Origin of the sequence: Winogradskyella pelagia, assembly GCF_017581965.1 — a bacterium.
Lineage (GTDB): Bacteria > Bacteroidota > Bacteroidia > Flavobacteriales > Flavobacteriaceae > Winogradskyella > Winogradskyella pelagia.
Genome location: NZ_JAGEVF010000006.1, coordinates 1 through 219845 on the forward strand (window position 1 = coordinate 1; position 219845 = coordinate 219845).

Genomic DNA, 219845 nt, shown 5'->3' on the forward strand with positions numbered 1-219845 from the left:
TCAAAGCAAATATTCCGATTAAAGCTAAAACTCCGAAGATTATGTAGGTATTCATTCTTATCACGTGATTTTGGTTTAATGTGCTACAACGGTCTCGTATAACCGTCAGTTACGGGTTTATATGCGTTAATTTTCGGTTTGGTACAGACGTTAGCAATTCCGAGTGGATTCGGACGTAGTCGAATCCGCCGTAATTGCGGTTATACATTGTTGGGCATAGTTATTTTTCATTCAGTTCGTTTCCGTTCCATTTATATTTTTTCAATACTTTTTTTGATTTCAATTTGAAAGTTGGATTATCATTCTCATTTTTCTTTATCATTTCATCTTGAAATTCTGTCAACTCAATTGTTTCAGATTCAGCATTGAAAACGTAATCTTTAGTTTTCATTCCAAACTCGTAATCTTCTTGTTCAATTGTTGGTAGTTCAATTAGTTTTTTGTCGTTAGTTACAAAAAAGTAATACTTTGAAGTATCACAATAACAAGCACATTGACTAATAACCACACGAATTATTTTATTAATATTTTTAAATTCCGTTGTTATTAGTTCCTCAACTTTTGAGTCATTTTCGTAAGTTTCAATAAAAACTTCAATTTCTTTCAGTTTATTTCCTCTATTGTCAGTTATATAAATTAGAGTGTTTCCATTAAATTCTTCATTTGATGAAAACATCTTTTCAAATAAAGAGGTGTCATATTTAGTCAATATGAATTCTTCTGATTCAGTATATTCTTGTCCATTAACCAAGAATTGGAATAAGAGTAAAATTGATAATATGATTGTTCGTTTTTTCATAATTATGCCCAACGGTAAAGTGTATGATTTCGTTGCGTGTTTAAGCATTAAATTTAGCAAATAAATCACAGATAGAAAGTCCGCATGGGTTTTCGCAAGTAGGCGAGAACTAGCAATGAATTATACACATTGTTCTCTACTGGCTTTTTGTATTCAGATTGGTTTCGAGCGTTGGCAGAGACATACTCTTTTACAGTTTTGGTGATGTTTGGATGATGCGACTGTACATGTGTATGGCTCGTAAGGTTGACTTTCTGTTGAATTTAGTTTTTTAATTGATTAATTAAATTCTTTATGTTCAAAAAATGAGTGTCTTCCTTATTAAGCCAATTTGAAACAAATTGAAGAACTGTAGATTCGTACTGTTTGCTTTCACCATAGCATTGAATACAAAAATTAAAAAGTAATTCTTTAGAATTTGATGATGCACTTTTGATTATTGAAATATCTTTATCAGGTTTCAATAGTTTTAGCAACTTTTTGGCAAAATCTTCATCCCAAATAATATCTTCAGGAATTAAAAGCGGTAAATAGAACACATTTTTTTTATAGAATTCTAAGTATTTTTTTGCTAGTCTTAGAGTTTCCTCTTCTTTCAATTCTTTGGATTGATTTCCGCCGTTTAAATAAAACTTCACATCACAACCAGTTTGGGATTTTATCAATGCTTTTAGTTTTACACTGGTATCTTGTTGATTGGGTGGTATTGAGTTCAAATCAATTGGCGATTGAAGTTTCTTCTGGTCTCCGTCAAATACTACGTATGTGTCATCAGTGATTTCCATAATTGTAGTAAGTCTTTGATTAATATCATCAGCACCTCCAGGAAGATATTTTGTTACAAAAATATCTTCTGTAGCTTTTCCTAATTTTTCAATGGTTTTATCAATAATGATTTGAGCAGTTCTGTCTTCTACAAGAATAATTTTTTTGGTGGTGTTTTCTATTTCTAATTCGTGGAATGCTTCTTTATAATTTCTATCATTATCAATTACGAATTTACCAGTAGTATTAAGAGTAGAAAATACTTTAATTGATTCATTTGGCATATTCTCGATTAGAAAAGGTGAATGAGTAGAAATAACTACTTGATGTTTTTTCTTTATACATTGCTCTATTAAAAACGACATTAATCTTTTTTGAGCACCACTATGCAGTGATGTTTCCGGTTCATCTAATAATATCAAACTTTCGTTCGATGCATTATATATTTTATGGACAAGAATGACGACTGCTGTTTCACCACTTCCTGCGAACGCTTCTGAATAATTAATATTTTTTTGCTTTAATCTAATCGAGGTTCCCCAATCTTTAAAAAGGTTGTGTTCAATGATTTCAATAGTTTCAAATTCTTTTCTCAATATTTCAGAAACTATTTTTGTTTCAATTTTAGATAAAATTACTTTTGGTTTGTTTCTATTTGGCTTATAGTAAGATATTATTTTATTCGTATCAAAAGCCTCTTTAAGTTTATTGGAATAGAAACGAAGAAAATCTTGTTTGGTTTTATGAGTATTAGAATGAAATTTTAAAAAATGAAAAAATTTGTCAAAAGCACTTAATTCTGTTCTGAAATCAAGATAAACTACATCTTTTTCAATTGGGGAAAACCTTTGCGAATTCTGCATCCCATAACGTTTAATTGGTTTAGCAGTTTCCCAGTAATCAGGGTCATTATCTCGGTGGATTCTTTGTTTAATTACTTCTTTTATTAAGCCATTATCTTTAAATCCATAAATGAAACAATTTCTGTTTTTATCAAACTCTTTAATTGGGTCTAACTCAGTTGTAAACCAGTAATCTCCTAGACTATAACCTTTTGGACAACCATAGAGAGATTGTAATGTTGAACTTTTACCACCTCCATTTTTCCCTACTAAAAATGTAATCGGAAAATCAAATGTGATTTTAGAATCAGGTGCTAAGTTTCTAAAGAATGGATATCTTATATATTCGATATACTTTCTATGAATATCATTGTTTTTTAATTGCTGAAGTGTATTTATATTTTTAACGATTTTGTCAATCATACAAACCTGATTTGTAGATTGAGCTTAAAGTATAGGCTTCCATTTTCTATATAAATTTTACCAAAATCATGTCGTGAACTACTAGCTGTATCTAACTTTGTATTAGTAAAAAGGTAATCTTCAAATTCGTTCCTATTGTAGACATGATAACAAAGAACATCTCCATTTTCTTTAACAATTAAATATCCGCCTGTCGCATCATATTTACCACTCCACACTTTTGAAGGCATCATGCCAAGTGCAACATCTGTTAAGAAGCGTTTTATTTTGTATTCGTAAAATTCGTGCTCATTTTCAATATCAAAGTCTAATGGATTTTTTTCAGATATTTTTTTAACTAAATCCGTTAATTGAGAAAATTTATTTGAATAAAAGTCAAACACTATTTGAGATAGAATTTGTGGCAATAAGCTGTCTATTAAAACAAGATTGTTTGAGAAAATTTGTCTCTCTGTTTTTAAGAATTCAAAAGAACCGCCTTTAGATTGAATTTGAGCAATTCTATCAATAATTTTACTCCTAGTCGAAATAGAATTTATGTCTTCAATTTGCTTGGCAGTTAAATCAACACCATTTATTTTGAAAATGAAATTGGTTGTTTTGCCAGCGTTTAGTAGAGTGGAAGGACTGCCAAGTTGAGATTTAATACTGAATCCTAAAGTTGGTTGCTGATTTGTTCTTTGGTCATGAACTACAATCGTAATGTCAGTTTTAGCAGACGAGCTTGCTTTTAAAGACATACAGTTTATTGATTGCATAAATTCTTCGATTTCTGGAATAGAGAAAGTCCGTTCACGGTTTTCTTTAATTGCATCTAAAAGGAAAATAGCTTTGGTTTTAAACTCTTCAATTGGGATTTTTAAAATTTCTTGTTCTCCAGAAATTAATATTAACTCGTCTTTAATCGAGTATTCAAAATCACCATTATTCTCTGAGCGAAGTATTTTGATTATAGGATAAACCAATCCCTCAAGTTTCTCAATATCTTTATTCCCGAGAAAAAGCTGTTTATCACCTAATAGTTTGAAAAGAGCATAAATTTCACTCCATTCACCTTTGTTACCTGTAATCATTTGCAGTTTAGTTTTTCTATAATTTTTTCTGCTGTTGCTTGGATAGCAGGAACTGCAATTGAATTACCGAACTGTTTGTAGGCTTGTGCGTCTGATACTATTATTTTGAAGTTATCAGGAAATCCTTGAAGTCTGGCCCATTCTCGTGGTGTCATTTTTCTAATTCCCTCACGATTGACTTCACCAGAAATATTTGTTACAGGAATAAAATTTGTAAGTCTATCGTCTAAAACCAAATTTCTTTCTCTTCCCATTCCACCACAAACTACTGCATTTGCTATTCCATCATTTGGTATAATTTCGTAGCCAAATCCATTTCCTTTACTTTCATGTCTCGCTCTATGATTTCTTAAAGTCTGAACATAAGTTGTAGATAAGTAGTATTTAACAGAAACTTCTTGCTCCTCTAAAATGTCGTCTAATACAGCAGTTTTATCTTTTGGTTCTGGGTATTTAAAATCTGTAATACCCAAATCTTTGCGGAAACCAACTATGAAAATCCGCTCACGATTTTGAGGAACACCGAATTCCTTTGCGTTTATTATTTGAGGTTCGGGAACGTAGTAGTTCAAATCTTGTCTTAGAACATTTAAAATCGTTGCTAATGTTTTTCCTTTATCGTGATTGCGCAGACCTTTGACATTTTCGAGAAAAATTGCTTTTGGTTGTTTTTCTTTTATGATTTCTGCAACGTCAAAAAACAATGTTCCACGAGTATCTTCAAATCCACCACGTCTGCCAGCAATTGAAAATGCTTGACAGGGAAATCCAGCGCAAAGCACATCAAAATTATCTGGTATGTAGCTTTTTGTTTTTGGTTTAGTAATATCGCCAAATGGAATTTCGCCAAAGTTTGCTTTGTAAGTTTGCTTTGAGTATTTATCCCATTCGCTTGTAAAAACACATTTCCCATTAAGGTTTTGCAATGCTATTCTAAATCCACCAATTCCAGCAAAAAGGTCAATGAATTTAAATTTTGGTTTTTCAGGTGCTGGGAAAGGAACAGATTTTTTTAAATCGAAAATCAAATATTGAAGAGCCTCTTCTGCAACTTTGTTTGTGATTTGTTCGTTAGGATATTTTTTAACCAACCTTTCTTTTACAAAAGCAAGTGCATCCTTTTTGTAGAACTGCGAGACTCCGTTTTTATGATTATGCAAATAGTGAGTAAAAGAAGCTGGTTTAGAACTCTCTGGCTCAACTACTTTGATTTCAAATAGCTGTCCGTCAATGTTTTCTATATCAATTCTTTCTTTTATCATAAAATAGTAAATTCAACCTTACAAGTTAAAAAAGATTTAGATTGTATGTATTTTTTATTCGATTTTTTGTTCACATTTTTTTGTCGATAAAGTTGCTCAAGCGCAAAGGCAGAAACAGCTCTTTTATTTTTCAGCTTTTGGCGACGCGTTTGGAAAAATAAATGTGCTGTTTAAGCGGTGGCTTTTAGCTTGTAGAGAACGGTCTCGTATAACCGTCAGTTACGGATTAAAGTACTCAAATTTTTCGGTTTAGCACAGACGTTAGCAATTCCGAGTGGATTCGGACGTAGTCGAATCCGCCGTAATTGCGGTTATACATTGTTGTGTGTAGGCTTTTTATTTCCATTTAGTTTTATTGTCAGTCCAAATAAAATTCCAACAACGATGGATGGAATAATTCCAAACATTAAAATCCAGTACATTGGTTTAAAAATATAATCATAAAATGGGTCATCGTGTGTTCCAATATTTTCAATTCCTTCTTGGAAAAATCCGATAAGGCTTGTTAAAAAGGTAGCTGTTATCAAAGTCAGAATTCCGTATTTAATTCCAGTCAGAATATAGTTCCGTTTTTTTACAAGAATTTCAATTCCAGCTTTTTTTCCGAAAAAGTATCCCATTCCGTAAAAGAATGCAATTCCCATTATCACATTAAACCAAAATCCAATGTCAAGAATCCACGTAAAAGATTTTGAAGTTCCGTCCCAAAATATCCAAGTTGGAATTAAATATGCTAAAACAATTCCGATTGACACAGAAATTGTTGCAACTCTAATTCCAATTTTTTCAGCACTTTCTTTGGTCATTTACGATGCTTTTTTCAGCTTACACACAACGGTTTTGGCTATGGTTTCGTTACGGAATGGTACGCGAGTATCATTCCGCCGTAACCATAAATTTAGCAAAAAGGCTTGAAATTCCGATTAGGAATTTCAGCCGTAATGAACTATAGCCGTTGTTAGGTGCTGTGTTTTATTTTTCGAATCACATTTTTTTCAAAGTCAGACAGAATAAATTCTTTTGTTTCTGAATTATAAGTCATAATCTGCATATTTCTTTGGTCAACCATATCAATCAAAAAGTTTTCTGTTTTATGAGTTTGATTATGTGAAAAAATGGCTTTTATGTTTTTTAATTCACTTTCTGATAGTTCATTCAGTGTGTTTTGGATATATCTGTCTATTAGTTCGTCAACATTTGGAACGTCATATTTGGATAGAAAGATTGGAAGGTTTAAGTATTCACTACAATCAGATTTAATTTTTAACCAAATATTGTTTTGTTTCCTGTTCGGCTTTAAGTTTACTTTTTCTATTGCAAAAACTAATATTCCAGGACTTGGGTTTTTGAAGTCAAATTCTACACTTGAATTATCTTGTTTTCTTTGGATGATTTCCTTGGTAGCAGGCAATAATCTGTTGACAGAATCGGAAAGAATTAAATCATTTGAATTTTTAAAGTCAAATATTGCAGAAAGTGATTTATTCTGGCATTCTATGTTTCCACCAAAATTAAAATGCAGTTCAGTTATATAATTTTCAGCTGTTTTTTCTGAAACACCAAATACAAAGTGAATTTCAGATTCATTATCATACCATGTCGGTCCAATTTTTAACCTTAAACCTTGTTTTCTTAAATCAATTGTTCCAATGTCATTAGTTTCATTAACCTCAACTGCACTTACTGTTTTTTGATTTGAACCACATGAGTTCAAAATGATTAATAAAGTAATAAGTAAGTTTAATTTTTTCATTGGGTTTTTGACATTGCACCTAACGTGTTTGTGTAAGGTTTGTGCGGATTGAGCCGAAGCTATTTTTAGCTTTGGTGAGCCAAGTTGCTTGCAACTGGCGAAAAATCCGCTGGAGAAAAATAGCAAGGCTTTGACTTGCCAATTTTCCGATGAAACCATTTGTTTGTTTAAAGATAGAAATTAAAATTGAAGTAGGAAGTAAGCATTAACTTTACACATTGTTAGCTACTGTGACAACTTATAATGTTTAGTTCCGAATGACCTTTCTTTCTCTTAAATTATATTTATCTCCACTTTTTAAAAAATAGAATAATTGGTTTTTATTCGGTATTTTTTTATAAGTTTCCTCATCAAATGGATTAGATTCAATTGACCAGAATGATTTGTCATAGATAATAACATAACTTTCTCCAATAACTTCGAGAATATCTCCTTTGACAACAATAGCTGTACTCTCATCAATTCCGACACCTAAAAGTTCAGGTTTATTCTCAAGAATTATAAACATATCAAACTGTCGATTTCTGCTTAAGACGTGTTGGTCAATAGCGATATTTGAAATAAATCCGAATCCGATTTCGTGGTCTCCCATCATTATTTGATTGTTTTTTGTATCTCCTCTTGCTAAATAAGAACCTTGGATAGTTGCACCTGCAGACGAACCAGCAATTACACCACCTCTGTCCAATAATTTTAATAACTCTTTATGTACTTTGGTATTTAAATAACTGTCTGCGATTCTCCAATGTCTACCACCAGTAAAATAAATACCTGTAGCTTCTTTAATCGGCTTAACAAATTCGTCAGTATTAGCTTCAATAGAATCGCTTGTATGTAAAATAGTAAAATTAGGTATACCATATTCTTTGAAATTTCTTTTTAGTAACATAGTATCTATTTCATTATTCCTAACAAACGCAGTTGGTATAACCACTATCTTTGCGGAATCTCCACCAGCCAGTTTCCGAAATTCTTTCATAATGTTTGTATGTCCAATTTCTCCACCACCAATTGCTATAAGTGTTCCGTTTTTATTCCCAGTGGTTATTTCATTTTCCTGTGCTATATTTTCAACGGGTAACAGTAAAACGATAAAAAGTAGAAATGGCATTTTAATTCTTAACATTGGAAGTTTTTAATTATTAGTAAGGATTTTGAGGTCATTGTAGCTAACGTAATTGTGTATGATTAGTTGCGTGGTTTAAGCACTAAAGTTAGCAAATAAATCACAGATAGAAAGTACGCGAGGACTTTCGTAAATAGATTATAACTAGCAATGAATTATACACGGTGTTAGGCACTGGTTTTTAATCCCAGCCATTATTTTCATTAGTCCAGTCAAAAAGAAAACAGACGTGTTCAAGTTCATTTATTGCTTTCCAAAGTATTCTCTTGTTTTTCGAAAACGCTCCTTGTACATTTAATTTATTCATCATTCCATTCATAAGCGCTTCATTCGCTAGAATTTCGTGTGCTATATGATTTCTTGAATCCGTAACTCCTTTGAGCAGAGCAATGAAGTCTTCTCTCAATCCTTTTCTTTCAAGTTCAACTCTAGTTTTTCCAAGAGTCCATCTTTCCATATCATCAAGACTTCCTCCAAATTTCTCTTCATATAACTTTTTCAATCCAAATTCGAGTAATTGTGCCATTCCCATATACATAGCATACTGCTCAATAAAACTCAAGTTTTCATATTTCTTTAGTCCTTTTTGAGTTCCTTCTCTGATTTGTTCAGCGTTTAGGTGTGGTGGGTTTTCTTCGCTCATTTTTTATTTGTAATCTGGTAAATCATTCCACTTATCAAGCATTTTAGCAAAAAAGTTAGCGGAATAAGTCGATTCGTAATTCATTCCGAGATTTCCAACTTCCAAATCTCCAAACATAGAAACTATCATTTCAATTTGGTCAGAGTTTAAGTCAATCTGATAAAAGTCAGTTTCCGTACTATTCGGTTTTTCGTGCAATTCAGGTTTTTGAATTTTGTTTTCCGATAATATTCGGTCAATTTCAGATTCAAGTTCTGTCAACTTATTAATTCCGAGTTGCTTTTTAGTTTCTTTTAGCGTTCCAAAATCAAGTACGTTTCCTTCTTTCGTAATTCTATTATATTCTTCTGTTCGCATTTTTGGTCAACTTGTGCCTAACGTGTTTGTGTATGGTTAGTTGCGTGTTTCAGCAACTAATTTAGTAAACAAAAACGAACGCGAGAAAATTCCGAAGGAATTTTCCAAGTAAGCAACGACCTAAGCAATTAATTATACACGTTGTTAGGGCACGTATTTTTTTATCAGTCTCCATTCAGTTTCTCGTTTGTCCAATCCAAGAAACCCTTGACTTAAACTCCAATAAAACCTTTCCGCATAATTGTCTCTTTGTACATAAGAGCCATCAGATTCAAAAATTTTAACATCGTCGTAAGTCTTATTATCAATAGTTATTTTGGAAAAAGGAACACTGTCAAATTCCTTTTTCGAATAAATTCGTTTGCCATAAAACCAAGATTCTTTCATGAAAATATCAAACCAAATAATTGTCTCGTCTTCACCAGCAGTTAATTCTATTATACTTTTCCCGTCGAGATATCTGTCATAATTCGGGTCAGAAACTCTGCAATTCAAACGATAAATTTCATACTTGTCAGGAAAAATAGCTAAAGGGTCAGATCCAGCGGAATATTGCTCAAATCCTTTTAAAAATATAGTGTCGAATTTATTTTCAGTAGATTTAAGTACAAGAACTTCTTTTCCGTTGTAAGGAATTAATGAAAAATCCGCTTTGTCAATTTTATAACTCCGACTACAGGAAGTAATTCCTGAAATCATTAGTACAGTTATTAATGTCAGCAGTTTGTTTTTCATATGTGCCCTAACGTGTTATATCAAAACAAAATTAAGTATTTAATGTATTATATTTCGGGATAACAACACTTTTCCTGTTTCTTTTTGGGTTTTTGTTAAAGCCTCTATTGCCATACCCAAAGGACTGCTAATAGTCATCAAATTACGTTGTGCAACATGGGTATATATCATTGTTATTATAGCCAATATGTCTTTTACCTCTAATTTAATTAATTTTCCTACAAGTGGAGAGGATTTTTTATGTAACCATTATTATTTAATGACACCATGCGCATAAATTTCAGTGGCCTATGTGGAGCCGTTTTCCAAAATAAGCTAAAATACTTTAGGGTCCGATTTACTTTTAGTGCGATCCTATCTTTCTAGTATTTGAATGGAGATAGTAACGTTTCACCCTTTCTTTATTTAGATTCGATAGAAGTTGTAAAATATTGAAAATAAAGGATTTGTGGTTAGTGTTCAGTTCCTGTCCCAATTACAGTTTAATATAACAAAAAGAAAAAACGCCAAGTGTACTTGGCGTTTTTTTTTAGGATGGAATACCGTCAGAATATGTGATTCGTATATCGACCTAAGTTTCGATTTATGGAAATTCATTAAAAATTTCATCTACCATCATTACAGATAGATTCTGCCCCGCAATATCCGTTTTAAAGTTTTTGGCTGTACCTACCCATACTAAGGCTTTGGTTTTCGCATTAAAAATTTCTATAACCATATTACCATTCTTAAATGGTCTTGTTGTAGGCGTGCTGCTAGTTGTAGTTGTATAACGTTTTGTTGTAGTAGAACTAGAAGAGCCACTATATGGCATCATACCAGAAGAAGCGCTTTGAGAGGCGGCGCTGTTGGTACCATCTTTTTGAAGGTTGCTTCCAATAGAATTAGCATTAGAAATAAAAACGACTAAATCTGGATTCTTTGAATCCATTGCAAACCCTAATTTATTCATTCGAATTTTCATTTGTTGTATTGCAGATTCATCAAGATTTGAGTCCAACTCCCTATTGTAAGTCGACGCGTTAAAGTCCGTATCTGTTAAATAGGCAAAAGTTCTATAATCAAAAGGATTTTGGTCATTGAGTGTTTTTGTTTTAATACGGGAGGCGCAATTCAGCATTAAGATGCAGAGTAGAAGAGGTAAGTTTCGTTTAATAGTTTTCATAATATTATACTTTTAATTTTTCTTTGATTCCATAGGTCTTGGTTCTTCGGCTAATTTATTACCAAGCTTTTTTTATAGCCTATGTTTATTTTAATAGTAAGTCTTATACCTTTTCTTAATCTGTGATTAGATTAGAAAAAGGATTCCAACGTTCTCTTTAAAAATAAAGGATAAACAGCACTTATTAAAGGACTTATAATTATTTTAATAATTATTTAAGGATTTTGAGGAGTTGGTTAAAGTTTTTATGGCATCTCTATTCTATGATATATTTATAACCTTAGCAAGGTAGGTCGGTAAGATGATAGTAGTTTTCTTCGAATCTTTCTAGAAGCAAGTTAGATTAAAGCTTCAAATCAATATGCCTTAACTACTCAAAAAGTTTAGAAGACAAATAGCGGTCTCCACGATCACAGATAATACTTACTATAATACCATCTTTAAGTTGTTCGGCTAGTTTAAGCGCTATAGTTGTAGCACCTCCGCTGCTCATGCCAGCAAATATGCCTTCTTCTCGAGCTAATCTTCGAGCCATTTGTATGGCTTCTTCTTGACTGACGTCGTAAACCTTGTCTACTTTGGACGGGTTAAAGATTTTGGGTAAATATTCTTTTGGCCATTTGCGTATTCCAGGAATTTTTGAGCCCTCAGTAGGTTGTACGCCAATAATTTGAACGTCTGTGTTCTTTTCTTTTAAAAAAGTAGATGTTCCCATAATAGTGCCTGTGGTACCCATAGAGGACACAAAATGGGTGACTTTGCCGTTGGTGTCTCTCCAGATTTCTGGACCAGTGGTTTTGTAGTGAGCTATCCAATTATTTTCATTAGAAAACTGATTAAATGAATAATAGCCATCATTTGCTACTTTATGTTCTGCATAATCCCGTGCACCCTCAATGCCATCTGGGTGCAAGGTGACTTTAGCGCCATAAGCCCGCATGGTCTGTACGCGCTCCTTTGTAGCTGTTTTTGGCATCACGAGCTCGATGCTGAGTTTAAAAACCCCAGCAATCATTGCTAGAGCAATTCCTGTATTTCCGCTTGTAGCTTCAATTAATTTGGTACTGGAGTCGATTTGTTTTGTATCTAAAGCTGTCTTTATCATATTGTAAGCAGCTCTGTCTTTAACACTGCCGCCAGGGTTATTGCCTTCTAACTTAAAATATAAATCTACATTGGGATTGCTGTTAAGAGCAATTGATTTAACTAAGGGTGTATTTCCAATACGGTCTATGATCGTTTTGTTCATGCTTTTTTTGCAATAATTTCTACTTGAGATGTATTGGAGACTATTGAGTTTTCTGGTATTGAATCTGTTATCCAACTGTTTCCTCCAATAATACTTTTAGCTCCAATAATAGTTTTTCCACCCAAAATTGTGGCATTGGCGTAGATGGTAACGTCATTCTCAATCGTAGGATGTCTTTTGGTGTTTTTATATTCTTTTTTAACACTTAATGCCCCAAGGGTTACACCTTGATAAATTTTAACGCGGTCCTCGATTACAGTAGTTTCTCCAATGACAACACCTGTTCCGTGGTCGATAAAAAATGCTTCGCCTATAGTGGCTCCAGGATGTATATCTATTCCTGTTCTTTGGTGTGCATACTCGGTCATGAGCCTTGGAATTAAAGGCAGACCTAATTTGAAAAATTCCTTCGCCATACGGTAGATAGCAATAGCAAAAAATCCAGGATAAGCCAAATAAACCTCACTTAATGATTGGGCTGCTGGGTCGTTGTGCAAAATAGAAGAGGCGTCTTTTTTTAGGCTACAAAATAAATCGGGAATAGCTTCTGTAAAATCATCCCAAGTTTTACAAGGTTTTCCTTTAATATCCGGACATGCCAAGTCCCTAATCTTTAAGAAAAGAGATTCTAACTCAATCAAGGCATTTTCGGTGTCAGTTTCGCTATCAAAAAGGGCATTAAAAAGCAATTCGGTGAAACGTTGCGATTCTAATTTTAGCGATGCCGAAATAAAAACATCTTGTTTTTGTCTATTTATAATGTCAACTAAGTGCGCTTTTTCCATAAAATCAAGGAGTAGTTAACAAAGTTGATAGTTAATTCTATGACTAGCACAAAAATAACGTGAAAATATTCCTAAAGTTTTGGCCTCATCTGACCTTAGTTCAAAATCTTTTAAATCCAAAGTTTTATGCCAGATGAATAGAATTCAGCATGGAAGGCTACGAAATTTATAAGAAGATTAAAAACAACTTCGAATTTTTAAACAGAGAACATCTGAAATCTCTTCACTACTGTATCCTATAGAATTTAAAAAGTCAATAAAAATATCAATTTCAGTTTTTTGTGTTTGATATTCACTGTCATTTAAGATCTTAATCGTACTAAAATTTACTTTGTCTAAATTCTCATATTTACTCTCAACCACAGTCCATTCATAGGATTTGCCGTTTTTCAACCTAATATCATCTGTAAAAAGATGAATTTTGGTATCATAAGTGCCAATCATAGTAGTTTCGGTCGTGCCTAATTCTCTTAAGACAAAATAATAAGGCTTTGTTTTATTTTCTTTAGCCTTCCACTCAAAAACAATCTCATTGGCATATAAAGAAGTACTGTCTAAGGGTTGTAACAACTCTACATAATCACCACGGTATACAACGCCACTTTTATTGTAACCTTTTTTAACGGAATTGGTAAACTCCTTCCAGAGATAGGTAGTCAACTTCTTTTCAAAGGATGTTCTGGCTTTTCTGGGCTCGAGTTTAGACAATTCCTTATGTTTAAACGTACCTGTTTCATGAAGCTCAAAGACCTCACCAGAATTATTAATAATGTAGGCCACATCATCTCTACCCATAATAAGTTTAGACTTTTTTGTGATTGCGGCGCCATTGGTAACAGGTGAAATAGAGTCATTAAGTTTTATAGCAGGCTTACCCTCATATCTCCAAATATATAGGTTACTTTTTTGTCCAAATACTGTTGACACAAACCATAGAGCTAATAGTATTAGCCCTTTACGCTGTATTACTTTAAATACGTTTTCCATTTGCGTTTTGTTTTTATATATCGTGTAAGATGTTTGTAATACTTAAAATAGCTTCCAGATAGGATTACACCAACAAGGATTAAGATAGGATTAAGGACTATATTTTTTGTCAATAGCCAGTATACAATAATGAGAAGGGTTACAGAGAAAATAAACTGAAAAGTCTGTTTTCTTGTACGGTAGCTTATTTTATAATATTTATTGAGTTTCATATAAACCATTGTTGAAAAATACATACAGATAAAGGTGATTATAACTAACCAGAAATGGGATACGCGCTGTATCACTTTATTCTTTATCAGCATATTTACAATATTGGCATGAACAACAGGACCATACATATCCCTGTCACTCTTGCCAAATAGTCTTTCATTGAGTGGCGTCCAGAACTTATCTGTAATATCAGCTCTACTGTCTATACCTTTGCGGCCAACGTATCCTAGAATGACTACTTTATTTTTAAGAAAGGCGGAAGGATTTTCAAAGCTTAAGTCCTCTAATGTAAGAACAGGAAACTTTTCGGTATTACCAGAGAAGTTGATGACTTGTGGAGTTTCGAGCTTTTCATCATAACTGTATTTGGTCCATTTTTTATCGCTGAGATATGTTTTTGCAATTTGAGTGGCAAAGGATGTTCTTATTTCTGATTGTATTTCAGCAAATCCAATAAAATCCCTTACGACGGCCACATCTTCGTCAAAATTAAAATTGGTAAAATTTGGTCGTTTACGGCTTGAAAAAAATGCTTCGTTTTGAATGATGCGTTCATTTTTCACCTCAAACGCTGTCACTACTTTTTTATGTTCTAGAAGTTGAGCCAAAAGCGAATCAGCCGCAAAATGCTCGTCGTGAGGTTCTAATATAACATCAAAACCAACAGCTTTCGGTTTGGCGCTTAAAACGGTTTCTAGGAGGGACGCAATGATTTCCCTATCATGATTTTCAATGTTTATTAAAATAATTTCTTCATTGACCTTGGTGCTTTCCTCAAACTGCTGCGCAAAATAAACATCTAAAAAACTAAAATCCTCAAAAACTTTATGGATTGGGTTAAAGAATCTAACATTGAAAATGGCTAAGTATAGAATACCAATAATGACGCTGGTTAAGATGCTAGAGAAGAAAGCATCTCTAATAAGTAACTTGGTTTTTCTCTTCATTATAGATTAATAGCCCTACTAATATACGTAATTCTTCATATTATTGACAAAAGAGATTGTCATGGCAGTTCTTATTTTGAAGTTTACTTAAAAGAGGCTACCTTTATTTTTCTCCAAATATCTCGCCTACTTTTTTTAAACTGTTGCTATTAATCATTTATATGCTAAACAAACAATTAGTTTTATTATCTGCTGTTTTCTTATTTAAAATTAGCCTCATTACATCTCAAGACTTAAAGCGAGGGCAATGGGAAGGCTACTATCAGTCAGGTCTTAACTATTTAGAAATGGATTCCATACAACAGGCCTATAAGCCTATTAGGAAGTCATTTGAAATAGCTTCAAAATATTTTAGAAAAAAAGAAAAGCACGGTAAGTCATTATTAGCTTATTATGAGGTCAACTTGAAAAGTAGGTCAATTAAAACCATTGATTCTTTGAAGCTTGATGCCCAGATAGTAGACTTTTCAAAATCCTTAAAACCCTCCCAGCGTCTCAAGTATTCCGAAGAAATAATAGAATTGGCAAAATTGTCATTGAACTTTCAACAATCAAAAAAGGCAAGACATCTTTATCAAGAAAGACTTGATGTTCTAAGGAAAGAAAGGGACACTTTAGACTTGAATTACGCCACAACTCTATATGGGCTTAGCTCGAGCTTTATTAAAAATTCCAAGAATAAAAAGAGAATTGAAAGGTACTTGTTACAGTCTTTGGATATTATAAAGTCTAAAGATCCATTTAGTGCATTAAATGAAATTCAAATCTATAAGAGTTTAGTAGAGCTTTATATTGCTACTGGAGATGATGAAAAGGCAAAAGCCAATATACGAGACTTACTAAATCATGTTGAAAAGGTCAACGGTAAAAAAAGTATGGAGTACGCAGTGGCCTTAAAGGATATTGGAGGGTTATATTATTCAATTAAAAACCTATCAAAAGTTTATGACTACGAAAAACAGGCCTCAGAAGCTTTTGAAGCAATTGATTCAACTACAAATATGGGATATTTAGCAGCTAATTATTATTTGGCTATAGTTGAAGAAGAAAGCAATAATTATGCAGAGGCTATAAATATGTATAAGAGTGTACAGAATGTATTTGTGGCCAATGAAAATACTGAAAATCCGATTTATGCAAGAGTACTTGGTAGAATTGCTATTAATTATGATAAGAGTGGAGATTATGCCAATGCTATAAAATATTTTGATGCGTCTTTAGAATTACCAAACATAACCCAGGAGACCTTAAGTAAACGCTTAATGGACAAAGCCTTTTTTTATCAGAATATGGGCAGATATGACAAGTCAAAAGAGACTTACGAAAAGGCTAAAAAAGTAATGGTAAAGGCCTTGGGGGAAGATCATCCGGAATATGCTAAGCTCTTAGCTAACATGGGCAAATTATTCTTTGCACAAGGTAAATTTGACGAGGCTCTTAAATACACAAAATCAGGATTAGACATCATAGTAAGATTTGAAGAGAAGCGTGATGGTCAATGGCATAACTTTCATAGCTGGATATTAGATGATTATTCTGCCACGTTATTTGAGTTAGGTGAAACAGATACTGCTATTGCCCTAATGAAAGAAAACTTGGCTTATTGTGAAACCCATAATAAATCCAAGGATGAAGCTTATTATAATATGCAACAGAGTCTTGCAAAGGCCTATAATTTAACCCATCAATTTGCTGAAGCAAAGCCTTTCATTGATTCGGCTACTGATAGTATTCGTTTGATATTGGGAGAGGACCATGAAGATTATGGGCAGTTCCTTAAAATTAAAAGTGCAACTTATTTTGGGTTACAAGAGCTTGACAAAGGCGTGAATTATTTAAGTGCATCAAATGATGTTTTTATTAATCAAATCGATAAAATATTCCGTTTCAGTAGTGAGGATGAGCAGAAGATTTTTCTGAAGACGATTTCAAAAAACTTCAATACAATGCAATCTCTAGTATTTTTGGATAATATTGAAAACAAAGAACTTAATGCTCTTAATTTAAACAATCAGTTAATTTTAAAAGGCTTGTTGCTTAATAACTCAAAAGGTGTATTTGTTGATTTGAAACGGCTTAAAAATCATTCGATTAATAAGAAAATTCGAAACTATAAAAACAGTAAAAAACAACTTGCAGCGGTTCTTACTGAATCTATTTCTCAACGCAGGTTTAATGTTGATAGTTTAAGACAAATCATAAATGCATCTGAATCGGAACTTGTGCAGATTCATTCAGAACTATTCAGTGAAAGCCAGACATTAGTGCGTAATTGGAAAGATATACAAGCCAAGTTAAGAAATGACGAAGTGGTTATAGAATTTTCTCATTATAATCCTGTGATTAATGGAAAACCCACCAATGCTATTAAATATGTAGCCTATGTATTTAATTCAAAATCTATCTATCCTAAGGCTATTGCACTGTGTAATCAATCTGAAATAAATGCTGCTATTACTAGAAAAACTGAAGACCAAATTTATAATTCAGAAGAGCTTTATAACATGATATGGAAACCACTCGAATCTGAATTGAAAAATATGAAAACAGTATATTATTCACCTAGCGGCTTGTTAAACCAAATCTCACTTGCGGCATTAAAAAATAAGAATGAACCAATTATCCGCGATAAACAATTAGTTCAAATGAGTAGTACCCATAAACTCATTGAATCTAGAGATGATTTTAATATCGAGTCCTCACTGCTTATTGGAGGGGTTACCTATGATTACACGGAAAATGGTATTAGGGAAAATGGAGAGGATTTGAAAAATATTGATAGTGATGTTTATAGCTATGCATTAAGTAAATCGAGAGGGACTAAAAGTCGAGGAGAATCCTGGACATTTCTAGAAGGGACGGTTGAAGAAATTGAAAACCTTAATACCTTATTAACGTCCTCTGGAGTTTCAGTGTCCTTACTCAGTAAGGATAATGCAACTGAAGATGCATTTAAAGGCTTAGACGGAAAAAGTCCAAACCTTATTCATATAGCAACACATGGTTATTTTTATGAAAATAATAACTCTGACATTTCAAAACAGACCAATTTAAGTTTAGAAGATCAGTATCGCTTGGCAGAAGATCCATTGCTAAGATCAGGACTCATATTTGCAGGAGCAAATTACGCATGGCGAAATAATAAAAAGCCTAAAAATCAAATTGAAGACGGCATCTTAACAGCATTGGAAATTTCTAATTTAGACTTATCCAGTACAGAATTGGTCATTCTTAGTGCGTGTAAAACAGGTTTAGGGGATATCGATGGTAGTGAAGGTGTATATGGTTTGCAACGCGGATTTAAAAAGGCAGGTGTAAATCGGTTAATAATGAGTTTGTGGGAAGTTCCAGACAATGAAACTTCAGAGTTTATGACCAAATTTTATAGAAACTGGTTAGATAGCCGCTCTGTTAGAAAGGCCTTTGTAGAAACACAAAGACAAATGGCCAGCATTTACAATGATGCACCCTCAAAATGGGCGGCATTTGTACTTTTTGAGTAATTCTCAGGTCTTTTATCTGTTTGTACTCTCAAATTAACAGATGCAGACTTAGAATAATAATTTTTTTCCTACATTAGGGTCGCTATTAATCAAATACTTAGATTTTATCTGTCTATAATTTCTTTCCCAAATCAGTAATAGACTGGCAATCGAGTATCTATTTTATCCATAAATGAAGAATATTTATACTTTAGGATTATTTCTGTGTATTACCTTTTTTTCTTTCTCACAGAACGAACTTATTAATTATAAGGCTTTAATTAAAGATGGTACTGGGACAATAATATCAAGCCAAGCACTAACGATTAGGTTTACAATATTCAGCGATGCTGTACAGCAATATCAAGAAACACATACTACAAATACTGACATTAATGGGATAGCTATTGTAGATATTGGAGGAGGAAGTACTTCTGATAATTTTGGCAGTATAGATTGGGTTTCGGGTTTACTTTCGTTGAGGACAGAAATTGATACAGGGTCTGGATTTGTAGATATTGGAACAACACCATTTAAAGCTGTTCCCTATGCCCTTAATGTATTTAATAACCCTGGTCTCAGTCGTATTTCGCAGTCTGGCTTTTTTGGTTGGCGCTTGGAGACCAATCCTATCCTAGATGGTAATATCTTAGCTGATATTGGGGATAAATCCGTAGACCTGACTATACATGATGATGGCTTTTGGGGAATTTCAGGCGCACCAGGACGATATGCCTTTGCCGCCAATAAAGATAATTACGCCGGAGGAGAGGCGTCTGCGGCATTTGGAATTGACACCTTTATAACTGGAGTTGCCTCATTTGGAGCTGGCAATCAATTATCTGTTCAGGGAAATTCTTCCGCAGCATTTGGTTTTGGTTTAAACGTCTCTTCTAATTATGCTACTGCTTTAGGTGTATATAATAATGACGTTCCTAATGCCTTATTTATGATAGGAAATGGTGATATAGGTCAACCTTCAAACGCATTGACAGTAGAAGCAGATGGCGCCTCTACTATAAATGGAAAACTTTCTGTAAATCAAAATTCAAATGATTTTATTTTTGACGATGCAATTCAGGGCATCATAAATCAACCAATTAATTCATTTTCTGACGCCAGAGGGTTATATGGGCAAAATACTATTGATGATTATTATGGTATAGGAGTCGAGGGTCTAGGTAAATGGAAAGGAATTGAAGGAAACGTATTCGGCTCTGGTGGTAACTTGTATTATGGAATCAGAGGAAATTCTACAGGAGCTAACACAGGTACAAACTATGGTGTTTATGGTAGTGCTTTTGGAGGAGGCACTAATTATGCTGTTTACGCTGCTGGAGATTTAGCTCATACCGGTGTCATCGTCGAAGCCTCAGACCGTAAATTAAAAACTAATATTCAATCAGTTAGCAACGCCATAGAATCTATTACTCAGCTTAATCCAAAAAGTTACACCATTAAACAAGAATATATAGAAAAAATGAATATGTCTGCTCTACCACAGATGGGATTTATTGCGCAAGAACTCCAGCAAGTTTTTCCAAATTTGGTAACGAATAATGTGCATCCCGGTAGAACTAAAAAAGATCAAAAAATCGAATATTTAGGTGTTAACTACATAGGTTTAATACCAATTCTCACAGCAGGAATTAAAGAACAGCAAGAAATCATTCAGCAACAGCAGCAAACCATACAAGCTCAGGAAACTGTACTCCAAGACTTATTACGTAGGGTAGAGGCTTTAGAAAATCGCGATTAATCAGAGTATTATGAAATCGATTCTATTCAATTGTATTTGTCTTTTCATTGGACTTCTTGCCGTAGGACAAAGTACTGAAAAAAGTAGTATTGATAGTGGTGGTGCCTCCAGCACCATTGGAAATTTAGCTGTGGTGTATTCTATTGGAGAAGTTGCAGTTAATGAGATATCTGCTGGGTCTTTAATAGTTTCAGAAGGATTTATTGGTCCTTTGCAAGAATCAGAACCAGACGACAATATTACTTTTATTCCAGACCCTGAATTTGAGCGATGGTTAAGAGTAAATGGATATGATACCGATGAAACCGAGAATGGTCAAGTATTTACAAGCGATATATCTTCTATTACATCACTTTTTATTGAAGGCTTAGTATTTGTGGTAGATCCTGATACTTTTCTTGAAGAATTAGTGGATTCTTTTGCGATAAATAGTTTTGAAGGGTTACAAGATTTTGCAGGCCTCACTTCGTTTTTTCTGAAAGATAATATTGTTGGCAGTAATTTTCAAATCGATTTTTCTGGTAATCCACAATTGGAGGAAGTTACAATAATTGCTTCACCACGCATTGAATCCGTTAACATTCTAAATAATGAGTTGCTGACCAAAGTGCAAATTGGGACACAGTTTGGAGACACTACAGTACTAAATGCATTAGATATTCAAAATTGTCCAAACCTTGAAATATTAAGAATTGGGTCTTCTATGCTCAATGAGATAAATTTAGAATTGAATCCCGCCTTAACAAGCTTAACTCTAAATTGCCCTATTAATTCTCTTGATGTCACTAATCAATTAAACCTTAACACACTCTGGCTCAATAATACACAAATTGAAAGTTTAGATGTGTCTTTAAATTCGCAACTACAAACGTTTAATGTCCAATCAAATAATAACTTAAGCACAATAAACCTTCAAAATGGAACTAATATACAGATTCAACCAGTTAATATTTTTGACAATATTAATCTAGACTGCGTTTTTGTTGACGATGCAGATTATTCTATAAATAATTGGACTGTTGGTGATTTTAATTATGTAGATGGAGGAGTGTCCATAGAAGATTATACATTAATTTATGATCCAAATGACTTTTCAGATTTTAATGCTGAGGCTAATCAAATATTAGACAACTGGTTAAATACCGCTGGCTTTATAGCCTGTCCAAATGGAGATTGGACTTTTGATTATACAATACAAATAGATGAATCGGTGGATAATGATTTTAACCCTGTAACTAATGTGTCTTTTTTAACCACCTTTAGTAATACAGATTTAAATTTAAATATACCGGCAGTTTTTAATATAGAAGGTTTAACTATAGATGCAGGTGAGAGTATTGGCTCAAGCGGAGAGTTATGTGGCATAGAATCGTACAGTCTATTCAATATTTATACTGGGACCACTAATTTTGATACACGAACCGTGACCCAAGAAGATTTTTTTGTAGTTGAGCCTGCTGGATTAGAATTTGCTGAAACACCTCAATCAAGTGCAACGGGCTTTAATGTAGATTTTCCAGATACGGGCTCAGGTGCTTTTACTTATACTTATAGAGTTGAAGTGAGTAAAGAATTTCAATTTAGGGATGCACCACTTGTTGAACTCACTGATAATACGTTTTTAACAGTAAATGAACAAACGGTACTTTTTGATACAGGAGAAAGTTCAACTTACGTGGTAAGCCCTGGGCAAACGGTAACACTACAAGATTTATTCGATCAAATAGAAGGTACACCAGATGCACCTAGAGGTAATGCAACACTTAGTGATTTTTTTACACCCAATACATATCAAGGTCCACGTCAATATGTATATGACCCTACGAGTGTCTTAACCATTTGCGCAGCTCAAGTTGAGCCCTCAATTCTTAATGTAATTGAGTTGGATTGTGACTATGGGATTTTTGAGTTTGAAGATCCCGGTTTTGAACAATATTTGTTAGACCAAGGAATTGATAAGGATGGATTACTCAATAACGAGGTTGTCATATGCGATGTAGGGAATATTGAAACCATTGAAATTTCTTCATTGTATGCCATTAATAGTCTTAATAATTTGGGCATTTTCACTGGTCTCAAACGATTTCAATTAGAAGGTAATGACACAATTTCGAGTATAGATTTTCAAGAAAATATTGATTTACAAGAGATTTCACTTATTGATTGTGTTATACTAAGTAGTTTAAATGTCTCTAATAATTTAGGTTTAAGAAGCTTAGAGCTTCAAAACACCAGTTCCTCATTTGAGGTTTTAGATATTACTCAAAATTTTAATTTAGAAGTTTTAACAGTTACAAACAGTGGTATTCCATTGGTTGATTTAAGTGGAAACCCTGAACTTTCTGCACTGACTTTAACGAGTAACCCTCTTGTACATATTGATATTTCGGGTAATCCCAATATAGTGGATTTAAATGCTAGAAATAACTTTTCGCTTAGTTTAGTTAATTTACGGAATGGTGCAAATTCTTCAATTGATACCGTTGATTTAACAAATGCACCTTCTTTAAACTGTGTCCTAGTCGACGATGTTAATTTTGTGCAGAATAATGTAAATTGGGCTATAGATGCGGGAGTGTTCTTCACCGATGATAACGTCTGCACTACAGAGGCTATAGATGAAACCGTAACCTTCGATGGACTTGGAAATCAAGAAGAAGTAGAATATTGGTTAAATAATCATGGTGGAGCAGCAGCATTTAGTGATGAGGGATTTAACTGGTCTTATGACATTACAATTGTTCAAACCGATTTTTCAATCCTGTACGATACAACCTTTACTGCCGAGGATGGTGTCAATCAATTTACAACTACTGCAGTCTTTACAATTAATACGTCAAATTTCAATGCTGGTGCTGATTTTGAGCCAGTGTCTGGTGATGTTGCTAATGGCGTGCAAGAAGAAGGAGGTTTATGTGATCTTCAAACTTTTGATATAAGCACTTTCAAGGATACTACGCCATTTACAACTGGAGTTTTTCAAAATTCCGAAATTGCTTTAGAACGAAATCTTGATGAAGGTACAGGTCCTGAAGGCACTACCATAAATGGTACTGTTGTTGATTTTCCAGATACTGGGTCAGGACAATTTTCTTATTATTATAGATTTTCGGTTTCAAAAGAGCTTCAGTTATTCGGTGTACCTGAGCCTATAACCATAACAGATGAGGCGAGTATATGGCATTGGTTAGTAATACCATTTGATCCTGGAGAACAAAAAACCTTGAACGTTTGTACATCAGATATAATTACTTTAACAGACCTTTATAATGCTCTAGATATTGTTGATGGTACGGATGATCCAAACTTTAATCCGGATAATTATTGGTCTGACACTAATGGACCTGTAAATTCTTACTTAGGTCCTGGGCAATATACTTTTAACGCAGGAGCGTTTTTACCGCAATGTGGGGCGAAACCAACTATTGTAACCGTAGTGGAAGTTCCTTGTGAGTTTTCTTTCTCAACAAAAGTACAGCTACAAGGTGCAACCATAAATCCAATTAATGGCGAAGAGAATTTGATGCGTGATAATCTGCGGACAGGTGGATTCATACCGACCACTAGTCCATACCCAGACGGGAAAACCTGTGATTCTAATGTGTTTAACATCTCTGGTAATAATGCCATCGTCGATTGGATATGGGTAGAGCTGAGAGACCCAAATACAGATACAACAATTATTAGCTCAACTTCAGGATTACTTCAAAGGGATGGCGACGTTGTAGATGTTGACGGCATTTCTCCATTAAGTTTCGATGTGCCAATTGGATCTTATTATGTCGTTGTAAACCATCGTAACCATTTAGGTGTTATGACAGCTAACCCATTTAATTTTGATGCTGCTTTTTCAACTGTTGATTTTACAGATTCTAGTACAGTCGCTTTTGGAAATAATGCAAGATCTATTTTAGGAGATGGTAGTCTTGCCCTTTGGGCGGGAGATGTCAATGGTGACGGCTTGGTAAATTTTGCAGGCGATGTCAATACCGTATTGGTGGATATTATATTGTTTCCCGGCAATACCACTTTCAGTTCCAGTTACAGTGCCGCCGCCGGCTATCTGCCATCGGATGTTAAACTGGACGGCAACGTCAACTTTTCTGATGAGATCAATCAATTGATACTTTCCATTATCCTTTACCCGCTGAACACGAGCTTTAGCACATCGTTCAATCTTTTTGAGGAACAGCTGCCATCGCCATCAGCGCTTAGGACAAATGAGCAGATACAAATGGATATGGCCAGAATGGAACAGGCGCAACAAATCATTAATGCTAAAAACAACTAAACATGAAGAGAACAATTACATTTTTCGTACTGCTTTTAATGGGTTCGGTCCTTTACGCCCAATGTCCGGGTAACGCAGCAGGGGTGTATTACCGTTTGGACTGGAACGCCAGTTCGTTGCAATATGAGTTCTATGTGGTTCGCTGTCCCTCAGCGGCTCCTCCGGTAACAGTTGCCGGCACGTCAACGGTGACCATTGTTTTTCCCAACGACCCATCGGATACAAGGACGGTAACACATACCAGCGAGAGCGTTTCCAACTATAACGCAGCAGGAGAGGTGAGAGGTCCTTCGGCAGCACCGGGACTCGATTATTACGTTTTCAATTCCACGGGAGGTAGCAGTTTGATAGGTGTGCTAAACGATGGTGTAGAGGTATTATGGATGACGTTTGCTCCATCGGACGGCAACGACCAGGCAAGGTTGTTCATCAATGGAGGAGACCCTGGCCCGGGAGAACCAGGAATGAACGGGATAGACGGTACCCAAGCGTTCAATATCATAACCACTGCCGGTGTAGCTAACGAGTATAACGGAATTCTTAATTTAGAAGAAGAACAGGCACTTACGGATATTACCATATACCCGAACCCGGCATCGGATACCATTTATTTGGAAGGTTTACAGGGTGCTATAAGCTCTATAGAGATCTTTTCTATCACGGGACAGCTTGTAAAACAAATTGAAAAAGATTTCGTTACCATCAACGTAAAGCCGCTTGAAACAGGTGTGTACTTCCTAAAGATAAACTCAAAGGATAAACAACGGATTCTAAAGTTTATTAAGGAATAAAACCTAGAATTTAGAGTTTTAATTAATTTCTATACATTCTTTAAAATGCTGAAAAATAGGAGCTGTATTTATAAGTAAGAATATTAGGTTGATTTTCAATTTTGGGTATAGCTGTATATTTTGGATAATTAGGTATTAAGCTTTCGGCTTTATTATAATATTCTTCAGCTAGAATATTATTTCCTTGTCGCCCTTCAATCATTCCAAGCCATCCGTAGGACCAAGCCTGTATTAATTTAGGTTTCGAAACATTGCTTTCTAAATATACATTGATATATTTTTTAAATCCTTGTATAGCTCGATTTTGTTCATCGCCTCCTCGCATGGCGCTGTAGAGATAAGCTCTGGCGACGTCAAGCTTTAAAATAATTTGTGATGAATCTATTTTAATAATTTTGTTGAAAACCTCATCGGCCATGCCAATTTCATTTTTCAAAAGGTAAGCTTTCCCTAACTTAATAAGAGCATTTTCTGTTTCAGCGTTATTTTCAATATAGTTTTTCCAATGCTTAACAATATCTGCATCAATATTCTTTGATTTTAAAATCCACTCTCCTTGAGCTGCATAAAATGAATCTATTGGCTTTAATTTGTCTAAATATAACCTCGCCGTTCTGGGATTACCACCCATGTCTTTTGGTAACGTGCCGTATAGGTCTACGAGGAATAATATAGACTCGCGGCAATCATTATTAATTTCTAATATGCGCTTTAAGGTTGCTATACACTTGTTTATGTTTTTAGTTATAATTGTCTTGTTATTACTTTTCATTCCTCTATATGCATCTAGCATATACAAATTGGCTTGATAAAAAAGAAACATAGTATTAGTAGAATCTAATGCTATACTTTTAGTGATAAACTGAAGTTTCATACTGTCTTCAACCGTTCTTGCCATTTCAAAATAAGCTAGGGCATTTGTAGAATCAATTTTAATGATATCATTTAAAATTGCCTTTGCGCCTTCAATATCGCCATTCATTCTTTGCTCATAAGCTTTGACTATATTTTCAATATTCTGGGCAATTAAAAATGTTGAACTAAATAATTGTAGTGCCAGAATCAGAGCTAAATATGTGATAATGGTTTTCATGATATGGATGTAAAAAAGTATTGTTTTAAGATTTAACTTAGTTAGAAAATTAAGTTTTTAACCCACGATTTAAAATGATATTGGTCAGTACTATCTTATAAACACAATGGACTCATATTAAAACTGGAAATGAAATTATCGAAATTGACTTGATACAATAAGTTTACAGTATGCTATATATGAATTATATAAATATTATTATTTTTGGCATTCATTTAACGGGATGTGGCGCAGTCCGGTTAGCGTACACGGCTGGGGGCCGTGTGGTCGCAGGTTCAAATCCTGTCATCCCGACACTTTAAAGCAAGAAGTCCGTGTAGAAAGTTTACTTTCTTAAACGGACTTTGGAGCTTTAAATACAATTAAAGCTTGCTTTAATTTGCAACAAATGCGATGAAAAAGGATTCTTTAAATCCTTATAATCTCAAAGCTTAATTTGCAACAAATGCGATGAAAAAGGATTCTTTAAATCCTTACAGCATGCCAAGCAAAAGGTTCCTTTAGATTCTCAAAACGCTATAGTAATTTAGCTTTACTTTGATACAACTGGGTTATCAAATTTTTCTACCGCTCTAGGATTTCAAATTTTAACAATCCCTTACCAAGCTAAAACAAGCTTTTTCAATAGCTTCGTAAAGCTATGTCATTAGAAAACCAACTTATAAAATTCACCAAAAAAGGTATTTATTGTCCTCAAGGTAAATTCTATTTAGATCCCTGGTATCCTGTTGATTACGCTATAATTTCTCATGGCCATGCTGACCATGCACGTCGGGGAATGAAACGGTATTTGTGTACTGATGATTCTAAAGCTATTTTACAACATCGCTTAGGTGCCGATATTTCAGTAGAAAGCATTCCTTATGATTCAACTTTGACTATAAATGGTGTCAAGGTCTCTTTTTATCCTGCAGGTCATGTTATTGGTTCAGCTCAAATACGACTAGAGTATAAAGGTTATATAGTGGTATTTTCAGGTGATTATAAAACACAATCTGATTTTATAAGTTCACCTTTTGAACCTATTAAATGCCATACGTTTATAACAGAAAGTACCTTTGGTTTACCAATTTATAATTGGAAATCAGAAAAAGCACTTCAAGACCAATTGCAGTCATGGGTAAAAACCAATCAATCTAATAATAGAACATCTGTATTTCTTGGGTATTCTTTGGGTAAAGCACAACGCTTAATATCTTTACTAGATGGTTGTGATGATATTTATGTGCATCGTGCCATTCATAATTTAAATGAGGCTATTTCTGGTTCTGGAATAAAGTTACCAGAAACCAAATTGTGGTCTGCAGATTTAGATAGGAAAATACTTCAAAATAAAATTATTATAGCACCACCTGCTTTGTTAGGTTCACGGATGCTAAAGCGTGTACCAAATTCGGCAACAGCTATATGTTCAGGTTGGATGCAAATTCGAGGTAATAGAAGATGGCAAGCTGTTGATGCAGGTTTTGTGGTGAGCGATCATGCGGATTGGAATGGATTAATTTCTGCAGTAAAAGCCACAGAAGCAGAAAAAGTGTACGTGACTCATGGCTCACAAGCGGTTTTTTCGAAATATCTAAATGAAATAGGCATCAAAGCGGACGAACTTAAAACTGAATATGGCGATGAGGCTTTGGCTAAAGCTGAAAAAGAAACTGAAAATATCGGACGTGAATGAAGCAGTTTTCAGATTTAATTAGCGCCATCGAAATTACCAATAAAACCAATGCTAAGATTGATGCATTGGTGCGTTATTTTAGTACAGCACCAGATAAAGACAAACTATGGCTTATTGCGTTGTTCACGGGTAAACGTCCGTCACGGCCAGTTAAAACTACGCTTATGAAAGAGTGGTGTATGGAATTGACCAATCTTCCAGAATGGTTATTTTTAGAAAGTTATGGTACTGTTGGCGATTTAGGGGAAACCTTAGCCTTATTATTACCAGAACCCACACACCATTTAGATTTAAGTTTAAATGAATGGATGACCGAATTAAAAGCTTTAAAACCTAAATCTGACGATGAAAAGAAAGCATTTGTATTAGAGGCTTGGACAGGGTTAGAACAACAAGAGCGTTTGATTTTTAATAAACTCATTGGTGGTAGTTTTAGAATTGGTGTTTCTAAAAAAACATTAGTGAATGCCTTGGCAAAACTTACTAATATTGATGCCAACCAGCTTATGCATAGCATCATTGGAAACTGGGAAGTGAATTCCATTGCTTTTGAAGAACTCATTCATGGCAAACACATCAACTACGATAATTCGAAACCTTATCCCTTTTGTTTGGCCTATGCGTTAGAAAAGGATTTACCAGAATTGGGTGAACCTGATGATTGGATTGTTGAGCAAAAGTGGGATGGTATTCGTGGTCAAATCGTAAAGCGTAATAATGAAATATATATTTGGTCTAGAGGTGAAGAATTGGTAACCAAACAATTTCCTGAACTTGTAGAAGCCATGTCTAATTTCAAAGATGACTTTGTCATTGATGGTGAAATATTGGCTATGAAAGACAATGATGTCTTGTTATTCAATGATTTACAAAAACGTTTGAACAGAAAAAATGTCACAAAAAAACTCTTGGAAGAGGTTCCTGTTGGTTTTAAAGCCTATGATATTCTAGAATTTAATGGTGATGATATTAGAGAGGATGCTTTTGAAGCAAGACGTCAACGTTTAGAATCTCTATTCAATTCGGTAGCTTTACCAGAGTATATCAAATTATCGTTTTTGGTTGATTTTAAAGACTGGAAAGAACTTCATGCTATAAGGGATAATTCAAGAGCCATCAATAGTGAAGGTTTAATGCTGAAACAGAAAAAATCACCATATCATACCGGTCGTAAAAAAGGCGATTGGTGGAAGTGGAAGGTTGACCCTTTAACTATTGATGCTGTGATGATTTATGCCCAAAAGGGTAGTGGACGACGAAGTTCTAAATATACCGACTATACCTTTGCCGTGAAAAAGGATGATGCTTTGGTGACTGTAGCAAAAGCTTATTCAGGCTTAACAGATAGAGAAATCACAGAAATATCCCAATGGGTAAATAAGAATGCCATTGAAAAATTTGGACCCGTTAGAACCGTAAAACCAGAATTAGTTTTTGAAATTGCCTTTGAAGGCATTGCACTAAGCAATAGGCATAAATCCGGCGTTGCTTTGCGTTTCCCAAGAATTGCCAGATGGCGAAAAGATAAACCTGCAGAAGAAATTGATACGATTGAAACCGTAAAATCACTCATTTTGTCATGCTGAACTTGTTTCAGCATCTGTTAATTTTAATGAATGAAGCGTGCATATCATAATTATTGGGTATACATTTTGACAAATAAGCCAAAAGGAACACTTTACATTGGTGTCACAGGTGGTATAGATGACAGAATGGAACGTCATTTGAATGGTGAAGGAAGTGGTTTTACGAATAAATATAAGTTGAAGATTCTTGTGTATTATGAAGAGTTTCAATTTATAGATGAAGCAATCAGAAGGGAAAAACAATTAAAGAATTGGCATCGCCAATGGAAAATTAATTTAATTGAACAGGAAAATCCTAATTGGGCCAATTTATGGAAACCGTTAGAAGGTATTTAAAAATGAGATTCTGAAACAAGTTCAGAATGACAAGTCAGACTGGAAATGACATAGTATCATCATGCTGATTTTTTTTGAGCATCTACAAGGCAAAGTAAAAATAGTTTTAAAAATAGATTCCGAAATAAGTTCGGAATGACAGATAAATGAATTTTAGAGACAGCGACGGTTTACGAATTATCAACAATTGGATGGCAGAAAAAGGACATGCACCGTTTCCATTTCAGATGCAGACCTGGCAACGCTATACTAACGGCTACTCAGGTATGGTCATTGCACCTACTGGCTTTGGAAAGACCTTTTCAGTTTTCTTGGCGGTAGTTATCGATTATCTTAATCACCCAGAACGTTATCCAAAGGGCTTAAAGTTGTTATGGATAAGTCCATTACGCTCATTAGCGAAAGACTTAGCAAAAGCCATGACAGAAGCGATTGATGATATAGGTTTAGATTGGTCGGTACAGGTTAGAAATGGTGATACACCAACGGCAACACGGCGCAAACAAGAACGTTTAATGCCAGATGTATTATTAACCACACCTGAAACCATGCACTTGCTGTTTTCTCAGAAAAAGAATTCAAGATGGTTTAAAAATGTGAAATGTGTGGCTATTGATGAGTGGCACGAGTTATTAGGCAATAAACGTGGTGTACTGACTGAATTGGCTATTTCACAACTGAGACATTATGCGCCCAAACTCAGAATTTGGGGAATTACCGCAACCATCGGCAATTTAGAAGAAGCCAAATCCGTGCTATTACCTTATGCTGATTTAAAAGTCACTTCGGTAACGGCCAAGCAGAAAAAGAAGTTAGACATTATTTCGGTACTTCCAGATGAAATTGAAGTGTTGCCATGGGCAGGTCACTTAGGAACTAAAATGGTTGACAAAATTTTACCAATCATAGCATCCAATACCACAACTTTAATTTTCACGAATACCAGAGGGCAAGCCGAATTGTGGTATCAAGTCCTATTGAATGCGCAACCTGATTTAGCAGGTCTTTTAGCCATCCATCATGGGTCTATCGATAAGAAACTTCGCAACTGGATTGAAGATAATATCGCCTCAGGCTATTTAAAGGCCGTGGTTTGTACCTCTTCACTTGATTTGGGCGTAGATTTTAAACCTGTGGATTGTGTCATTCAGATTGGTTCGGTTAAAGGTATCGCACGTTTTATGCAACGTGCTGGTCGTAGTGGTCATTCGCCATTTGAACGCTCTAAAATTTACTTCGTACCAACACATTCTTTAGAATTGGTGGAAGTGTCAGCTTTAAAAGAGGCCATTAAAGAGAAGCAAATGGAATCTAGAGACCCAATGGTGCTAACCTATGATGTACTAGTACAGTTTATGGTGACTCTAGCCGTTGGCGAAGGATTTAATGATGATGATTTGTTTCAACGTATTCATCAAGTACATGCCTTTCAGTATTTGACAAAAGAGGATTGGCAATGGTGTTTACATTTCATTACTAAAGGCGGCAAGACCTTAAGTTCCTATGAAGAGTTTCATAAAGTCATTTTAGATGAAGATGAAAAGTATAAAGTGAAAAGTCGTCGTATTAGTATGTTGCATCGCATGAATATTGGTGCTATAGTTAGTGAAGTTAACTTAAAGGTAAAATATTTTTCTGGCGGTTATATCGGCATGATTGAAGAGTTTTTTGTGTCAAAGTTGAAGCCTGGTGAAAGTTTTATTTTAGCTGGTCGTGTATTAGAACTGGTTCAGATTAAAGACATGACAGTTTTGGTAAGACGAAGCAAAGCCAAAAAAGCGGTGTCACCAAGCTGGTTAGGTGGCCGATTACCTTTGACATCACATTTAAGTCATTACCTACGATTAAAGCTCTCTGATGCTTTAGAGCCAGGACGATTAGAAAAGGAACTTCGGTTTTTAAATCCTTTGGTAAGCCGGCAAGATGCACATTCTCATATTCCTAAAGCGAATGAGTTTTTAGTCGAATTGATAGAAACCAGAGATGGGCATCATTTGTTTATGTATCCATTTGAAGGTCGTTTGGTCCACGAGGTATTTTCAGCATTAATGGCATATCGTATTAGTAAAATTAAGCCGATAACATTCACTATTGCCATGAATGATTATGGGTTTGAATTACTGAGTGACCAACCAATTCCTGTTGATGATACTAATATTGAGCAATTACTCACTAAAGATAATCTCATGGATGATGTTATTGCCAGTATTAACGCTTCAGAAATGGCGTCGCGAAAGTTTAGGGATGTTGCTGTGATAGCTGGTCTAGTCGTGCAATCACAACCAGGAACACGAAAGAATAACAAGAGTTTACAGTCGTCATCTGGATTAATTTTCAGAGTACTTGAAGACTACGAACCCGATAATTTATTATTGCGACAAGCTTATACCGAAGTATTTAATCAGCAGTTAGAAGAAGCACGATTACAACAAGCTTTTGAGCGGATTTCAAAAAGTAAAATTATAGTAAAGCGTTCAAAATCATTTACGCCATTGAGTTTTCCCTTAAAAGTAGATAGTTTACGTGGTACCATGAGTAATGAAAATTTAGACAAACGTATTCAGCGTATTAAAGAACAGGCATTTAAAGTAGATTAGTCATTTCGAGTAAAAGCGAGAAATCTCATAATTTTTTAAATAGACGAGTGTGATGTCTCACTTCGTATCGACATGACTCTTATAACTATTTTATCTTTTAAGCTATAATTTGAGCTTTATGTCATTTCGACAGAGCGAAGTATGACCAACGAAAAAACCCATCATCTAAGATTTAAAAACATATGAAATGTGATGTCTCACATATGTCATGACTATATAACCTGATTATTTAATGTTTCCCATTTAGGATTAAATTCAGAAATAAGTTTGTTTTTCTTTTCTCTACGCCATTTCTTAAGTTCCTTTTCCCTTGTAATGGCATCCTTGGGATTTTCAAACCCTTCGTAATAAATTAAATAAACGCAACTATATTTTCCAGCAAATGATTTTTTGGTATTTTGACTATCAAAATAATGTTGTTCTATTCGTCTTTGTATATTGTTTGTAATACCAATATACAAGGTTGTTCTGTATTGATTTGTAACGATGTAAACAAAATGATTCTGAAGCATAAACAAATTTAAAAATAAATGATAAGTCATTTCGAGCAAAGCATGAAATCACATAATTTCGTTTTTTCAATTAGCAACGAGTGTGATGTCTCACTTTCGTTCGACATGACAGAATTTTGAATATTATCACTGAAAATATCACCATTAAAAATGAGGTGTTAACCTTAACCAATCAGCGCGCCATTTATTGGGAAGCTCAAGAAGCCTTAATTTTATCAGATGTCCATATTGGTAAAACTGCTCACTTCAGACGTCATGGGATACCAATGCCAGATGGTATTCTTCAAAAGGATTTAGAACGATTAAAGCAACTAATAAGTCACTTTAAACCTAAGCAATTATTGATTGTTGGTGATTTATTTCATGCAGAAACTAATAGTGATATGATCACTTTTAAATCTTGGTTAGCGCAATTTGAACACCTGCGTTTGATTTTAATAAAAGGAAATCACGATAGACAATCTCAACGATTAATGGATGACTTTAATATAGAAGTTCTTACCACAATAGAGTTAGGGCCTTTTATTTTGATTCATGAACACGATGAAAATGATTTATATTCATTTACGATTTCTGGACATACACATCCTGGTGTATTGATCAAAGGAAAAGGGAAACAGAAGCTAAAATTACCATGTTACCAAGTTAATTCAAAACAGCTGATTCTACCAGCATTTAGTCTATTTACAGGGCTTAATACACGTTCTGAACCGGAAGCCTCCACTTCTTATGCTTTTACAGAGACTTCGATTTTTAAATTTTAGAGCAAATCAAAATTATTTTTTCGTCACTCATATTTGTTGTAAAAAACAAATAGATATTACCACCATCTTTAATTTTTAGTTTTTTACGAATATCACCAACGCTTAAAGGAAAATTACGAGTCGTCACATTAGCTTTACCAATCCTTTCTTTAGCAAATACTTTTTTATTGAAGTGAATTACTTTTTCAATTTTAAAGCGTCTGCCAGGAAATTCAATTAATATGTCTGATGTATATATATGCGAGTGTTTATGCAGCTTTGAAACATCTAGTAAAGAACTAACAGAATTAAATGCACCGGCTTTTAAAATAGCAGCATTTGGTTCGTAGAGATAGGAGAGTGGTTTAGTATATTCAACTAATGCATAAGACTCATCTTTAAACTTAAAGTCAAATTCTTGCTTGTTTTGTTTCGTTAGGTTTACCGTTTTAATTATGAAATCAGATTTACAATCACGTTCTAAAACCCAAAGTAACTCTTTAACTTCATTATTGACAGCTACAATATGCAGTTCTTTGATTTGTTTTAAATCGTTTTGCGTAGCCTTGATATCTAACAAAGGTGATGTTTTAATCATTACGTGTTTGGCATATTTTAAAAATAAACCTTGAAACGTTTTTACGTTCGGCGTGCAATCTGACAATAAGAATACTTTTTTCTTTGTGTCATCTCGACGCGAAGGGTCTATGTATATCCAATCGAAAGGTTGGTCGATTCGTTTTAAAGCTTCAATGCCATTATCATTAAGGCACTCTATATTAGAAATATTTAAGGTTTTATAGTTGTGATTTACGATTTTAGACAGTTCATCATTAATCTCGCAATGTGTTACTTTTTCAATGTGTTTCGCAAAATAAAAAGTATCGACCCCAAATCCACCTGTAAGGTCAATCAACGAACACCCAGACACCAAACTTGCTTTATAATCTGCAGCAACTTCAGAAGACGTTTGCTCAATATTTAGCTTGTTAGGATAGTAAATGTTTTCAGTTTGAAACCAGGTTGGTAGCTTCTTTTGGCAACGCTTTTTAGCTTTAATTTGTTGTACTAAAGTTTTAGAGTCGACATTTGAAAATGGAATGCCTTTTAATAGAATAGAAGCTGCATCCGAATTTAAATTTAAATCTATATAATTCTGAATGTCAGGATTTAAAATAGCTTTGTCCAAACTAAATTATAGATTTTTAGTGAGTTTTTGAACTACGTCATAATCTGATAAAAATTCTTTTAAAACCACCTTAATAGCCGTGTAAGTTGGGATTGCAACAATCATTCCTACTACCCCAAAAAGTAAGCCTGCAATGACTATAACTAAGAAAATTTCTAAAGGATGTGATTTTACACTTTTAGAAAATATGATGGGTTGGCTGAAAAAATTATCTACCAATTGTGCTATTACAAAACCAATCATGACATAAGTGGTTTTGGGTAGAATGACTTCGCTGAAACTCTCGCCTAAATTACTAGACATGCTTAGCAGAAGCATCAGAAATCCACTAACTAATGGTCCTACATAAGGCACTAAATTAAGTAGTGCACACAGAAAGGCTATAACAATAGCATTATCTATACCAAAAATGAGTAGAACAATGGTGTAAATTATAAATAGTATGACGATCTGAAAGATAAGACCAACAAAATATCGCGATAATAAATCTTTAATGCTTAAAATAGAGTGTCTGGTGCGCGTTTCTTTGCCCTTTGGAATAAAAGTCATTATTCCTTCTTCAAACAACTTGCTGTCCTTCAAAAAGAAGAATGAAATAAACAAGACTGAAAACAAACCAATACTGAAGCTTCCCAATCCGCTAACTAAGCTGTTGAAAAAGTTGGGAATTAGCGCAAAATCTAGTTTTGAAAGCAAATTAGAATCCTTTATGGATTGCTCTACATCGATGTGGCTAAACTCAAAGTAAGTGATTATTTGATCGTATAAATTTTCAATATTGGTTTCTAATTGCTGAACGTTAAGCAGTGATAATTTTTGTCCTTGGTCTGCAATTAAAGGGATAAACATGCCCACTAGGCCAACTAGCAAAGCTACAAGAAGTATCATGGTTACAATAACTGCCAATGTATTGTTGAATTTCAATTTGTTTCTTAGAAATAAAACAATTGGTCGCCCTATTAAGGATACAACTGCAGCAACTGCGATATAGACAATTACAGATTGAATTTGATACAAAAAAAATAAAACCAGAATTACGGCTAGGAGAATAGCAATAGCTCTTAAAATTCCATTGGAAATGATTTTTGAATCCATATCTCAAAGATGCTGAAATTAATTTAGCAAGGCAAATTTTAAAAATTAAGTTGCTTTGTGATTTCGTAAAGTGCAATACTGGTTGCTTGTACCACATTCATACTGCTATTGTAACCAAACATTTCTACATGAAGAATATCGTGACTTTGATTCACAGCACTTTCAGATAGGCCAAAGTTTTCATTGCCTATAATAATAGCAATAGGTTTGGATGTATGAATTTTATAATGAGACAAGGGTTTACTTTGCGTTGTAATTTCTAGCGCGATAATATGATGACTAGCTTGAAGCTCTTTAAGAACGTTATCAATATTTCTCTCAATTTTATGGTTAACATACTTCTCTGTAGCGCGAGATGTTTTCTTCATCCGTTTGCCAAATTGTAAATCTTCACCACAAAAAATAAGGGTCTCTACACCAAATGCATCTGCCGTTCTAAACAAGCTGCCAATGTTTGGAGCATTTGTTATATTATCACAAATCAAGGTAATCGGAAAATTTATTTTCTCAAACTGTGATGTATAATGGGTAAGTTGCAATTGAAAAGTTATTAGTTAGAAGTATTTTTTTCTTTGTCATTTCTCGCTACTCTTCCATCTAAAATGTGTCTAATTAATAAATACATACTTCATAATATTGGCACCCATTTTAAGGGCCTTTTCCCTAACGTCTTCCGGGTCGTTATGTACTTCTGGGTCCTCCCAGCCGTCACCAAGGTCACTCTCAAAGGTAAACAATAGCAACAACCGATTGTCTTCAAATATTCCCAGTGCTCGAGGCGCTTTTCCATCGTGCTCATGGATTTTTGGCAAACCGTTAGGGAAGTCAAATGCAGTGTTAAAAACTGGATGTGTTTTTGGAATTGGAATTAAATCTTTATTAGGGAATACCTTCTTCAATTCTTTCCTTATATAAGGTTCCATTCCATAATTATCATCTATATGCAGAAAACCTCCCGAAAAAAGATAATTTCTTAGGTTTTCGGTCTCTTCCTCATTAAAAAAAACATTGCCGTGACCAGTCATGTGTAAAAATGGATACTGAAAAATATCTACACTGCCTACTTCAACAGTGGCAATAGATTCATTGATATTAGTATCTATATTGTCATTACAAAATTTTACAAGATTAGGCAGGGCAGTTGGGTTAGAATACCAATCACCACCGCCTTTGTATTTTAATACTGCAACCTCTTGAGATGATAGGTTAAGGGCTAAAACGCTTACTATGAAAACTAAAACATACTTCATGCTATTCATTGATTAAGGCTACTGTGTGGCAAGCTACGATGCCAGCTGTTTCTGTGCGCAACCTTGTGTTACCCAAAGTTACTGGAATAAATTGATGCTCCTTCGCAGTTTCAATTTCTTTAACAGAAAAGTCACCTTCTGGACCAATAAGAATTAAACAATCAGACTTCTTTTTTAAGGCTGTCTTTAAAGCTATTTTGTGACTCTCCTCACAGTGCGCTATAAACCTGTGGCCTTTAAAATTTGAAGTTATAAAATCATCGAATGATACAGAGGGATTAAGTTTTGGGAGATAACAATGTAAGGATTGCTTCATCGCTGATTGCAAAATTTTCTCCATACGTTCTGGCTTAATGACTTTGCGTTCGCTATGGTCACAAAAAATAGGTGTAATTTCTTCAATCCCTATTTCTGTCGCTTTCTCTAAAAACCACTCGTAACGGTCATTCATTTTTGTTGGAGCAATTGCGATATGCAGTCTGAAAGGCCTTCTCTCTTTGAATTCATGGGATAAGACTTTTACTTCGCAGCGTTTTATATCGGATACTGTGACCTCTGTATAGAACAGATAACCCTTGCCATTGGTTATTACTAATTTGTCGCCTATTTGCTTTCGTAATACTTTGACGATGTGCCTACTTTCATCTTTATCGAAAACAAACGCGGTATCTATTTTGGTAATATTTGGATTATAAAATAACTGCACTAATTTCTGGTTTCAGAAAATTTAAGAACCGTTATCTCCTCAATGGTTTTTGGCTCATGCGACTTTAGTATAACATAATAGGCATTGTCTTCAGCAATATCCACCATAAATATATCGTTTATATTGTGATTTTTAACCTCTTGCTCGAACTTGGCAGGCATTACTTTACTTTCAAACCAACCAGAATCACCGCCTTTCTTGCCATTAATATCCATAGAATAATATTTAGCTAAGGTCTTAAAGTCAAAGCCATCCTTATGTTTTACTATAATTTTGTCTCTCAATGTATTAATTTCAGATAAAGACTTTTTAGAACTATCAAATAAAATGTAATTCACTCGTTCATGAACAACTTTATCCTTATCTAGAACCTTATAATAGGTGGTTTTATAATTAGATTTTATAATTTTTTTACCTCCTTTAGATAGTTTGAATAACTCATCGGCCAATCGCGTCTTATGCTTCTCTTTATTAAAAGTTAAGATTTTACCTTTGGTATTTTTGTTAGATTCTATAAATATTTCAGCTTCCCTTTTGGAATTAACAGAATCGAGTTCCTTCTCAAAATTCATTTGTGAAACTCCAAAAAACGGCATTAAAATAATAAGAAATAATAATTGTTTCATATTAAGGCTGGTGATTGTTTTAGTCTACAAAGCAAATAAAATTCATGAGTCAAACAACAACTCTAGAAATGGCTTATCAACATTAATTTTAACAAATTAAATCTTTAGGCGTGCGGTTGCCATCACATCAAAATCTGTAAAATCATTTTCTAAATACTTTAAGTAACCAACAATACCAATCATTGCTGCGTTATCAGTGGTGTATTCAAATTTTGGGATATATGTAGTCCAGCCAAATTTTTGCTCTCCTGTTTTTAGTGCTTTTCTTATGCCTGAATTTGCAGAAACGCCACCACCTATTGCAATATGCTCAATGCCAGTTTGTGCAACTGCTAATTTCAATTTATCCATTAGTATACCAATAATTGTGTATTGTATTGAGGCACAGATATCATTGAGATTAGTTTTTACAAAGTCTGGACTGACTTTAGTTTCTCGTTGTACAAAGTAGAGAATAGCTGTTTTTAGTCCAGAAAAGCTAAAGTTAAGTCCATCTACTTTTGGTTTGGTAAACTTATATGCTTTAGGATTACCTAACTGTGCACGTCTATCAATTTCTGGACCTGCTGGATAACCCAATCCTAATAATTTACCGCTTTTATCATATGCTTCACCTACAGCATCATCAATAGTTTCACCAATTACTTCCATACTAAAGTGATTATTGACCTTTACAATTTGCGTATGGCCGCCAGAAATTGTCAGGGCTAAAAATGGAAAAGGAGGCGTATTTTGATTTTCTTCGGCTATATAATGAGCTAGAATATGCGCCTGCATATGGTTGACATCGATTAAAGGAATATTTAATCCAAAAGCCAAGGACTTTGCAAAAGAAGTACCTACTAATAAAGAACCCATTAGACCTGGACCACGAGTAAAGGCAATGGCATTTAGCTGGTCTTTAGTAACATTAGCCTTTTTAAGAGCTAAATCAACAACAGGAACAATATTTTGCTGGTGAGCTCGAGAGGCTAGCTCTGGTACAACACCTCCGTATTCCGCATGGATTTTCTGGCTTGAAACAACATTACTTAGTACCCTATTATCACAAAGAATAGCAGCTGAAGTATCATCGCATGAAGACTCAATTCCTAGGATATAAATATTTTCTTTTTTCATAGTATAGATTAGGCACAATAATTGTTAATTTTGATAGCTATAGTCTTATGTTATGCCTTTGAACGTATAATAAACAAAGGTAACTAGATTTTATTCATAAATAAGAGAGGATACATATCAAAAAAGCAGTAAAAATAATAACTAAGGTTGCAGGCATAATCTTACTATTGTTTATTATCTGTTTTCTCATTTTGGGTATTCCTGCTGTTCAAACCAAGTTAGGTCAATATGCTACAAAACGTTTAAATGAAGATTTCAAAACCAATATAAATATTGGAAAAGTTGGTCTTCAACTTAATGGTGATGTTGAATTAAAGGAAATATTAATTAAAGATTATAAGAAAGACACCTTAATTGCCATTGGTGAATTAAATACCTCAATTGTAAGTTTTAAAAATTTATATAACAGCAAACTTAACTTTGGAGATATCGATATACAAGAGTTAACCTTTAATCTCAAGACATACAAAGGCGCAACCGATACTAATTTAGATGTTTTTGTCGCCAAGTTCGATGATGATAACCCAAGAGTAGGACCAAGCGAATTTCTCTTTTCTTCTAGTGATGTTTCTATTGAAGGTGGTACATTTTGTTTAATCGACGAAAATAGAGAGACTCCAGAGCTATTTCGTTTTAATAATTTATTTGCTAATACTACCAATTTTTTAATTGATGGTCCAAATGTGTCTTCAAGAATAAATAGATTCAGTTTTAGTGATACTCGTGGTATTGAGGTTAAAAATCTTATGGCTGATTTTGAATATGCCCTGGATCATATGACTTTTGGCAATCTAAATATTTCTACTAATGAATCAGAGTTAAAAGGAGACCTAAGTTTTAAATACAAAAGAGAGGATTTAAAAGATTTTACAGATAAGGTAAATATAGAGGCGTCATTTAGAGATTCTAAAGTCTCCTTAACCGAACTAAATGTGTTTTTTGATGAATTTGGTATTAATCAAACGGCTCAATTTAACGCAGACCTATCTGGCACATTAAATGATTTAAAAGCTACAAATTTAAATATAAGTACCACAAGGAATACAAAGATACTAGGGGCAATTGACTTTAAAAATATCTTCAGCCCAAGTAAAGACAGCTTTGCTTTAAATGGAAGATTTCAAAATCTATCTTCAAATTACAATGATCTTGTTGCACTATTGCCTAGAATTCTTGGGCGCTCAATACCATCTGTTTTAGATAAGGTGGGTAATTTTAGAGTAAATGGGACCACGAGAATTACGTCAAAGGATATAGATGCTGATATTAAAATAACTACCGATATTGGTTTTGTTGATTCAAATCTCAAAATAACAGATGTTGATAATATTGATAGTGCTAATTACGTTGGAAATATCATTTTCAATGAATTCAACATCGGAGAAATAATTAATGATCCCTTAGCGAAAAATGTTTCACTTAACTTGGACGTCAACGGAAAGGGTTTTACAATAGATGAGTTAAAAACAGAAATTAAGGGAGAAGTATTTAGCTTAGAATATAATGACTACGTCTATCAAAATATAACGGTCTCAGGTATACTTGGAAACCGAGTGTATAACGGATTTTTAAATGCTGACGACCCTAATTTTCAATTATCATTTAATGGATTAGCGGATTTGTCCCAAGAAATAAGGACTTTTGATTTCAAGGCTGACGTTAAATACGCCAACTTAAAGATTTTGAATTTTGTTTCAAGAGATACTATATCCGAGTTTAGAGGCCTTGTAAATATTTCAGCAACCGGTTCTAGTTATGAAAATGCTAGCGGTAAAATAAACATTAAGAACACAACCTATCGCAATCAAGATGACCGCTATAGATTTGAAGATTTTGATATAGTTTCTGAGTTTAAAGGGAAACAACGCACCATTTTAGTAAACTCCCCAGATATTATTAACGGAGAGGTAACCGGAGAGTTTAGAATAAGGGATATACCGAAACTTGTTGAAAATTCTATTGGAAGCATATACACTAACTATGTACCTCATGAGGTTACCGATGGGCAGTATTTAGACTTTAGGTTTAATATTTATTCAAAGATTGCGGCAGTATTTTTTAAAGACTTGTTTCTGTCCAAAAACACCTTTATTGAGGGCAGAATGGAATCTAATGAAAAAGGATTTAACTTAATTTTTAATTCGCCCGAAATAAAATTTAAAGAAAATTTTGTCCAGGACGTAAATTTCACAATAGACAATAACAACCCTGTCTATAACACCTACATAGAAATCGATAGTCTAAATGCTGCAGGTTATAAAGCTTCACAATTTAGATTAGTTAATGTTACAAAGCGAGACACGCTTTTAATAAAATCACAGTTTAAGGGTGGCATAAACAATAGAGATGATTTTGACCTTAACCTTTTTTACACCATTGACGAGGAAAATAAGTCCGTTATTGGGTTTAAAAAATCTGATTTTAAGTTTAAGGAATTTGATTGGTTTATTAATTCTGAAAAAGACACCTTAAATAAAATTAGATTCGATAGGCAATTTAAGACCTTCGACATATTCCCAATTGTTATCAATCAAGGAAATGAAGAAATTTCAATCTCGGGAAAAATTACGGACAACATTAATAAAAACATCAAAGTTAATTTTAGAGATGTTGAATTGGAAAAAATCACACCGCGAATTGACAGTTTAGATCTGCAAGGAGTTGTAAATGGCTACGTTGATTTAGAACAAACTCAAGGTATTTATCTTCCTAAGTCCGATATTAACATAGGTACATTTTTTGTTAATGATTTTGATATGGGAGATTTAACTGCAAAAGTAGTTGGAAATAATTCTCTTACTGAATACAATGTAGACGTGAGCTTAATAAATGATAACCTAACCTCATTATCTGCAAAGGGAATTGTAGATGTTGATAGCAAAAGTCCAAATATAAATTTAGATGTAGCTTTTGAAGAATTTTTACTTAATCCGTTAAATCCTCTAGGAGAAGGTGTAATAAGTAATATCCGTGGTCTGGTTTCAGGACGGGCCATTGTCTCTGGCAGTCTAAAAAAGCCAAGTATAGACGGAGAGCTGTATTTAGATAGGGCAGGTCTGTCTATTCCGTATTTAAATGTGGATTACGGTTTTGATTTTGATTCTAAAGTGACATTGTCTGGACAACAGTTTATTTTTAACAACGTAGCTATGACTGATTCTAAGTTCTTTTCTCAAGGCTACTTAAATGGCTTTATAGAGCACAATAACTTTTCTGACTGGACTCTAGGATTAGACCTTCAAACGGATAGGCTACTTGTATTAAATACTGAAGAAACGGAGGAATCACTTTATTATGGTGATGGTTTTGTTTCTGGAACCGCTATAATTTCAGGCCCAACGGATCAGCTAGTAATAGATGTAAATGGAAGTACTGCTCAAGGGACTGTATTTAATATACCTTTAAATGATTCTGAAAGTTTTGGAGATAATTCGTTTATAAAATTTTTAAGTCCGGAGGAAAAAAAGGCTAGAATTAACGGTTTAGTTGAAGAAGATATTGAGGTTAAAGGTCTTGAATTAAATTTTGATTTAGATGTCAACAAAAATGCTCTTATCGAAATAGTTATTGATAAAGAAGCCGGTAGCACTATTAAAGGTCGTGGTGAAGGTAATTTAGTGTTTCTTATTAATACTAATGGAACCTTTAATATGGTTGGAGATTTTTCTGTATTTGAAGGGGTTTACAATTTTAAATACGGAGGAATTGTTCAAAAACGGTTTGAAGTAGAGCAAGGTGGTAATATAGTTTGGGATGGTAATCCAATGCAGGCTGAGATTAATATAAAAGCTGTTTACAAAACAACTGCCAATCCATCACTTTTGTTAGATAGCCCAATTAGTCAAAGAATTCCTGTAGAAGTAGTTATTCAATTAACAGGGCAATTAGAACAACCAGACCCTAATTTCGATTTAAGATTTCCCAATGTTAATTCTACTTTAAAATCAGAGTTAGATTATAGGTTGTCGTCTGAAGCTGAAAGGGAGACGCAGGCATTAGCACTATTAGGTACTGGAGGGTTTAGAGGAGGAACAACAGGTATGGATTTTACAGGTACCATCTCAGAACGACTTAGTGGTATTGTTAATAATATTCTAGGTGGAGATAATGAAAACTTGAGTATTGGTGTAGATTTAGAATTGGGCCAAGACACACCAGAACTTCAGACCAACAATCGAGTAGGCCTAACGCTCCAAACACAAATAAGCGAGAAGATTCTTGTAAATGGTAGATTTGGTGTTCCGTTCGGTAGTGCAGAGCAAACTACAATTACTGGTGATGTCCAAATAGATTGGTTGTTAAACGAAGATGGTACTTTTAGAGCCAAGGTTTTTAATAGAGAAAATGTAATTAGAAACTTTGGGGAAGAAATTGGTTATACACAGGGCATAGGATTGTCTTACAGTGTAGAGTTTGACACATTCAAAGAATTGATTCAAACTATTTTTTCGGGTAAAAATAAAAACCTAACAGAGCAACCTAAAGCTAAGGAAGAGAAGAAAGAAGATGTGGATGAAAACTTACCCGAGTACATGAGCATGAAAAAAAAATCTTCTAAAACAAAGTCCTGAATCTTATATTATTTTTAAAATTTTAAAATAGTTATTAACGAAAACGTTTGAATTGTTTTCGCTTTTCCTATTTTATGATAATCATCACATTTTTGATATTATTGTTTAGTAATTTTACTGTAAAATCAATATAATGCTCAAAACAATTAAAAAAGTTGCAGTTTTCACTTCTGGAGGAGACTCGCCTGGGATGAACGCTGGTATTCGTTCTGTTGTTAGAACTTGTGCTTTTCACGATATAGAATGCTATGGGATTTACAGAGGGTATCAAGGGATGATTGAAGGTGATTTTGAAAAAATGGATGCGCGCAGCGTAAAAGGGATAATAAACAAAGGAGGGACCATTCTCAAGTCAGCTCGTTCTAAAGAATTTAGAACAAAAGAGGGGAGAAAAAAGGCTTACGACGCATTGTGCAAAGCAGGAATCGATGCTTTTGTGGTGATTGGTGGTGATGGAAGTTTTACGGGTGCCATGATTTTCAATCAAGAGTTTGACTTTCCAGTTATGGGAATTCCAGGCACCATAGACAATGATATCTTTGGTACAACACATACACTCGGATATGACACTGCATTAAACACTGCTGTTGAAGCAATAGATAAAATTAGGGATACAGCCAGTTCTCACAATCGATTATTTTTTATAGAAGTTATGGGACGCGATGTTGGCCATATAGCTTTAAATGTTGGTGTCGGTGCAGGAGCGGAGGAAATTCTAATCCCTGAAGAAGATTTAGGCTTAGATCGATTGCTAGATTCCCTAAGACGCAGTAAGGCATCAGGTAAATCATCTAGTGTAGTAGTTGTAGCCGAAGGAGATAAAATAGGTAAAAACGTTTTTGAGCTAGCAGACTATGTAGAAGAAAATATGGCTGAGTATGAGGTAAGAGTATCTGTACTAGGTCACATGCAACGTGGAGGTAGCCCTTCTTGTTTCGATCGCGTTCTTGCCAGTAGAATGGGTGTTAAAGCTGTTGAAAGTTTAATAGTAGGCAAGAGCAATTATATGGTTGGTTTAAAAAATGATATCATGGATTTAACGCCATTTGACCAAGCAGTAAAAGGAAAATCTAAAATAAACATGGAGCTCATAAGAGTATCCGATATAATGACAATTTAAAGAACACTAAAACTAAATAAACAATGTCAAATTTAAAATTAGGAATCAACGGATTCGGAAGAATAGGAAGAATAGTTTTTAGAGCAACGGTAAAACGACCAGATTTAGATGTGGTTGCAATTAATGACCTTTTAGATGTAGAGCATCTAGCATATTTATTGAAGTATGATTCAGTACATGGTCGTTTTGATGGCACGGTTGAAGTTAAAGATGGTCATCTTGTTGTTAATGGCAAAACTGTTAGAGTTACTGCTGAGCGTGATCCAAAAAACTTAAAATGGGACGAAGTTGGTACAGATGTAGTTGCTGAATGTACAGGGATTTTTACCACCTTAGAAACCGCACAATACCATATAGATGCTGGTGCTAAAAAAGTTGCAATTTCTGCTCCGAGTAAGGATGCGCCAATGTTTGTTATGGGTGTTAATGACAATGAATTAACTTCAAAGCACAAAATCGTATCAAACGCTTCGTGTACAACAAACTGTTTGGCTCCGGTGGCTAAAGTTTTAGATGATAACTTCGGCATTGAAGAAGCCTTAATGACTACAATACATGCCTCAACGGCAACCCAGTTAACAGTAGATGGGCCTTCTAGGAAAAATTACAGATTAGGCCGTTCAGCGCTAACAAATATTATTCCTTCAACAACTGGAGCAGCTAAAGCTGTTGGTAAGGTTATTCCAAAACTCAATGGAAAATTAACAGGTATGGCTTTTAGAGTACCAACTGCGAATGTATCTGTTGTTGATTTAACGGTAAGATTACAAAATGAAACGTCTTATGATGCTGTTAAAAAAGCATTTAAAGCGGCATCAGAGGGTGCAATGCAGGGCGTTTTGGGCTATACTGAGGATGGTGTTGTTTCCCAAGACTTTGTTAGTGATACGAGAACAAGCATTTTTGATGCAGGCGCCGGAATAGAGTTGAATTCTAAATTCTTTAAGGTAGTATCTTGGTATGATAACGAGTTTGCTTATTCAAATAAGTTGGTGGACTTAGCACAAAAAATTAATTCTTTATAACAGAATTTCTAATATCGAAAATTCCGTTAGATATCGTCTTACGGAATTTTCATTTTTAATATTTAGATATGATTTTAATAACTGATGGAGGGTCTACAAAATGTGATTGGATAGCTATAGACGATACCGGAGAAAAACTTGCAGAAAAAATAAGAACCAAAGGATTAAACCCTGCGATTTTAACAGAGAAAAAGCTAAAAAAAATTATTAGTGGTAGTGAAGAGCTAATGCGGTACAAATCTGAAGTAACCCATATCTTTTTCTATGGTGCAGGTTGCGGTACCGAAAAACCCAGGACAATGTTAACCCATGTGCTACAGTTTTTGTTTTTAAATGCACAAATTGAAGTACAAGAAGACACTATGGCTGCGGTAAGAGCCTCATTAGATAATAATAATGACAAGGCCGTAGTCTGTATTATGGGTACAGGTTCAAATTGTAGTTATTACAATGGTAGTAATTTAGAGCAGCGTGTAGTGAGCTTAGGTTATACTTTAATGGATGATGCAAGTGGTAATTACTATGGAAAACAACTTATTAGGGATTACTATTTTAAAAAAATGCCTCAGACCATTCGTTTGGCTTTTGAGCACAAATACAATTTAGAAGCAGATTTTATTAAGTACAACCTCTATAAACAAGCAAATCCAAATGCTTATTTAGCTAGTTTTGCTGAATTTATGTTCTTGAATAAAGATTCTGAATACGTGAACAATCTTATTAAAAAAGGCTTCCGACTTTTTGCCGAAAACATGATAATGCAGTTTAAAGAAGAATTAAAAAATTGTCCGGTTCATTTTGCGGGATCAATCGCTTATTTCTCCAAAGAAGAAATTAAGGAAGTCGCAGATGAGTATGGTTTTAAGGTTGGCAACTTCATTAGGCGTCCTATTGATGGATTAGTAGAATATCATGTAAAAAACTTATAATTGGAAATTGCACTAATTGCTCACGACGGGAAAAAAGCAGAAATGGTTCAGTTCTTAAATGCCCATAGAGAAATTTTAGAACAAAAAAAGATTCATTTAATTTCTACAGGAACCACAGGTAATAATGTTAGAAAAGCGGGCTTTGAGGTTAATGCTTTACTTTCTGGTCCGCTTGGAGGCGATGCGCAAATCGCCGCTAGAGTAGCAGAGGGACAATGCCATATGGTGTTATTTTTTAGAGACCCATTAGACCGTCATCCGCATGAACCAGATATTTTAATGCTAATGCGCTTATGCGATGTGCATAATGTTCCGCTAGCTACAAATCCAGCAACTGCCGAATTATTAATTAAAGCTGTTTAGCTGTTAATTTAGATGTTAATAAATGTGGTTTTCCGTGTTGTATAACTTATAATTTGGTTATATCTTTGTAACGTAAAAATTTATGATACATGTTTGACTTCGATCAATATTTAGGATTTTTAGCTTTTTTAACAATTCTTACAATAGGATTTTGGCTAATGATTTTTTTGTTAACGTTTGTAATTCCTTATTGGGTTTTTGGAGCATCTATCGAGCGTTTTAAAGAAATTCAAGCTGAGAAAAAGGCCAAACGTAATGGCAACATATAAATAAAAAGATATATTAAGTATTCAGAGCACCATTGGTGCTCTTTTTTTATTCTTATTTTTAACTTCTAATCCCTTGTTAATCCTTAATGGACTTCAAACAAAAATTAAAGTTGTTATGAAATTTATGTTGGCTGTTTTATTAATGTTGTCTTACTTTATTCAAGCGCAACAAATCCTTCCGCAACGCGACAGAGCAGAGGTAATAGATAATATCTTAAAAGACCGGTTTGATAATCTTTTACCGCAATTAATGGATGAGACAGGCTTTGATATGTGGATATTGATATCTAGAGAATACAATGAAGACCCTGTATTAAAGACTATGCTCCCTGCAACCTGGTTAAATGCTAGACGACGCACCATTCTTGTGTTTTATAGAAACAAAGAAAAAAATACCATTGAAAAATTAGCAGTGGCAAGATATAACTTTGGCGAAAATATTAGTTCTGCCTGGGAAAAAGAAAAACAACCAGACCAATGGACGCGTCTTATAGAAATTATTGAAGATCGAAAACCACAATCCATAGGCTTAAATTACTCAGACTATTTTAATATCTGCGATGGCATCGTAAAAACAGACTATGAGGCCTTCATGGATAATTTACCAAAAACGTATATATCTAAAGTAAAATCTGCTGAAAGGTTAGCCATTTCTTGGATAGAGACACGAACAGATATGGAAATGGTAATTTACAATCAATTGGTAGATATTACACATGACATTATTGCCGAAGCCTTTTCTGAAAAAGTAATTACACCTGGTGTTACTACAACCACAGATGTAGAGTGGTGGATGCGTGATAAGGTTACTAATTTAGGATTAAAAACATGGTTTCATCCAACAGTTGATGTCCAACGGACAGCTGAAGAATTGGGCAATCATCTATACGCTTTTTCTAACCGACCAGAAAATATGGTCATTTTGCCAGGGGATTTAGTGCATTGCGATTTTGGGATTACCTATCTTAGATTAAATACGGATTGCCAAGAACTTGCGTATGTTTTAAAGCCTAATGAGACTGAGCCACCAAAATATTTACAAGAGGCCCTAAAGCAAGGTAATCGAGTGCAGGACATATTTACTGATAATTTTAAAACAGGAAAAACAGGGAATACAGTTCTCAAAGAATCTCTGGCACAGGGAAAAGCAGAAGGTTTGCGACCAGCTATTTATACCCACGCATTAGGAACTTATGGGCATTCTTCTGGTACAACATTGGGTATGTGGGATTCTCAAGGAGGTGTTCCGGTTACAGGAGATTATCCGCTACATGAAAATACCGTGTATGCCATAGAGCTCAATACAACGGTTAACATTCCAGAATGGAAGCGAGACATAAGGATAATGCTCGAAGAAGCTGGATTTTGGGGAAAAGACGGATTTAGATATGTTAATGGACGACAAACAAAATTATTGACTATTCCCAGAGTTAAAGGTCATCAAGGGAATTAGATTTTGTTTTAGTTATCATATAAAACCATAATGATGCTAATAAACCAATTACACTGAACACTGCTAACACTAAAAAAGCATTTTTAAGTCCGGCAATTTTATCAGTATTATCTACTAAAATACCATACATTGGCCCAGAGAAAATATCTGGTGTATAACCTACAATAGAAACAAGACCAACAGCTGTTCCTGTTAGTGCTAATGGTATTCGGGCTTCTTCAAGGGTAGCAAAATATAAAACTCTGCAAGAGTATACACCAATTGCCATGAGTAAAATATTAATAACAAATAATATGGTGGTGCTATCATCTATTAAACCTGTTGTGAAAACAATACTTGTAAGTGTAGTAAGTAAGAATCCAATAATGAGCCAGAGAGAAGCCTTGGTTTTATCTGCTAAAAAGCCTATGACAACACCAATTATAGGCCTTATATATAACAATGAGGTCCCGACTCCAGCAGACTCAATAGCATTATAGTTCATTACATCTTTAGCATATAGGGTAAATAAGTCACTTGCTTTGTACCCAGTATAGGCACAAAGAATTATGAGCATTAGCAAACGTATTGAGGGAATCTTTAATAAGACTTTGAATTTCCTTAGGTCGAAATAATGTTGATTCGTATTTAGACTTTCATTTTGAAGCGGATTTAGAAAAAAATAGACCAATATCGCAATAAAACCAACAATTGCAGAACATGTCAGTATAACTTGTTTAAAAGCGTATTGTCGGTCTTCTAATGTTGTTTCTGTTATATCCACATCAATAAACCATGAAAAAATTAACACGCCTACAGAACCGAAGGCGGCTGCGACTAAACCACGACCTCCATCTAAAAATCCAAAAGCGATACCTTGTTTAGTTTTTCCTCCCCATACTCTTGTTGCTTTGATCATCGCAGCCCAAAATAAAAATATGGTTGTAAATCCCCAATACCCATAGAGCCACTTAAGGTATTTATATTCAGGAAAAGTTGCAAAATATAGGCCACCAAGCGCGGTAAGAACTAAAGCGATAGACATTAAATTCTTTGGATGAAATCTATCGGCTAAAGGGCCGCCAAATAAATAAGAAAGCAAGGCAATAATACCATATACTGAAAAGCAATAACCTAAATTTTCGTTGTTTATGGCAAACGTTTCAAGAAAAGTAGGTCTAAAAATACGTTGGAGAACAAAAGGTAAAATGAAAACAGCCTCTGCGGCTAATATCAACAATAGTATAACATATATGGGTTGTTTTTTGGTTCTTTCCATGCCATCTCAATAAGGAAAGAAAAAAAAGACTTTAGAATACAAATTAGATTTTAGTTTTCCTTTTAGTTCACGATGCAGAGATTGAAAGTTTTCGTAACTAATTCCTTTACAAATACCATAGCCATAGTGATACTTAAGAAATTCAACATCTAATTTGGTGAGTCTTTTTTCTTGAGATTGACAACTAGAAAAATAACTTTCACAAGGCAATTCGTTCAACATTTTAAAATAGCCTAAAGACTGAACAAATAAACGTTGCATCTCCATGAGTTGTAGCTTTTTGCTAAAATAAACATCTGAATTTATACGTACAGCACATTTGTCTATTGCGCTACCCTTCCAATATATATAAAAGCCAGAATTATTGTTTTTGTTTATTTGAGATTCGTAATCGTAATCCTTATTGGTATAGATGATATAATTAGAGGCTTCAACCTTACTTACATAATTTACAGAAAGCGAATCTATATCGTTAGAAATGGTATTAACAAATCTTTTAAATTCTCTTTTAACATTTTTTTCTAAATGTCTTGCAAAAAAAATATTTATTGGTTTTTTCCAGTAACGGGTAATGCGCATGTTGTCTGTACTATCATTTCTAATGCCAAAGGCAGTCCGCGCATAAAGATTTAAAAATGTCGAATCTTTATAGGTGTAAGGCACCAATCTGCCATGAGGTCTTGGCCTGTTTGTGAGAAGCACAAGCGTATCGTTCTCCGTATATTTTAAATTTAGAGAGTCTATTTTTTGCAACGGGCCAAAGTTCATTGTTCTGTACTGTTTAATTGAAACATAAGTGCTAACTATAGTATCTCCCTCTCGACTCTGAGCATAAATTGAACTAAGATTTAATACGAAAAAAAATATAAGAATTCTGAAATGTTTCATATGTCTGAAAAAAATGTGCGCAGAATGTTTTTGTATTCAGATGAGTTGATCGACTCATGAAATATATAATTATAGTGAATTTTTAAAATGAGTAAGTCGAGTTTTGATACGCTGTCAGAGTTTACATATATTGGACTTATTAAACTCTGATTGTCCCTAAAATAAGCAACCGAAAAAAATCTACCAAGGCTTAAAAAGAAAAGTTGTTTGAGGGTCTTTTCTTGAATGTTTATCTTGTTAGAGTTAGTATTTATTTTTAGAATACAGCTTTTAATTCTAGAAAAGCCACCTCTGGTAATGTTATAGCTACCGTTATTGAAAGCAAAATTCTCTTTTTCCCTTTCAGTCTTTAGATTATAGTTCTCAGCGCTAAATTTTTCATTACTTGACTTTATTAAATAATTAGCATTATCAATGTTTCTTGTAACAGAAATATTTAGATTTTTGATGTTTTTAAAATTATCAAAGAAAGCTAGCAGTTTTACTTTTAAGGATTTAGATATTGATTTATCAAAGTATACCACTATCGGTGCGGTCCACTGATGCAGATTGTACGTTATTTCTGAATTTTCGTTTGTGTAATAAAAAACTGAAGCATTATGAATTCGCAGTGCTTTTTGGGCTAAGCTATCTTTAAAGATTTCTTTATCGAAACTGATCTTTTCTTTAATAATTACTAGACTGTCTTTCTCGAAAACAGGATTTTTAACCGTTTTGAATTTAAAAGGCTGTTGCACAACATGTAGGTATTCCGATTGACTAAAAGCCAAATGAAAATTTAAAACTAAAAAAATTAGAATAAATTCTTTCATAATTAAACTTGCAACACCCCTAAATTAAAAGGTTTTTCAATAGGAGCGTGATTGGCCGCTTCAATACCCATACTTATCCACGTTCTGGTATCAAGCGGATCAATAACACCATCAGTCCAAATTCTTGAAGCTGCGTAATAAGGCGATACCTGATTGTCATAACGGGATTTTATTTTATTGAATAACTCTTCCTCTTTTTCCTTTGTAATTTTTTCACCTTTCTTTTTAAGGGAAGCGGTTTCTATTTGAAGCAATACTTTAGCTGCCGAATTACCGCTCATTACAGCTAGCTCAGCACTTGGCCATGCCACGATTAATCGCGGGTCATAAGCTTTACCGCACATGGCATAATTTCCTGCCCCATAACTATTACCGATAACAATAGTAAATTTTGGTACTACGGAATTGCTAACTGCATTTACCATTTTTGCACCATCCTTAATAATGCCACCATGTTCTGATTTACTGCCTACCATAAACCCAGTGACGTCTTGTAAAAACACCAATGGAATTTTCTTTTGATTACAATTCGCGATAAAACGTGTGGCCTTATCCGCAGAATCGTTATAAATCACGCCACCAAACTGCATTTCGCTCGGTTTGGTTTTAGCACCTTTGGTTTTAACGATTTGGCGTTGGTTAGCAACAATACCAACTGCCCAGCCATCAATGCGCGCATAACCTGTAATAATGGTTTGGCCATAACCTGCTTTATATTCTTCAAATTCAGAGTTATCGACTAACCGCTTTATGATGTCGTTCATATCATACTGGTCCGCTCTGCTCTTAGGCAGAATACCGTAAATATGCTCAGGGTTCTCTTTAGGTTTACTGGCTTTAATCCTATTATAACCCGCTTTATCAAAGTCGCCAATCTTATCCACAATATTCTTAATGGTATCTAAGGCATCTTTATCATCCTTGGCCTTGTAATCGGTCACTCCAGAAATCTCACAATGTGTTGTTGCTCCACCAAGTGTTTCATTGTCTATAGTTTCACCAATAGCCGCTTTTACCAAATAACTTCCTGCTAAAAATATGCTTCCTGTTTTATCTACAATGAGTGCTTCATCACTCATAATAGGTAGGTAGGCACCACCTGCTACGCAGCTGCCCATTACGGCCGCAATTTGAGTAATACCCACACTACTCATTACGGCGTTATTTCTAAAAATACGACCAAAGTGTTCTTTGTCTGGAAATATTTCGTCTTGCATTGGTAGAAAAACACCAGCACTATCAACGAGATAAATAATGGGTAATCTATTTTCAATAGCTATTTCTTGAGCACGTAAGTTCTTTTTTCCTGTAATGGGGAACCAGGCGCCAGCTTTAACTGTGGCATCGTTTGCAACAACAATACATTGCTTACCTTTTATATACCCGATTTTAATAACAACGCCACCAGAAGGGCATCCGCCATATTCCTCATACATACCATCACCTGCAAAAGCTCCAATTTCAATAGATTTTGCCTTAGCGTCTAAAAGATAATCAATACGCTCCCGTGCTGTCATCTTACCTTTACTGTGATGTTTTTCAATGCTTTTAGTACCGCCTCCAAGCTTGATTTTAGCAAGACGATGTTTTAAATCTGAGACAAGAAGCTTATTGTGATCTTCGTTTTTATTGAATTTGATATCCATTAATAGAAAATTGTTTTGCACGAATTTACGAAACATTAAGGTTAGGAGATTATCGTTTTTTCTAAATGAAACGTTAAATATATGTAACATGGTAATATATTCCATGGAATATATTATATTTGAAGTGTAAACTAAAATACATAAAACATGAAGATTTTGAATATTAATTCAAGTAGTAACAGAGAAACGTCCGTCTCAACGAGGTATGGCAAAGAACTTATTGCTCAGCTACAATCTAAATTTCCAAGCGCAGAAGTTATAGAGCGCCATACGACATATTCGGACTTACCTTTTGTTACGGATTCCATGTTAGGCGCCTTTTTTTCTAAAGAAGACCTTACCGATGCTCAAAAACAAATCGTAAGTGTTTCAGAACAATTAGTATCTGAATTAACACAAGCTGACGTCATTGTTTTAACAGCTCCTATCTACAATTTTTCAGTACCAGCGTCTTTAAAGGCCTATTTTGATTTAGTGGCTAGGGCAGGACTTACATTTAAATACACTGAGAATGGTCCTGAGGGACTATTAAAAGATAAAAAAGCATTTATTATTGTAAGCAGTGGAGGTACAGAGATAGGCAGTGATATAGATTTTGCAGGGAAATATATTAAACATTTCTTATCTTTTCTTGGAATAACTGATACCGAAATAATTAAATTGGATCAATTGATGTTTAAAGCAGATGAAAAACAACAGGAGGCATCAAAAAGAATAAGTGAAATTTCAACAAACACCGTTAGTATATAGCATGAAAACAATTATAGCATTGGCAGGGAGTAATAGTAGCACCTCAATTAATAGGCAATTAGCAAATTACGCGGCCTCGTTGGTTGATAATGTCCATGTAAAACAGTTAGACCTTAATGATTTTGAAATGCCAATTTACAGTTCTGACAGGGAAAACGAGTCTGGTCATCCAAAAGAGGCCATTGCGTTTGTAGATGAAATTAGACATGCCGATGGTATTATTATATCGTTAGCCGAGTACAATGGAGCTTATTCTGGGGCCTTTAAGAATATTTTTGATTGGGCAAGCCGTGTTGAACCTAAGACTTTTTTGGGAAAACCAATGTTGCTTATGGCGTCTTCACCAGGAGGCAGAGGTGGAGCTTCGGTTTTAGAAATGGCATCTGACCGTTTTCCAAGACATGATGCTAATATTGTTGGAAAGTTTTCATTGCCTGGATTTCACAATAACTTTTCGGATGGCAGGATTACTAATGAAGAGTTGAATATGAATTTATTGGAAGAAGTAAAACAATTTGAAGACAGTCTTTAGTTATGGTTATTCAAAATGAAAAAATAAATCAAAAAGGACGTTTTTATTTAGAAGTGGACGGTGTTGTAAAGGCAGAAATGACATACAGTTTTGCAGGAGACGATAAATTTATAATAGACCATACAGAGGTTGATGACTCTTTAAAAGGCCAAGGTGTGGGCTATAAATTAGTTGAAGCCTCGGTAGATTATGCAAGAACCAATGATTTAAAAATTATGCCTTTGTGTCCTTTTGCAAATGCGGTTTTTAAAAAGAAACCAGAATATCAAGATGTTCTTTTCTAAGGACTAGTGCAAACTATAATAAAACAGAAAAGACTTCAATCCATGGGTGACTTAGCAAAAGATATCAATTCAACATTTCCAAACAATAGAGTAAAAGCATTACTTAACATTATTTACACGGCGAACTGGATAACTAGTTGCCAAAACGAATTTTTTAAGGATTTTGGTATATCGCCGCAACAATATAATATTCTTAGAATTTTACGCGGTGCCAATGAGCCTTTAAAAGTGCAGACGATTAAAGACAGAATGTTAGAACGATCTCCAAATGCCACACGGTTAATGGATAAGCTTTGTGCTAAAAATTATATTGAGCGATTGCCTTCAGAACATGATCGGCGTGTCGTTAAAATTGCAATTACTAACCAAGGCAGGGAATTGTTAGACTCTATTCCCAAGAACTTAAATAAAGAATTATTGAAAAACTTAAATGAAGAAGAAGCTAAGCAGCTCAGCGATTTATTAGATAAAATGCGATAGTGCATTTTTTTAACCCAATATTTTCCATGGAAAATATAAATAGTAGAAAGGAATTTAAAAATGAAACTAAATAGTATAAAACGAGTAGGGCAAAGTGGTTTTGTAAATATGGGACCTATAAGGTTGAGACAACCAATACCTACTAGAGATATAGACCAAATTGACCCTTTTGTATTACTCCATCATTATGGACCCTATGAGATTTCAGAAGGAAACAACCCTTTTGATTTAGGACCACACCCACATCGTGGATTTGAACCAGTTACCTTTTTATTTCAAGGGGAGCAACTACACAGAGATTCGTTAGGGCATGAAAGTATTGTAAAAGCAGGGGATGTACAATGGACCACTGCAGGAAGAGGTATTATTCATGCCGAACGGCCAACCGACGACTTTGTAAAAAAAGGCGGCACAATAGAAGGTATTCAACTCTGGTTGAATCTACCATCAGATAAAAAAATGATTACAGCTAATTACCAACATGGAAAGTCAGATGATTTTCCTTTGGTACAATCTCCAGATGGCTTGATTGATATAAAAGTCGTTGCAGGTGAATTGAATGGAAATAATGGATTAATTAGTACGCAAACTCCAGTTAATGCCTTTATGATTAAGGCAAAAGCGGGCGGAAGTCAGCTCATTCCTTTTCATAAATCTCATCAAGGAATTTTATACTTGCTAAAAGGGAAAGTAAAAGTAAATGAGGCCGTCACTTTAGAGCTAGATAAGAATCAACTTGTTCAGTTCAATCAAGATGGTGACCATTTTACCATACAAGCAGAATCAGATAGTTTGCTGCTATTTCTTTCAGGCAAACCGCTTAACGAACCTGTGGCAACCTATGGCCCATATGTAATGAATACACAAACCGAATTGCTAGAGGCTATGAGAGATTATCAAATGGGCAAGATGGGTTTCTTACCAAATAATTAGTACAATTTAAAACTATATATAATGAAGACTATATTTCATAAAGCAGATACTAGAGGTTATGCCAATCATGGTTGGCTCAAATCTCACCACACGTTTAGTTTTGCAGGATATCAAAATCCAGAGCGAATGAATTTTGGAATGCTACGTGTATTAAATGATGACATTGTACAACCAAAAATGGGATTTGGAACCCATCCGCATCAAAATATGGAGATTATTTCCATTCCTTTAAAAGGGGCTTTATCACATAAGGATAGCATGGGTAATAAGCGTGCTATTGAGGTTGGTGAAGTGCAGGTAATGAGTGCAGGCACAGGATTAACACATTCTGAATTTAATGATAGTAAAACTGAAGAGGTTAACTTCTTGCAACTATGGATTATTCCCGAAGAAATGAGTGTTAAACCAAACTATGAGCAGCGACAATTCCCGGTAGAAGAGAGAAAAAATCAATTACAAACGGTTGTTGCACCAAAAAATAAGTTGGAAGGTGATGCTTTACCCATAAGCCAACAAGCTTATATTTTTAGAACTGATTTAGATGCTGGTAAAAGCGTTAAACAAGACTTGAAATCTCTAGGAAATGGAGTTTATATTTTTGTGGTTGATGGTAAAATTGAAATTAATGGAAATATACTTGAAAGCAGGGATGCTGTAGGCGTTTCTGAAGCAGAATTCATAGAAATTAATGCCAAAGAGGCTTCCGAAATTATATGTATTGAGGTTCCAATGGCTTAATTACAATCACTTACTTGATTATCAAAGCATTCCATTTAGGAATGCTTTTTTTATCTAAAATCACGATATTTGCAAGTAACTAACTAAAACTAATTTTGAGATTATGGCAATGAATAAAAACACAGTCCTTGCATGGGCTACTTGGATAATGATTTTTGTGGGCTTAGGCTTAATTGCGCTTGGTGCCTTTAGATATGATGAAGTTGCAGGATGGGGATTTGCCGCAGTGGGATTTGGATTCTTTTGTATTTCTTGGGTGTTTAATGCTTTAAAAGGTAGAGTATAATGAGTGACGATAAAAAAGTAATTTTCTCAATGTCTGGTGTAACCAAGACATTTAAAGGTGCAAACACACCAGTACTAAAAAATATTTACTTGAGTTTTTTCTATGGTGCCAAGATTGGAATATTGGGGCTTAATGGTTCTGGTAAATCAACACTTTTAAAAATAATTGCAGGTTTAGACAAGAATTATCAAGGCAATGTGGTGTTCTCTCAAGACTATACCGTTGGATATTTAGAGCAAGAACCACAGCTAGATGATGAAAAAACGGTTTTAGATGTTGTTAAGGAAGGTGCAGCAGAAACCGTTGCAATCTTAGATGAATACAACCATATAAATGAACAATTTGGATTAGAAGAGGTATACAGTAATGCTGATAAAATGGAGAAGCTCATGAATCGTCAAGCAGAACTTCAAGACCAAATCGATGCAAGAAATGCTTGGGAGTTGGATACCAAATTAGAGATTGCTATGGATGCCTTAAGGACTCCAGAAGGTGATAAGAAAATTGGAGTGCTTTCTGGAGGAGAACGCCGACGTGTAGCATTATGTCGTTTATTATTGCAAGAGCCAGATGTTCTTTTGTTGGACGAGCCAACAAACCATTTGGACGCCGAATCCGTTCATTGGTTAGAACATCATTTGGCACAATACAAAGGAACAGTAATTGCTGTAACACACGACAGATACTTTTTAGATAATGTTGCAGGTTGGATTTTAGAACTCGATAGAGGAGAAGGTATTCCATGGAAAGGGAATTACTCGTCTTGGTTAGACCAGAAATCTAAGAGGTTAGCACAAGAGAGTAAAGCAGCATCTAAACGCCAAAAGACTTTGGAGAGAGAGCTAGACTGGGTGAGACAAGGTGCAAAAGGACGTCAAACCAAACAAAAAGCGCGTTTAAAGAATTACGATAAACTTTTAAACCAGGATCAAAAACAGCTAGATGATAAATTAGAAATATATATCCCTAATGGTCCAAGATTAGGAACTAATGTCATAGAGGCAAAGGGTGTTAGCAAAGCTTTTGGAGATAAATTGTTATACGAAGATTTGAACTTTAAGCTGCCACAAGCTGGTATTGTTGGTGTCATTGGTCCTAATGGTGCAGGGAAAACGACCATATTTAAGATGATTATGGGTGAAGAAACACCTGATAAAGGTACTTTTGAAGTTGGTGAAACTGCTAAAATTGCTTATGTAGATCAAAGCCACACTAATATAGATTCCGAAAAAACCATTTGGCAGAACTTTAGCGATGAGCAAGAGCTCATTATGATGGGTAATAGACAAGTAAATTCTAGGGCTTATCTAAGTCGTTTTAATTTTTCAGGCAGTGAACAAAACAAAAAAGTCAAATTACTTTCAGGTGGAGAGCGAAACCGCTTGCATTTAGCAATGACTCTCAAGGAAGAAGGTAATGTATTACTTTTAGATGAGCCAACTAATGATTTAGATGTCAATACATTAAGAGCATTAGAAGAAGGCTTGGAAAACTTTGCAGGTTGTGCAGTGGTCATTAGCCATGATAGGTGGTTTTTAGATAGAATATGTACACATATCTTAGCATTTGAAGGTGATTCTCAGGTCTATTTCTTTGAAGGTGGTTTCTCAGATTATGAAGAAAACAAAAAGAAACGTTTAGGTGCAGATATAATGCCTAAGCGTATTAAGTATAAAAAGTTAGTGCGCTGACCACTAGTTAAAAGAGCCAGTTACATTCTGTCTTTAATTTTGGTTTTACTCACCATATAGGTGACCACCAGTAAAATCTTTATAAGATTCATCGATGTCTTTAAACGCATTGGTTTCCATTAGTTTTTTATTCTCAGCTTTTAACCTATACATTTTTACAATGGCTATTATAATAAAGACTAAAAATATGGAAGCAACTGCTATTAATATCATTGTCAACTGAGTAGTAGTGACCAAGAGCGCTATGAAGTGCAGATTATCAAGCATGTTTGTGTTTTGTTAGATTTGGGTTCTACAGGGCTAATATAGAAAAAAAACAACTACGCAACACTCTTATTTTAAAATAATTACAAATTATTGGCTTTAATTTCCTCGATAAAAGGGGATGTTATATCGTTTAAAAGCAGTGTTTATCGGACAAACAGTGTTAGTTTATAAACTTATTAACAGTCTTTAACTAATACCATTTCATCAATCTAACTTCTATTGATTTATCTGCTGTTTCTACTAGATTTTTAAATTTATTAACGTCACTTAGACCTTCTGTTCCTCTGTAATGATACGGTATAACTTGCTTTGGTTTAAAATCTAATACAGCACTTGCTGCACTTTCAATGGGCATTGTATATGGTAAATTCATGCAGACCATTGCCTTATCAATATTCTTAAGTCCCCGCATCTCTGGAATGTCTTCAGTATCACCAGAAATATATATACGCTCTCCACCGAGAGTTAATACGTAGCCGTTACCTCTTCCTTTTTCATGAAATTTCAATGCCTCTTCACGAAGATTGTACATTGGTATGGCCTCGATGTCAATATTGGATATAGTTTTCTTTTGCCCATTTGCAAGCATTACAGCGTCACTTAATGCTGTACTCGGAATTTGGTCAATGACTGCCTGTGGTGCCACAACAGGAATGCCTTTAAGATTTAGTGCTTCTAAAGTTTTAGTACTTAAATGATCGCCGTGGATATCAGTAATTAAAACCAAGGTCGGTTGCTTTTGATTATTGAAGGCTTCTACTCCGCCGACCGGATCAACATAAACGACATTATCGCCAGACTCCAAAACTAGAGTTCCATGATTAATGGGAATAATTTTTACGGATTTGGTGTCTTTTTCCTCAATAACGATAGCCTCAGAAGTATCGCTTTTTGCCTTATTCTTACACGTAAAAAATAATGCAATAGCAATTAAAAAAAGTGGTGATTTTAAAAATTTCATAGGTTTTAGTTTATTCCAAAAGTAAATAATGCTATTTCATTGCTAAAGGATGTAACATTTTTATAACATTTACTACCTATATTTTATAGGATAAAATTTTTATTCTCATTTAAAATTGCCGAAATTGTCTATCCATTTTTTAACTAAATACCAAACCAAATGTCCGAAGATTTTGACTTATTAGAGACCAATTCCAACGAAAAACCCGAGAAAGTTGATGTCAACTGGGGAAAGGCCATTGACCAAATGAAATCTAAATTAGCTCAAGAGGACGACCCAGAAAGCCGTCAAAAAATTCTTAATGCCACCTTAGATAATGTTGTGGAAATGGCTGAGAAAGATCGCTCAACATTATTAGATGCCATTAAAGACCTTACGGACTATCAAGATGAAGTAGGTATTATGTTTGAAGGTTTTTCAGCTTTAAATGCTGAAGAACAGAAAGTTATCGATGACGCCGTAAAACGTTTGGAGCGTGCTAAAGTTGAATTAGAAGATGCACAAACTAAACCAGATACGTGGTGGAATAACCTTTGGGGTAGAAAATCTAAAATCAAAAGTGCTGAAGACGAGTTGAAGGCTGCTCAAAAGGATCGTGATTCTGCAGATAATAAAGCTAAGGCGATGTTTCAACAACGAATTGAAAACGCGGATGTGCAAACATTGTTAAACGAGCTATCTTTTAAAAGTCAAGCAGCCATAAAGCGATTAAAAGATAGAGAGCTTGAAATTAAAGAAGTTGAAGAAAGTTTAAAAACAGCTATTGTTGAAGCCAGCAACAATCATACAAAAGCTCTTGAAAAGAAAGCAGAAGTAGAAACTAGATTAGACGAGCAATATGCCTTATTAAAACAGGCACGTCAGGCTCTAGATGAGGTGGCAGATAAACAATCTACTGAATACTCTGAAGCTCTGGAGCGAGTAACTCAATTAGAGCAGAAAGTTGAAGAGTTAGAAGGATTGAAGAATGCATATACCACTTTAGCTGCTTCCAAGGATAGTTTTGTGCATAAACATAATCTCACGATTAAGGTATTGACCTCGTTGAGAAGTAATTTGCAAACACATAGGGCAAAACTTAAAAGTGATACCGACGAAAGGTTAAAGTATTACGATGGTTATGTTGTTGCACTTAAGGCCAGAACAGACCAAGAGTTTGCAGCTATTTTAGAGCATTTAGGCGTAAAAACAGACGAACATATAGGAGAGACCCTTGCAGCAATGCATACGGCTAGCGCCAAAGCACGTCAAGAAATGATGGATAACATTCCCGTTCATGAAAAAGTAATGCAAGGTGTGTACAGTAGTTATGCCGAAGCGCTACAAGAAATCCGTAATAAAGATGGTGAAATTCAAAAGAATTTTGCAGATCGCTACGGTATTGATATGAAAGAAATATTTGATGCTTACTATAATGCAGATGATACTGCAGTAGAAAGTAGTGGCGAGGAACCTAAAAAGTCAGAAACCAAGGAGGACGATCTACTTTCGTAATTTTTAAGGATTATTTCAATAAATTAATATTGGCCGTTGGCAATGCTAACAGCTTAAGCGCAAAGTATCAATGATTGTAACGCCACTAGATTCAGCAGTATTAGACTCTAAAGAACAGTATGTGTTTTATCACAAAATGATAGATTTCACACTGAAAGAGTTAATTGTAGCTGTTCAGGCCAATAAAATTTGCAATGATCAAGAAATCCAGCTGTTTAAACAATATTGTGACCTTTTATTGTACTCCATTGAGGCCATGAGAGTTAAATACATGTATGACGATGAGGAAAATATGAAGGTGGATTTAACAGATTCTGGTTTTCCTAATTATTTGGAGTTTAGATATCTGTTTAATGATTTAGGGCTACGAGAGGAATTTTTGGGAAAGTTGACACCAGTGGAAGATTTAAAAACTGAATTTTTAGATACCTTAATGCGTAAAAAGCAGCTCGTTTCCAAACGAAAGTTATTCCAGGCGGCTTCAATCGTATATTATTCATCAGCAAAAAAGGAGTATATCTTTAATCGGTTTGTTCAAGGAAAAATCATTAAATCTTTAGAGCATTCTGATGGAGATTATATGGTAAGCTGGAGTTTCTATGATGTTACGCAAAATAGGCCTTTCATATGCTTTATGTACTTCAACTATGATGGTAGAAACGTTATGGATTACAAAGATGAAATTTATAAAGTATTAAAAAGTGTTGCTGATAGGGAGATGAATTTAGATACAATGGCCTATGGTATAGACAAAAGATTGCCAAAAGTATTACCAAAACAGATTAAAAGGATTGATTTAGGACCAATACACAATGTTTTTGCTAAGGATGAGAATGAAGTAACCCATGCAATTTTAGATGGAATTTCAAAAAAAACCATACCGCTAGAAGCCTATGCCATTTCTTTTAAAATAAGCGAATTAAAATCTAAGAGCGAATTTAAAGAAGGCGGATTTTTTAATAAACAGATTTTTCAGAAATGGGATAGTGCTTTCAATAAATCTTACGTTTTAGCACCTCATAGAATCATACAATTACTTTATAATAAAACGCCCGAAGTCATCAATAAGTTGGCCTTACCACCAATAGAGGTCTCTAAACTAGAAATTAAAATCTAATTACATATATGTTAAAGCTGTAAGTAAAATATATAAACAATAAAGCACCATTTTTCGTGAATTTTAAACATAAATATTTAGTTATTCTCTTTGTTTCAGCAATTTTTTTATCATGCTCAGATGATGACGTGGACAATACAACAAATTTAGAAACAGCAATTGATTTGGTAACTGGCATAAATGCAAAGCAGGATACAAATTCTATATTCCAACTAGGAAACCCAAATGTTAGAATGCCTATAGGTTTTACTTCATTATCTATTATTGCCTTTCCAAATCCTGTAAACTCTGCACTAAATATTAGTCTCTCTCAAACTAATGAGGTTATAACTAATGTTTGGTTAGTGAGGGCAAATGCAGAGAAGATTTTTCAGGACACAGATTTTGATGCCATTTACACTGAGAATACGTATACCATTGACGAGGTTTCCCAAGCTTCAATCCAGGAATTTAATGGTTTTTCAAACAATGAAATTATTTTGAATTTAGAGGGGTTAGACACAGGATATTATCGGGTTTTCATAAAAACAGATGATAGCCTTTATTGGGATAATATTTACGTAGATAATGATGGCGTAGACATAACTGAATTTTTTGACTTTTGGGAATAGGGAATCCTAGACCAAAAACTTAGTACCTAAACTGATAGTTTAAACATGGAACATAACTCTACATTCCCAATAAAACAAAAAGAACTGGATATGCTTCGAGATGAAGCGGCATCTTATCTTAAGTCTATTCAATGGGAACAATCCCAACGTGCAAAATCTAGAAATAATGATAATAAAGACGATTCCATTTTATTGTTCTTATCTAGAGCCAATAATGGCAGCAATGTCACAATCACTTCTGTTTCAAAAACAATTTTAGCGCTTAAAAAAAGACTTTTGCCAGAGTCGGTAGCAATTCCTATACATTTAAACCAGGCGTTGTTTGTGTTGCAAGAAGGCATTGTTCTAGGACACTGGATTAAGGATAATTATTATGATGCGTCTGGACTATCAACACTTGCTGAAAACAAAGCTGCCTTGGGCAACAAAGAACGACGTGAGTACGAAAGTAAAATGCAAACAGCTACAGCATATATGCTTTTTGCAACAGCGTATAAAATTGTACATGACTTAATGCCAATTGCTTCAGATGATTTAACGGTAATGAAACACAAATTTGCTGGAATCCCAGAAGTTGCGCTAATGACACCTTTAAAAGGAATTTCTTGTCAGCTTTTTTATTACGATAAATACCTTAGTCATCCAGATATCATCCATTCAGACAAGGATGTTATTGATTTTACAATGGTTTATTTTCAGGCTTTAATTGATGAAATTCAATTACGCAAGAGTTCTTTGGAATTTACAGAAACCATATTAGACAGAACTTATAAATTAGAAAACTCGGATTTTGCAGTTTCTGGCTGGGAGAACGTTTTTCAAGGCTCCGCTAAGAGTGTAGAATTTAATAAAGTTCAATTCGAAGAGATTGTAGGAAATAAGGATGCCAAACACTTTGCTAGGCGACTAACTGAGCGCATGTTAAGTTACGATTTTGAAGTACAAAAAAACCCTTTTCAAGAATTAGGAGGTTTTATGCCGGTTTTTATGGGGTATGGTATTCCAGGAACAGGTAAAAGTATGCTTATTGCAGCAATTGCAACGCGTTTAAAGGAATACACAGAACAATTGGAGATTCCGTTTTTATTTCATCCAATGCCAGATACCTTAATCTCTACATTTCAAGGGGGTTCTGCGGAAAAAATGGTAGAATGGATGAAACCTTTACAAGACCCAACACGACTCATTTTTGCACCCATTGATGATGCAGAAAATAACTTACAAGAACGAACTACACAAGGTGTATCTGCAGGTGTAAAAGAAGTTATAGGTGTATTTTTAAGATATACGGAAGGTGCCTATGCCATTAATTATGGTAATAGTTCGATAGGGCTTTTTACAAACCTTCCCGAGATGTTAGACAAAGCAGTTATTTCGAGGGTTCAAGGACGTTTTAAAATTGATGGAGCCCGAACAGAAAATGATTTTTTAGATCAGGATTATTTATGGTGGAGCAGATTTGAAGAAACCTTACCACAATTTGTGAATATGAATGGTCCTAACGATTATAATTATTTAGATGACCAAGGTTTGGCAAAGTCATTAGGCGATATTTTGAAAGCTGTTGAAAAGCCTAGTGAAGAACGGGTAAATGAGGTTTTTGAAAAAGTAGAAAACAAGCACAACGAAGGAGACCATTTATTTTATGCAGCCCTCTATAAAGAAGTGCAAAAGATATTTCCATTCTTTTCATCTCGAGATGTTAGAAATATTCAGTCGGCAATTTCTTTACGGTTAACGGATTTTGATTTGGAAAACGACTGGTTTGAAAATCCCGAAGTTTACTTTAAAAAGGACTATGAGACAAAATTCAATATGTTAAAAGAGTTGATGAAATCTAATATGAAAGGATTAAACTTCTCTGATATTAGGCGTCAAGAAGTTATTCGCTATTTAGATAATGTAGCTACAATAGCCGATACCGATTTTAAACGTAGGGTAGATAAGCGCATCACTCAAATGAATATTGAGCTTGAGGCACGAGAGCAGTTTGATAAGAATTCTCACATTTAATGAAGGTAAAGAATATAGAGCATATTACTTTATCTAATGCTTGGGCAAATTTAAAGCGCATAGATTTTGATTACAAGTTCAAAAATGGGCAATGGAAACGTTTGTCTAGAGAGACTTATAATAGAGGTAACGGTGCGGCAATCTTACTTTTTAATAGACAAAAGCAAACAGTGATTTTAACCAAGCAATTTCGAATGCCCATATATGAAAATTCTCAAGAAGAATCCTTTTCAATAGAGGTGTGTGCAGGAGCTATTGACAATAACGATAGTGCTTTAGAAACGATTTTACGAGAAGTTAGGGAAGAAACAGGCTACATTATAAATACAGCTAACCTGGTATTATCAACCTATACCTCACCAGGAGCACTTACCGAAAAAATGTATTTATTTGTCGCATCCTATGACCATACAAATAAAGTAAACGAAGGTGGCGGCTTGTTAGAAGAAAACGAAGAATTAGAAGTGCTAGAACTTTCATTTGAGCGCGCCATTGAGATGGTGGGCTCTGGAGAGATAAGAGATGCCAAGACTATTTTATTATTACAATATGCTCAGATTAAAAGGTTAATGCACTTATCTTAAAAAAGACCAGTAAAAAATCTATGGAAAAACTAAAGCAAGCCAATCTGTATCGAAGCGAACTCATTCCGGTAAGTGGAAAGCTTGTTGAGCGTTATAATAAGTGTCTTAGAACTTTAGGCTTTTCCCAAACTAAATTACCATCCTTTTCTATTGATGGTGTTGGTTGGAGTCCTGAAATAGCTGAAGAAAGGGGAGACGTACATTATTTAAATCATGGCGATGCAAATCCGCATGGTATAATAATTTCGCCACTACAAAAGGGCAAACCGGTTTATTTACCATTTCATTCTTTTGATAGAGAAATGATGCAGCATGTGTTTAGAACTCATGGACGAAAAATTAATGATATTACGAGAGATTCTGCCATATGTATTGATTTTGACCAAGACATTGATGTGTTCTATGAACCCTTGGATATATTAAAATACGATGATGTTAGTATTACCTTTCGGCTTATAGATAGCTTGGAAGAAAAGCAAAAAAGACAGCATGAGCTCGTAGAGAAATTTAAACATGGGAATAACTTTATTGATGAAGACATCCATAAAGAATTGCTAGACTCGGCTAAAACCTATGGCGATCTGCGCAATCGGGACTTATCCTTGCATCCTTTGCACTTTTCAACAGGTTCATTTTTTACAAGAGCTTTTGATGGTGTATACCTTTTAAGGGATTTTATTAAACCTATTTTGGTTTTTGAAAGTATAGAAGTATATAAGGAAGCCATAAAAGATACCGTACATGATGTTCTCATTTATCATATTGGTCAACCAGAATTAATTGACAAATTAAAGAACCATTTGATTATAGAATGTGATTTAGAACAGATGGTGAAAACACCAAATTACGACAGAATTAAAAAACACGAGCTATATTCTGTCTTAGAACAAACTGAGCACCCAATCAAAGACATCTTAAATGATAAAGTGTTGCTCAAAAGCTATCTCAATAAAATTGATATAAAAAAGCGGAAACAAGTAATGGGTGTTGAGTTATACCTTGAACGGCTTGCAAGGAGTAATGCCTATAAGATAGAGGATATGGTAAATCAGTCGCTTTATTTTGCTTTGCACCAACCACATTCATCCTTAATGCCTAATCAGCGAGATTTAATCCACAAACTCTTAATTAACATAGCCCCTAAGGATGTTTTATTTCTCTATTGGTACGATAAAGAACAGTTTTATAAAAGCTATGCCACATGGGATGACTCCTTTAAGGATTGGGTGATAGAGTGTATTAGTAACAATATTTAACTTAATTAGACTAACTTTATAAGAAACTAAATCAACAATCATGGGAATAGAATTAGTCATTTTCATTACCGCCATTTTGTTTGGTATATTTTTGTATTGGCGAGAGTCTAACGGAAATGGTGCATATCGTTTTTTAAATAAGATAGTTAATAGCAAGGAGCTCCAAATGGATGCAGACAATCCAAAAGGATTTGTTTACAAGCAGGCTTTTATACCAAGATTGGTCTTTGTAGTAACCTTGGTGTTAGTGGCAGCTTTAATTTTAGAATTTCTAACGCCAATTTCGGTATTCGCTAGTTATAATGGAATATCTGCCTTTGCATCTTTCGCGGTAGGAACCTTATTAGGGACTTACTTAGCAAGTTTTGTTATTAAAACCTCTCAAGTTGTTGAAGATAAAAGCGGAAGTATTGGAGATTTAGTTGAAGAAGCTGTAGATAGAGGTAAAGATTTAATAGAGGATTTGAAAACATCAGACGCTAAGGTTGTCGAAAAAGCTAAAGAAGAGATTGATAATGAGCCTAAAGCAGAAGCAGAACAGAAAAGTGCACGAGACCGTCTAAAAGATAAAGGCTTGATGTAATGATTTCAACAAAAGTATTATGATTAAAAGGTATTGGAACAAAGGAAAAAGACAAAAACGGATAACGCTTATTGTAGCTGTCTTTCTGTTATTGGCTTTATTCTTTTTTAGAGATGATTATCAACCGGCTTTACTGTTTTTCAGAAAGTTCATTTTCATTATAATAATCAGTCTACTAGTTCTAGTTTTTGGCTTAAGACGTTTTAGAAGAACGGCAAGCACAGGAGGCAGGTTAGGTATTTTGGGAGTTTTAATTGGTTTTTTTGGGTTACTTTACCTATTAGGCTGGCATCTTCAGCTTTACGATTATATGAAGACCTACAACGTATTCAATGATTTAAATAAAATTGAAATCAACGAATTACCATTAACACAGAATGAACGTATTCAACCTTTAAGAAATATTTTTTCAATGGCTAATGAAAGTGTAGGTGAAACTAAAGACGTGTCTTTACCGCATTTGGTTAGAGTAGACAAGGAGAATAAATGGACCATGGCTATTCAACCTAGTGAGAAATACATTATGCAGCGCATTAGTGATAATACTGAAGAGGTGTTTTCCGTGAGCAGTACTACGCCATTTCCGAGATTTTCCAACGAAAATCGTATTCCAGTGGTATTTTCAATAGGCGAGTCTTTAAAGTTTAGTAGAAATACTTATAACGCTGTTGTACAAAGGTTCAACCCTTGGATGTTATTCAATTATGAACCAAGTGACACCTTTTACATGAAAAATGATGACAATGAGTGGGTTCAGGTGGTAAGCCTCATTAAATGGAAAGGATTCTTTTTCCCTTATCCTACCTTTGGAGGTGTAATGGTAATAGAAAATGGAGAGCACGACTTCAACGATTACCTCGAACGCATATTAATTGGTAAGGGTACTTTTGTAAGTCCAGATGATATTAAAGACTATCCGTTTTTAAATAAACAGAACACCCTATCAGAAAAAGTCTCACAGCTGCAAGCAGAATCTCTTAAGTTCTTAGGAGGTTTTAGTGATCCATTACCATGGAATATGGAGACAGCTGTTAAAATTCCTGTAATGCCAAAAGATCAAAATCAACAACCTTATGTTACAGATTTTAATTTTGCAGGATCTAATACCAATGCTTATAGCGGACTTTATCATTGGTTTGGATTAGAGCCTGTAGGTAAGGAACGCACTAGTTTAAGTTATAGTGTGTTTGTCCCTGCAGACGGTAGTGATGTTCTCTATTATTACGATCATGCCTCAAAAAAACAAGGTTATGCAGGTGTTTCCGCTATGCCCTTAAAAGTAAAAGAATCACGTAAAGAATACGATTGGGAGGCCAATTCACCTGTGGAATTTAGACCATATGTAAAGAATATAGCAGGTCGTAAGCGTATGTTCTTTCTTGGAACGGTGTCTACAATCAGTAGAACAGATGCTCAACAATTTGATGGTTCGGCCACACCAGATTTGGTTCTTATAGACAGTGAATATCGCGATGTCATTTGGATAGATGTAAAACATCCTAGCCAATGGGATAAATCTGTTTATGATCAACTTAACGAGGCTTGGCGAGCCAGTGAGGGGATTGGATACTATTTTCAGGAGTCTCTAGAAGATAAAGATATTCCTAAGAAAGAAAATGATTCATTAAAAGAAATTCCAAAAGAAGTAGATGATAAATCAAAAATGATTGATGAACTTCAAAGAAAATTAGATTCGCTAAAAGCTTAGGAAGAGAGTTCTACCCAGAACTAGGACGATTAAAACTGAACGTTCTAAATTAATTATTAGCCTTTAAAAAATCAGTAATAAGATAACTAATTAATTTGCCTACATAAACCTCGGACTTTTTCTTTGGCACTGCCTCACTGATATGTAAATAGGTTACGTTTTTTTGGCTTGCAAAATAATTAACAAATTGTCGGGCCTGAAGTATAGTAAAGCCAGAAGGAGTGAGAGCAGAGCTAGGAACATTTTCAATTGCATCGCAATCCACTTCAATGCCAAAAGCTTTATTGGACATATGGTTATTGGCGTCTTCTAGTGCCGATTCAAAATCAGACTTTTTATTTATAAATATGTCATCGTAAGTGATGTATTGAATATCCTTAAGCTTATTAATGGTCTTAAATAGTTTTTCCGACGTGTAATTTTCATGCAGTCCAAAGATGAAATAGTTTTTTAAAAAACCTTCTGCATAGGCGTAACTGAAACCATTACCGCTATGCCGTCCTTCTTCTTGCCTAAAATCTGAATGTGCATCAAAATTGACAACATTGATTTTTTTGTTCAGTGCCAAGGAAGCTCCTTTAATATTACCATAACTGTTGTTGTGGCCTCCTCCAATAACAATTGGTATTTTTTTGGCTTTAATAATACAACTGATTAAATAACTAACATCCTTGTCAATTTCATCAACAAACGTTCTGGCTTTTTGGATTTGTTTTTTAGAGGATTTACTCGTTTCTAGAAGCTTTTGAAAATTAGATGTATAGTCTAGATGGCCCAGCAACAAGACTTTATTTGGTTTTGTAAATTGATTTGATTGAATGTTTAACAAAAATTTTACTGCAACATCCCAAGCCTTGGAAGTTCCTGGTATTCCGTGGTTTGCGAATACTCCCACATCATCCTTAATGCCAAAAATCACATACTTAACATCTAAATTCACTAATGATTCGTATATGTTACTGAGATTAGGTAATAACTGAATGTGTTCTCCAAATTTTGATTCTCCCTTACGAGCTTTTATAATGCTATCGCGATCATTAGAAGTGAATAAATTGAGATTTTCCATTTGGTGTATAGATTTAAAGTAAAATTAGTTTTATTTCCTAACCACTAAACAAGAAATTAAAAAAATAATTTAAAACGAAAATTATGGAAGGTTCACAAAACTCAAATATTGGATTAAAGGTTGGACTCGGAATTTTATTGGTCTTATTTTTAGGAACAGCTTTTTATGCATCAAAGCTTTACAGCGATAAGCAAGAGACAGAACGCACGCTTGTTACTGAAAAGCAGCAAGTAATGAATGATCTTAATAATATGGCTAAACAGTATGACGCTGCCATTGCAGAAAATGAAATCGCCAATGACGATTTGATAGAGGCTAGAGAACGCATACAAGGGTTAATGGACTCTTTAAAGATATCGCAGAACAGTGTTAATAGCTTGTGGAGATATAAAAAGAAGTTTTTAGCGCTACAAGAGGAGATGGATGAGTTATTAGTTGAAAACGATAGGTTAAAAGTAGAGAATGAACTATTGGCAACATCGCTAGATAGTACTCAAGTACAATTAGAAGAACGCACTATGTTTACAGATTCGTTATTGGTGCAAAATACAGAATTAGCTAATGTTGTTGAAGATGCAGCTGCCTTGCAAGCTGTTGGATTGAAAGGAATGGGGGTAATTGAGAGAAGTAGCGGAAAGCAAATTCCAACTGAGCGCGCTAGACGAAGTGATAAGATTAAACTCTGTTTTACGGTGGCTAAAAACACTTTGACTGAGGCAGGAGATAAAGAGCTTTATGTGCAAGTAATTGACCCAAAAAATAACGTATTAGGTTCTAATGATCAGATTCAATTTGATGATCAAGTATTAAACTACAGTTTAATAAGTCGTTTTAATTACGAGAATAAAAATCTTAATATCTGCGAGTATATTTCTGTAGGTGAGGAGAAATTTGAAAAAGGTCGTTATACCGTAAATGTGTTTAACGAAAAAGAATTGATTTCAGCATCAGAATTTGAATTGAAATAAAAGCAATGATGTTTTAATATTTGAATCCGAGGGTTAATTCGCTCGGATTTTTTATTCCCATAATTGACCATTGATTATTACTTGGTCTATAGGGCTGTGTCCAAAATAGTAAGGAATATCTTTATAATCATTTAAAGGTTTTGTAATAATGATATTAGCCTTTTTCCCTCGTGTTATACTGCCATACATACTGCTAATTCCCATTGCATAAGCTCCATTAATAGTTGCTGCATTTATGGCTTCCTCTGGAGTTAATTTTAATTTTATACAAGCGGTACTCACAACAAATGACATATTACCACTTGGAGCAGAGCCAGGATTAAAATCAGAGGCTATTGCTAATGGTAAGCCTTCATCGATGATTTTTCTTGCAGGTGTATAAGGAATTCCTAAAAAGAATGAACACCCAGGAAGTGCTACAGGCATTGTATTACTTGATTTAAGAGCCTTTATATCATTGTCATCTAATTCCTCGAGATGGTCAACAGATAAAGCGTTATACTTCACGCCAAGAGCAACACCACCTAAAATATTAAATTGATTGACGTGAATTTTAGGAATTAGCCCATAAACTTTTGCTGCCTTAAGAATAGATTCGGTTTCATCTAAATTAAAATATCCCATTTCACAAAAAACGTCAATGTACTTTACGATGTGAAGTTTTGATGCCTTAGGAATAAGCTCGTTAGTAATAAGCTTTAAATAAGCCTTTTTGTTAGATTTAAATTCATCTGGTACAGCATGAGCTGCTAAAAGCGTTGGTGTAATTTTAGCAAGACTCTCACGTTTAATGCGGTTGATGACCTTAAGCATTTTCAGTTCAGACGCTACAGTTAGCCCATATCCGGTTTTTATTTCAATAGCCCCTGTGCCCATAGAAATAACTTCATTTAAGCGTTTTATGGACTGTGTAAATAAATCGTCTTCAGATGCATCCTGTAAAGATTTAGCAGAGTTTAAAATGCCGCCTCCTTTATTGGCAATTTCCTCATAACTCAATCCATTTATTTTGTCAACAAACTCACCGACACGATTTCCAGAGTAAACCAAGTGAGTGTGAGAATCGCACCAAGACGGTAAAACAATTTTTCCTGTGGCATCAATGGTAGTTTCGGCATCAAATTCTTCGCATTCTTCCATTGGTCCAAATTCAATTATCGTATCATTTTCAATGTACAAATAGGCATTTTCAATTATAGGCAGGTCTTTCATTGCCTCACCTTTTACTATGGTTACATTAGTCTCGTGTACCTGAAGCAATTGTTTAATATTTTTTATGAGTAAGGACATCTAGTACGTTTTATGTAAAGATTATATTTTTTTTGAATATAAAAAAACGCCATCTCCTTAGAAAATGGCGTCTTAAATATAAAACTGGTTTATTTTATTTAAGGCTTCCGACCATGTCTTCTGGTTTTACCCAAGCATCGTATTCCTCTGCAGAGACATAGCCTAGATTAATGGCTTCTTCTTTTAATGTGGTTCCGTTTTTATGAGCCGTGTTAGCTATCTCAGCCGCTTTGTAATATCCGATTTTTGTATTTAAAGCGGTAACTAGCATTAAAGAATTATTAAGTAATTGCTTGATGACTTCATGATTTGGTTCTATTCCTGAGGCGCAATTCAAATCGAAACTTACACAAGCATCACCAATCAATTGGGCTGATTGTAGAATATTTGCAGCCATAACTGGTTTAAACACATTAAGTTCATAATGGCCTTGAGTACCTCCTAAAGAGATAGCTACATCATTTCCTATGACCTGAGCACAAACCATTGTTAAGGCCTCACATTGTGTAGGATTAACTTTTCCGGGCATTATGGAACTTCCGGGTTCATTGGCAGGAATAATTATTTCTCCTATACCAGATCGAGGTCCAGAGGCCATCATTCTAATATCGTTTGCAATTTTATTTAAAGAAACAGCAAGTTGTTTAATAGCGCCGTGGGCTTCTACAATGGCATCATGAGCAGCTAAAGCTTCAAATTTATTATCTGCAGTGACAAAAGGTAAGTCCGTAAATTCAGCGATATATTTTGCTACTAAAACATCGTAACCCTCGGGTGTATTAAGACCCGTTCCTACAGCGGTTCCTCCAAGAGCAAGTTCACTGAGGTGTGCCAGAGTGGATTCTAGAGCTTTAAGCCCGTGATCTAATTGGGAAACATATCCAGAAAACTCTTGACCTAAGGTTAAAGGTGTTGCATCCATAAGGTGTGTGCGCCCTATTTTTACAACGTCTTTAAATTCTATTGCCTTTTTATGAAGCGTATTGCGCAATTGAATAACACCAGGCATCGTAGTTTCTACAACTTTTTTATATGCTGCAATATGCATGCCCGTAGGAAAAGTGTCGTTTGAGGACTGTGATTTGTTAACATCGTCATTTGGCTGTATCGTTTTTTCTCCCTCACCGATAACCTTGCCTGCGAGTTGATGCGCTCTATTAGCAATGACCTCATTAACATTCATGTTACTTTGAGTTCCAGATCCTGTCTGCCAAATTACCAGCGGAAACTGATCATCGTGCTTGCCATCTAAAATTTCATCGCATACTTCTGCAATTTTATCGCGCTTATCCTTATCTAACACACCCAGATCACAATTTGCATAGGCCGCAGCTTTTTTGAGATAAGCAAAGCCATATACAATTTCTAAGGGCATTGAAGATGGTGGTCCAATCTTAAAATTATTGCGAGATCTTTCGGTTTGAGCTCCCCATAATTTATCAGAGGGGACTTTGACCTCTCCCATAGTATCTTTCTCTATTCTATACGACATAATATTTGATTTATATTGATGTACAAATTTAATGAAATCCAACAGCCTAATATCCTTTAACTGCCTGAAATTTGAAGTGCACCAAAGAAATATTAAAAGCCTAAATGATCTTCAAACCATCCAAAAAACTTACGCATAGGTTTGTTATCGTTAAATCTATAACCTAAATGCAGACTAAAGAAACCGAAATCTCTATTAAATTGATTGGATTCATTGTTGTTGTTATTGTAGTTTCTCCAATTACCAGATAAGCCAAAAAACCAGCGATACGAATTATATCCTATTGCAGCTTCACTTTCGTATGTAAAAAATATAGAATCGAAATTTTCCTCAGTATTATTGACAAAAAAATATTTAGAGAAATTAGAACCAGCTCCAGAGTGAAGCCCTAAAGTAGCATACCACTTTTTATTGATTACAAACGTATGGATATAGCCAACTTGGGCGACAATATCAAAACTCCTTATTTCATCTAAGTTATTTACTTCTGGAACTTCAAACACGAGATTTGGCTTAGTAAAGGCAAAAGAATAAATCATCCTTGGAATAAAGCTTCCAGCACTTTTAAGTTGCCTTTCGGTTTGAGCATAATAAGAACGAAAAGAGAAATTTGGATTAGCTATAAAAAAGGTACTCCCTTGAATTAAATTAAAAACTGTATTTGAAAAATCAATATTACTAGTAGACTCTGTTACTCTATTGTTTCTAAACCCCTTTATATAGGTGTATTTTAGTTCTTGGCGCCATTGGTCTGAATAGAAAAAATTTAAACTCGTACTAATATTAGTTGCACTTTTTGCCAATTCTTTTTCTACAGATGAAAATAGAAAATTAGGAGTCCAAGATACTTCTAGAGCCACCCATTTATAATCGAAGGAAGCACCAATTAAATATTCACCTAGTGGTTCTAATTCAAACAGATTTTCACCATCTAAGGATTGGGCTTGAAACCTATTGGTGTTTGTTGTAGAAAACACTTTTATAATAATATTTTCAAAGTAATTTACTCGGTATGTAGAATCGTATTCTTTTAACGTGGCATGCTCGGCTTGTTTTTCTAAATCATAAGGTCTAATCTCTTGAGAACTCATAATTAATGGAATTAACAAAAGTAATATTGTCGCTAAAAATTTGTAGCAGAGATATAGTGGAAACGGTTTAATACTAATTAGAAATCTTACCATCTATCATAGTCATTTTGCGGTCGGCCATGTTCGCAAGCTCCTGATTATGTGTTACTATAACAAAAGTTTGATTAAACTCTTTTCTTAATTTAAAGAATAATTGGTGAAGTTGTTCTGCAGATTCACTATCAAGATTTCCAGACGGTTCATCAGCGAAAATAATTTTAGGATTATTAATTAAGGCTCTTGCTACTGCCACGCGCTGTTGTTCGCCACCTGACAGGCTATTTGGTTTGTGATTATATCGTTTTGACAAACCTAAATAATCTAATAACTCTTTAGCGCGTTTTTCTGCAGTAGGCAAAGGTGTTTTATTTATAAAAGCTGGGATGCAGACGTTTTCTAAAGACGTGAATTCTGGTAGTAATTGATGAAATTGAAAAATAAAACCAATTTTTTCATTCCTAAACTTTGCCAATGCCTTATCCTTCATTGTTTTTACCGATACACCATCTATTATTAATTGGGTATTTTCTTGATAAGAAGGTTTATCAAGTGTTCCTAAAATTTGTAAAAGAGTTGTTTTACCAGCACCAGAGGGACCTACTATAGAAATGATTTCACCTTCAGAAATTGAAATATCTACCCCTTTTAAAACCTTTAATTCGGCATAGGACTTATAAATACTTTTGGCTTCAATAATTGGTTTCATCAGATTGTGAAAATAGTATTAAAACTATTAATCCGCAATTAGGAAGACTTTTTATTTCCCTTAAAAATAGATTTCAACCCCTGGAAATCGATGAAGTATTGTAATCGCACAGATACGGTATGTTGTACAGGTTGATCAAAAAGTAGATTTAGACTATCTCTAAAATTATCATCTACGTTTTCATCATTACTGAATAACTGATTTCTGTAAAGTACAGTTAAAAAACTACCTTGCACAAATTGCCACGAATAACTGAGGTCAATATTCCAGGTACTAAAGTTAATGTTAGGGTTATTACTTACATTATCTAGGTTATATCCTGAAGCCGTAGTGAGTCTACCATTATCTAATAGGGTAAATAAGTCGTAATCATAAATAACAGTATCCCAATAGTGTCTAAAGACTAGACCAAGGGAATGAAAAGGATCAAAATTGTAGTTGCCTCGCAGCGAATTGGTAACACGCTGGCGGTTTCTTTCACCAAAAATAGGTTCGTCGTTTTGCCTAGTAGCATAGCCACGATCTCCATTTCTGTAGTCAAAATTTAAGCGATACACCAATAGAAGTTTATCACTAGCTCTAACTCGAGGCTCGAAAGTGAAGTCATAGGTAAATAAATCTCTTCCGTCTTCAAAAAGAGTACCCATATTGGCCCTTATATCTATGGCAAATACTCTATTGTAATTTGTAGAAATATTTCCACCGAGACTTACAAAATTCTCAAAGATGAAAGGTCTACCGTCTCTAGATTCAAAAAAATCGTACTGCTTTCCCGGTTCAACATTTAAACGGAAACCATACGAGTCCAATCCTTCACGAGTAGTAGCTCTGTAACGACCACCAAAATTGAATCTTGAGAATGTATTTGGATCAACCAAGCGCCTGTAATTTATAAAACCGCTAATCCTATAACTGTTTAATCGGCCTTGAGGTTCAAAAATCTGATAGGACACATCAGCACCAAAATCATTACGGTTATTCCTGAGATTCAGACCCATATCATTAATATCAAATTTTGTATCTGCAAATCTGTGATCAAAACTGTAACGCAAATTACCAGCGACTTTCCCAAATCTAAAGAAACTGCTAAAGCCAGTTTCCCAATCTTCATTCTGGTCATTAACATTACTCATTCTGATTTCTGTATCAATACGATACGTGTTGCTTTTGTTTACTAGATTAGCTACTAATGCTGTGGCATTTGCATCCCTGAACTCACCAGAGCGTGTTACATTGGTATTTATAAGACTTACAGCCGAGTTCCCTCCAAATTGCTGGTCCACAACAAGGATGTTGTAATTTGTAAAGGGCTCAACAACTTCTTCACGTTGTTCTCCCGTTATAGTATCGGTTACACTTGCAAAAGTTTTCTCGGTAATAGCATTTAAAAAACCAATTCCTAATCCTCTTTTTGTTCTACCAGATAATTTTACAGCATTGAGCACATTAACTTCGTCTGGTTCGTTTAAAACTTCGTTGTCGTTTAGATCAACATCTCCTGTTGGACCATTTCCAATTCTTCTAGAGAAGAATAAACTTCCTTTTGAAAATAAATCAACCCCTTCAGTAAAGAATTGTCTTTGTTCTGAAAAAGTTTGCTCAAAAGGTCCAAGGTTAAGAACAATATTGTCAAAACCAGCTTGACTAAAGTCAGGCACTAAAGTAGCGTCTAGTGTAAAATTATCCGTTATCCCATACTTCACATCCATACCAAAGCGTAACTCAGATGTAGTTTCGCCATCAAAATCGTCAAGTATTGCAGTTGAGAAAGGGTATAAATTAAGACGGACAGGAGGCTGAATATTGTCTAGTCCAAGTAGCTCACCATGGTAGAGACCAAAATTACCTTTAGTTGGATCTACCGGGTTCCAGGTGTAATTTGAACGTTCCCTTCTAAAGTTACGCATTAGTTGTAAACCCCAAACTGGGTTTTCTTGTTCTGGAAAGCGCAACGTGCGGTAAGGAATTTCTATTTCAACAGTCCAGCCGTCATCTACGATTTCTACAGCGCTGCGCCAAACAGCATTCCAGCTTCTATCTGTACCAATGCTTGGATTTGCTATGGCATCTGCCTGTTGGCCGGAGCTAAATACAGTGAATTGGGTATCGTTCTGGGAGTCATTATTAGGATTTAAGATAACCATCAAAAAATCGGCCTGGCCAAAATTATCTCTTCCTGTTAACTGACTCATCATTTTTTCAGGATCGTCATAGAGATAGGCACCTACATAAATAGCTCTATCGTCGTAGGATATTTTTACTTCAGTACGCTCGTTTTGGGGACGTGTCTTACCTATACCAGGTTCAAACTCAATAAACCCAGTAGCAATATCAGCTTTTTGCCAAACCGCATCATTAAGTTTACCATCAATTTTTGGTGCAATTTCTGCACGTTGAGTACGTAATTGTTTTTTGCCTTGGGCTGAAGAGGCAAAAACAAACGCAACGGTTAAAATACAGTACAGAATGATTTTCCTTTTTAAAAAAGTACCGCAGTATTTTAATATTTTAAAATAAAATAGAATGACTTGAGTTGTATAGTTTAAACGCCTGCAAAACTAAAGCCTCCCATTGGTTAAGGGTCTTAACTAAACGTTAAAAAGTGTTGTATTGTTAGAAGTATGGGCAAGTGTCTCAATTTTAGTTGTTTGGAATACTTATTGCTATGTTAAAAATGAATATATTATTAAAATGAATAAATACAAAAAAATTATTATAAGTCTATTATGTGATGCAGCGGGTTATGTTTCAATCTTTTTTCCGCCTTTTGACTTTGTCTGGGCACCTTTGTCAGCCTACATTATGACCAAGCTTTACAAGGGTAAACCCGGGAAGATAGCGGCTGTAATATCATTTGTTGAGGAAGCCTTACCTATGTTAGATGTTGTACCAACGTTCACCTTAATGTGGATTTATACTTATATCCTTAAAAATGACAAAGAAAAAAGGCCACTAGATTAGTGGCCCTCTTTTTATTAAATTATATTCTGGCTATTGTATTTCAATATTCCAAGTATTATTGATATCTAGCTCTCCACCGGTGTAAAGGCCAAACTCAAAAGGCTCTCCAAATTGGTCATCAACAGACGAGGCTTCATGAACCAATTGAAGTGTAAAAGTACCTGTACTTGCTGCACCAAAAGTCCAGGCTGTTTCTAGACCAAGATAATTACCATCCGTTCTTTGTGGGTCGATTGAATCGTCTCTGATCATATCTACCACATCAATTGCAGAGTTAACAGCGTAAGCAAAGAAATGTTCATCTTTTTCTTCCACAACTTCCTCAAGAATGTCTTCATTGTTAACATTGTCAAGAATAGTTATTGTAGCTGTATAATCTGCATTAGCTGTAAACGGACCGCTTGCAGTAACTGTAGGGTCTACAATACCATCGGCACTCACAGCACTTAAGGTAACTATATCATTAGGATCATTTTCGTTTGTAAAAACGACTTCAACGTCAGTAATCAACTCACCTGGATTAACTGCTGCTGGAGGAGCATCATCATCAGAACAAGACGAAAATAAGGCCAAAGCAAATAATGGTAAAAAAAGTAATTTAATAGTTTTCATGTTTGTAAAATTTAAAAAATTGGACTTCATATTTAATTGTTTATATTAATAATTGAATTTTAATTGTATTTGAAAATTTCTCCCAACTTCGTCAGCAAAGAATCGCAATCGATTTAAATAATTTCTATAGTTGATATTAAAAACATTTTGAATATTGAACCCGATTTCTAATGTGCTTTTTTTGAATAATTTAGTTTCTATTGAACTATTAAAATGCAACAAATGGTAGGACGATGGAGGCGTACTTACATCAACTAAAACGTCTTCACCTGTTGATGGAACAGTATATTGAAAATTATAGTTTGGGAAATTGTTTTGCATCGCAAAAAAATCTGACGTAAGCCCTAAAGAAAGATTATTCCACTTTTTATTTTGGTATTGAATAGTGTTTCTAGTATTAATCGGAGGCATATCGATTAAAGGTTCATTGTTGTCTAAATCTTCACCAATAATAAAGGCTGTTGAATTTTTAAACGACAAACGCTCGGATAGCGAATAATCCAAATTAAAATCTACGCCATATAGTAAGGCATCTGTTGCTAAAAATTCATATTCTAAAAATGCACCAGCCTGTCCAATTATTCGTATACCAAGTTCTGTTGGTGCAATAAAAATATAGTTGTCTATTCTGTTTATGTAAGGTTCTACCGATAGATTAATCCTAGAGTTTTGGTAAGTATAAGTAGCCGATAATTGGTTGGCTGTTTCTTTACCTAATCTCAAGTTTCCAACCTCTATACGAGCAACAGATTGGTGTAAACCATCAGAAAATAGTTCAGAGGGATTAGGCGCACGGTTGCTTAAGGAATAGTTCAGTGCTATCTCATGATTTCCGATAGTCCTTTTAGCTCCTATAGCAATGGATATATTATGAAAATCATAAACTGGATTGGTTAAAAGTTGTCCAGGAGCAATATTCTCATCAACTATGATATCAGCAAAATCCTGGTCATACCCACGTTCTTCCCAACGAAAATCACGATATATCTTTTGTGCATCAATGTGGTTATAGTCATAACGAATAGCACCTTCTAATAAGTAGTCATTGTCAAGTTTCCATTCTGAAAGGATAAAAGCACCCATATCTAGTCGTTCAAAATCAGGAATTAAACGAAAAACACCTGTGGCTGGATCTGCAAAATTGTCTTGATATTGTGATTGCAGACCAGCTTGAATTTTTACGCGCTCATTACTGTCAAACAAAAACCTAGACTGTAAACCATGGGTTTGTAGCAATAAATCAATGGATGGAACACCCTTAAAATCCCCTCGTCTTCTATCAAACTCTTGCCTTTGATTTCTTTGATAGTCGTATTGGAGTGTTAATTTGCCCAATTTAGAGAATCGTCGTTCATATTCTACTTTTGCTAAATGATGCCTAATTCTTTGTCTTGGATCCCTGATGTCATAGGTGAAATCTCTAATAGTGGCTGGTTGGCCGCTTTCAATTGATTCTATAAATTGATCAATACCACCAATGTGTGCGCTAGAAAGTATCCCTATTTCGTTATCTAAATAACTATAGTACACATTAAATGACTCCTCAAAACTTCTATACCCCGTTTGAAAGGAAAAGGCCTTAAAGTCTAGACCAGTATTGGATAATACGTAATCTGGAGCTTTAGAATCTCCGAAGCGACGATAACTTCCTTGTCCACCAATATACCAGCCTTTTTCGTAAGATTTAAACAATGACGAACTGATGCTGTAACCTCTGTTGTTTGAATCATAAACTGCAATTGTCCTTCCAAATAGACTATCTTTATTATACGTTTTAACCGGCTTCAAAACAATTGCTCCTCCAATAGCATCGCCAGAGTACATGAGTGCAGATGCGCCTTTTACCAAAGTAATTTCTTGTAAGGCATTTACATCTACAGAAGGTGCATGCTCCAATCCCCATTCTTGATCTTGCATGCGCACACCATTCTGCATGGTGATGACCCTACTACTATGTAAACCATGAATAATTGGTTTTACAATATTATTACCAGTATTTAATGCAGAAACTCCTGCAATTGTTTCTGTGATATTGGCTAAACTTCCGCTGCTAAAGCCCTCAATTTCCTTTGCTTTAATTACAGCTTGTTGAGCGGTTTTACTTTCTCTATTTGTCTTTGAACCAGTTACAGAAACTTCATTTAATTGTTCAATATGATGCTCTAAGGCAATTGCCTTGAAGGTATCACCACTAATATTAAATGATACGGTCTTTGTTTCACATCCTATATGTGAAATTGTTAGCGTCAGTTTGCCTTTACAAAGATTTTCAATTTTAAATTTACCATCCAAATCAGAGGTAATATATCTATTGGTTTCCTTAATGTATATAGTTGCAGAAACAATAGGTGTTCCATCATGAAAATCTGAAAGCTCGCCTAATAAGGTATAATTACAATCTTGGCCAAAACTTAGACAGGTAAAGGCCAAAGACAAGAGTCCTATATATCGGAACATGTTTAAGGGTTTAATTAGCGAAATGAATGGTTTTCATTAGGCTAGTTGAGGTGGACCCCTCAAATAAGAAACTAATTGCTGATGTGGAAGAAAATACAAATAATAAGAATCCTCTAAATTGGCTTTGTAAATATTAACCTGAGAATCCTTTTGTTCTGGTATAAAAAAATAAGAATTAGAAAGTTTGAACTTATAAAATTCGCAATCAAAATCTAATTCATGGAAATGTGTTTTAGAAACATCATTGGTTTCACAGACTTCGTGTTCATGGTGATTGAATACATGGGATAGCTTAAATGCTGCTGGAGCAAGTACAGCCATCATCAATGTAATGGCCAGCCCTTGCGATATCTTATGATGTAACTGCTTAAGCATTATTTTAAAAAGCGTTTTAAACCGAATCGTCTCAACATTTTTTTCTCAAATTCCCAGAAGAAATGAAATTGGCCAAATAACCAACCGAACGTAACTAGAAGAATCTGATAAAAAATTAAACCAATGATAATAAATAAAATCCAGTAGAGTAGTGGGTTTAAGTTTTCTTTAGTAATTCCAATAAACTTAATTATTGGTCTTCCTATGTAAAGCGATGAACTTCCGGTAATTGCAAAAACAATAAATACGCGGATCATTTCCCATCTATGAGTTAAAACCCATTTATGTTCGAGCTTTTTAAAAATAAATAATGTGACATTAAGTAGGCTAACGAAAATAATAACACTAATAATAAGTGTAAAAGCCAGATTAAGATTGCCAAAAAGAACTCTTGCTAATTTAAAAGACGAATAGCCTAGGCCCAAAATCCCTATGAAGGGGAAAAAGAGTTGCCAGTTTTTTTTAATCTCCCAATTATCCTTAAATTTTTTCATAGCAGCATATTGAGGCTGCAAAATTACACTAAATTTTAGGAATAAAGGTTGATAGTCTTTGGTTATAGGTTAGTTGAAAATAAACGAAATAATTATAGAGTAAATAATTAACCTCGTAGCCATAATCTGTTCTTATATCATAATCTATGGGCTGCAAATAAAGGTCGGGATTGTATTGGGAAGGCTGGCTATGTCTGAGGTTCCAATTCTGCACTAATATAGCATTTCTATCTTCTAAAAACTGTTGCGAATAATAACCTCTAGGACGAGCTGTACTTTGCAGCCATTGATTAAAACCTGGTTCAAAGATTATTATTTCATAGTCTGTCTCATCACTGCTAATAGCTACACTATCTGATTTAACTAAAGCGTTAGGATCATCGTGATCAATAATTTGCTTTGGTTGATACGACTTACAAGATGTGATAACAATGGAGCCAATAATTAATAATAACGTAAGATTTCTCATAGTATAAAGGTATTAAATTAATAGTATTTTAGTTTGTTTCATATTTAATTCTTCTTCAAAACAATAGCTATTCATATTGTTGTGAAACCTCTAATTAGGGAATATACCTTTGTAATGAGTAAACTAGTTTGTAATGGGATATTATAAAAAAAAGCAGCTCTTATTAAGAGCTGCTTTATAAATTTACACGGTCGTTTTTATTTTCCGAAAAGCCCACCAAGAAGTCCACCTAGACCACCTTTTTTCTTACTTCCGCCTAAGAGCATACCTGCAACATCATCAACAACACTGCCATCTCCATCCGCATCTAATATTTGCTCTAAAAAACTCTGCTCTTGTTTTGCAGAGTTACCTCCCAACATACTACCAAGAAGATTTCCAATATCATTTTGAGAACTTACATTATTTTGGCGAGCTTGCTTACCTAAGACACCCATTAAAATTGGAGCCGCAACTTCTAATATACTACCAACAGAACTTGCATCTACACCAGCTTTTTGTCCTATAACTTGCTGCACGCCTTGTTGTCTTCCTCCTAAAACATGACTTAATATCTTGGAGCCGTCAGATTTAACAGCATCGTCAACGCCACCTCCAAATAAACCTCCTAAATTGTCTAGGATACTACCATCGTGTTTGCTATTCAATGCTCCCATGAGCCCTTGTGCCCCTTCTGGTGTTGCTGCATTACGCTCCATAGCCTTCATTAAAACAGGTAATGCCATGGTTAATACACTACTTGTTTTTCCTTGGTCAGTTCCTGTAGAACCAGAAACACCACTAATAATAGATTTACCTAGGTCACTATTTAATAAGTCTAAAATTCCTTCCATTTTTATAATAATTAAGATTAATTGATTTAAAGTTTTAAGGTACAAAAAAAGTCCTCACTAAATAGTGGGACTCTTTTTTATTGTGTTGGTCACTAATTTTAAGACTATTTATCCTAAAATAGCTATAATCTGATCTGCTAGTTCAGCACCAATTCTGTCTTGTGCTTCGTTGGTGGCTGCTCCTGTATGCGGTGTAAGCGATAAAGCAGGGTTCATTAATAATTGAACCTCAGGTTGTGGCTCTTTTTCAAAAACATCGAGTGCAGCTCTAGCTACCTTTCCACTTTCTATTGCCTTTATTAAAGCTATTTCATTAATTACACCTCCTCTTGCAGCATTTGCAATGATAACGCCATCTTTCATTTGAGAAAACTCTTTATCACCTATTATGTAATCTTTTTGAGCTGGAACATGAAGGGTTAAAAAATCAGCTTGCCCTAAAACCTCCTCTTTGGAAACCGTCTTGATTTTAAATGAAGCAGACTGTCCATCAAAAAAATCTAAGGTTAAGTCTGCACTTTCAAGAAAGGGGTCATAAGCAACAACCTTCATACCTGCACCTATTCCTATTTTAGCAGTAGCCTGCCCAATACGTCCAAATCCTATAACACCAAGGGTCTTGCCCTTTAATTCTGTTCCTTTAGCGTATGCTTTTTTAAGAACTTTAAAGTTCTTGTCGCCTTCTAGAGGCATATCTCGGTTGGCGTTATGCAAGAAACGGGCTAAACCATAAAAATGGCCAAATACTAATTCTGCAACAGAATGTGAGGATGCTGCAGGAGTGTTAATTACTTTAATTCCTTTGTTTCGTGCGTACTCCACATCGATGTTATCCATTCCAACACCGCCTCGGCCAATTATCTTTAAACCAGGGCAATTGTCAATAATATCTTTACGAACCTTTGTAGCGCTGCGTACCAATAAAACCGCAATATCCTTCTCATTGATGTAGTTTTGAAGCTGTTCTTGTGCTACGGTAGTTGTAATTACTTCGTAACCTGCAGCTTCTAAAGCAGAAATACCGCTTTGTGAAACACCATCGTTTGCTAATACTTTCATTAAATGTATTTTTTAATTTTTATTTTTTTTCTTAGGCCTTGCTTTCTAATTCACTCATTACCTCAACTAAGGCTTTAACGCTATCTAGTGTTAGGGCATTATACATTGATGCTCTGTAGCCCCCGACACTTCTATGGCCATTAAGCCCATTGATACCAGCTTCTTTCCACATGGCATCAAAGGTTTCTTTCAGGTTTTCGTTTTCTAGCGTAAAGGTGGCATTCATAATTGAACGATCTTCTTTAACCGCATAGCCCTTAAATAAGGGATTAAGGTCAATTTCAGAATAAATCATTCTAGCTTTTTTCTCATTCTCTTCTTCAATAGCAGCAATACCGCCTAAATCTTTGAGCCATTCCATTGTCAGCATTGAAACATATACTGCAAAAACAGGAGGTGTATTAAACATGCTGCTTTTACTGATATGAATCTTGTAATCCATCATTGAAGGAATCTTACGAGAGACCTTGCCAAGAATGTCCTCTTTTACTACTACTAAAGTAGCTCCAGCAGGACCCATATTTTTTTGAGCTCCAGCATAGATTAAATCAAACTGTGAAAAATCTAATTGACGAGAAAAGATATCACTACTCATGTCACAAACCATTGGAACAGGAGAGTTTGGAAATTGTTTTATTTGTGTACCAAAAATAGTATTGTTAGAAGTACAGTGGAAATAATCATATTCCTCCGGGATATCATAGCCTTTTGGGATATAATTGAAATTTGCACTTTTAGAAGATGCTACCTCATAGATATCATCATATATCTTGGCTTCTTTTATAGCTTTATCTGACCATGTTCCAGTATTTAAATAGCCCGCTCGCTTTTCTAATAAATTTAGTGCTACCATCAAGAACTGTGTGCTTGCGCCGCCTTGAAGAAACAATGCCTTATAGCCTTTTCCTTCTAACCCTAAAAGCTCTAGCGCCAAAGCTCTAGCTTTTTCCATAACATCTACAAAGGGTTTGCTGCGATGTGATATCTCTAAAAGTGACAGGCCATCATCAAAATTGATTACTGCCTCTGAGGCTTTTTGCATTACAGATTTTGGTAAGATGCAAGGGCCAGCACTAAAGTTGTGTTTTTTCATTGTGTGTAATGTTTGTTGTAGAGTTTGTCATCACTCTGTATTGATTTAAACGATTACAAAGGTGGTAAATTCCTTTGATTTTAAAGTTACTGAATTGATAATTTTTAAGCTATATTTTCAACAGGAAGTCAACAGTATCTACATTGTCTGCATAATCCCAAAGACCTGGTTTTTGAGTATGCCCAAATTTGACCTCATATTCTGAGAATCCATTGGCCACAACACATTGAATTAGTTCTTTATTTTGTTCTAACTTTTGTTTTAAATCTGATGGTGAATCGTAGGTTTCATAAAAAATAGTTGCAATAGGTGAGGCATAGCTAGAATCCTCTTTTAGCATTAAGAATCCATTCTCTAGCATATCAAATTCGCTCATTAAATACACTGCTTTATTATAGTCGTAATTATTGGCGTATTTAGAGTCGTGAATTACGGGATGCCAAGCATATATTGCTTGAAAAAAAGCATCAAAATTGTAACCTTTTGGTACAAAAAGTTTCGATACATTCCTGCAGCCCAAACCGTAATATCTAAAAATATCATGTGACAAGGCTTCTAAGTCAGTTTTACCCTCATTGCCTGTTAAAACAGCAACTGAGTTCCTGTTTTTTCTAATAATCGAAGGCTTGTCTTTAAAATAATATTCAAAATAACGTGCAGTATTATTGCTACCTGTTGCAATAACGGCATCAAAACCTTGAAGTTTATCTTCAGAAAATTGAATAAATCCTTTAAACCTAGGTTCAATCACTTCAAGATATTTAGCCAAATACGGCAACAGGTGCTTATCGTTAGAACTTTGTTTTACCAAAACCTTATGTCCAGAAATTAATACCGCAATGAAATCATGAAAACCAACTAACGGAATATTCCCAGCCATGATAATGCCAACAGTCTTTGGCTTTACAGAATTAAAGTTATACTTATCTAACCAAGTTGTAATAGTGCTTTTGGTCAAGGTATTGGCCCATGATTTAAACGCATAAGATAAATTATCCTTACTAAACCATCCGTTATGTTCTTGGGCGAGTTTAACCTGATGCTTAAACCCATCGAAAAAGAAGTCGTTTACTTCAGTGCTATTATTTTTAGTGTATGGTAATTCAGAAAATTGGTCTAAAAAAGCACCTAATTTTGAGAATGCGTTAATTCTTTCTTGTAATTCCATTACATATTTGGTAAAAAGTCATTGAGACCTTAACTTTGCGATTGCAAAAATAGGTAATAAAAAGAAAAAAAATTGTTTGTGTTTGGCCAGGTTTAGACCTCCTAAGTTGAAATAACTTACGCCTTACCTAAAAGAAAAAGAAACAATATGGCAATTATAATAACTGATGAGTGTATAAATTGCGGTGCCTGTGAACCTGAGTGTCCTAATACTGCGATATATGAAGGTGCAGACGATTGGCGCTATAAAGACGGAACAAGTCTTATGGGGAAAGTGGTTTTACCTAACGGAAAAGAAGTTGATGCCGAAGAGCCACAACTACCCATTAGCGATGAAGTCTATTATATTGCACCAGATAAATGCACAGAGTGTATGGGCTTTCATGAAGAACCGCAGTGTGCGGCAGTTTGCCCGGTAGATTGTTGCGTGCCAGACGATAATCATGTAGAGACCGAAGAAGAATTATTGGGCAAACAAAAATTTATGCACCCAGAAGATTAAACAAATGAGATAAATTATTTTATAAAATCCTGAGTGTTTGACTTGGGATTTTTTATTACAACTCATTGTGGAATAAGACCTTCGGAGAATAAAATTTAAATGTCTTGGAAAAGAGAACACCTATATCTAATTGGGGAAAGGGTATTGCAATAGGCTTTGATCTAGGAACCGCTATCGGTGTTGCAACTGATAAACTAGTATTGTGGATGCCTATGGGTGTTGCCTTCGGTATTTGCTTCGCTATGGTATTTAACAGTTTAGCCGATAAATCAAAATAAGATTTCAACCGCTCTTATCCGCTTAATTGTGCGGCTATCGCTTTCCCTGCTTGTTTTTTAAAGTTCTTTTTATTTGAAAATAGATTAAACAGCCAAAGCTGCTGGGTAATGTCCAATTCTAAATTACGTGTAATGGTATCCTTTGATTTAATGATATCGTAGGTGTAAACATATTTATTTGGAAATCTTGTAGGCAGAAGACCAAGCGTAATTATACTACCTATCATGGCGTTACCGCAAACTGTAGTCTTAGTTGTAAGTGGATAAAGTTTCAATCTTGTGGTTAGGGTAGAATCTGAACTTAATTTATATAAACCTGTAAACTCTATAATTTCGGCTTCGTCTTTAAGGCTATCATTACTATTAATTACATAGGCCAAGTTTGGTTCTCTGACTGCTGATAGGTTAAATTGTCGGTCACTTTTAGGATTGATTTTATAAGAAGGGAAACAACTTACCATAACTGTCAACACTATTTCTATTAGAACTAATTTTTTCATTATTACACTAACGTTACCTTTTAAACCTTGGTATAGTATTAATAATAGATTAAAGAAAAATCTTGGTCAACCCAGTTTTTACATTACGAAATATATAGTTGATGCCAGACTTAGTCTTATCACGTACTACATCCGCTTTAGCTTCTCTAAAATCAGATTTTTTATTTTTAGAGTCCTTACGCACTATGACATTCGCTACTGAAGAAAAGAACTTATTTCGGCTCTTATGGCTTTTGTCAAGTATAGTTATCTTAGTATCAGCATATTTAGTTTTTACATCTATATGTGAAATGTTTTTATTACCAGAAATATTGAAATATAATTTGTCAATATGGCCTTCCATTTCAGTATTAAAATTAGGCCGACTAAAGGTGTTTATAGCCTCTAAATTAATATGGCTTACATCTGCCGTGAAAGCAAAATCATCATTGTCATTTAAAACATCAAATTGCCAGTTGGCTTTAATTATTCCTGTATCACTAAGACTTGCGTTAATGTCTATGGACAGAGGTTGATGCTCGGCTATATTAGACAAATTAGGAATACCGATAAAACCATTTTCAATAGATAAACTCCCGCCGTCATTATAGTCATGTACGCGCTCTTTATAGGTAAGTGAAGCATTATTAATCTCAAAACCCGAAATAGTAAAATCTACTGGTATATTTCTAATCATTTCGCTAAACATAGGCTTCACCCTTAAATCGTCCGCCACGAGTTTATCTCTATAAATAAATGCATCAGGATTTTGTATGATTACCTTTCCAATATTTAACGGTGACGCGACTGTAGCAAATGATTTTGGGATACCTTGTATACTAATACCGCCTACTTTTAAATCATAATAATCCATTTCATGTGTAATATGACTTAACAATTCAATGGGGTTGTATTTGGTTTTTAGTTCTGCTGAAGCTATGACTGTTGAATCTTGAGTGCCATTAATGGATGCAATTTTGAGATTATTAAATGGACCAAGAGCTATTTTTAAAGAGTCGGTAGCAATGGCATAGTCTTCATAAGACAACGTTATCCTATCATCTATAAGATTGGCTTTAACTCCATTAACATTAAGGTTTAAGTCTGTAATTGATGCCACAACAGAATCTGTTTTTTGGTCCATAAGTTGCAATGCGATGTGTTCTAGCTCAACTTTACCGAAAGAAACTTTGTCAAAAAGAGGCTTTTCACTAACACTAGTGCTATCTTTAGCTATATGGTCTGGTAGTTTGAGGTATCCTTTTACATTAGACACTTTTATGCGATTTAAAGCAATAGTCTTGTTGTTGAGATAATCAAAAACACCAAAGTTTTTAAAATCTAAGCGTTCAATAGAAATGTCGCCTAATATTTGTTGACTAACGGAATCTTTTAAGGAAAAAGAAACATTATCCATGGATAAGGATCGGCCGAGCGCACTAACACCCAAATCTTCATAATTTAAGGTGATGGCATTTGGGAAAGAGGTTTTAAGCACGGAATTTATCTTATATTCCAGAAACCAATTACCAACAATTCCAAGGACAAGAACTATAACTAGTGCAATAACACCTCTTTTTATAATTTTTGAATTGATTGACAGCATTTTTAAAAATAGATAAATAATTTGAAACTTCCGCAGGCCAAAATCGGAATTTATATACTTTTTAATAACACCAAACAAAATTTAATGGTGCACTAAATGGCTCAGAAAGTTCTGGAACTATTTATGCTTCGGTTTTAAGAATTGACCTACAAATTAAAGTCTTTTCATTTAACAATAAGTGGCCATTGAAACTACTTATTTTTATGTATAAATTTTGTTTCCCAATGGATAAGAGTGAATAGAAATAAAATTATTTTGACATAACATTTAATATGTATCGACAGAATTGTAAATTTAGACACCATATTTTTTACAGAAATGAGTACAAACCTTTTATAACCCCTAAAGCAAAAGCCATGGCAAAAATCTTAAAAGTATTCGCATTAATTGGTGTTTTCACAGTATCGTTTTGTTGCTCTAATGATGATGATAACAACTGCCCAGAAACATTGATTGTAGATATAAATGACCCTGAAAGTTTAGAGCAAGCAGAAGCTTGTGGTTTAGAGCCGGCAGGTCCATTAGGTGAGTCGTTATGGCGCTATGAACTTCAATAATCTTTTTAGCTCTACTGTACTCATAATTACCTACATTTGCACTCGCAAAAATTAAGCAACTATGAAAGCTGGTATTGTAGGTTTACCCAACGTAGGAAAGAGTACCTTATTTAATTGTTTGTCTAATGCCAAAGCGCAGAGTGCTAACTTTCCGTTTTGTACCATAGAACCCAATATTGGTGTGGTTAATGTACCGGACCCACGATTGGCAAAACTCGAGGAATTGGTTAATCCAGAAAAGGTGATTCCGGCTACTGTTGAAATTGTGGATATTGCTGGTCTTGTTAAAGGTGCGAGTAAGGGTGAAGGTCTTGGTAACCAATTCTTGGCCAATATACGAGAAACCGATGCTATTTTACATGTATTGCGGTGTTTTGACAATGATAATATTGTCCACGTTGATGGTTCTGTGAATCCAATCCGAGATAAGGAAACCATAGACATGGAGCTACAGCTAAAAGACCTTGAGACTGTTGAGAAAAAATTGGATAAGGTTAAGCGCGCGGCAAAAACAGGGAACAAAGAAGCCCAAGCTGAAGAAGCTGTACTCAATAAAATTAAAGTTGGTCTAGAAGCAGGCACCTCCGCAAGAGCTTTAGAATTCTCCGAAGAAGATTTCGAAGAGTATGTAAAACCATTACAGCTTATAACAGAAAAGCCTGTGATGTATGTCTGCAATGTCGATGAAGATGCAGCGATTACTGGTAATGCCTATGTAGAACAGGTTAGGGAAGCAGTAATAAATGAGCAAGCTGAAGTTTTAGTTTTAGCTGTTGGTACAGAAGCAGATATAAATGAATTAGACGATTACGAGGAGCGCCAACTCTTCTTAGAGGATATTGGCTTAGATGAGCCCGGTTCCGCAAAGCTTATAAGAGCAGCCTATAAACTTTTAAATCAACAGACTTATTTTACCGCAGGTGTAAAAGAAGTTCGCGCTTGGACGGTAACCGTAGGCTCTACGGCTCCGCAAGCTGCTGGTGTTATCCATACCGACTTTGAAAAAGGCTTTATTAGAGCCGAAGTGATTTCATTTGCAGACTATGTAAGTTATGGTAGCGAAGCCAAGGTGAAGGAAGCTGGCAAAATGCGCGTAGAAGGCAAGAACTACATCGTTAAGGATGGTGATGTAATGCATTTCTTGTTTAATGTGTAGGATTGAGCAAGTAGCAATTAGTATTGAGCGCTGATAATTTGATCTTTAGAACTTAACTGTTTTCATCTTGTAAATCTCAATTTTTAATGAAAATAGTTCAAGGAAGTCTTCTGACATACATTTGATTTCATCTTCATGCAAAAAGTCCAATCTTGTCAACAATAGTGAGGATTTATTGTTAATTACTTTAGTGAAACCATATTTCATTTTTTGAGGTATAGCCTTATATTAGCGGTTCATCCTAATACTTTATTGTCTCAAATTATATGGCACAGTCTAACTACACTGAAGATAACATACGCTCACTCGATTGGAAAGAACATATCCGAATGCGTCCTGGGATGTATATCGGAAAATTAGGCGATGGATCTTCACCAGATGATGGTATTTATATTCTTTTAAAAGAGGTGTTAGACAACTCCATTGACGAATATGTGATGGGCGCTGGTAAAACCATTGAGATTTCAATACAAGGTGATCGTGTTACTGTTAGAGATTATGGACGTGGTATTCCATTGGGCAAAGTAGTAGATGTTGTGTCTAAGATGAACACCGGTGGCAAGTACGATACCAAGGCTTTTAAGAAATCTGTGGGATTGAATGGTGTGGGTACAAAAGCCGTAAATGCCTTGTCAACCTATTTTAGAGTAGAATCTACGAGAGACAACAAGTCTGCCTCGGCCGAATTTGAGCTCGGTGAGCTCACCAAGGAGGAGATGCTAGAGGAAACCTCTAGACGTAAAGGGACCAAAGTTTCCTTCGTTCCAGATTCTAGTATATTCAAAAATTACAAATACCGCAGCGAGTATGTGGTGCGCATGTTAAAAAACTATGTTTATCTCAATCCAGGCTTAACTATTGTCTTTAATGGTGAAAAATACTATTCTGAAAACGGTTTAAAGGATTTGCTTTCTGAAAACATTTCCGATTCGGATTTGTTATACCCTATTATACATTTACGTGGCGATGACATTGAAGTTGCTATAACGCACAGTAAAACACAGTATAGTGAGGAGTATCATTCTTTTGTTAATGGACAGAATACTACCCAAGGCGGCACCCATTTGCTGGCTTTTAGGGAAGCTGTTGTAAAAACTATTCGCGAATTCTACGGTAAAAGCTACGATGCTTCTGATATAAGAAAATCTATTGTCTCTGCTATTGCCATCAAGGTGATGGAGCCCGTGTTTGAAAGTCAGACCAAAACCAAATTGGGTTCTACCGATATGGGAGGAGAGTTACCAACTGTACGAACTTACATCAATGATTTTATAAAGCGTTATTTAGATAACTATTTACATAAAAATCCAAATACGGCAGAAAAGATTCAGCGTAAGATTATGCAAGCCGAGCGCGAGCGTAAAGAGCTGTCTGGTATTAGAAAACTGGCTAAGGAACGTGCGAAGAAAGCGAGCCTTCATAATAAAAAACTACGAGATTGCCGCGTGCATTTTGGCGATACTAAAAATGAGCGTAACCTAGAGACTACCTTGTTTATTACTGAGGGAGATTCGGCCTCAGGGAGCATTACTAAATCTCGGGATGTCAATACCCAAGCGGTATTCAGTCTAAAGGGGAAACCGCTCAATTCATATGGGCTATCTAAGAAGATTGTTTATGAGAATGAAGAATTTAACTTATTGCAAGCGGCATTAAACATAGAAGAGTCTATAGAAGATTTGCGCTATAATAATATAGTTATCGCTACAGATGCAGATGTTGACGGTATGCACATAAGATTATTGCTAATTACCTTCTTTTTACAGTTTTTCCCAGAAGTTATTAAAGAAGGCCATCTATATATTTTACAAACGCCACTATTTAGGGTGCGCAATAAAAAGGAAACTATTTACTGTTATTCTGAAGAAGAACGCAGAGCAGCCGTTGAAAAATTAAAGCCAAAACCAGAAATTACACGTTTTAAAGGTTTGGGTGAAATTTCACCAAATGAATTTAAACACTTTATAGGTGAGGATATACGTTTGGATCCTGTTATGCTAGATAAGGACATGTCTATTGAGGAGCTATTGTCTTTCTATATGGGTAAAAACACACCGTCTCGTCAAGAATTCATCATTGAAAACTTAAAGGTTGAACTAGATTTGGTCGAAGACAAGGCATGAGAACAGACAACAGGAATGTAAAAAATACGGTTATATCTATATATTTTATCCTTATTGTTTTGGCTATTCTTTTGTTTACAGTGTTTCGGTCATTAAATGTATTTACAGAGAATACTTTTTATGTTTTTTTAGGTGCTTTTTTAATGATGGTGCTATTTCATGCAGTCGCTAGCTATTTTGAATATGATAGTGATGGTGATAAGATTTCGGTAATAAATAAAGGATTGATTTTAACGGAATACATTAACTACCGTGAGAAACACGTTGAATTTATACGAAATGAGTTGGTAGGTTTTAAATTTCGGAGTTTTATTATCTATAAATCCTTAACCTTAATATTGAAATCTAAAGATGGGACAACGCGTAATGAACGTTTTAATGTTACACTTGTAAAGCGAAGAAAACGCCGATATGTAAGACAATCATTAGGTAAAACTATTAAATTGAATAAAAAGAAAAATCAAGATAATTAGAGGATGTCAGAAGAACATGAAGAGTTATTAAATGAAGAAAACGGTAACCAAGAGACTATTACCAAGGTTACTGGCATGTACAAGGACTGGTTTTTAGATTATGCGTCCTATGTAATCCTAGAAAGGGCAGTTCCGGCAATTGAGGATGGTTTTAAGCCAGTGCAGCGCAGAATAATGCATTCCATGAAAGATTTAGACGATGGTCGCTATAATAAAGTAGCTAATATCGTTGGTCATACCATGCAGTACCATCCACACGGAGATGCTAGTATAGCAGATGCTATGGTGCAAATCGGACAGAAAGATTTACTCATAGACACTCAAGGAAACTGGGGAAATATCCTAACAGGAGATAGAGCTGCAGCCTCACGTTATATTGAAGCACGCCTCTCCAAGTTTGCTCTGGAAGTGGTTTACAATCCAAAAATAACAGAGTGGCAAGCCTCCTATGACGGTAGACGAAAGGAGCCAGTAAATCTCCCGGTTATGTTTCCGTTATTGTTGGCACAAGGTGGCGAGGGTATTGCGGTTGGTTTATCTACTAAAATTTTACCGCACAATTTTATAGAACTTATCGATGCCTCCATAAAACACCTTAAAGGTAAACGCTTTACCATTGTACCAGATTTCCCAACGGCAGGTATCGCAGATATCACTAATTACAACGATGGTATGCGTGGTGGTAAAGTACGCGTTAGAGCACGTATTTCGCAGCACGATAAAAATACCCTAGTGATTACCGAAATTCCTTTTGGTACTACGACATCCTCATTAATAGATTCTATATTAAAAGCTAATGATAAAGGGAAAATAAAAATTAAGCGTATTGAAGATAATACTGCTGCCGAAGTAGAAATCCTAGTGCATTTGCCTTCGGGTATTTCACCAGATAAGACAATTGATGCTCTTTATGCCTTCACCAATTGTGAGGTGTCTATCTCGCCGTTAGGATGCGTTATTGAAGACAATAAACCCTTCTTTGTAGGGGTTACAGAAATGTTGCGTCGCTCAACGGACAACACGGTGCAACTGCTTAAGCAGGAGTTAGAAATCAGACTCGGTGAGTTTGAAGAACAATGGCACTTTGCCTCCTTAGAGCGTATCTTCATAGAAAACCGTATTTATCGAGATATTGAGGAAGAGGAAACTTGGGAAGGCGTTATTAGCGCTATAGATAAAGGGCTGAAACCTTTTACGAAACACTTAAAACGTGAGGTTACTGAAGATGACATTACGCGTTTAACTGAAATACGCATAAAACGAATATCTAAGTTTGATATTGATAAGGCTCAACAGAAAATTGAGGCATTAGAAGATCAGATTGACGAAGTTAAGCACCATTTAGCAAATCTTATTGATTATGCTATCGCATATTTTGAGCGCTTAAAGAAAGGCTATGGCGAAGGCAAAGAACGAAAAACCGAATTGCGTGTATTTGACGATGTCGATGCCACCAAAGTTGTTATAAGAAATACAAAACTCTATGTGAATAGGGAAGAAGGCTTTGTAGGTACATCATTGCGTCGTGATGAATATGTTTGTGATTGTAGCGATATAGATGATATTATTGTATTTACCAAAGAAGGTAAGATGATGGTCACCAAGGTAGATTCTAAAACCTTTATTGGTAAGAACATTATACATGTCGCCGTGTTTAAGAAAAAAGACAAACGTACCATCTACAATATGATTTATCGCGATGGAAAAAGCGGTCCTTCTTACGTAAAAAGATTTGCGGTTACCAGTATGACCCGAGATAGGGAATATGATTTAACCAATGACAATAAAGGTTCTACAGTTTGGTATTTCTCCGCAAATCCTAATGGAGAAGCCGAGGTTGTTACAATAATGCTTCGCCAAGCAGGAAGCATTAAGAAGTTGAAATGGGATTTAGACTTTGCAGATATCCTAATTAAAGGTCGTGCCTCTAAGGGTAATTTGGTGACTAAGTATTCAATAAAACGCGTAGAACTAAAAGAAAAGGGTGTCTCTACCTTAAAACCTCGTAAAATATGGTTTGACGATACCGTACAACGCCTAAATGTCGATGGAAGAGGTGAACTTATAGGGGAATTTAGAGGTGAAGATCGCTTATTAATCCTTACACAGTCTGGTTTGGCAAAAACTATTATCCCGGAGTTGACCACACATTTTGATAGCGATATGATTGTATTAGAAAAATGGTTGCCTAAAAAACCTATTTCGGCTATTTATTATGATGGTGAAAAAGAACGTTATTATGTGAAACGATTTTTAATTGAAAATGAAGGCAGGGAAGAAAGTTTTATTTCAGACCATCCTAATTCGCAATTAGAAATAGTATCTACCGATTGGCGTCCAATGGTAGATGTAGAATTTACTAAAGAACGTGGAAAAGACCGTAAGCCAAATCTAGAAGTCAATCTTGAAGAGTTTATTGCAATAAAAGGTATTAATGCTCTTGGGAACCAGCTGACTAAAGAAAAAATAAATCAGATAAATCTTTTAGAGCCTTTACCTTATGAAGCGCCAAAAGAGGTTCATGCGGATGAACTGGAAGTTGTAGATGAAGAAATGGTATCATCACATAAGAAACCTGACGGACCAATGTCAAATGATAATTCTGATAACGATGAAAATCCAGATGTTGATGATTTAGGGCAGGCGACTTTGTTTTAGCATAGGATCTTATTTTTTACGCTTAACCTTTCGATTGTCGATTTTATGATTCAAAAACTCTACAAATAGTGAGAATGCAATGGCGAAGTACAAATAACCTTTAGGCACAGCGCCTACGGTTTGTCCAAAAAATGATGTTTCTGAGAGATGAGCGGCTTCCGTAATAACCATAAAGCCAATAAGGATTAAAAACGCTAGGCCTAGCACTTGCATACTCGGATGCCTCTCTATGAACTTGCGGATTGGATTGGCAAAACCAATCATCACTATTATAGAAATAACTACAGCGATTATCATTAATAGCAACGTGTAGTTTGTGTTTGGATGAAGCCCATTGGTCATACCTACAGCTGTTAAAATAGAATCCACGGAGAATATAAAATCTATAATTAATATTTGCGTAATGGCTTGGCCTAGAGATTTAATTACTTTTGATTTAAGGCCTTCCTCATCGTGTAAAGGTGTCTCTACCTTTTCACGAATTTCAGATGTACTTTTATATATTAAGAAGAGTCCTCCGGTAAAAAGAATTAAGGCTTGCCAGCTTATGGCCATTTGCACCCAATCCTTATTAATAACATAGAAAGGTTCGCTCAGCCCAATTAAAAACGATACAAAGAATAATAGAATTATTCGTTGTACCATAGCCAATAGAAGACCAATATTTGTAGCTTTACTTCGTTGATGTGCAGGTAATTTATTGGCTGCTATGGAAATAAAGACAATATTATCTATTCCTAGAATTATTTCTAGAAAGGTCAAGGTTAGAAGAGCCATAATCGACTCAGAAGACAATAAAAAATCTAACATAAAGTCTAGTCAATTTTAGTAGCTACACCTTTTTCAACTCGAAGCGGTTTATTAGGTTGCTTGACTGCAAGCTTATATTCAAAGGTATAAGAATTATCCGAGGTTGATAATATTTTCATGTGTATGGCCTCTTTCTCGGCATTGGATCTCGGGTTTAGTTTGGTTAAGATAAACTCACAGTCGTTTATCCATCTCACACTGGCAGAGTCTACTTTACCCTCAAAAAAATCAATATTATACTTTTCGGTACGCTGAAAATGCCCAGTTTTTTCAACACCATCAATGGCATATTTAAATTCAAACTTACCCGTCTTAAAGTCAGAACAATTCCGTTCTACTTCGTAACAGGCAGTGGCTGCTATGAACAGAAACATTATCCCAAAATATCTCATGCCTTGAAATTTTTACAAAGTTAAGAAATAGGGTGATGAATTAAGGCTTATAGCTTTTAAATGTACCGTCCTTATAGAAGATGACAATTTTTTCTATTGATTTATTTGGTTTTTTTTCTACTGTCTTAGGGTTAGAGTTGTCTGACTCTTCATTTGACGAGGGAAAGTCGGAAATTGCATTTGAATCTGGAAATTGACCTTTTCCATTTAATAGCCAGTACAATTCAACTCGAGGGTAGGCATGAAGTACTTTCATTACAAAATCTAAACTAGGCTTATTTCTGCCAGAAAGAATATGTGAAATACTAGATCGTTGCACTCCAATTTTTTCTGCAAAACTAGAGGCTGTTTCGTCGTAGTAATCAATAACTTTTTGTAGACGCTTTGAAAAATCACCTGTGTTTATCATTGTAAACAGTCATTCCTATTGTATATACGTTACAAATGTAAATAATAGTTGCTTCAAAATAAGACTAAATTCAAATAAACCTATTTTTACTTAAAGTATATTCTGTTTAAAATTATATAATACATTGATTATAAATATTTTAAAAACAATTTATATAGTGCATTAAGAATTTTTCAATAGGCCATAGGTAGAGCCTTGGATTTTTAAGAACAATCGTATACAATTGTAAATTAAACCACACAATTTAACGTTTACAAATGTAAATCGCATTATGGTTACATTTGTAATTGACTGAAAAACTATCATGACTATTAATAATCTCAAATCACTGTATGATTCTATTAAGGCTTCTCAACTTTTTGGGCGTTACATAACCAATACTGATATAGAAAAATGTTTATCACATCTGCCAGAAAAGACCTATTCTATTGTTGGGCATTCAGTTGAAAAACGACCTATTTATTCCGTGAAATTTGGAGAAGGCCCAAATCGCATTTTGATGTGGTCCCAAATGCATGGTAATGAATCGACGACAACTAAAGCACTATTTGATTGTTTTAATCTTTTTTTACTGGACCATCCGGTTGCTAAACTTATTTTAGAACAATGTACATTGCTCGTAATCCCTATATTAAATCCCGATGGTGCGCAATACTACATGCGTACCAATGCCAACAATGTAGATTTAAACAGGGACGCACAACAACGTTCTCAACCTGAAAGTATTCTTTTACGCGACATATATGAAGATTTTAAACCTGATTTTTGTTTTAATCTACATGGCCAACGCACTATTTTTGGCGCAGGTACAAATGGTAAGGCTGCGACACTATCATTTCTTTCACCTTCACAAGATAATTCTAGAACAGTAACTCAAAACCGTAAAATAGCAATGGCACTGATTGCGGCTATTGCTGGCGATTTAATTGATGCTATACCCGAAGGGATTGGGCGCTATGATGATGGATTTAATTTAAATTGTGTAGGTGATACTTTTCAGAGCCTTGGAACACCAACAATATTGTATGAAGCGGGACATTATCCAGAAGATTATAATAGGGAAGACGTGCGATATTTCGTGTTTTTGGCCTTGATAAAAGGTTTGTCAATAATTTCTAAGGGAATTACCGCAAAAGGGTTTGAATCCTATTTTAGAATTCCAGAAAACACTAAAAATTATAGGGATATTCTAATACAAAATGCTGTATTATCCAAAAATGACCAGGAATTAGCGAATATTGTAATTCAATTAAAAGAAGAATTACAGCAAAATGGTATTTATTTTTTACCAATTGTAGAATCAATATCGGAAACTACGAATTTAAAGTTTCACCGTGTCATCGATGCTAAAGGTGCGTTAGTCCAAACCATGGATCGTAAAGAAATTTATGTGGGTTACGAAAACGATTTCGTTTTGATAAATAATAAGAAATATGCAGTAAAACAATGAGATAATTCATTTTTTATACGTAATTCTTAATATATTTCTCTTATTTTTGCATATAATTTAAAAAATAGTGAAAAATGGGGAAGTTTAAATTAGATGAAATAGACCACCAGATTTTAGATATGTTAATTGACAATACGCGTATTCCGTTTACCGATATTGCCAAGAAATTATTGATTTCTGCCGGTACCGTTCATGTGAGAGTGAAAAAAATGGAAGAGGCTGGAATTATTAAAGGGTCTTCCTTAACATTAGATTATAAAAAACTAGGCTATTCTTTTATTGCCTACGTCGGCGTATTTCTTCAAAACACATCGCAAACTAAGTTTGTTTTAGAACGCATTAACAATATTCCTTTTGTTACAGTAGCGCATATAACAACGGGTAAATTCAACATCTTTTGTAAGATTAGGGCCAAAGACACTATGCATGCCAAAGAGATTATATTTAAGTTAGACGATATTGAAGGTGTTTACAGAACAGAAACGATGATTTCCTTAGAGGAAAGCATTAATGATAAAAAGCGTTTAATGCATACAATTTTTAATGAATTGTAATAATCCAACCAATATAAATGAAACCCTTAGACTAATATCTAAGGGTTTTTTATCTTTAATATTAAATGAAAAATTTACAATTAGAGCAAAACGAATATAATCCATACTACCAACCTTACGTAGACAGGACGTCTCATGTTGATATTATTACGGGCTTAAAGGAGAATCTAAGGACAGTGATTAATTTTTATGAATCTGTACCGAAGGAAAAACATAATTTCGCCTACGCTCACGGAAAATGGACTATAAAGGAGGTATTACTGCATTGTATTGATACCGAGCGTGTGTTTAGCTATAGAGCACTGCGCATTAGCAGGTCTGACCAGACTGAAATGGCAGGATTTGATCAAGATAAATATGTTGAGGCTAGCCAAGCAAATAGGAAATCTTTTGAGTATTTACTTGATGAATATAGGACTGTTCGTTTGTCAACCATCGCTCTATTTAAGAGTTTTGGTCCTGAAGATTTAGTCAAAACAGGAAGAGCAAGTGGCTCGAACATTTCGCTTCGTGCCATTGGCTATATCATCACTGGGCACGAAAATCATCATATAAATGTACTCAAAGAGTGCTACCTTTGATTATAGAAGGCAAATGCCTCTAAAATAAAATCGGTACTGGCTTCGCAATCTATTTTAGGTTTGCCTATAGCTTCAAGGAGTACAAATTTAATCCTTCCGTGGCTGTTTTTCTTGTCATGTTTCAATAATTGCATAATAATACCAATATCTAAATCTGATATTTCAACCTTAGAAAATGACGCTAAAATAACATCTGTAACAATAGTAAGGTCGTTCTGGCTTAACCCACATAGTTTATGCGAAAGATAAGTTTCTAGTATCATACCTATTGCAATGGCTTCACCATGCAATAAAGGCATCTTATCTGCATTCTCAAGAAAATAACTTTCAATAGCATGACCTAAGGTATGACCAAAATTAAGAATCTTTCGTAGCCCTTTTTCCCTAGGGTCCTGCGTTACAACGGTGTTCTTGATACTTATGGACTGATAAATAAGTTGGTCAAGATCCGAAACATCTAATTCCTTGAGGTTACTAAGTTTATTCCAATATGCGGCATCAAAGATGAGACCGTGCTTAAGCATTTCAGCATATCCTGAAACCATATGATTCTGCGGTAAAGTTTGTAGAAATGAGGTGTCTACCAAGACCATACTTCCCTCATTAATGATACCAACAAGATTTTTTAAAGTTCCTAAATCTACACCTGTTTTTCCTCCAACAGAGGCATCAACCATTGCTAATAATGAGGTGGGGATATTGATGTAGTCAATACCTCGCATATAAGTACTAGCCACAAAGCCACCCAAATCTGTAACAACACCTCCTCCAAGATTAATCATTAAGCTCTTTCGGTCTGCGTAATATTCTGCCATGGCCTCCCAAACACCAGTACAAATATCTATTGTCTTATTGTCTTCGCCTTCTGGCATTTCCATAACCTCAACCACAATATCTCCAGATTCCATCTGAGATAGAAATTGCGGTAAACAATGCTCATGTGTATTTGTGTCGACTAAGACAAATATTTTCGAGGGATTAGTTCGTTTAATATGCGAATTTAATTCATCATATATTTTTGCATTAAAGTGTACAATGGCTTGTTTAGTGCTTATAGATTGCATGGATGATATTTCCTTATTACGGATGTGAAATTACTTAGTTTTTGCAAAATAACTAACCATAAGATTAAATATATTTGTATCTCTATTTCTAACAACTATGATTGAACGTTCGCTCTTTGAAAATACGGAGACGGCATTTGCTTTAAAATCAGATTCAGATTTAGAGCGTGCCTACTTTCTTTTCAAAATGATTTCATCGCAGCCATTGGTTCGTATTGGTACCGCGGCTACAAACTTTGCATTAAAGGCAAATTTACCAGTAGAAGGTCTTATCCGTTCAACAGTGTTTGATCATTTCTGCGGTGGTGTAAATGAAGAGGACTGTTTACCGGTTATCGACAAGCTCTTCACGAAAGGAGTAAGTTCTGTTTTGGACTATTCGGTGGAAGGCAAAGAAACCGAAGTACAATTTGATAATGCAGTAAAAAAGATTCTAAAGATTATAGAGTTTTGTGATGAACGACAGGCCATGCCCATTGTAGTATTTAAACCAACTGGTTTTGGACGGTTTTATCTTTATCAAAAGAAAACTGAAAGACAGGCTTTTACAGTACAAGAACAAGTAGAGTGGGAAAGGATAGAGCAAAGATTTAAAGCCGTTTGTGAGTTGGCCAAAGCGAAAGATGTTGAAGTATTAATCGATGGGGAAGAAAGCTGGATGCAAGACGCAGCAGATGAGCTTTGTGAAAAAATGATGAGAATCTATAATACCGAAAAGCCTATTGTCTACAACACTTTACAATGCTATAGATGGGATAGATTAGACTATTTAAAAGATCTTCATAATAGAGCATTACAAAATGGCTTTAAAGTGGGTATGAAGATCGTGAGAGGTGCTTACATGGAGAAAGAACGGCTTAGAGCGGAAGAAAAGGGTTACAAGTCTCCTATATGTGAAACTAAACTAGCCACAGATAACAATTTTAATGCTGCTCTAAGTTACATTCTTAATCACATAAATGATATTGCTGTTTTTATAGGAACACACAATGAAGAAAGCAACTATTTAGCTATGGAATTGATGGAGTCAAGGGGTATTGATAAAACCCATAATAATGTTTGGTTTGGACAACTTTACGGTATGAGCGATCATATAAGTTACAACTTAGCCGAAGAAGGTTATAACGTTGCGAAGTATATTCCTTTCGGGCCAGTTAAAGATGTAATGCCTTATTTAATCAGAAGGGCAGAGGAGAACACTTCAGTTGCAGGCCAAACTAGTAGGGAATTGTCCTTGTTAAAAGCCGAGAAATTACGCCGAAAGTTGTAGTGAGCCTTGTTTAGGCTAATGCAATTATTGTGTTATTTTCTTTGATACCATTTCTTCTTCTTACCAGGACTATTCCCGTAACCGTAGCCATAGCCATAGCCATAGCCTTTTTTACCAAATTTGGTACCGTTAAGAAGCATAGTCATATTTGGTAGTCTATTTTCGTCATATAAAGGCTGTGCTACGTGTTGAAGTAAACGCTTGTCAATGCCGTCTGCACTAACAACATAGACAAACATATCAGCGAATTTAGATATCAATAGGGTATCACTAACAATACCAACTGCAGAGGTATCAACAACAATATAGTCGTATTTCTTATCAAAATAATTGAATAACTCCCTGACTCTGTCATTCATTAAAAGCTCAGAGGGATTTGGGGGTATTGAACCAGATGGTATTATATCTAGATAATTGTTATCCTTGTGCTTTACAACGATGTCCTGTAACTTTACCGACTTGTCTGCAATATAATCTGATAGACCAACTTTTTTGGTTGTCTCCAAGCCTAGGTAGTCTAAAATCTTCGGAACTCTAATATCCATTTCAATTAGTAACACTTTTTTATCCGAGTATGAGATTGAGCTTGCTAAATTTGTACTAGTATGTGACTTTCCTTCTTGAGCTCGTGTAGATGTTATAAAAAGGCGTTTGGCTCTGCCCTCAACATTTGCCAAAATAAAATCTATATTTGAACGAATAATCCTAAAAGCCTCTGCTTTGGCGGAATAATCTACTTTTTTAATAAGTTTTTCTTTTTTTGAAGTTTTTGGTACATCCCCTAAGTACGGAACATCCAATATTTCCATAAGATCTTCCTTTCTGTAAATTTTTGTATTCAGTAAATCTCCAAGATAAATTACTCCCATTGGAAGTGCTAATCCTAAAATCACTGCGGCGATATAAGTGAATAGGGGATTAGGTTCTACAGATTTAAAATTGGAATAACCAGCATCGATAATTTTTGCACTTGGTGTGTACATACCAAGCTTTATAGCAGATTCTTCTCGTCTTTGCAATAAATATAGATATAAAGACTCCTTTATATCTTGTTGCCTTTTTATATCTCTAAATTGTCTCGCTTTTGTGGGTGCTGCATACAATTGTCCGCTAATTCTAGAACGCTCATTATTTAAACTGTTGAGCGTTAACATTGAAGACTCTTTCATGTTCTTCAAACTATTGTTTAGATTCTGCTTTAAAGATTGAATCTGGTCATTTAAATTAATGACAACCGGGTTTCTTTCACTAGAATTTTTTAATAGACGATCCCTTTGTGCAACAAGCTCGTTGTAACGCTGGGTTATTTGAGACGTGTTTTCGTCTCCAAGTCCAATATTTGCGGGTAGTACGTCTGTTGAGCGATTTTCTGACTTAATTTCCTCTTGAAGAAACTCGATAAGCTGAATTTTATTGGCTGTAGTCGCAATTTTAGATTCAGTAGCTTTTTCCGATTCCAAAGTAAGGTTGGCCTGAGAACTCAACTCTGTTAGCCTGTTTCTTTTTTGTAAATCTTCTGCCGTGTAGTCTACTTGTTCTAATTCTTCTGAAACCTGCTCAAGTCTTTTGTTTATAAATTCTGAAGTAATTCTTACCACCTCTTCCTTATCATTAAGAACATCGTCATTATAGGCCATAATAACCTCGTTGACTATATCTATGGCTTTTTTAGCATTAGAGTCTATGAGTTCAATATCTACAAGACTAGACCCTTCTCCTGCAGACAAGGCTAAAAGCTGAGTGTATTTTCCAGCAACGTTAGTTATTGGGTTTATCTGTATTTTGAGATTACTTCCTATTTTAGGTGCATATTGACCAATATTAGGTGTAAGGACTAAACCTCCAAAATAGGTCTCAATTTTTTCTCCAAATGCATACTTTTTACCCTCACTATCTTCTCTTTCCTTGCCGCTAGAGCGACCGTCGTCTTCAAATAGTAAAAATTCGTCTGGTGATTTCACCCTCACATAAAATAGATACTTCACATCATCAATAATAGAGTCACTGGCGAAAAAGCTCAATTTCACTGGTGGATTTTCATAGCGTTCAAGTTCTAGTATAGTACCTTCTTCAAAAATCCGGATATTGAGATTAAGTTTTTTCACAACCTTTTTAAGGAGGGATCGAGACCTCATAATCTCCATTTCATCTTTTATACCTTCTCCTCCACCAAAAAACATTTCAGAACCACCGTCAAGCATACTAGTGGGTAATTTTTTTGCTTGATTTTCTTGTTTAATTTTTATGGTTGCTGTAGCCCTATACATATAGGTCGCATAGCGCAAATGTGTGTAGGCTAAAGCTACACAAGCAATAATGCATAACAAAATAACCTTCCATCTTGAGGTAAATAGTTCTACCTTTTGTTTCATGTTAACAGAAGTTGTCATTTCGTTATTTTTCATAGGGCACTTATTTTATTTAGATTAATCTAATTCTAATTATTACTATTTTCAATGGAGATAATCAACGCTACCACTGTGGTCAAAGTACCGATAGCGCTTAAAAGCACGACATTATTTTGATTATATGTTGATGATCTAACGCGTGAATTATTCGGTTCAACATAGATAACATCATTTTGTTGAAGGTAATATACAGGTGAATTGATCGAATTAATGGACCTTAAATCAACCTTAGCAAACTTTTTTTGTCCATTAACCTCCCTTATTACCAATACGTCCTCACGCTCTCCGTATATTGTTAAATCTCCGGCTAGACCCAACGCTTCTAATAAGGTAATACGTTCGTCTTGAATCGTAAACGTACCCGGATTAGAAACTTCACCGATAATGGTAATAGTAAAGTTAGAAAGCCTTACGTTAACAATAGGGTCTTTAACATAAACACTTATCCTTTCTTTTAAAAGGTTAGTTAGTTGTGGTCTTGTTAAACCCGCTACCTTAATTTTTCCTAGTACTGGAAAATCAATGTTACCATCATAATCAACCAAATAGGTTTGTAATTGTTGTCCTCCTTGGACTCCAAAAAGGTTATTACTGTTGTTTGCTGCTACGGTTAAGTTAAAAGGTTGAACTGTCTCAGGATCTAATGCTGCTACATTAATGGCTAAAATATCATCAGTTTTATAAATAAGTTCTTTAGGCTGTGAAACATCTGCCATTTTATCTATGGGCTCATCTTGGAAGTAAACTATATCTTTCCGAGAACTACAAGCTGATAAAAAAACAGCGGACAGTATGATTGCAAAAATTTTACGGATCTTCATAAGAATTAATTTAGTTTAAAGTTAGCTTATTTTTTGTCATCCAATACTTCAAAGGTTGAGTTGTTGGATATGTATTCTGGGACAAGTCCCTTGATTACAGACACCATTTCTAAAGGTTGAGCAAGAGATGTCATTTTTGATAATTTAAGGATTTCTTGTTCAACATATTTTATATCAATATGTCTGGATTTCGCTATCATTATCTTGTCATGATAGGTTTTTTTAGTATTTTCTCCATCAGCCAATAATTCCTCATATATTTTTTCCCCAGGCCTAAGACCTGTTATTTTTATATCAATATCTTCTGGGTACCGTAAACCTGAAAGAACGATCATATTGGTGGCTAGATTAAATATTTTGATGGGTTCTCCCATGTCAAAAACAAATATTTCTCCACCATTACCCATAGCAGCAGCTTCTAAAACTAACTGACAGGCTTCTGGTATTGTCATGAAGTATCGTGTTATATCTTTATGAGTCACAGTTAAAGGCCCACCTTTTTCAATCTGTTTCTTAAAAAGAGGGATAACTGAGCCATTTGACCCGAGTACGTTTCCAAATCTAGTTGTAATAAATTTAGTGTGGCCTTTTCCTTTTAAACAGGACGCGTATAGCTCAGCAATACGTTTTGTAGCACCCATTACATTTGTAGGGTTAACGGCCTTATCTGTAGAGATTAAAACAAATTTATCCACACTGTGTTTAACAGCCACATCTGCAACATTTTTTGTGCCACCAATATTTACGCTAATAGCCTCATAAGGATTATTTTCCATTAATGGAACATGCTTGTACGCCGCTGCATGAAAAACAATTTTAGGTTTGTATTGATTGAATATTTGATCAACTCTAGTTTTATTTCTAACGTCTGCAACAATGGCTTCTATATTAGTAAGTCCAAGTTGTTTAAATTCTTGCTGAACATCATATAAGGCAGACTCGGCGTTATCTACAAGAATTAGTTTTTTGTAATTATACAGGCTTATTTTTCGAGAAATCTCACTTCCTATAGATCCCGCCGCACCTGTAATTAATATTACTTTATTGTCATATTGCTCTTCAAGGTCTGGATTCTTTATATGTATGGGGTCTCTGCCTAATAAATCTTCAATTTTAACTTCCTTAATTTGCCCAATACTTAGGTCACCATCAATCCAGTTTTGTACAGGAGGTACAATTTTAACCTTTAATCCTAAGGCAAATAAATTGCTTGTAATTTGAAGAAGTCGTGTAGGATCAATATTTTGGATAGAAATAATAACATCCTCGACATTATATTTATTAATAAACTTATCTGTAATAGACTCCAGGCTATAAACCGAAATAAGATTAATTTTCTTTCCTATTTTTCTATCGTCGTCATCAATGAAACCAACCACTTCTAATCCGCTCTTGGCATCGTTTTGAATAGCATCATAGGTTAACATTCCCGAACTTCCAGCACCAAATATTAATACGTTGGAAATGCTCTTAACATCATGGATAATATAATTGTACAAAGACTTTATGAATAATTTAGCGCCTATTAAAAAAAGTATATTTAATAAGAGGTGTATATATATAATAGACCCTGAAATATTAAAAATGCTATATTCTGAAATAAATTTTCTGCTTAAAAACGTACAGCATATTAATATCGTTGCTAAAATATTAGCACCAATGACAACATTTACAATGTCTTTGAATCCAGTAAACCTTACAACACCTTTATAAGTTCCAACAGCAATTAAGCTTACTGCTGCTGCTATAGCGATATATGGGATTTGTTGGAAAAACTCATTTAAATCAAAATTTAACTGGAAATTATACCTTATAAGGTAAGCTATAAAAAATGTTACTAAGATTACGCAAATATCAAAGAGCAATACCAACCATTGAGAGGCATATTTTTCAGATATTTTATTTAAATACTTATTTAACATATTGCAAAATACTTATTTATACCTGACTTTACACGTTCTAACTGGTTATCAGTAAGATTTGACCCACTAGGCAAGCACAGACCACAATCAAATAATGCATCTGAAACTCCATTTAAATAGCTTGGCGCATGCTTAAAGATAGGTTGTGCATGCATAGGCTTCCATAAAGGCCTAGACTCTATATTATCTTTTTCGAGTGTTAACCTAATTTCTTCTCTTATTTTATAGTTTGGTAATAAAATACAAGATAGCCACCTATTGGAATGATAACCTTGAGGTTCATCTAAAAAAACGATATCCTCATTATCTTGAAATGCTTTCTTATAAAATTCAAAATTCATTCTTCGCTTATTGACATGACTGTCTAAAATAGTCATTTGTCCACGTCCTATTCCTGCAACAATATTGGACATTCTATAATTGTACCCAATATGGGAATGCTGGTAATGTGGAGCAGCATCTCTCGCTTGTGTTGACAAGAAAACTGCTAAATCTTTCTGCCCTTTAGTTTTTGTGACTAATGCACCACCACCAGATGTGGTTATAATTTTATTACCGTTAAAAGACAATATTGATAAATCTCCAAAAGTTCCGCATTTCTCGCCATTATAAGTGCTTCCCAAAGATTCTGCACTATCCTCTACAATAGGAATACCATAGCGGTCTGCTATTTCCCTAATCTCATTAACTTTATAGGGCATACCATATAAATGAACGGCAATAATTGCTTTAGGATGTTTTCCTTTTGATAGTCTGTCTTCTATAGCTCTTTCTAACTGTTCAGGACACAAATTCCATGTATCTTTTTCACTATCCACAAAAACCGGTGTAGCACCTTGATAAACAATTGGATTAGCAGAAGCTGAGAAGGTTTTACTTTGACAAATAACCTCATCGCCCTTGCTCACTCCTAAAATAATCAGTGCCAAATGTAAAGCCGCTGTCCCTGAGGAAAGGGCTGCGACTTCAATATTGTTATCAAGATAATTCTGAATATCACTCTCAAACCCATTGACGTTTGGTCCTAGCGGAGCAACCCAATTGGCGTCGAAAGCTTCTTTGATGTAAAATTGTTCTTTTCCGCTCATATGTGGAGAAGACAACCATATCTTTTCGTTCATAGGTTATAGTTTTAATACAAAACCTAAAGGTTTTAATTTAAGGCGTTTGGGACCTATTGTTTAATAGCATTAATAGCGCTAATATAAGTCCGAAAGATTTAAACTTTAAAACAAAAACCTAATAATACGATAAAAAGCTAAATTTAAACGATATAGCAGGAGAGGAAAAATTTGAAGCGTAAAAATATCCGATAAAATGGATTAATAATTCCTGAATTAACTGTCTGTCACTAATCGGTTGCGTTTAATTTAATGACTCTAGCTGGATTTCCGGCCATTACAGCACCTTCTGGGACATCTTTAAATATTACTGAGCCTGCACCAATCATAGCAGCCTTACCAATAGATTTTATACCTGTTATGACGGTTGATCCGATTCCAAAATAAGCAAAATCTCCAATTGAAAGATTTGCTCCTATATTAATGCCTGAAGACATAAAAACACCATCGCCTATGATGTTATGATGACCAATAGTGGTTCCTGTATTGACCATAAAGAAATCACCAATCTGTGTATGAGGCATAACAGAATTATTAGGAAGCATGTAATGCGCTTCTCCAATTTCAACATCTGGTCCAATACTTACAGAAGGATGAACAAAACTAGGAATGTTATAGCCTTCTTTCTTTAATGAAGACAGATATTGCTTTCTAAGTGTATTATCACCAATAGGGCAATAAACGTCTGTTATTTTATCCTTGAGCTTATTAGAAAATAAATCCTCATAATTACCAAGTACATCAATACCAATAACCGATGCATTATAGAATTTGGGGTTGTCGTCTATAAATCCCACAACCTTAACACCAGATTGTCTTAAATAAGATGCATAAATTTGTCCGTGCGTACCAGCACCAATAATTACGGCGTTTTTCATTTTATTTGTGTTGAGCCTTGGAATGGAGTCATGTTAACAGATTCAGAAAGGTTTACATTCTCTTTTAAGATTACCTTTTTTGCAGTTAGGAGTAAAATCTTAATATCTAATAAAAAAGAAACATTATGCACATACCAAACATCCAAATTAAACTTTTGCTCCCAAGAAATTGAATTTCTACCGTTAACCTGTGCCCATCCAGAAATTCCAGGTCTTATATTATGCCTTTGTTTTTGAACTTCATTATATCGCGGAAGATAATCTATCAATAATGGTCTTGGACCTATTAAGCTCATATCACCTTTAAGCACATTAATCAATTGTGGTATTTCATCAAGAGATAACTTTCTTATGAGACGACCTAAATTTGTAACTCTTTCATTGTAAGGTAATAGATTGCCGTTTTTGTCTTTGGCATCTGTCATAGATTTAAATTTAATTAATTTAAATATACGTTCATCTTTACCTGGTCTTGCATGCAAGAAAAATGGAGACCCTTTAAAATGAAATAAAAGGACAATTGTAAGCAGTATAAATAAGGGAGATAAAACAATCAAACCTATAAGTGCAGCTGAAAAGTCAATTATTCGTTTAATATAGATTTTGTACATGAACAAGCAGATTTTTTTGTTTACTTATGATTTTAGAGCATTTCAAAAATATCCGTTAAGGCTAAACATTTTAAATTTAATCGTTGAATGGTAGCAAAAAATGTTTTAAAACCAGTTACAACATATTTATAATGCGCATTACCTTTTGTCGATTTATTTAAAGATGTTTAGTACTTTAACAATTTTAACGGTACTTAAACGATTGAATTCAACTAGGAGTAAAGCAATTTGGCTATTTTTATATATTTGTTGCATAACCTACTTCCAATAGGTTCATTAAGAACGTATTAATGTTATAACTCAATTACCATGAGCAACTTAAATAGATTAAAAAATGTGTTCACCACAATTCTAGAAATAGAAGAAGACCAAGTTAATGAAGACTTGAAATATGATGGGAATTCAGTTTGGGATTCTATAAATCACATGTTTTTAATTACCGAACTAGAGAATGAATTTAGTGTAGAAATTGATCCAGATGACATTCTTGAGATTAAAAGTTTTAATCAGGCCCAGAATGTACTTGGTAAATATGACATTGAGTTTTAACCTTTAGCACTTCGCGCAAGAATGTCTCAACACAGTTTCAACCCTCATAATGAGTTTGTAAAAAAAATATCAGACAACAATAAGTTAAATTTTGTTGATGCAAGTTCTGATTCTAAATATAATTTGTCTCAACTCATGTTTCCTGTGCATAGTGAGTTCGGAGAATCTAAGCAATTGGGTTTTATTTACGTAGATTCAGGTATTAAATCGTTAGCAATCTATTTTAGTTTTCTTAATTCTAGTCATGCTTTAGTGCTATTATCAGATACCTTAGATTCAAATTTGAAGCAAAATCTAGAGAAAATTTATAGACCCGCTTTTATTTACGATAATACCAGAGATTCAATTGGCAATTACAAGGATGTAACTTTTGATAACGGGACTTTAAACGCTCGAGTTTTTAGAACTTCCGAAAATTTGGATTATACTATAAATCCTGAGGTAAAGATATTACTTTCTACATCAGGAACTACAGGTTCTCCAAAACTGGTGAAGCTTTCTTTTGAAAATATACAAGAAAATGCGCTCTCCATTTCAGATTATCTTCCGATAAATGGAGAGGACGTTACTCCTTTAAATTTACCTCTTAATTATTCTTATGGTTTATCGGTACTGCATTCAAATGCCATAAAAGGTGGAACCATTGTATGTGGGATACCAGATATATTAAGCAAAGCATTTTGGACTTGTTTTGATAAATATGGTTTTACCTCAATAGCTGGAGTACCCTTTATTTACGAAATGCTTTACCGCATTGGTTTCTTGAAAAAAGAGTATCCATCTCTAGAATATATAAGCCAAGCAGGTGGGAATTTGAGTAAAAACATTAAGGAAAAGTTTAATTCTTACTGCGAAAAAAATACAATTGAATTTTATGTTATGTATGGCCAGACTGAAGCGACGGCGAGAATTTCTTTTGTACCACCAGCTAAATTAAATGATAAGTTAACATCTATAGGCAAACCTATAAAAAAGGGACACCTACGCATTGATGACAAAACTGAAGAACTTTTATATTCAGGACCTAATGTGTTCGGAGGCTATGCGGAGTCAATTACTGATTTAAACCATTGGGAATCCATTGACTGGCTTAAAACTGGAGATATTGCCTATACAGACACTGATGGCTTCTACTATATAAAAGGAAGATTAAAACGGATTGTAAAGGTATTCGGTAATAGAGTAAATTTAGATGAGATAGAGCGCTACTTAAAATTAGAATTGAGCACAGCTATCATAGCTTGTACCGGCATTGATGACAAATTTATTTTGGTTGCTTATACTGAAATTGATATGAATACCGACTTATTGAAAAGACGGTTATTTGAGACATTTAAAATTCAAGGAAGTGCTGTAAAGTTTATGTATATTGAAACGTTTCCAATGACAAAAAACGAAAAAGTCGATTACAAGGAAATAGCTACGATTTATAAATCAAAATGATAGGTGCTCAGCCTTAAGAATTCTAGAACCTAAGAACGTAATTCTTTATTGAAATTAAAATGAAAGAGCTAGAAAGTAAATTAAATAATCCTAGGATAGATAATCTTTTCACGGACTATTACGATACGCTAGTTCACAGAACTGTCCATCCAAACCAAGTACTTAGAATATGGTCAAAACTAATGATAAGAGAACTTGGTTTAGACATAGAGATTGACCAGTTATATTTTACATTTAAAGAATCCATACTATATTTAGTTGAAAAGCTAGACACAGACCGCAACGAACTTCCGTACCAAGCTATAAAAGAAGAAGTTTTTAGACGAGTGAATACAATCGCTTTGATAGACGATGGAACCAAAGCTGTATTTTTTGAAATTTTTGAAAAGGTACATTTAAAAGCAGAGAAAAGTGTTCAGTATGTCAATGAGGATACACTTAGCGTCATTAGACAATTTAAAGCTAAAGGAGGAAGAGTCTACGTATTGTCAGACTTTTACTGCCCAAGCACACTTTTTGTTGAACTCTTAAAGCATCATGGTATAATCGATCTTTTTGATGGTGTTTACAGTTCATCTACATTAGGAAAAAGTAAACATACAGGCACGGTTTACAAAGCGCTTCTTAAAAAATTACATTTAGAACCTTCAACATCCATAATGATAGGTGATAATGAGCGAAGCGATTCAATAAATGCAGAAAAAGCAGGTCTTAATTCTTTTGTATTACCTCACAAAAAGCACCTTAGAAGGAACAAAGCCAAAGCTATTGGCAAGGACGGTCGTAAAATCAGGGATTTAATTAATTCAGTTTATAAAATCTGTAGTAAAAAGGATAAGTTGCCATACACTGAATATGTCTTATTCTATCATTTTTTTACCGAAAGACTTTACACACACTGTAAGGCGAACGGCATAGACAGTCTCTTTTTCTTGTCGAGAGAAGGGTTGTTTCTAAAACGGATTTTTGATAGTTACCAAAAATTTCATCTTATATCGGAAAAGGAAGCCATAAGAACTCATTACCTTAAGGTTTCTCGGCAGGCTTCTCTTCAGATTGCTTTACAACCAATAGATGACGAACCTTTTAGTTATCTAAGGCGCAAGTATAAATCAATGAGCATTAATGAGTTGTTGGGATTTTTTAACTTCAATAACGACTTAAAGGCTTCTATTACTGAAGGGTTGAGTATTGATTGTGACGAATTGCATCAAGATTTCTTTGATTCTGATAATTACCGACAGTTGCAAAAAAATCAAGCTTTTAGAGAGGCTTACGAAGCACATAGGCAAACAAACAAGCGTACATTCAACACCTATATTTCTTCTTTTGGAGAACCCATTGAAAGTAAAGGCATTCATGTGGTTGATATTGGTTGGGGCGGTACCATGCAAGAGGCTATTTATAATTTCTTTAATGGAAAAATAAAAGTCTTTGGCTATTACTTGGGCCTCAATCTCATTTACAATCCTAATGAAGACACCAAGCGTCATGGATTTATCTTTTCTATCTTACCTTACATGAACTATGATTTCCACATTTTGCATGCCAATACACAGTTATATGAGCAGTTTGCAGGCGCAAATCATGGCTGCTGCGTTGCGTATGATGACTCAAAGGAAGGCTATACGATAGAGCATCACGAAGAGAATGAAAAGTGGTTATATGACAATTATATTGGAGAGCATCAAGAGCAGATGTTTGAAATCCACAAGTTTCTAATGCAACACTTAGAACCCATATGTTATTCTAATAACATAATATCTAAGGCATTGGTGAATTTTGCTCTCAAACTTGGAACACTCCAGAATATGAGAAAAATACGGTTTTTGGAGACACTTAATTCTGGATACTACCAAAATATAAGTACAAAGAAGACAGGTATTGATTATGAGATTCCGAAAAACTTAATTTCAATTAAAGAGTTTCTGAAATTTTTAATGAAGCCAGAAGATTATTTTAGATATGTTGTAAAACTAAAACACAAACTATTTAAGACTAACAAATTGATTGCTGGGATTATTCCAATGCGATTAGTGCTCTGGTATTATCAATTTAACCGTTTTGTTAGGTACAAGATTTTAAAAAGGAATATTCTTCTAAGGTTTAATTATTTCAGGTAGTTGTGGTAGAACTACATTACCGACCTTATAATTCCTATAAGGTCATTGTTTATGATATCAACGTCAAAACGCTCTTCCGCGTAATGTCTACTGTTCTTTCCCATTTCTTCAACCTTATCGGTGTTTTTTATAAAAAACTCCATAGCTTCAATCAACTCTTTAAGTTGTTTTGGAGGCACTAAAAAACCATTAAAATCTTTTTTAACTGTTTCGCGACATCCTGGAGAATCAGTTGTAATAATTGGTAGTCCAACCGACAATGCTTCTAAAATAGATCTTGGAACACCTTCTCTATAATAGGAGGGAAGAACAAATACATCCTTTTCTGTAAGATGTTCTACAATATTCTTTTGAAGTCCATGCCATATTAAGGTACCATTATTATTTAAAGCATTAAGCTCTTCAACTTTAATTGCAGATGGAGAATCCTGAGCAGGTCCAATAACATGAAATTCTGCATTTGGATACTTTGGCTTTAAAGCTTTAGCAGCTTCGATGTAGAGCCCTATTCCTTTTTCCTTAATTAAGCGGGCAATGAGCAAGAAACTAATTTTAGAATCTTGTTTATAGTTCTTTTTATATTTAAACCGATCTAAATTTACACCAGAGCCGCTCACTACTTCAATCCTATTAGCTGAACTTAGCACTTTTCGGTCTAGAAATAGTTGTTTATCATCCTTGTTCTGAAAAATTATAGCCTTATTTTTTCTAACATAACGCCTATAAAGAAACTCATTTAAGCGTTGTAATAGTTTTGCTTTAGTAGTTAATCCAGTAAACGTAAAACCTAAGCCGGTAATCAAAGAAACAACAGGAACATTATTAGCATTAGCTGCAATTGAGCTATAAATTACTGGTTTTACCGTATAGGGAAATACTAAATCTATCTTGTTGTCCTTTATCAGGTGCTTTAATTGTGCTATAGTTTTAAGGTCATTAATCGGGTTAAGACCAGTCCTTTGCAATTCATATTTCAATGGGGTCACTTCAAATTCCCTTTCTAGCGTTTCAAAAACGCCTTCTCTCCAATGCCCTGCAGCAACGTAAACATCAAATCCTTCTGATTTTAATTTCTTTAAAAAATCACCTCTAAAATTAATAAGTGAAGTTGATGTGGAACCAATGACTAAAATTCTTTTTTTGCCCATGTCTTAAGCCTTATAAATGTTAACATACCATTTCTGAAAACAATAAAAAGCCCAAACCCTAAAGGTATTGTCTCTTTTACTGTTTAAGTGGTCTTTTACTAATGAGATAATCGTTTTTGGATTAAAAATGCCCTGTTCTTCAATGAAGTCTTGCTTTATATAACTTTCAAGCTCATCTTTAAGACTAGATTTTAACCAATTACCAACCGGTGATCCAAATCCCTGCTTACTTTTTTCTAAAAACCCTTCAGGGAATTGGTCTTTAAAAGCTTCTTTAAGGATATGCTTTTTGTTCCAACCATTCATTAAATAATCTTCTGGTAAGGTATTCGTATAATCCCATAGTTTTTTATTTAAAAATGGTGCGCGACATTCAAGTGAGTTCTGCATACTCGTTCTATCCACCTTGGCCAACATTCCTCCTTCAAGGCTTAAGATTTTATCGACATGCCTATAATCCGTAAGGGTTTCAATCTTCTTATCTCCTAAGATATTCTTATAATATTCAAAAATATTATTTTCATAATAGCTTGGTGCCAAAAGCTGAGACAGCTCACTTTCTGTATTGGCTAAAGAAATGATGTCCCAATAATATTGTCCATCATAATCTATAGCTTTGAGCATTTTTTTAATCTTAAATCGCTTACCTCTTCGGTCACTTTTATCCGCAAGGACACTTTGAGAAGTCTTTAGTAATATTTTGTGAAGTGCTTGTGGAACAATACTAGTATACTTCCCATTCATTTTACCCACGTAATATTTGTTGTAACCACCAAATATTTCATCTCCTCCATCACCAGTAAGAGCTACTTTTACATGCTCCTTGGTCTTATTTGAAACAAAATAGGTGGGAAGCGCAGCGGTATCTGAAAAGGGCTCATCAAAATTCATTAAAATGGTATGGATGTTATCCTTAAGATCATTTTCTCCAATTTTAAAAATATGATGATTGCTCTTTATTAAATCCGCTACAGTTTGTGCTTTTTGGGACTCATCTGTAGAGTCGTGAAATCCAATAGAGAATGTTTCAATGGTCTTATTTGAAATCTGTGATAAACACAGTGATACGATAGAGGAGTCTACGCCTCCAGAGAGAAAAGTTCCTAATGGAACATCTGCGATAGAACGGCTCTCTACGCTCTCGTAAACCATTTCCTTAACTTGCTTTTTGGCTTGGTCAAAAGAAATTTCAGCAACCTGTGGTGGAATTTCTTGATGTATGCCATGAATTTGAAAGCTACTTTTGGTTAAATCATATTCAATAAAATGATTGGCTTCTAATTTAAATATGTTTTCATAAATTGAGTAAGGTGCTGGGATATACGTTAATCTTAAAAATAGATTTACTCCTTTTTTTGATAACTTTGGCTTTGAACTAAGCGTATTAACTAACGACTTTAGTTCAGAAGCCCAAATAAACTCATTATCCATAGCCGTATAGTACAATGGCTTTTCACCAAAAAAATCCCTAGCAATAAATAGTTTTTGTTTGGTCTTATCATAAATGCTAAATCCATACATCCCGTCTAGCCATTTAAAAGCCTCTGTTCCGTATTTCTCGTAAGCCTTTAAGATAACTTCTGTATCACTTGTGGTTTTAAACGTTATGCCCTCACTGAGTAACCGAGATTTTATTGTTTTATAATTATAAATTTCACCGTTAAAAACTATGATTATTTGTCCATCGTCACTAGATATGGGTTGTTTACCTGATGTTAAATCAATAATGGACAATCGTCTCATTCCCATACCTACGGAGTATGACTCGCTTTGTTTGGCATAAATGCCATCTTCATCCGGACCTCTATGAAAAATAAGATCGTTCATAGTATTGAGTCTGTTTATTAACTGATTTTCATCAGGTGCTGTTTTGTCTATTATACCGTTTATCCCGCACATAATATTTTTATTCCTCTAAAAGAGTCTTAATTTGTTTATAAATAACTGGAAGCGCGTAATCTTTTGAACGCTTATAGCCCAGTTTGCTATATTGTTTTCGTTTTTCTGGATGCTTTAAGAAAAAATCTAGCGCCGAGGCAAGCCCAATAGCGTCATTTTCCCTAATAAGAAGGCCGTATTTGGCCTCCGCAAAACCGCCCTTAGGTATGTCAATACGTTCGTTGTCATTTAACAATTCTAAAGGACCAGTTTTACAATTTGTTGATATAACAGGTAAGCCGCAAGAAAGTGCCTCTAACACTACGTTAGGAAATCCCTCAGTTTTTGATGATAGTACAAAACAGTCCTGCTGTAACAGATGTTCTTCAACTTGTGTTGTGTTACCTAAAAAGGTTATTTGATTATCTAAACCGCACGATTTGCTCAGTGCCTTAAGACTTTCCTCTAAAACACCAGTTCCTGCTTGTGTGTAGTAAAAGCTATTCTTGGGTAATTGCGATAAGGCCTTAATAATTAATTTTTGATTTTTAGCATCGTATATATTTCCAACATTAATCAATTTCAACTGCGCTGTTTTTGCAATGCTGGCTGAATCAATATACTTTGTAGAGTTGCTATTTATAGGATTATAAATGACCGACATTGGAATATTAACCTTGAAATTATCTCGTAAATCCTCATTGATGTTAATGGAATTTGAAAATAATGCATCATTTTTATTGTAGTATTTTGGAATAACAAATTTTGATAACAATTGTGACGATTTGTTAGCCTTGTACATTATTGAAGGGAAACAGCGCTCACTTATTACGGTTCTTAAATTTTTATTTTTTGCTCGAACTATTCCATTAATAATATTTGGCAATGCTAAAAATGATAGAGACACATCTATTTGTTTCTCTTTAATAAATTCATCATACGCTTTAGCAGCTCTAAAAACATTCTTCAATTTATTGAAAACAGTGTTCCTTTCATTTGATTCTGGAAAGAGAATCTTCAGTTCAACCTCCTCAGGAATCTCGAAATTTATATGTTCTGTAAATATCACCAAATGCACGTTGTAGTCTTTAACCATATGCTTTAAAAGCATGCTTATAACCCGCTGTGCACCACCGTAGTACATATTTATAGCTAGTATGCTTAGATTTTTTTTCATTTAATGAACTAAACTTTCAAATAGTTGCTCGTATTTCTCAATAATAATTTCTTTACTATACCTACTGCTTATGGTTTCACTAACCTTTTCTGGGACGAAACTATAAGACTTATTGATATTTTTTAATTGCTGAATATAAGTAGCTTCATCAGGGACAACATGGCCATTGACACCATCATAAATAATTTCATTTATACCACCGGGCGCATCAAAGGCCAGTACCGGAGTTCCTACCATACAACTTTCAATTATAGCATTGGGAAAACCCTCAACAAAAGACCCTTGTAAATAAAGATCACTCTCCTTAAGATATTTCGCAACCTCTTTGGTAAAAGGAATGTTTGTAACGGATGTCATAAAGCCTAATTCCTCAATGCGCTTAAAGATTGTATCTTTTTCAATACCATCTCCTATAATGGTATAGTGAAAAGGAAAATTCACCTTCCCTAGTACTTCAATCAATCTGGCATGGCCTTTTTGCTTTACCAATCTTGCAACCGTAATGAATCTAATAGGTTGTGAAACCTCGGTTCTAGATTTAAGCTCAAAATCAGAGGTTACAGGATTATTTATAACCACTAATTTGTCTTGTTTTATATTGTAGGAATTATTTAGGTCATTTAGCATGTCTTGTGATTGACAAATGATTTTATCAAACCTATTAAAGCGATGCCTGGCAAAAAAACCATATAGTTTGCCACCAGTTTTACCAGAAGCGTATTTAGCCAATACACTTAATACGTTTACTTCTCGTCCAACAAATTTTATTCGCGGAAAGAACCATGACATGTAAGCTGTTACCGTATTTAAGTGACCTACGGCACTAACAACGACATTAGGTTTGTTTTTTCTGATATATTGAAACAAATCCATGACACCTGCCTGTACACGACTCTTGTTAAAGAAAACTACATCTATTCCTTTAATATCGTAAGCGGCATCTTTCTCATGGCCGATTATAACCAAAGTTGCCTCAAATCTATTAGAATCTAACTCTTGAGCCACGTAAGAAAGCACACGCTCTGCACCACCAGCTTCTAAATTGGCAAGGACTATACTTATTTTAATTTTTTTATTTGATTTGGTCACTTTATTATTTTAAATGATTCGCTAATCTTGTTTTTATGCGAGATTCGCTAAGGGTTTTGTACACTTGGCTATCAAATACGGCCAGACAAACTATTATTGGCCTGTAGTAAAAAATACTATGGGTAAAAAACCCTTCTAAAATGAATAGAATACTAAAAATAAGATAGTAGAACTGATCATACTTAATTGAAACTCGTATGTTATAAAGTACATAAACGAGATAACAGAGGAGAGCCACAAAACCAAAGTTCACTGCAAGATAGAGGTAATAGTTGTGTGTATTTAATTTATTATTGTTTGCTGATTTATCAGAACTATAACCGGTTCCATAACCTAATGGGTTTTTCTTAAACTCATTCCAATAAATGGCCAATAGAACTTCACGTCCTCCTTCAAAAGCCTGTTTAGAAACATTTTTGGTCTTAGAGTTTCCGGTAAGCAAATCTAAACGTTTACCAGCTTCGCCTCTATTAAAGGCAGGGAAATTTGCTCTAACGATATTTCCGATGCCTACAAGTGCAATAAATAAGACAACGAATAAGATAACGAGTTTTACAGATCGTTGTACTATGGTAACTGGTGTAAATTTAAATTGATAATCCCAATTATTTAGGGCACCAAGTCCTAAAATAAAAACTACGGATACTAATCCGCTTCGCGAAAAGGTAAGGAAGACCGAAACAACCATAAAAGCTATGACGATGTATTTTAATTTAATCTTATCTGTAAGAAACACTAAGGCTGCCAAAGCCAAAAACTTTATACCAGATGCTGCTTGATTTGGATTTTCACCAAAACCACCCTTCCTAACACTCATTGCAAGCTCAAGAGAACGTTTAGGAAGCCCTATGAACATATCATACACTACACTGCCGCCGAGTATAAAGAAGGCGCTCACCATTACCATAATTGACAAATTTGAACTCGACGTTCTAAAAAACTGAACACAAAGGACATACAAAAAAATAGTAATTGTGTTTAAGGTAACCTTTTCTAATATTACAGCTAGTTTCGCTCTCGTAATGGCTGTGTAAATAAGTGAGAAAATAAGAACCAGAGCTAACATTTTGAAAGTGTGGGACCTAAATATGTCTAATATGTCTGTTAAGGGAAAAGTCATAAAGGACAAAGCAATAAAAACGGGAATAATAGTATAAGCAGGAGAAGACGGAAGTAAGCCCATTCGGAATAGAAAAATATCCGAATAAGACGCGAGTATAATAATAATAACCCCTAAAATATACCTCATAGACTTTACTTACTGAATTGGAATCTCGCCCAAGTTAATTTGTTTTACAGTCATTAGTGACAACACTGTTATTTAAATTTAAATCGTACTACTAACAAGATTAAAATTGGTGCTAGCCAAATTGAAATATAAGATAACCTTTCAAAGTAATATTTTTTGTTAGAACAATAGGTTTTATCGCTCGTACTTATGCTATTCCCTTCTTTTTCAAATATATCAGTTAGCATATCAACGTTTTCACGAGAATATCCTTTCTCTAAATAGAACTCTTGAATTAAAGCTGGATTTTTTTCAACCTCATCTAGGTTGTGCTTTATGGTCACACCATAATCAGGGTCTAAAATCCACCAAATATCATTTGCAGCATCAACCTGAGCCATAACAACTACGTGACCTGATAATCCTACAACTCGATTGTTGATGCCATTTGTACTAAGAAATTCAGATAAAATTATTGAGTGTTGTGAGCAAAGACCCACACCGCGTTCTAATGCTTTGCGGTAGTCGCAGTATTCGTATTTTTCAAAGGAACTAGGACTTATATAACTCGCTGCAAATAAAATATAGTTTTCGTAAAATGGAATTCTAAGATTATATTTTGATATCCCTTCATCCACCCAATAGTGGGCTATTCCATTGTTTATTGTTTCATTGGCTTTTATAGCGTATTCTTTGTCTGACAGCTCCTTTTTATCTAACTCTTGGATTACTTCTTCCTCGGTGAGGCTAATATCATTTTTAAACAGAGTAGAACTTTCAGAATAAATCTCAGAATTTCTTAATGATGTGACCAAACCAATGCAATTGATAATAAGTAGGGCAGTGGCAATGGTTATTAAAACAAGTTTTGTGATTTTTATTGGTTTCATCAATATGGTCTTTTGAAAGTTAGAAATTATTTTAATCTCTGTTTAATAAGTGCTACTATTCTATAGTTTACATCTTTAAAGCCTTTACTGAAAACAAATAAGACCATAAAGTAAATAATAGAAAAGACTATACCTATTTTTAATAATTTAAGAAATAACGCAAACAAGTTAGTCGTTACCTTAAGCTCTAAGTATCCCAAGATATAATAGGCACAGAATAATGCAAATGCAAAAAATACCAAGTGTCCTAAAAATCCGTACCAATAGGTCATTTGCTTTAGTTTAAATCCTTTCCAGAACAAGTGGTAAGGCCTCCAAATTAGAATAACTAATACTTGACTAATTATAGTCCCTAAAAATATTCCTATAACACCATAATTGATAACTAACGCTATTGAAAATACTAAGTTCACTACACTTTGAACTAAAGGAGCCCAAGTATCGGCATACAAACCAAATGCTTGAATATAGGTATCAACAGGTGTTCTTACCTGTAAAATAAAGAAAATACTTATTAGTGCCATTAAAACACTGTGGGACATAAGATACTTTTCACCTACCCAAATAGTGATTAAATCATCAAATCCAATGTAAAGTAAAACAGACGCACATCCAGCCAAGAAGAATCTTAAAGCCATCATCTCCCAGAACACTTTCATCATTGTTGAGTGATTATTCTCAGCAACTAGATTTCCTACGCCAGCTTTGGTTCCATTAAAGATTTGGCCAACAAGCGTATTTATGTTATTCATTATTAATTGATAGTTTCCAACAAATGCGACAGTTGCAGGATTAATAAAAGCAAAGATGACAATATTGTCCGTACCGTTAGATACGAACCCACCCAATTTGTGAAAGCTCAACTGCTTCACCTTTTTCAGAAGTTCTTTATTCCTTGACCGTATAGCTTTTGTAGCCTTGAATTTGAAATCTAACCATGGGTAATTTGATTTTATTTTCTTCCTAAGAATAAAAATGTAAATAAATGGGGTTGCCAATTCTAAGAAAATCCAGGCCAACACACTTTGGAAATAGAGTAATACCAAGCACTGTAGAAAAAGTCTAAGGATAAAAACAGACTGGTTTATGGTAATTCCAATATACGATTTTTGGTCTGCTTGTAACAAAAATATGTGGTACGCAAAGAAATAACTTAATAGATTACTAGATAAAAGAGCGACAAAAAGAAAGATGATTATCCCTAAATTGATTTCTGTATTTTCAAAAATAAGTGGAAAGAACAAAACCAAAATAAGCCCTGAACCAAGCATAAAAAGGCCAATTCTTTTATATAGAAAACCGAGATAACCGATAATTTCATTGATTTTCTCCTTGTTTTGTTCGTATAATGGTTTGTAAAGTGAAAACCCTACAGCTGCACCTATACCGAGTTCAGATAGATTTAAAAACTGAAGTATACTCTTGAGTGTGCCTACAATACCAATAAAATCATCACCTAGGATATCTAAAAAAATATTTCTAGAGTAAAATTGAATCACTATATAAGTAAAATGAAATACTATTGCAATCCAAGCATTTTTTATGGAAAGGGCTACTCTAGACATATCTAATTTAATCTAGATTTTAATGTTTTACCAAATGAAGAAAGCAGTTCCATCATGGTTAGTGGACAATAAGCTGCCATCATTGACCTAAGATTACGATTTTCGGTATTTATTGCACCTTTAATTTCGCGTCTAAGTTTTTTTCTGTATGTCTTCTTTTTATCAAATTTGGTATTTCTGCTAAGCAAAAAGAAATGATCTGTGTAATAAGATACTATGTAATCATTCATGGCTTTTAAAACTTCAGGATCTTTGACTGTTTTTTCTTGAAGATATTCGGTAGCCCTGATAGCAATATTTCTCTTCATTTTTGAATATTTGCTTCTTATAATCCCAACACTATCTCTATTGTAGATGTAAAGAGGACTGTTTAAAAAGCCGATATTGTCAACTTTATTTACCACATCTATGGTAAAGAAAACATCTTGATGGATAATTTTAGGAATAAAACGTAAATCCTCAACAACAGAACGTCTATAAATACGTTTCCAGCACTGAAAACCAGTTGTTCTAATTATACGCGCTGTTGCTTCTGCAGTTTTTTCAATTGAAAAACTATTATCAAACCTAGAATTATCAAATGCCGAATTACGCTCAATTTCTACAACATCGAGATTATGTTGGTTGAGAAGATTTAACATCGTTTCTAGCATATGAGCGACAATGTGGTCATCACTGTCTACAAACGAAATAATATCTCCTGTTGCATTATCTAATCCAGTATTTCTAGCGATGCTAGAGCCGCCATTACTTTGATTTATTACCTTAATTCTTGAATCTTTTTTGGATAATCTTTCACAAATCTCTTTACTGTTATCCGTAGAACCATCATTAACTAATATTATCTCTAAATTTCTGTAAGTTTGGCCGCAGATACTCTTAACACAGCGCTCAACGTAGCGTTCTGCATTATAAACCGGAACAATTACTGAAATTAGATTAGTCATTTAATGAAATCGCTATTATTTCGTGATTTTTATTTTAGTGTCTTTATAGATTATTTGTGCTAATTGAGCGACACCTTGCTTATTGAGATGGTCTTCATCGGCAAAGTATTTAGGATTTGATATTCGGGTGGAATAATCTAAGTACGCATCTAAGTTTAACGCATCTAAAAAATTGTTTACTCGCTTCAAATCGTGTTCAGCGCATTGATTAATGTAGTTTTCATTAACAGGGAATCTCACTCCAATAATCTTGATATTGTTTTGTTTGCAAAGGCTTACCAATGCTCTGTATGCCTCAAGGAAACTTTCATTTCCCATGAGATTTCTGTGGTCAGATATACCTGTGGCTACTGCAATTTCCTTACGTTGATTGTCTGTAAGGCTATACCATAACTTCTCTTTTTGGCTAGTGCTCGTTTTAAAATTTTCGTAGAGACTATTGAGAGCAAAACCGATATAACCATCATTGAATAAGGGAACTCTATCTGTAAGCAGATTTAGCTTAGATTTATTATAAACATTTAGTGAATCATCTATCTTTAAGAGGTATCGCCCTAAAAAAGTACTGTTGGAAGACCCTGTATTATTAAACATTTGAGGTTCAGTGGCTATAAAAACTTGTTTCAAATTCTTGTTTTTCTCTAACATTATTAAAACCTTAATATACATTTCATACACACCATCGGCTCCAAATGCTAAGTTGCCAACATTATCAGAAAGATTTAAAAGCTTTATGGTTTCTACATGCGAATCTCCAAGGAATATAGTTTCAGACTGGTTATCAATCGTATCATCAATACGTTGAACATATTTATGCTCTTGTTTGTAAAAGTCACTGTAGTGATAACAAATAACATTAAGTATAACAAAGAGAACTAAATATGGAATTATTTTAATGATAACACTTTTCATATGCGATACAATTAAAATTGGAAGTATATAAAATCAATAGTCCCGTCAGTTGCCCGAAAGAAGATTATCAATATTATAAGTGATAAATACACTAATATTCTCATTGGTGCTTTAAAATGACCAACCTGAAATGAATATTTAGCATCTCGATTATTAATTTCAAATATACTTAAATATATAAGGCTCAGTATAATAACATAAGGTTTTACCGATGAACCCATTAATTTTAGATATCCAACTGGGTTTTCTATAATAGAACTAGAGGTGATCTCAAAAATATAATCCATGGCATGGTTAAAAGACTCAGCCCTAAAGAAAATCCACGCAAATGTTACGGCAATAAATGTTATCAATACATTAAAAATCTGGACTAGTTTTGAAGGCAGAATCTTTACAGATTTCATGTTTTTACTATATCCTGTCTGAATAAAGTAGAATAGGGAATGTAAAAAGCCCCAAATAATAAAAGTCCAATTAGCCCCGTGCCAAAAACCGCTTACGGTGAAGGTTATGATTATGTTCATAGATCGGCGTATGCTAGAATCTACTTTACTACCACCTAAGGGAATATAAACGTAATCTCTAAACCATGTTGATAATGAAATATGCCAGCGTCTCCAGAAATCTTGAATATTCTCTGCTAGATAAGGAGACTTAAAATTCTGCATCAAATCAATTCCCATCATTCTAGAAATACCTATTGCAATATCCGAGTAACCTGAGAAATCACCATAAATTTGAAAGGCAAAAAGCACTACACCAATAACTAAAACACTTCCTGGATAGCTCTCTGAATTCTCAAATATCTGATTGGCATAAAACGCACAATTATCTGCAATAACTATTTTTTTAAATAATCCCCATAATGCCTGTTTTGCCCCTTCTTTAAATTCGAACAGATCAAACTCTCTCTTTTTTCCGAATTGTGGTAATAGGTGAGAGGCTCTCTCAATAGGACCCGCAACTAACTGTGGAAAGAAAGACACGAAGGTCATAAACTCTAAAAGGTTATCCGTTGACTTCATTTTGCCCCTGTAAATATCTATGGTATAACTCATAGTTTGAAAGGTGTAAAAGCTAATTCCTACAGGAAGAACTATGTTTAATAGGGCTGGATTAGACTCAAATCCAAAAAGACTAATAAAGTCTGTAAAAGACTCGGTAAAGAAATTGTAATATTTAAAAAACCCAAGTATTCCGAGGTTAACAAGTAAACTTAATACTAATAGCCGCTTACGTTGTTTTTTATCATTATTAAGGTCAATGGCTCTTCCAATAAAATAATCGCTAAAAGAACTGATTATAATTAATGAAAGAAACCGCCAATCCCACCAACCGTAGAACACATAGCTCGAAACCAACAACAGCGCATTCTGAAATCTTAAGTTATTGTAAGACTTATAATAAATAAAGAATACAATAACGAAGAAAACAACAAATTCAAACGAATTAAATAACATGCTTTATTATTGAGGTTAAACTTATGGGGACTTTAAATTTTAAAAATTACTTTCCTATTGATGAATATTCAAATCCAATTTTATTCATTTCTTTTTTGTCTAAAATATTTCTACCATCAAAAATAAAAGCAGGTTTTTTCATAATATCATATATCTTTTGCCAATCATAGGATTTGAATTCGTCCCATTCCGTCATAATAGCGATTGCGTGAGTATCCTTAAGAGCCTCATACGGGTCGTTATGAACAGTCATGAGTGCTTCATTCTCCTCCTCAGATCTAGTATTGAGATAATTTAGGTCGGTGTACATTTGACTTTTTCTCACCTTTGGATCATATACGGCAACTTCAGCCTGCTCATTTAACAAGTGATCTGTAACATAGATTGCTGCAGATTCCCTGGTGTCATTGGTGTCTTTTTTAAAGGCCCAGCCTAGCATCCCTATTTTTTTACCAGAAACTGTATTGTAAAGGGTACTTATCATTTTATCTGAAAATCGTCTTTTCTGATGATCATTTAAGATAATCACTTGCTCCCAATAATCAGCTACTGCTTGGAGATTATAGCTTCTTGCAATGTAAACTAAGTTTAAGATATCCTTTTGAAAACAGGATCCTCCAAAACCAATAGATGCATTTAAAAATTTTGGTCCAATCCTAGAATCCATACCTATAGCACGAGCAACTTCAGTGACATCTGCCTCAGTATGTTCACATAATTCTGATATTGCATTAATTGATGAGATTCTTTGCGCTAAGAAAGCGTTTGCAGTTAATTTAGATAACTCGGAAGACCACACATTGGTTCTCAGAATTTGATTATCTGGAACCCAACTTCCATATATTTTTGCCAAGCTTTCTATGGCGCCTTCAGATTCGCCACCTATAAGTACTCTATCCGGCTTCAACAAATCTTCAACCGCAGTACCTTCAGCCAAAAATTCTGGATTAGAAAGGATTTGAAAATTAACATCTCCACCAACATTGTGTAAAATACTTTTAATGGCTTGTGCTGTTCTAACTGGAAGTGTAGATTTTTCAACTACGATTTTATCCGATTTTGCAACATCTGCTATATTACGAGCACACAATTCCACATATTTTAAATCTGCAGCCATACCTTTCCCTTTACCATAAGTTTTGGTCGGTGTGTTTACAGAAATAAAAATCATTTCAGCCTCGTCTATTCCTTTATCTATTTCAGTAGAGAAGAAAAGGTTTTTACCTCTTGTCTCGGCAACAATATCAGCTAAGCCTGGCTCGTATACCGGAAGTTTAGAAAGGTCTTCGTCATTCCAAGCTGCAATGCGCTCTGGATTGATGTCAACTATTGTTACTTGAATATTTGGATTCATCTTAGCTATTACGGCCATAGTTGGACCTCCAACATATCCAGCGCCAATACAACAAATTTTATTAATTTTCATAATCTGATTAATTGAAATGGTGTCCATTGCACCCTTTAAAGTGGTTAATATTATATTCTAAGTTGCAATCTAAAAATTGCGGTTGGTTATTTCTAAAAAAAACAAAATAAATAACAATTACGGCACTGAAACTGCCATTAATCAAATGAATTACATTTAATGTGTAGCCCTTTAAAATTGAAATATATCTTTTGAAAAAAAAGTTTGAGGATGTACTTGCAATGTAAAGTACATGAATAAACGTCTTTAGACGTAGCATTAAAGATTGTTGTTTATAGTTCATTAGATTTGGGATCATTTATAAACAGGACAAATTTGGCTTAAATAATTCTAATCCTACAAATTAGCTCATCAAATACTACTTTTAACGATTAACATCATCAAAAAATGAATAAAGTCATAAAAAGTCGATAAAATACGTTAATTAAAGTGGAATATTACCTAATCTCCTTGTTGAAATCATTGAAACTCGTCATACCATTTTCTCAGTACAAATAATTTCCAAATATAAGGTGTATTGTCTTGTAGCCCAGCCATATGTTCTTGATACAATTTCTTAAATTTCTTTACCTTTAAATTAGGAACTTGAGATAGAAATTCTTCATTTAAGGCTTCATCAAATTCGGTTCTTAGTTGGTTTCTCATCCATTCCCCAATAGGTACTGAAAAGCCGCTTTTTGGTTGATCAAAAATTGGCTCTGGTATATATTCCTTTAATATATCTCTTAATATTCTTTTTTGTCTTCCTTTTTGATATCGGAAGTCTATTGGAAGAGATCTTGCAAACTCCACGACCCTATAATCTAAAAAAGGACTCCTAACTTCTACAGAGTAAGCCATACTGGCACGATCAACTTTTACATTGCTATTATTGTCCAGCCACAATTTGATGTTTAAATCTGCAGCTTTTTGCAGAATTGATTTAGACCAATTTTTATAATCTTTATAATGTTGCAGCCAGCCATTAAATGGTTTTTTAAGAATGCGTCCCTTTCTAGAAAAGATATTTTCAATAAAATCGTTTTCTGATTTTGTGTTTAGGGCGTTTCTAACTCTATGTGAGTTTTGCCCAATTAAATTTAAAAAAATGGGTTTGGATAAAAACTTTCGAAGACTGTAAGGCAATTTCATTATTTGTTGATTCCTAACCAAAGAGTCAAAGTGAGTATAACCTAAGAAGCTCTCATCACCACCATCACCAGATAAAGCAACAGTTACATGCTGTTTAGCAATTTTATTTAGTAGTAATGAGGGTAAAGCAGAGCTGTCAGCAAAAGGCTCATCATAGACTTTGGCCAATTTAGGTACTAAATCCAAAATATCATGCGATGCACAGATGGTAGTGTTATGATTAGAATCGATAATTGAGGCAAATTCTTCAGCAATATGGCTTTCGTCAAATTTTGGGTTGTCAAAACCAATACAGAAAGTATTTATTTTTGATTCAGACATTTCCTGAGCTAAACTAGAAACTAATGCACTATCTATGCCCCCTGAAAGAAATGAACCTATTGGTACATCTGATTGGAGTCTAATTTTCACTGCATCTTTAAGTAAGGTATGCAGCTGCTCTTTTGCATCAGTATATGAGATATTTTTTAACTGTACTTTATTTAAGTCCCAGTATTTATGGATGTCTAACTTTTTAGTTGCTAAGTCTATTACCATATAACAGCCAGCTCCAAGTTTATAAACCTTTTCCGCAATAGTATAGGGAGCAGGAATGTAACCGGTGTCAAGGAAAATAGAAATGGAGTCATCGTTAATTTTTCTGTCCTTTAATAAAGGGCCTATTTGACTACATATTTCAAAACGTTCGTCGTCCCAATAATAGTAGAAAGGTTTAACACCCATTCGATCTCTGCAAGAAAAAACCTCTTTGGTTTCAGCATTGTAAATTGAAAAGGCAAACATCCCATTGATTTTGGGAAGCAACTCTTTTCCCCAGTGATAATAGCCAATTAGTAAAACCTCGGTGTCACTTTCTGTTTTAAATTGATATCCTAGTGCTTTTAACTCCTCCCTTATATCCTTATAATTATAAATTTCCCCGTTAAAAACTATGGTCAGGTGTTTATAAGACATGGGCTGATGAGATCTTTTATCTAAATCTAGGATTGACAACCTCAAATGGCCAAAAATTAAATCATCGATTTCGGTGATACCCATATAATCAGGACCACGGAAGTTAATAGTCTGTAACTTGTCCTTAACTATACTTTTTTCGTAGGTTATATTAGTAAGGTAGATTCCGCACATATGGCTATTTTTTTGTAAAAGAAAGAAAATAAGATCTAACCACAATAATCTTTGAAAATTATCATGCCATATTCAAATTAATTCGTTGAAATGTAAGATTGAAGTCAAATGAAATTGTACGTTAATAAAATCAAAGAGTAGTAAGAAATTATTGAGTATTGTTAAACTTGTCTAAAATTACATCTGAACGATTATTTTGACCGTATATACGTTAAAATTGTTATTAAAAGGTATAAAATAAATATTTTCTTACATATATTTACACTTTATCGAAAAATTATGTAATTCGTCATTATATTTATTAGATTGCCCCAAAATTAATTCGAATAAAGAACTTTACCATTATGAACGCCCCTTTCAAACTGAGTAACTTCGCTAAGAAGTTTACATTCATTTCATTACTTTTTTTTAGTCTTATTTTAACTTCACAAACTAAAGCTTTCCCTACAGCCTTAGGCGGTGGTGCCTATGCAAGAGGAGATGCCAATTATGAGGTAGTAGAAGTTACAAATCTTAATCCAGACGGTCCAGGTAGTTTTTGGAATGCTCTAGGAAATAATAGAATAGTTGTCTTCAGAGTTTCCGGAATTATAAATATGGGAAGTGTAGGAGGTTCTAGAAGTTTAAATAATTGTATTGTACTCGGACAAACTGCGCCAGAAGGTGGAATCACTGTAGTGGGAAGAGGATGGCGTTGGGATAATTGTACCAATGTTGTTTTTAGATATGTTAGGTTTAGGACTTGGCAATGTCAAGCTGATGTCTGGGATCCATGCTCTGCAGATTCTGTTGACGTTTTAAATAGCAATAATATAATTTTTGATCATTGTAGTTTTGCTTACGGTGGAGATGAAACTCTTTCATTTAGAGGCGCCTCACATACACTTACAGTCCAAAACTGTATGTTTTCATATGGTAAAACAGGAATGTTATTAGGAGATAGTAATAATTATGACCTTAGTTATGATATGTCTTTACTCAATAATTTCTTCATGGAAATTAGCCATAGATTCCCTAATCCAAATTCTAACGGTAGAGTAGATGTTATTGGTAATTTAGTATATAGCTGGCACAATAGATTAATGCGAACTGGAGGTGCTGTTCAGTTAAATGAAATAGGTAACCACTATGTGCATCCAGAACAAGAATTGAATGGCAATTCTACATGGTCTTGGAATAAATTAGATACGACACCAAATCCACCAACTATTTACACTGCAATGAATAGAGCCACTACATCACTATTAGACAGTAATGATGATGACAATACTATTTTATGGCAATCATGGCAGGGTGGTAGGGACCCATTACCTTCTGACTTTACAAGTTCTATGTTTCCATTATTAAACTATACTGATCCTCTACCAAATGGAGATGATACTATTATTAAGGTTCAAAATAGAGAAATGGGCGCAAATGCTTACCTCGATAACAATGGTGACCCTGTACTTGAATTAGATGACCTAGATTTAGAAGGCTACAATGGTTTTGATAGCAGAGAATTCTACGATTGGAGCACTTCTCTAAATTGGGAAGATTTACCTCAAAGACAGTGGTTAATTGATAACTTACCTAATTACGGTGTTGTTCAAAACGAGCATGACCAATCAACACATACTGGCGTTGTTCCAAATATATGGATTACATCGCAAGGCTTAAATCCTGGTACATTTAACCCATTAGGTAATGATTTAGACCCTACTTACACTAATATTGAAATTTACAGTTTTGGGGTTGATAATGCAGAGGTTGTTGCCGCACAAGGAGTTGAAGTTACTCCAGAGACTGCTACTATAAATATTCCTGAAACAATAGATTTAGATGTTATTTTTACACCTGCTAACACAACCAACAAGTCTGGAGTTTGGACAAGTAGTGATGAAAGCTTAGCTACAGTTGATGCCAATGGAGTGGTAACTCCAATAGGACCAGGTGTTGTTACCATTACATTTACTTCAACCGATGGAAGTTTTACAGACTCAGCTACAATAACTATAACAAATAACTCAATTGATGCCACAGGGGTAGAGGTAAGCCCTGACACAATGACTTTAGATATTGGGCAAACTCAGCAGGCATCTGTAGTATTCTCACCTAGTGATACTACAAATCAAAATGGTTCCTGGAGTTCAGAAGATGAAAATATTGCAACTGTTAATCAAGACGGTGAAGTAACTGGTGTTTCGGAGGGTACAACTACCATTACCTTTACCTCAGAAGATGGTGGATTCACAGACACCTTAGAAGTAATAGTAGCTGATGTATTTTTTGGTACCTATGAATTTTACAATGCAGATACGGATCAATTGATTCAGTTAATTACAGAAGACACAACATTCGATTTAGAAGTTATCGGTAATCAGGTTAACTTTAGGGCTATCCCTCAAGGAGGCGATGACAATCCAAATGTTGAAAGTGTTCTTGTGCAATGGACTGGCCCAGAAAATGGAGAATGGCTTCAAAGTTTTCCTATTTATTCTGGAATGGCGGGTCATGACCAAGATATTTTTGATTTATTTCCATATACAGTTTCAGAAGGAACGTATAGCTTTACAATAACATACTACAGCGCTGATGATGCTCAAGGAAACGTTATTTCAGTAGATAATTTCGACTTAACCTTTTTTTTAGATAACGGCGTTTTAGCTAACGCCGGAAATGATGTCTCAATTTGTGAAGGAGAAAGTACGGTTTTAAATGCGTCAGGAGGAAGTAATTATTTATGGAGTACTGGAGCAACCACTGCTTCAATAACGGTAAGCCCAGCAGCAACCACAGTATATACTGTTACAGTGTCAAATGACTTAGGTGAGTCCGATACCGATGAAGTAACAGTTACCGTAAATGCTTTTCCTAATGCTCAAGTTACACCAAATCAAACCATTTGTTCTGGTGAAACCGTCACATTAACGGCAGAAGGTGGGGATAGTTATTTATGGAGTACAGGCGAGACTAGTGCTTCTATTTCAGTAAGTCCAAATACAGAAACAGAATATTCTGTTGAAGTAATTTCAAATACTTGTTCTAGCACGGCCGGTACCACTGTATTTGTAAATGATACACCTCAACTAACTATTAGTGATGACATCTTAATTATATCAGGTGAGTCAACAACTTTAACCGTTGAAGGTGCAGATAGTTATTTATGGAGTACAGGTGAAACCAGTGCTTCAATAACAGTTAGTCCTAATCAAACAACGACATATACCGTTACTGGATTTGGTAATTCTTGCGAAGCACAAGCAGAAGTAACTGTTAGCGTTGAGGACGAATTGGTGGTATCCGCAGGTGACGATCAGCGTAAGTGTCAAGACGATGGTTTTGAGGTAACATTAACTGCCTCAGATGGTGATAGTTATTTGTGGAATACAGGTGAAACAACTCAAACTATCTATGTTAATCCTTTATCTACAACAACTTATAGTGTAACAGTTACTGTTGGAAACCAGCAAGCAACAGATGAGGTCACCGTATTTGTGGATCCCAACCCAAATGTTGTTATCGCTAACGGTGATGCTGTTGATATTTTAGATGGTGATTTTGTGACTTTATCAGCATCTGGAGCAAATACTTATGAGTGGAGCAATGGAGCAACTCAACCTAATATTGCCGTAAGCCCTTCTTCAACTACTACATATGAAGTGCGCGGATATGTGAATGATTGTTATGATGAAAAACAAATTACTGTTAACGTATTTCCAGAAGTAATTGCTAATGCTGGAGAAGATAAAGATTTATGTTTAGGAGAATCGATTATTTTATCAGCTACAGGAGGTGACGAGTACCTCTGGAGCAATGGAGAAACCACAGCGTCAATAGAAGTTTCTCCAGAAATGACTACAGATTACACAGTAACTGTCTTCAATGCCCTAGATTTTGACGAAGATACCGTAAGGGTAGAGGTGTCACCTTGTGATGTTGTCTCTGAAAATCCTGACAACATAAATACTAATTTTAGCTTTGATATTTTCCCAAATCCTGCTAGAGATATAGTAAACATTAGAATAAATGGTAGTTTAGTGGTATCTCAAGTTGCCATATATGACTTAATGGGTAAGCTAGTAATGGATAATGAAATCGTTAATAATAACTTAAGTCCATCACTAACAAAAGAGCTTAATATTAGCGCATTGTTACCAGGAGTCTATTTTGTAAGACTTGTAGATGGAGAAAATGAAAGAATTAAGAAATTAATTGTGAGAAATTAATTGTAATTAATTTGTCTAACAACAGCTACTGAATCACAATTAATAATTTTTAAAAAAATATCCTGATTCTTGTAGGAATTATCAATATGATAAGACTTACAAGAATCTTTTTTTGTATCACTTTTTGAAAAATCAACAGTTCCATATCGAACCAAATTTATAACCGTTGTAGAATCTAAATTATAACTTGATACAAAAGCTTTAGCATCGGCTGAATATTCGAATGGTTTAGAAGAAATGTTTTTTACCGTTCGAGCATTGGGGCCATAATCACATGACGCATTCTTCCCGCTTAAAAAATATGCCAAAATAACTAAACCAATAGCAAATCCACCTAGATAATACCCTAGACGCTGAATAAATCTCATTTTTAAATAATTTTAAAATATCAATAAATTGGCATCGCTATAATCTAACCCGTACCATTCTGCTACAGACTTATTTGTAAGAATACCGTGGTAAAGATATAGGCCATTTTTTAAACCACGATCAAATCGTAGGGCATTTTCAATGCCACCTTGCTCACCAATTTGCAATAAATACGGCGTAAAAATATTACTAATGGAAACTGAAGCAGTCCTAGAATATCGTGCCGGAATATTTGGAACACAATAATGTATTACGCCATTATAATCAAAAGTAGGGTGATTATGTGTTGTCACTTCACTGGTTTCAAAACAGCCACCCATATCTATACTCACATCGATTACTACAGAACCGGGTTTCATTTGATTTACCATTGCTTCAGTAACAACTACTGGAGAACGATTAGAACCTCTAACTGCTCCAATAGCAACATCGCAACGTTTTAAAGCTTTAATTAAGCTTTTTGGTTGCATTGTAGAGGTATACACAGTTCTTCCAAGATTATTCTGTATACATCTTAATTTGGTAATTGAACTATCAAAGATTTTAACATTAGCACCGAGGCCAATTGCAGATCTAGCGGCAAATTCGCCAACTGTACCAGCTCCTAAGATTACAACTGACGTCGGTGGTACACCATTAATGTTACCCATCATTAAGCCGTTTCCTCCATTGACGTTTGAAAGTAATTCTGAAGCAATTAAAATAGAGGCAGTACCTGCAATCTCACTTAAAGATCGTACTGCTGGATAAGCCCCATCTTCATCCTTTATAAATTCAAAAGCCAGAGCTGTAATTCGCTTTTTGGCCAATGCTTCAAAATAAGACTTACTTTGGGTCTTTATCTGCAATGCAGAAATCAGTATGGTTTGAGGATTAATCAGCTCAATTTCATCCAGTGCAGGTGGCTCTACTTTTAAAATGATTGGGCAGGAATATACTTTTGCTTTGTCCTTTGTAATCTCGGCACCAGCTTCGCTATAGTCTTTATCTTTAAAATTGGCACCTTCACCAGCACCAGATTCAAATAATACCCTATGACCATTAGAAGTTAATGCCGAAATAGCATCAGGAGTTAAACAAACACGTTTTTCTTGAAAGTGTGTTTCTTTGGGAATACCGATAAATAAATCACCTTTTTGCTTTAAAATTTCTAAAGTTTCTTCTTGAGGTAATAATTGAGCCTTAGTGAAAGGCGATAGAGACTTACTCATTTAAGTTAGTAATTAGCAATTGCAAGATAATGAATACCTTTAAATTAATTGCCTGTTTAAGCTAACTTCAAGTTACAAATAATATGTTTATAACATAAATGGAATTTAAAAATACTGACTCACCTTTCCCCAAAAGGTCTTAGGCTTTATCATAAACTCTTCCTCTAACTCCTCCATAGTTTTGTCGTAGTCATTGATCTTATTAAACATACGGGCTCTAATGAGATAAATGGAAGGTATTACAACTGCCATGAAAGGTAATAGCCAGATAATATGTAACTCATCCATAAACCTAATGTCGTCATTTAAAGCTCCAAAGCATTGGAAACTGAACATGGCTATAGGCACAATTAAAACATGGTACCACCAATGGCGACAGGTAAAAAACCAAATTAAAGAAAGTAATAATGGGACAATCTTCATACACAGTACCCAGATGCCAACATTTACGCTTCCGTATTGCCTACTAGTATATGTTCCAAAAATAGTTTCCCATTGTTCACTATCTGGTACGTATTCATATATATAAAACAAAAAGGGAGTGGCTGCAATCAATGTAGCAACCATACTCCCCATTAAAATCTTTCGATTATAAGTTTTCTTATCCCCAAGTTGGGATTTTAAGTTTCCTTTTGTCAACTTGTGTTGTAGTTTGTCCATCTAAATCGATAATGTTAGTTGCTTGAACAGTAAATAACATTCCTCCGAAGATGGCTACAGCTAGTACTAATTTTTTAGCTTTCATAATTTAAGGGATTTAATTAATTAATTATAATACAAAGTTAAGTTGCCTAGAACCCTGTAAAAAATCAACTAATGTTAAAATCCGATGAAAATTATAATTTCAATTACGGTTTTTCCGTAATCAGCCCATCTTGGTTTTTGGAATGAAGTCATATCAATGACTTAAATTTAGAATTTGCCCATAGCATTTAATTCGGTTAAACTTTGTTTATTAATGGTTAATTTGAGGGATCTTTTATTGTTTTCGGTATGCTCAATTGTAATACTTTGGGCATTGTTTGGTATAAGCTCTTTAATTCTATCTGGCCATTCAATGAATTGCCAATGGTTTGAATTTAAATAATCTTCAATACCAAAGTTCAGCGCTTCTTCTAGAGATTCAATCCTATAAAGATCGAAATGAAATACTTTGCTGCCATTGCTTAGGTTATATTCGTTTACGATAGAAAAAGTTGGGCTCGAAACAGAGTCTGAACTCCCCAAAGACTTTAGGAGGGCAGAAACAAACGTGGTTTTACCCGAACCCATATCGCCTTGAAAAAGCACCATACCTTTCTCTAAGAAAGATAAAACTTTTACTGCAACAGCTTCAATTTCGTCTAAATTGTATGTGAAAACTACTGTATTCACTTGTTATAGCTTTTAAATCTGATGACAATAGTAAGCATAAATACTCAAAAATCCTAGTAAAAAGTGTATTTCATCGGATTTTTATGCTTTTTAAGGATTTATTTCGGTTGCAAAACAACAAATGGAATAATCATTTCCTCAAGTGAAACGCCACCATGTTGGTAAGTGTTTCTGTAATAACTAACATAATGATTAAAATTATTGGGATAGGCTAAAAAAAGATCGCCTTTAGCAAAAACAAATGAACTGCTCATTGATAAAGCAGGAAGATTAAAACTTTTAGGATTTTTTACCGCAATAACATCTTTTTCTTGGTAGGTTAAACTTCTGCCTGTTTTATATCGGAGGTTTAAACTAGTGTCTCTATCTCCTATTATCTTAGTGGGTGACTTAACATTAATTGTTCCGTGATCAGTTGTTAGAATTAATTTAAATCCAAGTTGTTGGGATAGCTGAATCATCTCTAGCAAAGGTGAGTTTTTAAACCAACTTAATGTTAATGATCTATATGCCTTATCATTTGATGCTAATTCTTTTACGACCTCCATTTCGGTTTTAGAGTGCGAGAGCATGTCAACAAAATTATAAACAACAACGCTTAAATCATTTTGCTTCAAAGACTTAAAATTTTCTACTAGTTTTTTGCCAGACCTAAGGTTTGTAATTTTATGATATTCATACTTTAAATGGCTCAATCCTAAACGTTTTAATTGCTCTCTCAAAAAATCGTTTTCATGCAGATTCTTTCCACCTTCATCTGTATCGTTTTTCCAATATTGGGGAAACAATTTTTCCATATCAGCCGGCATTAGGCCAGAAAAAATAGCATTTCTTGCATACTGTGTAGCTGTTGGGAGAATACTGTAAAATGAAATTTCAGATTCTTTTTTATAATAGGTATTTACAATCGGTTCAAAAGCTTTCCACTGATCGTACCTTAAATTATCAATGACCACTAAAAGAGTAGGTTGGGCATTATTAAGTTCTGGAACCACCTTTTCTTTAAATAGAGTATGAGACATTACAGGTGCTTCTGTATGTGGCAAGAACCAATCTTGGTAATTCTTTTCTATAAATTTGCCAAATTGCATATTGGCTTCAGTTTTCTGCGATTCTAAAATATCTGTCATTCCAACATCTTCTATATCCTCAAGTTGAAGTTCCCAATAAATCAGTTTTTGATATAACTCAATCCATTCTTGGTAGCTGTTAACCATAGCCAAATCCATGGCTATTTTTCTGAACTCTTGCTGATAATTTGAGGTTGTCTTTTCAGAAATTAAACGAGAATGGTCTAAATTTTTCTTTAAACTCAACAAAATCTGATTAGGATTAACAGGTTTAATAAGGTAGTCCGCAATCTTACTACCAATAGCTTCCTCCATAATATACTCCTCTTCACTTTTAGTTATCATTACCACTGGAAGATTGGCACGGCGCTCTTTTATTTCATTAAGTGTTTCTAGACCGCTTAGTCCGGGCATGTTTTCATCTAAAAATACGATATCAAAATTAGTATCAGACAGCACTTCGAGTGCCTCCATACCACTATTACACGTCGTTACATTATATTGCCTTTGCTCTAAAAAGAGAATATGTGGCTTTAATAAATCGATTTCATCATCAACCCAGAGTATATTTATCATGCTTCGTGTATATTTGTTTATTGATTAATTATCTATAGCTATTGGCGAGTAACAAACTTAAAATATTTAACGATCCTATTTATGGTTTTATTACTATTCCTAATTCGTTGATATTTGATTTAATTGAGCATCGATTTTTCCAGCGATTACGCCGAATTAGCCAAATGGGGTTGTCCTATCTTGTTTACCCCGGTGCTCACCATACAAGATTTCATCACGCCCTGGGCAGTATGCATTTAATGCAGAAAGCTATTCAAGTACTTCGTTTTAAAGGGGTTGAGATATCCTCTGATGAAGAAACAGGCTTGTTAATCGCCATATTATTGCATGATATTGGTCACGGACCGTTTTCTCATGCTATGGAACATAGTATTGTTAATGGTATCTCTCATGAGGAGATTTCAATTCATTTCATGGAAGAATTAAATGCGCAATTTAACGGAAGTTTAACTTTGGCAATTGCCATTTTCAAAGAAGATTATCCGCGTAAATTCATGTGTCAACTTATTTCTAGCCAATTAGACATGGATAGAGCGGATTATCTAAAGCGTGATAGTTTTTACACAGGTGTCGCGGAAGGTAATATTAATAGTGAGCGCCTGATTACAATGCTTAACGTGGTAGATGACAATCTTGTGGTAGAGGAAAAAGGGATTTACAGTGTTGAGAAGTTTTTAGTTGCCAGACGATTTATGTATTGGCAAGTCTATTTGCACAAAACGGGGTTGGTTGCAGAACAGCTTTTAACAAGAATATTGCAGCGTGCTAAAGAATTGGTTAAACAAGGTGAATCGTTAGAGTGTAGCAATGCACTTAATTATTTTTTAAGCAATGAAATATCTGAATCTAATTTCAATGAAAAAACATTACACATTTTTTCAGAATTAGACGATGTAGATGTCCTTGCAGCCATTAAACATTGGCAAAATCATAAGGATTTTGTATTGAGTAATCTTTGTGAAATGGTACTCAATAGAGAACTTCTTAAAATTAAACTTAAGAACAAGCCCATAAGAAATAAAGAATTGGAGCATCACATTGAAGAACTCGTTACTACTCATAGCGTAACTGAATTTGAAGCTGCTTACTTCGTATTTAAAGGTGAAATTACCAATCAAGCATATCAGCACAAAAAGGAACATATAGATATACTTTTAAAGACCGGAAAAATTAAGGATATTGTTAAAGCATCTGACCATTTGAACATAAAAGCCTTGAGTAAACCTATAACTAAGTATTATATGTGCTTCCCTAAAATCAGAATGTGACACATTTTTTCTATTTTTGCCAAAACCAGCACCAAAAACCATTGAATTGAAATTCACAGCAGAACAAATAGCAGGTATTTTAGAAGGGACTATAGTTGGTGACCCTCAGGTAGAGGTCTCAAAACTTGCAAAAATCGAAGAAGGTATAAAAGGGTCTTTAACTTTTCTGGCAAATCCTAAGTATAAGCAATTTATTTACACCACCAATGCTTCCATTACCATCGTAAACTTAGATTTCGAGCCAGAGCAAGAACTAACTACAACACTCATTAAAGTAGAGGATGCTTATGGTGCTTTCACCAAGTTGTTAGAATATTATAACCAAATTAAGTTAAATAAAACAGGAATTGAACAACCATCTTACATTTCAGATTCGGCTAAAATAGGAGCTGAACCATATATTGGAGCCTTCACCTATATAGGTAATAATGTAACCATTGGAAACAACGTAAAAATATTCCCCAACTCCTATATAAGTGACAATGTTACCATTGGAGACAATACTTTTGTTTTTTCTGGAGGAAAGATATACTCTGATTGTGTAATCGGTAATAATTGTGTCATTAATTCTGGTGCTATTATTGGAGCTGATGGTTTTGGTTTTGTACCGGATGAAAAAGGGGAATACTCCAAAGTACCTCAGATAGGTAATGTAATAATAGAAGACTATGTAGATATTGGTGCAGGAACTACCATTGATCGCGCAACACTTGGCTCTACCGTTATTAGACGTGGTGTTAAACTAGATAATCAAATTCAAATTGCACATAATGTAGAGATAGGCAGAAATACGGTTATTGCTGCTCAAACAGGTATAGCTGGATCTACTAAAATTGGTGAAAATTGTCAAATAGGTGGTCAGGTCGGAATAGTTGGGCACATCACTATTGGCAACAACGTAAAAATCCAAGCGCAATCTGGCATTGGCAGAAATGTAAAAGATAATGAGGTGCTACAAGGTTCTCCAGCCTTAAATTATGGCGATTATAATAAGTCGTATGTCTACTTTAAGAATTTACCAAAGATTGTCAAAAATATAAACGAAATTGAAAAACGAGTAAATGGCAATAATTAAAACGGAAACGAAACAAAAAACCATTAACAAGGAAGTCTCTCTTTCTGGTGTTGGATTGCATACGGGAGACCAAGTGAACTTAGTTTTTAAACCTGCAGACGAAAACACAGGCTTTATTTTTGAACGTACCGATTTAGAAGGTCGTCCTAAAATTGAAGCAGATGCTAACTATGTAACTAACACACAAAGAGGAACTTGTTTAGAGAAAAATGGTGTCATTATACAAACATGTGAACATGTTTTAGCTGCGTTGGTTGGCTTAGATTTAGATAATGTAATTATTGAATTAGATGCCTCCGAACCTCCTATTATGGATGGTTCTTCTAAGTATTTTGTTGAAGAGCTCGAGAAGGCAGGCTTAGTAGAGCAAAGTGCATATAGAGAAGAGTATGAAGTAACCCAGATTGTTTCGTATTCTGATGAAGAAAGTGGTAGTGAAATTATTGTAATGCCATCTAACACCTACCAAATAACTACTATGGTAGATTTTGGGACAAAGGTGTTGGGTACGCAAAATGCGACTATGAATGCAGTTTCTGAGTTTAAATCAGAAATTTCAAATGCCAGGACGTTTAGTTTTTTGCATGAAATTGAAATGCTACTAGAACATGGGTTGATTAAAGGTGGTGATTTAAATAATGCCATTGTTTATGTAGATAAGGAATTGTCTCCAAAAACCATGGAAAAATTAAAGGTAGCATTTAACAAAGATAGTATTGCTGTAAAACCTAATGGTATTTTAGACAACCTAACCTTACACTATCCAAATGAAGCTGCTAGGCACAAACTTTTAGACGTTGTTGGCGATTTGGCATTGATAGGTACCCGCATAAGAGGAAAGGTTATTGCTAATAAACCAGGACATTTTGTAAACACCCAATTTGCAAAGAAAATGTCTAAGATAATTAAAAACGAAAGACGAAATTATGTACCAGAGGTAGATTTACATGCACAACCGGTTAAAGATGTAAATCAAATAATGGAAATGCTACCTCACAGGCCTCCATTTCTTCTAGTAGATAAAATCATGGAATTGTCTGATAAGCACGTTATTGGCGTAAAGAATGTGACCATGAACGAACCTTTTTTCGTTGGTCATTTTCCTGGAGCTCCGGTAATGCCAGGAGTGCTTCAAATTGAAGCAATGGCACAAACAGGTGGTATTTTAGTTCTGAGCACTGTGTCCGATCCAGAGAATTATCTAACGTATCTGCTCAAAATTGATAATGTAAGATACAAACATCAAGTTGTTCCTGGTGACACTCTTATTTTTAAATTAGATTTATTATCTCCAATTAGACGTGGTATTTGTCAAATGCTAGGTAGAGCGTATGCCAATGGCAAATTAGTCTCAGAAGCCGAAATTATGGCTCAAATCACTAAAGTAAAATAATATGAATCAACCTTTAGCATATGTTCACCCAGGTGCAAAAATTGCAAAAAACGTCGTAATAGAACCTTTTACAACAATTCATAATAATGTAAAAATAGGTGAGGGTACTTGGATCGGGAGTAATGTTACCATCATGGAAGGTGCAAGAATAGGTAAAAATTGTAATATCTTTCCAGGGGCAGTTATTTCAGCTGTTCCGCAAGACTTAAAATATGATGATGAGGATACCACTGTAGAAATTGGTAATAATGTGACTATAAGAGAATGTGTTACCATCAATCGAGGTACGTCTGATAAAATGAAGACCGTAATTGGTGATAATTGCTTAATTATGGCTTATTGTCACATCGCACACGATTGTATAGTGGGTAGCAACTGTATTTTTTCAAATAACAGTACTTTAGCTGGTCATATCACTGTTGGTGACTACGTTGTGCTGGCAGGTATGACGGCAGTGCATCAATTCTGTTCCATAGGGAACCATGCGTTTGTAACTGGAGGTTCTTTGGTTAGAAAAGATGTACCTCCTTATGTTAAAGCAGCTAGAGAGCCATTATCTTACGTAGGTATTAATTCCGTTGGGCTCAGAAGGCGTGGTTTTTCAACAGAAAAAATACGGGAGATTCAAAGTATATACAGAATACTCTATCAAAAGAATTACAACAACACCCAAGCCTCTGAAATTATAGAAGCAGAAATGGAAGCTACACCAGAGCGTGATGAAATTTTGCAGTTTATAAAGAATTCACATAGAGGTATTATGAAGGGATATTTTAAATCAAATTAAAATCTTACTAAATGGCAAGTACATCAGATATTAGAAATGGATTATGTATAAGATATAACCATGACATATATAAAATTATAGAATTTTTACACGTAAAACCAGGTAAAGGACCCGCTTTTGTGAGAACGAAATTAAAAAGTGTCACGACAGGTAAGGTTATAGACAACACCTTCTCGGCAGGTCATAAGATTGACGATGTTAGGGTAGAGACACATAAGTTCCAATATCTTTATACCGATGGTGAATTTTATCACTTTATGAATGAAGCAGATTATACTCAAATTCGTTTATTGGAAGCGGCTTTAGACCGTCCTGATTTAATGAAGGAAGGAGAGGTCGTCACCATACTTATTAATACCGAAGACAATATGCCGCTATCGGTTGAGATGCCAGCCAGTGTAATACTAGAGGTAACATCAACAGAACCTGGTGTAAAGGGTAATACAGCTACAAATGCCACTAAACCCGCTACAGTTGAAACAGGTGCTGAAGTGAACGTGCCCTTATTTATAAACGAAGGTGACAAGATTAAGATTGAAACCGAAAAAGGCACCTATAAAGAGAGAATTAAAGAGTAAACTCGCTTAAAATTTCTTTTTAAAAATTGATATTTCATGAAATTTCCTAAACCGCAAACGCTACAACAAATAGCGGAAATAATTAATGCTGAATACGTTGGTGAAGCTAATTTTCCTATTTTAGGTATGAACGAAATTCATGTTGTTGAGCCTGGAGATATTGTTTTTGTAGATCACCCAAAATATTACGACAAAGCATTAAATTCTGAGGCTACGATTGTATTGATAAATAAAAAAGTGGATTGTCCAGAAGGGAAAGCCTTATTAATTTCGGAGGATCCGTTTAGTGATTTTAATGTTTTAACCACTCATTTCAAACCTTTCCAGCCTGCTTCAGCGGCATTAGCTGAGACTGCGAAAGTTGGAAAAAATACTGTTATTCAACCTAACTCTTTTATAGGAAACAATGTCTTGATTGGTCAAAACTGCATTATTCATTCAAACGTTAGTATTTATGATAATACGGTTATTGGTGACAACGTAGAAATACATGCAGGAAGTGTCCTAGGCGCGAGTGCATTCTATTATAAAAATAGACCAGAAGGATTTGATCAATTAAAATCTGGAGGACGAGTCGTAATTGAAGACCAGGTTCATATTGGTGCATGTTGCACCATTGACAGAGGTGTTTCAGGCGATACTACCATAAAAGAAGGAAGTAAACTTGATAATCAAATTCAAATTGGGCATGATACCGTTATTGGAAAAAAGTGTCTTATTGCTTCACAAGTAGGAATTGCGGGATGTGTTGTAGTTGAAGATGAAGTAACTATTTGGGGACAAGTCGGAATAACAAGTGGGATAACCATTGGAGCAAAAGCCGTTATTTCTGCACAATCTGGCGTAAGTAAATCTTTAGCAGGCGGAAAACACTATTTTGGTACACCAGCTGAAGATTTTAGAAGTAAGTACAAAGAAATTGCTTCAATAAAACAAATTCCCGAAATACTAGAAACGCTAAAGGCGTTAGAAAAAGATAAAAAAGATTGAGGTCTATCTTCAAAAGACTTTAAAAGTATTATTTTTGCATCGTTTTAAAAATCTATTATAACAAGCTTAATAATGAGTGTACTAGTTAATAAAAATTCAAACATAATCGTTCAAGGTTTTACAGGTAGCGAGGGAACTTTCCATGCTGGCCAAATGATAGAATATGGCACAAATGTAGTAGGAGGGGTAACACCCGGTAAAGGTGGCCAAACACATTTAGATAAGCCCGTGTTTAATACAGTGTCCGAGGCCGTCGAAAAAGTTGGGGCAGACACTACAATAATATTTGTTCCACCTGCTTTTGCTGCAGATGCCATAATGGAGGCTGCAGATGCTGGTATTAAGGTAATAATAACGATAACCGAAGGAATACCTGTTGCAGACATGATTAAAGCCTATGACTATATTCAGGACAAAGATTGTAGACTAATTGGTCCTAATTGTCCAGGTGTTATTACGCCGGGAGAAGCCAAGGTTGGTATTATGCCAGGTTTTGTATTTAAAAAAGGTAAAGTCGGTATCGTATCTAAATCAGGTACCTTAACATACGAAGCAGCCGACCAAGTTGTAAAACAGGGTCTTGGAATCACTACAGCTATTGGTATTGGAGGAGACCCAATTATAGGAACAACGACCAAAGAAGCGGTTGAGCTTTTAATCAATGACCCAGAGACGGAAGCGGTTGTTATGATTGGTGAAATCGGAGGACAATTAGAGGCTGATGCTGCAAATTGGTATAAAGAAAGTGGAAGCTCTAAGCCTATCGTTGGTTTTATTGCTGGCGAAACAGCACCTGCTGGTAGAACAATGGGACATGCAGGAGCAATCGTTGGAGGAAGTGATGATACAGCCCAAGCCAAAAAGAAAATCATGAAGGCTTGTGGTATACACGTAGTGGACTCACCTGCAGAAATAGGTAAAAAAGTCTTAGAAGTATTGAATTAGTAGACAGTTTACATAAACTGTTAAAAACCTCTCAAAATCTTGTGAGGTTTTTTTATTTCATGCAATTTGTAAAAGCTATATTTGATAGCATTGTAGTTTTGAATAAACGACTACCTGAATTTTTATAATATGAAACTATTAGAAGGAAAAACCGCTATTATTACAGGCGCTAGTAGAGGAATAGGAAGGGGTATTGCCCGAGTATTTGCCCAACATGGCGCAAATGTAGCTTTTACCTTTAGTTCGTCTGTAGATGCTGCAAACGCTTTAGAAAATGAACTTAATTCAAAAGGTATTAAGGCTAAGGGATATCAAAGTAATGCTGCAAGTTTTGATGAAGCACAAAAACTCGCAGAAGATGTTCTAGCTGAATTTGGAAGTATTGATATCCTAGTAAATAATGCTGGTATTACAAAAGATAATTTACTAATGCGAATGGGCGAAGAGGACTTCGATAAAGTGATTGAGGTTAATCTTAAGTCTGTTTTTAATATGACAAAAGCCGTTCAGCGTACTATGCTAAAACAACGCAAAGGCTCCATAATCAATATGAGTTCTGTTGTTGGCGTAAAGGGTAATGCCGGACAAACCAATTATGCCGCGTCAAAAGCAGGAATAATTGGTTTTTCTAAGTCTGTAGCTTTAGAGTTAGGGTCACGCAACATTAGAAGCAATGTTATTGCTCCTGGATTTATTGAAACTGAAATGACAGCCAAATTGGATGAAGAGACTGTAAAAGGTTGGAGAGCTGCAATACCACTAAAACGAGGTGGTAGTCCAGAGGACATCGCTAATGCATGCGTATTTTTGGCAAGTGATTTAAGTGCTTATGTCACAGGCCAAACATTAAATGTTGATGGCGGAATGTTAACTTAATTACATTATAGTTGCATTAATGCAAACTGAAACTATAGCATATGTATGTTTGGCTGGTATAACAGCGCTTTTAATAGCGCTGTTTCAATATATATATAAATCTAAACTACGCGCTCCGCTAAAATATAGTTTATTTGCCGCTAGGGCAATAACGCTCTTTGTAATAGGCCTTCTTTTAATTAATCCAAAGTTTGAGTCCTTAACATTATTCAATGAGAAACCTAATCTAGTGTTGGCAATAGACAATTCTCAGTCTATTAAGTACTTAAATCAAACTAAGAATGCAATTGATGCGCTGGACAAATTAAAATCTAACCCCAAATTAAATGAACGATTCAATATTGAGACCTATACATTTGGTAAGGAGCTCAACTTAATAGATAGTATCACTTTTAGTGAAGGGCAATCTAATATTGAAAAGTCTTTACAACGGATAGGTGAAATTTATAAAGGTTCCGTGACGCCTATTCTATTATTGTCTGACGGTAACCAAACCTTAGGTATAGATTATAGTAATAGGGCATCCAAAATTAAACAACCTATTTATCCCATAATATTGGGAGATTCTACATTATACGCAGATTTAAGTATTAAACAGTTAAATGTAAATAGGTTTGCGTTTCTAAAAAATCGATTCCCTGTAGAGGCTATTCTCAATTATACGGGTAAGGAAACCGTGAATAGTGAGTTTAGAATAAAATCAGGTGATCAAATACTATTTAAAAGAGCAGTTCAGTTTAGTCCGTCTAAATCCTCAGTAATTATTTCTACAGATTTATCGGCAACCAAAGTTGGTGTTAAATCGTTTAAAGCTGAATTAGTGCCAATGAATCAAGAGAAGAATAAAAACAATAACACTAAAAATTTTGGAATAGAAATTATCGACCAAAAAACAAATATTGCCATTATTTCAGAGCGCTTGCATCCAGATTTAGGAGTTCTTAAAAAAGCGATTGAAAGTAATGAGCAACGGACCGTATCAATTGTTACTCCGAAAGATTATATAACCAGAGGCGAGGATTTTCAATTGATTATATTATATCAACCAAATAGAGCCTTTAACACTGCTATAGAACAAATCAACAAACAAAAAAACAATGTCTTTTTCATTACGGGAGATACAACAGATTGGGTTTATTTAAATCAGATTCAAGATAATTTTAAACAGGCAGTTACCAACCAAACAGAGAGCTATCAAGCGTCTCTGAACAGAAATTACGGCAACTTTATAGTTGAGGATATCAATTTTAGTAATTTACCGCCGTTAAAATCTGAGTTTGGTGAATTTGGGATTAATCGGCCGCATGATATTCTATTGTATAAAACCATCAATGGCATTAATACAGAATTAATTATGTTAGCTACGTTTGAAACCGAAAACACCAAACGAGCTATTTTAAATGGTGAGGATATATGGCGATGGCGGGCACAGAGTTATTTAGAAAACAAATCGTTTGAAAACTTCGATAACTTCATAAATAAATTAATTCAGTATTTAAGTTCAACAAAAAGACGTAACCGTCTGCAAATAGATTATCAATCATTTTACAACGGTAACGAGGATATAGTTATTAGCGCTCAATTTTTTAATAAGAGTTATGAGTTTGATGGTAATTCTGCACTAATCTTAGACTTAAAACCCCAAGCAGAAAATAGTGAAGTAAGACAGTTTCCTTTATTGGTTACTAATGGAAACTATAGGGCAGATTTAACAGGTTTGAAACCAGGTAAATATAATTTTACAGTACGTCATAGCACTGAATCAATTGCGGCTTCTGGAGTCTTTGAAGTTTTAGATTATAATGTAGAAAAGCAATTTCTCAATGCAGATTTATCTAAACTAAAACGCTTAGGAGAATTAAGTGCAGGTAATACATATTTTACAAATAATATCGACGGACTTATTAACAATTTATTAGGAGATTCTCGCTACAGCATAGTGCAAAAAAGCACTAAAAATATCGTACCTTTGATAGATATAAAATTCCTGCTCGGTTTAATAGCTTTAAGCTTGTTTTTAGAGTGGTTTGTAAGAAAGTATCACGGATTAATTTAAATGTATTATTATGGAAAAACTACCAAAAATTGGATTACCAATATTAATTGTAATTATTTTTTTAATTATTGTAATAGCAAAATCAGCTGTAACTATAGATTCTGGTGAGGCAGGTGTTTTATTTAGAACATTCGGTGAGGGTGTTGTTATCGATGAACCACCATTAGCTGAAGGGTTCCATATTGTAGCACCATGGAACAAGGTTTATGTCTATGAGGTAAGAAGACAAGAGATTTTTGAAAAAATGAAAGTGCTATCATCTAATGGTCTTGATATTCAATTAGATGCGTCTATTTGGTATCAACCAGACCAAGCCAATCTAGGAAGATTACACCAAGAAATCGGTGAGAATTATTTAAATCGAATTATTCTGCCAACAATGCGTTCAGCAGCTCGTAGCGTTGTAGGACGTTACACGCCAGAGCAGTTATATTCTAGTAAGAGAGATGCTATTCAAGCAGAAATATTTGAAGAAACTAAGAAAATTGTAGATAATCAGTTCATCATGATTGATGAAATATTAGTTAGAGATGTAACACTGCCACCGACAATTAAAGATGCTATTGAGAGAAAGCTAAAACAAGAGCAAGAATCGTTAGAATATGAGTTTAGACTAGTAACTGCTGAGAAAGAGGCTGAAAGGCAAATTATAGAAGCGAAAGGTAAAGCAGATGCAAACCGTATTCTAAGTGCCTCCCTTACAGATAAAATCCTTCAAGACAAAGGTATTGAAGCCACCAATAAATTAGCAGAATCACCTAATAGCAAAGTCGTTATTATTGGCTCTGGAGAAAGCGGAATGCCAATTATTTTAGGTAATCAATAAAAGTTTGTTAAAGACTTGGAATTATAAATTATTTTTTTGAAAATTTGTGTAATTAGTTGCGAAATGAAAATTCATCTACATCATCATTTATATACTTGCCATCAAGCGAGCTTATGATGTATTGAATTAAACCAAGACATAGTAAAACCCGTTTGAGAATATCAAATGGGTTTTTTTATTAAGCTCATAGTATCCTTAGACTAACCATAGTAAAAATGAGTAAATTAAAAATTGCAGTTCAGAAATCTGGCCGACTTAATGAAGATTCTTTAAAGATTCTTAAAGCCATTGGTATATCCATTGATAATGGTAAAGATCAACTTAAAGCCTCTGCACGGAACTTTCCATTAGAAGTATTCTATCTTAGAAATGGAGATATACCTCAATATCTGAAAGATGGAGTTGTAGATGCCGCCATAATAGGTGAGAACGTTCTGATTGAAAAAGGGAATGACTTAAACATTGTAGAACGATTAGGCTTTTCGAAATGTAGAGTTTCAATTGCGGTTCCAAAATCATCTGAAGCTAAATCTTTAAAGGATTTAGAGGGAAAACGCATTGCCACTTCGTACCCAAATACAGTAAATCAATTTTTGGAAAAGGCAGGAATTACTGCAAACCTTCACATCATCAATGGCTCTGTTGAAATTGCACCAAATATTGGTTTAGCAGACGCAGTTTGCGATATCGTGTCTAGTGGGAGCACATTATTTAAAAATGGACTTAAAGAAATAGATAAACTCTTATCTTCTGAAGCAGTTTTAGCAACTTCGCCTAAAATTTCAGATGAAAATCAAGCGATTATCGATAAAATTCAATTCCGTTTAAAATCTGTTTTAAGAGGTAGAGAAAACAAATATGTGCTTTTAAATGCACCGAATGATAAATTAGATAAGATTATTGAAATTTTACCAGGAATGAATTCTCCAACAATTTTACCATTAGCTAAAGAAGGTTGGAGTTCTCTACACTCTGTAATTAATAAAAATGATTTTTGGAATGTCATAGATGAACTTAAGTCAAACGGAGCAGAGGGAATTCTTGTATGTCCAATCGAAAATATGGTGCTGTAATGAAAACATTCATAAACCCAAATCGAAACGATTGGAAGTCAATATTAAAACGTCCAACAAAAACTGTTGATGATATCGAAGCGACTGTCTTAGATATTTTCAAAGATGTCAAACTCAATGGAGATAATGCCTTAAAATCATATACTGAAAAATTTGACAAAGTCGCTTTAGAGAATCAAATTGTTTCAGAAGAAGAAGTTATTGAAGCTTCAAATAATGTTTCAAATGAATTAAAGGAAGCTATTCAATTGGCAAAGTCAAATATTGAATCATTTCACAAAGCGCAAGTTACTGATAGAGTGGAAGTCACAACAATGGATGGTGTAGATTGTTGGCAAGAAAAAAGACCTATTCAAAAAGTTGGCTTGTATATTCCTGGTGGAACAGCACCTTTGTTTTCAACCGTTTTAATGTTAGCTATACCTGCAAATATTGCAGGGTGCAAAGACATTGTATTATGCTCGCCACCAAATAAAGAAGGTAAAATTGCTAACGAAATCTTATACACAGCACAACTCTGTGGTGTAACAAAAATTATAAAAGCAGGAGGAATTCAAGCTGTTGCTGGGCTAACATTTGGAACTGAATCCATTCCACAAGTGTATAAAATTTTTGGTCCCGGAAATCAGTATGTAACAGTTGCAAAACAACTAGCTACAAAATACGGTGTAGCCATTGATATGCCTGCTGGTCCAAGCGAACTGTTGGTCATGGCAGATGCATCTGCAAATGCTGCATACGTGGCCTCAGATTTGTTAAGTCAGGCAGAACATGGTTCAGATAGTCAAGTTATTTTAGTAACTACGTCAAAAGTTTTCGCTGAAAAGGTTGATGCTGAAGTTAAGTCGCAACTTGAAGTTTTGCCAAGAAAAGTATTGGCTATTGATGCTATTAACAATTCAAAATTCATCGTTGTAGATAGTTTCACAATAGCCTTAGATTTAATTGATGAATATGGACCAGAACACTTTATTGTAGCAACTAATGATGACGATTATTTTGTAGAAAATATAGGTAATGCAGGTTCTGTATTTATAGGCAACTATACGCCAGAAAGCGCTGGTGATTATGCATCTGGTACAAATCATACCTTACCAACAAATGGATTTTCTAAAGCCTATTCTGGTGTTAACTTAGATAGTTTTCAAAAGAGTATGACTTTTCAGAAAATATCTGCGAAAGGTATTACTAATATCGGATCAGCTATTGAATTAATGGCTGAGGCAGAAGGATTACAGGCGCATAAAAATGCAGTTTCTATAAGGCTAAAAGACTTATAGAAAGTGTGCTGAACTCGTTTCAGTACCTCATAAATTAAAATTAGATTCTGAAATCAAAGATTCAACGGAGTTAAATAAATTCAGAATGACAAAATGAAAGATTTAAACATAAATAATCTCTTAAGAGAAAATATAAAAAATATAAAAGCGTATTCTTCCGCAAGAGATGAGTATAAAGATGCTACTGCAGATATGGTTTTTATTGATGCTAATGAAAATCCATTTCAATCTAATGTTAACAGATACCCTGACCCTCAACAGTCCAAAGTAAAACAACGACTAGCTGAGATTAAAGGCGTTAAAACCTCTCAAATTTTGTTGGGTAATGGAAGTGATGAAGTTTTGGATTTATTATTTAGGGCCTTTTGCGAACCCAATCGTGATAACGTAATTACATTACCACCTACATATGGTATGTATTCGGTTTTAGCAGATTTAAATGCTGTAGAAATCCAATCAGTTTTGCTAGACGATAATTTTGAGCCCAAAGTTGAGGAGATACTAGCTACTCAAGATATGAATTCAAAAATTTTGTTTCTATGCTCGCCTAACAATCCAACAGCTAATAGTTTCAATTCTCATAACGTTGAAGAGTTACTGAATAATTTTAAAGGTATAGTTGTAATTGATGAGGCTTATATTGATTTTTCAAACAGCGACAGTTGGTTGAGTAGATTAAATGAATTTCCAAATCTCGTAGTAACGCAAACCCTTTCGAAAGCTTACGGATTAGCGGGAATTAGACTTGGCATATGCTATGCTTCAGAATTTATTATTTCAGTTTTGAATAAAATTAAACCACCCTATAACGTCAATCAATTATCTCAGGATAAGGCTTTGGAACGCTTAACACGATTAGATGAAGTAAAAAAAGAAGTTGATTCAATATTAACTGAACGCGAAATACTTATAACAAAATTATCAGAGATATCGTTTATTAAGTCTATATATCCTTCGGATGCTAATTTCCTCTTAGTAAAAATAGATGATGCTAATCAACGTTACTCGGAATTAATTAAAAGAGGTATTGTCGTTAGAAATAGAACAACACAACCTTTATGTGAAAATTGTTTAAGATTTACAATTGGCACTCCAACTGAAAATGAAAAATTAATTGAAACACTTCAATTAATTTCGAAATCCTGAACTTATTTCAGGAACTTTAAAATTGAAATATAAATGTCTAAATATTACTGTTACATATTATCAAATAAGAATAGAACAGTTTTATATATTGGATATACCGAAGATTTGCAACAAAGACTAGAAGAACATAAAAATGGAAAGGGAGCTGTTTTTACAAAAAAGTATAATTCCATTGACTTGATTCATTTTGAAGAATTTGAATTAAAAAAAGAAGCGAAATCGAGAGAAAAACAACTCAAGAATTGGCATAAAGAATGGAAGTGGAATCTGATTAAAGAGTTCAATCCAGAATTGAAGAAAATAGAATTAAAATAATAAGACCCTGAAATAAATCCAGCGTTGATTAACAAATTAATCATGAAACCAGTATTATTTATAGATAGAGACGGTACTTTAATTAAAGAACCCGCAGACGAACAAATAGATTCATTTGAGAAATTAGAGTTCTACCCAAAGGTCTTTCAATACTTAAGCAAAATAGCTAATGAATTGAATTTTGAAATCGTAATGATTACCAATCAAGATGGTTTAGGTACAGATGTCTATCCTGAAGACACGTTTTGGCCTGTGCATAATTTTGTTTTAAAGACATTTGAAAGTGAAGGTGTTCTATTTGAAGAGCAGTTCATAGACAGAACATTCGCAAAGGATAATGCACCAACCCGCAAACCTAATACAGGATTGTTAACCAAGTATTTTTCTGAGGATTATGATTTAGCAAATTCATTTGTAATAGGTGATAGATTAACAGATGTTGAATTGGCTAAGAATCTTGGGGCAAAAGGCATTTTTATAAATGACAATACCAATCTCGGTACAGATGAAGTCACCGTAAGTAATAACGAATTACAAGATTTCATTGCTTTAGAAACCAATGACTGGGAAGCGATATATAGGTTTTTAAAAACCACAGAGCGTATAGGTTCAATAGAACGTAACACCAATGAAACTAAGATTAAAATAGACCTTAATCTAGACGGAACTGGAAAGAGTAATATTGATACAGGTATAGCGTTTTTTGACCATATGTTAGACCAAATTGCACGTCATGGTCAAATGGACTTAAATATTAAAGTTGATGGTGATTTAGAAGTAGATGAGCATCATACCATTGAAGATACTGCCATTGCCTTGGGCGAAGTATTTGCTCAGACGCTTGGTAATAAATTAGGTATAGAACGTTATGGGTTTTCATTACCAATGGACGATTGTTTAGCTCAAGTAGCTATTGATTTTGGTGGTCGTAATTGGCTCATTTGGGAAGCAGATTTTAAACGCGAAATGATTGGTAAAATGCCTACAGAAATGTTTTATCACTTCTTCAAGTCCTTCACAGATGGTGCCAAATGTAATTTGAATGTAAAAGTCGAAGGCACAAACGAACATCACAAGATTGAAGCCATATTCAAGGCATTTGCAAAGGCAATAAAAATGGCTGTAAAACAAGATATAGAAAAAATGATTTTGCCATCAACAAAAGGAATGCTGTAATGGATTTAAAAATAGTCAATTACGGTGCAGGTAATATCAAGAGTATTCAATTCGCTTTTCAGCGTTTGGGATATGATGCTGTATTATCTAACAATCCAGATGAAATTATTAAGGCAGATAAAGTCATTTTTCCTGGGGTAGGTGAAGCCAGTTCGGCAATGAAAATGTTAAGAGCATCTGGTTTGGATGCATTGATCCCCCAACTTAAGCAACCTGTTTTGGGTATTTGTTTAGGTATGCAACTGATGTGTAATCATACTGAAGAAGGAAATACTAAAGGTTTAGGGATTTTCAATACAAATGTTAAGCGGTTTTCAAATAATGTAAAGGTACCTCAAATGGGCTGGAACAGAATTAAAAATCTTAAATCTGGTTTATTTAAAGGTATAAGTGAAAAAGAATACATGTACCTTGTGCATAGTTATTATGCGGAAGATTGTGATGAATCTATTGCGACTTCAGATTATGAAATAGACTATGCTTCAGCATTAGAAAATGATAATTTCTTTGGGGTTCAGTTTCACCCAGAGAAATCAGGAAAAATAGGAGAGCAGTTACTAAAAAACTTTTTAGAGTTATAAATGAGAATTATACCAGCCATAGATATTATAGAAGGAAAGTGTGTAAGACTAACTAAAGGTGATTACGATACTAAAAAAGTGTACAATGAAAATCCTTTAGAAGTGGCCAAAGCGTTTGAAGGCTCAGGTATTGAGTATTTACATTTGGTTGACCTAGACGGAGCCAAAGCGAAGCATATTGTGAACTATAAAGTTTTAGAGCAAATCGCAGCTAAAACAAATCTGAAAATTGATTTTGGTGGTGGTTTAAAATCGAACGAAGATTTAAATATTGCTTTTAATTGTGGTGCACGACAGATTACTGGCGGAAGTATTGCAGTTAGCGATAGAGAAACTTTTGAAGGTTGGTTAGCTAAATATGGACCTCAAAAAATTATTTTAGGCGCAGATAGTAATGAAGGTAAAATTGCCATCAATGGTTGGCAAGATAACAGTAAAGAGGAAGTGGTTTCCTTTATCAAGGATTATCAGAGAAAACATATTAAATACGTGATTTGTACAGATATTTCTAAAGACGGCATGTTAGAAGGTCCATCAATTGATTTGTATAAAACCATAATAAAAGAATGTAGCAGTAGTAGTGGTGCCCAATCTATTAATCTTATTGCTTCAGGAGGTGTTTCTGGAATTAAAGATTTGGAAAACCTAGAAGCTATTGGTTGTGAAGGTGTTATCATAGGAAAAGCCATCTACGAGAACAGAATCAGTTTAAAAGAATTAAGACAATTTTTATAGTATGTTGACCAAACGCATTGTTCCCTGTTTAGATATCAAAGATGGTCGTACTGTAAAAGGTGTCAATTTTGTTGATTTACGTGATGCAGGTGACCCAGTAGTTCTTGCCAAGCAATATGCTGATTTAGGTGCAGACGAATTGGTGTTTTTAGATATTTCCGCAACCCAGGAAAAACGCAGAACCATGCACGATATGGTACTAAAAGTAGCCGAGCAAGTGAATATACCATTTACTGTAGGTGGAGGAATTTCATCAATCGAGGATGTAGATGATTTATTACATTGTGGCGCAGATAAAGTATCTATAAACTCGTCAGCAGTAAAACGACCAGGATTGATTAATGAATTATCTCAAAAATTCGGTAGTCAATGCATCGTTGTTGCTATAGATGCAAAAAAAATAGGAGAGGAGTGGTTTGTGCATTTAGCCGGAGGCACTATTCCAACCGACATTAAATTATTCGAATGGGCTAAAGAAGTGGAAGACCGTGGTGCTGGTGAAATTTTATTTACTTCCATGAATCATGATGGAACCAAAGGTGGTTTTGCAAATGAAGCGTTAGCTAAATTATCCGATTTAGTAAACATTCCTATTATTGCTTCTGGTGGCGCAGGAACTATTCAGCATTTTGCTGATACATTTAAATTAGGAAAAGCTGATGCAGCATTAGCTGCGAGTGTATTTCATTTTGGTGAAATACCTATTATAGAATTAAAAAAAGAATTGAGAAAACAAGGTGTAGAAGTGCGACTTTAGTCGTTATGCGGAACTTGTTTCAGCATCTCATAACTAACATAATATGAACATAGATTTCAATAAAAATAAAGACGGTTTAGTACCAGCAATTATTCAAGATGCATTAACAAAAAATGTCCTTATGCTGGGCTACATGAATGCTGAAGCATTAGAAAAAACAAAAGCGTCTGGATTAGTGACATTTTTTAGCAGAACAAAAAATCGACTTTGGACAAAAGGAGAAGAAAGTGGAAATGTTCTAAATCTAGTAGATATAAAACTAGATTGCGATAGCGATACGCTTTTAATTTCAGTAAATCCAAAAGGTCCAACTTGTCACAAAGGTTCAGATACCTGCTGGAATGAAGCTAATGAACAATCATTTGGTTTTATTTCAAAATTAGAAAACACCATTACATCTAGAATAAAAAACGCTGATACACAAAAATCATATGTTGCCTCACTATTTGCAAAAGGTATCAATAAAGTTGCGCAAAAGGTAGGAGAAGAAGCTGTAGAGGTTGTTATTGAGGCAAAAGATGATAACGATGACTTATTCTTGGAAGAAAGTGCAGATTTACTCTTTCATTATTTAATGTTACTGCAGGCTAAAGGCTTTAAGCTTAAAGACGTAGTTAATGTTTTAAAGGGACGTGACAAATAGTTACCGTGTATAGGTCATTGTAGAAACTATATTTCCCTCTTTATCATAATAAGTCCATTTACCGATTGGTCGTTTCCAATGTAAATATTGACCTTTTGATTTTATGCTCCCATCTTCATAAAAAAAAGTTACAGGCCCTTCTACCTTATTGTTTTTGTAAGTTCCTTCGCAAACCTTTCTTCCATAAGGGTCAAAGTCAGTCCATTTTCCGTTTCCTACACCATTGACATACTCTTGCATGGTCATATAATTGCCGTTATCATACTTTCCATACAAAACACCTGTAAAGGGCTTATCTGAGCCCGTCTCGTAATATATCGAACCCAATTTATAGGCTTTTTGATAAGTGTCTGACATGGCCACCAATTTCTGTTTTTGAGCGAAACCGACATTAATTACTAAAAGAACTAAAAGAGTAGAGAGAAACGTTTTCATGATTATTATTTTAACTTATATATGCAAAAATGTCATCAATGGATGAGCATTTTAATATATTCTCATAAAAAACCTTTTCAAAACTGTCAAATCATCCCTTAGTTTAGATAGCCTTTTGTGGCTGAATATTTAGAAAACCATGCTAAAACAACAGCGAACAGTATTATCATAATGGTCATTGGTATACTGCTAGCATAGCCATTGATTAATAAATACCCCATTTGTATAACAACTGCAATCAGTGAAACATAAAATAGCATCACAGCTAATTTTTTTCTAAATAGTAATAATAAAGAAGCGAGCGCACCACCAAATACGGCTAAAGCAAAGGCAGCCGTGACAAACGAGGGCAAGTTTGCTGCAATTTCTAATTGTTCCTTAGAATACATAGCACGATAGCTTTCGGTATTATAGGCTTGCTGCAAGTAAGCATTGACACCCATCGCATTCCAAATGAGCGCCACAACACCAACAATCCAATACCAAATAGGAGGTTTTTTTGTAGTCATAATTGATAAATTTTAGTTAGTAGTAAGCATCAAGTTATAAAATATTTTTGATTGCACGGTTCATTTACACTAATTTCGGCGTTGTTATGCCCTTCGAAAAACGATTTTATTATCTCATTAAGTTGCAATATTTAGGCTATAGATTTCATGGTTGGCAAAAGCAGCCTAATCTAAAAACCCTGCATTTAATGGTAGACAAAACTCTCAAGTATGTATTTGAGGATAAAAAATTTAAGACCCTTATAGCAGGGCGTACAGATGCCATGGTTTCTGCAAATGAAACAGCGCTAGAGTTATTTACTTTTCACAAAATAGACGACACATCAGAATTTCTAAATTGGTTTAATTATAATTTACCGCAAGATATCAGGGCCTTAAGTATTGGTAAGGTTGACAAAGACTTTAATATTATTCAGCATCCAAAAACAAAAGAATACTTATATCTATTTGCTTTTGGAGGAAAATTTCATCCGTTTTGTGCACCAATTTTAAGTACAATACAAGATGATTTAGATATTGAGCTTATGAAGAGAGGTGCCCATTTGTTTGAAGGAATACATAATTTTAAAAACTACTGTTACAAAGCCACTGATAAAGGCCTATATCATCGAACAATTGAACGGTGTGAACTAGTTGAAAATACATTATATTCTGCAAGTTTCTTTCCTGAACATAGCTATTTACTTCGTGTAAAAGGTAGTGGTTTTGGACGCAACCAAATAAGATTAATGATGGGTACTTTAATACGTCTCGGAAAAGGGGAGGTAGATTTAAACTTTATTAGAAATAGCCTAAAAGAAAATATAGTATCACATCAGAGCTATATTGCTCCTGCTTCAGGACTGATTCTTAATAAGATTGATTTTAAATAAAAAGGACGAAAACATGAATTTTCGTCCTCCTAAAATTTTATATGCATTATTGTCAATCTACAACATGAAGCTTTGGTTCTTTGTCCACAAACTTCCCATTAACAGATTCCCCTAAAATAAAAACTTCCTTGGAGCGCTCGTACATTTTAATAGCACGATGCATCTGTAATTTTGTAGCACTATATAGTTTTACTCCAGATCTAGCTCCTTTGTTTCTAATCTCAATGTAATAACCATCCTTTAGTTTGGTTGGCCTTGTTGCTGGTCTACCCATATATTTTATGAATGTTTAATTTGTTGTGCATGATAATGAAAATTCTTTCAAAATACAAGTAAATTTTTAACATTTCTTGCGAAAAATGTAATAGCGTTAAAATTGCTTAACAACTAAAGCATTAATTAACAAAACATTAAGTTAATCCCACCCTTATAGGGTTAAACCCTGTTAAGCTACTTGACAAGCCTACTGTATCGTGTATATTAAAGTAAAATGTTTAACCGAAAAAAAGTAAAATTAAAATTATGAGTTACTTAAATATGAATGATGATAAGTTAATGCCAACTGTGGTGGAATTGAACACCCTCTTAGCGGATTATCATATCTATTACCAAAACCTAAGAAATTTCCATTGGAATATTTTAGGAGAAAACTTCTTTGAACTACACGAAAAATTTGAAGAATTATACACAGAAGCACGAGAAAAAATAGACGAAATTGCTGAACGCATTTTAACCTTAAGGTATCATCCAATTAGTAATTTACGAGATTTTTTAAAAGTATCTTCGATTGAAGAAGTCTCCTCTGAGAGGACGGATATTGAAATGGTAAAAGACATTTTAGGCAATCACAACATATTGTTAGAACAAATGTCCAAAGTGATTAAAGAAGCGGAGAAAATAAATGATGAAGGAACGATTGATTTAATTGGAGCGTATATTAGAGAATTAGAAAAAACAAGTTGGATGCTAGACGCTTTCACGAAAGACTCCAGTTCACAATTAAGAAAAAGTGCGATTCCTGCCTTCTCTAATAACTAGATTAAGTGTTAAAATATCTACAATCAAATACCATCTTTGCAGATGGTATTTTATTTTTAAGCAAAAGAGAAAAGATGTCCGTAACCATACCCAAAGAAGCTTTAAGCTTTTTAAAAAAACTTCAAAAAAATAATAATCGAGACTGGTTTAATGATAATAAAGTGGAGTTTAAAGTATTAGAGGCTAATGTAAAGTCTGTCTACAATACAATAGGTGAATTACTTAATATGCATGATCAAATAGACAGGGTTAAAGTGTTTAGAATCTATAGAGATGTGCGTTTTTCAAAGAATAAATTACCCTATAAAACACATTTTGGAGGCTCTTTCCACAGAGTAAAACCAGAATTGCGAGGTGGATATTATCTGCATATTCAGCCAAATAACGAATCTTTTATTGCTATAGGGTTTTGGGATCCTAATAAAGAGGATTTGCTTAGAATTAGAAAAGAATTTGAAATGGATGATTGTGAGATTAGACAAATTCTTAATGAGCCCACCTTTAAAACTGTTTGGGGTGACTTTGTAGGTGAGGAATTAAAAACAGCTCCAAAAGGTTTCGATAAAAATCATCCTTCTATAGACTTAATAAGAAGAAAGCAATTCATCTTTACAAAGTCATTTACCGACAAAGAGGTTCTGGATAGAGAGTTTGTTCCCGCCGTGAATGAGGCTTTTGAAATTGCAAGACCTTACCTCAATTTAATGAGCGATATTCTTACTACAAACCTCAATGGTGAATCACTAATTTAAACTGCTTTTAGCATATCTGGCTTCTCAAAAAGTTGAATACTACTTACAAGACGCTCTTTTACGATGTTCATCATACGCTTATTTAAGGCAGATGAATTTTTAATGTAAATGGCATATTCTTCAACGGTAAATTGTCCTATTATCATACCCTTTATAGAATTTCTAAACTTCATATCCTTGTGAATAGCGTGTTCTATATATGCCAAACGCTTTGGTAGTGTTAACTCATAAAACACGTTTTTTCGTTTAGAAATATAATTTCTAAAAACTACTATGAATAACTCGTGCTGCATTTTTATAACAGGTCGAAGCGTGGTGTTCTGAAAATGCTCCTCACCACTCATAGCATCGTTAATTTTAGCAGATAATATTATAGGCCTTGCGGCAAGTAGGTTTTTAGTTCGGTCAGCCATGGTATCTATTTAAGATTAATTTGGAATTAAATTTAAGGATTAACCAAAAGGTCCTCTTTACATAGCGCAATTATTGTAAACAGTGTTATTAACAATAACTATATTCTTTAGCTTTTTTTAATTAACTTATTCAGGAACTGAAAGCCCCAATTCGTATATCTCAAGATTAAAATAACCTACTGAAGCCAGCACATGATCAAAAATATCACCCATGATATATTCATAGTTTTGCCATTTAATATCTGCGCTAAAGGCATAAATTTCCATAGGTATGCCTTGTGGTGTAGGTGCAAGTTGCCTTACCATTAGTGTCATGTCCTTGTTTATTGCAGAATGTTGTTCTACATAAGTGAGTAGATATTTTCTAAAAACACCGAAATTTGTAAGATTACGACCATTGATTAATTCTGTTTTATCAACATTGTGCTTCTCATTAAATTCCTTGATTTCTTTCGATTTTAGGTTGAGATAATTAGCCACCAATTCTATTTTCTTAAAACGTTCGATTTCTAGGTCCGTCAAAAAATGTATAGAGGATGTTCTTACTATTACTGAGCGTTTAATTCGCCTCCCACCAGAAGACATCATGCCACGCCAGTTTTTAAAAGAATCTGAAATTAAAGCATAGGTTGGAATGGTTGTGATTGTTTTATCCCAGTTTTGAACTTTTACAGTGGCAAGGTTTATTTCAATAACATCTCCATCTGCACCGTATTTTTCGAAGGTAATCCAGTCACCGATTCTAACCATATCATTTATCGCCACCTGAATACTTGCCACAAATCCTAGAATAGTATCCCTAAAGATGAGTAATATTACAGCAGATGCCGTTCCAAGTGAAATAGCAAACTTGTAAAATGAAATACCAAAAACAATGGCAAATGCACCATAAATGCCTAAGAGCCATGCAAAAATCATAAAGACTTGCGCATAGCTATCTAGTGGTTTATCCTTGTAACGTGGTAAGGTTCTAAGATAGTCCTTAACAGAATTAAAGAAACTTCTTATAATGCGTAACGTAAGAACTATAGCTAAGACCTTAAGCGTTTTTTCAATGATATTCTCAGTAAATGCAAAGTCTGAAAAAACATCTGGAACAAATTCTATAAGTATTCCAAGTGGGATGATGTGTGCAACTCTCCTTGGCAGCTTATTTTTTATAAGAATATCATCAAAATTAGTTTTTGTCCTTTTGGCAATACCTGCAAAAAAGCGCCATAGTATACGCTTTGTAAAAAAATCTATAATAAAGGCTATTAAAAGTAAAGCCAATAAAAGGACTAACATGTTTATGTAGGTGGCCATTTGTTCACCAAGCCCCTTATCTATAAGGATATCATATACATAATGCTTCAATTTATAGTCACGCATGCTGTAAGTACTTTTTGTCGATGTAAAAGGTACCAAAAGGAATTATAGCTGCCAATAAAACAAAAAATAAAATTTTCTTGGTCCATTTAAAGTCGCTACAAAACCAAATAGCCATAACTATATACCCAATAAAGAGCAACCCATGTGGCATCCCTAATATTTTAACATATTGCGGGTCGTTATAAACATATTTTAAAGGCACGGCAATAAAGAGCAAAAGAATAAAAGACAGGCCTTCGAGGAAAGCAATGGTTCTAAATAGTGTTAACGTCTTTAGCATAATAAATTTTTTGCAAAAATACTTCAGAACATTTCCAAAAGAGAAGATTTTAACAGCTTTTAAGAAATGATCTCCATCTAGAAATCTATTATTTATCTTTAACTTTTTGAAATTAAAATTCCGCTGATAAAGAATGAAAAAATTATTGATTTTACTCCTTGGCTTATTAATAACGAGTACAAATTTTAATGTTGAAGCGCAGTCAAAACGCAAGCGTAAAAAAGAGGAAAAGAAAGAACAAGTTAAGGCTGAAACTGCAAAAAAGAAAAATGGGAAAATTAAATCCTACACTGATGTAATTACTGAAGATGCTGTAACTGACCTAGGTATTTTTAAAGTGCATCAACTAGATGACAAATACTACTTTGAGATTCCTTTTGACATGCTATCTAAAGACATGTTATTGGTAAGTAGACTCTCTAAGCTTCCTTCTAATTTAGGTGGAGGCTATGTCAATGCTGGTTCAAAAACAAGTACGCGCTTAATTAATTGGGTTCGTTTTAAAGATAAAGTCCTAATAAAGGAAAAGTCATACAGCGCTATTGCAGCAGACAGCTTACCCATAAATGTATCTGTGAATGCCAATAACTATGAGCCCACTTTATATGCATTTGATATCAAAGCATTTTCTAAAGATTCTTCTGCGGTTGTAATTGATGTAAGTAGTTTTTACGGTAGTGATGTTAAAGCAATCAGTGGGCTATCAGCCAGTAACAGAAGACGTTATAAAGTTAAGAATTTAGATAAGTCTAGAAGCTTCATAAGTGCTATGAACAGTTATCCAAAGAACATTGAAGTTGTACAAGACTTTACGTTCAATGCCTCTGAACCTCCTATTAATAATGGCAATGAAACCATTAGTATCCAAACCAATCAGTCTATGATTTTGCTGCCAGAAGAACCCATGCAACCACGTTATTTTGATGAGCGTGTGGGCTGGTTTACCCTAAGTAAATATGATTATGGAAGCGAAGAGCTTAAAGCAGATAGAAAGACTTATATACGACGTTGGAAACTCGTCCCTAAAGATATAGAGGCCTATAAACGCGGAGAATTAGTAGAACCTGTTAAGCCTATTATCTACTATCTAGATCCTGCAACACCAACTAAATTTAGGTCATATATGAAAGAAGGTATTGAACTCTGGCAAAAAGCATTTGAAGCCGCTGGATTCAAAAATGCCATTATTGCTAAAGACCCACCAACCAAAGAAGAAGACCCAGAATTTAGTCCTGAGGATATTAGGTATTCTGTAGTACGTTATGTGGCTAGTACCACTCGCAATGCTACTGGTCCAAGCGTTGCAGACCCAAGGACCGGAGAAATTATAGAAAGTGACATTATATGGTATCACAATCATTTGCGCTCCTATCGCAACCGTTATCTTTTAGAAACAGGTGCTGCAAATCCAAAAGCCAGAACCTTAAATACGCCAGATGAAGAAATAGGTGAAATGATGAAAATGGTTATTGCTCACGAAGTTGGACATACCCTTGGACTACCCCATAATATGAGCGCCAGTTACGCGTATGACGTTGAAAACTATAGAAGTGGTTCTTTTACACAAGAAAATGGAATTGCTGCTACCATTATGGATTACGCAAGGTACAACTACATTGCACAGCCTGGTGATACAGGAATTCGTTTTATAAGACAGCTAGGACCTTACGATGATTACGCAATAAATTATGGTTATAGATATATTCCTGAAGTAACCTCACCAGATGATGAGAAATCAATTTTAAACAGCTGGATTACAGAAAAAGTAGGAGATCCAACGTATAAATTTGGAAAACAGAGTAGTCGTTTCGACCCTACTTCACAGACGGAAGATATAGGGAATAATAGTATTAAAGCCAGTACTTATGGTCTTAGTAACCTTAAAATAGTAGCACAAAACCTTAAAAATTGGACAAGTGATAAAACCGATAATTATGAGGATTTAGAAGAATTGTATGGCGAAATGCTCGGTGTATGGAGTAGGTATGTAGGCCATGTTATTACTCATATTGGAGGTGTAATTGAAGAAAGCAAAACACCTTCTCAAAGTGGTTTTGTGTACCAACCACAGGACAAAAGTTACCAAAAATCAGCTGTGCAATGGTTGCAAAAAAATGCGTTTGAGACGCCTGAGTGGTTATTGGATGAGACCATTATTCAAAATATAAATTATGCTGGCTACACAGAGCGTATCAGACGCCTTCAGAGTAGACATCTTAATTCTGTTTTAGGTTTTGAACGCTTAGGAAGATTAATAGATCATAATGCTATTAATTCAGAAAATTATTCGGCTTATAATTTGCTGAAGGACATTAGACTAGGTATTTGGAAAGAATCAAGTTTGGGTAGAAGCGTAGACGTCTACAGAAGAAATATTCAACGTGTTTACTTAGATCAAATGAAATATCTAATGACGCAAGATTTAGACCCTAATCGCTCTAGACAATATTTTAATGTAAATCAATCCGATATCCGCGCATTAGTTAGAGCAGAACTTAATCAACTCAAGCGTACCTTAATTGCCGCTTCTAAAACGGCCATTAATGCAGAAACAAAATTTCATTACCTAGATTGTATTGAACGAATTAATAGTATCTTAGATCCAAAATAAGCACATAAATATGAGGTATAGTATTTTATTTGTTTTTATAGGATTAACAATGGTTATGCAAGGACAAGACAGATTAGACAAGTTTGAGCTTACCTATCAAAATTCAAAAAAACAAATTAATTCACAAGAGTATACCATAAATTTTAATATGGTATATGACGGTAGAAACCGTGAAAAAATTGATAAAAACTCCAATGTATTAATAGTAAATGGATTATCCTCAAAAGGGCAATTAAAATCAGTATTACAGAACAAATCAGATATTGATTTAAATGGTTCCATAGAGAACTACAAGGTTAAATTTGATGACGCTACAAAACACATAAATATATCATACGACCTTAACTCTAGTTCTTTATACAAGGTACAAATGGCCATTAAAGCTAATGGCAATGTTATTTTATCTGCTTCAAGCGATTCAGATTCTCCTATAACTTGGATTGGGAGACTAAGGAGTAATTAACATATAAGCACTTAAGTTATTTGTGGAACGTCATAATTACAAAATACACATCATTGGTGCAGGAATCAGTGGATTGATTGCTGCGAAGACTTTAGAAGAAGTTGGGTATCACCCTATAATATTAGAAGCCTCAGATTGTGTTGGTGGTCGCGTAAAAACAGATATTGTAGAAGGATACCAATTAGACCATGGATTTCAGGTATTACTAGATGCGTATCCACAGGCTCAAAAGCATTTGGATTTTTATGACCTCGAGTTACAGCCTTTTCTACCAGGCGCTCATATTTATTTTAAATCTAGAAAATATACCATTGGTGATCCTCTTAGGCATATAGGTTTCCTATGGCAAACTATAATCTCACCTGTTGGTTCTGTTGCAGACAAACTCAAGATTTTTAAACTAAACAAACGTCTTAAAAATAAGTCTATAGAGTCAATTTTTGAATCAGAATCAAAATCCACCTTAAAATACCTCCAGGACTTAGGTTTTTCAAATGCAATAATAGAACAGTTTTTCAGACCATTTTTCTCGGGTATATTTTTAGAACCAAACCTAGAGACTTCTAGTAGAATGTTTGAGTTCGTATATAAAATGTTTGGAGATGGTTTAGCAGTTTTACCCAAATCTGGTATTGGAGCCATAGCTGATCAATTAAAATCCAAATTACAGCATACGGAAATTCGATACAATACTCGAGTGAAGCGCGTTGAAGACAGGTTTATTCTATTAGACAATGATAAAAAATTAGATACACATTTTACTATTATTGCAACACCTGCAGAAGACCTTGTTTCTAATTTAAGTAACCAAAACACAGATTGGAAATCTTGTTATAATTTATATTTTGAAACTAATATTAAGTCCATTAGTAAACCACTTATAGGCCTAATTGCAGATAAAGAAGCCCTTATTAATAATATATTCTTCCATGATACTTTAGGTACTACCCACACAGGAAAAAAAAGCTTACTGTCTGTAACGGTAGTTAAGTACACAGACTTAACGGAAGATGACCTTATTAATCAAGTGCAAAATGAGTTGAACAAATTCTGTAATATTACCAATACAACATTTTTAAAATTATACCACATACCGAAGGCCTTACCAAATTTAAAAGAATTGCGTGCTGATATTTCGCCTACGGAAACACAGTTAAAACCAACTATTTATCTTGCAGGGGATTATCTTATCAACGGTTCGCTAAATGCGGCAATGCTCTCTGGGGAACGTGCGGCACAAGGCGTAATTATGAGTCTTGAGGATGGTCTAATAATTGAAAATTTAACTTCTGAATATATTTAATTTTATAACTAAATGAATCCGTCTGTTCTAGATGTCTCGGAGAAAGTTTTAATCGGAATGTCTGATACTATTTTGATGTCTGAATCGCATAAAATTGGCCAACTATGGCAAAAATTTATGCCTAATAAACACTTGATTAAAAACACAATTAATAATCATCACTTCGCTGTCCAGGTCTATAATTCTGAAAATACTATGGATAAACCATTTCAAATTTGGGCAACTATAGAAGTCTCTGAAGCCAATACTATTCCTGCTGAAATGGATGTTGTTACGATTCCCAATGGGCTCTATGCCAAGTTTACCTTAAGAGGTATGGAGATTGGTAGATTATATCAAGATATAATGACCACGTGGTTACCATCTTCGGGGTACATCATTGATAACAGGCCTCACTTTCAAATCATGGATGAGCGCTACAAAAACAATAGTACATCTTCGGAGGAAGATGTTTATGTGCCTATTACAAAATTGAATTAAAAAGTTGGTAGATTTCAGAGGCTACCACTTTTAAGTAAATTTAATTTTTGGTAAACACAAGTGTATCTGTTCCTCCATTTCCTCCACTTATATCAATAAGTCGGATTTCGTTTGAGGAATACGACACAACATCCCAATCATCATTTAAATCATCAAAATCGTGATCATCGGGCACTGGAAATGAGATGATAAAATCAACATCGCTGTCGTCATTGCTGTCGTCATCGCTACTAGAAGACGAACTACTGTTAGATAAAGACCAAGTACCTGTTAATGTATTCGAAGAACCTGTGGCTACAAGGCTACCGTTAGAATTAAAGCTAAAAGTATAACCAAAAAAATCAGCTGTTTCGTCTTGCCCAGAATCAACCATACTAGAAACACGCCATTGTTCAGATGAAATAATATTTATAATCTCGCTGATATCAGCATTGGTCGGAGATACGTTATCGTCGTCGGTAGAGCAGGAGGTCGTAGAGAATGATAAGAACAAAACTGCAATTACGGGATAAAAAAACTTTGGTTTCATGAGAATAAATTTTAGTGTTCAGTATTATAACAGTTTATCCTCAATTTCTCCTACCCTAAAAATTGTTTATAAGGGCTCAATAACAAGTTTTTGGCCAATTCTAAGGGTAGAATTGCGCTTTATAGCGTTAGTTTTACAAATAGCGGCAACGCTTACATTATTTCGCTGAGAGATTCTAGAGAGCGTATCACCGCGTTTCACTACATATATCTTACGTTGCGCTTCAATTGCAGCAAAAGCCGCTTTTTCGGAGGTATATAACGCTAATTTACTTTGTCGTCTAGCACTATGATAGCCAGGCCTCGTCCATTTTTTAGTAATCCAAATATCTTGGGACCGAATAGCGTTCTCTTCAGAAAAATCAAATAAATATTCAGGATGTATAAACTGACCTTTGTAACTAGTGACTAGGTGTAAATGACTACCGAAAGAACGACCTGTATTTCCACCTTTACCAATATACTGTCCTTTTGCAACGGTATCATTAGCCTTTACACCGATTTTAGACAAATGCGCATAGGTAGTTTCTAAACCGTTAAAATGCCTTACAACAACAGTTCTTCCGTGTCCGCCGCTATATCTAGCAAATCTCACAACTCCATCCAAAATGCTGAATACAGAATCTCCGGTAACTAAATCTATGTCAATACCCTTATGCGATCGGCCTCTGCGCCACCCATATCTAGAAGTGACTACCTTTTGACGCCTTACAGGAGAATGATAGGTGGTGTCCTCAAAACTTAACTGAAACGGATAAGAAACAGAAGTATTTTTATAAGGATTATAAACTGTTGTATCCCAGTGCTCATTTTTGATGTCAACAGCTAACTTAGCCTGACCTTTTTCAGAAACGAGAGGGATTTCAATTTCTTGATAATTTAAGTTCTGTTTAAGAATGGTCGTTGGGACCTTCACCTTTAGAGCCAAGGAATCCTCATCTGACTGGCAGGTCGCACTAATAATTCCCAAAAAAAAGACGCCTACAAAAAGTAAGTGTTTCATATGTGCTATTAATCTGGTCGTTAACCGAACGCGAAATTAAACCAAATATTATTTAAGACAAATCAGTTTAACATCTTCAAAACAGTTAACAACAATCTTAACCTATAAAATGACGGTATTAGGATATAAGAAAAATATTACTTAATTTTAATCTAACCAACTTTATCAAAACCGACCTAATTCACTGTTATCCCTGATTTACTACCTATGATAATGGCTCGGTTTAATCGTATTGAGCCTGATCTTATTTAATGTTTGTTTTGTAATGCGCCTGTTAATTTTGATATGATAAGTTAGATGGAATTAAGTATGCCTAGAGTCCAAGATGAGATTACTGAAGAAGATCTTTGGTATGTTCTAAAGAATCCATGGAAATTTTCAACTTATGAGTGGAAGCTATACAATGTGTATAATGAGGAAACGGCCTATGAAACTTTAATGGAACAGTATGAATTATCGCAACAGGACGGATTTAGCAAAGTATTTAGAACACCAGAAAATTTACCTTTGCTAGTACTTATGGCTGTTAAAATTAGTGAAACAGCATTACATTGCTATTTGGTGGCTAGTAAACATATGGAAGAGAATAGACAAGCCTTAAACGTAACTTTTAAAATGCGTAATATTTTGCACGAGCAATCTTATAACTATAAAGGTTGCAAGCTCGTGGTATATTCACAATCTAGAGAGACGGATAAGCAAATGTCTTGGTTACGTTTTATCGGATTAAAATATATACCAGAGGGTAATGTGGGTGATGCTAAATATTTTGAATATGAATCTAGAGTAAAAGTTTGAAAACATGAATGAAGATTGTAGAAATCTTAAACCAAATTAGAAAATAAAGAATTTAATATTCTAAATCAATTAGAAGCAATTTGAAACTTGTAATATACCAATTAATCAATAAATAATTTTAACTTAAAACACACTAATTATGGGAGGCGGAAAACCAAGTACAATCATTACATTAACTGTGGATACAGAAAACATTCAACAAAACGAACAAAGCATTAAAGACAACGTAGTTTTTTCGGATAATCAAAGTGATCCAGCAGAAAACCCAGGGCACCCAGAAACCTACGTATCTACCGTTTTCAAGGGTTCAACTTGCACATGGAAAGGGGTTGCAAAAAATGGAAGAGATACAATTAATATTACCGACGTAGCCAAAAAGTCTAAAGGAGGTGGTGCCGATATTTTAGCAGAAATTACTTTAGGAGATCCAATAAAAGATCCCAATGTAACCTCAACTGTAAAAAACGCAGATATTCCAGGCGATGAGTGTTATAATGTCACTTTCATAATAAATAAAAATGACCGTCAGCCTTATACAGTAGATCCTAGATTAAAAATGAAGCGCTAAACCTTATGCTGAGTAAGCATAAAACTGTTATAATTAAGGGCTGTATACTAATTATGTATACGGCCAATTTATGTGGCCAAGATCAGCGATTAGCTGACAGTTTAATCTCAGTTTATAATTCTGGTAGTTTCAATTCTACCCCATATGAATTATTGAATGAAATCTCAAAAGAAGAAACGAATCCTAAGATTGCTATTACCTATGCAAAAATGCATTGGGAGTTAGCAAGTGAAGACAGTAATTACTTTGAATTACATAGAGCCTTATTAAATATAGGAAATGCCAATTCTTTTTCTGGAAACTACACAATGGCTCTTGAATCTTATTTAGAAAGTCTTGACCATGCTAATAAAACAGAGGATTTAATTGGCCAAGCGACTTTACAAATTTCCATTGCTGATACCTACAGGATGCTTGAAGATGAAAATAACGCTTTTGTTTATTACGAAAAAGGGATTAAACTACTTCGAAAAACTGAAGACCAATATAATCTTGCTTCTGCATTATTTAATTCGGGAGATTGGGATATTGAGAATAGAAAATATGATCAAGCCCTTGTAAAATTTAAAGAATCAAAAGCCATATTTGAAAAATTAGATTTTCCGCTAGGTGTAGCTTATAACATTGGTAATATTGGCGTAATATATGCAGAAAATGGTCAGAATAAACTTGCTGAAAAAACTATCAATGAGAGTATTGCTGTTTTAGAAGGCTATGAGGACTATCACGCTATTTCTGATTATCTAATCACTTTGGCAGATATCTGTAGTACACGCAATGATTATGTAAAAGCTATCGATTACGCCAAACAAAGTTTGGATTTAGCTACACAATATGAGTTACTAGAACAGATTAGCGTTTCTAATTTAAAACTTTCAAACTATTACGAGAACAAAGGAGACCCAACGACATCATTATACCATCACAAAGAATACTATAAATATAGAGATAGTATCCTCAACTTGGATGCGGTAAGGGATACTGCAGAAATGCAAAGAGAATTTGACGTTGCCCAAGAACAGGCTAAAACAATAATTTCCGAACAAAAACGGAAAAACCAACGCATCATCATATGGTCCACAGCTGGTGTTCTCTTTCTTACGGCCTTATTAGCCTACGGAATATTTAGGCGTCATAATTTTGTAAAAGCCACCAATAAGATTATAGCTGCCGAGAAAGATCGATCGGATAAATTATTATTAAATATTTTACCAGAAGAGACTGCCCAAGAATTGAAAGATAAGGGCAGGGTAGAAGCGAGAAAATATCCCTCAACTACTGTTTTATTTTCAGATTTTAAAGGCTTTACAAGTTATGCTGAAAACCTATCGCCTGAAAAATTAGTACAAACCATAGACCATTATTTTTCTGAATTTGACAGCATTATGCATAAATATGGTCTTGAAAAAATTAAAACCATAGGAGATGCCTATATGGCTGTAGGTGGTTTAAGTTTTGATAATGTAGACCAAGCCAAAGAAATGATTTTAGCCGCTCAGGAAATGAATGCTTTTGTTGCAAAAGCTAAGCAAGATGACTTTACCGATGCTACCTTTGATATTAGAATTGGTATCAATACAGGTCCTGTTGTTGCTGGAGTGGTAGGTTCCAAAAAATTTGCCTATGATATTTGGGGAGACACAGTTAATGTGGCGTCTCGTATGGAAAGTAATTCTGAGCCTGGACGCATTAATATTTCTGAAGATACTTACCAAATAGTTAAGGCCGATTTTGAATGTGAATATCGAGGAGAAATCCCAGTTAAAAACAGGGGCAAAATGAAAATGTACTTTGTAAAGGTATAACTATGCCAAAATACTCTCGTGTCCAGAATCTTTCACAAATAAACAACTACTGGTCGTTTTTTCAGACATTTCAGTGATAAAGGTATAACTGAGCATATCGTCCATACCAAAGATATTCAAATCTGCAGAAGGGGCTTTGAGTACTACACCTTTGAAATCTCCGACATGAACTTCTGTCATGGTCTCTGGGAGTCGAGCAAGATTTATTAGTCTATTCAAAAAGTCCTTAGCATTGGACTCTTGTGCCTTGTCTTTAACTACGGTAAGTAATCTAATTTGGGCTTTCCAGTTCATTTTTAGTTTGTAGGCAATGAGCACCGCCAAATCTAAATTGCCAATATCCCATCCCAATTCCCAATTCCCAGTGCGGTCACTCACCCAAACATTTATAATATTACGTTGTCCTAATAGCGCAGTGGGATGTAATACAAAAAGGGCAATCCCAATTTCAAGGCGCATGGCCTCTTGCATTACAGGCTTCAATTCGTTGTCATAATCATCATGTCCTTGTAAATTTAGAAAGATGATATTGGGTCTAAAAAAGGCGCCCTGTAAGGCCTGGTTCCCGTAATTAATGCCTTTCGCAAACTCATTAGCATGAATAACAGCAGAGGACGAGAATACACCTTTGGCTCTAAAAGATGCGGAAACCCGTTCTAACTCTTCAGACAATTTACTGTCTTCTGAAAACGGTTCAATACCCACCAATTTTATGGAGCCCTTAGGTTTTGCAATATGTCGAAGGAATTCAAAATTCCCTCTCAAACCATGAATATCCCGTACAGGTACCATGAGATTTGCTTTCCAAGCGCGTTGTTGCATTTTTTTCATGCCCCAAGTATGCTTCGCCGCCCATTCTGCAAAGGAGACAAATAATCCAGAGCGTACATCTTCAAAAGGGGTTTCTAGATTTTGTCTAGACAAATAGAAGTACACAACTAATACAATAACAACTGATAACAGACTTACTGTTGGGTTGATAATAAACATGGCAAAAATAGAGGATGCCAATCCTAAATAGGGTACCCATTTAGGAATTCGGAATAACGGTCTATAACTAATTAAACCTAAACGCTGCTCTATGATAACTACGATATTAATCATGGCATAGGTAATTAAGAAAAATAAGGTCACTAATGGCGCAACGGCATTTAGATTTCGTAATAAGAGCGTAAGAAAAATAAGAATCCCAGTAACGACCATAGCATTTCTAGGCTGTCCGTTTTTACTCTGTCCAGCTAGGATATCTGAATAAGGCAGTACCTTGTGCTCTCCCATGGCAAATAAAATACGCGAAGAACCTACTATTGATGCCAAAGCGGATGAGAAGGTTGCTCCTAAAACACCTGCAATAATTAACGGTCCAAAATAAGCCTTATCAACCATGACGTAATAATTACTTACTAATTCATTTTCGGTGGCACTTCGGGAAATCCAAAAAGCTAGGAGCATATAAATCACAAAACTTACACCAATAGCCCATAAGGTCCCGGACGGTATACTTCGTTTAGGATTTTTTAATTCACCAGACATATTAGCGCCAGCCATTATTCCCGTTGCCGCGGGAAAAAAAACAGCAAAAACCACCCAAAAGCCGTTACCCGAAAAATCATTGTCCACAGAACCTCGAAAAGTTCCCCAACTCAATGCTTCACTTGTAGGGATATTCATTGATCCATTGTAAGCCGCAATTACTATTGATATCAAGGATAGAATGATAATACCCATTATAAAAAACTGGGTTTTTATAGCCAGGTTGGCACTGATATACGCAATGGTGAATAACACCATAAAAACGGTTACATCCACTAAAAAAGAATTATGACCAGGGAAGATGCTTAACCAGCCCTCTCTAAAACCAAAGATATACATGGTTACGGCCAATCCTTGGGACACATACCTTGGAATACCCAAGCTCCCACCAACTTCTAAGCCTAAGGCCTGGGATACTATGGCATAAGCACCTCCTGCACCTATGCGGATATTGGTAGTTATCGCAGACATAGACAAGGCTGTACATAAAGTAATAAGAAAGGATATGATTATGATTAGCCAAGCGCCGAGAAGACCAGCATTACCTACTACCCATCCTAAACGTAAGTACATAATTACTCCAAGGATAGTGAGTAGAGTAGGTGTAAAGACACCTCCAAAAGTATCAAATTTTTTTAGCGATGTAGACGGCTGACTCAATTATTAAATATCTAATAAATAATCAATTTACTAATTTTAATCTTAAGCTAGTACTTTGTTATCATATTATAATTGATAAGGTACTATCACTCACCAGGATGATAGGTTTTTACAGCATTGGCCTCAACATCATCTTTATAGTATAAGACATCTTTAAACTGCTGATTGATATAACGTTGGGTTTGATCATTGAAATGAGGCGATTTAGGATCACCACTTTGACCTCCAGCTAAAATGCTCTTGGCTTTAACCTTATCTCCGAACTCTACTACTGCGACAAAACTATTGCCTCTAGTACCATAAATTTTCTTTGCACCTTCAGCTCTATAGCTCACACCATAAGCTGCAAGTGCTCCCCAGCGACCAGATGCGAACCCAACAGGGACACTTGGTTTTGAATCGTCAAATTTCTGTCTTATGTCTCCATTTAAACGTTGGTAACGATTTACAGCTCCCCATGGTAATTCCCAAGTTCCAAAATCTTGTGTCAGTTGGTCTAAAACTTCTGAAAATATTTGGAGTCGTTCTTCTTCAGGTGATTCCGTACCCAAATAAGTCATTGCCTCCATAGAACTCATTGGTCTAGGTCTATTAGCGCGTCTATTAATAGCAGTACCATAATAGTGAGCTATGGTCATAGCTTTAGAATCGGCATTTGTTTTAAAATCCCATGCTCTTAATAGTTCAATGGCATCCTTAAGTTTTGCATATGTATTGATATTGTTATCAAAAGCCTTCACTAACCCTGGGATTAAAACTTCAAAAGCCGGAAGGAAAGGATCATGTGCCATTTCAATGACATCGTCTAAGGTGTAATCTGATTTCCCTTGAGACAATAAGGAAATGGCGTGTACACCTCTAAAATTCTCTCTATTTATTGACATATAATTAGGATAGTCGCCACGTTTAGGACTATAGTCTCCTGCTGCTGTATATGGCGTAGAGTTACAATTCTGAATCCATCCATTTTCTGGATTGAGCAGGGTAATGGCTTCGTCTACATCATGCAATCCCTTCCAATCGGTTTCTGGATTACTTCCGTCTACGGGCAAGCGATAATTGAATGTATCATTACGCTTTGGAATAAAATTTCCGTGGAAATACGCAATATTGCCTTCGGCATCGGCATAAACGGTATTATTGGAAGAATTTGTTTTTAAATCCATCATTCCCCTAAATCCTTTGTAGCCCGATTGCTTGGTTCTAATATAAGACTGTTCGAGGGCCTTTACTGGCTCCCACATCAAAGCTGTTGCTGCCCACTGACCATCAACGACATGAGTAATAGGTCCATGATGCGTATGGTACACATCAAAAATCTTTTCTTTTATATCATCTCCTTCTTTATACTTTAAAGTCACTGTTGAATATTCAACAGGTCTTAATTCTTCGCCATAAACATAGAAAAGTTTATCATCCACCTTGGTGATATCTTCCTTAAACTCATCTATAACATCAGTATAGGTAGAGGTGTGCATCCAGCCTGTTTTTTCATTGAAACCCTGATAGACAAAAAACTGGCCCCAAGTTACAGCACCATAGGCATTAAGACCTTCTTCACTAACCACATGCACCTCACCCCTGAAGAAAAAAGACGTATGTGGATTTATAAGTAGGATAGGTGCACCCGATTTCGTTAACTCCCCAGATAAAGCAATACCATTAGATCCTTGTGGCTCAGCCTCTGGTTTTGTTGTTTCTAATTCCGTCATTTCGGGCAGTTCTGGCATATTGTCGTAAAAAGCTTTTAGTCGTCTTAGAGATACACGCTCTATATCACCACCAATAGAGCCTTCAGAAAAATACATAGGCATCCATGGCTCAAACTTGGTGAGTAGTTTTGGTTTAACCTCAGGATGTGTATGTAAGTAATAATTGATGCCATCTGCGAAGGCATCGCACAAGTCCTTTAACCATTTTGGACTCTTCTCATAATGGGCCTTAGCCTCATCCTCAGTCATAAAAAGCTTTGCCCTTAAATCACTATATATGGCATCTTCACCTTCAACTTCGGCTAATCGTCCTGTTGCCCAAATATAATTTCGCTCAACACGATTAAAATCATCTTCACACTGTGCATAAAGTAATCCAAAAACAGCGTCTGCATCACTCTTTCCGTAAATATGAGGCACACCAAATCCATCACGGATAATGGTCGTATTAGCAGCATGAGTCTCCCATCGTTCTATATCCAGATTTACTTTTCTATCAGATTTACAAGTACATAAAAGAAAAAAACTAAGTAAAATAAGGTATCTCATTATTGATATTTTTTGTGAAAATAAGACTAAATCATCAAAGCCAAAAACCCAACATAAAAAGGTAATTTTTGTTTATCTTGTATCACTCTCAATTAACCAACAAACAAATTATGAAATCAATTGCAAGGATTAGTGTTTTATGTATTATTCTATTATTTTCTTACTATTCTCTGGCTCAAGCTGATATATTAGAAAAACTTGAGGAAATTGCAGTAGTAGATCAAAAGGTTATGATGCCGATGCGAGATGGTGTGCGATTGGCTACTGACATCTATAGACCTAAAACAAATGAAAAAGTCCCAATTATTTTTTCCAGGACCCCTTACAACTTTAATTCTTGGGGTGATGGCGAACAAAGAACTCGTACAGCTCAACGCGCTTACGACGCTGTAAAACGAGGATACGCTTACGTAGTACAAAATGAACGTGGCCGTTATTATTCAGAAGGCGAGTGGGATATTTTAGGCGTTCCTTTAACTGACGGCTTTGATGCCTTTTCTTGGATGAAAGACCAATCATGGTCTAATGGAAAAATTGGAACCATAGGGTGCTCATCTACAGCAGAATGGCAGATGGCAGTTGCAGCTTTAGATCACCCTTCTCATGCGGCTATGGTACCACAGGCTTACGGTGCTGGTGTTGGTCGTGTTGGGGATTTTTTCGAGCAAGGAAATTGGTATCGTGGTGGTGTAGAACAAATGCTCTTTTTTTCTTGGTTGTATGCCGTTGAGCACGATAAATTTAAGCCACGAATTCCTGCCGGAGCCACACAAGAAGATTTAATTAGAATTTCTAGATTCTATGATTTGGCTCCCGAGAACCCAAGAGTAGATATGGCAGAAGCCTTATCCCATTTACCTATTCAGGATATTCTTCAAAATATTAATGGAAAGCGTGAGGTATTTGATAAAATGGTACGACGCAAACCCAATGATCCTGATTGGTATAAAGGCGGACTATATCATGATGATATGGGCTTCGGTGTACCTAGTTTTTGGTTTGCCTCTTGGTATGATGTGTCCATTAGTCCAAACCTAGCCCTCTTTAATCATGTTAGAAATAATGCAGAAGATGCAGAAGTAAGAGATAATCAGTATATGGTCATTGCTCCAGTATTGCACTGTAGATATACAAGGGCAACCGAAAATACTATGGTTGGTGACCGTAATGTTGGCGATGCCAGACTAAATTACGACGAGCAAATCTATGCTTGGTTCGATTGGTGGCTGAAAGGTGAGACTACCGATTTTAAAGAAAAAACACCAAGAGTACAGTACTACACTATGGGAAGTAATAAGTGGCAAGCTTCAGAGCAGTGGCCACCAGAAAATACAGAACTGGTTACCTATTATTTAAATAGTGGAGGCGATGCTAATACCATGTATGGCGATGGTGAACTAACCACAGCTATGCCAAGTAAAGACAACCCAGATTCCTTTGTATATGACCCTATGAACCCGGTAAAATCCTATGGAGGTAATGTCTGCTGTACGGGAAATGCCGTGCAAGGCGGTGCCTTTGACCAGCGTATTATGGAAACACGAAATGATATTTTAGTCTATACTACGAATGTATTAAAGGAGGGTGTAGAAGTTACGGGATTCATAGAAAGTACCTTATATGTGTCTTCTGATGTTAAGGATACGGACTTCACCATTAAATTAATTGATGTATATCCCGATGGTACAGCTTATAATCTCGATGAAACTATTCAGCGTGCGCGTTTCCGTGAGGGCTATGACAAGGAAGTCTTTATGAAAAAGGGCGATGTCTATAAAATTGATTTAACACCAATGGCCACAAGTAATTATTTTAAAAAAGGCCATAGGATTAGAATAGAAATCTCTAGTAGTAATTTTCCAAGATTTGCAAGAAACCTAAATACAGGTGGTAATAATTATGATGAATCAGAAGGGGTAATTGCAACTAATTCTATTCACCATTCAAAAAAATACCCTTCACATATCAAACTTCCAATTAAACAAGACTAATCAATAATTTCACATTATATACCAATGAAACATATATTCCTTTTATGCTTGGCTCTTTTTTTGAGCTTAGGCCAAGTTTGTGATGCTCAAAAAAAATCAAAAAAGAATACGGATAACAAAACACCTTTAGAGGAAATCTCTATTTCTGGTCTTAAATGGCGTAATGTTGGCCCCGCCATGACTTCTGGACGTATTTCAGATTTTGCCGTAAATCCGAACAACCCTTTTGAGTATTACGTAGCCACATCTTCGGGCGGTGTATGGAAAACTAGCAATGCTGGTGTGACTTACGCACCTATTTTCGATAGTCAAGGGTCTTATTCCATCGGTTGTGTGACTATAGATCCAAATAATGCAAACGTGATATGGGTAGGCACAGGAGAAAATAACAACCAACGTTCGGTAGCCTATGGTGATGGTATATATAAGTCTATGGATGGTGGTAAATCTTGGAACCACATGGGTTTAAAAAATTCCGAGCATATTGGTAAAATTATAGTCCATCCTGAGAATTCAAATGTTGTATATGTGGCCGCTATTGGGCCGTTATGGAGTAAAGGCGGTGATAGAGGGTTGTATAAAACAGAAGACGGCGGGGAAACGTGGACATCTATAGTGGATGTAGATGAGCATACTGGTGTTAATGATGTTGTTATGGATCCAAGAGATTCCAATGTGCTTTATATTTCAACCTTGCAACGACGACGACATGTTTATACCTATGTAGGAGGTGGACCTGGTTCTGGAATGCATAAAACTACAGATGGTGGCAAAACATGGACTAAATTAGAAAGTGGTTTACCCAATGAGGAGTTGGGAAGAATTGGACTTGCCATATCACCAGCTAATCCAGAAATTATCTACGCTATTGTTGAAGCAGCTAACGGAAAAGGAGGTTTCTATGCGTCTACCAATAGAGGAGCTAGCTGGGAGAAGCGTAGCTCTCATGTTACTAGCGGTAATTATTACCAAGAGATTATAGCGGATCCTATAGATGAACATACGGTTTATTCTATGGATACCTGGATGTCCGTAACCCACGATGGCGGTAAAACCTTTAATATGGTAGGTGAGGATACCAAACATGTTGACAACCATTGCATGTATATAGATCCAACCAATAACCAACACTGGATTGTTGGTTGCGACGGCGGTATCTACGAAACCTTTGATGCCGCAAAAACATGGGATTTTAAAAAGAACTTACCCGTAACCCAGTTTTATAAAGTTGCCGTGGATAATGATGTCCCGTTCTACAATATTTACGGCGGAACACAAGACAACTTTAGTTTAGGAGGACCATCGCGTGTATTAACGGAACATGGCATTAGAAATTCAGAATGGTTTATCACCAATGGTGGTGATGGTTTTGAATCACAAATAGACCCTAACAACCCAAATATAGTATATGCCCAATCCCAATATGGCGGATTAGTGCGTTTTGATAAGAAGAGCGGTGAGAAAGTAGGTATTAAACCAAAAGCACGAAAAGGAGAGAATGCGTATAGATTTAATTGGGATGCACCACTTGTAGTGAGCAGACATGTTCCTGGACGCTTATATTTTTCGGCAAATAAAGTGTTTAAGTCCGATGATTATGGTAATAGCTGGCAGGTTATCAGTGAAGACCTTTCACAACAAATTGATAGAAATGCATTAAAGGTTTACGACCGTGTGGTAAGTATTGATGCCGTTATGAAAAATGGCTCTACATCACAATATGGTAGCGTCGTTGCGTTCTCAGAATCTCCTTTAAATAAAAATCTTTTAGCAGCAGGTACCGATGATGGATTAATCCACATATCTGAAGACGGCGGCACAAATTGGCAAAAGATTTCGAATGTGCCAGGAGCACCGAATCAATCTTATGTCAATAGCGTGTTTTTATCAAAACATGATGAAAACGTAATATACGTGGCGTTCAACCATCACAAATTTGGAGATTTTAAACCCTATATTTTTAAATCTTCCGATAAAGGAAAAAGTTGGAAAGCCATTCAGTCTAATCTTCCTGATCGCGGCAGTGTTTACGCCATTGAGGAAGACCACGTGGATAAGGATCTTCTTTTTGTTGGTACTGAATTTGGCGCTTTCTTTTCGCCAGACCAAGGCCAACATTGGAAACAGCTTAAGGCTGGTCTACCAACAATTGCAGTTAGGGATATCGCTATTCAAGAACGTGAAAACGATTTGGTCTTAGGCACTTTTGGTCGTGGGTTTTATGTTATGGACGACTATTCGCCATTGAGAGCTATTGAAAATAAACCACCTGACGAAGCGGCTAAGATATTTCCAATAAGAACAGCATTAATGTGGGAAAAGAGCAGTCCATTAGGACTTCCAGGAAAGTCCTTTCAAGGTGATAATTTTTATACCGCACCAAACTTGGGTCCAGAAGCACTAATAACCTATTATTATAATGAGGATTACAAGTCACTAAAAAGTAATCGCCAAAAGGAAGAAAAAGAACGCATTGAAGCAGGTGAGGATACACCGTATCCAAGCTATGACAATTTAAAGGCCGAGTCTGATGAAATGAAGGATGAATTAGTCTTTACTATTAAAGATGCTAATGGTGCGGTGGTTAAAAAAGTGTTTAAGTCTGCCAAAAAAGGGGTGCAGCGTTTCCATTGGGATTTGAGGTACACACTACAAGACCCAATTGATTTGAGTACACCATCGTTTTATAATCCCTTTGGAGGTAGTGATGAAGGCACCTTAGTTGCTCCTGGAATCTATAGTGTAGATATGGCTCTGATGAGGCAAGGACAACTTATTACATTGACAGATACTTTAAGCTTTGAAGTTAAAGCACTTGATAATGTAGAGATGCCAGCTGAGAATCGAGCAGAAAAAGTAGCCTTTCAAAAAAACTTGGCCAAACTTCAAGCAGATTTTGGTATTGCCCAAAATTTAATGTCTGAGTCTAGAACTAAACTGCGCTACATCAAAGCTTCCATTAAGCGTGCAGAACAACCTTTAGGTCCACTTACTAAAGAAGTGATGGCTATAGAAAAGCAGTTAAAGGAGGTACAGTTGGCCATGTATGGCGACCCTGTAAAACGACGTTTAGATATGGACCAACCACCCTCACCTGCTAGTCGCTTAGGAAGCATTGGCTATGAACAGAAATACTCCACGGCAACACCAACGCAAACCCATAGAGACAGTTATGCTATTGCAAAACAAGACGTAATGGCCATTAAATCTAAAATGGAGCGCATTTTCAACGAAGACCTTAAGACCTTAGAGCAAAAATTAATTAATTCTGGCGCACCATACACACCAGGACGTGGATACGAAAACCAAAATTAAAATGAACACAATGAGATTAGTAATTCTAATATGCTTTTTGTGCCTTTTTGGCACCACTATAGCGCAGAAAAAAGTGATGCAAAACGAGGATAAAGCCCTCTGGAATCGCATTAGAAATGTGAATATTTCCAATTCTGGAGACCATATGCTGTATGAGCTTGGACCTGAAGAGCAAGACCAAACGCTTCATCTTCAAAAAATAAATGGTAGTAAGATAATGTCTTACCAACGCAGTCAAGGCGGTCAATTTTCCTATGATTCAAAGCATGTTGTATTTACGGCGAACGCCTTTAAGGACAGTATTAGGGAAATGAAACGCCGTAAAGTTAAAAAGAAGGATTTACCCAAGGACACCCTCATTATTTATGATATTGAATCTAAGGGCTTAACGAAAATCCCTAATGTAAAGTCCTATAAAATGCCCGAAAAATGGTCTGGTGTTGTGGCTTATATATTGGAGCCTATAAAAAAGCAAAAGGATACTGCCAAAACAAAGGAAAAGGACACTACAAAAACGAAAACAAAACTTAAAAAGGTATCAAAGGACAACGGTTTCCATTTGGTAATACGACAACTAGCAAACGGTGCTGAAGATACCTTGAAATATGTACACAGCTATACTTTGGCTAAAGAAGGTAAGCATCTTGTTTATGCTACATCTGGTGAGGTAGATAGTATTGGTGGTGGTGTTTACCACTACAATGTTGACAAAGCAGAGAAAACCCTGCTTCTGGCTAGTCACCATAAAACAAAATATCCGCAATTGGCCATTTCCGAAAGCGGCGAACGCATCGGGTTTGTAGTTGATGCCGATTCTACCAAAAGTCTAATTAAAAAGCCTAGTCTTTATGCATGGCGTCAAGGAGAATCTAAAGCAAGCCGCATAGTAGCTTCTGAGGATAATGCCTCAAAACTATTGGTGTCTTCGGATGAAAATTTACGATTCTCTAAAAATGAGAAACGCTTATTTTTTGGCTTAAGAACGACACCCATCGTACAAGATACCACCTTGCTCGATGAGGAGATTGTCAATGTTGAAGTTTGGACCTATGACGAACCAAGGTTATACACCGTACAAGAATTAGATGTTAAAGACGATAAGAAAAAAGCCTATTTATCACTTTTCGATTTTGAAAATGACAAGATGGTTCCTATTGCCGATTTAGACTATGACCTTGCCCGATATGCCGATGAAGGTAATAGTGAATATGCCTTAGTGGGAAATCAAACACCTTATTTACTGCAAAGCCAATGGACGGCACAGCGACCAATGGATATGCAACGAGTTAATTTAAGGACTGGAGAACGTGTTGATTTAGGCACCAAAGTTTACGGTGGATCGTCCTTAAGTCCAAAGGGAAAATACCTTTATGGCTACAGCAGAAAAGATAGTACTTGGTATACCTATAACCTTAAAACCTTAAACTATAAAGCCCTAACAAAGGGGCGTCAGTTTTATAATGAGTTGCACGACTACCCGGATGACCCTTACAGTTATGGCGATGCAGGCTGGACTGAAAACGACGAAAAGTTTCTTATTTATGATCGCTATGATATCTGGGCCTTTGACCCAGAAACTGGCACATCGGAAAATCTAACAAAGGGACGAAAAAATAAATTGCGCTATCGTTATTTGCGCCTAGATGAAGACGAACGTTCCATTTCAAATACAGAGAATTGGTTGTTAAGCACCTTCAATGAGGATAATAAGCATGGTGGTTTTGCCAATTACAACCCTAAGAATGGACAGGTAAAACAGATTATTGATGGTCCATTTAGTTATGGAAGACCAATGCTAGCACAAGAGGATAAAAAAGAACGACTCCTGTTCACAAGACAATCCTTTACACAATTTCCTAATTTATGGAGCACAAACCGTTCATTTAAATCACCAAAACAAATTACAGATGCTAATCCACAGCAGAAGGATTACAATTGGGGAACGGCAGAAATGGTAGAATGGGTGTCACTAGACGGCAAGCCTTTACGCGGTATGCTCATTAAGCCAGAGAATTTCGATCCGAACAAAAAATATCCTATGATTGTGAACTTCTATGAGAAAAGTTCTGATGGATTATATCGTCACCGCGCACCTTCTTATGGTCGTAGTACGATTAATTATCCCTTTTACGCCAGTCGTGGTTACGTTATCTTTAACCCAGATGTCTACTATCGCGATGGCTATCCTGGGGAAAGCGCCCTTAATTGTGTAATTCCAGGTATTACAGCACTCATTGATAAAGGCTTTATAGATAAAGATAATATTGGCGTACAAGGCCATAGTTGGGGCGGCTATCAAATTGCCTATTTGGTTACTAAAACCGATATTTTTAAGGCTGCCGAATCTGGTGCTCCGGTACCTAATATGATCAGTGCTTATGGTGGTATACGTTGGTGGACAGGACTGAGCCGCCAGTTTCAATACGAACACACCCAGAGTAGGATAGGAGGGACACCATGGGAATACCCTCAGCGCTATGTAGAAAATTCGCCTATTTTCAATATTGATAAAATTAACACACCATTATTGGTTATGCACAACGATGCTGATGGTCATGTACCTTGGTACCAAGGTATTGAGCTTTTTGTAAGTTTAAGACGATTGGGAAAACCGTCGTGGTTTCTCAACTATAACGACGAGCCACATTGGCCTTTAAAAATGCAAAATAGAATAGATTTCAATATTAGAATGTCGCAATTCTTTGACCATTACCTTAAAGGCGCAGCAAAACCTGTTTGGATGAAGCGCGGCGTACCAGCCTTAGAAAAAGGCATCAATCAAGGCTATGAGTTGCTTAATAGCGATAAAGACTAAAAAACGTACTTTTAAGACACCTTAGGAGTCGATTCTTGTACCGTTTTTTTAATTTCTAACAAATGCATGACGATTGATGATAGCTCAAAACGAAGAAATCGCTTATCTTTTTTGCTAAAGTCTTCAATATGATGCTTGTAGATAGATTCAGCGCCATTTTTTATAGATATAAAAAAGCTGTCATCACTAGCATCTAGGGATACGGAACTTTTAAAATGGGTTTCATTCAAAAGCCAATACGATAGGCTGTTAATTTGTGTAAATAAGGATAGATTCTTGTCCATAATAAGTAGGTGTTAAATTAAATGAGGGAAGCTCTAGGAGGGAAGTTGTACTAAATTAAGAAGTGAAATAGCTTCCTTCAAATTAAAAAAGATTATCGGTAACATTTTTACTGCAAGATGCAGAACTATGCAAAAATCATAGTCACTTAACAGGTGAAACCTGTTGATATGTTTTATAAATTAGTGTCTTAAAATAGGCATAAAGTGAGCATTTATCAATATCTTTAGGCCGCCTTCCAAAGGACGACCCTAGGTTGATTGGACTACGCAATAGTCCACATGGTTTTAGTTATTCATTTGCAGCATCACGCAGTTTCGGTTTAGTTAAATCTCTTCTTTTCAAGGTATTAGAACAAAAGATTAATTTAATATTTATACATGGGTAGATCTCAACAGACCTTTAACAAATCAGAAAAAGAAAAAAAACGATTAAAAAAACGCGAAGACAAACGCAAAAAAATGGAGGCGCGCAAAGCTGAAAAAGAAGCCAATGGTACCTCAGGTATTCCGTTGGCGTATGTTGATTATAACGGTAACCTTACTGATACACCGCCAGACCCAACTAATAAAGTAAAGGTAGAGGCCGAAAATATTGAAGTAAGTATTCCTAAAAAAGAAGATAGTGACGAGGAGTTTGATCCAGTACGTCAAGGAAAGGTCTCTTTCTACGATTCCTCTAAAGGTTTTGGTTTTATTATTGATATGGAAACCAACGAAAAGCATTTTACACATGTTAGTAATCTCGAAGATGATATCGCTGAAAACGATAAAGTAACCTTTGAACTCGCCAAGGGTAAACGAGGTATGGACGCTGTTAAGGTGAAGCTTAAATAAGCTCATTAATCTGTAATTGTAATTCTTAAGTTTTATATGGCCTTAAAACCTAAACAGTTGTGGTGGTTACAAGGTACAACCGGTGTTATTTTAATAGGAAGTGGTTTGTCCTTGGCCATAGAAGCCAGCCACTGGAAACATCTAGAAGAGCCGCTTTGGCAGTGGGTTAGTGGTGGCACTTTAGGGATAGCACTTGTAGTTATTGGCATTATTAGTCTTATTAAAGCAGGACGCCAAGAAGATGCATAACTTTTACTAGTATTGTCTTAAGCACTTTTTCGTTACGCTTTACTATAATTTGCCTACAAAACAGTATTTTAGCTCGACTATCGGTTATAGTATAACAAATACATATGCGACTATTTAATGCCTTTCGCTATAATATGCTATCTAAACAAAAATTCGGACGTTATTTATTATATGCCTTGGGTGAAACCATACTCGTGGTCATAGGTATATTAATCGCTTTATGGGTAAACCGTATGAGCGAAGACCGTAATCTTAACGCACAGACCCAACAGACAGGGCGGATGGTGTTAACGCAAATGCAGAAGGATGTTAGGGAAATAGATAGCGTTTTGGTAGACTGGGATGCTGCCAGCAAGGTTGCAGATACCATATTGCGACTCACTAAAAAAGAAGAGCCCATACCAATAACATGTCAGCAATGTCCCAGTTTTGTCACTGGAGCTATTTTACCAACGCTATCAGACCGAATTCCCAAGATTATAACCAATAAAACCCTAGCCGAAGGTGAACTGTTAGATCTACTTAACGAAATAGAATTTCATTATATCGAAGCCTTAAAAACCTCTGAATTTCATGAAAACACGGTTATAGAGTTTACGAAAACCACCTTACAGTATTGGCAAGAGAATTTTTCATGGTTTGCCGATTTATCTGGCCGTGGTAACTGCCCAGACGATTGTTTAGACTATTTTTATAAAAGTGATGATTATCGCAACCGTGCGACATATTACGAATTAATTTTACTAGACAGTTATTATTATGAAGTTGATGTCTTTAAAGAGCGTAACCAAGAATTTATTACAAGATTAGAGGCCTTACTTAATAAAACGTTGTAAGTGCAAAAGGCAGGAACCTAGTCTTAGTGTGCCAATGCTATTGTACATCCTATATAATTCTATTTTACAAACTATCTGAAAGACATTATCCTTGGGATGATGGATAGAAGATATAGAGCGAAAGGTAAAGATATCTTGAATAATTTTATTTTACATAATATAAATTATAGTACATTTTGTAACGATTAGCGTAATAGCGCTTTTGGGCGATATTTGACATAATCATAGTTCTAGAGACACGCAGTGTTCTATAACGCTAATGATTATGTACAGGCTAATTGTGGGTTTGAAACTATTCCACCAAATTAACTTTTAATAATAATTGCGTATCCAAACGCTCGATTGTTTTGTAAACTCAAATGCGCAGCATTCATGAGCTCTTTATTAAAACAATAGAAATCTAGCGAATAACTTCCAGCCGCTTGCCAGCGCATTATAAAACCTTCACTTTTTGATATGTTCTAAAAATCGTGTATTCGATAAAATATACGTCCCAAAAAATTTTAAGCGATTCTCGTCAATTTGCCACAAGAGCATAAAATTACTCTGCGAGATAATTTCTATGCACTTGTTATATTTAGAACTCCAATTAATCCTTTTTTTTGTGTTTCATTATCTTTTGTCTTGAAACAAAAGAAACAAAAATTCAAGGCTGCATATAATTTTGGAAACAATTTACGGTTCATTCGCTATATTTTAGGAAACATTGTAACTTGTTAAGACTGCTTTGAAATCCCTTGTATAATTCCAACTCTTAAGAAACTAACTTACTAAAACCCTAAAATATACACGCTCATTTCTCCTATTGTTTTAGCCAAAATTTTATGAGGCCAGCTTTGGCATCGAGATTCTATTTTACATAATATGAAAAGGTCAAAAGTCTTGAATTGATACATCTATTCCGTGTAAAATCAAGGCATCTCTATTTCTTTTTAAATCTGCAGCAACTGCATAATTTAATTTATAAATTCTATCTATTTCTTCGTTAATCTTCTCTTTGATAAGTTCAATTATTTCAAATGAAGTTTGTCCATTAAAAAATTCTATAAAACCAATAGTAGCAGAACTTACAAAAGCTCCCAAATGCTCATTATTCCAAATCCAAATCTTCTTTTTATATCCAATATAACAAAGAACACCATTATCATTTATTAAGTCTGCTCCTAATGTCAATCCTGAACTACAAGCAAATGTATAAATGAATCCACCTGTAAGAGCTACACCATTCAAATTAGTTGAAATATAATCTTGATTTCCCCTGGTTAATGCAACAGAACTTCCGTGTGAAAATGCCCCAATAATAAACCTTTCTTTAGGGTTAGCAAATGCAGCAATACCAGTATGATGTATTTGTGGACTAGTCAAGGATGAAAATTGAATGTGGCTTGAAGTAAAATACTCTTCAATCACTTCTTTACATATATTGAAAAAGAAACCGGCTCTGACGTCATTTTCATCAGTAATAAGTAAAGTATCAGCCATTATAACTTCTCTTTACCTCTCAATAATAAATCAATTGTAAGAGCATTTAGTCTCTGAGCAAAATCCTTGCCTATTTCTGTTTGGTTCCGAACTTCAGATAGAATGTCATTTAATGAATAAGCATCACCTTCCGTAGAAAAATAAATCGGCTTATCTTTATCTTCAGGGCTTTCAATTATCCAGTCTTCAATTGAATTTTCTATACTTTTTTCTAAAAACAAATATGCTTTATCTACTATTTCCATAGCTTCAGCTATAGAACAATCTTTACTTAAAAATCCAAAAGCTCTATTATTAATAAAATCACTAAACTCTTCATTTGCTTGATTAATACCACTCCAAAGAATAACAGGAACTAATGATGAACTAGAATAAATTTCTTTCAATAAATCGTGACCATCTAAAATATCATCTTTAGAAAATTCAATGTCTAAAAGAACTATTAAATTTATCTCTAAGTTGCTTTTAATAAAATTTAAACCTTCCTGTGGATTTGAAAAAAACTTAACATTTTTAAATTTATCCTCTAAAGTAAATAATAAAGGATGCTCCTCAATCTCCTTATTATCATCTATTATTACAAAAGTTACTTCCATTGATAATTATTTTTTAAAAGGTAAAGTGATATTAAATGTTGCGCCTGTAGGTTTAAATTCATTATCTACCACTTCAATACTTCCTTGCATAGCCTCAACTCTTGTCTTAACCATATAAAGACCCATTCCAGCACCACCCTCTTCTGCTGTATCTGTGAAAAAAATATCAAAAATTCGGTGTTTATCTTTTTCTTTTATTCCTATTCCATTATCTGAAAAAAGAATAGTGACTTCATTCTTCGATGTCAAACTACTACATTTTATAATTTTCTCTTTATTATCTTTCAATGCTTTAATTGAATTGGATATTAGATTGTCAAAAATATCCTCAATTGCTTTTCTATTATAATTCAGAATTAAATTATCTTTTATCTCTACTATTGTTTTAATACCTTGTTCATTCAGTCTATCGTAATAAATATTATCAAAAAGATTTAGTATTAATTCCTTTAAATTTATTTCTTCCAGTTCAGTATCAGATTTGGCATATTTAAGCATAAAGTCTACACCTTTTCTTAGTTTCAACATTTCTTTATAAATACTCTTTGAAATACTAATAAATCTATCTTCTAATTTTGGATTAGGGTAATTATTATAAAAGTACTCTGCACCTGTTAAAATATGGCCTAAAGTATGTTTTGTCATATGTGAAAACATAGCAGCATAAGTTTGTAATGATACTAAACTCATAAACAAGTTTTCCTGCTGTTTACTTTCTTTTTCTAGCTTAGAGTAATCTTTAATACTTTTTGTAACACTACCTTGTATCTTTCCTAAATTTGCCTCTATACTTCTAAGTTTAGCTTGTACTTTTGGGGAAGCTTCTTTTTTTACTGATGCAATTTCTTTTTTAAGTGTTTTTAGGTCTTGATTTGCGGCTCCTAAACTTGACTTGGTATTTTCTCGCTCTACTTTTTTTACATTTTTAAAATAAGACTCTAATTGGACTATTTGCTCAATGATAAACTTTCTTAATTCCTCCCAAGCTTCATTTTCAACAAAACCTTGTCGATTGGTAGATTCTATTATTTCAGGATTATTTTCATCGGTTATTTCTACGTAACCAAGTAAATCCCTAGTGCCAAATCTATCAAAAAAACCAGACCATCTTCTTTTATCGATTCCAAGTATATCTTTTTGTTTGTTTTGGTCAGCTACATATTCAGCAAATGGAGTGGTAATAATACCATCTCTATATATTTTTATTCCGTCAATTTCTGAATTGAAATGCTTTTTATATTTACTCTTTGCTGGTTGGTCAAAATAATAAAGTGTCAATTTTAAAAATCCACAAGGTCTTACTGGAACATTTATTTTACTTAGGCTTCCTTTTTTATACTGTAATATTTCTTGAATTTTATTCTTCTTGTCAAATGTCAACTCAATTTTTTTGGTAGCGAAATCTATTAATTGAGTTTTTACCTTAATATCATCAAATTCTGTATAAGGAGACTTTATTGTAATATTAAAAGGGTATTTACTAGAAATAGATGAATTCGGAGGCACTAATTTAGATAGTTCTTTAAATGCTCTGCTAATATCATTTTCAGTCCATATCTCATTTACTTGAGATATCTCTAGAGTTGTACCTTGCTTTTCATTTTCACCAATATCATACCAATATTTGTTTTCAACATCGGTAAAAAAAGGTTTATCATCTTCGAAATTTAATTTTAATTGAGAATCCTCAAGTTTAGAATAATATGACCAATCTGTTTCTAAACATAAAATATCTGAACTGTTCTTTTTCTGTGTTTTAAGAACTAATTTATCTCCTAATTTATCAACCGCAAATCTACCTATTCCTTTCTTTCCTGCGACTTTTCTTTTGTGTGGTAATGGAGATAACCGTTCTCGCCTTTTACTACTTGTACCAATAACCATCCATTTGTTTTTGATATCGGAAAATTGCATTCCTATACCATCATCTTTAATGATTATTTTTGAATTTGGAGTTAAAGGATTTATATCAATAAATTCTACTGTAACATTTTCAGCATTTGCATCATATGCGTTTTTAACTAATTCAAACAGCGCAGTTATCCTATCAGTTATAAGTTCTCTACCAATTAGTCTATAAGCACTAACATCAAAGTTAAATTTAATTGATTTCTCCTTTTTTAACGACATTAGCTCATTTCGTTTATTTGTTCAAATAATGCCTTTGCAAGTAACGGAGGTACTGCATTTCCGATTTGCTGTTGCATATACATTAATGTTCCTTCAAAAATAAAAGTATCAGGAAAGCTCTGTAACCTAGCTGCTTCTCTAACCGATAAACCTCTGTTTTCAAAAGGGTGTATTAGCATATTTTTTCTATAGTTAGAAATGACTACTGATGGTTTTTCAGAATCTAGTCGTTTATAAATACCCGAATGACAATTATTTTTATCAGCATAATTTTTCATTAAATCATCTGGAATTGCTTTCCAATTTTGTCCTTGTTTAATATGCTTGTATCTTTCCAAAACATAATCTTTATTTCTTGAAACATAATTTTGGAATGAAAAATTAGAATTCACTCTCATTTTATCTGCAAATTCATTATTGGCTAAACTTGTATAAGGTAAAGATTCAATAAAATCTCCATTTTGTAAATTTGGTAAATCTAAAATTGCATCCGCAACAGTATACTTATTAATTGAAGCTTCTGGAAACTTAAACTTTATCCCATTTTTATTTCCAACCATAAAAAACCGCTTTCTATCTTGAGGAACACCATAATCTGAGGCAGTTAATACATCAAAATTTACAGTATAACCCAGATTTTCAAGTCGCTTTTTTAGCACCTCTACCACTTTCCCTTTTTGAAAACTTCTAAAACCTTCTACATTTTCAAAAACACACCATTCAGGTTCTAATTCTTCAATAAACCTTAAGAATTCTTCAAATAAGCTATTTTTTTCATTACGAGCATTTCGCGTAACTGTATTTGATAAAGAAAATCCTTGACAAGGTGGTCCACCAAACAAGACAAACGGGTTTTTAGAAATTAGTTTAGTTGGGTTGACTTTTCTAATATCCTCTACAATTACTCTAGATGACTTATGATTATTGCTAAAAGTATCTGCTGCATACTTATCATTTTCAACAGCAAAGGAAATATTTATACCAGCCATTTCAGCACCAAGGCTCATACCTCCTGCTCCACTAAAGATATCACAACCAAGTATAGAAGTATTTATATCTTGATTGATATTTAGTTCAACTGGTATTTCATTATTTATTAATGTGCTCATTTACTTTTAAAGTTTTACAAGCTTTAAATCTTTACATATTTCTTTCATTACTTCACTAGGGTCTACGTCTAATGCTAAAGCAATAAGATAAAGTTCATCAACTTTCAACTTTGTTTTCTTATTATTAGATAACTCACTTAACCTAGTTTTACTTAGCCCAGTTTTTCTAGCAACATCAGAACGATTTACTGATTTTCTTGACAAATACAAACCTAATTCAGTCATTTTTATCTGTTTTTAAGACTATAAATTTAAAAAATAAGAAATATCATTCCGACTTTCTAAACTTTAAATTTAAATATTGTCCGAATATAAGAACATTTGTTCTGACTATTGAATATTTTGATAAGATTTTCCATTCCACACACATTACGCTTCCCTCCTACGTCGTCGCATAAAAAGTGTTCCATTAACATCGTAGAAGAAACCTTTAAGAATAAATTTTTTTAGGAAACTTAAGAAGAACCTTTCGCTTTTAACCAAAGCTCAAGTTACATAACGCAGAACATTATAGGACAAATACTATTGTTGGTTATTTAATGATAGTGTACCACTTTATCAACTATAATGATATTATGTTAATTATCCCAGAAGCTTTAGTATTAATAGTTTTAATGTGCAGTACTTGGGCATTAAACTAGAAACAGTTTGCTTCACAGATCTATAAAAGCATTTTTTCCTATAATTTGCCGTTATGTCAAATGTCCGCTGTCAAATACTCAAATGTTTTTTATAAAACCAAAAATGAGAAATTTTCCTAATTTTAAAAGTGCAGTATTTATTATAATACTCGAATTTATTTTTTAAGTTTATTTTTAACAAACTGTTTTGAATACATATAAATAATTCTTATTTTACTCATAACTAACCTTTTATAGTATTTTGAGTATGAAAAATCTTTACATTTTACTTTTTTATTTTTCGGTTTGCAATTTATCCAGCGGACAAATATTAGCCTTTGACAATTTTTCTTATCCTGATGGACCACTTGTCGGGAATGGTGCTTGGGCTGCGACCTATGGTAGTTCAAATACAATACCAGTAATTTCTGGAGAAGTATTAATTGACATGGATGGTTTGAGCCCTAGTGCTGGAACAAACCTATCGTTTAGTTCAGTATCTGGAGACATTTTCTATAGTTTGGATTTTACTGTAACTGATGTAATTTCGATGGTCGGTGGCGCAGATCGTGAAACCTTTGCGTACTTATTTGATGCAACGGCAATGTTGGCAGGATGGCGAGCTAGGATAGATGTGGTCTCACCTACTGCCTCTGGAGATTACTCTATTGGCATTTCTACAGGTTCTAATGCAGCTGATACTGTTTGGCCAAATGATTTAACAGTTGGAGTTACCTATAATGCTATTGTTAGATACAACCAAATCGAAGATATTGCAGAATTATGGATTAATGCGTCTTCACAGAGTGATCCCTCAATTTTAGGAACTGATGGATTAACTCCTTTAACTATGGTCGCTTTTGGCCTTCGCCAATCAAATTCACAAATTAATGAAACTGTTTTAGTTGACAACGTATTAGTATCTTCTTCATTTAACGAAATTCTCCGTATTAATGAATCCATAATTAAAGATTTTAAACTATTTCCAAATCCTGCTAATAGGAATTCACAGAGTGTTTATATTACAAGCAAACACAATGGGTCTAAGAATGTAGAAGTCTTTAATGTACTGGGAGAAAAACTATTTACAACAGTAATTCAAGGAGAAGAATTAAATATTTCCAGATTAACTGAAGGTTTGTATGTCCTGAAGATTACCGAGAATAATATTACGATTACCCGAAAGTTAGTCGTCAACTAAATCATTCAAGATTCATGAGCTCAGTAACTTAAAATAGATATCTCGCGAATAAAGCCCGTCCTTATCCCGAATCAAGTTTGAGACAGGCGCCACGCAAGTACATTATACTTTTAATTATGGATTATGTGGTGGATGATTTATAGTTAAAACAAATAGAAACTATAGATTTAAAATAGTCTCGAACAGTAAATCTAAACCATTTTTTGAATAGCACTTTTTAGTAGTATTTAACATAATCTGAGATATAAGAACTATTTAACTGCTCGCAGCTGTTGTTGCAGCAATTGAAGATGTCATCACCACAACGAGCATGGTTAAAATTACATCGTGTACCTCTTTAATGGTAGTGCTTATAACCAAGCTATTTTTTGCATCAGCGATAACACGTTTTATGTTGTCTTTACAGCGCTTAGCCCGATCTTTACCATAAACGGTTTTATTTAAATCACAAGTGTCTATAAGACTAATGAGCATCAGCTCCTCTAATGTTGGTTTAGTATTTGATTCTATGAGTTCGTATAATCGCTTGCGCAGCACATGCTCTGGCTTAGCGTTAACGGTTGGAAATTTATCATTGTTAAATACCCAGAGAAATTTTTGTTCTCTTTTAACCAAAATTCCCTTTAAAATAAGCTTATCGAGAATTTCTTTTTTAATGGCGCGTTCTTTGTTGCCCAACTTTTCTATCCAATATTTAAGCGAGCGTTCTTTTTTTGAGGTTCTCAAGAGTTCTAAATACCTCTCCAGCAATACGTCATCTAGGCGTTCTGAGCTATTTACAACCACTTTTTTGTTAACTATTTTGATAGATTCTTTTAAGGACAATTCTAATAATATAGCACCAGCCAAGCCATAGGTTAAGGCAAATGGCCCTGAAACAAAAGTTCCCTTTTCATCATCTAATGCCAATAGCAGCATTTTATCTGCCAAGTTTAAGTCTATCATAATATAGGTTTGAATACATCTGTTAGTTTGTCTAAACGTATAAATGTTACACTAAAGGTGTATTAATTACAATTCTATTGGTGATTTACATGTTTTTAAACAATCTATGGGATGATCAAATCCTTAGCCTATAAATATTGTAATTTTACAGTTCATTAAACAAGCACTTTGCATCCTAACAATAATCATCACGCACCCTACGATTTTAAGGCTTTAATACAAGCCCATCCACTATTATCTAAATACGTCCACGTGGGTAAGGCTGGTATTGATACCATTAATTTTGCCGATACAAATGCCGTAGTGCATCTAAATACAGCACTTTTAAAGCATCACTATGGGCTTAACGATTGGCGCATCCCTCCTAACTACCTCTGCCCTCCTATTCCTGGTAGAGCAGACTATATCCATTACCTGAAGGATTTACTTGCACAAGATGGCTTGCCTACACACATAAAAGGATTGGATATTGGCACTGGAGCCAATTGTATTTATCCCATACTCGCTAACCGTATCTATCAATGGCATATGATTGGGAGCGACATAAATCCTGCAGCGATTAGCTATGCCAAGGCAAATATCAATGCCACAAAAGGCTTAAATGAGGCCATAGAGATTAGACATCAGACCACTAATGCTCATATATTTGAAGGCATACTCCTAGAGAACGAGTATGTTCATTTTACCATGTGTAATCCACCCTTTCATGCCTCGGAAGAAGAGGCTTTAAAAGGTACCCTTCGGAAACTGCGTAATCTGGGAGATCAAGCACCATATCGCACAAAAAAAGAAATCGTTTTAAATTTTGGTGGGCAAGCCAATGAGCTATGGTGTAATGGTGGAGAAGCCCTTTTTATCAAACGAATGATAAAACAAAGTGTTGCTTTCAAATCTCGCGTAGGATGGTTTACCACCTTGGTCTCCAAAAAAGAACATCTCCCGAAACTATACAAGCAACTCTCCAAATTAAAGGCCACACACCAAACGATTCCTATGGCACAAGGCCATAAACAAAGTAGAATTCTTGCCTGGAAGTTCTAATAATACGTCTGTATTAGAAAATTAGGTAAATTCATTTTAAATATTTAAACAAAAAGCCACCACTGCCTGTGGTGGCTTTTTAAATTTATCTCAAGAGATAGGTTTTATTTTGGCATTACAACCGTATCAATAGCGTGAATAACGCCATTGGAAGCTGCAACATCTGCTATAGCAACAGTGGATGAACCACCATTAGCATCCGTTAATACCACTTTACCATCATTAAGGCTTAAATCAATACTTCCACCTTGAACTGTAGTTACTGTAAATTTCCCATCATTGTTAGTAATGGCGTCTATCACAGCACCTGCTTCAAATTTTCCTGCAACTACATGATAGGTTAATATACCTGTTAACTGGTCTTTGCTTTCTGGCAGCAATAAGGTTTCAACCGTACCTTCTGGCAATTTTGCAAAAGCGTCATTGGTTGGAGCAAAAACAGTAAAAGGACCTTCACCACTTAAAGTTTCGGCTAAGTCGGCAGCAACTACAGCAGTCACAAGAGTCGAGAAATTATCGTTTCCAGATGCTACACCGACAATATTTGGTGTTTCCTCTACAACTTCCTCAACTTCCATTACTTCTTCTACCTCGGTAGTTTCTTCCGTATTGTCTTTTTTCTTATCGCCGCATCCTACAAATAAAAATGTACTTAATGCTAAAATGCTTAATGTTTTAATTGTTTTCATTTTGTATTTATTAGTTAATAGGCTAAAGTTAAGGATTACTCTTTTTTGTTTAGCATTATTAACAAAACATTAAACAAAATAAATATGACCGCCGAAGGGTTTATTAAATTTTAATCGAACCGTTACCGCGATTTATTGCTATTTAGTTTGGTTCTATATCACACATCGCCTTAACATGTGCAAAAACCTCAATACCGTTGATTACCATTTCTAAATTCTGAGACGCCATTTTAAGACCCTTAATAGTATTTACCATGCCATCTGGTGCCATGGCCAATAAACTATACTGAGAACCATTTGGCCCTATGGCTCTTATGGCTATAGTGTTGCCTATTCTGCGAACACCTCTAACATCTAATCTTTTGCCATCTTCTGTTAAGGCTTTAATAGAAATAAGGTTACCAGCTTTGTCAATTCCGTTTAGCGGAAATAGGTCTTCTTTTTTATTTAAGATCAATTTTACGGGCAAACGTTCGCCATTACTAAGAACCTTAACGTCTAAAAGACTGCTGTCCTCGGCATATTGTATGGCTTTTACATCGTATATCTTACCATCTTGAGCAATTGCTACCACTTGTAATAACTCGGCATCTGGACTGTAAGCCTTTATATCCCAAAAGATTTCAGGATGTAGTTCGGTTTCAGGTTTGTGCGTGTTGGTCTTTGTGATTTGAGCGTTGGTTATGGCGAAACTGCAGCATAAAACAGCAGTTAGCCAAAATCTCATTTTGGTGACTAATGCTTTCATAGTAAATTGATTTAGTAATCTTCAATGTAGTACTAAATGAGAAAGATTCTTATGATATTAATCAGTATAAGTAAAGAACTTTTTTAACAAAAAAAAGCCCATCGCAATGGATGGGCCTTGGTTTAAAAACTTGAAAGTATATAAATTAGATAACTTTTACATTCACTGCGTTTAATCCTTTTTTGCCTTCTTGTAAATCAAACTCAACGGTATCGCCTTCGCGAACTTCATCGATCAAACCTGAGATGTGTACAAAATGGTCTTTGTCTTGTCCTTCTTCTGTGATAAATCCAAATCCTTTAGATTCATTAAAGAACTTTACTGTTCCTGTGCTCATTATATTCTATTATATTAAATTATAAGTGGCAAAGGTGAGACTATTTTTTGGATAAACACCTTTTTAAATCCTTTATTTTCAATTTATTGCTTATTCAATGACGTCGCGAAGTGGCGTTTAATTAAAATTTTAGTGCTTTAGGGTACTAAAAACTGGTCTTGCCACCCCCCTTCTTGTTTGGAGAACTTAAGCCGTAAATGATTGGGCCGCTTTAATTGAAGATACTCTATTGTCGTTGGCACTATATGTATAGCACAAAAATGATGCTGTTCTAAATTGTAGCTGGTATGATCTGGATTAGCGATAGGTGTTCCTGGTGCTGACGCCGTAATGTAGTCTTTTCTGGAATGTTCTGGAATGTTATTCCAATAGGTCTTTAAGGTATGTTTGTCTTCTACAAATTGTGCTTTACCATCAACTTTTACTTGAATTAATTTTTTAGGATGATAAAACAAGGCACTTACTGTATTATTGTTTTTTATGTCTTCTACCTTTTGAGAACGTAAATCTGTAAAAAAGAGCAGATTAAAATCGGGTAATAGCTTTCTGAGTACTACCGTACGCTGTCTTGGCGCTTTCTTGTGTACTGTAGCTAATGTAAAATACCGAAACGGATGGCGTTTCTTAGCATAGCCGTTAATCAATTCTGCTTTTATGTCCTCTAAATAGCGTTGTTCCATAGCTTTTTGTTCAAAAGTACTGAAAAAGTAACAGGTATCCTGACTCAAGACCCATATGACGGAAATCATTGTGTGGGTGCTTCAAATGCTTAAATTAGAGATACAAATCATTCTCCTATTACAATGAAAAAGCGAATTCTTCTACCTACGGATTTCTCCAAAAACGCAATGAATGCCATTTCATATGCCTTGGATCTTTATACCCAGGACTCCTGTGATTTCTATGTTCTAAACACATATACAATAGAACCTTATACCATGGAAATGAATGCTTTAAGCACCATGGAAGAATCAAAGAAAAACTCTACAATAAAACTGTCACGTTTATTAAAGCATTTACAGAAAAAGACTTGTAATGCCAACCATAATTTTCATATGATCTCTGAGTGCAGCGCTTTACTGGACGCTATGCAAGAGCTCATTAATTCATACGATATTGATATGGTAATTATGGGTACAAAAGGAGATACAGACTCTAGGACTGAGGTTTACGGCAGCCAGACCGTTTTGGCTATAGAAAAGCTTACGGCCTGCCCTATTTTGGCCGTACCCGCAGGAGCAAGTTTCAACGGTATTAATGCTATTGTTTTTCCCACAGGTTATCACACGCCTTACAAACGACGCGAATTTCAGTATCTCATTGATATAGCAGAAAAAACCAATGCGACTATTAATATTTTTCATGTGGTAGATGGTTCAAAGGGCCTTTCGAAAAGTCAACTACAAAAACAAGAGTTGTTAAGAGGCTATTTTGAGCATATCAAGTACAAATTCCATAAGGTGGAAGCGAGTAATGTGCAGAAGGCACTGGATAGTTTTATTGAAGAATTTGATTGTGATATGGTTGTATTCATTAATAAAAAGCATAATTTTTTACGTTGGGTATTGTCTAAACCTATGGTAAAGCAACTGACCTATTACTCTACTGTACCCATTTTAGCCTTGCACGATAACAGTTAGATAAGATATAAGTTCACTCCTTAAGCGTCAACGTATGCATTTTCTTAATGAAAGTCACATTTTAATATTTCTGCTTCAAGTTCTGGTACTGATAAGTATGGCTCGAACCTTTAGCGTTATTCTTGAAACTGTAAAAATACCTGCTATTGTGGGCGAGATTCTCGCTGGAGTCTTATTAGGTCCTACGCTGTTTGGACGCTTCGCTCCCAGGCTTCAAAACACCTTATTCCCTGATGATACCATACAGTGGACCATGCTCGAAACGGTCTCATGGCTAGGTGTTTTCTTTTTGTTATTGTCCTCTGGATTTCACGTCGATATTAGAAAGGCTATAAAAAGCGGTCGTGCTGCTGTTTTAATAGGAATAATTGGTGTCTTAATTCCTATAGCAGTAGGATTTCCCGTATTTTATACTTTTGATTCTGCCCTTTGGGGAAAGGAAGCTAATGCCCTTTCGTTTGCCTTATTCTTAGCTGTAGCAAGTTCTATTACTGCTATATCTGTAGTCGCACGTAGCTTGGGAGACTTAAAAATCAGTAACACGGAAAAAGGCTCTTTGGCCTTGTCGTCTTGCGCCATTAACGATATTTTTGGATGGTTCTTGTTTTCTCTAGTCATCTCCTTGGTGACTACGCATAGTGAAAGTACATTGGCCTTGATTGCTTCTGTTATTGGCGTTATTGTTTTTGTGTTACTAAGTGTCATTTATGGAGCTAGATTATTAAGTTCTGCCTTGCGGCGAGTTGAAGGCACAGCCTTATCCCAGCCTGCTGCATCTCAAACGTTAATTGTAAGCCTCGGCTTACTATGCGGTGCTATCACCCAATGGCTTGGTATTCATGCCATACTAGGGTTTTTCCTTGCAGGGGTAATTGCCAAAAGTGCTGAGGCCGTATCAGACGATCACAGAAATAGTGTGTCAGATACCTTACATGCCATATTTGTACCCTTGTTCTTTGCTACATTAGGATTAAAAATAGACTTTCTGGCTGGTCTTGAACTTTGGCCAACACTTATTTTTACGGCAGTTGCCATTCTTGGTAAGTTCTTTGGTGCTTGGTTAGGGGCTAAACTTGGAAAAGAAAGCAATCAAAGTGCAGTCTTAATGGGTATAATTTTTACACCTGGTGGTGCCATGGAAATTGTTGTCGCTACTCTAGCGCTTGAGGTTGAGTTAATTGGACAGGTGATTTTTGTAGCGATTGTTTTTGCTGCCTTATTATCTTCCATTTTAGCAGGTCCTTTAATAGGACTTCAAAAACGAAGAATGATGTTGTTGCAGGAATAAAACTGGTGCTAAGTCGTAATTACAAAATAAAAAACGCCTCCATAATTAGGGGCGTTTTGATTTAAAAAGTTGTTTTAAAATATCTTATAGGATTTCAACCAATTCTAAGTCGAAGGTTAAATCTTGTCCTGCTAAGGGATGATTGGCATCCACGATAATATGATCTTCATTAACAGCTGCAACGCGAAACTGTTGCTCTGCACCCTGACCGTTAGAACCAACTAGGCCCATACCAACTTCGACCTTTAAATCTTCTGGTAATTGTGATTTTGCTACTTTTTGAAAGAGGTCTTCAACAACTTCACCATAGGCTTGTAACTTGTCAATAGTTATGGTTTTCTTTTCGTTAACTTCCATATTAATAAGTCCATTTTCAAACCCAGGAATCAACTGCCCTTCTCCTAATTTTACTTCTAGAGGTTCTCTTTCTAAGGAACTATCAAAGACTTGCCCATTGTTTAACTTTCCTGTATAATGAACTTTAACCGTATCATTTTCTTTTACTTTACTCATAAATCTGTACTTAATTTTTTAAATAAGTTGCAAAGGTAAGCACCTTAAAACAGTTTAAAGAATATTTTGCGTAAACCTATAATTTTTCCCTTCAGTAGATTATTACTGGTTTTCTAATTCTATAAACGTATTGTAGTGTTCGTAACGTTCAAAAATCTGATTGACGTAGGTTACAGGCTCCGTCCCTCGCACATAACCATATTTAATAAAGGGTTTATTGTAATTTTTTCTGTAGCGCAATTCTAAAAGCATATCAGCGACGTCGTTCCACTCTTTTGGATTTAGACCATTTTCCTCTGCCAGTCGCTGTGCATCTTGCAGGTGTCCCAAGCCACAATTATAGGCTGCCAAGGTTAACTTTACACGGTTTAGAGAATCGTTGATATGATTAAACTGGTCATAAATCTGACTTAAATAGGTGGTGCCACCTCTTAGGCTTTCAGCAGGGTCGGAAATGTTTTTAATACCTAAAGACTCTGCAGTTGCAGGCATTACCTGCATTAAACCTTGTGCACCAGCCCAAGAGCTAGCCTTGGGGTCAAATTTAGATTCTTGATATACTTGCGCTGCTAATAATCGCCAATCCCAACCTAAAGTTTGGGCGTAAGCTTTAAGCATTTCATCATAAGCACTAATTTGATTGTTTTTTAAGCTGTAATATTCACTTGCTGTGCGCCTTCTAAAAGAGCGCTTATTCTTAAAGTATTTGTTATAAATGACATTGTAATGTTTCTTTTTTCGTTGAGAAATAATCCATTCATTCACCACCCTACGAAAATCTTTTGACTTCTTGCGCGTGACCCAAGCAATACGCTGTGAAAATGAAATAGGTACACTAATATCTAAAATAGGACGACTAGACGCATTTATTTTAGCAAGATTCTCGTCTGCAATAGTGTACTTTATCTTACCGTCAGCAACCATGTCCATAATTTCTCCGGTACTTAATTTACTGTCTAAGGTATCTATATGGATGGTTCCTCCTATTTCATTTGATAAACTTACCAAACGTTCATAATATGCCGAATTTTTGCGAATGGAAACCGTATCGTTAATTAATTCAATGGGGTCATGGATTATAGCATTATGAAGACTCTTCCATGAAAGCCTGCGGAAATTATCTGGTTTTTTCTGAACCAAAACTTGTTTGGTGAGATAAAGATAATCGGTAAAGTCTACTTCCCATTTACGTTGATTAGTTACCGTCATTCCATGAGCAATAAGGTCTACATCTCCTCTATTGAGCACCTCAAATTGAGAATCTAAATTATCTGAGATAACCAACTCTAGCTTTAGTCCTAAATCATTTGCCAATTGATTGAGTAGTTCATATTCAAAGCCCATAGCCTGCCCTTTGTATAAAAAGTAACTTGTGCTACTATATACAACCAATGCGCGAAGTACACCTTCTTTTTTAATAGCCTTTAAATCCCTATCCACTGCATTGGCAGCGCTTGGACTTATTTCATTGCCAAAATCATCATAAACAGCTTTGTTGCTATCCCTGCAGCTTGTAAGCACACAGAGAATAAGCAGGTAAAAAAGAGTTCTAATTTGATTCATGGCTTATAATCAAAGATAAGAATAATTGAAATAGGCCGAATTTAAGACCGGATAAATCTACTATGCTAACAATTTACACTCAATTTATACGGCATGTTGCTGCAAATATTTAGAAGGTCTTACTCCATATTTTTTAAGGAAGCAATGCGAAAAATAACTTGGACTACTAAATCCAATTTTATCTGCAATCTTTGAAATACTGCCATCTCGAAGGTAAAGCAATTCTAAAGCTTTGTGTAATTTATAGTCTTTTATAACCTTATTTGGTGTTTTCCCTACCAATTTTATTAAGACTGTGTGTAATTGTGAATAACTTAAACCAAAAGCATTCCCCAATGTACGTACTGTAACATCTGGGTTGGCCCAATGATTACTTAAATACGCACTAAGCTTAATTAAGAACTCTTCTTCTTTGGGATTTAAAACTCTTATAAGGGTTTTATCAATTTCTGCATGGAGGTTTTTGCTTTCATATAAATCGCGCACTGCTTCTACAATCACCACCTGGTCCTTCGTCATTTCACACAGTCTTGCGGCAGTTGTAAAGCTTGAAGTCTCTGCTTTATTTGAAACGGTCAAAGCCATTTGTAAGCGACGACTAAAGGACTTGTGCTTTGGTGTTACATATTTAAATTTGTGCCTTACTTCTAATGCGCACTGAATAGCGTCATTTACCGAATTAAAACTAACCCAATAGTTATTGTTATCTGTTTTCTTAAGAATTCCATTATTCTTCTTGAGGGTTTTGTGAACGCTCGAATGAAATTTCTGAGTAAAAATAGTATACTGCACCGATTCAACCCTAGACAGGAAATCACTAAGTTCAATAACCATTAAAATCATGATGCGTTATTTTGTATTAAATTACGCATTTTCTGTAAAATAGGCTAGTATGACGAGAGTGCAGATTTTAAACCTCTCGGCGTAAGACTTCTAAAGGAGAACTGCTTAGAACTGATCGAATATTGCTCAATCCAATAACCAAAACCAATAGCGTAATTCCTGGAACAAAAACTACAAACGGAATAGCTGAAGGCACAAAAGGTTCTTGAAACAAAAAAAGACCTAATCCAAAACTACTAAATAAGGCCAATAAAACACCCATGATACTTCCTAAGAGACCCAGAAAAAGATATTCTAAAATCGTAATCTTTAAAATCTGTTTATTTGTGGCGCCTATAGTCCGCAAAAGGACACTTTCCTTAATGCGCTGATATTTGCTCGTTCTAACTGAAGCTATAAGAACAAAAAGCCCTGTAATAATGCTAAAAATAGCCATGAAGTTAATGACCCAAGATACTTTATCCAATATATCCTCAACAATTGTAAATACCTGCCTTAAATCTATAATTGTAGCTCCGGGTAGTGCTGCGACTAAATCGCGTTGAAAATCAGCTGAGACTTTCTCATTTGCTGCTGCTGTAGTAAATACATTAAACTGAGGAGCATCTTCTAAAACACCTCTTGGAAAAACTATATTAAAATTAAGTTGCACACGTCCCCAATCAACCTTGCGAATACTAGCGACAGTAGTCTCCATTAATACACCTTGAACATTAAAAATTACAGTATCTCCTAATTCTAAACGTGCATCTGAGGCAAAACCATCTGAAATGGAAATTGGTATGGTAGTACCAGGATCTGCCTTTTCTACCCACTCCCCTTTTAATAACTCTTCTGAGTCTATCATATTGGCACGATATGTTGTTCTAAACTCATGATTGAGAATCCAGCGACGCACTTTTCTAGCAGTATCTTGTTTAATTTCATTAACCAATCTATCTTTTATCTTATGCAATCGCATGGTTACCAATGGAATATCGTCCATAATCGGTAACTGCCTATCATTCAATTGCTTTAAAACCTCATCGCGTTGATGACTCTGTATGTCAAGTATAATAAGATTAGCATTCTCAGCGGTTTGGCCAACTTCTGTTTTTGCCAATAAAATATCTTTAGTGAAGTAAAGGTTACCTATAAGAAAAGTACCTAAACCAATAGCTAATATCAAAACAACCGTTTGGTTATTTGGCCTATACAAATTGAGCAGGCCCTGCCTTGTTGTAAAACGCCACGATCTTGGAAAAAAGCGTCTTACCAGTTTCATAAAAAATCTTGCCGTAAGGGCCAAAATTAAGAAAGCTACCAAAGCTCCTCCCACAAAAGCCAACGCGTATTCTAAATCTCTTAATAACCAAAGGGAAAATAAAAACAGGAATACCAAAATAGCTGCAAATATTAAAGTCCTTACCGTTCTAGGTTGTTCGGCCTCTTCACTAACACGGAGTACTTTTAGTGGCGAAACATACCAAGTATTCAATAATGGTAATAAGGCAAACAATACCGACATAAGAAACCCAAGAAGGATACCGATTATAATAGGTGTCGGTGTAAGAGAAACTTGAAGCTCAAAAGGTAAAAAGGATTCTAAAATAAAAGGAAATAGGAGTTGAATACCAATACCAATTATAGACCCTATAAGGCCACCAAGAATACCAATTCCTGAAATTTGAATGAGATAAATAAGAAAACTCTGTTTTCTGCTTGCACCTAAACACTTAAGAACTGCAATAGCCTTGAGCTTTTCCTTAATATAAACATGTACAGAACTCGCTATTCCTATACACCCAAGTAACAAGGCTATAAATGCCGCTAGATTTAAAAACCTAACAACATTGTTAAAGCGACGACCTAAGCGACGGCTCGTGCTCGTATGTGTGTCTAAATCTGCGCTTTCTGCTTCAAGCATTGGTTCAATTCTATCTTCAAGAGCATTTAAATCTAAAATATCCGAGGCTTTATAGAAAAATTGATATTCTTTACGGCTTCCAAATTGAATCAATTCGGTAGCGTCAATAAATTGATATGGAATTACTACAGGTGGAGCAATTGAGGTTGAAACAGCTGTATTACCAGGAATTGACTTTAAAATCCCTACGATGGGTAAGGTAACTTTTCCAACTTTTATAGAATCGCCAAGATTAATACCAAATTGCAACATTAATGTGGCATCTACCAAAGCACCACCTTTAGATTGATAGTTACTTGAAGCTTCTATCGGTTTGGTATCCATAGAGCCATAAAAAGGAAAACCACCTTCTATACCCCGTACTTGGACCAATTTTGTACCATTATTTTTTGGAAAGGCTATCATCGATGCAAAATTGACTTCCTTGGCATCTGGCTGTAAAGAATCGATAATGGCTTGGGCGCGTTCAGTAGGATTTTGCCTTGTATCTATAATGTAATCGGCACCCATTAGGTTTTTAGATTGCAACTTAATATTGGCCTGCATAGTATCACTTAACAACTGGATTGCTACTACGGCAGCAATACCCAAGATAATTGAGGTCATAAAGAGCACTAAACGCACACTGCTGGCTTTGGCATCTCTCCACGCCATTTTAAACAACCAGGAAGCTTTTGCTTTAATAGGTGTTACTTTTTGCATTAGTTTATGGCTGTTGGTTCATTGGTCATAATCTGACCGCCTTTAAGACGCAATATTTGTTGTGTGCGGTTGGCTAAATCTAAATCGTGAGAAATAATTACCAATGTGGTCCCCGCCTCTTTATTTAAGTCAAATAATAACTTTATGACCTTCTCACCAGTCTCTTCATCTAAGTTACCTGTAGGCTCATCTGCAAATAATATCGAAGGAGTATTAGCGAAGGCTCTTGCCAAGGCCACACGTTGCTGTTCACCGCCAGATAATTGTGAAGGATAATGATGCATGCGGTCCACTAGCCCTACTTTTTCTAATAATTGCTTACTTTTAGAAATAGCATCAGGAGCACCTTGCAGTTCTAATGGTACGCTTACGTTTTCGAGAGCCGTAAGCGTTGGTAAAAGTTGAAAATTTTGAAAAATGAAGCCAACTTCTTTATTACGCAATTGAGCACGCTCATCTTCATTAAGACCCTTTAAATTATATCCGCACAACTCAACGCTACCAGAATTAGGGTCATCTAATCCGGCACAAAGTCCAAGTAAAGTTGTTTTTCCGCTACCTGAGGGACCTACAATTGAAAAGGTCTGACCTTTTTCAACCTCAAAAGAAATATCCTTAAGAACCGTTAGCTGTTTCTGGCCACTAGTATAAGACTTCTCCAAGCCACTTATCTTTAATATCTTTGTCATTATATAAACAATATGTTGTCTTCTTATGTTCGCACGTCAAAATACATATTTGCACTTAAACCTACCAATGTTAGGGAACCATAAACTCTTAAAGTTTTGTTATTTTATAGGAGCACTTATGGTGCTGAATTGCGGTGATGCAAAGAAGCCATCAGAAACAGAGGAAACGTCGTCAAAAGGAGAAGAAGATGCTAAAGAGGTTACTACACAAATCACTAAAACCATTCTTTGCTTTGGGGATAGTATAACTGCAGGCTACGGACTTGATGATTCTAGTGAAGCATACCCTGCTATTTTACAGCAAAAAATAGATTCCCTTGGTTTAAATTATACCGTTGTTAACTCTGGCCTAAGTGGAGAAACATCTGCTGGCGGAAGTAGCCGTATAGATTGGGTAATGCGCCAAAATATTGACATTTTTTTACTCGAACTTGGTGGTAATGACGGATTGCGTGGTATTCCACTAACTGAAACACAATCTAATTTACAGGATATTATCAATAAGGTTAAGGAAAAAAATGAAGCTACTAAAGTAATTCTTGCTGGTATGGAGCTGCCACCAAATATGGGTGAAGATTACACCACACAATTTCGCTCTGTTTTTTCTAATCTTGCCAATGAAAATGAGGTCTCGTTTATACCATTTATTCTTAAAGGTGTTGGCGGCATAAAAGAACTTAATCAATCAGACGGGATACACCCCACGGCAAAAGGCCACAAACTTGTGGCCAATACGGTATGGGAAGTTATTAAACCCATGCTTAAAGATTAAAAACAGCAGCGATTTATCGCAAGGAGTTCATATCAATAACAAAACGATATTTTACGTCACTTCTTAACATACGTTCATAAGCGGTATTGATATCTTGCATCTTTATGACTTCTACATCGGAGGTAATATTGTGTTTTCCACAAAAATCCAATAACTCTTGGGTTTCTGCGATACCGCCAATTAAAGAACCCGCTACAGATTTACGCCCCATAATCATAGGTACGGTTACAAGAGGTGGCTCTAAAACACCTAAAAATCCAAGAATAACCAAGATACCGTTAACATTTAATGTACTTATGTAGGGATTGAAATCGTGCTCATATGGTACTGTATCTAATATTAAATCAAATTGTCCCATGGCAGCTTCCATCTGGCTTTCGTCTGTTGAGATAACAATATCGTGAGCTCCTAAGGCTTTAGCGTCATCAATCTTATTGGGTGACCTAGAAAACAGCGTCACGTGAGCACCAAGGGCGTTAGCCAATTTTATGGCCATGTGACCCAAACCACCTAAGCCGACAACTGCAACTTTAGATCCTTTACCAACATTCCAATAACGCAGTGGTGACCATGTAGTTATCCCAGCACATAAAACAGGCGCTAATCCAGCCAAATCTAAATTCTCTGGCACACTTAAAACAAAAGCTTCATCTACAACAATGGATTGGGAATAGCCACCATGTGTATTAGTTTGTAAATGTTTGTCGAAACCTCCATAAGTGCCAACCCACTCCGGGCAATACTGCTCAAGGTCGTTTTTACAGTTATTACAGGTTCTACAAGAATCTACCAAACAACCTACGGCTACTATATCACCTATTTTATGTTTAGATACATTTGCGCCTACATTAGTTACTCGACCTACAATTTCGTGTCCAGGAACCACAGGATATTGTGTCATTCCCCAATCATTTTTAGCAAAATGTAAATCTGAGTGACATACGCCACAATAAAGAATTTCAATCTCAACGTCCTCTGGAAGTACCGTTCGACGCTCAATCTGTAATTGCTTTAAATCTGCTTCTGGAGAATCGGTGCCATAAGCATTAATCTGCTTGGTTTTCATTTAATTTGATTTTTACGGTGAATTCTAAAGATACAAAATCTAATGGGAACTCATCCCCTTTAGAATTCAACGATATACTAATTAAAGAACTTTAGCATTTTTACATATGCTACTATATTTTGTAAGCAATTCCTAAAAATATACGCGGCATTATCTGCGGTTGCTTTATGGCATCGTTGGCATCTTCATAGGTGAACTCCGTATTGTTATTTTGGTTGTCGTCTCGCGGATTAACATTGTCGTTATCTGGACTGTAAGACGTGTCGTGGCCTTTTAACGTATTATTGAAGAAATAATCCAACCCAATAGCTGTGGTTAATTTGAGACGTGAATTTATTTTAAAATGAGATTCTAATCCCAGTCCTAGTCCAAACTGCCTGGTAGTAACATCGAAGTCCTCATTACCTCCAACATATTTAAAATTAGCCCTAAAACTAGAATATCTTGGGCCAAAGACAATATAGGTTTCTTCCAGATTTAAAATAGTTGAATGCCATAAGAAATCTAAACGATAATCGAAATTCCGCCCCTTTTCTTCTGGAACACCATTAGTGGCGTTATTTATAAAAATACGTCTTGCATCGGCTGAGTTTCCCGGGTCTAAACTTGTATATCCAAAACCAAAACGAAAGTTGATATCCAAACTTTCTAAAGGTTTTACTGCAGTTATACTAGCATTGATTCCAAAACCCCTGTTGTAACCCGTAGCCAGTCCTAACTCAAAATTAGAGTCGGATGTTGCTGAACTTGATTGTGAAAATGATGATAAACTTAAAGCGAAAATAAACGCGACTAAAGTAGGCTTAGTAGTCCTCATACAAAGAAATTTAAATTAGATTTAAAACAAATGAGGGACTATGTATTTAAAATACATATACTACATACGAAGTAAAAGATAACTTTAGATGTTTACAAAACGGAAATAATTGTTGAAATTAGAAAAAGACCTTTATTTAATGAATTCCTCTACAATCGTTTTCAAGAATAACAGAAATATGGTCTATCTCTTTGGCACCTTCAGGAATTTCACTTAAATCAAGACCTACGTAATCATTAGCGGATTTCCAATTTTCTATGGTTTTACTAAAGAAATCTGAAGCTGCTTCATCAGTTTCATAAACGAAGAGTTCGTAAGTTTCGCCCTTATCACCGCCAAACCTAGTCACTACCTGCCACTCACCATTAAGTTTAAAAGAGGTATTAGTATAATCTGATTGAGGATAAAATTTATTGTCCGAAGGCTTTAAAAGTACCCAAATGTCCTTGTTGTGAGCTTCAGGGTAAACACCCATAGTTAGAATTCTACATTTTACGGCATCACCTTCTGTAGGAGAAAGTACTTGAACTTTTTCAATGGGATAGTTCACCTTTAACTTATTTCCAGTATCAAAAGTTTCTATTTGAGGTACGGGCTGTACGTTTCCGTAGGTATAACCACCATAAATGAGTAAAACTGCACCTAAAAGTCCTACAGCAACACGTAAAGTTGAGTTTTTAGAATATAGCAATCCAAATAAAATACATAAAGCTCCTAAAATGATGGTAATTAAAATTCCTGAGGACATGACAAAAAAATTTAAATGTTACTTAAGCACTTACTACAAGTAGTGACTTCTAAAGTAAAACTTTTGGGGCACTTTATCAAATCTTATTGTGAGTTTTGATAATGGAATTAAACTCGATATTAAAAATAAAAAACCCTCATCCATTCTTACTGGATGAGGGCTAATCACTAACTTAAACACTAAAATTAAATTATTGAGTCGCTGATTCGTCTTGCTTTAAGATTATATCGCGTTGCGCAACTAAAATACCGTCTATTAGTTTTGGTTCTAGAATGCGTTTGATATCCCCTTTTTTAATTAAACGTTTACGACAGTATTTTGAGATTAAAGGATCGTTATCAAAAAGAAACGTCTCAATTTCGTATGGCTCTTTGGTAGGTTCTTTAATAACAGGAAAGATTTGCTTATACTGTTGATGTATTCTATCATTTCCAGGTACAAATGTGTAAAGGGTATAACGCCCTTCAGCATCTGTTTTTACCCAAGTTCTGTGATACACATAACGTTTATCATTTACTTTGCGTAAGTCAAAATTACCGTGCTCATCAGGTTGTTCAACAAAAAGAATAACATCACTTGCTGGTGTTTTTCCGTCTGACTTATAAATAGTACCTGTTATCTTAAGTTTTTCATTTTTAGAATTGTAATCTGGCACACTATCCGTACTGTTCAAGACCTTAGTTCCATAATCGTAAAGTGGACTGCGGTCTTCTTCAGTATCTGAATTATTTTGACCATTTACAATAGACATGGTGCTGTAAAAGCACACTAACATTAGAAGTTTCAATAGTTTTTTCATGGGGCGTAAACTAATTTGAATTCCAAAGTTGGAAGTTTACTTTCATCAAAACCAATAAATCTCATTAACAGTCTGTTTTGTTCGATAATTGACAACGACATGCAAAAACTACCGATAAATGGAGAAAATCAATTTTGCATGAGATATGTTTTTTATTTTCTAAAAACTTAAGTAAAAACCTTAAAATCGAGTCATTTTTTGATAAAAATCTCGTGATTTTCGCTATTGTATTTTATCGATAAAATGTGTCTTTAATCCACCATTTACGCAGTTTGTCTATGAAATATGCATTTAAAGTGTTAAATATTTTTTTAAAAAATACTTGTTTTTCTTCATATTTTGTATAGATTTGCTTCACCAGATGAATTAAAAAAACTCATAATGAAACCCAAAACTACCCTACTTTGTTCCATTTTCATTGTAATGATGAGCTTTAGTTATGCCCAAAAAAAGGGCTCCTCTCAAAGCATTATAAGTGGAAAAGTTAATATTTCGAAGTACCATAGTAGAGAGGAACTAGACAAGTTCCAAAAAGGACAACTTCTAGACCTCTATATTGAACGAATAGAAGTTATTGTAAACATTCTACCCAATATTGCTTTTGCAACTAAACCAGGAGTAACCATGGCTTCTTTGGGTATCCCTGAAACAAAGGATAATAGAAGAGCTTTACGTGAAAATATTGATGCGTCAGAAACTTATTTTGACAAAGCAATTGAATTTCAAAAAACTATTTTACCCTATTCTGATACAACCGACCTAATTGCAGCTATTTTATTTTATGAGGAAACTCTAAAATCCTTGCACACCTACGACGATTTTAATAGAGAGTAATTGTTTATTATTTTAGTTAGTGAAGCCTCGGAAAATTCCGAGGCTTTTGTTTTTTTACACCTCTGCTGGGTAAAAAATTATGCGATATTTAAGGCGCTATTTCTATTAATCAGCTGATATCTACAGTATTTTGTAAGAAATTTAACCTTTATATTTAAAATACATGTATTTCATCGATATATTTTGTATTTCATAGGTTTTCTTTATATGTTTGAATCGTGTTGAATCTATGCCCTAAGATTTAATCAAATTGAATTAACCTACTATGAAAACATTATTGAAAATCGCAGTATTTTTCATTTGTGCATCCACAACGCTGTCTGCACAACAAGAAAAAGGAATTATTGGCTATAACAATTGGTTAAACAATTGGACAGACTTTAGGCCAAGCCAAAAAACTTATGGTGAACCTACTCAAATTTTAAGTGGTACCATAACGGAAGACACCAAACTCACAAAGAATGATGTTTATCTTTTATTAGGGGATGTCTTTGTTTCTAATAATGCCAACCTAATTATAGAGGCTGGTACTGTTATACTTGGTGACTTTAAGACCAAAGGCTCCTTAACTATTAGTAAAGGATCTAAACTTATTGCTGAGGGTACTCAGACAGACCCAATTATCTTTACCTCTAGTCGTGGCGTTAAAAAGGCAGGCGATTGGGGCGGTCTATTTATTCTAGGTGATGCACCTACTAACATGTTTGGTAACGCAGCTTCACTTGAGTTTGGATTAAGGCCAGCTTCATTTGACGACATTAGTTATGGCGGCTCTAATAAAGACAGCAACTCGGGTGTTATTCGTTTTGTTAGAATTGAGTTTGCCGGTAAAAAAACCAAAGACTTTGGCAATTATAACGGGTTAACTCTTGCAGGCATAGGCCATGAGACAGTTATTGAAAATGTTATGGTAAGCTATTGTGAAGGAAATTCATTTTCTATACTTGGTGGACAGCCATTCCTTATGAAAATGGTATCCTTTAGAGCAAATCAAAATGATTATGTATTCAACTATGGTGCACAGACAGAAATATTAAACTCTTTGGCCATTCGTTCACCATATGTATCGAGTCCATATGGCTCAAGATGCATGGTCATTCAATCTTATGACGATAAAGAAACATCTAATTCTACTAAAGAAGAAACTGTTGTTAATGCTGAAAATCTAACATTAATTAATGTTTCTGATAATTTAACTTCAGATATTGAAGTTGGACTTGTAAAAGAAGCCATCTTCGTGGATGAAAATACCGCTTTTGCTATTGATAAAAGTGTTATATCAGGGTTTTATCCAGCAGTATATATAGATGAAGATATCAGAATCAACAACGAAAGTCTAGAAAAAATTCAATTTACTAGAACTTATTTTAACAATTGTAAAGGAAACATTTTTGTCAAAGGATTTTCTAACAATGACGATTTAGAAAATTGGTACGGCAGCCGTGTATTCAACAACGTCTATTCAAGAGGGCCAGACAGCGAAACTTTTATTGAGGCTCATAGCTCAAAACGACCAGATTATAGATTGCGAATCAACAAAATCATAGCCTCGAATGATATTGATGATGATGACGATGATTAAATTCATAATTATTAATCCAAGAACCAACTAAATGAAGTGCCTCATAAAACATAGCGTATTGATTAGATAATTACAATCCCAACTTCATGCTCCCAAATACAACCGCAAAACAACTCCTCCTTTGGATTAGTATATTGATGCTGACACTTCAACTCAGTGCACAGGTTGTTATCGGTACACCCAATTTAGGATTTAGCCAAGCTTGTGCCAATGCGAGTTTTAATGACTACAGTGCGAGTTTTATTTTTTCCCCAGAAAATGCCCTTGCACCATCTAATCAATTTACGGTCGAAATGTCAGATGCTTCGGGCGATTTCTCACAAGCAACAGTAGTATTTACCTCTAATCCAGGCGCTATTACCATTTCTCCAGCTACTGTCTCGTTTAGCATTCCTGAGACTGCAGCTGGTGAGAATTACCGTATTAGGATAAAGAGCAGTGCGCCAATTGCAACCAGCGCACCTTCAGCACCTTTTGCTTCGTATTATAAAAGTCAAGATGCCCCATTTACAATCAATAATCTAGTTGAGACTGCCGCTTTCTGTTCTGGAGGAAGTTATCTGTTAACTATAGACAATCCAGGCACCGGATCAAATGACTCTCCGTTAAACTACCCTGCTCTTACCTTTAATTGGTTTAGAGAAACAGGACCAACAACATCTGAATTCATTACACAAGGTGAAAGTCTTGAAGTAAATAGTGTGGGAACCTATTTTGTAGAAACCAATTATGGTACGTGTACTTCAAATTCTTTCTCTAATCGAGTAACCGTGACTGAAGTTACAAATGGCCAGGCGACTGCAGCCATTGTTTCTAGTTTAGGAAATCCATATTGCCCAGAGCAAGGGCTTACCACATTGAGCACTCTAGGCGGCAATTCTTATCAGTGGTTTAAGGATGGTGCAATCATACCGGGAGCTACAAATCAAATGTATCAAACCAATGAATCTGGCACATTTTCAGTACAAGTAGATTTGGGAGCCTGTTCTGCTTCTGGTTCTATAAATCTCGAAAGTTTATTATTTGATAGCTCTATCAATGTAGATGACGTTAATACAATTGAAGAAGGTGAAAGTCTAACAGTAACCATTACTCATTTAGCAAACCAACCAATTTTCGAGTGGTATTTAAACGACAACCTCATTGCAGATGCTACTTCAAACTCCTATGAGGTTTCAGAGGTTGGTGATTACACAGTGGTCATCACAGAGACACAAGGCTGTGAGGGCTCATTATCCTATGATTTTATTGTAGAAGAAGCTTTAGACCCTTTTCCCGCTGTAGCTCAAATTCCAAATATAGTCAGTCCTAACGGTGACAATATCAATGACACCTGGATTATCCCGCAGCAATTTGTTAGCGGTACTAATACGGAAATAAACATATATAATAATCGTGGAACGTTGGTTTTTAAATCTAATAACTATCAAAACGATTGGCCACAAACCGACTTAGGCCTTAACAGTATTAATCAGGTATACTATTACATCATAACAACAACAGATAATAAAACAGAAAAAGGTTCAATAACCATAATTAGATAAATTGAAAGTTCAAATCGTCATATTAATTTTAGGCCTTTGCATTATGCAGGCTGTCAGCTCACAAGAAGCAGATGGTGTCATGGCTTTGAACTTGCCTTTGAGAAATTCATTAACTTTTAATAGATATCTCATTAACCCAACATTTAGTTTTGTGAGAGAGCAAACTAAATTTATTAGTATAACTAACAAAAGAGAATGGGTACAATTTAACGATGCTCCCCAAACTTATATCGCTAATTATGGTGGGCGATTTAAAGAAAATATTGGTGCTGGCCTCAGTCTTTTTCAGCAGAACAATGGCGTGCTTACTACTTTTGGAGGCGTACTAAACTTCTCCTATAACGCGCAGCTGAGCAGAAGTACCAATCTTACATTTGGCTTAAATATAGGTGCCTACCAAAGTGGAATAAACACATCTAACGTTGTGGTTAATATAGAAGATCCCGCTTTACAGAATGTTCCCCAGAACTTCTTGTTAACAGTAAATCCAGGAATAAATTATGGTACTGAGTTTTTAGATTTTGGATTATCGGTTCAGAACCTTGCCTTGTACAATTTTGAATCCTCAGAATTATTACAAGATAATCCTCAGCAAGGCATTCAGGCTCATGCAATGTATACAGGTTATATGCAGAGTCGTGGCTTCTTTGATAACAGTAAGTTTACGGGTTTACTGCGCTCGGAATTTTATAAAGACGAAACCATTATTTCTGGTAATGCAATGGTTACTGTGCCAATTGGTTTATGGGCCCAAATTGGGTATAATACCGTTTTTGGAGTTTCAGGAGGAGCTGGCCTTAATATTACAGAAAATATAGCTGTCGAATATAATTTTGAATTGGCTACTGGAGATATAAGCGGTTTTGGTCCCTCACATGAAATTACTTTAGCATATCGTTTTACTCCAAATCGTAGACTCGATTACAGCAATGATGATGAAGTTGCTGGATTGCTCTCTAGTGGTAAGAGAAAACGAACAATAAGAAAACCAAGGCAAAATAGTAGAACCTCATCAGACACCAAACGATTGGCTGAGAACAAAGCTCAAACACGCGCCAAAGCTGAAGCTGCAATAATAGCAGCAGAAAAGACTAATCAAGAAGCCGAAGCTAAAGCACGGGCCGAAGCACAACGTTTAGCTGAAGAAAAAGCGAAGCAAGAAGCCGAAGCTAAGGCTCAGGCGGAAGCACAACGTTTAGCTGAACAAAAAGCGAAGCAAGAAGCCGAAGCTAAAGCTCAGGCAGAAGCGCAACGTTTAGCTGAACAAAAAGCGAAGCAAGAAGCCGAAGCTAAAGCTCAGGCGGAAGCGCAACGTTTAGCTGAACAAAAAGCGAAGCA

General features: G+C 34.9%; 197 protein-coding genes and 1 tRNA gene. 94 read left to right on the top strand and 104 right to left on the bottom strand.

The annotated features are described in order from the left end of the window. Positions 1-220: 220 nt before the first annotated feature. The 15 genes from J4050_RS08560 to J4050_RS08630 form a co-directional block, all read right to left on the bottom strand. Positions 221-799 carry a hypothetical protein gene (locus J4050_RS08560; protein ID WP_208154164.1) on the bottom strand — a complete coding sequence of 193 codons (579 nt, stop codon included), beginning with the start codon at positions 797-799 and terminating at the stop codon, positions 221-223. A gap of 263 nt (positions 800-1062) precedes the next feature. Beyond that, complete coding sequence (locus J4050_RS08565; protein WP_208154165.1) at positions 1063-2829, bottom strand: ATP-dependent nuclease; 1767 nt, start codon at positions 2827-2829, stop codon at positions 1063-1065. Continuing rightward, on the bottom strand, positions 2826-3902 hold the full coding sequence (locus J4050_RS08570) for an HpaII family restriction endonuclease (RefSeq protein WP_208154166.1): 1077 nt from the start codon (positions 3900-3902) through the stop codon (positions 2826-2828). The genes J4050_RS08565 and J4050_RS08570 overlap by 4 nt, the downstream gene beginning before the upstream one ends. Further along, positions 3899-5164, bottom strand: coding sequence for a DNA cytosine methyltransferase (locus J4050_RS08575; protein ID WP_208154167.1), 1266 nt, complete (start codon positions 5162-5164; stop codon positions 3899-3901). Before J4050_RS08575 ends, J4050_RS08570 begins: the two co-directional genes overlap by 4 nt. A 311-nt stretch (positions 5165-5475) precedes the next feature. After that, positions 5476-5970: a hypothetical protein gene (locus tag J4050_RS08580; protein WP_208154168.1), complete on the bottom strand. Its 495-nt coding sequence runs from the start codon at positions 5968-5970 to the stop codon at positions 5476-5478. Between the two features lie 152 nt (positions 5971-6122). Then, positions 6123-7076 carry a hypothetical protein gene (locus J4050_RS08585; protein WP_208154169.1) on the bottom strand — a complete coding sequence of 318 codons (954 nt, stop codon included), beginning with the start codon at positions 7074-7076 and terminating at the stop codon, positions 6123-6125. An 88-nt stretch (positions 7077-7164) separates the two neighbouring features. After that, a complete protein-coding gene (locus J4050_RS08590; protein WP_243878593.1) occupies positions 7165-8028 on the bottom strand; it encodes a cyanophycinase in 864 nt (287 codons plus the stop codon). A gap of 196 nt (positions 8029-8224) precedes the next feature. Continuing rightward, entirely contained in the window at positions 8225-8686 is a 462-nt protein-coding gene (locus J4050_RS08595) for a hypothetical protein (protein ID WP_208154171.1), read from the bottom strand. 3 nt (positions 8687-8689) lie between these two features. Continuing rightward, positions 8690-9043: a hypothetical protein gene (locus J4050_RS08600; RefSeq protein ID WP_208154172.1), complete on the bottom strand. Its 354-nt coding sequence runs from the start codon at positions 9041-9043 to the stop codon at positions 8690-8692. Positions 9044-9187: 144 nt separating this feature from the next. After that, positions 9188-9778: a hypothetical protein gene (locus J4050_RS08605; RefSeq protein ID WP_208154173.1), complete on the bottom strand. Its 591-nt coding sequence runs from the start codon at positions 9776-9778 to the stop codon at positions 9188-9190. Between the two features lie 583 nt (positions 9779-10361). Next, positions 10362-10943, bottom strand: coding sequence for a DUF4136 domain-containing protein (locus tag J4050_RS08610; protein ID WP_208154174.1), 582 nt, complete (start codon positions 10941-10943; stop codon positions 10362-10364). A gap of 370 nt (positions 10944-11313) precedes the next feature. Further along, positions 11314-12192 (bottom strand): cysteine synthase CysM, encoded by an 879-nt coding sequence (gene cysM, locus J4050_RS08615; RefSeq protein ID WP_208154175.1) that lies wholly within the window; start codon positions 12190-12192, stop codon positions 11314-11316. Continuing rightward, positions 12189-12977, bottom strand: coding sequence for a serine O-acetyltransferase EpsC (gene epsC / locus J4050_RS08620; protein WP_208154176.1), 789 nt, complete (start codon positions 12975-12977; stop codon positions 12189-12191). The genes cysM and epsC overlap by 4 nt, the downstream gene beginning before the upstream one ends. 177 nt (positions 12978-13154) lie before the next feature. Further along, positions 13155-13964 carry a hypothetical protein gene (locus J4050_RS08625; protein WP_208154177.1) on the bottom strand — a complete coding sequence of 270 codons (810 nt, stop codon included), beginning with the start codon at positions 13962-13964 and terminating at the stop codon, positions 13155-13157. Beyond that, positions 13943-15124, bottom strand: coding sequence for a CHASE2 domain-containing protein (locus J4050_RS08630; RefSeq protein WP_208154178.1), 1182 nt, complete (start codon positions 15122-15124; stop codon positions 13943-13945). The genes J4050_RS08625 and J4050_RS08630 overlap by 22 nt, the downstream gene beginning before the upstream one ends. A gap of 161 nt (positions 15125-15285) precedes the next feature. Between J4050_RS08630 and J4050_RS08635 the strand changes: the two genes are divergently transcribed. From J4050_RS08635 to J4050_RS15370, 4 genes are all read left to right on the top strand, one after another. Beyond that, positions 15286-18627 carry a CHAT domain-containing protein gene (locus J4050_RS08635; protein ID WP_208154179.1) on the top strand — a complete coding sequence of 1114 codons (3342 nt, stop codon included), beginning with the start codon at positions 15286-15288 and terminating at the stop codon, positions 18625-18627. 172 nt (positions 18628-18799) lie between these two features. Further along, on the top strand, positions 18800-20365 hold the full coding sequence (locus tag J4050_RS08640; RefSeq protein ID WP_208154180.1) for a tail fiber domain-containing protein: 1566 nt from the start codon (positions 18800-18802) through the stop codon (positions 20363-20365). A gap of 10 nt (positions 20366-20375) precedes the next feature. After that, positions 20376-24656: a hypothetical protein gene (locus J4050_RS08645; protein ID WP_208154181.1), complete on the top strand. Its 4281-nt coding sequence runs from the start codon at positions 20376-20378 to the stop codon at positions 24654-24656. 278 nt (positions 24657-24934) lie between these two features. Next, complete coding sequence (locus tag J4050_RS15370) at positions 24935-25447, top strand: T9SS type A sorting domain-containing protein (RefSeq protein WP_208154182.1); 513 nt, start codon at positions 24935-24937, stop codon at positions 25445-25447. 40 nt (positions 25448-25487) lie between these two features. Here J4050_RS15370 and J4050_RS08655 read toward each other — a convergent pair whose 3' ends face one another. Continuing rightward, the gene (locus J4050_RS08655; RefSeq protein WP_208154183.1) at positions 25488-26540 is read right to left on the bottom strand and encodes a tetratricopeptide repeat protein; all 1053 of its coding nucleotides are present in this window, start codon (positions 26538-26540) and stop codon (positions 25488-25490) included. A gap of 219 nt (positions 26541-26759) precedes the next feature. On the opposite strand from J4050_RS08655, the gene J4050_RS08660 reads away from it, so the two are divergent. From J4050_RS08660 to J4050_RS08680, 5 genes are all read left to right on the top strand, one after another. Next, positions 26760-26834: transfer RNA gene (locus tag J4050_RS08660), tRNA-Pro, on the top strand. A 346-nt stretch (positions 26835-27180) separates the two neighbouring features. Next, the gene (locus J4050_RS08665; protein WP_208154184.1) at positions 27181-28218 is read left to right on the top strand and encodes a ligase-associated DNA damage response exonuclease; all 1038 of its coding nucleotides are present in this window, start codon (positions 27181-27183) and stop codon (positions 28216-28218) included. Then, positions 28215-29804: an ATP-dependent DNA ligase gene (locus J4050_RS08670; protein ID WP_208154185.1), complete on the top strand. Its 1590-nt coding sequence runs from the start codon at positions 28215-28217 to the stop codon at positions 29802-29804. Before J4050_RS08665 ends, J4050_RS08670 begins: the two co-directional genes overlap by 4 nt. Before the next feature lie 30 nt (positions 29805-29834). Further along, a complete protein-coding gene (locus J4050_RS08675; protein ID WP_208154186.1) occupies positions 29835-30140 on the top strand; it encodes a GIY-YIG nuclease family protein in 306 nt (101 codons plus the stop codon). A 146-nt stretch (positions 30141-30286) separates the two neighbouring features. Beyond that, positions 30287-32737, top strand: coding sequence for a ligase-associated DNA damage response DEXH box helicase (locus J4050_RS08680; RefSeq protein WP_243878594.1), 2451 nt, complete (start codon positions 30287-30289; stop codon positions 32735-32737). Positions 32738-32949: 212 nt separating this feature from the next. Here the strand turns inward: J4050_RS08680 and J4050_RS08685 are convergent, their stop codons facing one another. Then, positions 32950-33249: a GIY-YIG nuclease family protein gene (locus J4050_RS08685; RefSeq protein WP_208154187.1), complete on the bottom strand. Its 300-nt coding sequence runs from the start codon at positions 33247-33249 to the stop codon at positions 32950-32952. Between the two features lie 116 nt (positions 33250-33365). On the opposite strand from J4050_RS08685, the gene pdeM reads away from it, so the two are divergent. Then, complete coding sequence (gene pdeM, locus J4050_RS08690; protein ID WP_208154188.1) at positions 33366-34013, top strand: ligase-associated DNA damage response endonuclease PdeM; 648 nt, start codon at positions 33366-33368, stop codon at positions 34011-34013. On the opposite strand, the gene J4050_RS08695 is transcribed toward pdeM, so the two are convergent. The 7 genes from J4050_RS08695 to tsaD all read right to left on the bottom strand — a co-directional run bounded on the left by J4050_RS08695 (position 34003) and on the right by tsaD (position 39977). Then, positions 34003-35181, bottom strand: coding sequence for a class I SAM-dependent methyltransferase (locus J4050_RS08695; protein WP_208154189.1), 1179 nt, complete (start codon positions 35179-35181; stop codon positions 34003-34005). The genes pdeM and J4050_RS08695 overlap by 11 nt on opposite strands. A 6-nt stretch (positions 35182-35187) precedes the next feature. Beyond that, a complete protein-coding gene (locus J4050_RS08700; protein ID WP_208154190.1) occupies positions 35188-36276 on the bottom strand; it encodes an AI-2E family transporter in 1089 nt (362 codons plus the stop codon). A gap of 38 nt (positions 36277-36314) precedes the next feature. After that, positions 36315-36815, bottom strand: coding sequence for a TrmH family RNA methyltransferase (locus J4050_RS08705; RefSeq protein WP_208154191.1), 501 nt, complete (start codon positions 36813-36815; stop codon positions 36315-36317). 69 nt (positions 36816-36884) lie between these two features. After that, on the bottom strand, positions 36885-37526 hold the full coding sequence (locus J4050_RS08710) for a DUF4159 domain-containing protein (protein ID WP_208154192.1): 642 nt from the start codon (positions 37524-37526) through the stop codon (positions 36885-36887). A 1-nt stretch (position 37527) separates the two neighbouring features. Beyond that, positions 37528-38232: a 16S rRNA (uracil(1498)-N(3))-methyltransferase gene (locus J4050_RS08715; protein WP_208154193.1), complete on the bottom strand. Its 705-nt coding sequence runs from the start codon at positions 38230-38232 to the stop codon at positions 37528-37530. Continuing rightward, positions 38232-38858: a peptidylprolyl isomerase gene (locus J4050_RS08720; protein ID WP_208154194.1), complete on the bottom strand. Its 627-nt coding sequence runs from the start codon at positions 38856-38858 to the stop codon at positions 38232-38234. The genes J4050_RS08715 and J4050_RS08720 overlap by 1 nt, the downstream gene beginning before the upstream one ends. Before the next feature lie 96 nt (positions 38859-38954). Further along, on the bottom strand, positions 38955-39977 hold the full coding sequence (gene tsaD / locus J4050_RS08725) for a tRNA (adenosine(37)-N6)-threonylcarbamoyltransferase complex transferase subunit TsaD (protein WP_208154195.1): 1023 nt from the start codon (positions 39975-39977) through the stop codon (positions 38955-38957). Between the two features lie 167 nt (positions 39978-40144). Between tsaD and J4050_RS08730 the strand changes: the two genes are divergently transcribed. From J4050_RS08730 to J4050_RS08755, 7 genes are all read left to right on the top strand, one after another. Then, positions 40145-44548: a translocation/assembly module TamB domain-containing protein gene (locus J4050_RS08730; RefSeq protein WP_243878595.1), complete on the top strand. Its 4404-nt coding sequence runs from the start codon at positions 40145-40147 to the stop codon at positions 44546-44548. A gap of 133 nt (positions 44549-44681) precedes the next feature. Beyond that, a complete protein-coding gene (pfkA, locus tag J4050_RS08735; RefSeq protein ID WP_208154196.1) occupies positions 44682-45668 on the top strand; it encodes a 6-phosphofructokinase in 987 nt (328 codons plus the stop codon). Positions 45669-45691: 23 nt separating this feature from the next. Then, complete coding sequence (gene gap, locus J4050_RS08740) at positions 45692-46693, top strand: type I glyceraldehyde-3-phosphate dehydrogenase (protein ID WP_208154197.1); 1002 nt, start codon at positions 45692-45694, stop codon at positions 46691-46693. Positions 46694-46761: 68 nt separating this feature from the next. Next, positions 46762-47622, top strand: coding sequence for an N-acetylglucosamine kinase (locus J4050_RS08745; RefSeq protein ID WP_208154198.1), 861 nt, complete (start codon positions 46762-46764; stop codon positions 47620-47622). Beyond that, the gene (locus tag J4050_RS08750; RefSeq protein ID WP_208154199.1) at positions 47623-47985 is read left to right on the top strand and encodes a methylglyoxal synthase; all 363 of its coding nucleotides are present in this window, start codon (positions 47623-47625) and stop codon (positions 47983-47985) included. It abuts the gene before it with no gap. Positions 47986-48074: 89 nt separating this feature from the next. Continuing rightward, a complete protein-coding gene (locus J4050_RS15295; protein ID WP_243878596.1) occupies positions 48075-48254 on the top strand; it encodes a hypothetical protein in 180 nt (59 codons plus the stop codon). Positions 48255-48369: 115 nt separating this feature from the next. Further along, positions 48370-49707, top strand: a complete 1338-nt coding sequence (locus J4050_RS08755; RefSeq protein ID WP_208154200.1) for a M24 family metallopeptidase — start codon at positions 48370-48372, stop codon at positions 49705-49707. Here the strand turns inward: J4050_RS08755 and J4050_RS08760 are convergent. The 4 genes from J4050_RS08760 to J4050_RS08775 are packed head-to-tail and all read right to left on the bottom strand — an operon-like array spanning position 49685 to position 54311. Next, positions 49685-50965 (bottom strand): MFS transporter, encoded by a 1281-nt coding sequence (locus J4050_RS08760; protein WP_208154201.1) that lies wholly within the window; start codon positions 50963-50965, stop codon positions 49685-49687. The genes J4050_RS08755 and J4050_RS08760 overlap by 23 nt on opposite strands. A 6-nt stretch (positions 50966-50971) precedes the next feature. Continuing rightward, positions 50972-51853 carry a hypothetical protein gene (locus tag J4050_RS08765; protein ID WP_208154202.1) on the bottom strand — a complete coding sequence of 294 codons (882 nt, stop codon included), beginning with the start codon at positions 51851-51853 and terminating at the stop codon, positions 50972-50974. Further along, positions 51850-52665 (bottom strand): hypothetical protein, encoded by an 816-nt coding sequence (locus tag J4050_RS08770; protein ID WP_208154203.1) that lies wholly within the window; start codon positions 52663-52665, stop codon positions 51850-51852. The genes J4050_RS08765 and J4050_RS08770 overlap by 4 nt, the downstream gene beginning before the upstream one ends. 2 nt (positions 52666-52667) lie before the next feature. Continuing rightward, complete coding sequence (locus tag J4050_RS08775) at positions 52668-54311, bottom strand: acyl-CoA carboxylase subunit beta (protein WP_208154204.1); 1644 nt, start codon at positions 54309-54311, stop codon at positions 52668-52670. A 147-nt stretch (positions 54312-54458) separates the two neighbouring features. On the opposite strand from J4050_RS08775, the gene J4050_RS08780 reads away from it, so the two are divergent. The 8 genes from J4050_RS08780 to ettA all read left to right on the top strand — a co-directional run bounded on the left by J4050_RS08780 (position 54459) and on the right by ettA (position 60005). Further along, the gene (locus tag J4050_RS08780) at positions 54459-55061 is read left to right on the top strand and encodes an FMN-dependent NADH-azoreductase (RefSeq protein WP_208154205.1); all 603 of its coding nucleotides are present in this window, start codon (positions 54459-54461) and stop codon (positions 55059-55061) included. Position 55062: 1 nt separating this feature from the next. Continuing rightward, a complete protein-coding gene (locus J4050_RS08785) occupies positions 55063-55593 on the top strand; it encodes an NADPH-dependent FMN reductase (protein ID WP_208154206.1) in 531 nt (176 codons plus the stop codon). Between the two features lie 2 nt (positions 55594-55595). Further along, positions 55596-55877, top strand: a complete 282-nt coding sequence (locus J4050_RS08790; RefSeq protein ID WP_208154207.1) for a GNAT family N-acetyltransferase — start codon at positions 55596-55598, stop codon at positions 55875-55877. Positions 55878-55919: 42 nt separating this feature from the next. Beyond that, positions 55920-56357 (top strand): MarR family winged helix-turn-helix transcriptional regulator, encoded by a 438-nt coding sequence (locus J4050_RS08795; RefSeq protein ID WP_208154208.1) that lies wholly within the window; start codon positions 55920-55922, stop codon positions 56355-56357. Positions 56358-56417: 60 nt separating this feature from the next. Continuing rightward, positions 56418-57290 (top strand): pirin family protein, encoded by an 873-nt coding sequence (locus J4050_RS08800; protein ID WP_208154209.1) that lies wholly within the window; start codon positions 56418-56420, stop codon positions 57288-57290. A 21-nt stretch (positions 57291-57311) separates the two neighbouring features. Beyond that, complete coding sequence (locus J4050_RS08805) at positions 57312-58028, top strand: pirin family protein (RefSeq protein WP_208154210.1); 717 nt, start codon at positions 57312-57314, stop codon at positions 58026-58028. A gap of 103 nt (positions 58029-58131) precedes the next feature. Then, positions 58132-58314 (top strand): CAL67264 family membrane protein, encoded by a 183-nt coding sequence (locus tag J4050_RS08810; protein WP_208154211.1) that lies wholly within the window; start codon positions 58132-58134, stop codon positions 58312-58314. Continuing rightward, a complete protein-coding gene (gene ettA / locus J4050_RS08815) occupies positions 58314-60005 on the top strand; it encodes an energy-dependent translational throttle protein EttA (RefSeq protein WP_208154212.1) in 1692 nt (563 codons plus the stop codon). Before J4050_RS08810 ends, ettA begins: the two co-directional genes overlap by 1 nt. A gap of 45 nt (positions 60006-60050) precedes the next feature. On the opposite strand, the gene J4050_RS08820 is transcribed toward ettA, so the two are convergent. Together J4050_RS08820 and J4050_RS08825 are read right to left on the bottom strand one after the other, a co-directional pair. Then, positions 60051-60272 (bottom strand): hypothetical protein, encoded by a 222-nt coding sequence (locus J4050_RS08820; protein ID WP_208154213.1) that lies wholly within the window; start codon positions 60270-60272, stop codon positions 60051-60053. A gap of 190 nt (positions 60273-60462) precedes the next feature. Further along, complete coding sequence (locus J4050_RS08825) at positions 60463-61233, bottom strand: MBL fold metallo-hydrolase (RefSeq protein WP_208154214.1); 771 nt, start codon at positions 61231-61233, stop codon at positions 60463-60465. Between the two features lie 159 nt (positions 61234-61392). On the opposite strand from J4050_RS08825, the gene J4050_RS08830 reads away from it, so the two are divergent. The 8 genes from J4050_RS08830 to J4050_RS08865 all read left to right on the top strand — a co-directional run bounded on the left by J4050_RS08830 (position 61393) and on the right by J4050_RS08865 (position 70599). After that, a complete protein-coding gene (locus J4050_RS08830; protein ID WP_208154215.1) occupies positions 61393-62727 on the top strand; it encodes a coiled-coil domain-containing protein in 1335 nt (444 codons plus the stop codon). 70 nt (positions 62728-62797) lie between these two features. Then, complete coding sequence (locus J4050_RS08835) at positions 62798-63844, top strand: hypothetical protein (protein WP_208154216.1); 1047 nt, start codon at positions 62798-62800, stop codon at positions 63842-63844. A 56-nt stretch (positions 63845-63900) separates the two neighbouring features. Beyond that, positions 63901-64455: a hypothetical protein gene (locus J4050_RS08840; RefSeq protein WP_208154217.1), complete on the top strand. Its 555-nt coding sequence runs from the start codon at positions 63901-63903 to the stop codon at positions 64453-64455. A gap of 45 nt (positions 64456-64500) precedes the next feature. After that, positions 64501-66468: an AAA family ATPase gene (locus tag J4050_RS08845; protein WP_208154218.1), complete on the top strand. Its 1968-nt coding sequence runs from the start codon at positions 64501-64503 to the stop codon at positions 66466-66468. Continuing rightward, complete coding sequence (locus J4050_RS08850) at positions 66468-67052, top strand: NUDIX domain-containing protein (RefSeq protein WP_208154219.1); 585 nt, start codon at positions 66468-66470, stop codon at positions 67050-67052. The genes J4050_RS08845 and J4050_RS08850 overlap by 1 nt, the downstream gene beginning before the upstream one ends. 20 nt (positions 67053-67072) lie before the next feature. Next, entirely contained in the window at positions 67073-68308 is a 1236-nt protein-coding gene (locus J4050_RS08855) for a DUF6638 family protein (protein WP_208154220.1), read from the top strand. 40 nt (positions 68309-68348) lie between these two features. Further along, positions 68349-68891, top strand: a complete 543-nt coding sequence (locus tag J4050_RS08860) for a hypothetical protein (RefSeq protein WP_208154221.1) — start codon at positions 68349-68351, stop codon at positions 68889-68891. Between the two features lie 19 nt (positions 68892-68910). Beyond that, positions 68911-70599 carry a hypothetical protein gene (locus J4050_RS08865; protein WP_208154222.1) on the top strand — a complete coding sequence of 563 codons (1689 nt, stop codon included), beginning with the start codon at positions 68911-68913 and terminating at the stop codon, positions 70597-70599. A gap of 49 nt (positions 70600-70648) precedes the next feature. Here J4050_RS08865 and J4050_RS08870 read toward each other — a convergent pair whose 3' ends face one another. Then, a complete protein-coding gene (locus J4050_RS08870) occupies positions 70649-71665 on the bottom strand; it encodes a formimidoylglutamase (protein ID WP_208154223.1) in 1017 nt (338 codons plus the stop codon). A gap of 83 nt (positions 71666-71748) precedes the next feature. Here J4050_RS08870 and J4050_RS08875 point away from each other — a divergent pair, with 83 nt between their 5' ends. Next, entirely contained in the window at positions 71749-72633 is an 885-nt protein-coding gene (locus J4050_RS08875; protein WP_208154224.1) for a DUF8428 domain-containing protein, read from the top strand. 51 nt (positions 72634-72684) lie between these two features. On the opposite strand, the gene hutI is transcribed toward J4050_RS08875, so the two are convergent. The 5 genes from hutI to J4050_RS08900 all read right to left on the bottom strand — a co-directional run bounded on the left by hutI (position 72685) and on the right by J4050_RS08900 (position 79776). Next, positions 72685-73923 (bottom strand): imidazolonepropionase, encoded by a 1239-nt coding sequence (hutI, locus tag J4050_RS08880; protein WP_208154225.1) that lies wholly within the window; start codon positions 73921-73923, stop codon positions 72685-72687. Positions 73924-74017: 94 nt separating this feature from the next. Further along, positions 74018-75415: a class II fumarate hydratase gene (fumC, locus tag J4050_RS08885; protein ID WP_208154226.1), complete on the bottom strand. Its 1398-nt coding sequence runs from the start codon at positions 75413-75415 to the stop codon at positions 74018-74020. A gap of 92 nt (positions 75416-75507) precedes the next feature. Continuing rightward, the gene (locus tag J4050_RS08890; RefSeq protein WP_208154227.1) at positions 75508-76506 is read right to left on the bottom strand and encodes a DUF4421 family protein; all 999 of its coding nucleotides are present in this window, start codon (positions 76504-76506) and stop codon (positions 75508-75510) included. A 73-nt stretch (positions 76507-76579) separates the two neighbouring features. Next, positions 76580-77242, bottom strand: a complete 663-nt coding sequence (locus J4050_RS08895; RefSeq protein ID WP_208154350.1) for an ATP-binding cassette domain-containing protein — start codon at positions 77240-77242, stop codon at positions 76580-76582. A gap of 47 nt (positions 77243-77289) precedes the next feature. Continuing rightward, positions 77290-79776, bottom strand: a complete 2487-nt coding sequence (locus J4050_RS08900) for a DUF5916 domain-containing protein (protein ID WP_347879108.1) — start codon at positions 79774-79776, stop codon at positions 77290-77292. A gap of 166 nt (positions 79777-79942) precedes the next feature. Here J4050_RS08900 and J4050_RS08905 point away from each other — a divergent pair, with 166 nt between their 5' ends. Beyond that, complete coding sequence (locus J4050_RS08905; RefSeq protein ID WP_208154228.1) at positions 79943-80212, top strand: hypothetical protein; 270 nt, start codon at positions 79943-79945, stop codon at positions 80210-80212. A gap of 30 nt (positions 80213-80242) precedes the next feature. Here J4050_RS08905 and J4050_RS08910 read toward each other — a convergent pair whose 3' ends face one another. The 9 genes from J4050_RS08910 to J4050_RS08950 all read right to left on the bottom strand — a co-directional run bounded on the left by J4050_RS08910 (position 80243) and on the right by J4050_RS08950 (position 88772). Then, on the bottom strand, positions 80243-80824 hold the full coding sequence (locus tag J4050_RS08910) for a hypothetical protein (RefSeq protein WP_208154229.1): 582 nt from the start codon (positions 80822-80824) through the stop codon (positions 80243-80245). Positions 80825-80869: 45 nt separating this feature from the next. Then, on the bottom strand, positions 80870-83281 hold the full coding sequence (locus J4050_RS08915; RefSeq protein WP_208154230.1) for a TonB-dependent receptor: 2412 nt from the start codon (positions 83279-83281) through the stop codon (positions 80870-80872). A gap of 36 nt (positions 83282-83317) precedes the next feature. Then, positions 83318-83656, bottom strand: a complete 339-nt coding sequence (locus tag J4050_RS08920; RefSeq protein WP_208154231.1) for a hypothetical protein — start codon at positions 83654-83656, stop codon at positions 83318-83320. Further along, on the bottom strand, positions 83656-84150 hold the full coding sequence (locus J4050_RS08925; protein ID WP_208154232.1) for a DUF6787 family protein: 495 nt from the start codon (positions 84148-84150) through the stop codon (positions 83656-83658). Before J4050_RS08925 ends, J4050_RS08920 begins: the two co-directional genes overlap by 1 nt. A 28-nt stretch (positions 84151-84178) precedes the next feature. Then, complete coding sequence (locus tag J4050_RS08930) at positions 84179-84619, bottom strand: DUF6146 family protein (RefSeq protein ID WP_208154233.1); 441 nt, start codon at positions 84617-84619, stop codon at positions 84179-84181. Positions 84620-84816: 197 nt separating this feature from the next. Beyond that, positions 84817-85452, bottom strand: coding sequence for a DUF937 domain-containing protein (locus J4050_RS08935; RefSeq protein ID WP_208154234.1), 636 nt, complete (start codon positions 85450-85452; stop codon positions 84817-84819). 108 nt (positions 85453-85560) lie between these two features. Continuing rightward, the gene (locus tag J4050_RS08940; RefSeq protein ID WP_208154235.1) at positions 85561-86511 is read right to left on the bottom strand and encodes a D-2-hydroxyacid dehydrogenase; all 951 of its coding nucleotides are present in this window, start codon (positions 86509-86511) and stop codon (positions 85561-85563) included. Between the two features lie 31 nt (positions 86512-86542). Next, positions 86543-87604: a 3-phosphoserine/phosphohydroxythreonine transaminase gene (gene serC, locus J4050_RS08945; protein ID WP_208154236.1), complete on the bottom strand. Its 1062-nt coding sequence runs from the start codon at positions 87602-87604 to the stop codon at positions 86543-86545. Positions 87605-87713: 109 nt separating this feature from the next. Continuing rightward, on the bottom strand, positions 87714-88772 hold the full coding sequence (locus J4050_RS08950) for an acyl-CoA reductase (RefSeq protein WP_208154237.1): 1059 nt from the start codon (positions 88770-88772) through the stop codon (positions 87714-87716). Positions 88773-88919: 147 nt separating this feature from the next. On the opposite strand from J4050_RS08950, the gene J4050_RS08955 reads away from it, so the two are divergent. Continuing rightward, complete coding sequence (locus J4050_RS08955) at positions 88920-89273, top strand: 4Fe-4S dicluster domain-containing protein (RefSeq protein ID WP_208154238.1); 354 nt, start codon at positions 88920-88922, stop codon at positions 89271-89273. 104 nt (positions 89274-89377) lie between these two features. After that, positions 89378-89551: a glycine zipper domain-containing protein gene (locus J4050_RS08960; protein ID WP_208154358.1), complete on the top strand. Its 174-nt coding sequence runs from the start codon at positions 89378-89380 to the stop codon at positions 89549-89551. 14 nt (positions 89552-89565) lie between these two features. On the opposite strand, the gene J4050_RS08965 is transcribed toward J4050_RS08960, so the two are convergent. Together J4050_RS08965 and J4050_RS08970 are read right to left on the bottom strand one after the other, a co-directional pair. Beyond that, positions 89566-90051 carry a hypothetical protein gene (locus J4050_RS08965; protein ID WP_208154239.1) on the bottom strand — a complete coding sequence of 162 codons (486 nt, stop codon included), beginning with the start codon at positions 90049-90051 and terminating at the stop codon, positions 89566-89568. A gap of 49 nt (positions 90052-90100) precedes the next feature. Further along, a complete protein-coding gene (locus tag J4050_RS08970) occupies positions 90101-91636 on the bottom strand; it encodes an AsmA family protein (protein WP_208154240.1) in 1536 nt (511 codons plus the stop codon). A gap of 356 nt (positions 91637-91992) precedes the next feature. On the opposite strand from J4050_RS08970, the gene J4050_RS08975 reads away from it, so the two are divergent. The 5 genes from J4050_RS08975 to J4050_RS08995 all read left to right on the top strand — a co-directional run bounded on the left by J4050_RS08975 (position 91993) and on the right by J4050_RS08995 (position 98603). After that, a complete protein-coding gene (locus J4050_RS08975) occupies positions 91993-92193 on the top strand; it encodes a hypothetical protein (RefSeq protein ID WP_208154241.1) in 201 nt (66 codons plus the stop codon). Between the two features lie 61 nt (positions 92194-92254). Continuing rightward, on the top strand, positions 92255-93349 hold the full coding sequence (ychF, locus tag J4050_RS08980) for a redox-regulated ATPase YchF (protein WP_208154242.1): 1095 nt from the start codon (positions 92255-92257) through the stop codon (positions 93347-93349). 266 nt (positions 93350-93615) lie between these two features. Beyond that, the gene (locus J4050_RS08985) at positions 93616-95472 is read left to right on the top strand and encodes a DNA topoisomerase IV subunit B (RefSeq protein ID WP_208154243.1); all 1857 of its coding nucleotides are present in this window, start codon (positions 93616-93618) and stop codon (positions 95470-95472) included. Next, positions 95469-95945 carry a hypothetical protein gene (locus J4050_RS08990; protein WP_208154244.1) on the top strand — a complete coding sequence of 159 codons (477 nt, stop codon included), beginning with the start codon at positions 95469-95471 and terminating at the stop codon, positions 95943-95945. The genes J4050_RS08985 and J4050_RS08990 overlap by 4 nt, the downstream gene beginning before the upstream one ends. Before the next feature lie 3 nt (positions 95946-95948). Further along, entirely contained in the window at positions 95949-98603 is a 2655-nt protein-coding gene (locus J4050_RS08995; protein ID WP_208154245.1) for a DNA gyrase/topoisomerase IV subunit A, read from the top strand. A 9-nt stretch (positions 98604-98612) separates the two neighbouring features. Here the strand turns inward: J4050_RS08995 and J4050_RS09000 are convergent, their stop codons facing one another. The 3 genes from J4050_RS09000 to J4050_RS09010 are packed head-to-tail and all read right to left on the bottom strand — an operon-like array spanning position 98613 to position 100214. After that, positions 98613-99413, bottom strand: coding sequence for a TerC family protein (locus J4050_RS09000; protein WP_208154246.1), 801 nt, complete (start codon positions 99411-99413; stop codon positions 98613-98615). A gap of 5 nt (positions 99414-99418) precedes the next feature. Next, positions 99419-99805, bottom strand: a complete 387-nt coding sequence (locus J4050_RS09005; protein WP_208154247.1) for a hypothetical protein — start codon at positions 99803-99805, stop codon at positions 99419-99421. 40 nt (positions 99806-99845) lie between these two features. Continuing rightward, positions 99846-100214: a helix-turn-helix domain-containing protein gene (locus tag J4050_RS09010; RefSeq protein WP_208154248.1), complete on the bottom strand. Its 369-nt coding sequence runs from the start codon at positions 100212-100214 to the stop codon at positions 99846-99848. A 304-nt stretch (positions 100215-100518) separates the two neighbouring features. Between J4050_RS09010 and J4050_RS09015 the strand changes: the two genes are divergently transcribed. The 3 genes from J4050_RS09015 to J4050_RS09025 all read left to right on the top strand — a co-directional run bounded on the left by J4050_RS09015 (position 100519) and on the right by J4050_RS09025 (position 102799). After that, entirely contained in the window at positions 100519-101664 is a 1146-nt protein-coding gene (locus J4050_RS09015) for a DUF2817 domain-containing protein (RefSeq protein WP_208154249.1), read from the top strand. A 74-nt stretch (positions 101665-101738) separates the two neighbouring features. Continuing rightward, complete coding sequence (locus tag J4050_RS09020) at positions 101739-102218, top strand: Lrp/AsnC family transcriptional regulator (protein WP_208154250.1); 480 nt, start codon at positions 101739-101741, stop codon at positions 102216-102218. 65 nt (positions 102219-102283) lie between these two features. Beyond that, positions 102284-102799: a DinB family protein gene (locus J4050_RS09025; RefSeq protein WP_208154251.1), complete on the top strand. Its 516-nt coding sequence runs from the start codon at positions 102284-102286 to the stop codon at positions 102797-102799. Here the strand turns inward: J4050_RS09025 and aroB are convergent. Continuing rightward, entirely contained in the window at positions 102790-103863 is a 1074-nt protein-coding gene (gene aroB, locus J4050_RS09030; protein WP_208154252.1) for a 3-dehydroquinate synthase, read from the bottom strand. The two genes, J4050_RS09025 and aroB, sit on opposite strands and share 10 nt — an antisense overlap. 97 nt (positions 103864-103960) lie before the next feature. Between aroB and J4050_RS09035 the strand changes: the two genes are divergently transcribed. Further along, complete coding sequence (locus J4050_RS09035; RefSeq protein ID WP_208154253.1) at positions 103961-105133, top strand: proline dehydrogenase family protein; 1173 nt, start codon at positions 103961-103963, stop codon at positions 105131-105133. Positions 105134-105165: 32 nt separating this feature from the next. Here the strand turns inward: J4050_RS09035 and J4050_RS09040 are convergent, their stop codons facing one another. The 6 genes from J4050_RS09040 to J4050_RS09065 all read right to left on the bottom strand — a co-directional run bounded on the left by J4050_RS09040 (position 105166) and on the right by J4050_RS09065 (position 112894). Then, positions 105166-107538 (bottom strand): GumC family protein, encoded by a 2373-nt coding sequence (locus J4050_RS09040; protein WP_208154254.1) that lies wholly within the window; start codon positions 107536-107538, stop codon positions 105166-105168. 32 nt (positions 107539-107570) lie between these two features. Beyond that, entirely contained in the window at positions 107571-108362 is a 792-nt protein-coding gene (locus J4050_RS09045; RefSeq protein WP_208154255.1) for a polysaccharide biosynthesis/export family protein, read from the bottom strand. A 26-nt stretch (positions 108363-108388) separates the two neighbouring features. After that, positions 108389-110284: a polysaccharide biosynthesis protein gene (locus tag J4050_RS09050; RefSeq protein WP_208154256.1), complete on the bottom strand. Its 1896-nt coding sequence runs from the start codon at positions 110282-110284 to the stop codon at positions 108389-108391. Further along, positions 110278-111405, bottom strand: coding sequence for a DegT/DnrJ/EryC1/StrS family aminotransferase (locus J4050_RS09055; RefSeq protein WP_208154257.1), 1128 nt, complete (start codon positions 111403-111405; stop codon positions 110278-110280). Before J4050_RS09055 ends, J4050_RS09050 begins: the two co-directional genes overlap by 7 nt. A gap of 230 nt (positions 111406-111635) precedes the next feature. Further along, a complete protein-coding gene (locus tag J4050_RS09060; protein WP_208154258.1) occupies positions 111636-112283 on the bottom strand; it encodes an acetyltransferase in 648 nt (215 codons plus the stop codon). Continuing rightward, positions 112280-112894 (bottom strand): sugar transferase, encoded by a 615-nt coding sequence (locus J4050_RS09065; RefSeq protein ID WP_208154259.1) that lies wholly within the window; start codon positions 112892-112894, stop codon positions 112280-112282. The genes J4050_RS09060 and J4050_RS09065 overlap by 4 nt, the downstream gene beginning before the upstream one ends. Positions 112895-113203: 309 nt before the next feature. Between J4050_RS09065 and J4050_RS09070 the strand changes: the two genes are divergently transcribed. The 3 genes from J4050_RS09070 to J4050_RS09080 are packed head-to-tail and all read left to right on the top strand — an operon-like array spanning position 113204 to position 117009. Next, the gene (locus tag J4050_RS09070; RefSeq protein ID WP_208154260.1) at positions 113204-113443 is read left to right on the top strand and encodes an acyl carrier protein; all 240 of its coding nucleotides are present in this window, start codon (positions 113204-113206) and stop codon (positions 113441-113443) included. 21 nt (positions 113444-113464) lie between these two features. Continuing rightward, complete coding sequence (locus tag J4050_RS09075) at positions 113465-114886, top strand: AMP-binding protein (protein WP_208154261.1); 1422 nt, start codon at positions 113465-113467, stop codon at positions 114884-114886. Positions 114887-114945: 59 nt separating this feature from the next. Beyond that, positions 114946-117009, top strand: a complete 2064-nt coding sequence (locus J4050_RS09080; protein WP_208154262.1) for an HAD family hydrolase — start codon at positions 114946-114948, stop codon at positions 117007-117009. A gap of 11 nt (positions 117010-117020) precedes the next feature. On the opposite strand, the gene J4050_RS09085 is transcribed toward J4050_RS09080, so the two are convergent. From J4050_RS09085 to asnB (J4050_RS09140), 12 genes are all read right to left on the bottom strand, one after another. Then, positions 117021-118157 carry a glycosyltransferase family 4 protein gene (locus J4050_RS09085; RefSeq protein ID WP_208154263.1) on the bottom strand — a complete coding sequence of 379 codons (1137 nt, stop codon included), beginning with the start codon at positions 118155-118157 and terminating at the stop codon, positions 117021-117023. Between the two features lie 3 nt (positions 118158-118160). Beyond that, positions 118161-120056 (bottom strand): asparagine synthase (glutamine-hydrolyzing), encoded by a 1896-nt coding sequence (gene asnB, locus J4050_RS09090; RefSeq protein WP_208154264.1) that lies wholly within the window; start codon positions 120054-120056, stop codon positions 118161-118163. A gap of 7 nt (positions 120057-120063) precedes the next feature. Further along, positions 120064-121212, bottom strand: a complete 1149-nt coding sequence (locus J4050_RS09095) for a glycosyltransferase (RefSeq protein ID WP_208154265.1) — start codon at positions 121210-121212, stop codon at positions 120064-120066. Then, positions 121213-122301 carry a glycosyltransferase gene (locus tag J4050_RS15360; protein ID WP_208154266.1) on the bottom strand — a complete coding sequence of 363 codons (1089 nt, stop codon included), beginning with the start codon at positions 122299-122301 and terminating at the stop codon, positions 121213-121215. 4 nt (positions 122302-122305) lie between these two features. Then, on the bottom strand, positions 122306-123550 hold the full coding sequence (locus J4050_RS09105) for an O-antigen ligase family protein (RefSeq protein WP_208154267.1): 1245 nt from the start codon (positions 123548-123550) through the stop codon (positions 122306-122308). Between the two features lie 68 nt (positions 123551-123618). Further along, complete coding sequence (locus tag J4050_RS09110; protein WP_208154268.1) at positions 123619-124419, bottom strand: hypothetical protein; 801 nt, start codon at positions 124417-124419, stop codon at positions 123619-123621. Between the two features lie 26 nt (positions 124420-124445). Next, positions 124446-125984, bottom strand: coding sequence for an MATE family efflux transporter (locus tag J4050_RS09115; protein ID WP_208154269.1), 1539 nt, complete (start codon positions 125982-125984; stop codon positions 124446-124448). 2 nt (positions 125985-125986) lie between these two features. Further along, positions 125987-126931, bottom strand: a complete 945-nt coding sequence (locus tag J4050_RS09120) for a glycosyltransferase family 2 protein (protein WP_208154270.1) — start codon at positions 126929-126931, stop codon at positions 125987-125989. 15 nt (positions 126932-126946) lie between these two features. Next, positions 126947-127843 carry a hypothetical protein gene (locus J4050_RS09125; protein WP_208154271.1) on the bottom strand — a complete coding sequence of 299 codons (897 nt, stop codon included), beginning with the start codon at positions 127841-127843 and terminating at the stop codon, positions 126947-126949. A gap of 11 nt (positions 127844-127854) precedes the next feature. Continuing rightward, the gene (locus J4050_RS09130) at positions 127855-129303 is read right to left on the bottom strand and encodes an MBOAT family O-acyltransferase (RefSeq protein WP_208154272.1); all 1449 of its coding nucleotides are present in this window, start codon (positions 129301-129303) and stop codon (positions 127855-127857) included. A 46-nt stretch (positions 129304-129349) separates the two neighbouring features. Next, on the bottom strand, positions 129350-130729 hold the full coding sequence (locus J4050_RS09135; protein WP_208154273.1) for a nucleotide sugar dehydrogenase: 1380 nt from the start codon (positions 130727-130729) through the stop codon (positions 129350-129352). 459 nt (positions 130730-131188) lie between these two features. Further along, positions 131189-132988 carry an asparagine synthase (glutamine-hydrolyzing) gene (gene asnB, locus J4050_RS09140; protein WP_208154274.1) on the bottom strand — a complete coding sequence of 600 codons (1800 nt, stop codon included), beginning with the start codon at positions 132986-132988 and terminating at the stop codon, positions 131189-131191. 344 nt (positions 132989-133332) lie between these two features. Here asnB (J4050_RS09140) and J4050_RS09145 point away from each other — a divergent pair, with 344 nt between their 5' ends. Further along, positions 133333-137196, top strand: a complete 3864-nt coding sequence (locus J4050_RS09145; protein WP_208154275.1) for an Ig-like domain-containing protein — start codon at positions 133333-133335, stop codon at positions 137194-137196. On the opposite strand, the gene J4050_RS09150 is transcribed toward J4050_RS09145, so the two are convergent. From J4050_RS09150 to porX, 5 genes are all read right to left on the bottom strand, one after another. Continuing rightward, entirely contained in the window at positions 137193-137564 is a 372-nt protein-coding gene (locus J4050_RS09150; protein ID WP_208154276.1) for a hypothetical protein, read from the bottom strand. The two genes, J4050_RS09145 and J4050_RS09150, sit on opposite strands and share 4 nt — an antisense overlap. Positions 137565-137576: 12 nt before the next feature. Beyond that, a complete protein-coding gene (locus tag J4050_RS09155; RefSeq protein WP_208154277.1) occupies positions 137577-138776 on the bottom strand; it encodes an alanine dehydrogenase in 1200 nt (399 codons plus the stop codon). A gap of 105 nt (positions 138777-138881) precedes the next feature. Continuing rightward, a complete protein-coding gene (locus J4050_RS09160) occupies positions 138882-139436 on the bottom strand; it encodes a hypothetical protein (RefSeq protein WP_243878598.1) in 555 nt (184 codons plus the stop codon). A 252-nt stretch (positions 139437-139688) separates the two neighbouring features. Then, positions 139689-140150, bottom strand: coding sequence for a tRNA (adenosine(37)-N6)-threonylcarbamoyltransferase complex ATPase subunit type 1 TsaE (gene tsaE / locus J4050_RS09165; protein ID WP_208154278.1), 462 nt, complete (start codon positions 140148-140150; stop codon positions 139689-139691). Between the two features lie 98 nt (positions 140151-140248). Further along, positions 140249-141796, bottom strand: a complete 1548-nt coding sequence (porX, locus tag J4050_RS09170; RefSeq protein ID WP_208154279.1) for a T9SS response regulator signal transducer PorX — start codon at positions 141794-141796, stop codon at positions 140249-140251. Positions 141797-141837: 41 nt separating this feature from the next. On the opposite strand from porX, the gene J4050_RS09175 reads away from it, so the two are divergent. From J4050_RS09175 to hisIE, 19 genes are all read left to right on the top strand, one after another. After that, complete coding sequence (locus J4050_RS09175; protein ID WP_208154280.1) at positions 141838-143064, top strand: HD domain-containing protein; 1227 nt, start codon at positions 141838-141840, stop codon at positions 143062-143064. 46 nt (positions 143065-143110) lie between these two features. After that, the gene (gene lpxD / locus J4050_RS09180; RefSeq protein ID WP_208154281.1) at positions 143111-144139 is read left to right on the top strand and encodes a UDP-3-O-(3-hydroxymyristoyl)glucosamine N-acyltransferase; all 1029 of its coding nucleotides are present in this window, start codon (positions 143111-143113) and stop codon (positions 144137-144139) included. Further along, a complete protein-coding gene (locus J4050_RS09185) occupies positions 144126-145532 on the top strand; it encodes a bifunctional UDP-3-O-[3-hydroxymyristoyl] N-acetylglucosamine deacetylase/3-hydroxyacyl-ACP dehydratase (RefSeq protein ID WP_208154282.1) in 1407 nt (468 codons plus the stop codon). Before lpxD ends, J4050_RS09185 begins: the two co-directional genes overlap by 14 nt. 1 nt (position 145533) lies before the next feature. Beyond that, positions 145534-146319 (top strand): acyl-ACP--UDP-N-acetylglucosamine O-acyltransferase, encoded by a 786-nt coding sequence (gene lpxA / locus J4050_RS09190; protein WP_208154283.1) that lies wholly within the window; start codon positions 145534-145536, stop codon positions 146317-146319. Positions 146320-146330: 11 nt separating this feature from the next. Next, positions 146331-146897, top strand: coding sequence for an elongation factor P (efp, locus tag J4050_RS09195; protein WP_208154284.1), 567 nt, complete (start codon positions 146331-146333; stop codon positions 146895-146897). A gap of 36 nt (positions 146898-146933) precedes the next feature. Further along, positions 146934-147887, top strand: coding sequence for a UDP-3-O-(3-hydroxymyristoyl)glucosamine N-acyltransferase (locus J4050_RS09200; RefSeq protein ID WP_208154285.1), 954 nt, complete (start codon positions 146934-146936; stop codon positions 147885-147887). 72 nt (positions 147888-147959) lie between these two features. After that, complete coding sequence (gene sucD, locus J4050_RS09205; RefSeq protein ID WP_208154286.1) at positions 147960-148832, top strand: succinate--CoA ligase subunit alpha; 873 nt, start codon at positions 147960-147962, stop codon at positions 148830-148832. Positions 148833-148961: 129 nt separating this feature from the next. Next, positions 148962-149708: a 3-oxoacyl-[acyl-carrier-protein] reductase gene (gene fabG / locus J4050_RS09210; RefSeq protein WP_208154287.1), complete on the top strand. Its 747-nt coding sequence runs from the start codon at positions 148962-148964 to the stop codon at positions 149706-149708. A gap of 19 nt (positions 149709-149727) precedes the next feature. Next, positions 149728-151764, top strand: a complete 2037-nt coding sequence (locus J4050_RS09215; RefSeq protein ID WP_208154288.1) for a vWA domain-containing protein — start codon at positions 149728-149730, stop codon at positions 151762-151764. A gap of 10 nt (positions 151765-151774) precedes the next feature. Further along, positions 151775-152590 (top strand): prohibitin family protein, encoded by an 816-nt coding sequence (locus tag J4050_RS09220; RefSeq protein ID WP_208154289.1) that lies wholly within the window; start codon positions 151775-151777, stop codon positions 152588-152590. Positions 152591-152805: 215 nt separating this feature from the next. Next, positions 152806-153663, top strand: a complete 858-nt coding sequence (gene hisG / locus J4050_RS09225; RefSeq protein WP_208154290.1) for an ATP phosphoribosyltransferase — start codon at positions 152806-152808, stop codon at positions 153661-153663. After that, a complete protein-coding gene (hisD, locus tag J4050_RS09230) occupies positions 153663-154943 on the top strand; it encodes a histidinol dehydrogenase (protein ID WP_208154291.1) in 1281 nt (426 codons plus the stop codon). The genes hisG and hisD overlap by 1 nt, the downstream gene beginning before the upstream one ends. A gap of 93 nt (positions 154944-155036) precedes the next feature. Next, positions 155037-156089 carry a histidinol-phosphate transaminase gene (gene hisC / locus J4050_RS09235; RefSeq protein WP_208154292.1) on the top strand — a complete coding sequence of 351 codons (1053 nt, stop codon included), beginning with the start codon at positions 155037-155039 and terminating at the stop codon, positions 156087-156089. 33 nt (positions 156090-156122) lie between these two features. Then, on the top strand, positions 156123-156404 hold the full coding sequence (locus J4050_RS09240) for a GIY-YIG nuclease family protein (RefSeq protein ID WP_208154293.1): 282 nt from the start codon (positions 156123-156125) through the stop codon (positions 156402-156404). 42 nt (positions 156405-156446) lie between these two features. Next, positions 156447-157580 (top strand): bifunctional histidinol-phosphatase/imidazoleglycerol-phosphate dehydratase HisB, encoded by a 1134-nt coding sequence (gene hisB / locus J4050_RS09245; RefSeq protein WP_208154294.1) that lies wholly within the window; start codon positions 156447-156449, stop codon positions 157578-157580. Further along, entirely contained in the window at positions 157580-158161 is a 582-nt protein-coding gene (gene hisH / locus J4050_RS09250) for an imidazole glycerol phosphate synthase subunit HisH (protein WP_208154295.1), read from the top strand. The genes hisB and hisH overlap by 1 nt, the downstream gene beginning before the upstream one ends. Continuing rightward, positions 158162-158896, top strand: coding sequence for a 1-(5-phosphoribosyl)-5-[(5-phosphoribosylamino)methylideneamino]imidazole-4-carboxamide isomerase (gene hisA, locus J4050_RS09255; RefSeq protein WP_208154296.1), 735 nt, complete (start codon positions 158162-158164; stop codon positions 158894-158896). Between the two features lies 1 nt (position 158897). After that, positions 158898-159653: an imidazole glycerol phosphate synthase subunit HisF gene (gene hisF, locus J4050_RS09260; protein ID WP_208154297.1), complete on the top strand. Its 756-nt coding sequence runs from the start codon at positions 158898-158900 to the stop codon at positions 159651-159653. A gap of 43 nt (positions 159654-159696) precedes the next feature. Then, a complete protein-coding gene (gene hisIE / locus J4050_RS09265; protein WP_208154298.1) occupies positions 159697-160296 on the top strand; it encodes a bifunctional phosphoribosyl-AMP cyclohydrolase/phosphoribosyl-ATP diphosphatase HisIE in 600 nt (199 codons plus the stop codon). On the opposite strand, the gene J4050_RS09270 is transcribed toward hisIE, so the two are convergent. Further along, positions 160297-160731, bottom strand: a complete 435-nt coding sequence (locus tag J4050_RS09270; RefSeq protein WP_208154299.1) for a toxin-antitoxin system YwqK family antitoxin — start codon at positions 160729-160731, stop codon at positions 160297-160299. Between the two features lie 98 nt (positions 160732-160829). Continuing rightward, complete coding sequence (locus tag J4050_RS09275; RefSeq protein ID WP_208154300.1) at positions 160830-161240, bottom strand: hypothetical protein; 411 nt, start codon at positions 161238-161240, stop codon at positions 160830-160832. Between the two features lie 86 nt (positions 161241-161326). On the opposite strand from J4050_RS09275, the gene J4050_RS09280 reads away from it, so the two are divergent. Then, positions 161327-162112, top strand: a complete 786-nt coding sequence (locus tag J4050_RS09280) for a tRNA pseudouridine synthase A (RefSeq protein ID WP_208154301.1) — start codon at positions 161327-161329, stop codon at positions 162110-162112. 52 nt (positions 162113-162164) lie between these two features. Here J4050_RS09280 and J4050_RS09285 read toward each other — a convergent pair whose 3' ends face one another. Beyond that, a complete protein-coding gene (locus J4050_RS09285) occupies positions 162165-162386 on the bottom strand; it encodes a hypothetical protein (RefSeq protein WP_208154302.1) in 222 nt (73 codons plus the stop codon). A gap of 248 nt (positions 162387-162634) precedes the next feature. Between J4050_RS09285 and J4050_RS09290 the strand changes: the two genes are divergently transcribed. Together J4050_RS09290 and J4050_RS09295 are read left to right on the top strand one after the other, a co-directional pair. Beyond that, on the top strand, positions 162635-163150 hold the full coding sequence (locus tag J4050_RS09290) for a Dps family protein (RefSeq protein WP_208154303.1): 516 nt from the start codon (positions 162635-162637) through the stop codon (positions 163148-163150). A gap of 74 nt (positions 163151-163224) precedes the next feature. Further along, positions 163225-163902: a DUF2461 domain-containing protein gene (locus tag J4050_RS09295; protein ID WP_208154353.1), complete on the top strand. Its 678-nt coding sequence runs from the start codon at positions 163225-163227 to the stop codon at positions 163900-163902. Here the strand turns inward: J4050_RS09295 and J4050_RS09300 are convergent. From J4050_RS09300 to J4050_RS09310, 3 genes are all read right to left on the bottom strand, one after another. Beyond that, a complete protein-coding gene (locus J4050_RS09300; RefSeq protein WP_208154304.1) occupies positions 163899-164315 on the bottom strand; it encodes a glyoxalase in 417 nt (138 codons plus the stop codon). The two genes, J4050_RS09295 and J4050_RS09300, sit on opposite strands and share 4 nt — an antisense overlap. A 126-nt stretch (positions 164316-164441) precedes the next feature. Next, on the bottom strand, positions 164442-165686 hold the full coding sequence (locus J4050_RS09305; RefSeq protein WP_208154305.1) for a mechanosensitive ion channel family protein: 1245 nt from the start codon (positions 165684-165686) through the stop codon (positions 164442-164444). Continuing rightward, positions 165679-165966 (bottom strand): DUF3817 domain-containing protein, encoded by a 288-nt coding sequence (locus tag J4050_RS09310; RefSeq protein WP_208154306.1) that lies wholly within the window; start codon positions 165964-165966, stop codon positions 165679-165681. Before J4050_RS09310 ends, J4050_RS09305 begins: the two co-directional genes overlap by 8 nt. A gap of 133 nt (positions 165967-166099) precedes the next feature. Here J4050_RS09310 and J4050_RS09315 point away from each other — a divergent pair, with 133 nt between their 5' ends. The 4 genes from J4050_RS09315 to J4050_RS09330 are packed head-to-tail and all read left to right on the top strand — an operon-like array spanning position 166100 to position 170823. After that, positions 166100-168577: a zinc-dependent metalloprotease gene (locus tag J4050_RS09315; protein WP_208154307.1), complete on the top strand. Its 2478-nt coding sequence runs from the start codon at positions 166100-166102 to the stop codon at positions 168575-168577. Between the two features lie 10 nt (positions 168578-168587). Continuing rightward, positions 168588-169040, top strand: a complete 453-nt coding sequence (locus J4050_RS09320; RefSeq protein ID WP_208154308.1) for a DUF4251 domain-containing protein — start codon at positions 168588-168590, stop codon at positions 169038-169040. Positions 169041-169062: 22 nt separating this feature from the next. Next, positions 169063-170343 (top strand): FAD-dependent oxidoreductase, encoded by a 1281-nt coding sequence (locus J4050_RS09325; RefSeq protein WP_208154309.1) that lies wholly within the window; start codon positions 169063-169065, stop codon positions 170341-170343. 12 nt (positions 170344-170355) lie between these two features. Beyond that, positions 170356-170823 carry a GyrI-like domain-containing protein gene (locus J4050_RS09330; RefSeq protein WP_208154310.1) on the top strand — a complete coding sequence of 156 codons (468 nt, stop codon included), beginning with the start codon at positions 170356-170358 and terminating at the stop codon, positions 170821-170823. Positions 170824-170863: 40 nt separating this feature from the next. Here J4050_RS09330 and J4050_RS09335 read toward each other — a convergent pair whose 3' ends face one another. Beyond that, positions 170864-171352, bottom strand: a complete 489-nt coding sequence (locus J4050_RS09335; RefSeq protein WP_243878599.1) for a hypothetical protein — start codon at positions 171350-171352, stop codon at positions 170864-170866. Positions 171353-171418: 66 nt separating this feature from the next. Next, a complete protein-coding gene (locus J4050_RS09340; protein WP_208154311.1) occupies positions 171419-172354 on the bottom strand; it encodes a M23 family metallopeptidase in 936 nt (311 codons plus the stop codon). 297 nt (positions 172355-172651) lie between these two features. Between J4050_RS09340 and J4050_RS09345 the strand changes: the two genes are divergently transcribed. The 3 genes from J4050_RS09345 to J4050_RS09355 all read left to right on the top strand — a co-directional run bounded on the left by J4050_RS09345 (position 172652) and on the right by J4050_RS09355 (position 175525). Further along, entirely contained in the window at positions 172652-173152 is a 501-nt protein-coding gene (locus J4050_RS09345) for a hypothetical protein (protein WP_208154312.1), read from the top strand. Between the two features lie 139 nt (positions 173153-173291). Beyond that, complete coding sequence (locus tag J4050_RS09350) at positions 173292-173720, top strand: hypothetical protein (protein ID WP_208154313.1); 429 nt, start codon at positions 173292-173294, stop codon at positions 173718-173720. Between the two features lie 5 nt (positions 173721-173725). Continuing rightward, positions 173726-175525 carry an adenylate/guanylate cyclase domain-containing protein gene (locus J4050_RS09355; RefSeq protein WP_208154314.1) on the top strand — a complete coding sequence of 600 codons (1800 nt, stop codon included), beginning with the start codon at positions 173726-173728 and terminating at the stop codon, positions 175523-175525. On the opposite strand, the gene J4050_RS09360 is transcribed toward J4050_RS09355, so the two are convergent. Together J4050_RS09360 and J4050_RS09365 are read right to left on the bottom strand one after the other, a co-directional pair. Next, positions 175526-177718, bottom strand: a complete 2193-nt coding sequence (locus J4050_RS09360; protein WP_243878600.1) for an amino acid permease — start codon at positions 177716-177718, stop codon at positions 175526-175528. 86 nt (positions 177719-177804) lie between these two features. Then, positions 177805-179979 (bottom strand): acylase, encoded by a 2175-nt coding sequence (locus J4050_RS09365; RefSeq protein WP_208154315.1) that lies wholly within the window; start codon positions 179977-179979, stop codon positions 177805-177807. Between the two features lie 110 nt (positions 179980-180089). Between J4050_RS09365 and J4050_RS09370 the strand changes: the two genes are divergently transcribed. From J4050_RS09370 to J4050_RS09380, 3 genes are read left to right on the top strand one after another with little or no spacing between them, the layout of a single operon-like run. Beyond that, positions 180090-181970: a CocE/NonD family hydrolase gene (locus tag J4050_RS09370; protein WP_208154316.1), complete on the top strand. Its 1881-nt coding sequence runs from the start codon at positions 180090-180092 to the stop codon at positions 181968-181970. Positions 181971-181994: 24 nt separating this feature from the next. Beyond that, the gene (locus tag J4050_RS09375; RefSeq protein ID WP_208154317.1) at positions 181995-185285 is read left to right on the top strand and encodes a VPS10 domain-containing protein; all 3291 of its coding nucleotides are present in this window, start codon (positions 181995-181997) and stop codon (positions 185283-185285) included. Between the two features lie 10 nt (positions 185286-185295). Next, positions 185296-188100: a S9 family peptidase gene (locus tag J4050_RS09380; RefSeq protein ID WP_208154318.1), complete on the top strand. Its 2805-nt coding sequence runs from the start codon at positions 185296-185298 to the stop codon at positions 188098-188100. Between the two features lie 11 nt (positions 188101-188111). On the opposite strand, the gene J4050_RS09385 is transcribed toward J4050_RS09380, so the two are convergent. Next, positions 188112-188384: a hypothetical protein gene (locus tag J4050_RS09385; protein ID WP_208154319.1), complete on the bottom strand. Its 273-nt coding sequence runs from the start codon at positions 188382-188384 to the stop codon at positions 188112-188114. 378 nt (positions 188385-188762) lie between these two features. On the opposite strand from J4050_RS09385, the gene J4050_RS09390 reads away from it, so the two are divergent. The 3 genes from J4050_RS09390 (at position 188763) to J4050_RS09400 (ending at position 190303) form a co-directional block, all read left to right on the top strand. Then, a complete protein-coding gene (locus tag J4050_RS09390) occupies positions 188763-189218 on the top strand; it encodes a cold-shock protein (RefSeq protein WP_208154320.1) in 456 nt (151 codons plus the stop codon). Between the two features lie 36 nt (positions 189219-189254). After that, on the top strand, positions 189255-189467 hold the full coding sequence (locus J4050_RS09395) for a hypothetical protein (protein WP_208154321.1): 213 nt from the start codon (positions 189255-189257) through the stop codon (positions 189465-189467). A 104-nt stretch (positions 189468-189571) separates the two neighbouring features. Continuing rightward, complete coding sequence (locus J4050_RS09400) at positions 189572-190303, top strand: hypothetical protein (protein WP_208154322.1); 732 nt, start codon at positions 189572-189574, stop codon at positions 190301-190303. Positions 190304-191176: 873 nt separating this feature from the next. Here the strand turns inward: J4050_RS09400 and J4050_RS09405 are convergent. From J4050_RS09405 to J4050_RS09425, 5 genes are read right to left on the bottom strand one after another with little or no spacing between them, the layout of a single operon-like run. After that, positions 191177-191785, bottom strand: a complete 609-nt coding sequence (locus J4050_RS09405) for a hypothetical protein (protein ID WP_208154323.1) — start codon at positions 191783-191785, stop codon at positions 191177-191179. After that, positions 191785-192381: a response regulator gene (locus J4050_RS09410; protein WP_208154324.1), complete on the bottom strand. Its 597-nt coding sequence runs from the start codon at positions 192379-192381 to the stop codon at positions 191785-191787. The genes J4050_RS09405 and J4050_RS09410 overlap by 1 nt, the downstream gene beginning before the upstream one ends. A gap of 6 nt (positions 192382-192387) precedes the next feature. Beyond that, positions 192388-194511 (bottom strand): sensor histidine kinase, encoded by a 2124-nt coding sequence (locus tag J4050_RS09415; RefSeq protein WP_208154325.1) that lies wholly within the window; start codon positions 194509-194511, stop codon positions 192388-192390. Next, complete coding sequence (locus J4050_RS09420) at positions 194511-195620, bottom strand: DNA cytosine methyltransferase (RefSeq protein ID WP_208154326.1); 1110 nt, start codon at positions 195618-195620, stop codon at positions 194511-194513. Before J4050_RS09420 ends, J4050_RS09415 begins: the two co-directional genes overlap by 1 nt. Before the next feature lie 6 nt (positions 195621-195626). Beyond that, the gene (locus tag J4050_RS09425) at positions 195627-195845 is read right to left on the bottom strand and encodes a helix-turn-helix domain-containing protein (protein WP_068484751.1); all 219 of its coding nucleotides are present in this window, start codon (positions 195843-195845) and stop codon (positions 195627-195629) included. Between the two features lie 663 nt (positions 195846-196508). On the opposite strand from J4050_RS09425, the gene J4050_RS09430 reads away from it, so the two are divergent. After that, entirely contained in the window at positions 196509-197441 is a 933-nt protein-coding gene (locus J4050_RS09430; protein ID WP_208154327.1) for a T9SS type A sorting domain-containing protein, read from the top strand. Positions 197442-197696: 255 nt separating this feature from the next. Here the strand turns inward: J4050_RS09430 and J4050_RS09435 are convergent, their stop codons facing one another. After that, a complete protein-coding gene (locus J4050_RS09435) occupies positions 197697-198386 on the bottom strand; it encodes a GOLPH3/VPS74 family protein (protein ID WP_208154328.1) in 690 nt (229 codons plus the stop codon). A gap of 168 nt (positions 198387-198554) precedes the next feature. Between J4050_RS09435 and rlmF the strand changes: the two genes are divergently transcribed. After that, entirely contained in the window at positions 198555-199427 is an 873-nt protein-coding gene (gene rlmF / locus J4050_RS09440) for a 23S rRNA (adenine(1618)-N(6))-methyltransferase RlmF (RefSeq protein ID WP_208154329.1), read from the top strand. Between the two features lie 104 nt (positions 199428-199531). Here the strand turns inward: rlmF and J4050_RS09445 are convergent, their stop codons facing one another. The 4 genes from J4050_RS09445 to J4050_RS09460 form a co-directional block, all read right to left on the bottom strand. Further along, positions 199532-200116: a fasciclin domain-containing protein gene (locus tag J4050_RS09445; RefSeq protein WP_208154330.1), complete on the bottom strand. Its 585-nt coding sequence runs from the start codon at positions 200114-200116 to the stop codon at positions 199532-199534. A 142-nt stretch (positions 200117-200258) separates the two neighbouring features. Further along, entirely contained in the window at positions 200259-200864 is a 606-nt protein-coding gene (locus tag J4050_RS09450; RefSeq protein ID WP_208154331.1) for a DUF7486 family protein, read from the bottom strand. 145 nt (positions 200865-201009) lie between these two features. After that, entirely contained in the window at positions 201010-201201 is a 192-nt protein-coding gene (locus J4050_RS09455; protein ID WP_208154332.1) for a cold-shock protein, read from the bottom strand. 137 nt (positions 201202-201338) lie between these two features. Beyond that, positions 201339-201950 (bottom strand): pyridoxamine 5'-phosphate oxidase family protein, encoded by a 612-nt coding sequence (locus J4050_RS09460; RefSeq protein WP_243878601.1) that lies wholly within the window; start codon positions 201948-201950, stop codon positions 201339-201341. A gap of 54 nt (positions 201951-202004) precedes the next feature. Between J4050_RS09460 and J4050_RS09465 the strand changes: the two genes are divergently transcribed. Both J4050_RS09465 and J4050_RS09470 read left to right on the top strand, forming a co-directional pair. Continuing rightward, positions 202005-202841 carry a universal stress protein gene (locus tag J4050_RS09465; RefSeq protein WP_208154333.1) on the top strand — a complete coding sequence of 279 codons (837 nt, stop codon included), beginning with the start codon at positions 202005-202007 and terminating at the stop codon, positions 202839-202841. A gap of 97 nt (positions 202842-202938) precedes the next feature. Then, the gene (locus tag J4050_RS09470) at positions 202939-204129 is read left to right on the top strand and encodes a cation:proton antiporter (protein WP_208154334.1); all 1191 of its coding nucleotides are present in this window, start codon (positions 202939-202941) and stop codon (positions 204127-204129) included. Positions 204130-204213: 84 nt separating this feature from the next. On the opposite strand, the gene J4050_RS09475 is transcribed toward J4050_RS09470, so the two are convergent. From J4050_RS09475 to J4050_RS09495, 5 genes are all read right to left on the bottom strand, one after another. Beyond that, entirely contained in the window at positions 204214-204642 is a 429-nt protein-coding gene (locus J4050_RS09475; RefSeq protein ID WP_208154335.1) for an FKBP-type peptidyl-prolyl cis-trans isomerase, read from the bottom strand. Positions 204643-204744: 102 nt separating this feature from the next. Next, the gene (locus J4050_RS15365) at positions 204745-206205 is read right to left on the bottom strand and encodes an MltF family protein (RefSeq protein ID WP_208154336.1); all 1461 of its coding nucleotides are present in this window, start codon (positions 206203-206205) and stop codon (positions 204745-204747) included. An 84-nt stretch (positions 206206-206289) separates the two neighbouring features. Continuing rightward, positions 206290-207048 (bottom strand): helix-turn-helix domain-containing protein, encoded by a 759-nt coding sequence (locus tag J4050_RS09485; protein WP_208154337.1) that lies wholly within the window; start codon positions 207046-207048, stop codon positions 206290-206292. A 67-nt stretch (positions 207049-207115) separates the two neighbouring features. Then, positions 207116-209608, bottom strand: a complete 2493-nt coding sequence (locus J4050_RS09490) for an ABC transporter permease (RefSeq protein WP_208154357.1) — start codon at positions 209606-209608, stop codon at positions 207116-207118. Between the two features lie 47 nt (positions 209609-209655). Continuing rightward, positions 209656-210345 carry an ABC transporter ATP-binding protein gene (locus J4050_RS09495; RefSeq protein WP_208154338.1) on the bottom strand — a complete coding sequence of 230 codons (690 nt, stop codon included), beginning with the start codon at positions 210343-210345 and terminating at the stop codon, positions 209656-209658. A gap of 67 nt (positions 210346-210412) precedes the next feature. Here J4050_RS09495 and J4050_RS09500 point away from each other — a divergent pair, with 67 nt between their 5' ends. Next, on the top strand, positions 210413-211117 hold the full coding sequence (locus tag J4050_RS09500) for an arylesterase (protein WP_243878602.1): 705 nt from the start codon (positions 210413-210415) through the stop codon (positions 211115-211117). Between the two features lie 13 nt (positions 211118-211130). Here J4050_RS09500 and J4050_RS09505 read toward each other — a convergent pair whose 3' ends face one another. The 4 genes from J4050_RS09505 to J4050_RS09520 all read right to left on the bottom strand — a co-directional run bounded on the left by J4050_RS09505 (position 211131) and on the right by J4050_RS09520 (position 214547). Beyond that, positions 211131-212183, bottom strand: a complete 1053-nt coding sequence (locus tag J4050_RS09505; protein WP_208154340.1) for an NAD(P)-dependent alcohol dehydrogenase — start codon at positions 212181-212183, stop codon at positions 211131-211133. A gap of 112 nt (positions 212184-212295) precedes the next feature. Further along, positions 212296-213000 carry a hypothetical protein gene (locus tag J4050_RS09510; RefSeq protein WP_208154341.1) on the bottom strand — a complete coding sequence of 235 codons (705 nt, stop codon included), beginning with the start codon at positions 212998-213000 and terminating at the stop codon, positions 212296-212298. 136 nt (positions 213001-213136) lie between these two features. Next, positions 213137-213748 carry a hypothetical protein gene (locus J4050_RS09515; RefSeq protein ID WP_208154342.1) on the bottom strand — a complete coding sequence of 204 codons (612 nt, stop codon included), beginning with the start codon at positions 213746-213748 and terminating at the stop codon, positions 213137-213139. Positions 213749-213938: 190 nt separating this feature from the next. Further along, complete coding sequence (locus J4050_RS09520; RefSeq protein WP_208154343.1) at positions 213939-214547, bottom strand: peptidase associated/transthyretin-like domain-containing protein; 609 nt, start codon at positions 214545-214547, stop codon at positions 213939-213941. A gap of 381 nt (positions 214548-214928) precedes the next feature. Here J4050_RS09520 and J4050_RS09525 point away from each other — a divergent pair, with 381 nt between their 5' ends. The 4 genes from J4050_RS09525 to J4050_RS09540 form a co-directional block, all read left to right on the top strand. Then, positions 214929-215381, top strand: coding sequence for a hypothetical protein (locus J4050_RS09525; protein WP_208154344.1), 453 nt, complete (start codon positions 214929-214931; stop codon positions 215379-215381). Positions 215382-215646: 265 nt separating this feature from the next. Further along, positions 215647-216963 carry a beta-helix domain-containing protein gene (locus J4050_RS09530; protein WP_208154345.1) on the top strand — a complete coding sequence of 439 codons (1317 nt, stop codon included), beginning with the start codon at positions 215647-215649 and terminating at the stop codon, positions 216961-216963. An 86-nt stretch (positions 216964-217049) separates the two neighbouring features. Continuing rightward, a complete protein-coding gene (locus tag J4050_RS09535) occupies positions 217050-218507 on the top strand; it encodes a T9SS type B sorting domain-containing protein (RefSeq protein ID WP_208154346.1) in 1458 nt (485 codons plus the stop codon). A 43-nt stretch (positions 218508-218550) separates the two neighbouring features. Next, positions 218551-219845, top strand: a 1295-nt coding sequence (locus tag J4050_RS09540) for a PorP/SprF family type IX secretion system membrane protein (protein WP_208154347.1), incomplete at its 3' end; no start/stop codon positions are given.

Coding starts and splice junctions, on each gene's coding strand:
- J4050_RS09525 (WP_208154344.1), top strand. CDS start 214,929: ATGAAACCCAAAACTACCCTACTTTGTTCCATTTTCATTGTAATGATG.
- J4050_RS09470 (WP_208154334.1), top strand. CDS start 202,939: ATGGCTCGAACCTTTAGCGTTATTCTTGAAACTGTAAAAATACCTGCT.
- J4050_RS09105 (WP_208154267.1), bottom strand. CDS start 123,550: ATGAGGTATATTTTAGGGGTTATTATTATTATACTCGCGTCTTATTCG.
- J4050_RS09125 (WP_208154271.1), bottom strand. CDS start 127,843: ATGAAAAGTGTTATCATTAAAATAATTCCATATTTAGTTCTCTTTGTT.
- J4050_RS08710 (WP_208154192.1), bottom strand. CDS start 37,526: ATGAAGTATGTTTTAGTTTTCATAGTAAGCGTTTTAGCCCTTAACCTA.
- J4050_RS15365 (WP_208154336.1), bottom strand. CDS start 206,205: ATGAATCAAATTAGAACTCTTTTTTACCTGCTTATTCTCTGTGTGCTT.
- J4050_RS08625 (WP_208154177.1), bottom strand. CDS start 13,964: ATGGAAAACGTATTTAAAGTAATACAGCGTAAAGGGCTAATACTATTA.
- J4050_RS09150 (WP_208154276.1), bottom strand. CDS start 137,564: ATGAGATTTATTCAGCGTCTAGGGTATTATCTAGGTGGATTTGCTATT.
- J4050_RS09535 (WP_208154346.1), top strand. CDS start 217,050: ATGCTCCCAAATACAACCGCAAAACAACTCCTCCTTTGGATTAGTATA.
- J4050_RS09320 (WP_208154308.1), top strand. CDS start 168,588: ATGAGGTATAGTATTTTATTTGTTTTTATAGGATTAACAATGGTTATG.
- lpxA (WP_208154283.1), top strand. CDS start 145,534: ATGAATCAACCTTTAGCATATGTTCACCCAGGTGCAAAAATTGCAAAA.
- J4050_RS09305 (WP_208154305.1), bottom strand. CDS start 165,686: ATGCGTGACTATAAATTGAAGCATTATGTATATGATATCCTTATAGAT.
- J4050_RS08600 (WP_208154172.1), bottom strand. CDS start 9,043: ATGCGAACAGAAGAATATAATAGAATTACGAAAGAAGGAAACGTACTT.
- J4050_RS08910 (WP_208154229.1), bottom strand. CDS start 80,824: ATGAAAACTATTAAATTACTTTTTTTACCATTATTTGCTTTGGCCTTA.
- J4050_RS08985 (WP_208154243.1), top strand. CDS start 93,616: ATGGCACAGTCTAACTACACTGAAGATAACATACGCTCACTCGATTGG.
- J4050_RS08935 (WP_208154234.1), bottom strand. CDS start 85,452: ATGGAAGGAATTTTAGACTTATTAAATAGTGACCTAGGTAAATCTATT.
- aroB (WP_208154252.1), bottom strand. CDS start 103,863: ATGCAATCTATAAGCACTAAACAAGCCATTGTACACTTTAATGCAAAA.
- J4050_RS09295 (WP_208154353.1), top strand. CDS start 163,225: ATGTCCGTAACCATACCCAAAGAAGCTTTAAGCTTTTTAAAAAAACTT.
- J4050_RS08850 (WP_208154219.1), top strand. CDS start 66,468: ATGAAGGTAAAGAATATAGAGCATATTACTTTATCTAATGCTTGGGCA.
- J4050_RS08830 (WP_208154215.1), top strand. CDS start 61,393: ATGTCCGAAGATTTTGACTTATTAGAGACCAATTCCAACGAAAAACCC.
- J4050_RS09405 (WP_208154323.1), bottom strand. CDS start 191,785: ATGGCTGATACTTTACTTATTACTGATGAAAATGACGTCAGAGCCGGT.
- J4050_RS08605 (WP_208154173.1), bottom strand. CDS start 9,778: ATGAAAAACAAACTGCTGACATTAATAACTGTACTAATGATTTCAGGA.
- J4050_RS09420 (WP_208154326.1), bottom strand. CDS start 195,620: ATGAGCACATTAATAAATAATGAAATACCAGTTGAACTAAATATCAAT.
- J4050_RS08670 (WP_208154185.1), top strand. CDS start 28,215: ATGAAGCAGTTTTCAGATTTAATTAGCGCCATCGAAATTACCAATAAA.
- J4050_RS09495 (WP_208154338.1), bottom strand. CDS start 210,345: ATGACAAAGATATTAAAGATAAGTGGCTTGGAGAAGTCTTATACTAGT.
- J4050_RS08845 (WP_208154218.1), top strand. CDS start 64,501: ATGGAACATAACTCTACATTCCCAATAAAACAAAAAGAACTGGATATG.
- J4050_RS09380 (WP_208154318.1), top strand. CDS start 185,296: ATGAGATTAGTAATTCTAATATGCTTTTTGTGCCTTTTTGGCACCACT.
- J4050_RS09340 (WP_208154311.1), bottom strand. CDS start 172,354: ATGAAACACTTACTTTTTGTAGGCGTCTTTTTTTTGGGAATTATTAGT.
- J4050_RS08610 (WP_208154174.1), bottom strand. CDS start 10,943: ATGAAAACTATTAAACGAAACTTACCTCTTCTACTCTGCATCTTAATG.
- J4050_RS09040 (WP_208154254.1), bottom strand. CDS start 107,538: ATGAAAAATAACGAAATGACAACTTCTGTTAACATGAAACAAAAGGTA.
- J4050_RS09155 (WP_208154277.1), bottom strand. CDS start 138,776: ATGAGTAAGTCTCTATCGCCTTTCACTAAGGCTCAATTATTACCTCAA.
- J4050_RS09200 (WP_208154285.1), top strand. CDS start 146,934: ATGAAATTTCCTAAACCGCAAACGCTACAACAAATAGCGGAAATAATT.
- J4050_RS08640 (WP_208154180.1), top strand. CDS start 18,800: ATGAAGAATATTTATACTTTAGGATTATTTCTGTGTATTACCTTTTTT.
- J4050_RS08560 (WP_208154164.1), bottom strand. CDS start 799: ATGAAAAAACGAACAATCATATTATCAATTTTACTCTTATTCCAATTC.
- porX (WP_208154279.1), bottom strand. CDS start 141,796: ATGATAAATATACTCTGGGTTGATGATGAAATCGATTTATTAAAGCCA.
- J4050_RS09435 (WP_208154328.1), bottom strand. CDS start 198,386: ATGATAGACTTAAACTTGGCAGATAAAATGCTGCTATTGGCATTAGAT.
- J4050_RS09395 (WP_208154321.1), top strand. CDS start 189,255: ATGGCCTTAAAACCTAAACAGTTGTGGTGGTTACAAGGTACAACCGGT.
- J4050_RS08675 (WP_208154186.1), top strand. CDS start 29,835: ATGAAGCGTGCATATCATAATTATTGGGTATACATTTTGACAAATAAG.
- J4050_RS08875 (WP_208154224.1), top strand. CDS start 71,749: ATGGAAGGTTCACAAAACTCAAATATTGGATTAAAGGTTGGACTCGGA.
- J4050_RS08970 (WP_208154240.1), bottom strand. CDS start 91,636: ATGCTGTCAATCAATTCAAAAATTATAAAAAGAGGTGTTATTGCACTA.
- J4050_RS09010 (WP_208154248.1), bottom strand. CDS start 100,214: ATGATAAACACAGGTGATTTTTCAAAGCGTCTACAAAAAGTTATTGAT.
- J4050_RS08955 (WP_208154238.1), top strand. CDS start 88,920: ATGGCAATTATAATAACTGATGAGTGTATAAATTGCGGTGCCTGTGAA.
- J4050_RS09310 (WP_208154306.1), bottom strand. CDS start 165,966: ATGCTAAAGACGTTAACACTATTTAGAACCATTGCTTTCCTCGAAGGC.
- J4050_RS08820 (WP_208154213.1), bottom strand. CDS start 60,272: ATGCTTGATAATCTGCACTTCATAGCGCTCTTGGTCACTACTACTCAG.
- J4050_RS09345 (WP_208154312.1), top strand. CDS start 172,652: ATGGAATTAAGTATGCCTAGAGTCCAAGATGAGATTACTGAAGAAGAT.
- J4050_RS09135 (WP_208154273.1), bottom strand. CDS start 130,729: ATGAAAATTAATAAAATTTGTTGTATTGGCGCTGGATATGTTGGAGGT.
- J4050_RS09050 (WP_208154256.1), bottom strand. CDS start 110,284: ATGTTAAATAAGTATTTAAATAAAATATCTGAAAAATATGCCTCTCAA.
- J4050_RS08645 (WP_208154181.1), top strand. CDS start 20,376: ATGAAATCGATTCTATTCAATTGTATTTGTCTTTTCATTGGACTTCTT.
- J4050_RS09240 (WP_208154293.1), top strand. CDS start 156,123: ATGTCTAAATATTACTGTTACATATTATCAAATAAGAATAGAACAGTT.
- efp (WP_208154284.1), top strand. CDS start 146,331: ATGGCAAGTACATCAGATATTAGAAATGGATTATGTATAAGATATAAC.
- J4050_RS08745 (WP_208154198.1), top strand. CDS start 46,762: ATGATTTTAATAACTGATGGAGGGTCTACAAAATGTGATTGGATAGCT.
- hisIE (WP_208154298.1), top strand. CDS start 159,697: ATGAACATAGATTTCAATAAAAATAAAGACGGTTTAGTACCAGCAATT.
- J4050_RS09445 (WP_208154330.1), bottom strand. CDS start 200,116: ATGAAAACAATTAAAACATTAAGCATTTTAGCATTAAGTACATTTTTA.
- hisG (WP_208154290.1), top strand. CDS start 152,806: ATGAGTAAATTAAAAATTGCAGTTCAGAAATCTGGCCGACTTAATGAA.
- J4050_RS09475 (WP_208154335.1), bottom strand. CDS start 204,642: ATGAGTAAAGTAAAAGAAAATGATACGGTTAAAGTTCATTATACAGGA.
- J4050_RS08800 (WP_208154209.1), top strand. CDS start 56,418: ATGAAACTAAATAGTATAAAACGAGTAGGGCAAAGTGGTTTTGTAAAT.
- J4050_RS09160 (WP_243878598.1), bottom strand. CDS start 139,436: ATGGACAAACTACAACACAAGTTGACAAAAGGAAACTTAAAATCCCAA.
- J4050_RS08785 (WP_208154206.1), top strand. CDS start 55,063: ATGAAAACAATTATAGCATTGGCAGGGAGTAATAGTAGCACCTCAATT.
- J4050_RS08700 (WP_208154190.1), bottom strand. CDS start 36,276: ATGGATTCAAAAATCATTTCCAATGGAATTTTAAGAGCTATTGCTATT.
- J4050_RS08890 (WP_208154227.1), bottom strand. CDS start 76,506: ATGAGTTCTCAAGAGATTAGACCTTATGATTTAGAAAAACAAGCCGAG.
- J4050_RS09455 (WP_208154332.1), bottom strand. CDS start 201,201: ATGAGCACAGGAACAGTAAAGTTCTTTAATGAATCTAAAGGATTTGGA.
- J4050_RS08825 (WP_208154214.1), bottom strand. CDS start 61,233: ATGAAATTTTTAAAATCACCACTTTTTTTAATTGCTATTGCATTATTT.
- J4050_RS09370 (WP_208154316.1), top strand. CDS start 180,090: ATGAAATCAATTGCAAGGATTAGTGTTTTATGTATTATTCTATTATTT.
- J4050_RS09450 (WP_208154331.1), bottom strand. CDS start 200,864: ATGAAAGCATTAGTCACCAAAATGAGATTTTGGCTAACTGCTGTTTTA.
- serC (WP_208154236.1), bottom strand. CDS start 87,604: ATGAAAAAACACAACTTTAGTGCTGGCCCTTGCATCTTACCAAAATCT.
- J4050_RS09275 (WP_208154300.1), bottom strand. CDS start 161,240: ATGACTACAAAAAAACCTCCTATTTGGTATTGGATTGTTGGTGTTGTG.
- J4050_RS09350 (WP_208154313.1), top strand. CDS start 173,292: ATGGGAGGCGGAAAACCAAGTACAATCATTACATTAACTGTGGATACA.
- cysM (WP_208154175.1), bottom strand. CDS start 12,192: ATGAACAAAACGATCATAGACCGTATTGGAAATACACCCTTAGTTAAA.
- J4050_RS08920 (WP_208154231.1), bottom strand. CDS start 83,656: ATGCTTAAGCAGTTACATCATAAGATATCGCAAGGGCTGGCCATTACA.
- J4050_RS09220 (WP_208154289.1), top strand. CDS start 151,775: ATGGAAAAACTACCAAAAATTGGATTACCAATATTAATTGTAATTATT.
- asnB (WP_208154264.1), bottom strand. CDS start 120,056: ATGTGCGGGATAAACGGTATAATAGACAAAACAGCACCTGATGAAAAT.
- J4050_RS09505 (WP_208154340.1), bottom strand. CDS start 212,183: ATGAAAACCAAGCAGATTAATGCTTATGGCACCGATTCTCCAGAAGCA.
- J4050_RS08760 (WP_208154201.1), bottom strand. CDS start 50,965: ATGGAAAGAACCAAAAAACAACCCATATATGTTATACTATTGTTGATA.
- J4050_RS08950 (WP_208154237.1), bottom strand. CDS start 88,772: ATGGAATTACAAGAAAGAATTAACGCATTCTCAAAATTAGGTGCTTTT.
- J4050_RS09460 (WP_243878601.1), bottom strand. CDS start 201,950: ATGATTTCCGTCATATGGGTCTTGAGTCAGGATACCTGTTACTTTTTC.
- J4050_RS08630 (WP_208154178.1), bottom strand. CDS start 15,124: ATGAAGAGAAAAACCAAGTTACTTATTAGAGATGCTTTCTTCTCTAGC.
- J4050_RS09080 (WP_208154262.1), top strand. CDS start 114,946: ATGAAAGAGCTAGAAAGTAAATTAAATAATCCTAGGATAGATAATCTT.
- J4050_RS09215 (WP_208154288.1), top strand. CDS start 149,728: ATGCAAACTGAAACTATAGCATATGTATGTTTGGCTGGTATAACAGCG.
- J4050_RS08680 (WP_243878594.1), top strand. CDS start 30,287: ATGAATTTTAGAGACAGCGACGGTTTACGAATTATCAACAATTGGATG.
- J4050_RS09425 (WP_068484751.1), bottom strand. CDS start 195,845: ATGACTGAATTAGGTTTGTATTTGTCAAGAAAATCAGTAAATCGTTCT.
- J4050_RS08765 (WP_208154202.1), bottom strand. CDS start 51,853: ATGAAACATTTCAGAATTCTTATATTTTTTTTCGTATTAAATCTTAGT.
- J4050_RS08805 (WP_208154210.1), top strand. CDS start 57,312: ATGAAGACTATATTTCATAAAGCAGATACTAGAGGTTATGCCAATCAT.
- J4050_RS09020 (WP_208154250.1), top strand. CDS start 101,739: ATGGGGAAGTTTAAATTAGATGAAATAGACCACCAGATTTTAGATATG.
- J4050_RS08925 (WP_208154232.1), bottom strand. CDS start 84,150: ATGAAAAAATTTAAGGATAATTGGGAGATTAAAAAAAACTGGCAACTC.
- tsaD (WP_208154195.1), bottom strand. CDS start 39,977: ATGAAAAAAGAAAATATTTATATCCTAGGAATTGAGTCTTCATGCGAT.
- J4050_RS08865 (WP_208154222.1), top strand. CDS start 68,911: ATGATTAAAAGGTATTGGAACAAAGGAAAAAGACAAAAACGGATAACG.
- epsC (WP_208154176.1), bottom strand. CDS start 12,977: ATGGAAAAAGCGCACTTAGTTGACATTATAAATAGACAAAAACAAGAT.
- hisA (WP_208154296.1), top strand. CDS start 158,162: ATGAGAATTATACCAGCCATAGATATTATAGAAGGAAAGTGTGTAAGA.
- hisB (WP_208154294.1), top strand. CDS start 156,447: ATGAAACCAGTATTATTTATAGATAGAGACGGTACTTTAATTAAAGAA.
- J4050_RS09095 (WP_208154265.1), bottom strand. CDS start 121,212: ATGAAAAAAAATCTAAGCATACTAGCTATAAATATGTACTACGGTGGT.
- J4050_RS09025 (WP_208154251.1), top strand. CDS start 102,284: ATGAAAAATTTACAATTAGAGCAAAACGAATATAATCCATACTACCAA.
- J4050_RS09400 (WP_208154322.1), top strand. CDS start 189,572: ATGCGACTATTTAATGCCTTTCGCTATAATATGCTATCTAAACAAAAA.
- J4050_RS09070 (WP_208154260.1), top strand. CDS start 113,204: ATGAGCAACTTAAATAGATTAAAAAATGTGTTCACCACAATTCTAGAA.
- J4050_RS09285 (WP_208154302.1), bottom strand. CDS start 162,386: ATGGGTAGACCAGCAACAAGGCCAACCAAACTAAAGGATGGTTATTAC.
- J4050_RS08635 (WP_208154179.1), top strand. CDS start 15,286: ATGCTAAACAAACAATTAGTTTTATTATCTGCTGTTTTCTTATTTAAA.
- ychF (WP_208154242.1), top strand. CDS start 92,255: ATGAAAGCTGGTATTGTAGGTTTACCCAACGTAGGAAAGAGTACCTTA.
- J4050_RS08870 (WP_208154223.1), bottom strand. CDS start 71,665: ATGGAAAATCTCAATTTATTCACTTCTAATGATCGCGATAGCATTATA.
- J4050_RS08590 (WP_243878593.1), bottom strand. CDS start 8,028: ATGCCATTTCTACTTTTTATCGTTTTACTGTTACCCGTTGAAAATATA.
- J4050_RS09500 (WP_243878602.1), top strand. CDS start 210,413: ATGTTAGGGAACCATAAACTCTTAAAGTTTTGTTATTTTATAGGAGCA.
- J4050_RS08860 (WP_208154221.1), top strand. CDS start 68,349: ATGGGAATAGAATTAGTCATTTTCATTACCGCCATTTTGTTTGGTATA.
- J4050_RS08835 (WP_208154216.1), top strand. CDS start 62,798: ATGATTGTAACGCCACTAGATTCAGCAGTATTAGACTCTAAAGAACAG.
- J4050_RS08810 (WP_208154211.1), top strand. CDS start 58,132: ATGGCAATGAATAAAAACACAGTCCTTGCATGGGCTACTTGGATAATG.
- J4050_RS09335 (WP_243878599.1), bottom strand. CDS start 171,352: ATGAAACCAAAGTTTTTTTATCCCGTAATTGCAGTTTTGTTCTTATCA.
- J4050_RS08775 (WP_208154204.1), bottom strand. CDS start 54,311: ATGGATATCAAATTCAATAAAAACGAAGATCACAATAAGCTTCTTGTC.
- J4050_RS08915 (WP_208154230.1), bottom strand. CDS start 83,281: ATGTTCCGATATATAGGACTCTTGTCTTTGGCCTTTACCTGTCTAAGT.
- J4050_RS09365 (WP_208154315.1), bottom strand. CDS start 179,979: ATGAGATACCTTATTTTACTTAGTTTTTTTCTTTTATGTACTTGTAAA.
- J4050_RS09355 (WP_208154314.1), top strand. CDS start 173,726: ATGCTGAGTAAGCATAAAACTGTTATAATTAAGGGCTGTATACTAATT.
- J4050_RS09430 (WP_208154327.1), top strand. CDS start 196,509: ATGAAAAATCTTTACATTTTACTTTTTTATTTTTCGGTTTGCAATTTA.
- J4050_RS09530 (WP_208154345.1), top strand. CDS start 215,647: ATGAAAACATTATTGAAAATCGCAGTATTTTTCATTTGTGCATCCACA.
- J4050_RS09485 (WP_208154337.1), bottom strand. CDS start 207,048: ATGATTTTAATGGTTATTGAACTTAGTGATTTCCTGTCTAGGGTTGAA.
- J4050_RS09000 (WP_208154246.1), bottom strand. CDS start 99,413: ATGTTAGATTTTTTATTGTCTTCTGAGTCGATTATGGCTCTTCTAACC.
- J4050_RS09115 (WP_208154269.1), bottom strand. CDS start 125,984: ATGTCTAGAGTAGCCCTTTCCATAAAAAATGCTTGGATTGCAATAGTA.
- ettA (WP_208154212.1), top strand. CDS start 58,314: ATGAGTGACGATAAAAAAGTAATTTTCTCAATGTCTGGTGTAACCAAG.
- J4050_RS09065 (WP_208154259.1), bottom strand. CDS start 112,894: ATGTACAAAATCTATATTAAACGAATAATTGACTTTTCAGCTGCACTT.
- J4050_RS09130 (WP_208154272.1), bottom strand. CDS start 129,303: ATGTTATTTAATTCGTTTGAATTTGTTGTTTTCTTCGTTATTGTATTC.
- J4050_RS08575 (WP_208154167.1), bottom strand. CDS start 5,164: ATGATAAAAGAAAGAATTGATATAGAAAACATTGACGGACAGCTATTT.
- J4050_RS08790 (WP_208154207.1), top strand. CDS start 55,596: ATGGTTATTCAAAATGAAAAAATAAATCAAAAAGGACGTTTTTATTTA.
- J4050_RS08930 (WP_208154233.1), bottom strand. CDS start 84,619: ATGAGAAATCTTACGTTATTATTAATTATTGGCTCCATTGTTATCACA.
- J4050_RS09385 (WP_208154319.1), bottom strand. CDS start 188,384: ATGGACAAGAATCTATCCTTATTTACACAAATTAACAGCCTATCGTAT.
- J4050_RS09300 (WP_208154304.1), bottom strand. CDS start 164,315: ATGGCTGACCGAACTAAAAACCTACTTGCCGCAAGGCCTATAATATTA.
- gap (WP_208154197.1), top strand. CDS start 45,692: ATGTCAAATTTAAAATTAGGAATCAACGGATTCGGAAGAATAGGAAGA.
- J4050_RS09055 (WP_208154257.1), bottom strand. CDS start 111,405: ATGAACGAAAAGATATGGTTGTCTTCTCCACATATGAGCGGAAAAGAA.
- J4050_RS09510 (WP_208154341.1), bottom strand. CDS start 213,000: ATGAGGACTACTAAGCCTACTTTAGTCGCGTTTATTTTCGCTTTAAGT.
- J4050_RS08795 (WP_208154208.1), top strand. CDS start 55,920: ATGGGTGACTTAGCAAAAGATATCAATTCAACATTTCCAAACAATAGA.
- J4050_RS09110 (WP_208154268.1), bottom strand. CDS start 124,419: ATGAAACCAATAAAAATCACAAAACTTGTTTTAATAACCATTGCCACT.
- pfkA (WP_208154196.1), top strand. CDS start 44,682: ATGCTCAAAACAATTAAAAAAGTTGCAGTTTTCACTTCTGGAGGAGAC.
- asnB (WP_208154274.1), bottom strand. CDS start 132,988: ATGTGCGGAATCTACCTTACTAATATAACCTACGAAAAAAGTATAGTT.
- J4050_RS08665 (WP_208154184.1), top strand. CDS start 27,181: ATGTCATTAGAAAACCAACTTATAAAATTCACCAAAAAAGGTATTTAT.
- J4050_RS09465 (WP_208154333.1), top strand. CDS start 202,005: ATGAAAAAGCGAATTCTTCTACCTACGGATTTCTCCAAAAACGCAATG.
- J4050_RS08585 (WP_208154169.1), bottom strand. CDS start 7,076: ATGGTTTCATCGGAAAATTGGCAAGTCAAAGCCTTGCTATTTTTCTCC.
- J4050_RS08580 (WP_208154168.1), bottom strand. CDS start 5,970: ATGACCAAAGAAAGTGCTGAAAAAATTGGAATTAGAGTTGCAACAATT.
- J4050_RS09415 (WP_208154325.1), bottom strand. CDS start 194,511: ATGTCGTTAAAAAAGGAGAAATCAATTAAATTTAACTTTGATGTTAGT.
- hutI (WP_208154225.1), bottom strand. CDS start 73,923: ATGTCCTTACTCATAAAAAATATTAAACAATTGCTTCAGGTACACGAG.
- J4050_RS09085 (WP_208154263.1), bottom strand. CDS start 118,157: ATGGGCAAAAAAAGAATTTTAGTCATTGGTTCCACATCAACTTCACTT.
- J4050_RS08965 (WP_208154239.1), bottom strand. CDS start 90,051: ATGAAAAAATTAGTTCTAATAGAAATAGTGTTGACAGTTATGGTAAGT.
- J4050_RS08720 (WP_208154194.1), bottom strand. CDS start 38,858: ATGAAACAATTATTATTTCTTATTATTTTAATGCCGTTTTTTGGAGTT.
- J4050_RS08565 (WP_208154165.1), bottom strand. CDS start 2,829: ATGATTGACAAAATCGTTAAAAATATAAATACACTTCAGCAATTAAAA.
- sucD (WP_208154286.1), top strand. CDS start 147,960: ATGAGTGTACTAGTTAATAAAAATTCAAACATAATCGTTCAAGGTTTT.
- J4050_RS09015 (WP_208154249.1), top strand. CDS start 100,519: ATGACTATTAATAATCTCAAATCACTGTATGATTCTATTAAGGCTTCT.
- J4050_RS15295 (WP_243878596.1), top strand. CDS start 48,075: ATGTTTGACTTCGATCAATATTTAGGATTTTTAGCTTTTTTAACAATT.
- J4050_RS09390 (WP_208154320.1), top strand. CDS start 188,763: ATGGGTAGATCTCAACAGACCTTTAACAAATCAGAAAAAGAAAAAAAA.
- J4050_RS08755 (WP_208154200.1), top strand. CDS start 48,370: ATGAAATTTATGTTGGCTGTTTTATTAATGTTGTCTTACTTTATTCAA.
- J4050_RS09270 (WP_208154299.1), bottom strand. CDS start 160,731: ATGAAAACGTTTCTCTCTACTCTTTTAGTTCTTTTAGTAATTAATGTC.
- J4050_RS09410 (WP_208154324.1), bottom strand. CDS start 192,381: ATGGAAGTAACTTTTGTAATAATAGATGATAATAAGGAGATTGAGGAG.
- J4050_RS08905 (WP_208154228.1), top strand. CDS start 79,943: ATGAATAAATACAAAAAAATTATTATAAGTCTATTATGTGATGCAGCG.
- hisH (WP_208154295.1), top strand. CDS start 157,580: ATGGATTTAAAAATAGTCAATTACGGTGCAGGTAATATCAAGAGTATT.
- J4050_RS09315 (WP_208154307.1), top strand. CDS start 166,100: ATGAAAAAATTATTGATTTTACTCCTTGGCTTATTAATAACGAGTACA.
- J4050_RS08995 (WP_208154245.1), top strand. CDS start 95,949: ATGTCAGAAGAACATGAAGAGTTATTAAATGAAGAAAACGGTAACCAA.
- J4050_RS09145 (WP_208154275.1), top strand. CDS start 133,333: ATGAACGCCCCTTTCAAACTGAGTAACTTCGCTAAGAAGTTTACATTC.
- J4050_RS08685 (WP_208154187.1), bottom strand. CDS start 33,249: ATGCTTCAGAATCATTTTGTTTACATCGTTACAAATCAATACAGAACA.
- J4050_RS09060 (WP_208154258.1), bottom strand. CDS start 112,283: ATGAAAAACGCCGTAATTATTGGTGCTGGTACGCACGGACAAATTTAT.
- J4050_RS09120 (WP_208154270.1), bottom strand. CDS start 126,931: ATGACTAATCTAATTTCAGTAATTGTTCCGGTTTATAATGCAGAACGC.
- J4050_RS09045 (WP_208154255.1), bottom strand. CDS start 108,362: ATGAAGATCCGTAAAATTTTTGCAATCATACTGTCCGCTGTTTTTTTA.
- J4050_RS09290 (WP_208154303.1), top strand. CDS start 162,635: ATGAGTTACTTAAATATGAATGATGATAAGTTAATGCCAACTGTGGTG.
- J4050_RS09075 (WP_208154261.1), top strand. CDS start 113,465: ATGTCTCAACACAGTTTCAACCCTCATAATGAGTTTGTAAAAAAAATA.
- J4050_RS09515 (WP_208154342.1), bottom strand. CDS start 213,748: ATGTCCTCAGGAATTTTAATTACCATCATTTTAGGAGCTTTATGTATT.
- J4050_RS09330 (WP_208154310.1), top strand. CDS start 170,356: ATGAATCCGTCTGTTCTAGATGTCTCGGAGAAAGTTTTAATCGGAATG.
- fumC (WP_208154226.1), bottom strand. CDS start 75,415: ATGTCGTATAGAATAGAGAAAGATACTATGGGAGAGGTCAAAGTCCCC.
- J4050_RS08855 (WP_208154220.1), top strand. CDS start 67,073: ATGGAAAAACTAAAGCAAGCCAATCTGTATCGAAGCGAACTCATTCCG.
- fabG (WP_208154287.1), top strand. CDS start 148,962: ATGAAACTATTAGAAGGAAAAACCGCTATTATTACAGGCGCTAGTAGA.
- J4050_RS08655 (WP_208154183.1), bottom strand. CDS start 26,540: ATGAAAACCATTATCACATATTTAGCTCTGATTCTGGCACTACAATTA.
- J4050_RS08770 (WP_208154203.1), bottom strand. CDS start 52,665: ATGAAAGAATTTATTCTAATTTTTTTAGTTTTAAATTTTCATTTGGCT.
- J4050_RS08940 (WP_208154235.1), bottom strand. CDS start 86,511: ATGAAAGTATTAGCAAACGATGGTGTTTCACAAAGCGGTATTTCTGCT.
- J4050_RS08780 (WP_208154205.1), top strand. CDS start 54,459: ATGAAGATTTTGAATATTAATTCAAGTAGTAACAGAGAAACGTCCGTC.
- J4050_RS09280 (WP_208154301.1), top strand. CDS start 161,327: ATGCCCTTCGAAAAACGATTTTATTATCTCATTAAGTTGCAATATTTA.
- hisF (WP_208154297.1), top strand. CDS start 158,898: ATGTTGACCAAACGCATTGTTCCCTGTTTAGATATCAAAGATGGTCGT.
- hisC (WP_208154292.1), top strand. CDS start 155,037: ATGAAAGATTTAAACATAAATAATCTCTTAAGAGAAAATATAAAAAAT.
- J4050_RS09185 (WP_208154282.1), top strand. CDS start 144,126: ATGGCAATAATTAAAACGGAAACGAAACAAAAAACCATTAACAAGGAA.
- J4050_RS09035 (WP_208154253.1), top strand. CDS start 103,961: ATGATTGAACGTTCGCTCTTTGAAAATACGGAGACGGCATTTGCTTTA.
- J4050_RS08990 (WP_208154244.1), top strand. CDS start 95,469: ATGAGAACAGACAACAGGAATGTAAAAAATACGGTTATATCTATATAT.
- J4050_RS09005 (WP_208154247.1), bottom strand. CDS start 99,805: ATGAGATATTTTGGGATAATGTTTCTGTTCATAGCAGCCACTGCCTGT.
- J4050_RS09520 (WP_208154343.1), bottom strand. CDS start 214,547: ATGAAAAAACTATTGAAACTTCTAATGTTAGTGTGCTTTTACAGCACC.
- J4050_RS09375 (WP_208154317.1), top strand. CDS start 181,995: ATGAAACATATATTCCTTTTATGCTTGGCTCTTTTTTTGAGCTTAGGC.
- J4050_RS08975 (WP_208154241.1), top strand. CDS start 91,993: ATGGCAAAAATCTTAAAAGTATTCGCATTAATTGGTGTTTTCACAGTA.
- J4050_RS08570 (WP_208154166.1), bottom strand. CDS start 3,902: ATGATTACAGGTAACAAAGGTGAATGGAGTGAAATTTATGCTCTTTTC.
- hisD (WP_208154291.1), top strand. CDS start 153,663: ATGAAAACATTCATAAACCCAAATCGAAACGATTGGAAGTCAATATTA.
- J4050_RS09490 (WP_208154357.1), bottom strand. CDS start 209,608: ATGGCGTGGAGAGATGCCAAAGCCAGCAGTGTGCGTTTAGTGCTCTTT.
- J4050_RS08595 (WP_208154171.1), bottom strand. CDS start 8,686: ATGAGCGAAGAAAACCCACCACACCTAAACGCTGAACAAATCAGAGAA.